197 protein-coding genes, 2 tRNA genes and 10 pseudogenes (2 of these 209 only partly in view) are annotated in these 228,291 nt (G+C 70.3%); 104 read left to right on the top strand and 105 right to left on the bottom strand.

All coding sequences use genetic code 11. The annotated features are described in order from the left end of the window. From ACGFSA_RS02110 to ACGFSA_RS02100, 3 genes are all read right to left on the bottom strand, one after another. Positions 1–2,334, bottom strand: the 5' portion of a protein-coding gene (locus ACGFSA_RS02110) for a sodium-translocating pyrophosphatase (protein ID WP_393298273.1). Its footprint begins 99 nt before the window's first position; only the first 2,334 of its 2,433 coding nucleotides appear in the window; its start codon is at positions 2,332–2,334; its stop codon lies off the left edge, out of view. A 287-nt stretch (positions 2,335–2,621) separates the two neighbouring features. Then, complete coding sequence (locus ACGFSA_RS02105) at positions 2,622–3,074, bottom strand: ATP-binding protein (protein WP_393298270.1); 453 nt, start codon at positions 3,072–3,074, stop codon at positions 2,622–2,624. A gap of 399 nt (positions 3,075–3,473) precedes the next feature. Beyond that, the gene (locus ACGFSA_RS02100; protein WP_003967428.1) at positions 3,474–3,827 is read right to left on the bottom strand and encodes an STAS domain-containing protein; all 354 of its coding nucleotides are present in this window, start codon (positions 3,825–3,827) and stop codon (positions 3,474–3,476) included. A gap of 78 nt (positions 3,828–3,905) precedes the next feature. Here ACGFSA_RS02100 and ACGFSA_RS02095 point away from each other — a divergent pair, with 78 nt between their 5' ends. Beyond that, the gene (locus ACGFSA_RS02095) at positions 3,906–6,431 is read left to right on the top strand and encodes a DEAD/DEAH box helicase (RefSeq protein WP_393298266.1); all 2,526 of its coding nucleotides are present in this window, start codon (positions 3,906–3,908) and stop codon (positions 6,429–6,431) included. On the opposite strand, the gene ACGFSA_RS02090 is transcribed toward ACGFSA_RS02095, so the two are convergent. From ACGFSA_RS02090 to ssd, 7 genes are all read right to left on the bottom strand, one after another. Continuing rightward, entirely contained in the window at positions 6,325–6,669 is a 345-nt protein-coding gene (locus ACGFSA_RS02090) for an Rv3654c family TadE-like protein (RefSeq protein WP_393298405.1), read from the bottom strand. The two genes, ACGFSA_RS02095 and ACGFSA_RS02090, sit on opposite strands and share 107 nt — an antisense overlap. Positions 6,670–6,833: 164 nt before the next feature. Beyond that, positions 6,834–7,163 carry a TadE family type IV pilus minor pilin gene (locus tag ACGFSA_RS02085; RefSeq protein ID WP_393298263.1) on the bottom strand — a complete coding sequence of 110 codons (330 nt, stop codon included), beginning with the start codon at positions 7,161–7,163 and terminating at the stop codon, positions 6,834–6,836. 58 nt (positions 7,164–7,221) lie between these two features. Beyond that, a complete protein-coding gene (locus ACGFSA_RS02080; protein WP_393298260.1) occupies positions 7,222–7,431 on the bottom strand; it encodes a DUF4244 domain-containing protein in 210 nt (69 codons plus the stop codon). A 56-nt stretch (positions 7,432–7,487) separates the two neighbouring features. Beyond that, complete coding sequence (locus ACGFSA_RS02075; RefSeq protein WP_393298257.1) at positions 7,488–8,291, bottom strand: type II secretion system F family protein; 804 nt, start codon at positions 8,289–8,291, stop codon at positions 7,488–7,490. Then, a complete protein-coding gene (locus tag ACGFSA_RS02070) occupies positions 8,288–9,169 on the bottom strand; it encodes a type II secretion system F family protein (protein ID WP_393298254.1) in 882 nt (293 codons plus the stop codon). Before ACGFSA_RS02070 ends, ACGFSA_RS02075 begins: the two co-directional genes overlap by 4 nt. Continuing rightward, a complete protein-coding gene (locus ACGFSA_RS02065; RefSeq protein ID WP_393298251.1) occupies positions 9,166–10,314 on the bottom strand; it encodes a TadA family conjugal transfer-associated ATPase in 1,149 nt (382 codons plus the stop codon). The genes ACGFSA_RS02070 and ACGFSA_RS02065 overlap by 4 nt, the downstream gene beginning before the upstream one ends. After that, entirely contained in the window at positions 10,311–11,438 is a 1,128-nt protein-coding gene (ssd, locus tag ACGFSA_RS02060; RefSeq protein WP_393298248.1) for a septum site-determining protein Ssd, read from the bottom strand. The genes ACGFSA_RS02065 and ssd overlap by 4 nt, the downstream gene beginning before the upstream one ends. A gap of 502 nt (positions 11,439–11,940) precedes the next feature. Here ssd and ACGFSA_RS02055 point away from each other — a divergent pair. Then, positions 11,941–12,780 carry an HAD-IB family hydrolase gene (locus ACGFSA_RS02055; protein WP_358857108.1) on the top strand — a complete coding sequence of 280 codons (840 nt, stop codon included), beginning with the start codon at positions 11,941–11,943 and terminating at the stop codon, positions 12,778–12,780. Between the two features lie 568 nt (positions 12,781–13,348). On the opposite strand, the gene ACGFSA_RS02050 is transcribed toward ACGFSA_RS02055, so the two are convergent. Further along, complete coding sequence (locus tag ACGFSA_RS02050; RefSeq protein WP_393298245.1) at positions 13,349–14,173, bottom strand: oxidoreductase; 825 nt, start codon at positions 14,171–14,173, stop codon at positions 13,349–13,351. Positions 14,174–14,275: 102 nt separating this feature from the next. Between ACGFSA_RS02050 and ACGFSA_RS02045 the strand changes: the two genes are divergently transcribed. Then, complete coding sequence (locus tag ACGFSA_RS02045; protein WP_393298242.1) at positions 14,276–15,271, top strand: ATP-binding protein; 996 nt, start codon at positions 14,276–14,278, stop codon at positions 15,269–15,271. A gap of 57 nt (positions 15,272–15,328) precedes the next feature. On the opposite strand, the pseudogene ACGFSA_RS02040 reads toward ACGFSA_RS02045, so the two are convergent. Then, positions 15,329–16,526 (bottom strand): annotated as a pseudogene (locus ACGFSA_RS02040) (hypothetical protein). A gap of 287 nt (positions 16,527–16,813) precedes the next feature. On the opposite strand from ACGFSA_RS02040, the gene ACGFSA_RS02035 reads away from it, so the two are divergent. The 6 genes from ACGFSA_RS02035 to ACGFSA_RS02010 all read left to right on the top strand — a co-directional run bounded on the left by ACGFSA_RS02035 (position 16,814) and on the right by ACGFSA_RS02010 (position 25,209). Next, positions 16,814–19,453: a bifunctional SulP family inorganic anion transporter/carbonic anhydrase gene (locus ACGFSA_RS02035; RefSeq protein WP_393298239.1), complete on the top strand. Its 2,640-nt coding sequence runs from the start codon at positions 16,814–16,816 to the stop codon at positions 19,451–19,453. Positions 19,454–19,618: 165 nt separating this feature from the next. Beyond that, positions 19,619–21,616, top strand: coding sequence for an acetate--CoA ligase (acs, locus tag ACGFSA_RS02030; protein WP_393298236.1), 1,998 nt, complete (start codon positions 19,619–19,621; stop codon positions 21,614–21,616). Positions 21,617–21,868: 252 nt separating this feature from the next. Further along, positions 21,869–23,275, top strand: a complete 1,407-nt coding sequence (gene nhaA, locus ACGFSA_RS02025) for a Na+/H+ antiporter NhaA (RefSeq protein WP_393298233.1) — start codon at positions 21,869–21,871, stop codon at positions 23,273–23,275. 47 nt (positions 23,276–23,322) lie between these two features. Next, positions 23,323–23,862, top strand: a complete 540-nt coding sequence (locus tag ACGFSA_RS02020) for a phage holin family protein (protein WP_393298230.1) — start codon at positions 23,323–23,325, stop codon at positions 23,860–23,862. Beyond that, positions 23,859–24,842: an alpha/beta fold hydrolase gene (locus tag ACGFSA_RS02015; protein ID WP_393298227.1), complete on the top strand. Its 984-nt coding sequence runs from the start codon at positions 23,859–23,861 to the stop codon at positions 24,840–24,842. Before ACGFSA_RS02020 ends, ACGFSA_RS02015 begins: the two co-directional genes overlap by 4 nt. A 163-nt stretch (positions 24,843–25,005) precedes the next feature. Next, positions 25,006–25,209, top strand: a complete 204-nt coding sequence (locus tag ACGFSA_RS02010) for a hypothetical protein (protein WP_393298224.1) — start codon at positions 25,006–25,008, stop codon at positions 25,207–25,209. Positions 25,210–25,264: 55 nt separating this feature from the next. Here the strand turns inward: ACGFSA_RS02010 and ACGFSA_RS02005 are convergent, their stop codons facing one another. From ACGFSA_RS02005 to nth, 3 genes are all read right to left on the bottom strand, one after another. Continuing rightward, positions 25,265–26,470: a MarP family serine protease gene (locus ACGFSA_RS02005; RefSeq protein ID WP_393298221.1), complete on the bottom strand. Its 1,206-nt coding sequence runs from the start codon at positions 26,468–26,470 to the stop codon at positions 25,265–25,267. An 88-nt stretch (positions 26,471–26,558) separates the two neighbouring features. Continuing rightward, positions 26,559–27,284: an NUDIX hydrolase gene (locus tag ACGFSA_RS02000; protein WP_393298218.1), complete on the bottom strand. Its 726-nt coding sequence runs from the start codon at positions 27,282–27,284 to the stop codon at positions 26,559–26,561. Positions 27,285–27,344: 60 nt separating this feature from the next. Beyond that, positions 27,345–28,133 carry an endonuclease III gene (gene nth, locus ACGFSA_RS01995; protein WP_393298402.1) on the bottom strand — a complete coding sequence of 263 codons (789 nt, stop codon included), beginning with the start codon at positions 28,131–28,133 and terminating at the stop codon, positions 27,345–27,347. A gap of 508 nt (positions 28,134–28,641) precedes the next feature. Between nth and ACGFSA_RS01990 the strand changes: the two genes are divergently transcribed. Further along, positions 28,642–29,316 carry a Crp/Fnr family transcriptional regulator gene (locus tag ACGFSA_RS01990; RefSeq protein ID WP_030925113.1) on the top strand — a complete coding sequence of 225 codons (675 nt, stop codon included), beginning with the start codon at positions 28,642–28,644 and terminating at the stop codon, positions 29,314–29,316. A 127-nt stretch (positions 29,317–29,443) separates the two neighbouring features. Here the strand turns inward: ACGFSA_RS01990 and ACGFSA_RS01985 are convergent, their stop codons facing one another. From ACGFSA_RS01985 to ACGFSA_RS01970, 4 genes are all read right to left on the bottom strand, one after another. Further along, positions 29,444–30,274 (bottom strand): MBL fold metallo-hydrolase, encoded by an 831-nt coding sequence (locus ACGFSA_RS01985; protein WP_366133474.1) that lies wholly within the window; start codon positions 30,272–30,274, stop codon positions 29,444–29,446. Beyond that, on the bottom strand, positions 30,271–31,185 hold the full coding sequence (locus ACGFSA_RS01980; protein ID WP_393298213.1) for an NUDIX hydrolase: 915 nt from the start codon (positions 31,183–31,185) through the stop codon (positions 30,271–30,273). The genes ACGFSA_RS01985 and ACGFSA_RS01980 overlap by 4 nt, the downstream gene beginning before the upstream one ends. 171 nt (positions 31,186–31,356) lie before the next feature. Then, complete coding sequence (locus tag ACGFSA_RS01975) at positions 31,357–31,827, bottom strand: RidA family protein (RefSeq protein ID WP_393298210.1); 471 nt, start codon at positions 31,825–31,827, stop codon at positions 31,357–31,359. Further along, complete coding sequence (locus ACGFSA_RS01970) at positions 31,827–31,985, bottom strand: DUF4177 domain-containing protein (protein ID WP_019992579.1); 159 nt, start codon at positions 31,983–31,985, stop codon at positions 31,827–31,829. The genes ACGFSA_RS01975 and ACGFSA_RS01970 overlap by 1 nt, the downstream gene beginning before the upstream one ends. A gap of 71 nt (positions 31,986–32,056) precedes the next feature. Here ACGFSA_RS01970 and ACGFSA_RS01965 point away from each other — a divergent pair, with 71 nt between their 5' ends. Both ACGFSA_RS01965 and ACGFSA_RS01960 read left to right on the top strand, forming a co-directional pair. Then, positions 32,057–33,043 carry an ArsA family ATPase gene (locus tag ACGFSA_RS01965; RefSeq protein WP_393298207.1) on the top strand — a complete coding sequence of 329 codons (987 nt, stop codon included), beginning with the start codon at positions 32,057–32,059 and terminating at the stop codon, positions 33,041–33,043. Next, a complete protein-coding gene (locus tag ACGFSA_RS01960; protein ID WP_393298204.1) occupies positions 33,040–34,410 on the top strand; it encodes an ArsA family ATPase in 1,371 nt (456 codons plus the stop codon). Before ACGFSA_RS01965 ends, ACGFSA_RS01960 begins: the two co-directional genes overlap by 4 nt. Before the next feature lie 33 nt (positions 34,411–34,443). Here ACGFSA_RS01960 and ACGFSA_RS01955 read toward each other — a convergent pair whose 3' ends face one another. After that, entirely contained in the window at positions 34,444–34,791 is a 348-nt protein-coding gene (locus tag ACGFSA_RS01955) for a WhiB family transcriptional regulator (protein ID WP_366133472.1), read from the bottom strand. A 407-nt stretch (positions 34,792–35,198) separates the two neighbouring features. On the opposite strand from ACGFSA_RS01955, the gene ACGFSA_RS01950 reads away from it, so the two are divergent. Continuing rightward, on the top strand, positions 35,199–37,436 hold the full coding sequence (locus ACGFSA_RS01950; RefSeq protein WP_393298201.1) for a transglycosylase domain-containing protein: 2,238 nt from the start codon (positions 35,199–35,201) through the stop codon (positions 37,434–37,436). Between the two features lie 82 nt (positions 37,437–37,518). Here ACGFSA_RS01950 and ACGFSA_RS01945 read toward each other — a convergent pair whose 3' ends face one another. Next, a complete protein-coding gene (locus ACGFSA_RS01945) occupies positions 37,519–37,983 on the bottom strand; it encodes a GatB/YqeY domain-containing protein (protein ID WP_358857089.1) in 465 nt (154 codons plus the stop codon). A 79-nt stretch (positions 37,984–38,062) separates the two neighbouring features. Here ACGFSA_RS01945 and ACGFSA_RS01940 point away from each other — a divergent pair, with 79 nt between their 5' ends. The 5 genes from ACGFSA_RS01940 (at position 38,063) to ACGFSA_RS01920 (ending at position 42,781) form a co-directional block, all read left to right on the top strand. Beyond that, complete coding sequence (locus ACGFSA_RS01940; RefSeq protein WP_393298198.1) at positions 38,063–39,001, top strand: metallophosphoesterase; 939 nt, start codon at positions 38,063–38,065, stop codon at positions 38,999–39,001. 97 nt (positions 39,002–39,098) lie between these two features. Then, positions 39,099–39,172 (top strand) — tRNA-Pro (locus ACGFSA_RS01935). A gap of 93 nt (positions 39,173–39,265) precedes the next feature. Further along, positions 39,266–39,610 carry an ArsR/SmtB family transcription factor gene (locus ACGFSA_RS01930; protein WP_393298399.1) on the top strand — a complete coding sequence of 115 codons (345 nt, stop codon included), beginning with the start codon at positions 39,266–39,268 and terminating at the stop codon, positions 39,608–39,610. 17 nt (positions 39,611–39,627) lie between these two features. Continuing rightward, positions 39,628–40,035, top strand: coding sequence for a phosphotyrosine protein phosphatase (locus tag ACGFSA_RS01925; protein ID WP_393298195.1), 408 nt, complete (start codon positions 39,628–39,630; stop codon positions 40,033–40,035). Between the two features lie 1,939 nt (positions 40,036–41,974). After that, the gene (locus tag ACGFSA_RS01920; protein ID WP_393298192.1) at positions 41,975–42,781 is read left to right on the top strand and encodes an SGNH/GDSL hydrolase family protein; all 807 of its coding nucleotides are present in this window, start codon (positions 41,975–41,977) and stop codon (positions 42,779–42,781) included. 89 nt (positions 42,782–42,870) lie between these two features. Here the strand turns inward: ACGFSA_RS01920 and ACGFSA_RS01915 are convergent, their stop codons facing one another. The 3 genes from ACGFSA_RS01915 to ACGFSA_RS01905 form a co-directional block, all read right to left on the bottom strand. Next, the gene (locus tag ACGFSA_RS01915; RefSeq protein ID WP_393298189.1) at positions 42,871–44,016 is read right to left on the bottom strand and encodes an MFS transporter; all 1,146 of its coding nucleotides are present in this window, start codon (positions 44,014–44,016) and stop codon (positions 42,871–42,873) included. 140 nt (positions 44,017–44,156) lie between these two features. After that, on the bottom strand, positions 44,157–44,540 hold the full coding sequence (locus tag ACGFSA_RS01910; protein WP_393298186.1) for a nuclear transport factor 2 family protein: 384 nt from the start codon (positions 44,538–44,540) through the stop codon (positions 44,157–44,159). Between the two features lie 40 nt (positions 44,541–44,580). Then, positions 44,581–45,417, bottom strand: coding sequence for a class I SAM-dependent methyltransferase (locus ACGFSA_RS01905; RefSeq protein ID WP_393298183.1), 837 nt, complete (start codon positions 45,415–45,417; stop codon positions 44,581–44,583). A gap of 70 nt (positions 45,418–45,487) precedes the next feature. Here ACGFSA_RS01905 and ACGFSA_RS01900 point away from each other — a divergent pair, with 70 nt between their 5' ends. Beyond that, complete coding sequence (locus tag ACGFSA_RS01900) at positions 45,488–47,356, top strand: S9 family peptidase (RefSeq protein WP_393298180.1); 1,869 nt, start codon at positions 45,488–45,490, stop codon at positions 47,354–47,356. 221 nt (positions 47,357–47,577) lie between these two features. Further along, the gene (locus tag ACGFSA_RS01895) at positions 47,578–48,387 is read left to right on the top strand and encodes an SURF1 family protein (protein ID WP_393298177.1); all 810 of its coding nucleotides are present in this window, start codon (positions 47,578–47,580) and stop codon (positions 48,385–48,387) included. A 77-nt stretch (positions 48,388–48,464) separates the two neighbouring features. Here ACGFSA_RS01895 and ACGFSA_RS01890 read toward each other — a convergent pair whose 3' ends face one another. The 7 genes from ACGFSA_RS01890 to ACGFSA_RS01860 form a co-directional block, all read right to left on the bottom strand. Next, positions 48,465–49,766, bottom strand: a complete 1,302-nt coding sequence (locus ACGFSA_RS01890; RefSeq protein WP_393298175.1) for a hypothetical protein — start codon at positions 49,764–49,766, stop codon at positions 48,465–48,467. Beyond that, entirely contained in the window at positions 49,763–50,338 is a 576-nt protein-coding gene (locus ACGFSA_RS01885) for a SigE family RNA polymerase sigma factor (RefSeq protein ID WP_393298172.1), read from the bottom strand. The genes ACGFSA_RS01890 and ACGFSA_RS01885 overlap by 4 nt, the downstream gene beginning before the upstream one ends. A gap of 358 nt (positions 50,339–50,696) precedes the next feature. Next, positions 50,697–51,761 carry an aspartate-semialdehyde dehydrogenase gene (locus tag ACGFSA_RS01880; protein ID WP_393298169.1) on the bottom strand — a complete coding sequence of 355 codons (1,065 nt, stop codon included), beginning with the start codon at positions 51,759–51,761 and terminating at the stop codon, positions 50,697–50,699. After that, positions 51,758–53,029, bottom strand: coding sequence for an aspartate kinase (locus ACGFSA_RS01875; RefSeq protein ID WP_345517394.1), 1,272 nt, complete (start codon positions 53,027–53,029; stop codon positions 51,758–51,760). Before ACGFSA_RS01875 ends, ACGFSA_RS01880 begins: the two co-directional genes overlap by 4 nt. 590 nt (positions 53,030–53,619) lie before the next feature. Further along, a complete protein-coding gene (locus ACGFSA_RS01870) occupies positions 53,620–54,279 on the bottom strand; it encodes a DUF5063 domain-containing protein (RefSeq protein ID WP_393298166.1) in 660 nt (219 codons plus the stop codon). A 134-nt stretch (positions 54,280–54,413) separates the two neighbouring features. Next, positions 54,414–55,013: a recombination mediator RecR gene (gene recR, locus ACGFSA_RS01865; protein ID WP_393298163.1), complete on the bottom strand. Its 600-nt coding sequence runs from the start codon at positions 55,011–55,013 to the stop codon at positions 54,414–54,416. Positions 55,014–55,095: 82 nt separating this feature from the next. Then, on the bottom strand, positions 55,096–55,431 hold the full coding sequence (locus tag ACGFSA_RS01860; protein WP_393298396.1) for a YbaB/EbfC family nucleoid-associated protein: 336 nt from the start codon (positions 55,429–55,431) through the stop codon (positions 55,096–55,098). A 374-nt stretch (positions 55,432–55,805) separates the two neighbouring features. Here ACGFSA_RS01860 and ACGFSA_RS01855 point away from each other — a divergent pair, with 374 nt between their 5' ends. Next, entirely contained in the window at positions 55,806–56,606 is an 801-nt protein-coding gene (locus ACGFSA_RS01855; RefSeq protein WP_393298393.1) for an SLATT domain-containing protein, read from the top strand. Between the two features lie 61 nt (positions 56,607–56,667). Here ACGFSA_RS01855 and ACGFSA_RS01850 read toward each other — a convergent pair whose 3' ends face one another. The 3 genes from ACGFSA_RS01850 to ACGFSA_RS01840 all read right to left on the bottom strand — a co-directional run bounded on the left by ACGFSA_RS01850 (position 56,668) and on the right by ACGFSA_RS01840 (position 59,850). After that, a complete protein-coding gene (locus ACGFSA_RS01850) occupies positions 56,668–57,318 on the bottom strand; it encodes a hypothetical protein (RefSeq protein WP_393298160.1) in 651 nt (216 codons plus the stop codon). A 124-nt stretch (positions 57,319–57,442) separates the two neighbouring features. Next, complete coding sequence (locus tag ACGFSA_RS01845) at positions 57,443–58,162, bottom strand: GntR family transcriptional regulator (protein ID WP_393298157.1); 720 nt, start codon at positions 58,160–58,162, stop codon at positions 57,443–57,445. 305 nt (positions 58,163–58,467) lie between these two features. Next, entirely contained in the window at positions 58,468–59,850 is a 1,383-nt protein-coding gene (locus ACGFSA_RS01840; protein ID WP_393298154.1) for an aspartate aminotransferase family protein, read from the bottom strand. Between the two features lie 99 nt (positions 59,851–59,949). On the opposite strand from ACGFSA_RS01840, the gene ACGFSA_RS01835 reads away from it, so the two are divergent. Continuing rightward, entirely contained in the window at positions 59,950–60,102 is a 153-nt protein-coding gene (locus ACGFSA_RS01835) for a hypothetical protein (RefSeq protein ID WP_393298152.1), read from the top strand. A gap of 157 nt (positions 60,103–60,259) precedes the next feature. Further along, positions 60,260–62,128: a serine/threonine-protein kinase gene (locus ACGFSA_RS01830; RefSeq protein WP_393298149.1), complete on the top strand. Its 1,869-nt coding sequence runs from the start codon at positions 60,260–60,262 to the stop codon at positions 62,126–62,128. A gap of 592 nt (positions 62,129–62,720) precedes the next feature. Here ACGFSA_RS01830 and ACGFSA_RS01825 read toward each other — a convergent pair. Beyond that, positions 62,721–64,184: a PucR family transcriptional regulator gene (locus ACGFSA_RS01825; RefSeq protein ID WP_393298390.1), complete on the bottom strand. Its 1,464-nt coding sequence runs from the start codon at positions 64,182–64,184 to the stop codon at positions 62,721–62,723. A 408-nt stretch (positions 64,185–64,592) separates the two neighbouring features. Between ACGFSA_RS01825 and dnaN the strand changes: the two genes are divergently transcribed. Beyond that, positions 64,593–65,711, top strand: a complete 1,119-nt coding sequence (dnaN, locus tag ACGFSA_RS01820; RefSeq protein WP_393298146.1) for a DNA polymerase III subunit beta — start codon at positions 64,593–64,595, stop codon at positions 65,709–65,711. A 183-nt stretch (positions 65,712–65,894) separates the two neighbouring features. Here dnaN and ACGFSA_RS01815 read toward each other — a convergent pair whose 3' ends face one another. After that, on the bottom strand, positions 65,895–67,178 hold the full coding sequence (locus ACGFSA_RS01815; RefSeq protein WP_366693814.1) for an adenylosuccinate synthase: 1,284 nt from the start codon (positions 67,176–67,178) through the stop codon (positions 65,895–65,897). 186 nt (positions 67,179–67,364) lie between these two features. Between ACGFSA_RS01815 and ACGFSA_RS01810 the strand changes: the two genes are divergently transcribed. Together ACGFSA_RS01810 and ACGFSA_RS01805 are read left to right on the top strand one after the other, a co-directional pair. Next, entirely contained in the window at positions 67,365–68,228 is an 864-nt protein-coding gene (locus tag ACGFSA_RS01810; RefSeq protein WP_393298143.1) for a diacylglycerol kinase, read from the top strand. A gap of 139 nt (positions 68,229–68,367) precedes the next feature. Next, the gene (locus ACGFSA_RS01805; RefSeq protein ID WP_393298140.1) at positions 68,368–68,640 is read left to right on the top strand and encodes a DUF1876 domain-containing protein; all 273 of its coding nucleotides are present in this window, start codon (positions 68,368–68,370) and stop codon (positions 68,638–68,640) included. Positions 68,641–68,901: 261 nt separating this feature from the next. On the opposite strand, the gene ACGFSA_RS01800 is transcribed toward ACGFSA_RS01805, so the two are convergent. Next, the gene (locus ACGFSA_RS01800) at positions 68,902–69,441 is read right to left on the bottom strand and encodes a GbsR/MarR family transcriptional regulator (RefSeq protein ID WP_393298137.1); all 540 of its coding nucleotides are present in this window, start codon (positions 69,439–69,441) and stop codon (positions 68,902–68,904) included. A 113-nt stretch (positions 69,442–69,554) separates the two neighbouring features. Here ACGFSA_RS01800 and ACGFSA_RS01795 point away from each other — a divergent pair, with 113 nt between their 5' ends. Next, the gene (locus tag ACGFSA_RS01795; RefSeq protein ID WP_393298134.1) at positions 69,555–70,469 is read left to right on the top strand and encodes an ATP-binding cassette domain-containing protein; all 915 of its coding nucleotides are present in this window, start codon (positions 69,555–69,557) and stop codon (positions 70,467–70,469) included. Further along, positions 70,466–72,088, top strand: coding sequence for an ABC transporter permease (locus ACGFSA_RS01790; RefSeq protein ID WP_393298131.1), 1,623 nt, complete (start codon positions 70,466–70,468; stop codon positions 72,086–72,088). Before ACGFSA_RS01795 ends, ACGFSA_RS01790 begins: the two co-directional genes overlap by 4 nt. A gap of 271 nt (positions 72,089–72,359) precedes the next feature. On the opposite strand, the gene ACGFSA_RS01785 is transcribed toward ACGFSA_RS01790, so the two are convergent. The 7 genes and pseudogenes from ACGFSA_RS01785 to ACGFSA_RS01755 all read right to left on the bottom strand — a co-directional run. Next, a complete protein-coding gene (locus tag ACGFSA_RS01785; protein WP_393298128.1) occupies positions 72,360–73,589 on the bottom strand; it encodes a cytochrome P450 in 1,230 nt (409 codons plus the stop codon). Positions 73,590–73,814: 225 nt separating this feature from the next. Further along, positions 73,815–74,477: a response regulator gene (locus ACGFSA_RS01780; RefSeq protein WP_393298125.1), complete on the bottom strand. Its 663-nt coding sequence runs from the start codon at positions 74,475–74,477 to the stop codon at positions 73,815–73,817. Continuing rightward, entirely contained in the window at positions 74,474–75,790 is a 1,317-nt protein-coding gene (locus ACGFSA_RS01775; RefSeq protein WP_393298123.1) for a sensor histidine kinase, read from the bottom strand. Before ACGFSA_RS01775 ends, ACGFSA_RS01780 begins: the two co-directional genes overlap by 4 nt. 144 nt (positions 75,791–75,934) lie before the next feature. Beyond that, positions 75,935–76,810: an alpha/beta hydrolase family protein gene (locus ACGFSA_RS01770; protein ID WP_393298121.1), complete on the bottom strand. Its 876-nt coding sequence runs from the start codon at positions 76,808–76,810 to the stop codon at positions 75,935–75,937. A gap of 109 nt (positions 76,811–76,919) precedes the next feature. Beyond that, positions 76,920–78,134: a kynureninase gene (gene kynU, locus ACGFSA_RS01765; protein ID WP_393298118.1), complete on the bottom strand. Its 1,215-nt coding sequence runs from the start codon at positions 78,132–78,134 to the stop codon at positions 76,920–76,922. After that, complete coding sequence (locus tag ACGFSA_RS01760; RefSeq protein ID WP_393298116.1) at positions 78,127–78,975, bottom strand: tryptophan 2,3-dioxygenase family protein; 849 nt, start codon at positions 78,973–78,975, stop codon at positions 78,127–78,129. The genes kynU and ACGFSA_RS01760 overlap by 8 nt, the downstream gene beginning before the upstream one ends. Positions 78,976–79,168: 193 nt before the next feature. After that, positions 79,169–79,270, bottom strand: a pseudogene (locus tag ACGFSA_RS01755) (DUF3151 family protein); the annotation flags it as partial. Between the two features lie 89 nt (positions 79,271–79,359). Between ACGFSA_RS01755 and ACGFSA_RS01750 the strand changes: the two are divergent. Further along, positions 79,360–79,770, top strand: a complete 411-nt coding sequence (locus tag ACGFSA_RS01750; protein WP_393298113.1) for a hypothetical protein — start codon at positions 79,360–79,362, stop codon at positions 79,768–79,770. 254 nt (positions 79,771–80,024) lie between these two features. On the opposite strand, the gene ACGFSA_RS01745 is transcribed toward ACGFSA_RS01750, so the two are convergent. Further along, positions 80,025–81,473 (bottom strand): recombinase family protein, encoded by a 1,449-nt coding sequence (locus ACGFSA_RS01745; protein ID WP_393298110.1) that lies wholly within the window; start codon positions 81,471–81,473, stop codon positions 80,025–80,027. A 123-nt stretch (positions 81,474–81,596) separates the two neighbouring features. Here ACGFSA_RS01745 and ACGFSA_RS01740 point away from each other — a divergent pair, with 123 nt between their 5' ends. Further along, on the top strand, positions 81,597–82,016 hold the full coding sequence (locus ACGFSA_RS01740; RefSeq protein ID WP_393298107.1) for a DUF3151 domain-containing protein: 420 nt from the start codon (positions 81,597–81,599) through the stop codon (positions 82,014–82,016). 83 nt (positions 82,017–82,099) lie between these two features. Here ACGFSA_RS01740 and ACGFSA_RS01735 read toward each other — a convergent pair. From ACGFSA_RS01735 to ACGFSA_RS01690, 10 genes and pseudogenes are all read right to left on the bottom strand, one after another. Further along, a pseudogene (locus ACGFSA_RS01735) lies at positions 82,100–82,272 on the bottom strand (DUF3151 family protein); the annotation flags it as partial. A 42-nt stretch (positions 82,273–82,314) separates the two neighbouring features. Next, the gene (locus tag ACGFSA_RS01730) at positions 82,315–83,832 is read right to left on the bottom strand and encodes an MFS transporter (protein ID WP_393298105.1); all 1,518 of its coding nucleotides are present in this window, start codon (positions 83,830–83,832) and stop codon (positions 82,315–82,317) included. An 87-nt stretch (positions 83,833–83,919) separates the two neighbouring features. Further along, a complete protein-coding gene (locus ACGFSA_RS01725) occupies positions 83,920–85,080 on the bottom strand; it encodes a MalY/PatB family protein (RefSeq protein ID WP_393298102.1) in 1,161 nt (386 codons plus the stop codon). A gap of 88 nt (positions 85,081–85,168) precedes the next feature. Further along, positions 85,169–86,200 (bottom strand): class II fructose-bisphosphate aldolase, encoded by a 1,032-nt coding sequence (gene fbaA, locus ACGFSA_RS01720; protein WP_037690726.1) that lies wholly within the window; start codon positions 86,198–86,200, stop codon positions 85,169–85,171. A gap of 213 nt (positions 86,201–86,413) precedes the next feature. After that, positions 86,414–86,953 carry an orotate phosphoribosyltransferase gene (pyrE, locus tag ACGFSA_RS01715; RefSeq protein ID WP_393298099.1) on the bottom strand — a complete coding sequence of 180 codons (540 nt, stop codon included), beginning with the start codon at positions 86,951–86,953 and terminating at the stop codon, positions 86,414–86,416. Positions 86,954–87,028: 75 nt separating this feature from the next. Continuing rightward, the gene (locus ACGFSA_RS01710) at positions 87,029–87,829 is read right to left on the bottom strand and encodes an aldose 1-epimerase (protein ID WP_393298096.1); all 801 of its coding nucleotides are present in this window, start codon (positions 87,827–87,829) and stop codon (positions 87,029–87,031) included. Positions 87,830–87,850: 21 nt separating this feature from the next. Next, the gene (locus ACGFSA_RS01705; protein WP_393298093.1) at positions 87,851–88,753 is read right to left on the bottom strand and encodes an SRPBCC domain-containing protein; all 903 of its coding nucleotides are present in this window, start codon (positions 88,751–88,753) and stop codon (positions 87,851–87,853) included. A 120-nt stretch (positions 88,754–88,873) separates the two neighbouring features. After that, positions 88,874–90,484 carry a polyamine aminopropyltransferase gene (locus ACGFSA_RS01700; RefSeq protein WP_393298090.1) on the bottom strand — a complete coding sequence of 537 codons (1,611 nt, stop codon included), beginning with the start codon at positions 90,482–90,484 and terminating at the stop codon, positions 88,874–88,876. A gap of 84 nt (positions 90,485–90,568) precedes the next feature. Beyond that, positions 90,569–91,090, bottom strand: a complete 522-nt coding sequence (locus ACGFSA_RS01695) for a DUF2617 family protein (RefSeq protein ID WP_393298087.1) — start codon at positions 91,088–91,090, stop codon at positions 90,569–90,571. A gap of 306 nt (positions 91,091–91,396) precedes the next feature. Next, on the bottom strand, positions 91,397–91,699 hold the full coding sequence (locus ACGFSA_RS01690; protein WP_393298084.1) for a hypothetical protein: 303 nt from the start codon (positions 91,697–91,699) through the stop codon (positions 91,397–91,399). Positions 91,700–91,837: 138 nt separating this feature from the next. Between ACGFSA_RS01690 and ACGFSA_RS01685 the strand changes: the two genes are divergently transcribed. Beyond that, positions 91,838–93,019 carry a pyridoxal phosphate-dependent aminotransferase gene (locus tag ACGFSA_RS01685; RefSeq protein WP_393298081.1) on the top strand — a complete coding sequence of 394 codons (1,182 nt, stop codon included), beginning with the start codon at positions 91,838–91,840 and terminating at the stop codon, positions 93,017–93,019. Between the two features lie 222 nt (positions 93,020–93,241). Here the strand turns inward: ACGFSA_RS01685 and ACGFSA_RS01680 are convergent, their stop codons facing one another. Further along, positions 93,242–93,889, bottom strand: a complete 648-nt coding sequence (locus ACGFSA_RS01680) for a UPF0158 family protein (RefSeq protein WP_393298077.1) — start codon at positions 93,887–93,889, stop codon at positions 93,242–93,244. 398 nt (positions 93,890–94,287) lie between these two features. Further along, positions 94,288–94,842: a Uma2 family endonuclease gene (locus ACGFSA_RS01675; protein ID WP_393298075.1), complete on the bottom strand. Its 555-nt coding sequence runs from the start codon at positions 94,840–94,842 to the stop codon at positions 94,288–94,290. A gap of 173 nt (positions 94,843–95,015) precedes the next feature. Here ACGFSA_RS01675 and ACGFSA_RS01670 point away from each other — a divergent pair. Next, positions 95,016–95,456, top strand: a pseudogene (locus ACGFSA_RS01670) (aminotransferase class I/II-fold pyridoxal phosphate-dependent enzyme); the annotation flags it as partial. 49 nt (positions 95,457–95,505) lie between these two features. On the opposite strand, the gene ACGFSA_RS01665 reads toward ACGFSA_RS01670, so the two are convergent. Further along, positions 95,506–97,662 (bottom strand): hypothetical protein, encoded by a 2,157-nt coding sequence (locus ACGFSA_RS01665; protein ID WP_393298072.1) that lies wholly within the window; start codon positions 97,660–97,662, stop codon positions 95,506–95,508. 238 nt (positions 97,663–97,900) lie between these two features. Here ACGFSA_RS01665 and ACGFSA_RS01660 point away from each other — a divergent pair, with 238 nt between their 5' ends. The 5 genes and pseudogenes from ACGFSA_RS01660 (at position 97,901) to ACGFSA_RS01640 (ending at position 103,280) form a co-directional block, all read left to right on the top strand. Next, on the top strand, positions 97,901–100,801 hold the full coding sequence (locus ACGFSA_RS01660) for a DEAD/DEAH box helicase (RefSeq protein ID WP_393298069.1): 2,901 nt from the start codon (positions 97,901–97,903) through the stop codon (positions 100,799–100,801). Next, entirely contained in the window at positions 100,798–102,111 is a 1,314-nt protein-coding gene (locus tag ACGFSA_RS01655) for an SWIM zinc finger family protein (protein ID WP_393298066.1), read from the top strand. Before ACGFSA_RS01660 ends, ACGFSA_RS01655 begins: the two co-directional genes overlap by 4 nt. A gap of 35 nt (positions 102,112–102,146) precedes the next feature. After that, positions 102,147–102,590: pseudogene (locus ACGFSA_RS01650) on the top strand (aminotransferase class I/II-fold pyridoxal phosphate-dependent enzyme); the annotation flags it as partial. A gap of 162 nt (positions 102,591–102,752) precedes the next feature. Beyond that, positions 102,753–103,010 carry a type II toxin-antitoxin system Phd/YefM family antitoxin gene (locus ACGFSA_RS01645; protein ID WP_393298063.1) on the top strand — a complete coding sequence of 86 codons (258 nt, stop codon included), beginning with the start codon at positions 102,753–102,755 and terminating at the stop codon, positions 103,008–103,010. A gap of 9 nt (positions 103,011–103,019) precedes the next feature. Next, positions 103,020–103,280 carry a Txe/YoeB family addiction module toxin gene (locus tag ACGFSA_RS01640; RefSeq protein WP_393298060.1) on the top strand — a complete coding sequence of 87 codons (261 nt, stop codon included), beginning with the start codon at positions 103,020–103,022 and terminating at the stop codon, positions 103,278–103,280. Between the two features lie 224 nt (positions 103,281–103,504). Here the strand turns inward: ACGFSA_RS01640 and ACGFSA_RS01635 are convergent, their stop codons facing one another. From ACGFSA_RS01635 to clpB, 3 genes are all read right to left on the bottom strand, one after another. Further along, positions 103,505–104,062, bottom strand: a complete 558-nt coding sequence (locus tag ACGFSA_RS01635) for a YbjN domain-containing protein (protein ID WP_366693963.1) — start codon at positions 104,060–104,062, stop codon at positions 103,505–103,507. A gap of 71 nt (positions 104,063–104,133) precedes the next feature. Beyond that, positions 104,134–105,399: an MFS transporter gene (locus ACGFSA_RS01630; protein ID WP_393298057.1), complete on the bottom strand. Its 1,266-nt coding sequence runs from the start codon at positions 105,397–105,399 to the stop codon at positions 104,134–104,136. 378 nt (positions 105,400–105,777) lie between these two features. Next, the gene (gene clpB / locus ACGFSA_RS01625; protein WP_393298054.1) at positions 105,778–108,378 is read right to left on the bottom strand and encodes an ATP-dependent chaperone ClpB; all 2,601 of its coding nucleotides are present in this window, start codon (positions 108,376–108,378) and stop codon (positions 105,778–105,780) included. A gap of 225 nt (positions 108,379–108,603) precedes the next feature. On the opposite strand from clpB, the gene ACGFSA_RS01620 reads away from it, so the two are divergent. Then, positions 108,604–109,026 carry a pyridoxamine 5'-phosphate oxidase family protein gene (locus ACGFSA_RS01620; RefSeq protein ID WP_393298051.1) on the top strand — a complete coding sequence of 141 codons (423 nt, stop codon included), beginning with the start codon at positions 108,604–108,606 and terminating at the stop codon, positions 109,024–109,026. A 118-nt stretch (positions 109,027–109,144) separates the two neighbouring features. Here ACGFSA_RS01620 and ACGFSA_RS01615 read toward each other — a convergent pair whose 3' ends face one another. Continuing rightward, entirely contained in the window at positions 109,145–109,465 is a 321-nt protein-coding gene (locus ACGFSA_RS01615; RefSeq protein WP_393298048.1) for a (2Fe-2S)-binding protein, read from the bottom strand. Next, a complete protein-coding gene (locus tag ACGFSA_RS01610) occupies positions 109,462–109,848 on the bottom strand; it encodes a hypothetical protein (protein WP_393298045.1) in 387 nt (128 codons plus the stop codon). The genes ACGFSA_RS01615 and ACGFSA_RS01610 overlap by 4 nt, the downstream gene beginning before the upstream one ends. Before the next feature lie 152 nt (positions 109,849–110,000). Here ACGFSA_RS01610 and ACGFSA_RS01605 point away from each other — a divergent pair, with 152 nt between their 5' ends. From ACGFSA_RS01605 to ACGFSA_RS01595, 3 genes and pseudogenes are all read left to right on the top strand, one after another. After that, complete coding sequence (locus tag ACGFSA_RS01605; protein ID WP_393298042.1) at positions 110,001–110,984, top strand: helix-turn-helix transcriptional regulator; 984 nt, start codon at positions 110,001–110,003, stop codon at positions 110,982–110,984. Between the two features lie 22 nt (positions 110,985–111,006). Continuing rightward, positions 111,007–111,108 (top strand): annotated as a pseudogene (locus ACGFSA_RS01600) (helix-turn-helix transcriptional regulator); the annotation flags it as partial. After that, a complete protein-coding gene (locus tag ACGFSA_RS01595) occupies positions 111,074–111,310 on the top strand; it encodes a hypothetical protein (RefSeq protein WP_393298039.1) in 237 nt (78 codons plus the stop codon). The pseudogene ACGFSA_RS01600 and the gene ACGFSA_RS01595, both read left to right, overlap by 35 nt. Before the next feature lie 83 nt (positions 111,311–111,393). On the opposite strand, the gene ACGFSA_RS01590 is transcribed toward ACGFSA_RS01595, so the two are convergent. The 4 genes from ACGFSA_RS01590 to dnaK all read right to left on the bottom strand — a co-directional run bounded on the left by ACGFSA_RS01590 (position 111,394) and on the right by dnaK (position 115,620). Beyond that, a complete protein-coding gene (locus ACGFSA_RS01590; protein WP_266984098.1) occupies positions 111,394–111,837 on the bottom strand; it encodes a heat shock protein transcriptional repressor HspR in 444 nt (147 codons plus the stop codon). 1 nt (position 111,838) lies between these two features. Further along, the gene (gene dnaJ / locus ACGFSA_RS01585; protein WP_393298036.1) at positions 111,839–113,026 is read right to left on the bottom strand and encodes a molecular chaperone DnaJ; all 1,188 of its coding nucleotides are present in this window, start codon (positions 113,024–113,026) and stop codon (positions 111,839–111,841) included. A gap of 93 nt (positions 113,027–113,119) precedes the next feature. Continuing rightward, positions 113,120–113,770 carry a nucleotide exchange factor GrpE gene (grpE, locus tag ACGFSA_RS01580; RefSeq protein ID WP_393298033.1) on the bottom strand — a complete coding sequence of 217 codons (651 nt, stop codon included), beginning with the start codon at positions 113,768–113,770 and terminating at the stop codon, positions 113,120–113,122. Then, positions 113,767–115,620, bottom strand: coding sequence for a molecular chaperone DnaK (gene dnaK / locus ACGFSA_RS01575; RefSeq protein WP_393298030.1), 1,854 nt, complete (start codon positions 115,618–115,620; stop codon positions 113,767–113,769). The genes grpE and dnaK overlap by 4 nt, the downstream gene beginning before the upstream one ends. A 320-nt stretch (positions 115,621–115,940) precedes the next feature. On the opposite strand from dnaK, the gene ACGFSA_RS01570 reads away from it, so the two are divergent. The 4 genes and pseudogenes from ACGFSA_RS01570 to ACGFSA_RS01555 form a co-directional block, all read left to right on the top strand. Then, positions 115,941–116,504, top strand: a complete 564-nt coding sequence (locus ACGFSA_RS01570; RefSeq protein WP_393298027.1) for a sugar transferase — start codon at positions 115,941–115,943, stop codon at positions 116,502–116,504. A gap of 82 nt (positions 116,505–116,586) precedes the next feature. Continuing rightward, positions 116,587–118,854 carry a (Fe-S)-binding protein gene (locus tag ACGFSA_RS01565; protein ID WP_393298024.1) on the top strand — a complete coding sequence of 756 codons (2,268 nt, stop codon included), beginning with the start codon at positions 116,587–116,589 and terminating at the stop codon, positions 118,852–118,854. A 242-nt stretch (positions 118,855–119,096) separates the two neighbouring features. Continuing rightward, positions 119,097–120,002: a YIP1 family protein gene (locus tag ACGFSA_RS01560; protein WP_393298021.1), complete on the top strand. Its 906-nt coding sequence runs from the start codon at positions 119,097–119,099 to the stop codon at positions 120,000–120,002. A gap of 524 nt (positions 120,003–120,526) precedes the next feature. Continuing rightward, positions 120,527–120,925, top strand: a pseudogene (locus ACGFSA_RS01555) (polyphosphate kinase 2 family protein); the annotation flags it as partial. A gap of 111 nt (positions 120,926–121,036) precedes the next feature. Here the strand turns inward: ACGFSA_RS01555 and ACGFSA_RS01550 are convergent. Beyond that, positions 121,037–121,546, bottom strand: coding sequence for a phosphoribosyltransferase (locus tag ACGFSA_RS01550; RefSeq protein ID WP_393298018.1), 510 nt, complete (start codon positions 121,544–121,546; stop codon positions 121,037–121,039). Positions 121,547–121,555: 9 nt separating this feature from the next. After that, entirely contained in the window at positions 121,556–122,131 is a 576-nt protein-coding gene (gene dcd, locus ACGFSA_RS01545; RefSeq protein ID WP_037695496.1) for a dCTP deaminase, read from the bottom strand. A gap of 493 nt (positions 122,132–122,624) precedes the next feature. Here dcd and ACGFSA_RS01540 point away from each other — a divergent pair. Then, positions 122,625–122,698, top strand: a tRNA-Gly gene (locus ACGFSA_RS01540). A gap of 151 nt (positions 122,699–122,849) precedes the next feature. On the opposite strand, the gene ACGFSA_RS01535 is transcribed toward ACGFSA_RS01540, so the two are convergent. Further along, entirely contained in the window at positions 122,850–123,038 is a 189-nt protein-coding gene (locus tag ACGFSA_RS01535; protein ID WP_393298387.1) for a DUF1932 domain-containing protein, read from the bottom strand. A 349-nt stretch (positions 123,039–123,387) separates the two neighbouring features. Between ACGFSA_RS01535 and ACGFSA_RS01530 the strand changes: the two genes are divergently transcribed. From ACGFSA_RS01530 to ACGFSA_RS01510, 5 genes are all read left to right on the top strand, one after another. Further along, positions 123,388–124,314, top strand: a complete 927-nt coding sequence (locus ACGFSA_RS01530) for a serine/threonine protein kinase (protein WP_393298015.1) — start codon at positions 123,388–123,390, stop codon at positions 124,312–124,314. Positions 124,315–124,318: 4 nt separating this feature from the next. Further along, positions 124,319–126,520 carry a PQQ-binding-like beta-propeller repeat protein gene (locus ACGFSA_RS01525; protein WP_393298012.1) on the top strand — a complete coding sequence of 734 codons (2,202 nt, stop codon included), beginning with the start codon at positions 124,319–124,321 and terminating at the stop codon, positions 126,518–126,520. 39 nt (positions 126,521–126,559) lie between these two features. Further along, the gene (locus tag ACGFSA_RS01520) at positions 126,560–128,644 is read left to right on the top strand and encodes a protein kinase (protein ID WP_393298009.1); all 2,085 of its coding nucleotides are present in this window, start codon (positions 126,560–126,562) and stop codon (positions 128,642–128,644) included. A 384-nt stretch (positions 128,645–129,028) separates the two neighbouring features. After that, complete coding sequence (locus tag ACGFSA_RS01515) at positions 129,029–129,277, top strand: hypothetical protein (protein WP_393298006.1); 249 nt, start codon at positions 129,029–129,031, stop codon at positions 129,275–129,277. Further along, positions 129,274–129,675, top strand: a complete 402-nt coding sequence (locus ACGFSA_RS01510) for a PIN domain-containing protein (RefSeq protein WP_393298003.1) — start codon at positions 129,274–129,276, stop codon at positions 129,673–129,675. Before ACGFSA_RS01515 ends, ACGFSA_RS01510 begins: the two co-directional genes overlap by 4 nt. A gap of 45 nt (positions 129,676–129,720) precedes the next feature. Here ACGFSA_RS01510 and ACGFSA_RS01505 read toward each other — a convergent pair whose 3' ends face one another. The 3 genes from ACGFSA_RS01505 to ACGFSA_RS01495 form a co-directional block, all read right to left on the bottom strand. Further along, positions 129,721–130,503: a polysaccharide deacetylase family protein gene (locus tag ACGFSA_RS01505; RefSeq protein ID WP_393298000.1), complete on the bottom strand. Its 783-nt coding sequence runs from the start codon at positions 130,501–130,503 to the stop codon at positions 129,721–129,723. A gap of 296 nt (positions 130,504–130,799) precedes the next feature. Next, positions 130,800–131,399 (bottom strand): hypothetical protein, encoded by a 600-nt coding sequence (locus ACGFSA_RS01500; protein WP_393297997.1) that lies wholly within the window; start codon positions 131,397–131,399, stop codon positions 130,800–130,802. 568 nt (positions 131,400–131,967) lie between these two features. Continuing rightward, positions 131,968–133,242, bottom strand: coding sequence for an LAETG motif-containing sortase-dependent surface protein (locus tag ACGFSA_RS01495; RefSeq protein WP_393297994.1), 1,275 nt, complete (start codon positions 133,240–133,242; stop codon positions 131,968–131,970). A gap of 278 nt (positions 133,243–133,520) precedes the next feature. Here ACGFSA_RS01495 and ACGFSA_RS01490 point away from each other — a divergent pair, with 278 nt between their 5' ends. Beyond that, positions 133,521–133,820 (top strand): FG-GAP repeat domain-containing protein, encoded by a 300-nt coding sequence (locus ACGFSA_RS01490; protein ID WP_393298384.1) that lies wholly within the window; start codon positions 133,521–133,523, stop codon positions 133,818–133,820. Positions 133,821–134,243: 423 nt separating this feature from the next. Here the strand turns inward: ACGFSA_RS01490 and ACGFSA_RS01485 are convergent, their stop codons facing one another. Then, entirely contained in the window at positions 134,244–134,888 is a 645-nt protein-coding gene (locus ACGFSA_RS01485; RefSeq protein ID WP_393297991.1) for a dihydrofolate reductase family protein, read from the bottom strand. 74 nt (positions 134,889–134,962) lie between these two features. On the opposite strand from ACGFSA_RS01485, the gene ACGFSA_RS01480 reads away from it, so the two are divergent. From ACGFSA_RS01480 to ACGFSA_RS01470, 3 genes are all read left to right on the top strand, one after another. After that, positions 134,963–135,484 (top strand): winged helix-turn-helix transcriptional regulator, encoded by a 522-nt coding sequence (locus tag ACGFSA_RS01480; RefSeq protein WP_393297988.1) that lies wholly within the window; start codon positions 134,963–134,965, stop codon positions 135,482–135,484. Between the two features lie 164 nt (positions 135,485–135,648). Then, entirely contained in the window at positions 135,649–135,945 is a 297-nt protein-coding gene (locus ACGFSA_RS01475) for a hypothetical protein (protein ID WP_327245552.1), read from the top strand. A 155-nt stretch (positions 135,946–136,100) separates the two neighbouring features. Then, a complete protein-coding gene (locus ACGFSA_RS01470) occupies positions 136,101–136,532 on the top strand; it encodes an SRPBCC family protein (RefSeq protein WP_393297984.1) in 432 nt (143 codons plus the stop codon). Between the two features lie 104 nt (positions 136,533–136,636). On the opposite strand, the gene ACGFSA_RS01465 is transcribed toward ACGFSA_RS01470, so the two are convergent. The 4 genes from ACGFSA_RS01465 to ACGFSA_RS01450 all read right to left on the bottom strand — a co-directional run bounded on the left by ACGFSA_RS01465 (position 136,637) and on the right by ACGFSA_RS01450 (position 139,124). Then, positions 136,637–137,362 (bottom strand): hypothetical protein, encoded by a 726-nt coding sequence (locus tag ACGFSA_RS01465; protein WP_393297981.1) that lies wholly within the window; start codon positions 137,360–137,362, stop codon positions 136,637–136,639. A 315-nt stretch (positions 137,363–137,677) separates the two neighbouring features. Next, positions 137,678–137,980: a sulfurtransferase TusA family protein gene (locus tag ACGFSA_RS01460; RefSeq protein WP_393297978.1), complete on the bottom strand. Its 303-nt coding sequence runs from the start codon at positions 137,978–137,980 to the stop codon at positions 137,678–137,680. Next, on the bottom strand, positions 137,977–138,642 hold the full coding sequence (locus ACGFSA_RS01455) for a class I SAM-dependent methyltransferase (RefSeq protein ID WP_393297975.1): 666 nt from the start codon (positions 138,640–138,642) through the stop codon (positions 137,977–137,979). Before ACGFSA_RS01455 ends, ACGFSA_RS01460 begins: the two co-directional genes overlap by 4 nt. Positions 138,643–138,797: 155 nt before the next feature. Then, positions 138,798–139,124, bottom strand: a complete 327-nt coding sequence (locus tag ACGFSA_RS01450; RefSeq protein ID WP_393297972.1) for a hypothetical protein — start codon at positions 139,122–139,124, stop codon at positions 138,798–138,800. 335 nt (positions 139,125–139,459) lie between these two features. Between ACGFSA_RS01450 and ACGFSA_RS01445 the strand changes: the two genes are divergently transcribed. Further along, entirely contained in the window at positions 139,460–140,050 is a 591-nt protein-coding gene (locus tag ACGFSA_RS01445; RefSeq protein ID WP_393297969.1) for a hypothetical protein, read from the top strand. 70 nt (positions 140,051–140,120) lie between these two features. After that, positions 140,121–144,725: a cation-translocating P-type ATPase gene (locus ACGFSA_RS01440; RefSeq protein ID WP_393297966.1), complete on the top strand. Its 4,605-nt coding sequence runs from the start codon at positions 140,121–140,123 to the stop codon at positions 144,723–144,725. A 215-nt stretch (positions 144,726–144,940) separates the two neighbouring features. Here ACGFSA_RS01440 and ACGFSA_RS01435 read toward each other — a convergent pair whose 3' ends face one another. Then, entirely contained in the window at positions 144,941–145,894 is a 954-nt protein-coding gene (locus ACGFSA_RS01435) for a helix-turn-helix transcriptional regulator (protein WP_393298381.1), read from the bottom strand. 162 nt (positions 145,895–146,056) lie between these two features. Between ACGFSA_RS01435 and ACGFSA_RS01430 the strand changes: the two genes are divergently transcribed. Both ACGFSA_RS01430 and ACGFSA_RS01425 read left to right on the top strand, forming a co-directional pair. Continuing rightward, positions 146,057–146,764: an NIPSNAP family protein gene (locus tag ACGFSA_RS01430; RefSeq protein ID WP_393297963.1), complete on the top strand. Its 708-nt coding sequence runs from the start codon at positions 146,057–146,059 to the stop codon at positions 146,762–146,764. Positions 146,765–146,917: 153 nt separating this feature from the next. Further along, the gene (locus tag ACGFSA_RS01425) at positions 146,918–147,316 is read left to right on the top strand and encodes a DUF4440 domain-containing protein (protein WP_393297960.1); all 399 of its coding nucleotides are present in this window, start codon (positions 146,918–146,920) and stop codon (positions 147,314–147,316) included. A 164-nt stretch (positions 147,317–147,480) separates the two neighbouring features. Here ACGFSA_RS01425 and ACGFSA_RS01420 read toward each other — a convergent pair whose 3' ends face one another. Then, the gene (locus ACGFSA_RS01420) at positions 147,481–149,046 is read right to left on the bottom strand and encodes a serine protease (RefSeq protein WP_393297957.1); all 1,566 of its coding nucleotides are present in this window, start codon (positions 149,044–149,046) and stop codon (positions 147,481–147,483) included. A gap of 143 nt (positions 149,047–149,189) precedes the next feature. On the opposite strand from ACGFSA_RS01420, the gene ACGFSA_RS01415 reads away from it, so the two are divergent. Next, a complete protein-coding gene (locus ACGFSA_RS01415) occupies positions 149,190–149,861 on the top strand; it encodes an RNA polymerase sigma factor (protein WP_393297954.1) in 672 nt (223 codons plus the stop codon). Beyond that, complete coding sequence (locus ACGFSA_RS01410; RefSeq protein ID WP_393297951.1) at positions 149,858–150,952, top strand: CU044_5270 family protein; 1,095 nt, start codon at positions 149,858–149,860, stop codon at positions 150,950–150,952. Before ACGFSA_RS01415 ends, ACGFSA_RS01410 begins: the two co-directional genes overlap by 4 nt. Positions 150,953–150,994: 42 nt before the next feature. On the opposite strand, the gene ACGFSA_RS01405 is transcribed toward ACGFSA_RS01410, so the two are convergent. Next, on the bottom strand, positions 150,995–151,735 hold the full coding sequence (locus ACGFSA_RS01405; protein ID WP_393297948.1) for a PP2C family protein-serine/threonine phosphatase: 741 nt from the start codon (positions 151,733–151,735) through the stop codon (positions 150,995–150,997). Between the two features lie 354 nt (positions 151,736–152,089). Here ACGFSA_RS01405 and ACGFSA_RS01400 point away from each other — a divergent pair, with 354 nt between their 5' ends. The 3 genes from ACGFSA_RS01400 to ACGFSA_RS01390 all read left to right on the top strand — a co-directional run bounded on the left by ACGFSA_RS01400 (position 152,090) and on the right by ACGFSA_RS01390 (position 155,682). Beyond that, positions 152,090–152,878 (top strand): DUF72 domain-containing protein, encoded by a 789-nt coding sequence (locus tag ACGFSA_RS01400; protein ID WP_393297945.1) that lies wholly within the window; start codon positions 152,090–152,092, stop codon positions 152,876–152,878. Positions 152,879–153,021: 143 nt separating this feature from the next. Beyond that, positions 153,022–154,290 (top strand): ATP-binding protein, encoded by a 1,269-nt coding sequence (locus ACGFSA_RS01395; RefSeq protein ID WP_393297942.1) that lies wholly within the window; start codon positions 153,022–153,024, stop codon positions 154,288–154,290. Between the two features lie 717 nt (positions 154,291–155,007). After that, on the top strand, positions 155,008–155,682 hold the full coding sequence (locus ACGFSA_RS01390) for a CAP domain-containing protein (protein WP_393297939.1): 675 nt from the start codon (positions 155,008–155,010) through the stop codon (positions 155,680–155,682). Between the two features lie 44 nt (positions 155,683–155,726). On the opposite strand, the gene ACGFSA_RS01385 is transcribed toward ACGFSA_RS01390, so the two are convergent. Next, entirely contained in the window at positions 155,727–156,512 is a 786-nt protein-coding gene (locus ACGFSA_RS01385) for an HAD-IIA family hydrolase (RefSeq protein WP_393297937.1), read from the bottom strand. A 99-nt stretch (positions 156,513–156,611) separates the two neighbouring features. Between ACGFSA_RS01385 and ACGFSA_RS01380 the strand changes: the two are divergent. The 4 genes and pseudogenes from ACGFSA_RS01380 to crcB form a co-directional block, all read left to right on the top strand. Next, positions 156,612–157,241: pseudogene (locus ACGFSA_RS01380) on the top strand (phosphoribosyltransferase); the annotation flags it as partial. 331 nt (positions 157,242–157,572) lie between these two features. Continuing rightward, positions 157,573–158,067, top strand: coding sequence for a fluoride efflux transporter FluC (locus ACGFSA_RS01375; RefSeq protein ID WP_393297934.1), 495 nt, complete (start codon positions 157,573–157,575; stop codon positions 158,065–158,067). After that, positions 158,064–158,429: a DUF190 domain-containing protein gene (locus ACGFSA_RS01370; protein WP_393297931.1), complete on the top strand. Its 366-nt coding sequence runs from the start codon at positions 158,064–158,066 to the stop codon at positions 158,427–158,429. Before ACGFSA_RS01375 ends, ACGFSA_RS01370 begins: the two co-directional genes overlap by 4 nt. After that, positions 158,426–158,800 (top strand): fluoride efflux transporter CrcB, encoded by a 375-nt coding sequence (gene crcB / locus ACGFSA_RS01365; protein WP_393297928.1) that lies wholly within the window; start codon positions 158,426–158,428, stop codon positions 158,798–158,800. The genes ACGFSA_RS01370 and crcB overlap by 4 nt, the downstream gene beginning before the upstream one ends. A gap of 229 nt (positions 158,801–159,029) precedes the next feature. On the opposite strand, the gene ACGFSA_RS01360 is transcribed toward crcB, so the two are convergent. From ACGFSA_RS01360 to ACGFSA_RS01350, 3 genes are all read right to left on the bottom strand, one after another. Then, positions 159,030–160,484, bottom strand: coding sequence for a DEAD/DEAH box helicase (locus ACGFSA_RS01360; protein WP_393297925.1), 1,455 nt, complete (start codon positions 160,482–160,484; stop codon positions 159,030–159,032). Between the two features lie 325 nt (positions 160,485–160,809). Continuing rightward, positions 160,810–161,013 carry a cold-shock protein gene (locus tag ACGFSA_RS01355; protein ID WP_393297922.1) on the bottom strand — a complete coding sequence of 68 codons (204 nt, stop codon included), beginning with the start codon at positions 161,011–161,013 and terminating at the stop codon, positions 160,810–160,812. A 321-nt stretch (positions 161,014–161,334) separates the two neighbouring features. Beyond that, positions 161,335–161,670 carry a MerR family transcriptional regulator gene (locus ACGFSA_RS01350; RefSeq protein WP_393297919.1) on the bottom strand — a complete coding sequence of 112 codons (336 nt, stop codon included), beginning with the start codon at positions 161,668–161,670 and terminating at the stop codon, positions 161,335–161,337. A 575-nt stretch (positions 161,671–162,245) separates the two neighbouring features. On the opposite strand from ACGFSA_RS01350, the gene ACGFSA_RS01345 reads away from it, so the two are divergent. From ACGFSA_RS01345 to ACGFSA_RS01310, 8 genes are all read left to right on the top strand, one after another. Beyond that, a complete protein-coding gene (locus ACGFSA_RS01345; RefSeq protein WP_393297915.1) occupies positions 162,246–162,722 on the top strand; it encodes a hypothetical protein in 477 nt (158 codons plus the stop codon). A 6-nt stretch (positions 162,723–162,728) separates the two neighbouring features. Then, entirely contained in the window at positions 162,729–163,301 is a 573-nt protein-coding gene (locus ACGFSA_RS01340) for a toxin (RefSeq protein ID WP_393297912.1), read from the top strand. 38 nt (positions 163,302–163,339) lie between these two features. Beyond that, positions 163,340–164,596 (top strand): MAB_1171c family putative transporter, encoded by a 1,257-nt coding sequence (locus ACGFSA_RS01335; RefSeq protein ID WP_393297909.1) that lies wholly within the window; start codon positions 163,340–163,342, stop codon positions 164,594–164,596. After that, entirely contained in the window at positions 164,593–165,198 is a 606-nt protein-coding gene (locus ACGFSA_RS01330; protein ID WP_393297906.1) for a hypothetical protein, read from the top strand. The genes ACGFSA_RS01335 and ACGFSA_RS01330 overlap by 4 nt, the downstream gene beginning before the upstream one ends. A gap of 200 nt (positions 165,199–165,398) precedes the next feature. Beyond that, positions 165,399–166,460, top strand: coding sequence for an NAD-dependent epimerase/dehydratase family protein (locus ACGFSA_RS01325; protein ID WP_393297903.1), 1,062 nt, complete (start codon positions 165,399–165,401; stop codon positions 166,458–166,460). 258 nt (positions 166,461–166,718) lie between these two features. Then, entirely contained in the window at positions 166,719–167,453 is a 735-nt protein-coding gene (locus ACGFSA_RS01320; RefSeq protein WP_393297900.1) for a glycosyltransferase family 2 protein, read from the top strand. Beyond that, positions 167,450–168,097 (top strand): DUF2064 domain-containing protein, encoded by a 648-nt coding sequence (locus ACGFSA_RS01315; RefSeq protein ID WP_366691494.1) that lies wholly within the window; start codon positions 167,450–167,452, stop codon positions 168,095–168,097. The genes ACGFSA_RS01320 and ACGFSA_RS01315 overlap by 4 nt, the downstream gene beginning before the upstream one ends. An 8-nt stretch (positions 168,098–168,105) precedes the next feature. Beyond that, entirely contained in the window at positions 168,106–168,933 is an 828-nt protein-coding gene (locus tag ACGFSA_RS01310; RefSeq protein WP_393298378.1) for a class I SAM-dependent methyltransferase, read from the top strand. A 337-nt stretch (positions 168,934–169,270) separates the two neighbouring features. Here ACGFSA_RS01310 and ACGFSA_RS01305 read toward each other — a convergent pair whose 3' ends face one another. Further along, on the bottom strand, positions 169,271–170,623 hold the full coding sequence (locus tag ACGFSA_RS01305; RefSeq protein WP_393297897.1) for a molybdopterin-dependent oxidoreductase: 1,353 nt from the start codon (positions 170,621–170,623) through the stop codon (positions 169,271–169,273). A gap of 163 nt (positions 170,624–170,786) precedes the next feature. Here ACGFSA_RS01305 and ACGFSA_RS01300 point away from each other — a divergent pair, with 163 nt between their 5' ends. Further along, on the top strand, positions 170,787–172,187 hold the full coding sequence (locus ACGFSA_RS01300; protein ID WP_393297894.1) for a hypothetical protein: 1,401 nt from the start codon (positions 170,787–170,789) through the stop codon (positions 172,185–172,187). A gap of 114 nt (positions 172,188–172,301) precedes the next feature. Next, a pseudogene (locus ACGFSA_RS01295) lies at positions 172,302–172,663 on the top strand (GNAT family N-acetyltransferase); the annotation flags it as partial. A 55-nt stretch (positions 172,664–172,718) separates the two neighbouring features. Here ACGFSA_RS01295 and ACGFSA_RS01290 read toward each other — a convergent pair. Beyond that, positions 172,719–174,161 carry a DHA2 family efflux MFS transporter permease subunit gene (locus tag ACGFSA_RS01290; RefSeq protein ID WP_393297891.1) on the bottom strand — a complete coding sequence of 481 codons (1,443 nt, stop codon included), beginning with the start codon at positions 174,159–174,161 and terminating at the stop codon, positions 172,719–172,721. Between the two features lie 69 nt (positions 174,162–174,230). Between ACGFSA_RS01290 and ACGFSA_RS01285 the strand changes: the two genes are divergently transcribed. The 6 genes from ACGFSA_RS01285 (at position 174,231) to ACGFSA_RS01260 (ending at position 179,626) form a co-directional block, all read left to right on the top strand. Beyond that, positions 174,231–174,899, top strand: a complete 669-nt coding sequence (locus ACGFSA_RS01285) for a TetR/AcrR family transcriptional regulator (protein ID WP_393297888.1) — start codon at positions 174,231–174,233, stop codon at positions 174,897–174,899. A gap of 181 nt (positions 174,900–175,080) precedes the next feature. Further along, on the top strand, positions 175,081–175,566 hold the full coding sequence (locus ACGFSA_RS01280) for a peroxiredoxin (RefSeq protein WP_393298375.1): 486 nt from the start codon (positions 175,081–175,083) through the stop codon (positions 175,564–175,566). A gap of 106 nt (positions 175,567–175,672) precedes the next feature. Further along, a complete protein-coding gene (locus tag ACGFSA_RS01275) occupies positions 175,673–176,182 on the top strand; it encodes a hypothetical protein (protein ID WP_393297885.1) in 510 nt (169 codons plus the stop codon). 53 nt (positions 176,183–176,235) lie between these two features. After that, on the top strand, positions 176,236–177,684 hold the full coding sequence (locus ACGFSA_RS01270; RefSeq protein ID WP_393297882.1) for a flotillin family protein: 1,449 nt from the start codon (positions 176,236–176,238) through the stop codon (positions 177,682–177,684). Between the two features lie 230 nt (positions 177,685–177,914). Beyond that, positions 177,915–178,385, top strand: a complete 471-nt coding sequence (locus ACGFSA_RS01265; protein WP_358856938.1) for a TrkA C-terminal domain-containing protein — start codon at positions 177,915–177,917, stop codon at positions 178,383–178,385. Between the two features lie 2 nt (positions 178,386–178,387). Then, a complete protein-coding gene (locus ACGFSA_RS01260) occupies positions 178,388–179,626 on the top strand; it encodes a cation:proton antiporter (RefSeq protein ID WP_393297879.1) in 1,239 nt (412 codons plus the stop codon). A 19-nt stretch (positions 179,627–179,645) separates the two neighbouring features. On the opposite strand, the gene ACGFSA_RS01255 is transcribed toward ACGFSA_RS01260, so the two are convergent. Both ACGFSA_RS01255 and ACGFSA_RS01250 read right to left on the bottom strand, forming a co-directional pair. Then, the gene (locus tag ACGFSA_RS01255) at positions 179,646–180,587 is read right to left on the bottom strand and encodes a M56 family metallopeptidase (RefSeq protein ID WP_393297876.1); all 942 of its coding nucleotides are present in this window, start codon (positions 180,585–180,587) and stop codon (positions 179,646–179,648) included. Positions 180,588–180,590: 3 nt separating this feature from the next. Next, positions 180,591–181,049: a BlaI/MecI/CopY family transcriptional regulator gene (locus ACGFSA_RS01250; RefSeq protein ID WP_393298372.1), complete on the bottom strand. Its 459-nt coding sequence runs from the start codon at positions 181,047–181,049 to the stop codon at positions 180,591–180,593. A 164-nt stretch (positions 181,050–181,213) separates the two neighbouring features. Here ACGFSA_RS01250 and ACGFSA_RS01245 point away from each other — a divergent pair, with 164 nt between their 5' ends. Next, positions 181,214–181,669 carry a TerB family tellurite resistance protein gene (locus ACGFSA_RS01245; RefSeq protein WP_327245505.1) on the top strand — a complete coding sequence of 152 codons (456 nt, stop codon included), beginning with the start codon at positions 181,214–181,216 and terminating at the stop codon, positions 181,667–181,669. A 454-nt stretch (positions 181,670–182,123) separates the two neighbouring features. Here the strand turns inward: ACGFSA_RS01245 and ACGFSA_RS01240 are convergent, their stop codons facing one another. Together ACGFSA_RS01240 and ACGFSA_RS01235 are read right to left on the bottom strand one after the other, a co-directional pair. Then, complete coding sequence (locus ACGFSA_RS01240; protein ID WP_393297873.1) at positions 182,124–183,680, bottom strand: MFS transporter; 1,557 nt, start codon at positions 183,678–183,680, stop codon at positions 182,124–182,126. A gap of 283 nt (positions 183,681–183,963) precedes the next feature. Continuing rightward, entirely contained in the window at positions 183,964–185,034 is a 1,071-nt protein-coding gene (locus tag ACGFSA_RS01235) for a PucR family transcriptional regulator (protein ID WP_393298369.1), read from the bottom strand. Between the two features lie 311 nt (positions 185,035–185,345). Here ACGFSA_RS01235 and ACGFSA_RS01230 point away from each other — a divergent pair, with 311 nt between their 5' ends. The 4 genes from ACGFSA_RS01230 to ACGFSA_RS01215 all read left to right on the top strand — a co-directional run bounded on the left by ACGFSA_RS01230 (position 185,346) and on the right by ACGFSA_RS01215 (position 195,473). After that, positions 185,346–186,005, top strand: a complete 660-nt coding sequence (locus tag ACGFSA_RS01230; RefSeq protein WP_393297870.1) for a hypothetical protein — start codon at positions 185,346–185,348, stop codon at positions 186,003–186,005. A 62-nt stretch (positions 186,006–186,067) separates the two neighbouring features. Then, positions 186,068–188,182: a flotillin family protein gene (locus tag ACGFSA_RS01225; RefSeq protein WP_393297867.1), complete on the top strand. Its 2,115-nt coding sequence runs from the start codon at positions 186,068–186,070 to the stop codon at positions 188,180–188,182. 241 nt (positions 188,183–188,423) lie between these two features. Further along, positions 188,424–193,430, top strand: coding sequence for a DNA repair ATPase (locus ACGFSA_RS01220; RefSeq protein WP_393297864.1), 5,007 nt, complete (start codon positions 188,424–188,426; stop codon positions 193,428–193,430). A gap of 39 nt (positions 193,431–193,469) precedes the next feature. Then, positions 193,470–195,473: an NAD-binding protein gene (locus ACGFSA_RS01215; protein ID WP_393297861.1), complete on the top strand. Its 2,004-nt coding sequence runs from the start codon at positions 193,470–193,472 to the stop codon at positions 195,471–195,473. A 10-nt stretch (positions 195,474–195,483) separates the two neighbouring features. Here ACGFSA_RS01215 and ACGFSA_RS01210 read toward each other — a convergent pair whose 3' ends face one another. Further along, entirely contained in the window at positions 195,484–196,311 is an 828-nt protein-coding gene (locus ACGFSA_RS01210; RefSeq protein ID WP_393297858.1) for a translation initiation factor IF-2, read from the bottom strand. Positions 196,312–196,475: 164 nt separating this feature from the next. Between ACGFSA_RS01210 and ACGFSA_RS01205 the strand changes: the two genes are divergently transcribed. Together ACGFSA_RS01205 and ACGFSA_RS01200 are read left to right on the top strand one after the other, a co-directional pair. Continuing rightward, positions 196,476–197,777, top strand: coding sequence for a sensor histidine kinase (locus ACGFSA_RS01205; protein WP_393297856.1), 1,302 nt, complete (start codon positions 196,476–196,478; stop codon positions 197,775–197,777). 11 nt (positions 197,778–197,788) lie between these two features. Further along, positions 197,789–198,445: a response regulator gene (locus ACGFSA_RS01200; RefSeq protein ID WP_393298366.1), complete on the top strand. Its 657-nt coding sequence runs from the start codon at positions 197,789–197,791 to the stop codon at positions 198,443–198,445. A 781-nt stretch (positions 198,446–199,226) separates the two neighbouring features. Here the strand turns inward: ACGFSA_RS01200 and ACGFSA_RS01195 are convergent. Continuing rightward, entirely contained in the window at positions 199,227–201,284 is a 2,058-nt protein-coding gene (locus ACGFSA_RS01195; protein ID WP_393297853.1) for a hypothetical protein, read from the bottom strand. Between the two features lie 243 nt (positions 201,285–201,527). Between ACGFSA_RS01195 and ACGFSA_RS01190 the strand changes: the two genes are divergently transcribed. After that, the gene (locus ACGFSA_RS01190; protein ID WP_393297850.1) at positions 201,528–202,157 is read left to right on the top strand and encodes a tetratricopeptide repeat protein; all 630 of its coding nucleotides are present in this window, start codon (positions 201,528–201,530) and stop codon (positions 202,155–202,157) included. After that, positions 202,154–203,428, top strand: coding sequence for a glycosyltransferase (locus ACGFSA_RS01185; RefSeq protein ID WP_393297847.1), 1,275 nt, complete (start codon positions 202,154–202,156; stop codon positions 203,426–203,428). The genes ACGFSA_RS01190 and ACGFSA_RS01185 overlap by 4 nt, the downstream gene beginning before the upstream one ends. Positions 203,429–203,769: 341 nt before the next feature. On the opposite strand, the gene trpS is transcribed toward ACGFSA_RS01185, so the two are convergent. Both trpS and ACGFSA_RS01175 read right to left on the bottom strand, forming a co-directional pair. Then, positions 203,770–204,840 (bottom strand): tryptophan--tRNA ligase, encoded by a 1,071-nt coding sequence (trpS, locus tag ACGFSA_RS01180; protein ID WP_393297844.1) that lies wholly within the window; start codon positions 204,838–204,840, stop codon positions 203,770–203,772. 546 nt (positions 204,841–205,386) lie between these two features. Continuing rightward, the gene (locus ACGFSA_RS01175) at positions 205,387–205,515 is read right to left on the bottom strand and encodes a DUF6126 family protein (RefSeq protein WP_234432866.1); all 129 of its coding nucleotides are present in this window, start codon (positions 205,513–205,515) and stop codon (positions 205,387–205,389) included. A gap of 168 nt (positions 205,516–205,683) precedes the next feature. On the opposite strand from ACGFSA_RS01175, the gene ACGFSA_RS01170 reads away from it, so the two are divergent. The 3 genes from ACGFSA_RS01170 to ACGFSA_RS01160 all read left to right on the top strand — a co-directional run bounded on the left by ACGFSA_RS01170 (position 205,684) and on the right by ACGFSA_RS01160 (position 207,973). Further along, the gene (locus ACGFSA_RS01170; RefSeq protein ID WP_393297841.1) at positions 205,684–206,766 is read left to right on the top strand and encodes an LLM class flavin-dependent oxidoreductase; all 1,083 of its coding nucleotides are present in this window, start codon (positions 205,684–205,686) and stop codon (positions 206,764–206,766) included. Between the two features lie 6 nt (positions 206,767–206,772). Continuing rightward, the gene (locus ACGFSA_RS01165; RefSeq protein ID WP_393297838.1) at positions 206,773–207,423 is read left to right on the top strand and encodes an FMN reductase; all 651 of its coding nucleotides are present in this window, start codon (positions 206,773–206,775) and stop codon (positions 207,421–207,423) included. 127 nt (positions 207,424–207,550) lie between these two features. After that, entirely contained in the window at positions 207,551–207,973 is a 423-nt protein-coding gene (locus tag ACGFSA_RS01160; RefSeq protein ID WP_327245493.1) for a universal stress protein, read from the top strand. A gap of 130 nt (positions 207,974–208,103) precedes the next feature. On the opposite strand, the gene ACGFSA_RS01155 is transcribed toward ACGFSA_RS01160, so the two are convergent. Further along, the gene (locus ACGFSA_RS01155) at positions 208,104–208,508 is read right to left on the bottom strand and encodes a hypothetical protein (protein WP_393297835.1); all 405 of its coding nucleotides are present in this window, start codon (positions 208,506–208,508) and stop codon (positions 208,104–208,106) included. 118 nt (positions 208,509–208,626) lie between these two features. On the opposite strand from ACGFSA_RS01155, the gene ACGFSA_RS01150 reads away from it, so the two are divergent. Then, positions 208,627–209,514, top strand: coding sequence for a hypothetical protein (locus tag ACGFSA_RS01150; RefSeq protein ID WP_393297832.1), 888 nt, complete (start codon positions 208,627–208,629; stop codon positions 209,512–209,514). A 129-nt stretch (positions 209,515–209,643) separates the two neighbouring features. Further along, positions 209,644–210,588 carry an NADP-dependent oxidoreductase gene (locus ACGFSA_RS01145; protein WP_393297830.1) on the top strand — a complete coding sequence of 315 codons (945 nt, stop codon included), beginning with the start codon at positions 209,644–209,646 and terminating at the stop codon, positions 210,586–210,588. Positions 210,589–210,729: 141 nt separating this feature from the next. On the opposite strand, the gene ACGFSA_RS01140 is transcribed toward ACGFSA_RS01145, so the two are convergent. Further along, the gene (locus tag ACGFSA_RS01140) at positions 210,730–211,140 is read right to left on the bottom strand and encodes an RNA-binding S4 domain-containing protein (protein ID WP_037701878.1); all 411 of its coding nucleotides are present in this window, start codon (positions 211,138–211,140) and stop codon (positions 210,730–210,732) included. Between the two features lie 250 nt (positions 211,141–211,390). Here ACGFSA_RS01140 and ACGFSA_RS01135 point away from each other — a divergent pair, with 250 nt between their 5' ends. Then, the gene (locus tag ACGFSA_RS01135; protein WP_393297826.1) at positions 211,391–212,872 is read left to right on the top strand and encodes an APC family permease; all 1,482 of its coding nucleotides are present in this window, start codon (positions 211,391–211,393) and stop codon (positions 212,870–212,872) included. A 50-nt stretch (positions 212,873–212,922) separates the two neighbouring features. Further along, positions 212,923–213,894 (top strand): hypothetical protein, encoded by a 972-nt coding sequence (locus ACGFSA_RS01130; protein WP_393297823.1) that lies wholly within the window; start codon positions 212,923–212,925, stop codon positions 213,892–213,894. 56 nt (positions 213,895–213,950) lie between these two features. Here the strand turns inward: ACGFSA_RS01130 and ACGFSA_RS01125 are convergent, their stop codons facing one another. Next, entirely contained in the window at positions 213,951–216,020 is a 2,070-nt protein-coding gene (locus tag ACGFSA_RS01125) for a PhoX family protein (RefSeq protein WP_393297820.1), read from the bottom strand. 398 nt (positions 216,021–216,418) lie between these two features. Here ACGFSA_RS01125 and ACGFSA_RS01120 point away from each other — a divergent pair, with 398 nt between their 5' ends. Then, entirely contained in the window at positions 216,419–218,113 is a 1,695-nt protein-coding gene (locus ACGFSA_RS01120) for a VWA domain-containing protein (RefSeq protein WP_393297817.1), read from the top strand. Here ACGFSA_RS01120 and ACGFSA_RS01115 read toward each other — a convergent pair. Then, complete coding sequence (locus ACGFSA_RS01115) at positions 218,044–219,270, bottom strand: sensor histidine kinase (protein WP_393297814.1); 1,227 nt, start codon at positions 219,268–219,270, stop codon at positions 218,044–218,046. The genes ACGFSA_RS01120 and ACGFSA_RS01115 overlap by 70 nt on opposite strands. Then, a complete protein-coding gene (locus ACGFSA_RS01110) occupies positions 219,267–219,920 on the bottom strand; it encodes a response regulator transcription factor (RefSeq protein ID WP_393298363.1) in 654 nt (217 codons plus the stop codon). Before ACGFSA_RS01110 ends, ACGFSA_RS01115 begins: the two co-directional genes overlap by 4 nt. A gap of 147 nt (positions 219,921–220,067) precedes the next feature. Between ACGFSA_RS01110 and metG the strand changes: the two genes are divergently transcribed. After that, positions 220,068–221,672: a methionine--tRNA ligase gene (metG, locus tag ACGFSA_RS01105; RefSeq protein WP_393297811.1), complete on the top strand. Its 1,605-nt coding sequence runs from the start codon at positions 220,068–220,070 to the stop codon at positions 221,670–221,672. A 109-nt stretch (positions 221,673–221,781) separates the two neighbouring features. Here the strand turns inward: metG and ACGFSA_RS01100 are convergent, their stop codons facing one another. Together ACGFSA_RS01100 and aspS are read right to left on the bottom strand one after the other, a co-directional pair. After that, positions 221,782–222,585: a L,D-transpeptidase family protein gene (locus ACGFSA_RS01100; RefSeq protein ID WP_393297808.1), complete on the bottom strand. Its 804-nt coding sequence runs from the start codon at positions 222,583–222,585 to the stop codon at positions 221,782–221,784. 412 nt (positions 222,586–222,997) lie between these two features. After that, positions 222,998–224,782, bottom strand: coding sequence for an aspartate--tRNA ligase (aspS, locus tag ACGFSA_RS01095; RefSeq protein WP_393297804.1), 1,785 nt, complete (start codon positions 224,780–224,782; stop codon positions 222,998–223,000). A 103-nt stretch (positions 224,783–224,885) separates the two neighbouring features. Between aspS and ACGFSA_RS01090 the strand changes: the two are divergent. Next, positions 224,886–225,216, top strand: a pseudogene (locus ACGFSA_RS01090) (hypothetical protein); the annotation flags it as partial. A gap of 92 nt (positions 225,217–225,308) precedes the next feature. On the opposite strand, the gene ACGFSA_RS01085 reads toward ACGFSA_RS01090, so the two are convergent. The 3 genes from ACGFSA_RS01085 to ACGFSA_RS01075 form a co-directional block, all read right to left on the bottom strand. Further along, positions 225,309–226,409: an AI-2E family transporter gene (locus ACGFSA_RS01085; protein WP_393297801.1), complete on the bottom strand. Its 1,101-nt coding sequence runs from the start codon at positions 226,407–226,409 to the stop codon at positions 225,309–225,311. An 86-nt stretch (positions 226,410–226,495) separates the two neighbouring features. Beyond that, positions 226,496–227,458: a pirin family protein gene (locus ACGFSA_RS01080; protein ID WP_393297798.1), complete on the bottom strand. Its 963-nt coding sequence runs from the start codon at positions 227,456–227,458 to the stop codon at positions 226,496–226,498. Positions 227,459–227,664: 206 nt separating this feature from the next. Next, on the bottom strand, positions 227,665–228,105 hold the full coding sequence (locus ACGFSA_RS01075; RefSeq protein ID WP_037701899.1) for an SseB family protein: 441 nt from the start codon (positions 228,103–228,105) through the stop codon (positions 227,665–227,667). Between the two features lie 172 nt (positions 228,106–228,277). On the opposite strand from ACGFSA_RS01075, the gene ACGFSA_RS01070 reads away from it, so the two are divergent. Continuing rightward, positions 228,278–228,291: the 5' end (the start) of an acyl-CoA dehydrogenase gene (locus tag ACGFSA_RS01070; protein WP_393297795.1), read on the top strand. It continues 1,813 nt past the right edge of the window; 14 of the gene's 1,827 nt are visible here — the first part of the coding sequence; the start codon lies at positions 228,278–228,280; its stop codon lies beyond the right edge, outside the window.

The raw sequence follows: 228,291 nt of genomic DNA, 5'->3' as shown, positions 1-228,291 counted from the left end.
ATAGACCGCACCGACGATGACGGCGAGGGCGATCACCGCCACCACCGCCCGCACGCCCGCGCTCGCGTCCGCCCCGTAACTGAACTTCACCACCGCCGGCGCGATGAGCAGCGCCACCAGGTTCATCACCTTGAGCAGCGGGTTGATCGCCGGTCCCGCCGTGTCCTTGAACGGATCGCCGACCGTGTCGCCGATCACGGTCGCGGCGTGGGCCTCGCTGCCCTTGCCGCCGTGATGACCGTCCTCGACGAGCTTCTTGGCGTTGTCCCACGCGCCTCCGGAGTTGGCGAGGAAGACCGCCATCAGCGTCCCGGTGCCGATCGCGCCCGCGAGGTACGAACCGAGCGCCCCGACACCGAGGGTGAAGCCCACCGCGATCGGCGCCAGCACCGCGAGCAGCCCGGGCGTGGCGAGCTCGCGCAGCGCGTCCTTGGTGCAGATGTCGACGACGCGCCCGTACTCCGGCTTCTCGGTGTAGTCCATGATCCCGGGGCGCTCGCGGAACTGCCGCCGCACCTCGTAGACCACGGCCCCGGCGGACCGGGACACCGCGTTGATGGCCAGGCCGGAGAAGAGGAAGACGACCGCGGCCCCGAGGACCAGTCCCACCAGGTTGTTGGGCTGCGAGATGTCGAGGCTGAGGGTCATTTCCCCGGCCTTTGCACCCACGTCGTCGACCGCCGTGGCGATCGCGTCGCGGTACGAGCCGAAGAGCGCCGACGCCGCCAGCACGGCGGTGGCGATGGCGATGCCCTTGGTGATGGCCTTGGTGGTGTTGCCGACGGCGTCCAGGTCGGTGAGGACCTGGGCACCGGCGCCCGTGACGTCGCCGGACATCTCGGCGATGCCCTGCGCGTTGTCGGAGACCGGTCCGAAGGTGTCCATGGCGACGATGACCCCGACGGTGGTGAGCAGCCCGGTTCCGGCGAGGGCCACCGCGAAGAGCGCCAGCATGATCGACGTACCGCCGAGCAGAAACGCCCCGTAGACGCCGAGGCCGATCAGCAGCGCGGTGTAGACGGCGGACTCCAGACCGATGGAGATCCCGGCGAGTACGACGGTGGCCGGGCCGGTCAGGGAGGACTTGCCGATGTCCTGGACGGGGCGCCGGCCGGTCTCGGTGAAGTAGCCGGTGAGCTGCTGGATCAGCGCGGCCAGCACGATGCCGATGGCGACGGCGACCAGGGCGAAGACCCGAGGGTCACCGCTGTGCGCGGTGATCGCGCTGTCGGTGACGCCGTCCAGGTCGGCGTACGAGGACGGGAGGTAGACGAAGACGGCCACCCCCACCAGGACGAGCGAGATCACCGCGGAGATGAAGAAGCCGCGGTTGATGGCGGTCATCCCACTGCGGTCGGCGCGCCGCGGGGCGACCGCGAAGATGCCGATCATCGCGGTGACCACGCCGATCGCCGGCACGATCAGAGGAAAGGCCAGTCCGGCGTCGCCGAAAGCGGCCTTGCCGAGGATGAGCGCGGCGACGAGCGTCACGGCGTACGACTCGAACAGGTCGGCCGCCATGCCGGCGCAGTCACCGACGTTGTCGCCGACGTTGTCGGCAATGGTGGCGGCGTTGCGCGGGTCGTCCTCCGGGATGCCCTGCTCGACCTTGCCCACGAGGTCGGCGCCCACATCGGCGGCCTTGGTGAAGATGCCGCCACCGACCCTCATGAACATGGCGATGAGCGCGGCACCGAGCCCGAAGCCCTCGAGCACCTTGGGCGCGTCGGCGGCATAGACGAGAACCACGCACGAGGCGCCGAGCAGCCCGAGCCCCACCGTGATCATGCCGACCACGCCGCCCGTGCGGAAAGCGATCTTCATCGCCCGGTGCGATACGTCGGTGAGATCCTTTTCCGGTTCGCCTTCCGCCGGAGTCGCCTCACGCGCGGCGGCGGCCACCCGCACATTGCTGCGGACGGCCAGACGCATGCCGATGTATCCGGTGGTCGCCGAGAAAAGCGCACCCACCAGGAAGAACAGCGACCGGCCGGCGCGCTGGGACCAGGTGTCGGCCGGAAGCAGCAGAAGCAGGAAGAAGACCACGACGGCAAAGACGCCGACAGTGCGCAGCTGCCGGGCCAGATAGGCGTTCGCGCCCTCCTGGACGGCTGCCGCAATCTCCTTCATGCGGTCGGTGCCCTCGCCGGCCGCCAGCACCTGACGGACCAGCAACCGAGCGACGATCAGTGCGGCGACGGCGACGATCGCGATGACGATCACGATGACGCGGTTGTCATCGGTGAGTACCGCGGCCGCGAGAGAGGTGGGTCGGTCGGAAAGTGCGGAAACTTCGGGCAGTTCTGCCAGTGGTGTGTTGATGAAGCCCGCCATACGTCCTCCTTGACGCTCAGCGCTCAAGACGTGGACGGATTGTAGGGAGCAGAACCTGATCAAAACAGTCCGCGGTAAATGTAAATCGACTTTACCCGCCGATCGATAAATGATCGCGCCCTCGGATTGATCCGAATGCAGTAATGGGGCAGAAGCATTGTCCGTAGATCACTGATCAAGCAGAAATGAAAAAAGGCCCTGCTCGGCAGGGCCCTGGAGAGTGGATCAGGAGTTACGGATCGGGGCGGCGCCGCGACGGGCCAGCCCGCTGTGACGCCTCCGGCGCCTCAGGGATGCGCGCTTGCGGGCGTCTTGGGCCAGCTCATGCGGATCACTTCGCCATCGGCTCCCGATCTGACTTCCACGTCGTCGACGAGGCCGCTGATGACCGCGAGACCCATCTCGTCCTCGCTGTCGACGTCGGTCTCGGTATCCGGTTGACCGGGCCCCTCTCCGGGCGCCTCGGCGGCTCCGGTCTCCCCACCGGGGCCAGGCACCTCGTCGCCGACCTCGACGGAGAAAGACTTCTCCTCCTCGGTCAGGACGACCTTGACCGGAGCGGTGATGCCGTGGTTACGGTGCAGCCCTACGGCGCGGCTGCAGGCCTCACCGACGGCGAGTCGGACCTCGTCGAGCACTGCCTCGTCGACCCCGGCGCGGCGCGCCACGGCGGCCGCCACGAGGCGGGCCGTCCTGACGTGTTCGGGCTGGGCGCTGAAGCGGAGTTCAACAGTGGCCATGCGATCCCCCTCAGACGTACGGGCGTGCATCTCAGGGGCCCGGGCGTACTGCCCGGCCCCCCGCTCTCTCTTCCTCCGGAAGCCGGCAGCGTCACCGGCCCCCGACAGCCGACGCGCCACCGTCGGCGGCCGACCCACCGATCTGCCGACGGGTATCCCGTCGGCGCCCGGAAGCCGTCCGTACCGATGGCCGGCAGCCCGCTGCCGGGCGTATCACAGCCGACGGCCCGGCCCGGCCGCCGGAATGCCGATGATCCGGCACCACGACTTCCACCGAACCGGCTGCCCGCCGAACGGGCCGCGGTCCGACCCGGCTGTGCACCGGACCGACCGGCTTCCGGACCAACCGGCTGGCTTCCGGACCGGCCTCCGGCTGGTCCGGAAGCAGGCGGTCAGCCGTCAGTCGGTGGCCGCGACAGCCTCGTCGACCGTGGTGTGGATCGGGAACACCTTGGTCAGACCAGTAATCCGGAAGATCTTGAGAATGCGCTCCTGGTTGCAGACCAGGCGCAGTGAGCCCTCATGGGCCCGGACACGCTTCAGGCCGCCCACGAGCACGCCGAGGCCGGTGGAGTCGAGGAAGTCGACACCTTCCATGTCGACAACCAGGTGGTAGCTGCCGTCATTCACCAACTCGACCAACTGCTCGCGCAGCTTGGGCGCGGTATACACATCAATCTCGCCACCGACCTCGACGACCGTACGGTCGCCACCAGGGCCGGACACATTGCGAGTCGACAAGGACAGGTCCACGGATCCTCCAGCACCTTGCTATCGAGCGGTCGCCCCTCGGTCTCCCCGACGGAGCCAGGGGACGGATCGCCAGCCGCCATGGCATTCAATCACTTACCAGCAGCCATGCACGACGCCTTGGGACCATTGTCCGTCACGGCGGTGACACACTCGGTACCGATGGCCAAGAATCACCGCCCCAGTCGACCACCCGAGAGCAGGGACTCCCGCCCCTCTCCCGCCATGGTCCTCGACCGGCTCGCCGCAGCGGCGGGCCGGTCCGCGCGCATCACTCATACGGAGCACTTGCCCCCGCGAACAGGTACCCATGCCATCTGGCCCGATCGCATCCGGCCGGAAGTGATCGCCGCTGTCCAGAAGGCCGGTATCGACCACCCGTGGGCACACCAGGCGGCCGCCGCGGAGCACGCCCTGGACGGCGAATCCGTCGTGATCGCCACCGGAACCGCCTCCGGCAAGTCGCTCGCTTATCTGACCCCGGTCCTCAGCGCCCTGCTCGACGGCTCGGAGGCCCCCGACGGCCGTGGCGCGACCGCCCTGTATCTGGCCCCCACCAAGGCGCTCGCCGCCGATCAGCGGCGTTCGGTCAAGGACCTCGCGGCCCCGCTCGGCAACGCGGTCAGGCCCGCCGTCTACGACGGCGACACCCCGGTCGAGGAACGCGAATGGGTGCGTCAGTACGCCAACTACGTCCTGACCAACCCCGACATGCTGCACCGCGGGATCCTCCCGTCCCATCCGCGCTGGTCCTCCTTCCTGCGCGCCCTGCGCTATGTCGTCATCGACGAGTGCCACACCTATCGCGGCGTCTTCGGCTCCCATGTCGCCCAGGTGGTGCGCCGGCTCCGCCGCCTGTGCGCCCGATACGGAGCCGATCCGGTCTTCCTGCTCGCCTCGGCGACCGCCGCGCAGCCCTCGGTCGCCGCGGGCCGCCTCACCGGCCTTCCGGTCACAGAGGTCGCCGACGACGCCTCGCCCCGCGGCGAGATGGTCTTCGCCCTGTGGGAGCCACCGCTGACCGAGCTGCACGGCGAGAAGGGCGCCCCCGTACGCCGTACGGCCACCGCCGAGACCGCCGACCTCCTCACCGACCTGACCGCCCAGGGCGTCCGCTCGGTCGCCTTCGTGCGCTCCCGGCGCGGCGCCGAGCTCATCTCCGTCATCGCCAAGGAACGCCTCGCCGAGGTGGACCGCTCGCTGCCCTCCCGGGTTGCCGCCTACCGCGGGGGCTACCTCCCCGAGGAACGCCGTGCCCTCGAGCGCGCCCTTCACTCCGGCCGGCTGCTCGGTCTGGCCGCCACCACCGCCCTCGAACTCGGTATCGATGTCTCGGGCCTGGATGCCGTCGTCATCGCCGGTTACCCCGGCACCAGAGCGTCGCTGTGGCAGCAGGCGGGCCGCGCCGGGCGCTCTGGCCAGGGCGCCCTGGCCATCCTGGTGGCCCGCGACGACCCGCTGGACACCTTCCTCGTCCACCACCCCGAGGCTCTTTTCCAGCAGCCCGTGGAGTCGACTGTTCTGGACCCGGACAACCCGTACGTCCTCGCCCCCCATCTGTGCGCGGCCGCCTCGGAGCTTCCGCTCACCGAGAGTGACCTGAAGCTGTTCGGGCCGGCCGTGGCCGAGCTGCTGCCGCAGCTGGAGGCCGCGAAGCTGCTGCGCAAGCGGGCGTCGGGCTGGCACTGGACCCGGCGCGAGCGGGCCGCCGATCTGACCGACATCCGTGGCGAGGGCGGCCGCCCGGTCCAGATCGTCGAGGAGGGCACCGGCCGGCTGCTGGGCACCGTTGACGAGTCGGCCGCGCACACCGCCGTCCACGAAGGGGCCGTCCATCTCCACCAGGGCCTCACCTATCTGGTCCGGAAACTGGATCTGGAGGACTCGGTGGCGCTGGTCGAGGAGGCCAGTCCGCCGTACTCGACGACCGCCCGCGACACCACCTCCATCACCGTCCTGGAGAGCGACACAGAGATCCCCTGGGGTGACGGAAGGCTCTGCTACGGCTCCGTGGAGGTCACCAACCAGGTCGTCTCCTTCCTGCGTCGCAAACTGATCACCGGCGAGGTCCTCGGCGAGACCAAGCTCGATCTGCCGCCCCGCACGCTGCGCACCCGCGCGGTGTGGTGGACGGTCACCCAGGACCAGCTGGACGCCGCCCGCATCAACCCGGAGATCCTCGGTGGCGCCCTGCATGCCGCCGAACACGCGTCGATCGGGATGCTGCCCCTCTTCGCCACCTGCGACCGCTGGGACATCGGCGGTGTCTCTGTCCCCCTCCATCCGGACACCCTGCTGCCGACGGTCTTCGTGTACGACGGTCATCCGGGCGGCGCCGGATTCGCCGAGCGGGCCTTCCACACCGCCCGCAGCTGGCTCACCGCCACCCGCCAGGCCATCGCGTCCTGCGAGTGCGAAGCGGGCTGCCCGTCGTGCATCCAGTCCCCCAAGTGCGGCAACGGAAACGACCCGCTGCACAAGCGGGGGGCCGTACGTCTCCTCACCGAACTTCTCCGCTCCGCCCCGGCGGACCTGGAGCAGGCGGGGGAGCTACCGAGCCCGGAATCGGACCGGGATCGCCCGTCGGAGGGCCTGCCCGGGACCTGACCTCGGGTGCGTACGGCCCGAACCGCACCCGGGCCGTCACATCGGCGATCTCCCCCTGCACGACGCACCGGACCACCGCCGCACCCTGCGCCTCGGCCACCTCCGCGGCCGCCCTGCACGCCGCCTCGGCCCCGCGTAGGGCCCGGTCGGCCGCTGCCAGGGCCGCCAGGTCCGCCGCCCCGCCGGCCCGGTGCCGAGCGACCACCACCTGGCCGAGCGCAAGCACGGCCGCGAACACCGCACACAGCGCTGCCGTGGTCACCGCCGCCCACACTGTCGCCACCCCCCGATCACGCCCTTCCCCACACCCGCGCGAACCCACCACCCGCAACGCCCGTCGAACCCGCCGCACCCACGGCACACGTCGCTTCTGTCGCAGGGACACCGCCCCGATCGCCCCCGTCACGGCTCCGCCCCCAGCGTGTCCTCGGCCATCGCCACCGCGTCCGCTCTCAGCGTCAGGGCCAGCGCACCCGGTCCGGGCGTCGGCGCAGCCACCCGTACCCGCCACAGCTCCCCGGCCCGTTCCACCTCCACACGCGCCCGGTCGGGTGCCACCGAACGGGTGACAGCCAGCACCTGCGCCTCGGGTTCGGACCGGGCCGCCGCCCTCGCGCCGGCCCTTGCCGCATCCACGCACCGGATCTGCGCGGCGGCGGCCATCAGCGCCCAGAGGAGCGCCAGAGCGAACAACACCAGCACCGGAATCACCATGGCCGCCTCCGCCGTCACCGCACCCCGGTCGTCTCCTCCCCCTTCGCGGTCCCCGCCTCCGCTCCCCGAACGCCTTTCAGACCTTGGCATCGAGAGCGTCCGTGAGAATCGACTGCAGTGCCGCCATGACCGGCGCACTCGTGACCACCTTGTAGAGCACCGCCGCCAGCGCACAGGCCGCGATCGTCCCCACCGCGTACTCGGACGTCGTCATCCCGCGGTCCGTCCGGACTCGGCGCGCCACACGCCGTGCCCAGCCCCTGATGCGCTTGATTTGCCATGCCATGTCAACCCCCAGAAGTGTTCTTTTGTGCAGATTCTTCGCTGATTCGATGCTTTTGTTCATCGGGCTTGCAGGAGCCCGTTCGCCAGGCCGATGACCACCGGCGCCACACCGACCGCCAGAAAGGCGGGCAGAAAGCAGAGCCCCACCGGAGCTGTGATCAGCACGCCGGCCCGCTGGGCGCGCGCCACGGCCTCGCTCGACCTTTCCGCCCGCATCGCCTCGGCCAGCCGGGCGACCGGTTCCGCCGCCGGAGCCCCGGTCGAACCCGCCCGGTCCAGACAGCGGGCGAGCGCGCCGGCGCCCGATATCTCGCCGAACCTCCCCCAGGACACGGCCGGTTCGCCGCCCAGCCGGATCTCCGCCGCTGTCCGTGCCAGCCGTTCGCCGACCGGACCGCCCAGCGACTCCCCGACCGCCTCGGCCGCTTCCCTCGGGCCGGCTCCGGCGGAGATGCACGCTGCCAGCAGGTCGGCCGCCAACGGGAGCCGGCGTTCGGTCTCCGCAGCTTCCGCAGCGGACGCTGCGGGTCTGCGCCGATGCCGCGTCCGCTGCCATCGCCACGTGCCGTACGCCGCCACCAGTCCGACCGCGCACCCCCACGAACCACCGACGAGGAACCAGCCCGTCACCACGGCGCCCAGCAGCACGGCCCAGTTCTTCAACCGGGCCCCGGACACCGACCGTTTGCGACGCCGCCTCCCGGAGTCGACCGCCAGCAGCACCGCGCCCCGGCGGCGCGCCACCCGATGCCGCCTCCGCCCGGCCAGGCAGACAGCCAGGTATCCGACCGCGCCCAGGGCGACCGCCATAGGAACCGGCCCGCGGACGATGTGCGCCACCACGCCGGCCCCTTCGCTCATGGCCGCTCCCCCGCCCGTACGATCCGGCCGGCCCAGCAGAGACCGGCCGTCTCCAGCAGCCCTCCCGCCACCAGGCAGACCAGCCCGGCCGGACTGTGCAGGAGCACCCCCAACGGGTCGGCCCCCAGCGCCGCCCCCAGTCCCAGACCGAGCACCGGCAGCAGCGCCAGCACGGCCACCGTCGACCAGGCCCCCGCCAGCTGTGCCCGCAACTCCTCCCGCCGACGCCGCTCGGCCCGCAATGCGCCCTCCAGGCGGTCCAGACCGGCTGCCAGCCCCGCCCCGCCGTCGACCGCCACCCGCCAGCAGGCCGCCACCCCGGCGAGCCCCTCCAGCCCTGGTTCGCGCGCCGCCCGCCCGAGGGCCCCCGGCACATCGCCGCCGAACCGCGCCGCGGCCGCCACCGCGGCCTCCGCCGCACCCATCGCCCCCGTGCCACGCACCGCCACCAGCAGTGCCTGCCCCGGCTCGTGCCCGGCCCGCAGCTCACCCACCACCGCACCGCACAGCGCCACCACGGCATCCGCTCTGCGCTCCCGCTCATGCCGTCCGGCCCGTTTACGAAGCCATCGCCGCACCAGTGGTACCGCCAGCGCCCCCGCGACCACCGGCAGCACGGACCCGCCCAGCACAGCGAGAAGCAACGCCACCGGAAGACACAGCCACTCCCGCCGCTCCCGGAACATCCCCGCGCACCACAGCCGGACCCGGTCCCGGCCGATCCGCGGCTCCGGCTCCGGCACCGAACCGACGAACAACACCCGCGCCCGCCGCGTTCCTTGGCCCCGCCCCACCACCAGCCAGGCCGCGGCCCCCGCGCACACGGCCGACGCATACGTCGCGTACTCCGGGACCCCCACCGCCGTGCCACCGGTCACAGCGCACCCCCGATCAGCGACCGCAGCCGCTCCCGGCCCCGCTCGTGGACAAAGCCGTCGGCGCCCCACCGCAGCGCCGGGACGGTCACCACCAGCCCGGCCGCATCCCGCTCCAGCACATGCACCTCGGCGATCCGGCGCACCCCGGTCCGGTCCCGTACGAGATGGACCACCACCGACAGCGCCGCCGCCAGCTGACTGTGCAGCGCCACCCGGTCAAGACCGGCTGCCGTCCCCAACGCCTCCAGCCGAGCCGGTACATGCGCGGCAGCGTTGGCGTGAACCGTCCCGCATCCACCCTCGTGGCCGGTGTTCAGCGCAGCAAGAAGTTCGGTGACCTCGGCGCCCCGCACCTCCCCGACCACCAGGCGGTCGGGCCGCATCCGAAGCGCCTGCCGCACCAGGTCCCGCAGAGTCACCCGTCCGGCACCCTCCTGGTTGGCAGGGCGTGACTCCAGCCGCACCACATGCGGATGGTCCGGCCGCAGCTCCGCCGAGTCCTCGGCGAGCACGATCCGCTCCTGCTCCCCGACAGCACCCAGCAAACTCGACAGCAGCGTGGTCTTCCCCGCCCCCGTCCCGCCACTGATCAGGTATGAGACCCGGGCCTCGACCAGCGCCCGCAGCACCCGGTCACCACCCGGCGGTACGGTGCCCGCCGCGACCAACTCCGCCAGCGAGAAGGCCCGGGGGCGCACCACCCGCAGCGATAGACAGGTGGAACCCACGGCCACCGGCGGCAGGACCGCATGCATCCGGGTCCCGTCCGGAAGCCGCGCGTCCACCCAGGGCCGGGCATCGTCCAGCCGCCGCCCTGCCACCGCCGCGAGCCGCTGTGCCAGCCTGCGCACCGCCGGAGCGTCGCGGAAGGTCACCCCGGTGAGTTCGAGCCCACTGCCCCGGTCCACCCACACCCGGTCCGGTGCGGAGACCAGCACATCCGTCACCGCCGGATCGGCGAGCAGCGGTTCCAGCACTCCCGTACCGACCAGTTCGCCGCGCAATTCCTCTGCCGCGCCGAGCACTTCGGCATCGCCGAGAAGCCTTCCCTGGGCGCGCAGCGCGGCCGCCACCCCGGCCGGGGTGGGTGCGGCGCCGCTCTGCGCAAGCCGCTGCCGCACGGCGTCGAGGAGCCCGTCGGTCATGACGCACCTTCCCCACCGGGGCCCGCGCCGGCTCCACCGGCAAGCGCCCGCTCCCAGAACGCCGTACAGAATCTGGCGAGCGGTCCGCGGGCACTGGAGCCGGGCGGCGCTCCGTCGTCCTGAGCCGCCAGCAAGCCTGATTCCAGCGGGAGTTCACCGGCGAGCGGCAAGTCGAGCGCCTGCGCCACCCAGCGCTCGTCCAGCCCCGCCGCGTAGGGGCCGCGCGCCACCACCCGCAGGTCACCCAGGACCATCCCGGCCGTTGACGCCACGCGTTTTGCCGCCGCGACCGCCCGCAGTTCACCGGGGACCACGAGCAGCCCGAGGTCCAGCTGCGCAAGCGCCTGCGCCACCGACTCGTCGACCCGGCGCGGCAGATCGACGACCACCACCCCGCCGAGCCTGCGGGCGGCCGCCAGCACCGCCTCCATGGCCTGCGGCGGGATGACCACCCAGTCGTCACGCCCCCAGCTGAGCACCCGCAGCCCGTGCAGTGCGGGCAGCGACTCCTCCAGGGCGCCACCGCCCACCCGCCCTTTGGAATGGGCGAAATCCGGCCACCTCATTCCCTCGGCCCGCTCGCCGCCGAGCAGCACATCGATGCCACCGCCCAGCGGATCGCCATCGATCAGCATCGTCCGCCGCCCGGCCCTGGCCGCGGTCACAGCGAGAGCACAAGCCAGCGTGGACGCGCCGGCGCCGCCCCGCCCGCCGATCACCCCGACGGTGAGAGCGGGCCGCCCCACCCCCTCTGCCGCATTGGCGATCTGATCAACGAGCCAGCTCTCCGCATCGGGCAGCCGCAGCACATATTCGGCCCCGATCTCGACGGCCTGCCGCCAGACATCCGGTGCGTCCTGGTCGTGCCCGACGAGCATCACGCCCTGCCTGCGCAGTGCTCCGCGGCACCGCGGAGCCGCGTCGTCGCCCACCAGGACCATCGGAGCCTGCTCCCAGCCGCCCCTGCCCTCGGGCAGCGTGTGGTGTACCTCGGGCTCCGCGCCGGCGGCCGCGCACAGTCGCAGCAGATCGTCGAGCAGTTCCACATCCTCGGTCACGATCAACGGTCCGCCCCGGCGTTCTCCGACGACCGGCAGACGATCCCGTGCGATGGATTCAGCCACGATCTCCGCCCCCTTCTCCCTGCACCTTCACCACGGTTTCGCAGCGATCTCGGAGCGTTCCGAGATCGGCGATATCCGGAACCCGCGGACTTCGCGGGTGGAATCACCGTGCAGCGCTTCGGAAAATCGTGTGGATCTTGCTCTAAAACTGTGGACAACTCCCCCGTTGTGAATATCTCGGTCACCCAAACCGACGACTTCCGGAGAGCAGCACTTCCGTTACACACTGTGACGACACGGAGTCGTGCGGGAGGCCCGAAAAGACAGGCCGTCGCAGCCGAGAAGGAGGCAGAATGCTTGATTCCGAGTGGCAGAAACGCGTCCGGACATGCGACGACCCCCGCCGGGGGGGAGAGCGGGGGTCGTCCCCACGGCCGACTCGGGGGGGGAGGAGTCGGACCGGGTTAGCACGGTCGCGAACGATCCGTGACTTCCATGGTGTACCCGAGAGCCTTCTCAGGCAAACCCGCGCACCAGAGTTTACGCCGAATGGTGTCCCCCTATGCTCTGCCTTGTGGAAAACCACTCCTTGCCGCGCACAGCAGCCTTCTTCGACCTGGACAAGACGGTCATTGCGAAGTCATCGACTCTGACCTTCAGCAAGTCCTTCTACCAAGGCGGACTGATCAACCGCCGTGCCGTACTGCGCACCGCGTACGCACAGTTCGTGTTCCTTGCCGGGGGCGCCGATCACGACCAGATGGAGCGGATGCGCGAATACCTCTCCGCGCTCTGCAAGGGCTGGAACGTCCAGCAGGTGAAGGAAATCGTCGCCGAGACCCTGCACGATCTGATCGACCCGATCATCTACGACGAGGCGGCGACCCTCATCGAGGAACATCACACCGCCGGACGCGACGTGGTCATCGTCTCCACCTCGGGCGCCGAGGTCGTCGAGCCGATCGGCGAGCTGCTGGGCGCCGACCGGGTCGTCGCCACCCGGATGGTCGTCGGAGACGACGGCTGCTTCACGGGCGAAGTGGAGTACTACGCGTACGGGCCGACGAAGGCCGAGGCGGTCAAGGCGCTCGCCGTGTCCGAGGGATACGACCTCTCGCGGTGCTACGCCTACAGCGATTCCGCGACCGATGTACCGATGCTGGAGTCCGTTGGCCACCCGCACGCGGTCAATCCGGACCGCGCGCTGCGGCGTGAGGCGACGCTCCGGGAATGGCCGATTCTCGTCTTCGACCGCCCGGTCCGGCTCAAGCAGCGGCTGCCCGCCTTCTCGATGCCGGCGCGCCCGGCACTCGTCGCCGCGGCGGCGGTAGGCGCGGCGGCCGTCACAGCGGGGCTGGTCTGGTACACCTCGCGTCGGCGCACAACCACGGCATCCGGCTGACCTCCCGCGTCCGGCCAGGACCGGCATCCGGCCCGGGACTCGCACCCGAACCCGAACCCGGCCCGCACCCCGAACACGCCCTCGGCCGCCGTTCCGGGACGTGGGCCGGGGCGCCACCCACTCGCATCCGGTGCCCTCCGCCGACGTCCGGATCCCACCCCCGACCGCCCGCCCGGCTCGTCCGTATTTGAACGTAAAAGTAAAGAAGTACGGCCAGCACTACCGCTCGCCCTGGCTCTGGAGTACAAAGGACTCAACGGCCCGCGAGACCAAGGACATCCGAAAGGATTAACCTGATAACGCAGAGAAGGCCCCACGGACCGAGCATGAATACCCAGCACCCACGCGACGTCGACCCGTCGATTACGGGCCAGCCGCACCAGGGAACGGGCTGAGTACCCGACCTGATGGGCAATTTTCGAGGACGCATGGTAACTGGGTGGACGTGCCAGCGGCGGTACCGCGGACGGTACCGCCGCAACCCTTTTATCGGGCAGTGAAACTGACGAAGCACAATAGGGTTGACGGACCCGCCAGTTGAAGAGCGTGCGAGCAGCCCCGTGGATCGTTACGCGGCTCCTCGCTGAAGCGCTTCGCAGACCGCCGTCGATTCCCTGACCCCCAGCTCCACCGCGCGCCCGCAGTGTGAGATCCAGGCGGACATCCCGTCCGGCGTTCCCGACCGATACCCCTCGAACGCTGCGACGTACGCTGCCCTGCCCTGCTCGGCGTAACCGACCTCGGCGGGGCAGATCGCTTTCGGGTCGAGCCCGCTCCCGATCAGGACGATCCGCTCGGCGGTCCGCGCGACAAGGCCGTTGTGCGAGCCGAAGGGACGCAGCGCCAGCAGTTCACCGTGCACGACCGCGGCCGTCACCAGCGCGGGCGCCGCGCTTCCCGAAAGGATCAAGCCGGAGAGCCCCTCCAGCCGGCCGGTGACCTCGTCGGCATCGGGCAGCGGCGCTTCGATGAGCGGCTCGTCGACCGGTTCACCAGCTAGCCGCGGGCGGCCGACCGCGTCGTCGGGCGCGGCCCCGCCTGCCGCCACGAGGTGCAGCCGGGCGAGAACCCGCAGCGGCGACTGCCGCCAGATGGAGAGCAGTTGGCCCGCCTCCGCGGTCAGCCGCAGGGCGGCGCCGATCACCTGCGACTCCTCGTCGCCGCTGAAGTCCGTGCGTCGGCGCACCTCCTCCAGGTTCCAGTCGGCACCGGAGAGCGCGGCGGAGCCGCGGGCCCCGCGGAGCGCCGCCTCAGCGGTGATCTCCTGACTGCGGCGCCGCATGACGCGGTGGCCGTAGACCCGGTCGACGGCCTTGCGTACGGAGTCCACCGCATCGGCGACACCCGGCAGGGCGCCCAGGGCGGCGAGCGGATCTGAGGCAGGTGTACTCATAAGTAGCGAGGCTACGCGCCCCCCACACCCTTACCACCCCGGAGTGGCCTTCTTCACGAAGTGTGACTGCGCACCGCAGTTGCACCGCTACCCTAGGTGAACATGAAGATCGCTTTCGTGGGGAAGGGCGGCAGCGGCAAGACCACGCTGTCCTCGCTCTTCGTCCGCCACCTTGCCGCCAATGAAGCCCATGTCGTCGCGGTGGACGCCGACATCAACCAGCACCTCGGGGCCGCACTCGGCCTCGACGAGGAGGAGGCTGCGGCGCTGCCCGCCATGGGTGCGCACCTGCCCCTGATCAAGGAGTACCTGCGGGGAAGCAACCCCCGCATCGCCTCGGTGGAGACAATGATCAAGACGACTCCGCCCGGCGAGGGCTCGCGGCTGCTGCGGGTCCGCGAGGACAACCCGGTCTACGACGCGTGCGCCCGCACGGTCGGGCTCGACGACGGGGAGATCCGGCTGATGGCCACCGGACCGTTCACCGAGTCGGATCTCGGGGTGGCGTGCTACCACTCCAAGGTCGGCGCGGTCGAGCTCTGCCTCAACCACCTTGTCGACGGCCCCGACGACTATGTGGTCGTCGACATGACGGCGGGTTCGGATTCGTTCGCGTCCGGCATGTTCACTCGCTTCGACATGACGTTCCTGGTCGCCGAGCCGACCCGTAAGGGCGTCTCGGTCTACCGCCAGTACAAGGAGTACGCACGGGACTTCGGGGTCGCCCTGAAGGTCGTGGGCAACAAGGTGCAGGGTCAGGACGACCTGGACTTCCTGCGGGCCGAAGTCGGCGACGACCTGCTGGTCACGGTCGGTCACTCCGACTGGGTCCGGGCGATGGAGAAGGGACGTCCGGCCCGCTTCGAGCTTCTGGAGGCGGACAACCGGATGGCCCTGCAGGCTCTGCAGAACGCCGCGGAGGACTCGTACGAGCAGCGCGACTGGGAGCGCTACACGCGGCAGATGGTGCACTTCCACTTGAAGAACGCGGAGAGCTGGGGCAACGAGAAGACGGGCGCCGACCTGGCCGCCCAGGTCGACCCCGCTTTCGTGCTCGACGAGCGGAGCGCACAGGCAGCCGCCGCACAGCCCGCGTGATCCGGTCGCCCGAAGCCCCGTCCACCGACGACCCGGCGGGCGGCGGATCGACCGGCGTCAGCGCTCCGCCGGCTTCGTGCCAAATTTACCGGGAGCCTTGACGGTTCCCGGAGTCCTGGCCGCTCCGGAGGCCTGGGCGGCGAGATGGGCCGCCCAGCCCTCCTTCGGCGCCTGGCCGACGTCGAGCGTACGGAGTTTCGCCAACGTCGCCGGGTCCTGGGCGTCCGGCCAGTCGGCGAGCTGCCTGAGGACACAGCGCACGCCCTTCCTGGTGCGGGCCGTCTCGATGGTCTCCTCGACGGCGCGCATGTACGTGCCACCGTTCCAGGACTCGAAGTGGTTGCCGATGATCAGCGGGGCCCGGTTTCCCTCGTACGCGCAGTTATCAACCCCCACCCCGGCACCGGCACCGGCACGAATTGCAGGGAGAGGTCCCAGACGCCGTCCTTCCTCTTCGGCCAGACCTGCCTGTCGGCGCCGCTGGAGTCGTAGCGGAAGCCCATCGACCGCGCTGCGGCCACCATGTTCTTCCGCCCCTCCAGGCAGAGGGTGCGGCCGCCGACCAGCTCCGTGTCGTAGTCGAAGGGCAGCGACTTCTCCTCCGCGAGGTCTGGGACGTTCGTCCTCCATTTCTGCACGAAGGCGCTGGCCTGGCTGATCTCGCGCTTCCACTCGGCGACCGACCAGGTGCCGACACCGCTGTCCGGGCCGCAGAAGTGGCCGTTGAAGTGGGTGCCGACCTCGTCGCCGTCCTGCCAGGCGCCCCGGATCTGGGTGATGGTGTCCCGGATCCCCTTGATGTCGTTGAAGCCGATGTCGGAGCTGCCCGCGTTGTGCTTGGGCGGGTCGTAGAGCTCACGCTTCTCCTCCGGCAGCATGTACACGCTGCTGAGGAAGTACGTCATGTTCGCGTGGTACTTCTTCCCGACCTCGCGAAAGTGGGAGAACAGCTCCTGGCTGTCTCCACCCACGCCGCCCCAGGAGAACACCACGAACTGCGGGGGCTGCTGACCGGGTGTCAGGCGCATCGGTGCGGGCTGCTTCGGCTGGCTTCCGGTGAAGGAGGTGGAGCCGTCGCCGATGAGCCGGAAGGCATTCTCGGGGGGCGTTCCCCTTGGGCCCGGCAGCCCCCTTCTCGGCGCCCGGCCCCGCAGCCCCGACAGCCGAACCCGAGGCCGAACCGGAACAGCCGGCGGCTCCCGCAACGAGCGCGACGGCCACGACCCAGGACGACCCTCTTCGTGGCGGCCATCATCCGCCCGCCCTCTTCCTTTTCGGGTAATTTGCGTGGAATGCGCCGACGCGACGCAGCCACGTTCGCACGCACCCTTGAGCAAATCGGCACGACAAGCCATATGAAAAGCTGCTTATTCACGTGAATGGGTGATTGGCCGGACTATTTGCCCTCAAGCATGGACACAGTTCTTTACTCTCCATTACGATCTATTTACTGAGAGTTGAGAAATCCCGCCGCTGCACGCCGTGACCCACGGCCGCGTCCCCCACGTTCCGCGACCGCGCTGCCCCGGAGGAGACGGGAACATGTCTGCCTGCGTCCCCACACGTCATGACCACACGTCCCGCAGTTGGCGCCAGTCCAACGGCCCGGGAATCAAGCGACCTCACAGCCCGCCACCGCCGCGCCGCGGCGGACGATTCCGTATCGCGGGCGCCGACCTGTCCGCATCGATCACTGTCTTTCTCATTGCCGTCCCCATGTCGCTCGGCCTCGCCGTGGCCATGGACGCCCCGCTGGAGGCCGGACTCGTCTCCGCGGCCGTCGGCGGCATCGTCGCCGGACTGCTTGGTGGCACCCCCCTTCAGGTCAGTGGTCCATCCGCCGGACTGACCGTGGTCACAGCCGAGTTGATCCAGATCTACGGCTGGCGCACCACCTGCGCGATCACCATCGGCGCCGGACTGCTGCAGATCCTGCTGGGCGCGGTGCGTGCGGCGCGCAGCGCTCTCGCTGTCAGTCCCGCCATCGTGCACGGCACCCTGGCCGGTATCGGCGTGGCCATCGCACTGGCCCAGCTGCAAGTCGTGCTCGGCGGCTCGCCCCAGAGCTCAGCCGTCGACAATGCCCTCGCACTGCCTGCCCAGTTGGACCGGCTCAGCCCGGCCGCCCCTCTCGTCGGCGGACTGACCATCGCCATCCTGATGGCCTGGCCAAGGCTCCCCGGGCGGATCGGGCGGGCGGTGCGGAGGATTCCGGCGGCCCTCGCCTCGGTGGCGATCGCAACAGCGGTGGCCGCGGTGGCGGCTCCCGGGATCGCCCGGGTGGATCTGCCCTCCTGGCGGTCGCACGCCCTGCCCGAACCGCCGCAGGGCCCCGTACTTGCCCTCGCCACCGCCGTGTTCGCCGTCACGCTGGTGGCCAGCCTCGAGTCACTGCTCGCGGCGGTCGCGGTGGACAAACTGGCCACCGACCGCGCCGGACGGCAGAGCGCCGAGCCTCCCGCCCCGGCAGCCCCGACCGCCCCACCGGTCAGGCGCTCCGACCTCGACCGCGAATTGCGCGGCCAGGGCATCTCCAATGTGCTGTCCGGCCTGCTGGGCGGGCTGCCGGTGTCAGGGGGTGCGGTGCGGAGTTCGGCGAATGTACGGGCCGGGGCCACCGGCCGCGCCTCCACCGTTCTGCACGGCGTCTGGGTCCTGCTCGCCGCCGGATTGCTGGTCACGGCGCTGGAGTGGATCCCGCTGGCCGCGCTCGCCGCGCTGGTGATGATGGTCGGCATCCAGATGGTGAGCTTCGCCCATATCCGCAATGTTCATAAGCATCGCGAATTCCCGGCCTACGGGGCGACGATCACCGGCGTGGTGCTCTTCGGTGTGCTGAAGGGCGTGGTGATCGGCATCGCGGTGGCCGTCGTCATCGCCCTGCACCGGCTGGCCCGCACACGGATCACGGTGACGGATCAGGGGGGACAGCATCTCGTGGTCGTGCGCGGGCAGTTGACGTTCCTCGCGGTACCACGGCTCAGCCGGACGCTCGGCCGGATTCCCCAAGGCGGTGATGCCGTCGTCGAGCTGGACGGCTTCTTCATGGACCATGCGGCATACGAGACGATCCAGGACTGGAGCAACGCTCAGACCGCCCAGGGCGGCCGGGTCGTCTTCACCGGCAGATGCGGGGGCCGGATCGCCGAGCCTGCCTCGGCGGCGCACTCCTGCTGCCGCCCCTGGACGCCGTGGCGCAATCACCACTGCCACGACCGGCCCGAGCCGGCAAGCGTCCACCACGACCGTGGCACGCGAGCCGACGACGGCGAACGTGAGCATCACGCCACCGCCACCACCGCCGGCCCCAGCCCCAGTCCAAGTCCCGGAACAACCGACACCACGGCGGCCGGCACCATGACCGACGTCACGAGCAACGCAACGCCCACCACAAGCGCCGCGGCCCCAGCCACCGAACCCATTCCCGGCACTCCGTCATCCCCCACACCCCCCGCCGCTCCCCGGCGGACCGGCGCGCACCGGCTGGTCAGTGGTCTGAGTTCGTTCCAGCGCAATACGGCTCCGCTGGTGCGCGAGGAGCTGGCCCGGCTGGCCCGGGAGGGGCAGCGCCCCTCTCAGCTCTTCATCACCTGCGCGGATTCCCGGCTGGTGACCAGCATGATCACGGCCAGCGGTCCGGGCGACCTGTTCACCGTGCGGAACGTCGGCAATCTGGTGCCCCCACCGGGCGCGGAAGCCGGCGACGACTCGGTGGGCGCCGCGATCGAGTACGCGGTGGAGGCGCTGCAGGTGGAGTCGATCACCGTCTGCGGCCACTCCGGCTGCGGCGCTATGCAGGCACTGCTGGGCGCCAAGCCGGACAACCCGCAGACGTCCCTGTGGCGGTGGCTGCGGCACGGTCTGCCGAGCCTGGAACGGATGACGTCCCGGCATCGCGCCTGGGCGCGGATCTCCGGCCGGCTGCCCGCCGACGCCGTGGAACAGCTCTGCCTCACCAACGTGGTCCAGCAGTTGGACCATCTGCGCGCGCACGAATCGGTGGCACGGCGACTCGCCGAGGGCACGCTGCAGCTCCACGGGATGTACTTCCATGTCGGTGAGGCGCAGGCATACCTCCTGACCGAGGACGCGAGTGCCGGTACATGCCTCGACGAGGTCTTCGACCACGTGGGCCCCGGCGATCCCTCCAGTTCCGGCGAGTGGGAACGTACAAGCGCCTGAACCGCACGCACCTCGGTTCCGTGAGACCTTGTGGTCCCGCTTCCGCATTGCACTGTGCGCACCGCATGGCAGGTGGGGGAGCGGGACCGTGCCCCATACACGAAAACACAGGTCTAAACCAATTCCTGGCAGACACTTGTCACCCGGCCCCTGGACTGATGAGCTATGCCCCGGGACACAACGGACACCCTGGGAATGGGAGATGTCGTGAGCAACGAAAGCCTGGCCAATCTGCTCAAGGAGGGGCGGCGGTTCGCACCGCCTGCCGATCTGGCCGCGAACGCCAACGTCACAGCGGGGGCGTACGAGCAGGCCGGGGCGGACCGGCTGGGCTTCTGGGCCGAGCAGGCCCGGCGCCTGACCTGGGCCACGGAGCCGACCGAGACGCTCGACTGGAGCAACCCGCCCTTCGCCAAGTGGTTCGCGGACGGCAAGCTGAACGTCGCGTACAACTGCGTGGACCGCCACGTCGAGGCGGGCAACGGCGACCGGGTCGCCATCCACTTCGAGGGCGAGCCCGGCGACAGCCGCGCGATCACCTACGCGGAACTGAAGGACGAGGTCTCCCGCGCCGCCAACGCCCTCACCGAGCTCGGTGTCGGCAAGGGCGACCGGGTCGCCGTCTACCTGCCGATGATCCCCGAGGCCGCCGTCGCGATGCTGGCCTGCGCCCGCATCGGTGCCACGCACTCGGTGGTCTTCGGCGGCTTCTCCGCCGACGCCATCGCCGCCCGCATCCAGGACGCGGACGCCAAGGTCGTCATCACCGCCGACGGCGGCTACCGCCGCGGCCAGCCGTCGGCGCTGAAGCCCGCGGTCGACGACGCCGTATCCCGTATCGACAGCGTCGAGCATGTCCTCGTGGTCCGGCGCACCGGCCAGGACACCGCGTGGACCGAGGGCCGCGACGTCTGGTGGCACGAGATCACCGGCCGCCAGTCCGCCGAGCACACCCCCGAGGCCTTCGAGGCGGAGCAGCCGCTCTTCATCCTCTACACCTCGGGTACGACGGGTAAGCCGAAGGGCATCCTGCACACCTCCGGCGGCTACCTCACGCAGGCCGCGTACACCCACAACGCGGTCTTCGACCTCAAGCCGGAGACCGATGTCTACTGGTGCACGGCCGACATCGGCTGGGTGACCGGGCACTCGTACATCGTGTACGGACCGTTGGCCAACGGCGCGACGCAGGTCATGTACGAGGGCACGCCCGACACCCCCCACCAGGGGCGTTTCTGGGAGATCGTGCAGAAGTACGGCGTCACGATCCTCTACACCGCGCCGACCGCGATCCGTACGTTCATGAAGTGGGGAGACGACATCCCCGCCAAGTTCGACCTGTCCTCGCTGCGGGTCCTCGGTTCGGTCGGTGAGCCGATCAACCCCGAGGCCTGGATGTGGTACCGCAAGCACATCGGCGCCGACAGGTGCCCGATCGTGGACACCTGGTGGCAGACCGAGACCGGCGCGATGATGATCTCGCCGCTTCCCGGTGTCACGGACACCAAGCCCGGTTCGGCGCAGCGCGCCCTGCCCGGCATCTGCGCCACCGTCGTCGACGACGAGGCCCACGAGGTGGAGAACGGCGGGGGCGGCTACCTCGTCCTCACCGAGCCGTGGCCGTCGATGCTCCGCACCATCTGGGGCGACGACCAGCGCTTCATCGACACGTACTGGTCGCGCTTCGAGGGCAAGTACTTCGCGGGCGACGGCGCCAAGAAGGACGAGGACGGCGACATCTGGCTGCTCGGCCGGGTCGACGACGTGATGCTCGTGTCCGGGCACAACATCTCGACGACCGAGGTCGAGTCGGCACTCGTGTCGCACCCGGCGGTCGCCGAGGCGGCTGTGGTCGGCGCGGCCGACGAGACGACCGGTCAGGCCATCGTCGCGTTCGTGATCCTGCGTGGTACGGCGTCCGCCTCCGACGAGCTCGTCGCGGACCTGCGCAACCACGTCGGTGCCACGCTCGGCCCGATCGCCAAGCCGAAGCGGATCCTGCCGGTGGCCGAGCTGCCGAAGACCCGCTCCGGCAAGATCATGCGGCGTCTGCTGCGTGACGTCGCCGAGAACCGCGAGCTGGGCGACGTCACCACGCTCACCGACTCCTCGGTGATGGACCTCATCCAGACGCAGCTGCCGACGTCGTCGTCCGAGGACTGACAGAGGCACAGGCAGAAGGCCGGAGCACCGGCCGACGTACGTGTACGAACCCGAGGGGCATCCGGCAACGCGCCGGGTGCCCCTCAGGCATTTAAGGTGAAGATCACTGGATACGCCCCCGCGCACCCCCGGGTACAGTGGCAGCAACGTCAACAACACATCAAGAAATCTCCACAGGGTGTGCCGGGAAGTCTGGTCGGCAAGTGCATCAGCCATGCCATCGCTGCCGTACCGACCCGGAGGTCTCCACTCGTGGCCGCGCCCACTCCCACAGCCCCGCCGTCCCGCCGGACCTTCCTCGGGCGCCTCTCCCTCCCTGAGCGGAACTACCTCGCGGACGCCCTGCGCACCGAGACCGTCGGCGGAGTCATCCTGCTGGCCGCCGCGATCGCGGCGCTGGTCTGGGCGAACACCTTCGGCTCCAGTTACCGGGCCCTCAGCGACTTCCACTTCGGTCCGGGTTCCCTGGGACTGAATCTCTCCGTGCAGCACTGGGCGGCCGACGGGCTGCTCGCGGTCTTCTTCTTCGTCGCGGGCGTCGAGCTCAAGCGCGAACTGGTCGCAGGTGAGCTGCGCGATCCCAAGGCGGCCGCGCTGCCGGTCATCGCCGCCGTGTGCGGAATGGCCGTGCCGGCCGTCGTCTACACGCTGGTGAACGTGATCGGCGGCGGTTCGACCGCCGGATGGGCCGTCCCCACGGCCACCGATATCGCCTTCGCACTCGCGGTGCTCGCGGTCATCGGCACCTCGCTGCCGTCCGCGCTCCGCGCCTTCCTGCTCACGCTCGCCGTCGTCGACGACCTCTTCGCGATCCTGATCATCGCGGTCTTCTTCACCGACGACATCAACCTCGCCGCGCTCGCCGGCGCCTTCGTCGGCCTCGCCGTCTTCTACCTCCTGCTGCGCAAGAACGTGCGCGGCTGGTACGTCTACATCCCGCTCGCCCTGGTCATCTGGGGACTGATGTACAACAGCGGCATCCACGCCACCATCGCCGGTGTCGCCATGGGGCTGATGCTGCGCTGCACCCGGCGCGAGGGCGAGGAGCACTCCCCCGGCGAGCACATCGAACATTTGATGCGCCCGCTGTCGGCCGGTCTCGCCGTGCCGCTGTTCGCACTGTTCTCGGCCGGCGTGTCGCTCTCCGGCGACGCGGTGGCGCATGTCTTCACGCGGCCCGAGACGCTCGGTGTCGTGCTGGGGCTCGTCGTCGGCAAGACGGTCGGCATCTTCGGCGGTACGTGGCTGACCGCCCGCTTCACCAAGGCGGAGCTGAACAAGGACCTGGCCTGGGCGGACGTCTTCGCGGTCGCCTCACTCGCCGGGATCGGCTTCACCGTCTCGCTGCTCATCGGCGAGCTGGCGTTCGGGGGCGACGCGTTCATCGAGAACGAGGTCAAGGCAGCCGTGCTGCTGGGGTCGGTGATAGCAGCCATGTTCTCCGGTGTGCTGCTCAAACTCCGGGTACGTACCTACCAGGCGCTGTACGAGGCGGAGGAGCGCGACGAGGACGAGGACGGGGTACCCGACATCTACGAACAGGACGATCCGGCGTACCACCTCCGGATGGCCGCGATCTACGAGAAGAAGGCCGCAGAGCACCGGCGCCTTGCCCAAGCGGCGGGGGTGGCGAGCAGCAAGCCGGACAGTCCGGCATGATCTGACACCAGATGTGTTGAGCAGGAGAGCAGAAGAGGGAGTCAGGGATGAGCGACCCCGGCAATTACGCGGGCAGCGCCGACCGCAGTCTCGGGCAGCTGGTCGCCTCGGCGACGGCCGAGGTGTCCGCGCTGGTGCACGACGAGATCGCCCTGGCCAAGGCCGAGGTGCGGCAGGACGTCAAGCGGGGCGTGACCGGCAGTGTGGCGTTCATCATCGCGGGAGTGCTGATTCTGTTCTCGATCCCCGTGCTGAGCTTCGGAGCCGCCTACTGGATCCACACCACGGGACTTGGCCTCGCCTGGTGCTTCGGGATCGTGGGTCTCGCCTTCATCGTGCTGGGGGTGCTGCTCGCGCTGTTCGCCGTCGCCAAGTTCAAGAAGGTCAAGCCGCCGGAGAGGTCGATCGCGTCGGCCAAGCAGACGGCGGCCGTGCTGCAGGGTGTCAAGCCGCACCCGCGTCCGGCGGTCACCGCGAGTGCCGGTCACCCGGCCGTCACAGCCTCGGGCAGCACGCGGACGGAGAAGGCCGGGGCGGAGTCCGCAGTCGAGGACGAGACGTCCGCTGTGGCACGCTCGTCCACATGACCGTCCCCGATTCCAGCGCATTCGACCCCACAGGCCCCGGTTTGGCAGGCCCCGGCTCCGGCTCCGGCAGTCCCGTACGGATCGACGGCCCCTGGATCCACCGGGATGTGGCGGCCAACGGGGCACGCTTCCACATCGCCGAGCTGGGCGACGGCCCCTTGGTACTGCTGCTGCACGGCTTCCCGCAGTTCTGGTGGACCTGGCGCCATCAGCTGACCGCGCTCGCCGACGCCGGGTTCCGTGCCGTCGCGATGGATCTGCGCGGGGTCGGCGGCAGCGACCGTACGCCGCGGGGGTACGACCCCGCCAACCTGGCCCTCGACGTCACCGGCGTGATCCGGTCGCTCGGTGAGCCGGACGCGGCGCTGGTCGGCCATGACATGGGCGGATACCTCGCCTGGACGGCCGCGGTGATGCGGCCCAAGCTGGTGCGTCGGCTGGTGGTCTCCTCGATGCCGCATCCGCGCCGCTGGCGGTCCTCGATGCTCTCCGACTTCGCGCAGTCCCGGGCGGGCTCGTACATCTGGGGCTTCCAGCGCCCCTGGGTGCCGGAGCGTCAGCTCGTCGCGGACGACGGGGCCTTGGTGGGCCGGCTGATCCGCGACTGGTCGGGGCCGCGGACGCCCGAGTTCCCCAACGACGCGACGGTGGACGTCTACCGGCGTGCGATGTGCATCCCGTCGACGGCTCACTGCTCGATCGAGCCGTACCGCTGGATGGTGCGCTCCATGGCACGCCCGGACGGCATCCAGTTCAATCGCCGGATGAAACGCCCGGTACGGGTGCCGACGCTGCATCTGCACGGTTCACTCGATCCGGTGGCCCGTACGCGGAGTGCGGCAGGGTCCGGCAAGTACGTCGAAGCGCCGTACCGTTGGCGACTTTTCGATGGTCTGGGGCACTTCCCGCACGAGGAGGATCCGGCCGGGTTCTCGACCGAACTCATCAACTGGCTCAAGGATCCCGAGCCCGACCGGTAGCCCTGGGACGGGCCCTGGGAGCGGCCGGACAGGTAACCCGTCGCGACCAACCGGTGGCCGGAAGTGCACAGTTGTCCGACGAACAGCCAATTGCCTGGCGCATAGGCCAATTGGCTGGCGCCCGCACGATTACCGACCATGAGGCACGGGCAGACGTCGGGGTATGGGCTGGACGCACGACTTCGGTGACACAGCACGCAATCGTCGCTCGACCGCTACGGCGGATCCGAGCATTCATGAGGGGGACGGCCTTCAGGGCCGGGTGCTCGGTGTGCATGACCTGCATGATCCCCAGCTGGGCATTCCGCACATTCTCCGCCGCCGGGCTCGCTGGGTCTCGGCGCGGCTGCGCCATCCCCGCGGATGACGCAGTCCTGACCTGATCACACGGACCGGACCCGGGCCGACCCCTGTCCGTTTCCCTACAGCGCGCACGCCTCGCTGTCGACCTGCTGGTTGGCGGTACGGCCGTCGGCGATGTCCTGGCGGATCTCGTCGGCGGTCAGGGCGTACCCCGTGTCGGGATCGTCCAGCGACTTGGCGAAGACGACCCCGTACACCTTGCCGTCGGGGGTCAGCAGCGGTCCGCCGGAGTTGCCCTGGCGGACTGTCGCGAAGAGCGAGTACACATCGCGGCGGACGGTGCCCCGGTGGTAGATGTCCGGGCCGTCGGCGTCGATGCGGCCGCGGACGCGCGCGGAGCGTACGTCGTACGAGCCGTTCTCCGGGAAGCCCGCGACGATGGCGTCGTGCCCCGTCGCGGCGTCGTGGTCCGTATCGGTGAACTTCAGCGGCTTCGCGTCGAGGTCCGGGACGTCGAGTACGGCGATGTCGCGCTGCCAGTCGTAGAGGACGACCTTCGCGTCGTACAGCCGCCCCTGGCCGCCGATCTGGACGGTCGGCTCGTCGACGCCGCCGACGACATGGGCGTTGGTCATCACCCGGCGGTCGGAGAAGACGAAGCCGGTGCCTTCGAGGACCTTGCCGCAGCCCGGGGCCGTACCGACGACCTTGACGATGGACTGCTTGGCGCGGGCCGCGACGGGGCTGTGGGCCAGGGCCGGATCCGGGGCCTTGACCTCAGTGATCGGCTCGTTGACGAACGGGCTGAAGACCTGCGGGAAGCCGTTCTGCGCGAGGACGGAGGAGAAGTCCGTGAACCAGTTGGAGGCCTGGGCGGGCATCACCCGGGAGATCCCGAGCAGCACCGAGGAGTTACGCACTTCCTTGCCCAGCGTCGGCAGCGACGTGCCCGCCAGTGCGGAACCGATCAGCCACGCCACCAGCAGCATCGCGACCACATTGACGAGTGCGCCGCCGGTGGCATCGAGGGCGCGGGCGGGCGACCACGTGATGTACCGCCGGAGTTTGCTGCCGAGGTGGGTGGTGAATGCCTGGCCGACGGAGGCGCACACGATCACGATGACGACCGCGACCACGGCGGCCGTGGAGGAGACCTCGGAGCCGTCCGTCAGCTGGTCCCACAGGACCGGCAGCAGATAGACGGCGACCAGGCCGCCGCCCAGGAAGCCGATGACCGACAGGATGCCGACGACGAAGCCCTGGCGGTAGCCGATCACTGCGAACCACACGGCGCCGGCCAGCAGCAGGATGTCCAGCACGTTCACCGTCTATTGCCTCGCAGATTCGTCACCGGACCCGTTCGTTCGGCTGGGACCGGGCAGACCCGAACGCCCCAGCACGGAAGTCAGCCTGTCATGCGCGCCAGTCGAGCGGCACCTGCCTGGTCCCGTCCCAGGGGCGCTCCCAGCCCGCGAAGTGCAGAATGCGGTCGATCACCCCGGCGGTGAAACCCCAGACCAGCGCCGATTCCACCAGGAATGCCGGGCCTCGGTGACCGCTGGGGTGCACCGTCGTCACCCGATTGGCCGGATCAGTGAGATCCGCCACGGGAACCGTGAAGACCCGGGCCGTCTCGGCCGGATCGACGACCCCGACCGGGCTCGGCGCCCGCCACCAGCCAAGTACGGGCGTGACGACGAAACTGCTCACCGGGATGTAGAGCCGGGGCAGCACAGCGAAGAGCTGGACGCCGCGCGGATCGAGTCCGGTCTCCTCCTCGGCCTCCCGCAGAGCCGCCCTGAGCGGCCCTGCGGTCGCCTGGTCGCCGTCCTCGGGGTCCAGGGCTCCCCCGGGGAAGGAGGGCTGCCCGGGGTGGGAACGCAGTGAGCCCGAGCGCTCCATCAGGAGCAGCTCGGGCCCGCGCTCGCCCTCACCGAACAGGACAAGGACGGCGGACTGGCGCCCGGCGCCGCTCTCGGGCGGCAGAAAGCGGCTGAGCTGCTGGGGCTCGATGGTCCGTGCGGCCCGGGCGACGGGCTCGAGCCACTCGGGCAGCCCGTCCGTCGAGACGGCGATCGCGTCGTCCCGGCCCACACCTGCGGAGCGATCCTCTACGTGGCTCTGTTCGTGCGTCTTCATAGGCACCCCTCGTCTCACAACGCCTGCGGTCGCGCATTTCGTTCCGGAAGGGCGCCCCCGTCACCCGGCTCCCAGCGCCGGCGCGGGCTTGCCCGGATAGTCGGGCGGCGGGCTCAGCCGCTGGCCGGGCTGTCCGCCCATCTCGTACTTCAGAAGCTTCCGGGCCTCCTCCGGATCCGTCTCGCCCTCGCCGTACGAGGGGCAGAGCGGGGCGATCGGGCAGGCACCGCAGGCGGGCCTGCGGGCGTGGCAGATGCGGCGGCCGTGGAAGACGACGCGGTGCGAGAGCATCGTCCACTCGCTCTTGGGGAAGATCGCGGCGATCTCCGCCTCGACCTTCTCCGGGTCCTCCTGCTCCGTCCACTTCCAGCGGCGGACCAGCCGGCCGAAGTGGGTGTCGACCGTGATGCCGGGGACGCCGAAGGCATTGCCGAGGACGACATTGGCGGTCTTGCGGCCGACGCCGGGCAACGTGACCAGGTCCGCGAGCCGCCCCGGGACCTCACCGCCGAAATTGTCCCTGAGGGACGCGGAGAGCCCTATCAGCGACCTGGCCTTGGCCCGGAAGAAGCCGGTCGGCCGGATGATTTCCTCCAGCTCCTCGGGGACGGCCGCCGCCATGTCCTCGGGGGTCGGGTAGGCGGCGAACAGCGCGGGGGTGGTCTGGTTGACTCTCAGATCGGTGGTCTGGGCGGAGAGGACCGTGGCGACCAGGAGCTCGAAGGGGTTCCGGAAGTCCAGCTCCGGGTGGGCGTACGGATAGACCTCGGCGAGCTCGCGGTTGATCCGGCGGGCGCGGCGGACCATCGCGAGGTGCGACTCCGGCTTCCCGGACTTTCCCGCTTTCACCGCTGCCCCGGCCGTCTTCCCGGACGCCCCGGACGTCTTCGCCGCTGCCCCGGCCGTCTTCCCGGACGCCCCGGACGTCTTCGCCGCTGCCCCGACCGTTTTCCCGGGCGCCCCGGACGTCTTCGCCGCTGCTCCGGCGTTCTTCGCGGACCCGTTGGACGCCTTCGCGGGCCCCCCGGACTTCACCGGCTCCACCAACTCCCCAGTCGGGCGTTTTGCGGCTTTTGTCGGTCGACTCGCAGCCTGTTCGCCCACAGCGGAATTACGGTCTTCCGACACCCCATCAGCCCCCTTGGCCTGCGCTCTCACCGGCTTGTTGGACACCCGGCCAGCCTAGAGCCAGGCACTGACATCCGCCCCGGTCACTGTGGATCCGCCCCCAATCGGCCCCCTGCCGCACGATGGGGCGCGCCCGTGCGTCAAACTGGTTTGTGATTGATCGCACTGTTTTACCGTCCGGCATGATGGGGACCACGGTTCCCTGAACAGGCCGACAAGGAGAGAACTCGTGGACGACGTTCTGCGGCGCGCCCCGCTTTTCGCGGCGCTCGATGATGAGCAGGCCGCGGAGCTCCGCGCCTCGATGAGTGAGGTGACCCTCGCACGCGGCGACGCTCTCTTCCACGAGGGCGACCAGGGTGACCGCCTGTACGTGGTCACCGAGGGCAAGGTGAAGCTCCACCGCACGTCCCCCGACGGACGCGAGAACATGCTGGCCGTCCTCGGCCCCGGCGAGCTGATCGGTGAGCTGTCGCTCTTCGACCCGGGCCCGCGCACCGCCACCGCCACCGCGCTGACCGAGGTCAAGCTCCTCGGCCTCGGCCACGGCGACCTCCAGCCCTGGCTGAACGCCCGCCCCGAGGTGGCCACGGCCCTGCTGCGTGCCGTCGCCCGCCGACTGCGCAAGACCAACGACCAGATGTCCGACCTGGTCTTCTCCGACGTACCGGGCCGTGTCGCCCGCGCCCTCCTCGACCTGTCGCGCCGGTTCGGCGTCCAGTCGGAGGAAGGCATCCACGTCGTCCACGACCTGACCCAGGAAGAGCTGGCCCAGCTGGTCGGCGCCTCCCGCGAGACGGTCAACAAGGCGCTTGCCGACTTCGCGGGCCGTGGCTGGCTCCGCCTGGAGGCGCGCGCCGTGATCCTGCTGGATGTGGAGCGCCTGGCGAAGCGTTCGCGCTAGCCGGACACCACCCCCTCACGACGCGAGAGGCCCCGCCGGACGGCGGGGCCTCTCGCGCGTCACGGCGCCTCGGCCACGCGTCGGCGCCTCGCAGCCCCGATATCAGCGCCACGGGCGTAACCGCGGCTCAGATCAGCCCGTGCTCGCCCAGGTACTCCAGCTGAGCCCGCACCGACAGCTCCGCCGCAGGCCACAGCGACCGGTCCACGTCCGCGTACACGTACGCCACCACCTCCGTGGCCGAGCGGTGCCCGGCCTCCACCGCCGTCTCCACCTGGGCGAGCCGGTGCGCGCGGTGGGCGAGATAGAACTCGACCGCGCCCTGTGCGTCGTCCAGGACCGGACCGTGCCCCGGCAGCACCGTGTGCACCCCGTCGTCGACCGCCAGCGAGCGCAGCCGCCGCAGCGAGTCGAGGTAGTCGCCGAGCCGCCCGTCCGGGTGCGCGACGAGCGTGGTGCCGCGCCCGAGGATCGTGTCGCCGGTCAGCACCGCCCGGTCGGCGGGCAGATGGAAGGAGAGCGAGTCGGAGGTGTGCCCCGGGGTCGGGACCACCCGCAGTTCGAGCCCTCCGGTGGTGATCACGTCGCCCGTCGTCAGCCCCTCCTCGCCGAGCCGCAGCGCCGGGTCCAGCGCCCGCACCGCCGTACGGGTGAGCTCGGCGAAGCGCGCCGCGCCCTCCGCGTGGTCGGGGTGACCGTGGGTGAGGAGCGTGAGGCCGATCCGTCGGCCGGCCCGCTCGGCGGTGTCGATGACGGCCTGCAGATGGCTGTCGTCCAGCGGGCCCGGGTCGATGACGACCGCGAGGTCGGAGTCGGGCTCGGCGACAATCCAGGTGTTGGTGCCATCGAGCGTCATCGCCGAGGCGTTGGGGGCGAGGACGTTGACCGTACGGGCGGTCGCTGGGCCGGAGAGGACCCCGCCGCGCGGCTGCCCGGGCAGCGCTGCTGCGTCGCTCATGCGGAACCATCTCCGGCCGGGATGTGCTTGGTGAATTCGTCGTGCCCCGGCCAGCTCAGCACCAGTTCGCCGTCCTCCAGCCGGGCTTGTGCGAGTACAGGGGTGAGGTCCTGGGAGGACGCGGCCTTCAGCGCCTCGGCTGCGGTGCGGTACGGGCGCAGCTGACGCAGCGTCGACACGGTCGGCGGCATCATGAGCAGCTCGCCCCGGTCGTATCCGTCGGTGGCTTCCGCCGGGGAGATCCATAGCGCGAGGTCGGCCTCGGTGGAGGCGGAGGGGGCACCTCCCATGCCTTCAGGGCCATGGGAGAGGGTGCGCTGGCCCTCGGGGAGCGCGGCGACGAAGAACCAGGTGTCGTAGCGCCGGGGTTCGAACTCGGGCGTGATCCAGCGCGCCCACGCCCCGAGCAGATCGGAGCGGAGTACGAGCCCGCGCCGGTCCAGGAACTCGGCGAAGGACAGCTCGCGGGCGACGAGGGCCTCGCGGTCCGCCTCCCAGTCGGCGCCCGTGGTGTCGCTGACGACGGTGTCGGCCGTCGGCCCGGCGAGGAGGACACCCGACTCCTCGTACGTCTCACGGACCGCCGCACAGACGATGGCCTGCGCCTCGGCGACCGTACCGACGCCGAGCCGGTCGGCCCAGAGCTCCAGCGCGGGTCCGGCCCAGCCGACGAGGCGGTCGTCGTCGCGCGGGTCGACGCCGCCACCCGGATAGGCGTACGCACCTCCGGCAAATGCCATGGAGGTGCGGCGGCGCAGCATGTGGACGGTGGGCCCGCCCTCGGTGCCAGCGGGGTCCCGGAGCAGCATCACGGTGGCGGCGCGCCGGGGCGTCGCGGCCGTGAGCTCGCCTGCGGCGAGTGCCCGGATCCGGTCGGGCCATTCCGGTGGGTACCACTGACCATTGGACATGGCCGGAGGCTATCCGGAACCGCGACGATGTTCGAGAGGCAGCAAGGGGCGCACGGGACGCGATACGCGTCACGCAGGGACCCGGGGGTGTGAAACGCGTGATCCCGCCCGGTCGCACGGACCGGGCGGGATCACGGATCATGGAGGTACCCGCCTCACTGCGGCAGCGGCTCAGGCCCCGTCCAGCTCGACCTGCACCTCGACCTCGACCGGCGCGTCCAACGGCAGCACCGCGACGCCCACGGCGCTGCGCGCGTGCACGCCCTTGTCGCCGAGCACCGCGCCGAGCAGCTCGCTCGCACCGTTGATCACGGCGGGCTGCCCGGTGAAGTCGGAGGCCGAGGCGACGAAGCCCACGACCTTGACGACCCGCTTGATCCGGTCCAGGTCGCCCGCGACCGACTTCACGGCGGCCAGCGCGTTGAGCGCGCAGGTCCTGGCCAGCTCCTTGGCCTCGTCCGGCGTGACCTCCGCACCGACCTTGCCGGTGACCGTGAGCTTGCCCTCCACCATGGGCAGCTGGCCCGACGTGTACACGTACACACCGGACTGGACGGCCGGCTGATACGAGGCGAGCGGCGGTACGACGTCCGGCAGCGTCAGCCCGAGTTCGGCGAGCTTCGCCTCGACGGCGCCCGCCATTACGGCTTCTCCCGCTTCAGGTAGGCCACGAGCTGCTCGGGGTTGTTCGGGCCGGGAACGACCTGGACCAGCTCCCAGCCGTCCTCGCCCCAGGTGTCCAGAATCTGCTTCGTCGCGTGCACGAGAAGCGGCACGGTCGCGTATTCCCACTTGGTCATAGGCCGACTGTAATGCCTGGCACGTACGGGCTCGTGCGTAGCCCGGGGCCGTACTGGTTAGGCTCGAATACGTGAGCAGGTTCCAGGTCGTCAGCGGCAAGGGCGGTACCGGTAAGACCACGGTCGCCGCCGCCCTCGCGCTCGCCCTCGCGACCGAGGGCAAGCGCACCCTTCTCGTCGAGGTCGAGGGCAGGCAGGGCATCGCCCAGCTCTTCGAGGCGGATTCCCTTCCGTACGAGGAGCGCAAGATCGCCGTCGCGCCGGGCGGCGGCGAGGTGTACGCCCTCGCGATCGACGCGGAGCGCGCACTCCTCGATTACCTCCAGATGTTCTACAAGCTCGGCAGCGCGGGCCGGGCGCTCAAGAAGCTCGGCGCGATCGACTTCGCCACGACGATCGCACCCGGGGTACGGGACGTGCTGCTGACGGGCAAGGCCTGCGAAGCCGTACGCCGCAAGGACAAGCAGGGCCGGTACAGCTACGACTACGTGATCATGGATGCGCCGCCCACCGGCCGCATCACGCGCTTCCTCAATGTGAACGACGAGGTGGCGGGGCTGGCCCGGATCGGCCCGATACACAGTCAGGCGCAGGCCGTGATGCGGGTGCTGAAGTCCCCGGAGACGGCGGTCCACCTGGTGACGCTGCTGGAGGAGATGCCGGTCCAGGAGACCGCGGACGGCGTCGCGGAGCTGCGGGCGGCCGAACTGCCGGTGGGCAGGGTCATCGTGAACATGGTGCGGCCGCATCTGCTGGACGAGGACGCGCTGCGTACCGCCTCCGGGGGCCGCCGCAAGGAGATCGCCAAGGCGCTCACCCGGGCGGGCGTGACCGGGTCCGCGGCGCTGGTACGTCCGCTGATCGAGCAGGCCTCCGAGCATGCCCAGCGGGTCGAGCTGGAGCGCGAGCAGCGCGCGGCCCTCGCGGATCTGGAGCTGCCGACCAACGAACTTCCGCTGATCGGCGAAGGCGTGGACCTGCCCGGTCTGTACGACCTGGCAGTCGAACTCCGCAAGCAGGGTGTGGGCGAAGAGGCGGGCCAAGGGGTGGGTGCATGAGAGCGGGTACGGAACCGGGCACCGATGCGCGTACGGGCGCCGGTACAGGCACAGCCACGGCCACCGCGCCCGCGCTGGACACCGACGCGCTGCTCGACGATCCGGACATCCGGATCATCGTGTGCTGCGGCTCGGGCGGCGTCGGCAAGACCACGACCGCGGCGGCGCTGGGTGTACGGGCCGCCGAGCGCGGCCGGAAGGTCGTCGTCCTCACCATCGACCCGGCCCGCAGGCTCGCCCAGTCCATGGGCATTCTCTCGCTGGACAACGTCCCGCGCCGGGTGCCGGGCATCGAGTGCTCCGTTGAGGGCGGCGGTGAACTGCACGCCATGATGCTCGACATGAAGCGGACCTTCGACGAGATCGTCGAGGCGCACGCGGAGGGCGACCGGGCGCGCGCGATCCTGGAGAACCCCTTCTACCAGTCCCTGTCGGCCGGTTTCGCGGGCACGCAGGAGTACATGGCGATGGAGAAGCTGGGGCAGCTGCGGGCGCGTAACGAGTGGGACCTGATCGTTGTCGACACCCCGCCGTCCCGTTCCGCGCTGGACTTCCTGGACGCTCCCAAGCGGCTCGGCTCGTTCCTGGATGGGACGTTCATCAAGCTGCTGATGGCTCCGGCGAAGATGGGCGGCCGGGCCGGGATGAAGTTCCTCAACGTCGGCATGTCGATGATGACCGGGACGCTCGGCAAGCTGCTGGGTGGCCAGTTCCTGCGCGACGTACAGACGTTCGTCGCGGCGATGGACACCATGTTCGGTGGTTTCCGGACCCGGGCGGATGCCACGTACAGACTGTTGCAGGCGCCCGGCACGGCGTTCCTCGTCGTCGCGACACCGGAGCGGGACGCACTGCGCGAAGCCGCCTACTTCGTGGAACGGCTGGCCGCGGAGGACATGCCCCTGGCCGGTCTGGTCCTCAACCGGGTTCACGGCAGTGACGCCGCCCGGCTCTCCGCCGAGCGCGCCCTGGCAGCCGCAGAAAATCTTGACGACATCGGCATTGTGGATCAGACCACCGGGAAGGCTGGACTTCGTGACCCGGCCGACTCGGCAGTCACCTCTCCCGAAGACCCCGAGTCGCCGCCCTCCCCCGCCCGTTCCGAGCACACCCAGGATGTTGACACCGAACCAGAGGCTGATGCCGTCTCCGTCGAGCAGTTGGCCGCAGGCCTGCTGCGGCTGCACGCTGAACGCATGCAGGTGGTCGCGCGCGAACAGCGCACCCGCGACCGCTTCATCGCACTGCACCCCGCGGTCGCCGTGACCGAAGTCGCGGCGCTGCCCGGAGATGTGCACGACCTCGCAGGACTGCGGGCCGTCGGGGACCGGCTCGCGACCGATTCCACTCCGGCCGGAGCTGCGTAAACCACCTGGATGGCCGGGTGGGCGCCCGGCGGTCTACCCCACGGCGGCGTACCTCTCGTGCAGTTCGTCGTCCAGACCGATGGCCACCGGCAGGATGCCCGTGGATCGCTCGTACTCACTGCGAGCGGTCTCCAGCAGCCGGCGCCAGGACGTGACGGTGGGTCGTCTGCGCAGCAGCGCGCGACGCTCCCGTTCCGTCATTCCGCCCCACACGCCGAATTCGACGCGATTGTCCAGCGCATCGGCCAAGCACTCGGTCCGCACCGGGCAACCGGTGCACACCGCCTTGGCCCTGTTCTGCGCTGCCCCTTGTACGAACAGTTCATCCGGATCGGTAGTGCGGCAGGCTGCCTGCGCACTCCAGTCGGTTACCCAGCCCATCCCGGCGCCGTCCTCTCCCGAATCGAGGCTCCCCCACGGCGGTAGCGGCATATTCACCGCTGCCAGTTGAGGACGTTACGGAAGGTGGCGACAGCACAACACCCCCTTCGGGCCCAATCTTGAATGGCCCGAACGGACTATGCGTACGCGGCAGATCACCCAGGGGAGTGAGGCAAGGACATACAAGAATATCCCCGCAAAATAGGGACAATTCATCAGAGTCACAACGGACGTTCAATGACGCATGGGGCGAATTCGGGGCGCCCGAGGTGCTGGCCGAACCGTGGTCGGGTCACGGCCGAATGCTGCATGGGGGTTGATACGGAACCGGACGGCTGTGACAGTTGGGAGCAGCTTAGGCCAACGCATGTACGCGTGTCCGGCGAATGAGAACGTAGGCTGCCCCCATGCCAAAGAACCGCTCGGGCGGGGGTCTCACCGCGACCCAGCAGGCCGCCAAGTTCCTCGGTGTCGCCGCACTCTCCGGAGTCGTGCTCGCAGGCATCGCGCTGCCGGCCGCCGGAGCCCTGGGGCTCGCCGCGAAGGGAACGGTCGAGGGATTCGACGAGATCCCGGCCAACCTCAAGACTCCGCCGCTGAGCCAGCGCACCAAGATCCTGGACAGCAAGGGCGACATGCTTGCGACGGTCTACTCGCGGGACCGCACCGTCGTTCCGCTGAAGGACATCTCCCCGTATATGCAGAAGGCGATCGTCGCGATCGAGGATGCCCGCTTCTACCAGCACGGGGCGATCGACCTCAAGGGCATCCTGCGCGCGATGAACCGCAACGTGCAGGCGGGCGGGACCGCGCAGGGCGCGTCGACCCTCACCCAGCAGTACGTGAAGAACGTCTTCGTCGAGGAGGCGGGCGACGACCCGGACAAGGTCGCGCAGGCCACCCAGCAGACGATGGGCCGCAAGGTCCAGGAGCTGAAGTACGCGATCCAGGTCGAGGAAGAGCTCGGCAAGAACAAGATCCTGGAGAACTACCTCAACATCACTTTCTTCGGGCAGCAGGCGTACGGCGTCGAGGCGGCCTCCCAGCGCTACTTCTCCAAGCCGGCGAAGGACCTGAAGCTGGAGGAGGCCGCCCTGCTGGCCGGCATCGTCCAGTCGCCGAGCCGCTACGACCCGGTCAACGACGCGGAGGAGGCGACCAAGCGTCGCAACACCGTGCTCCAGCGGATGGCGGATGTCGGGGGCATCACTCGCACGGCGGCGGAGAAGGCGCAGGCGACGCCGATCAAGCTGAGGGTCAGCAAGCCGAAGAACGGCTGCATCACGGCCGTCAGCGGGGCCTCCTTCTTCTGTGACTACGTCCGCAAGGTCTTCCTCACCGACCCGGTCTTCGGCAAGACGAAGGAGGAGCGGGCCAAGGTCTGGAACCAGGGCGGACTCACGGTCCGCACGACGCTCGACCCGCAGGCGCAGGCGGGCGTGCAGGACTCGATCAGGAGTCACGTCTACAAGACGGACAAGGTCGCCACCGCCGTGACGCTGGTCCAGCCCGGCACCGGCAAGATCATGGGCATGGGCCAGTCCAAGCCGTACGGTTTCGGGCCGAACGAGACCCAGTACAACTACTCGGTCAACAAGGACATGGGCGGCTCGAACTTCGGCTTCCCGACCGGGTCGACGTTCAAGCCGTTCCTCGCCGCGGCGGCCATAGAGGGTGGCAAGCCTGCGACGCAGATGTACTCGTCGCCTTACGAGATGGACTACCCGGACACGGTTCAGACCTGCGGAAAGCCGTGGGTCAACGACAGTGTGCCGAAGTACCACACGAAGAACGAGAGCGAGTCCGAGGAAGGGCCGTACGCCCTGAAGGAAGCGATGGCGAAGTCGGTCAACACCTACTTCATCCAGATGCTCCAGGACATCGGCATGTGCCCGGTCTCCCAGATGACCGACAAGCTCGGCGTGGTGCAGGGCGACGGCACCAAGCTGCCGCAGAACCCCTCCACGCTGACCCTCGGCTCCAACGGCCTCTCGCCGCTCACGATGGCCAGCGCGTACGCCGCCTTCGCCAACCGGGGCACGTACTGCACACCGATCGCCATCGAGGCGGTCACGACGGCGAACGGCAAGTCGCTCCCGGTACCGAAGACCACCTGCTCGCAGGCGATGTCGCAGACGACGGCCGACACCGTCAACACCCTGCTGCGCGGTGTGATCGACTCCGGTACCGGTCAGCAGGCCGGCCTGCAGAGCCGCGACAACGCGGGCAAGACGGGTACGACCGATGAACGCAGGAACGCCTGGTTCGTCGGCTACACGCCGAACATGTCCGGTGCCGTCTGGGTCGGCAGCCCGACCCAGAAGGTCAAGATGGTGGGAATCAACATCGGTGGCGTGTACCAGGACAAGGTGTACGGCGGCCAGGTCCCCGGACCGATCTGGCGCGACGCCATGACGAACGCCCTCAACGGACTGCCCGCCCCGTCGTTCAACACCGTCAACATCCCGGACCCGCCGGACAACACGGACGAGGGCCGGGGCCGGGGCCGGGGACGGGGACGGGACAAGGGACGGGGCAGGGGCGACGGCAACGCCCCGTTCCCCGGCACCGACATCCCGCCGGACAACACCGGCGGGAACTACGGACCCCAGCGCCCGGGCCAAGACGGCACGAAGGGTCCCTGACCAGCCGCTCGGCCCATGAACGAGGAGGTGGGGTGACCCGGAACATTCCGGGTCACCCCACCTCCTCGTATGTACGGTCCGCTCAGCCCGCGAGGAGCTTCTTCACCGCGGCGGCCACCCGGCCGCCGTCCGCGCGCCCCGCGACCTTCGGGTTCACGATCTTCATGACGGCACCCATCGCCCGCGGCCCCTCGGCGCCGGCGGCCTTCGCCTCGTCGACCGCCGACGCGACGATCGCACCCAGCTCGTCATCACTGAGCTGCTTCGGCAGGTACGCGTCGAGCAGCTCGCCCTCCGCCTTCTCGCGCTCGGCCTGCTCCGTCCGGCCGCCCTGGGCGAAGGCCTCGGCCGCCTCGCGGCGCTTCTTCGCCTCCTTGGCGATGACCTTCTGCACCTCGTCGTCGGAGAGCTCACGCGACGTCTTGCCGCTGACCTCCTCCTTGGTGATCGCGGTGAGGGTCAGCCGGAGCGTCGACGAGGTCAGCTCGTCGCGCGCCTTCATGGCCGCGGTGAGGTCTTCCTTGAGCTTGGACTTGAGCGTGGTCATGTGCTGATTGTGGCAGGTTCGGGGTGGCCACCGCCCGCCGGTTTTCCTCTCGCCGCGTCGTGTCTGCGACGATGGGCACATGCGCGCACGCTACGGAGTACCCCTGAAAGTCACGGCAGTCGGCGCAGCGGTCGGCGCCGCCGGGCTCGTTTACGCGGCAGGTTTCGAAGCCCGCTCGTTCCGGCTCCGACGGGTCACCGTCCCCGTACTCCCGCACGGGGCACGCCCGTTGCGCGTGCTGCAGGTCTCCGACATCCACATGGTGAGCGGCCAGCGCAAGAAGCGCGGCTGGCTGCAGTCGCTGGCCGGCCTGCGCCCGGACTTTGTCGTCAACACCGGCGACAATCTCTCCGACCCGGAGGCCGTACCGGAGCTGCTGGACGCGCTCGGTCCGCTGATGGAGATCCCGGGTGTGTACGTCTTCGGCTCCAACGACTACTACGGCCCCAAGCTCCGTAACCCGGCCCGCTACCTCTTCGAGAAGGCCCAGGGCAAGCACGGCCTCAACGGCAACGCCCCCGCGGTCGGCGTCGTCCACAACCCGTGGGAGCCGATGCGCGATGCGTTCGACGAGGCGGGCTGGCTGGACCTGAGCAACACCCGGGGCCGTCTCAAGCTCGACGGCCTGGAGCTCGCCTTCACCGGCCTCGACGACCCGCACATCAAGCGCGACCGGTACGCGGAGGTCTCGGGCGGCCCCGAGACGGGCGCCGACCTGTCCATCGGCGTGGTCCACGCCCCGTACCTGCGCACCCTCGACGCCTTCACCGCGGACGGCTACCCGCTGATCCTGGCGGGTCACACCCATGGCGGCCAGCTCTGCATCCCCTTCTACGGGGCCCTGGTCACCAACTGCGACCTGGACACGGACCGGGTCAAGGGGCTCTCCAGCCACACGGTCGGCGACCGGCGCGCCTACCTCCACGTCTCCGCAGGCTGCGGTACCAACCGCTACACCCCGGTCCGCTTCGCCTGCCCGCCCGAGGCGACGCTGCTGACGCTGACGCCCCGCGACTGAAACCCGGGGCGCCTCGCCCACCGGGGCAGAAACCGGATTTCGTCTCCGGGCGCCGGTGGGCTAAAGTAATCGATGTCGCCGGGAGACCGGCGGCGATCGGGGTGTAGCGCAGCTTGGCAGCGCGCTTCGTTCGGGACGAAGAGGTCGTGGGTTCAAATCCCGCCACCCCGACAGTTGAAATACCAGGTCAGGGGCCTGATCCGCGAGAGCGGGTCGGGCCCCTGAGTGGTTTCCGGGGTCCTCTGGGAGCCGTCCGGAAGAAATCTGGGAGAAGGTCTTGGCCGCGAGTCGGTGGCGCCGTGCTGCCCGCCGCTCAACGAGCGCCCCTTGAGTACCGAGGAGGCCGAGCGCACGGCGAAGATGTTCAAGGCGCTCGGCGATCCGGTTCGGCTGCGGCTGTTCTCGCTGGTCGCCTCCCATGAGGGCGGCGAGGCATGCGTGTGCGACATCTCCGACGTCGGCGTCTCCCAGCCGACCGTCTCCCACCATCTGAAGAAACTCAAGGACGCGGGCCTGCTGACCTCGGAACGCCGCGGCACCTGGGTCTACTACCGGGTCGAGCCGAGCGTGGTGGCCGGCATGGGGCAGATGCTGAAGACATTCGCCTGAGCGGATCACTCGCCGGATTGCCGCTGGAGTGCCAGTGGACCTCTACGTCACGAACGGCCTCCTCGGGCCACAGCGACAGCAGTGAACCGGCGCCGCCAGGCAAGCGATACGTACACCAGCGTCACAAGGACCGGCACCTCGATGAGAGGGCCGAGGTCGGCATCGACATCTCCGCCGAGATCCCCAAGGTCCTCACCGTCGACGCGGTCAAGGAATCGGACGTCTGCATCACCATGGGCTGTGGCGACACTTGCCCGGTCTTCCCCGGCAAGCGGTACCTCGACTGGAAGCTGGAGGACCCGGCCGGCCGGGGCGTGGAAGCCGTCCGCCCCATCCGCGACGAGATCAGGGCGCTGGTGGAGGGCCTGATCGCCGAAATCGCCCCACGGGACCGGGCCCCCCTGAGCAGCGACGCACCGCGCTAGTCGGACTCGCACGGTCGGACCGTCCGTGCAGGCGGCAATCCGGCATCTCGCGACGGGCCGCGCCCCCGACCCTCAACCCGGCCGCCCGGAATGCGCGCTTCGTACTCACATGCGAATCTGAAAGTGGCCCCTCGCCCGAGATCGGCTACAGGAGGCGTAATCGTGAGCAAGAAGCAGAGCCGACAGAATCGCGGCGCCCGCACAGGTGGTCACGAACGCAGCGCGTCCGCGGAGACGAAGGAGCAGAGGCAGGCACCACATCTTCCGGATGCGCCTGGGCCGGTGCGCGCGATATCGGAGCAGGTCTCCCACCGGAAGCAGCGCAGGTTCGGGCACAACTGATCTTCGGCGGCCGACCGCGACCGAAGCGCTCTGGTGGCACCCCTCGTGGGGGCCACCACAGAGTGTGCCTGTGTGTCGGCCTGAATCCGCGCAGCCCCGGGCGCCATCTGTGGCGGTACCCCGCGGGTGTGCCGCTGATACCGCGGCGGGCTCGCGGAGCCGCGTGGTGTCGCGTGAGCAGTCACCCGCCCCGTTCCATGATCCACCCGACGACGAGGACCGTCCCCTGTGCCCGGGGGCACGGTCAGTGCGACCGCTCCGCAGCCGTCGGCATAGGCGCCGGGTTCAGGTCGCCGGGCGTGAGCGGGACCGGATCCGCCGCTCTGCCCGGCCACTGGGCCCGAAGTCGCGCGCCCCTTCGATGATTTCGTAGCACCTCCCGCGCCGAGTGCGGACTCCTCGTCCGGCACGTTCGCGCGGTCGGTTGCGACCGTGAAGCGCATCGCGGTGAACAGACCGCCCGCTGCGGCACGTTTCGATGTCGATACCGGCGCCGGTGGTGATCCCGGCCGTCAGGATCCGTCGCGCAGCCGCCTGCGCACCGAATACCGGCATCGCGATCCCGGTCGCCGAGCAGGCCGCAACGGTGCGCGCTGTCGATACCGGGGCGCCGGGGCCCGTCTTGGCCACGGCCAGGGTGACCCGCCAGTCGTCCGACGGGAGCAGTTTCTTGCGCACGCGGCGCAGCTCCTGGGGGCGGAGCGCCGAAGTCCAGCTTGCCGCCGCTCGGCCGGCCATGTCCGAACACCGCTCGCAGTTCGGCGTCGGTGAGCGCCTGACGAGCCGACGCCAGCGTGGGCGTGTTCATGACGTGCGTCAGCGTCGAGCGGGCGTGATGATGCCCGCGTCAGGAGGCGTGGCGATGCCCGCGTCCAGCAGCGTGCTGATATCCGCATCCCGCGCCGACACGGCGCCCAGCAGTGTCGCGGCACCGACACCCTCCGGGCCCACCCCGCCGTCGGCTCTCCGCAGGATCTCCGGGATGCCCGTCGAGTGACTGCTCGGAGTGGGACTGCCGGACTGCCACCGGCCGGGTGTGCCGCGCCTTGCGGCCTGTCAGTCCAGGGCGAACAGCCCATCCGCATCGATCACTTCGGCGCCCTCGGAGTCGGACCCGGGCATGTCCCCGTTCCCTTGGGCGACTTGGCCGGAGCGGCGCCCTCCAGCCGATGTCGCATCGTAGCCCTGGGCCGACCGGACTCCTGGTCGCGCCGCACGAGGAAGGCGAGTTGAGCCATGCCGGACGGACGGGACGGGGCCGTTCCGGTGTGTCGAGGCGCAGCGTCCGGCACACGGATTCCAGGGCCTCGGGGGACACCTTGATGTCGCGACCCCGGCTTCAGAGAGGCGCGTCGACTACGCAGAAAGTTCCGTGACTCCTCGCGCCGCATGCGCGACGAAGCCCTCCCGGTCAACGCCTTCCTTCTCCCGGCGACCCGCGGTGGACGGGCGGATCAGCATGCCCGAACGAACGATCATTCGGGCATTTCAGACGAGTTCTGGCGCAGCTATTACCGGCGGGTATCACCAGCTGCTAGAAACATCCTCGCTCACTCAACCCCCCACCCACCCCCCACACTTCGGAGGACCGACAGGCATGTCAGTACGGAGATTTCGGGCGTCCGCAGCCACTCTGGTCCTCGCCGTCGTGGCCGCGCTGGGCATGGCCCAGCCGGCCTCGGCAACCTCCTCGGCCGCCGCCGTCCGGTATGTCGCCCTCGGCGACTCCTACTCGGCCGGCGTCGGTTCGGGAAGCTATCTCTCCGACTCCGGCGACTGTCACCGGAGCACCAAGGCCTACCCCTACCTGTGGGCGGCGGCGAATTCGCCGTCCTCGTTCGCCTTCGTCGCATGCTCGGGTGCCACGACCAGCTCCGTCGCCGGCAGCCAGCTGGGTGTGCTGAGTTCGTCGACGACCCTGGTGAGCGTCACCGCGGGCGGCAACGACGTCGGTTTCGCCGATGTCATGCAGGACTGCGTCCTGTACAGCGAGTCCACCTGTGTGAGCAGCGTGAACGCGGCTGTGTCGCAGATGCGGAACTCGCTTCCGTCCGGCCTTGGTTCGCTGTACAGCGCCATCCGTTCCCGTGCCCCGCAGGCCCATGTGGTGGTGCTGGGATATCCGCGGTTCTACCAGCTGAAGGGGGCCTGCATCGCCGGGCTCACCGAGACCGAGCGCTCGGCCATCAACAACGCGTCCGACGTGCTGAACGGTGTCATCGCCAAGCAGGCGGCCAATGCCGGATTCACGTTCTCCGGCGTGGCCGACGAGTTCACCGGGCATGAGCTGTGCTCCGGTGACGCCTGGCTCAACAGTGTGACGCTGCCGGTCTACAACTCGTACCACCCCAAGGCCGCGGGACAGTCGGGCGGCTATCTGCCCGCCTTCCGCTCGGTCGCGTGACACGCAACGGGTAACGCGTTCGTACGGTACGGAAAGGTGGCGGTCCGCCGGGAGGTCTCCGGTGGGCCGCCACGCGTCTGCCGTCCCGCTCAGGCGCGGCCCGCAGCGCCCGGCCGGGGCAGGGCGAGGGCCGTCGCTGCGGCGAGTACGGCGGTGGCGGCGGCCGCCCACCAGCCGTGCCGGAACGCGTCGAGTGCCGCGGCCGGGGTCTCCGGGGTGGCGAGCAAAGTGACCATCAGGGCGACGCCGATGACCGAACCGGTCTGGCGCGCCATCGTGGTGACAGCCGATCCGGTCGCGAACCGGGTCGGCGCCAGGGCCGCCGCAGCCGCACCGACGAGAGTGGGCAGGGCGAAACCGACGCCGATGCCAGTGATCAGCATGCCGGGCACGAACGCCGTCGCGTAGTGCGGAGCCGTATCGAGCACGATCGCCCACCAGCCGAGGCCGACCGCGAACAGCAGGCAGCCGAGCGCCGCCGTGCGGCCCGTGCCGAGGCGGCGGACCACTGGGCCGGAAATGACGGCGAGCACCGGGACGACCAACGGGCCGGGCGCGATGGCCAGTCCGGTACGGATCGCCGAGTACCCCCACACCTGCTGGCACCAGAGCACCGAGGTCAGCAGCATCGCCGCGAACGCGACGGTGAAGAGGAGCGCGGCAAGGGTGGCGGCCGCGAAGACCGGGGTGCGCAGCATCGGCAGTTCGACGATCGGCGCGCTGTGCCGGGCCGAGCGCAGCCAGAACGCCCCGCCGAGCACCATCGCGGCGACGAGCGAGCCGATCACCTCCGGCGAACCCCAGCCCCATGCATCGGCCTTGACCAGTCCGAGCGCGAGCACACCGATGGCGAGCGTGAGCACGGCGGCGCCGACCAGGTCCGGGAAGCGGCCGTCGCGGTCCGGGCGGGCGTCGGGCAGCAGCCTGGCCCCCGCCACCAGTCCGACCGCACCGACCGGCACGTTGACGAGGAACACCCAGCGCCAGTCGGCCTCCACCAGCAGTCCGCCGATGACGGGACCGAGACCGGCGGCGATGCCCCCGATCGCCGCCCAGCTGCGGATGGCCTGCGGTCGGCGCTCCGCCGGGGTGTTGACGAGCAGGAGCGCCAGCGAGGTCGGCATCAGCGCGGCGGCTCCAGCGGCCTGCAGGGCGCGGGCGGCGACCAGCCAGCCGACCCCCGGGGCGACGACGCAAAGTGCGGAGGCGACGGTGAAGACCGTCAGCCCGGGCACGGGCACGACCTCGACGCCGCGTGGGTCTGCCGCACCTGCGGCGAGGAGGTCGTGATGAACACCCTCACCGTGGACGTCCGCGCCCCCGGCTGGGACCGGGCCGGCCCCACCCCCGTGGAGGCCGCCCCCGAAGCCGCGCCTCAGTAACGCTCGGCGAGGTGCTCCCACCCTGCCGGGGGCTCGTACGGCTCCGGCCAGAAGTCCGTGATCTCCACGATCCGGCCCTGGTCGTCCCCCGTGAAGAAGTGGATGGCGTGCATCTCTTCCAGGCCTACGGTGAACAGCGTCCGTACGGCCACCTGTTCGCCTGCCCGGTCGGCCACGATCCGTTCAACACGGATATGCCAGTCCCCCGGATACTCGCGGTTGAACCGGAGATACCGCTCCTTGCCGCGGATGCGCTCGCGGGTCTGCGGCAGGTCGTAGAGCACCTCATCGGCGAGCGTCGTCGCGAAGGTGTCCCAGTCACGTGTCTCGGCCGCGGTCCAGTACGTCTCCACCGTGGCGCGCAGATCGGCAGTCATGGTTCGAGTCTGAACGCCACCACTGACAACCGGCCTTCGCTCAACCCGCAGCCGGCTTCGACGCCTTGATCGAGTACATCAGTGGAATGCGGGGCCGGTCGGGCGGGAAGCGGTGGAACCCGTCGGCGTGCCGCTCCAGTGCCGCGAACCGCTGGAAGAGCGAGGCGTCGTGCTCGTGCAGGAACTCGATCCGCAGTCCGGCGGCGGCCAGCGCCGACACCACGTCACCGACGGGGTGCTGCCACTCGACGCTCCGGTTGTGGACGGTCGGTGCGTCGAGGTCCGCGTACGTACCCGGCGTCTCGTCGACCCATGCGTCGCGGCTGAAGTAGTCGTACGTGATCGTCGAGCCGGTCGCGTCGTCGAGGCAGTCGGTCAGCGGATGGAACTCCGCGAGATAGAGGAATCCGCCGGGCGCGACGAGCGCGGCGGCGATCTCGGCCCAGCGGTGGGTGTCCGGCAGCCAGTTCAGCGCACCGACGCCGGTGTAGACGATGTCGTACGAGGAGTCGGGGACTGCCTCCGCCGCGTCATGCACATCGGCGGCGACGAACGCCGCCCGGTCCGGGGTGAACCCGAGCTCGCGGGCCAGACCACGGGCGGCCTCGACGGCCGGCTCGGAGAAGTCGAGCCCGACGACGTGCGCGGCGCCGTGCCGGGCCCAGGAGAGAGTGTCGAGCCCGATGTGGCACTGCAGATGCAGCAGCGACTTCCCCGTGACGTCCCCGACCTCCGCGAGCTCGAACGCACGCAACGCGTCCTTGCCCGCCCGGAAGGCGTCGAGGTCGTAGTAGTCGCTCGCCGTATGGATCGCCACGCGCTCGTCCCAGCGCGCGCGGTTGGCCTCGCGCCAGTCGTCCGGAGTCGGGGAGTACATGCCAGGGAGGTTATCCACAGGCTGAGGGCGATGGATACGGAATTTCCGGGCCCGACGCAGAATGGGAGGCATGACTGAGATCACTGGCTCGACGACCGACTCCGCTCCGGCGCGGGCGAACGGCTCCGTTACGGCACCGACGACCGATTCCGTTCCGGTATGGGAGCAGCGCTTCCGGGCGCCCCGGGTGTCGTTGCCCGACTGGGCGGAGGACGCTCCGGACCGTGCGCTGTTCGTCTCCAACGCGACGGGGACGTACGAGCTGTACGCATGGGACCGGGCGAGCGGGGAGCAGCGGCAGGTCACCGACCGGCCGAACGGGACGACGGACGGGGTGCTGACCCCGGACGGCGAGGCGGTCTGGTGGTTCAACGACACCGACGGGGACGAGTTCGGGGTGTGGATGCGCCAGCCGTTCCACGACGGTGGCGGTGAAGGGACGGCGGACGTGCCCGCGGCTCCCGGGCTCGCCCCCTCCTACCCGGCGGGGCTCGCGATCGGGCGGGACGGGACGGCGGTGATCGGCCGCTCCACCGACGAGGACGGAACGACGGTCCATGTCGTACGGCCGGGGTCCGCGCCCGTCGAGATCTACCGGCACCGCGAGTCGGCGGGCGTCGGGGACCTGTCGCACGACGGGACGCTGATCGCCCTGGAGCACACCGAGCACGGCGACGCGATGCACTCGGCGCTCCGCGTGGTGCGGCCGGACGGAACGATGGTCGCCGAGCTCGACGACACCAAGGGGGGTACGGAGGAGCTGGGGCTGACCGTGCTGGGCTTCGCGCCGGTGGCCGGAGACACCCGGTTGCTGATCGGGCATCAGCGGCGGGGACGCTGGGAGCCGATGATCTGGGACCCGGTGGCGGGGACGGAAACGGACCTCGCGATCGATCTGCCCGGCGATGTGGGCGCCGAGTGGTATCCGGACGGCTCCGCGCTGCTGATCGTGCACGGCTTCGAGGCCCGCAGCGACCTGTGGCGGTTCGAGCCGGGCACCGATACCGCTCCGGTACGGGTGGAGACGCCGGCCGGATCGGTGTCGGGTGCCACGGCCCGGCCGGACGGCACGGTGGAGTATCTGTGGTCGTCGGCCGCGCAGCCGCCCGTCGTGCGGTCCACGACGGGTGCGGTGGTGCTCGATCCGCCGGGCGCGAAGGCTCCGGGGTCGGTTCCGGTGGAGGACGTGTGGGTGGACGGTCCGGGCGGCCGGATCCACGCGCTCGTGCAGCGGCCCGCCACCCCGGTGGAGGGGCCGCTCCCGACCGTCTTCGAGATCCACGGCGGCCCCACCTGGCACGACAGTGACGAGTTCGCGTCCGGGCCCGCCGCCTGGGTGGACCACGGCTACGCGGTGGTCCGGGTCAACTACCGCGGCTCCACGGGCTACGGGCGGGCGTGGACGGACGCGCTCAAGCACCGGGTCGGCCTGATCGAACTGGAGGACATCGCGGCGGTACGGCAGTGGGCGGTGAAGTCCGGGCTCGCCGACCCGGAGAAGCTGGTGCTGGCCGGGGGCTCGTGGGGCGGCTATCTGACCCTGCTCGGCCTGGGTACGCAGCCGGACGACTGGGCGCTGGGCCTGGCGGCGGTCCCGGTCGGCGACTACGTCACGGCGTACCACGACGAGATGGAGGCCCTGAAGGCGATGGACCGCACGCTGTTGGGCGGCACGCCGGAGGAGGTGCCCGAGCGGTTCGAGGCCTCGTCCCCGCTGACGTACGTCGACGCCGTGAAGGTACCGGTCTACATCTCGGCGGGAGTCAACGACCCACGCTGCCCGATCCGCCAGGTCGAGAACTATGTGGACCGCCTGAAGGACCGGGGCGCCCCGCACGAGGTGTACCGGTACGACGCGGGGCACGGCTCGCTCGTCGTCGAGGAGCGGATCAAGCAGGTGCGGCTGGAACTCGACTTCGCCCGACGGCACCTCGGGTAGTCGGCGTCCGGGCCCGCGCCGTGGCCGTCGACGGCGCAGGCCCGCGCCAGACCCTGGTGGCGCCCGGGCCACGCGGGGGCGCCACGCTCCGGCGCGGCGTCCCGCGCCGGCCTCCGCCCCGCCCGGCGGCGTCCCGGGTGACCGGCGTCCTGGGCCGGGCGGGTGGCGGTGCTGCGGCACCCCGGTCCGGGAGGCCGGAGCGGGGACCGTACCGTGGAGGGGTGTACCGGTTCCTGCTGACCCCGCGATGGTGGGGGATCAACCTCTTCGCCGTCCTGACCATCCCGTTCTGCGTCTTCATGGGCACCTGGCAGCTCGGGCGCTTCGAGGACCGCGTGCAGACACACGAACAGGCCCAGGAGCAGCCCGCCCCGGGCAGCAGGGCCGCCGAACCGCTCGACGATCTCCTGCCGGTCGACAAGGTGACGTCCGGGCGTCCCGCCACCGCGACGGGCCGGTACGCCGACCAGTTCCTGGTGCCCGGCCGGGAACTCGACGACAAGAGCGGCTTCTACGTCCTGAACCTGCTGCGCACCGACGGCGGCAAGGCGCTTCCGGTGGTGCGCGGCTGGCTGCCCGGCAAGGCCGGGCAGACCGCGGTTCCCGCCGCTCCGACGGGTGAGGTCACCGTGACCGGCGACCTCCAGGCGTCCGAGAACGCCGGGACTCCGGGCGTCGACACGGCGGGCGGACTCCCGGACGGCCAGCTCGGCATGATCAGCGCCGCGTCGCTGGTCAACCTCGTCCCGTACGACGTGTACGACGCATGGGTGACGCTCCAGGACACCAACAGCAAGAGCACCGACGCCAAGAACAGCGGGGCCACTGCTCTGCGCCCCGTACCCGCCGTCGCACCGCAGGGCAGTGGGCTCGATCTGAAGGCGTTCCAGAACCTCGGCTACACCGGCGAGTGGTTCGTCTTCGCCGCCTTCGTGCTCTTCATGTGGTTCCGGCTGGTCCGGCGTGAGGCGGAGGCCGCGCGGGACGTGCGGCTCGGCCTCACGGACGACGCGAACACGGACAGCGCCTGAGAGCCGTGCTGACGCGCATACGTGAGGGGGCCCGCCGGTTTTCACCGGCGGGCCCCCTCACGTATGCGCCGTCGTCGCTACGCCGACCGGGCGATGACGCCCGTCCGGTAGATCGTGCCCGCGCAGGCGTTGGGGATCCTCGCCGCCGCGACCGGCGAACCGGGCTCCGGAGTGTGCGTCACGGCGACGCTTCCCTCCAGCGTTCCGCCACCGCCCTCGCCACCGAGCTGCGGCTCCGTCGGCGACGGCCCTTCACTGGTGCCGCCGCTGGTACCCACGGCGCCGTCGGTCGGCGTCGGGGTCGGCGAGCTGTCGGCGGTCGGGCAGGTGTCCTTCGGTACCCAGGCGAACTGGACCTCGTACGTCATGGACGGCTTCAGCAGCACCGCGCCCGCCTCCTGCGACGGGTCGGGCAGTCCGGCCGCCGGGTCACCCGCGGTGTGCTGGACGACATCGATCCTGGCCGGGTCGGCCGCGCCAGTCGTCTCGAAGCCCACGGTGCCGCTGCTGGTCACGGTGCAGTCCGTGCCGGAGATGTTGGAGATACGGAACGTGCCGTACACCGTGCCGTCGGCACCGGCCGCGCCCGCCTGGGCGGAGGCGACCCCGAGCTGCCCCGGGTCGCAGACCGGCGTCGAAACCGCCGCGGTGTCGGCGGGGTCGACGCCTCCGCCTGACGCGCTGCCGTCGGTGCCCGTGCCGCCGCTGCCCGAGGGGCTGCTGGTGCTGTCGGGGTGGCCGTTGGAGCCGTTGTTGTGTCCGCCGGTGCTGCCGCTGTGGCCCTTCTCGTCGGCAGCCGAACTGGAATCGGCGCCGTTGCCGCCCTGGGCCTGCTCGCCGTGTCCGATGATGGCCGGGTTGGCGGTGTCCGAGCCGGTGGAGTCGGCGACATGGACGAACGCGGGGACCGCGGTGCCGATGAGCAGCGCCGCCGCCGCCATGCCGACGACGGCCTGCCGCCGCCGGGCGCGCCGGGCGGGAACGGCACGCCGCAGATGGTCGAGTGCGCCGTCGGTGGGTGCCAGGTCCTGGACGGCGCCGTGGAACATGCGGCGCAGTGCGAGCTCGTCCAGGTCGGGGCCGGAGCCGCCGGCTGCGCCGGAACCGTCGTCGGAGTCCGTGCCGAAGAGCTCCGACAGACCTCCGAACCGGGCCGTTTCGGCGGGATCGTCGCCCCCGCCCTGCGCCTCCTGCGCGCCTGCCGCACCCGTCACTGACGCGGCGGCCTCCGTGGCGGCGTCCGCATCCGACTGCGGATCCCGATCCCCGTTCGGCTGCGCGTTCGAGGCGTTCTCCGGCCCGTAGTTCACAATTCCGTTTCCAGTCCGGTCAATCCCACGCTCATGCGTGCGTCCCTGCCTGCGCTCGCGCCAGTTCATGCCTGGGCCTCCATCACGACGCGAAGCGCCGCGATGCCGCGCGAGCCGTACGCCTTGACCGAACCCAGCGATATGCCCAGCGTCTCGGCCACCTGAGCCTCGGTCATGTCCGCGAAGTAACGCAGCACCAGTACCTCTCGCTGGCGCCGCTGCAGCCCCCGCATCGCTTTGATCAGCGCGTCCCGCTCCAGCTGGTCGTACGCGCCCTCCTCGGCGCTCGCCATGTCGGGCATCGGCTTGGAGAGCAGCTTCAGCCCGAGGATGCGGCGGCGCAGTGCGGAGCGCGACAGGTTGACGACCGTCTGGCGCAGGTACGCGAGTGTCTTCTCGGGCTCACGTACCCGGTTGCGCGCCGAGTGCACGCGGATGAACGCCTCCTGCACCACGTCCTCACATGACGCGGTGTCGTCCAGCAGCAGGGCCGCGAGGCCGAGCAGCGAACGGTAGTGGGCGCGGTAGGTCTCGGTGAGGTGGTCAACGGTGGTTCCGGCTGCCCCGCTGCGCTCAGCGCCCTCGCGCTGCGACGGGAGCCGGGCGGGGCGCGCAGCTGGCATGGGCGCAATCACCGGCATACCGCCGGGTGCGCGGGGCCTCCGGAGCGGACGCACTGAAGCGCCCCGCAACGGGCCCACCACTGTGATGTCGAGAACCTCTGCCACGCCTGTTGGACACGTTTCCCCCCGTCAGGGTTGTACGCGTACGGCACCATGTTTGGCGCTGTGCGACATGCCCTCATACGTACCAACTCTTCCCCGAATGCCACGATTTAGCGCCCCGCCGCGCAAGAAGTGACCGCATAGACGCGCGTTCCCCGGACGCCGGTTCCAGCACGCCGAAGGTCATCGTCGGGCACCGCAAGGTCCCAGCTCAAGAGGCTCTGACCGGCAACTTGCTCACAGGTGGTCCACAGAGCGTACAGAAATGATCGGATCAGGTCCGGGGAAATTCTGCGGCCACCGCTTCGGCGATCTGCGCCACGTTCAGCGCCGCTCCCTTGCGGAGGTTGTCGCCGCAGACGAACATCTCCAGGGCGCGCGGATCGTCCAGCGACCGCCGCACCCGCCCCACCCAGGCAGGGTCGGTGCCCACGACGTCGGACGGCGTCGGGAAGTCGCCGGATGCCGGGCTGTCGAAGAGGACGACGCCCGGCGCGGTCGCCAGGATCTCGTGCGCCCGGTCGACCGCGACCTCGTTCTCGAAGCGGGCGTGCACGGACATGGAGTGTGTCGCGATGACGGGTACGTACACACAGGTCGCCGCGACCCGCAGACTCGGCAGGTCCAGGATCTTGCGGCATTCGTCGCGGATCGCCAGCTCCTCGGACGACCAGCCGTCCCCGGCGTCGGTCCCGGCCCACGGCACGACGTTGAGCGCCACCGGCGCGGCGAACGGCGAGTCCTCGGCGTCCCCGAGGGCGCGGCGTACGTCCCCGGGCTTGGTGCCCAGTTCCGTGCCCGCGACCATCGACAGCTGTTCGCGCAGCGCCACGACGCCGTCGCGGCCCGCGCCGCTCACTGCCTGGTACGAGGAGACGACGAGCTCCCGCAGCCCGAATTCGGCATGCAGCGCACCGACGGCGACGATCAGCGACAACGTGGTGCAGTTGGGGCTCGCGATGATGCCACGCGGCCTGATCCGTGCGGCATGGGGGTTGATCTCGGGCACGACCAGCGGCACGTCCGTGTCCAGCCGGTACGCCGCCGAGTCGTCGATGACGACGACACCCTTGGACGCGGCGATCGGTGCCCAGCGTGCTGACACGTCGTCGGGCACCAGGAAGAGGGCCACGTCCACGTCGTCGAACACGTCCTCGGTGAGTTCGAGGACTTCGGTCTCCTCGCCGCGTACGACCAGCTTGCGGCCGGCCGAGCGCGGCGAGGCGATCAGCGTCACATCGCCCCAGACGTCCGCGTGCTGCGAAAGGATCTGGAGCATGACGCCGCCGATCGCCCCGGTCGCTCCGACGACCGCGAGCGAAGGGCGGCGAGGTGTCATCGGCCGGTGCCCCCGTAGACGACGGCCTCGTCGGAGTCGCTGTCGAGGCCAAAGGCGGTGTGCACGGCGCGCACGGCCTCGATGACGTCGTCGGCGCGGGTGACCACCGAGATGCGGATCTCGGACGTCGAGATCAGCTCGATGTTCACGCCGGCGTCGGACAGCGCCTCGAAGAAGGCCGCGGTGACCCCGGGGTTCGTCTTCATACCCGCGCCGACCAGGGAGATCTTCGCGATCTGGTCGTCGTAGCGCAGCGACTCGAAGCCGATCGTGCCACGGTTGCGCTCCAGTGCGTCGATGGCCTTGCGGCCCTCGGCCTTCGGCAGCGTGAACGAGATGTCGGTCAGACCGGTCGACGCGGCGGAGACGTTCTGCACCACCATGTCGATGTTGATTTCCGCGTTCGCGATGGTGCGGAAGATCGCTGCGGCCTCGCCCGGCTTGTCGGGCACGCCGACGACCGTGATCTTGGCCTCGGAGACGTCATGGGCGACTCCGGAGATGATCGCGTGCTCCACCTTCTGGTCCCCTTGCGGCTCGTTGCTGACCCAGGTGCCGCGCAGTCCGGAGAAGGACGAGCGGACGTGGATCGGGATGTTGTAGCGGCGTGCGTACTCCACGCACCGGTGCAGCAGCACCTTGGAGCCGGACGCGGCCAGCTCCAGCATGTCCTCGAAGGAGATCCAGTCGATCTTCCGGGCCTTCTTCACGACCCGCGGGTCGGCGGTGAAGACACCGTCCACATCGGTGTAGATCTCACAGACCTCGGCGTCCAGCGCGGCCGCGAGTGCGACGGCGGTGGTGTCGGACCCGCCGCGGCCGAGGGTGGTGATGTTCTTGCCCTCCTGGCTCACCCCCTGGAACCCGGCGACGATGGCGATGTTGCCCTCGTCGATCGAGGTCCGGATACGGCCCGGCGTGACATCGATGATGCGCGCTTTGTTGTGGACCGAGTCGGTGATGACGCCGGCCTGGCTGCCCGTGAACGACTGGGCCTCGTGGCCCAGGTTTTTGATCGCCATCGCCAGCAGGGCCATGGAGATCCGCTCTCCGGCGGTCAGCAGCATGTCGAACTCACGCCCGGCAGGCATCGGTGACACCTGCTCGGCGAGATCGATCAACTCGTCCGTCGTGTCGCCCATCGCTGACACCACGACAACCACCTGGTTGCCGTTCCTCTTGGCATCGACGACTCGCTTGGCGACACGCTTGATGCCTTCGGCATCGGCTACGGAGGAGCCTCCGTACTTCTGCACGACAAGGCCCACGTGCGCTCCTCGCTCAATCCATTACTGCGGTCGACTCAGTTTAACGAGCAGTCCGGAATCGCCCCGCTGATATCGCATCGTGAGATGTCCCGCCCACCACGTGATCATCGGCGTGTCACCCGGACTGCTCGTACGGATCTGCTGCCCAGTGACCCCGGCGCCACGCCCGCATGTGGCTCAGACCACACCGAGCAGGGTCCACGATCTCCGGGCCCGTCCCCTCCAGAGTGAACCGGAACCCCACGGACCGCCCCCGGAAACTCCCCCCGACGCACAAGCCGCTCCGCACCCTCCCGCTGCGTCTCGCCCTCGCCTCCGTGCCCCTGGCCGCCGCCCCGGCCCATCCGGACGGCACCTGCTCCGCTCCCCGCACGGACGCACCGATCCACGCGGGCGCCAACCCGTGGACGGAGATCGTCGGCTCCTTGGCCCGGGGCATCCCGGTGAGCGGGACCCGCCGGGGCGCGGACGAGCCGTGGCGGGTGTCCCGCACAAACACGGCGCACAGCCGGGCTCCATGCGGGCGGCCGATCCGCGCTGCGACGGAGGGTGAGGGGCCGGGCCCGACAGGGTCGCTCCCGGTCGGACGGCTACTTCACCGGGCGCAGTCCGAGCGGTCCCGCGATCTCCTCGGCCATGACCCGGCCCGCCTCCTCGGCCAGGTCGTCGTCAACGGTCTCCGAGTCCGTGTCCAGCCCGTCCAGTTCCTGGAGGGGCTGGTTCAGGCGGATGTGGGCGACCAGGGACTGGAGGGCACGCAGGGTGGCGGAGGCGGTGGAGCCCCAGTTGGAGAAGTAGGAGAACTGCCACCACCACAGCGCCTCGGTGGCGCGGTCCTCTTCGTAGTGGGCCAGGCCGTGACGCAGGTCCGTGACCAGGTCGGCCAGGTCGTCGGAGATCCGGGCCGGGACCGGGGCCTTGCGGGGCTCGTAGGGGTCGAAGACCTCGGAGTAGACGTCGATCGGTTCGAGGAGGGCCGCGAACCGCTCGCGCAGGCCGTCGGCGTCCGGTTCGGCACCCAGGTCCGGCTCGTAGCGCTCGTCCGGGAGGACGTCCTCGTACGCGCCGAGCCGGCCGCCCGCGAGGAGCAACTGGGAGACCTGGAGGAGCAGGGTCGGGACGGCCTGCTCCGGCTCGTCGACCTTGGAAACCTCGGTGACCGCGACGATGAACGTCTTGATCTGGTCCGCGATCTGGACGGCGAAGTCGTCCGGGTTCTGCGTGACGGAATTCAGCGTGGCGTCAGACATCGAGGGGACCTCCCGTGGGCACGGTCGCGAACGGTGAGTAGAACATAGCGCCGCTGAACGTAAAGCCGCCGTGAGACGTCAAGGTTTCGTCCGCGAGGATCCCGGCCGTGGTGCAGGTGTCGTACGGGGCGGGGTCAGACATCCAGCAAGCGCCTCCCCTCGAAGGCGCGGCCCAGGGTGACCTCGTCCGCGTACTCCAGGTCGCCGCCCACCGGCAGCCCGCTGGCCAACCGCGTCACCCGCAGCCCCATCGGCTTGATCATCCGCGCCAGGTAGGTCGCGGTGGCCTCGCCCTCCAGGTTGGGGTCGGTGGCCAGGATCAGCTCCGTGATCGAGCCGTCGGCGAGCCTCGCCAGCAGCTCGCGGATACGCAGATCGTCCGGGCCGACGCCCTCGATCGGGCTGATCGCCCCGCCGAGCACGTGGTAGCGGCCCCGGAACTCACGGGTCCGCTCGATCGCCACGACGTCCTTCGGCTCCTCGACCACACAGATCACCGTCTGGTCGCGGCGTGCGTCGCGGCAGATCCCGCACTGCTCCTCCTGCGCGACATTGCCGCACACCGAGCAGAACCGGACCTTGTCCTTGACCTCCAGGAGGGCCTGGGCGAGACGGCGCACGTCGGTGGGCTCGGCCTGCAGGATGTGGAAAGCGATCCGCTGCGCGCTCTTGGGACCGACGCCGGGCAGCCTGCCCAGTTCGTCGATGAGGTCCTGAACCACGCCTTCGTACAACGGAACGCCTTCCTGAGCTGAGTGCCTCGACCGCTACTGCTGTTGTTGTCGTGGTACGTACGGTAGTTGCTGTGCAGGCGGATCAGAAGGGAAGACCGGGCATGCCGCCCAGCCCTTGGGCCAGCGGGCCCAGCTTCTGCTGCTGAAGCGCCTGCGCGTTCTCGTTCGCCGCCTGGACTGCGGCGACGACGAGGTCCGCGAGCGTCTCGGTGTCCTCGGGGTCGACCGCCCTGGGGTCGATCACGAGGCCGCGGAGCTCGCCGGAGCCGGTGACGGTCGCCTTCACCAGACCGCCACCCGCCTGACCGTCGACCTCGGTCCTGGCCAGCTCCTCCTGGGCCTGGGCGAGGTCCTGCTGCATCTTCTGGGCCTGCTGAAGCAGCTGCTGCATATTGGGCTGGCCACCACCGGGAATCACGGTCACTCCTGGCATTTCGACGACAAATGTTTCGGTAAGCCGAGCCTACGTGGTCACCGGGAACCGCGCCCCACCCACTGCCGAGCAACCCTTTCGGGTGAAATCCGATCAACTACGGCAAGACTCCTATACCTGATCACAGGGCATGCACACCCGGGAATACCGCGATTTCGGCCCCACGGCCCACCATTCGGCGGTAGGAAGGGCATGCATATCAATACGCACACGTGCGTCGCCCGTCACGCAGGGTTACGCAAGCGGGACAGGCGGCCACGTCGAAGGTCCGCCCGTCGTCGCATGCACGTGTCCCATACGCGCGTCCGAAACGTCGAAAACGCAGAGTGCAGAGGAGTGCCCCGGTGAGTCAGCCGGAGATGCAGCCCGAGAGGGCGCCCCGCAACGAGTCCGGCGCGCCCGGTTCGGCCGTTCCGCCGGGCTCGGACCCGGGCTCCGGGCCGGGCTCGGAGCCGCGCGCCGGCTTCCGTGCGCGGGGCCGGGATCTGACCGGACAGCCGTTCCCGCTCGGCGACTGGGGTGAACCCGCGGAACGCCTCGACGAGCTGTACCGGTGGGTCGAGGCCGAGGCGCTGCGCACCGCCGGCTGGTATCTGAACGACCGGGTGTGGAAGCGGCGCGGCGCCAGGGCGCTGCGGATCGGCACGGCGGCCGGGGCGGTCGCGGGCGCGGCGCTGCCGCTGCTCGATCTGACGGGCGCGCTGCACGGGGCGGCCGGCTGGGGCTATCTCTCACTGCTGCTGGGTGCCGCCTGCATGGCCTGCGACCGGTACTTCGGCCTGACCTCCGGCTGGATAAGGAACCTCGCCACGGCGCAGGCCGTGCAGCGACGCCTCCAGGTGCTGCAGTTCGACTGGGCGTCGGAGTGCGTACGGGAGGTGCTCGGACCGACCGAGGGGACGGCGAGCGAGGCGGCCGAGCGGTGCCTGATGGTACTGCGGCGGTTCTCGGAGGACATCACGGATCTCGTACGGTCCGAGACCGCGGACTGGATGGTGGAATTCCGGGCCGGGCCTGCGCCGATGGGGATGCAGGCACTGGTCTCGGGGAGCGGGATCGGCGGGCGCACGGAGCCGGGGGCGGCGCAGGGGCGGTTCCCGATGCAGTCGGTGACCCGGCCGAACATGCCGCGGCAGCGCCCACCGGAGTCACCCCGGTGACGGTGGTCCCGGTGGGCGGTGACTCCGGTGGGCGGTGAACTCGGCGGTCCGGGCCGCCGCGTCAACTGAAGATGATCATGGAGCCTTGGGCGAGGCTGCGGGTCGCCGCCGCGTGCAGGCCCAGCCAGACGTGCCGCTCTCGGGCGAACGGGCTGTCGTCGTACGGAATCGGGCTCGCCGGCTCCTCCAGCGAAGTCGGCGCGATGGGCGGCAGCGGGGCGGCCGGCGGGTTCGCCGGGTCGATGCCGATGGACGGAGCGACGTACTCCAGCTCCCGCAGCAGCCCGTGCGCCGAGCCGAGCGGGCCGCCGCCCTCCAGCAGCTGGTCGTTGGAGAGCGGGGAGGGGAAGTCCACGGGGACGTACGCCCCCGCATGGTCGTAGTGCCAGACCAGGTGGGATTGCCGCGCCGTCGACTCGAACATTTCCAGCAGCTGCTCGTAGTCGCCGCCCAGTTCGTCGACCGGTGTGACGGCGAGACCGCTCAGCTGCAGCAGATAGGCGCGGCGCAGGAAGTGCAGTGCGTCGTAGTCGAAGCCCCCGACCGGGGCCACATCGCCGGTCAGACCCGGCATGTAGGCGTAGACGGGTACGGCCGGGAGTCCGGCCTCGCCCAGCGCGTTGTCGTAGACGGCTATCTCTTCGGCGAACGGGTTGTCGGGGCTGTGGCACAGCACATCGACGAGGGGGACCAGCCACAGGTCACAGGCCACGAAGTCTCGCTCTCCCACGGGATCTCGCGCGGTTAGCGCGATGGTCGGGACAGCGTAATGCGAGGGGGCCGCCGCGCACAGTGGTCCTTCATGTCCGGCAGCGGAACACCGTGCCGCCGGACCGTCAGCCGCCGCGCCCCGGATGCGGCGGGTCGCCGGCCGCGAGCCGCTCCGCCCAGCTCAGCGAGTGGGCGTTGTGGCCGTCGATCACCGCACGCACCGCGTCGCGGTCCCCGAGCGTGATCGCCGCGACCAGGTCCGGGTGGCCGCTCCAGAGCCAGTCGCGCACATCCACGTCGCTGCGGAGGTACGGCACGGCGAACACCCAGGTCTGGATGCGCAGCCGGTGCAGGAAGTCGGTGATGTACGTGTTGCCGACGAACGCGCCCAGCTCACGCCAGAAGCGCAGGTCGTACCCGATGAGGATGTCGAGGTCACCGCCCCGCGCCGCCCGTGCGGCCTCCTCGGCGCGACGGCGCACGGAGACCAGCGCGTCGCGGCACTTCGCCGACTGCGCACCCTTCGGGCGGACCGGCCCGTCGAAGATGCTGCGAATGACTCCGTTGACGACCAGGGCGCGGGCCTCGATGATCGCCCGGTAGTCATCCACCGTGAACTCGTGCACCCGGAACCCGCGGTGCTGGTCGGATTCGAGCAGGCCCTGCGCGGAGAGATCGAAGAGCGCCTCGCGGACGGGCGTCGCGGAGACCCCGTACTGCTCGGCGATCTGCTTGACGGTGAACTCCCGTCCCTGATGCAAACGCCCGGCAAGCACCTCGTCACGCAGCGCGTCCGTGATCTGCTGCCGCAGCGTACTGCGGGTCACAGTTCCACTCGCGCGCATGGCGACCCTCCCTTTTCGGCTTCGGGCCACCTTAGACCGACCGGCACATGGGAGGCGGCGTCGCGGGGCTGGGCACGCACATCTGCGGCGTTGTCGTCAGTCGGCAATTCCCCCATAGCCCTGAGGGCATGGGGGACCCCCTTCGCGTTGCCTCCCTCCTCCGCCGTGCAGCTGCACGCACCCAGCCCCGCTCCTCCTCCCACCCCCCATGTGCCGGTCGGTCTTAAGCCAGGGCCGGTGTGCCCGGATCCGGGCACGGGGGAGGGACGCCATGCGGACGGCCCGCGAAATGCGGGCGGAGCGCGTCAGACGGTGTGCTCGTCCGCGACGGACAGGGCCACGTCCAGAGCCGCCAGACCCTCCTTGGCCTCGGCCTCCGTGACGTTGCAGGCCGGAACGGCGTGGGTGCGGTTCATGTTGATGAAGGGCCACAGGCCGTTCTTCTTGCAGGCCGCGCCGAACGCCGCCATCGGCGCATTGGCCTCGCCGGCGGCGTTGTACGGGACCAGCGGCTCCCGGGTCTCCTTGTTGCGGACCAGGTCCAGCGCCCAGAACGCGCCGAGGCCGCGCACCTCGCCGACCGACGGGTGGCGCTCGGCGAGCTCACGCAGGCCGGGGCCGAGGACGGTCTCGCCGATGCGGGCGGCGTTCTCGACGACCTTCTCGTCCTCCATGACGCCGATGGTGGCGACGGCCGCGGCGCAGGCCAGCGGGTGACCGGAGTACGTGAGTCCGCCCGGGTAGGGGCGGGTCTCGAAAGTGGCGGCGATCTCCGCGGAGATGGCGACACCGCCGAGCGGTACGTAACCGGAGTTGACGCCCTTGGCGAAGGTCATCAGGTCGGGTGTGACGTCGAAGTGCTCCGCGGCGAACCACGTGCCGGTACGCCCGAAGCCGGCCATCACCTCGTCGAGGATGAAGACGATGCCGTACCGGTCACAGATCTCGCGGACGCCCGCGAGGTAGCCGGGCGGAGGCGTCATGATGCCCGCCGTGCCGGGGATCGTCTCCAGGATGATCGCGGCGATGGTCGCGGGCCCCTCGAAGGCGAGGGTGTCCTCCAGGTGCTGGAGGGCGCGGGCGCACTCCTCGGCCTCGGTCTCGGCGTAGAACGGCGAGCGGTAGAGGAACGGCGCCCAGAACCGTACGACACCTGCGGAGCCGTTGTCGGACGGCCAGCGGCGCGGGTCCCCCGTCAGGTTGATCGCGGTGGAGGTGGCGCCGTGGTACGAGCGGTAGGCGGAGAGCACCTTCGTACGGCCGGTGTGCAGCCGGGCCATCCGGACGGCGTTCTCGACGGCCTCGGCGCCGCCGTTGGTGAAGAAGATCTTGTCCAGGTCGCCGGGGGTCCGCTCGGCGATGAGGCGTGCGGCCTCGGAGCGGGCCTCGATCGCGAACGCGGGAGCGAAGGTGGCGAGCTTGCCCGCCTGCTCCTGGATCGCGGCGACGACGGTGGGGTGCTGGTAGCCGATGTTGGTGTAGACGAGGCCGCTGGTGAAGTCCAGGTAGCGGTTGCCGTCGTAGTCCCAGAAATACGCCCCCTCGGCGCCGGCGACGGCGAGCGGGTCGATCAGGCCCTGGGCGGACCAGGAGTGGAACACGTGCGCACGGTCGGCGGCCTTCACGGCCGCACCGGCCGCGGAGTCGACCTGCGGAGCGTGGGAGGCATGGGAGGCATGAGGGGTCATGCGGTGAGCGTAGGTCGTGCGGTGAGCGGCTCGACATGGCCAACCTGTATGGCGTGGGGCGGTTTGGTGGGCAGGGTGTCGGGTCGGCGTGGCGGGCGCTTGATTGACAGCCCCCTGCACGCGGAGTTCGCCGCCCGACTGGCGCAGGAGCTGGGCGCGGAGGACTTCACGGAGACGGTGCGGGTGCTGGAGCGGCTGTCGGTCGCAGTCGACGCGGTGACCGACGCACAGCCCACCCCGCCCAGCGCGTGAACCCCGTCCTGTCCAGCGGATGAACCCGGCCCGTCCGGCGCTCGAGGACGGAACCGGCAGCGGACGAAACCGGCGCCCGGCCGGACTGCTGGGGCGTGAAGTGCGCCGCTATTCTCGACCCGTCCGGCGTGTCGCCGTACGGGGGAGGTCGCACACCATGGAAAAGCTCGGGTCCGCCGACCCGCAACGCATCGGCGCGTACCGCCTGCTGGGGCGGCTCGGCGCGGGCGGCATGGGGCAGGTCTATCTGGCCCGGTCCGATCGGGGCCGTACCGTCGCGATCAAGCTGGTACGCCGGGAGCTCGCCGAGCAGCAGGAGTTCCGCGACCGGTTCCGCCAGGAGGTGCAGGCCGCACGCCAGGTCGGCTCGGTGTGGACGGCCCCCGTACTGGACGCCGACACCGAGGCCGCCGTGCCGTGGGTCGCGACCGGGTACGTCGCCGGGCCGTCTCTCCAGGTCACCGTGTCCGGGCGCGCGGGCGCACCGGTGGGACCGTCCTCGGGGGCCTTCGGTCCGCTGCCCGAGCGCTCGGTCCACATCCTGGGTGCGGGGCTGACCCGCGCGCTCCAGGCCATCCACTCCGCCGGGCTGATCCACCGCGACCTCAAGCCGTCCAACATTCTGCTGACGATCGACGGTCCGCGGGTCATCGACTTCGGCATAGCCCGGGCACTGGACACCACCACCGACGGGGGTCTCACCCGCACCGGGGCGCTGGTCGGTTCGCCCGGTTTCATGGCGCCGGAGCAGGTGCGGGGCGAGCGGGTGACCACGGCGTGCGATGTGTTCTGCCTCGGCTCGGTGCTGGCGTACGCGGCGACGGGCAGGCTTCCGTTCGGCGGGGCGGACAACGAGGTCCATGCGCTGATGTTCCGGATCGCGCAGGAGGACCCGGACCTGACCGGCGTCCCGGTGGATCTGGTCGACCTCGTCCGGGACTGCCTCCTCAAGGACCCGGCCGCCAGGCCGACGGCGGACGCGATCCTGGAACGGCTGGCGGAGGACGAGCCCGCCGAACCGTGGCTGCCGGGCGCGCTCCTCGCCCAGCTGGGCCGTCACGCGGTGGAGTTGCTGGACTCGGAGGACCCGGAGGAGCCGGAACAGCCGGAACAGCCTGCGGAACCGGCTGACCCGCCCGGTCCGCAGGACGCGGTGCCCTCAGCGACGGAACCGCCCGCGCCGCAGCCTCCCGCCCCGCAGGCACCCGCCCCGCAGCCTCCGGCCCCACAAGCGCCCGGCGGGGTCCATGCGATACCCACGGCGATCGGCACCTCAACCCCCATACCGGGCCCTGCCCCCGCGTACGGCTACCCGCAGTTGCCCGCCCAGCCGCACCCCGGTCAGGGACAGCCGTACGGCTACGGATATCCGCAGCACCAGCACCCGCAGCACCCCGGCTTCGGCTCCACACCTCCGTACGGCCCCCTCTACCCCGCCCCCGCCCCACAGCCCGAACCCGCACGCCGCACGGCGGGTTCGACCGTCGCTCTCATCGTGGTCGCCGTGCTCGTCGCGATCGGTGCGGGCGGTTCGGTGTACGCGCTCATGAGCGACGACGGCACGAAGTCCAGCGCGTCCCCGAGCAGTTCGCCCAGCCCATCCGCGTCCGACGACCCGTCCGAGGAGCCGTCGGACTCCCCCTCCGACGAGGAGAAGAACGGCGACGGCTCCATCCCCGAGGGCTACCTCGGTACCTGGTCCGGCAGCATCGACAACCCCGCCGGTCACTCCACCCGCGAACTCGTCATCCGTCAGGGCAAGCTCGGCCAGACCGTCCTCACCCTCACCGCGGAGGGTCCGATCGACACCGGCGGCACCTACCGCTGCGTCTTCCAGGCGGACCTGACCGACGAGCCGTCCCCCGACGGACCGGTCCACATCGGACCCTCCACGATCACGCTCGGCGAACCCATGTCGTCCTGCACCCCCGGCAAGGCCACCACGCTGACCCTGTTGCCGAACGGCACTCTGCGCCGCGAGAACCTGGACACCGGCGAGAAGATCACGTACTCGAAGACCGGCTGACAGGTTCAGCCGAGCAGCGCTCCGGCCGCGTCGAGCAGCAGCGTACGGACGAACCGGCCGCCCGCCATTCCTCCACCCGGGGCGCCAACCGCACGGCCTCTGCGGTGCCGAGCGTGAGCCGGGAGTCACGGCGGCCGAGCGAGAGCAGCAGTTCCGTGGCGGACCTGAGCTGTTCGGGCACGGAGAGGCGAGGCAGCCGCCGGACACGCACCGGGGAGGGAGGTTCTTGTCACCAGTACGCCTGCGGCGCACCACGAAATGGAACGGTCACGCAGAAGCGCGTTGCCGAAAGTGGAGAACGAACGCGTCGGCGCTGTACGGTAAATGCGCATCCGGACCGGTACTCCTGGTGTCGAGCCCCCGGGTGTTGCTGCACCGCGGGGGCATTCTCATGTGAAGTCTGCTGCGAATGTAATGCCACACACCGTCACCGGAGCAAATGCCAAAAGCATTGGCCAGAACTGCAGTTGGGGACAGCGGAGCGTCCTCTCCACACCGCCCCCGACCTGCTGCTTTCCACTTCTGGTGCACCGCTTTTCAACGCCAGGAATTTTCTTCGATGACCGGATGAGTTCACCCCCGGGAGTGAAACTCACGCTGGGCCGGTGACACCCGCAACGTCCAGCGCCCGGAAAGCCAGCCACAACTCATACCGCGCACTGGGCGTTTGGAGCAGTGAGCGTTGAAGTGCCGCTTCGAGCCGGGTGAGACGCTTGCGGGCGCCCGGTACGGAGATTCCCAACGACGCGGCGGTCGGCGTTAGTTGGGCCTCGCACTGCAGCCAGGACCGGACCGTCGCCTCGGCCGCCCCGCCGTTCCGGCGGAGCGGTTGCAGTTGCTGGGCCGCCCACTCCCGGACGTCGGGGCGGCGCAGGATCTCGTCCAGGGAGCGGGCCCCCTTCGCGGACTCGGCAGGACGGGGTGTGCGGGCGGGTGTGGCGCGGATCCGCAGCGCCAGGTCGAGTGCGGCCTGGTCGGCGAGCCGGTTGAGGTCGCGTCCGAGCAGCTCGCCGATCAACCGCAGCCGTGCGGACAGGGTGTTGCGGTGGATCTTCAGATGCTTGGTCGCATGGGACGAGAACGCGAGCCAGGAACCCAGCGTCGCCGCCAGTTCCTGGCTGCCGGGGTCCTGGCTGCGCCGGGGCAGGTAGGTGAGGAGCGGCGCCAGCAGGGCGTCGGCCCACTGTGCGCCCTCGGCGCCGACGAGCAGCGCCGGTTCCGGTGCCGAGCCGAACCGGGCGTGGCGGACCGGCAGTCCGCGGGCGACCGCCAGGGCATGGAACGCCTGCCGGTATCCGGTCGCCGTGTCGCTGAGCGGAACCTCCTCGCTCACGCCGACCACGCAGTTGTCCACCATAGCGGCGACTTCGCGGCCGAGTCGCGGCTCGGTCCCGCCCGGACCGGCGGGCACGACGAGGATCAAGTGGCGTGCGTACACCGGACACCGCACGATCCAGGACCGTCCGCCGGAGAGATCCGTGCAGACCTTCGCCACCTCGTCCCGCCGCCCGCCCGGGCACTCCACCACGCACACCTGGACGGGGTCCGGCAGCCTGGGCTTCAGGGCGCCCGCGACCTGGTGGGCGATGGAGAGCTGGCCGGTCATCAGCAGGTGCAGCACCGCTTCCCGGCCGCGGGACTCCGCGAGGTCGACGCGGCGGCGTTTGCGTTCGACCGATTCGGCGGCCCAGCACATGGCCACGGGCGTCGCCGCGTCGGCGAGGAGCGTGGCCAGCCCGTCCGGCAGCGGGCGGCGCGTGACGACGGCGAGGACCGGGGCGCGGACGTCACGGGCATCGGGCGGGCCGTCGAGAGGGAGCAGCAGAGCGGTGTCCGGGCCACGGTCGAGGGTGAAGGAGCGTGCGCCGCGGGCCGTCATTTCCCTTGCGCCGTCGGAGGCGAGCGTGACGGCCGCGGCGCTCGTACGGTCCGGGGTCCGCGCCACGGCGTGCAGGACGGTTCCGTCGTCGTGGAGCAGTCCGGCCCAGCCGTCGGCGCGTCCCGACAGCCAGCGCAGCAGTTCCTGCACGCCACCGACGCGGGCCAGGCGGTGCATCCGCAGTACGTCGTCGGCCCGTTCCCGCGCTCGCACAGGCTCTCCGCTCCGTACTCGTACCCGTCTGTCCCCGCTTCTTTCCCCAGCCGTGGAGAAAACCGGAGTGCGGGGAACCGGTCTGACTGTGCGGACTGTTACCCCCGCGATGCCCACACCATGCGAATTGAATCTTACTGTCGGGTACTCGCCGACCTACAGTCCGAACGTGTTCCGCGGACGACATGGATGTCGGGGGATGTCGGGTGCCGTCCGTGGGCACAGGAGCGTCGGGGGACGGCGGGGTGAACGACGGCAGCGGTCCACGGGGGTGGTCGCTGGCGTCGGCCGCGCGTCGCCGGGCCTCGGTCGATTGTCAGTGGCGCCCTCTAGCGTCGGACCCCGTCCGGTCCGACGGAGAGAGGCCCCGCCATGGAGTTCCGTATTGCTCGCAGCGCACTGACCGATGCCGTGGCCTGGGCGGCCCGGGTGCTTCCCACCCGGTCGCCCGTACCCGTGCTCGGCGGGCTGCTGCTGGAGGCCGACGGCGAGGTGTTGCGGATCTCCGGCCTGGATTACGAGGCGTCCGCCTGCATCGAGGTGGAGGCGGAGACCGTACGGGCCGGGAAGGTCCTGGTCATGGGGCGACGGCTGCTCGATGTGTGCCGGGTGCTGCCCGAGAGTCCGGTGGTGTGCGCGGTGGAGGGTTCACGGTTCTCGGTGACCGGCGGCGGCGCCCGGTTCGGGCTGTCCGTGCTGCCGCTCGACGACTATCCGGCGTTGCCGCCGCTGCCCGAGGTGCTGGGAGCGGTGGACTCCGAGAAGTTCGCCGCGGCCGTCGCCCATGTGACCGTGGCCGCGGGCCGGGACGATACGCTGCCGACCCTCACCGGAATCCGGCTGGGGCTCGACGGCGACACGATGACGCTGGCCGCCACGGACCGGTACCGCTTCGCGGTGCGCACGCTCGGATGGAAACCGGAGACGCGGGACGTCACGGCCGATGTGGTGGTGTCGGCCCGGCGGCTGACCGAGGTCGCCCGCTCCTTCGGCCGCTCCGGCATGGTCCGCGTCGCACTGGACGCCGGATCGGCCGGCTTCGAACTCGCCGGGATGCGGACCACGGTCCGCCTCCTGGACGGCCGGCTCCCCCGCCACGACAAGCTGTTCACGATGGCGGACCCGGCGACCGCGGTCACGGACCGGGCGCCCCTGGTCGAGGCCGTCAAGCGCGTCGCGGTGGTCGCGGACGGTGACAGCCCGCTCCATCTGGCCTTCGCCGACGGCTCGGTGCTGCTCCAGGCGGGGTACGAGGACGATGTCGCTTCCCAGCGACTGCCCGCAGCCCTGGAGGGCGCCGACGAGCTGACGGTCGCCTTCAATCCCTCGTACCTCATGGACGCCCTGACCTCGTTCGACGCGCCGGTCGTCCGGTTCCGCATGATGGGTCCCGGCCAGCGCGCCATGATCACCGGCGGGACGGCCGAGGACGAAACCGAGGGCGGCCCCACGCACCGGCATCTTCTGATGTCCGTGAAGCCGCTGATCTGACGGCCTGGCAGATCCGCCGTGCGGCCCACCGCGGCAAGCAGCCCGATCGCCGAGGACGATGCCGCGGCCCCGGTCATCTGCCGTGCGCGACGCCGAAGGGGCCGCGGATCCGCGGGGAGGAGTGAACGCGCGGAGGGGGCCGGGGCGCAACAGCCGCCCCGGCCCCCTCCGCGTTGTCCCGTCCTACAGGAAGGAGTTGATCTCGATGGTCTCGGTCCGGCCGGGGCCGACACCGATCGCGGAGATCGGGGCGCCGGACATGTCCTCCAGCGCCTTCACGTACGCCTGCGCGTTCTTCGGCAGATCACCGAAGGTCTTGGCCTTCGTGATGTCCTCGGACCAGCCCGGCAGCATCTCGTAGACCGGCTTCGCGTGGTGGAAGTCGGTCTGGCTGTACGGGAGCTCCTCGACGCGCTTGCCGTCGATCTCGTACGCGACACACACCGGGATCTGCTCCCAGCCGGTCAGCACGTCCAGCTTCGTGAGGAAGAAGTCGGTGAGACCGTTGACCCGGGTCGCGTACCGCGCGATCACCGCGTCGAACCAGCCGCAGCGGCGGTCGCGGCCGGTGGTGACACCGCGCTCGCCACCGATCCGGCGCAGCGCCTCGCCGTCCTCGTCGAGCAGCTCCGTCGGGAACGGACCGGCGCCGACGCGCGTGGTGTACGCCTTGAGGATGCCGATGACCCGGCTGATCTTCGTCGGGCCCACACCGGAACCGGTGCAGGCGCCGCCCGAGGTCGGGTTCGACGAGGTGACGAAGGGGTACGTGCCGTGGTCGACGTCGAGCAGCGTGCCCTGACCGCCCTCGAAGAGGACGACCTTGCCCGCGTCGATGGCGTCGTTGAGGATCAGCGTCGTGTCCGCGACGTACGGCTTGATCTGCTCCGCGTACTGGAGCATCTCCTCGACGATCTTGCCGGACTCGATGGCACGGCGGTTGAAGACCTTGGCGAGGAGCTGGTTCTTCTGCTCCAGGGCCGCCTCGACCTTCTGCTCCAGGATCGACTCGTCGTACAGGTCCTGGACGCGGATGCCCACACGGTTGATCTTGTCGGCGTACGTCGGGCCGATACCGCGGCCGGTCGTGCCGATCTTCCGCTTCCCGAGGAACCGTTCCGTCACCTTGTCGACGGTGACGTTGTACGGAGTGATCAAATGAGCGTTGCCGCTGATCAGCAGCTTGGACGTGTCCACGCCGCGCTCGTTGAGCCCACTCAGCTCGGAGAGCAGGACCGCCGGGTCGACGACGACACCGTTACCGATGACCGGGGTACACCCCGGCGAAAGGATTCCGGAGGGGAGGAGATGAAGTGCGTACTTCTGGTCGCCGACGACCACCGTGTGGCCGGCATTGTTGCCGCCTTGGTAACGCACCACATAGTCCACGGATCCACCGAGGAGGTCGGTGGCCTTTCCCTTGCCCTCGTCACCCCACTGAGCACCGAGCAGCACAAGTGCGGGCACAGGCGTACACCCCTTCCGGGCGGGGCATGTCCAAGGTCAGGGGGCGTACGTCAACGCCGTACATGCCGTACGACGATGTACGACGAAGCCTGAACCGTCGAACCGGGTGCCCCGGAATAGACGAAGCCCCTGGCGCAATAGCGCAAGGGGCTCTTGCACCAAGATGCTACCCGAGGAAGGACCGAGGTGTCGGCTGCCCAGCCCCCCGGCAACGGTACGCACCAACTGCTGGTGGTCATCGACCCGGTCGCCCGCCGGACCGACGGCGAGTCCGTCCGGATCGCGAAGGACGTGCTGAGCGCCGGTTCGCACGCCAAGATCTGCCTCCCGGACAGTCCGGAGGAGTTCGCGCGGGCCTTGTCCCGCCGGGGCACCAGGCGGCCGGTGGTCGTCGGCGACGACCGGTCGCTGCTGCGCGCCGTGACCCTCCTGCACCGGGAGCGGGAGCTGGCCGGGGCAGCGCTCTCGCTGGTCCCGGTGGGTGCCGCGGCCGCGCTGGAACTCGCGCATTCGCTCGGCGTGCCCCAGGGCGCGGTGGCCGCGGCGCGCGCGGCACTGGACGGGGTGGTGCGCCGGCTCGACCTGCTGGTCGACGACAGCGACGGTGTCGTCCTGGGCGCCCTGCGCATCCCCGCCCTGCCCGCGGCACCGGGGACGTCGGCGGCGCACACGGGTGTCACGGCGGTCTGGGACACCTGCCGCTCCCTCGTACGGACCCTGGTCCGCCCCGCCCCGTCGCCCGCCACGCCCGTCCCGCCCCGCACCCATCGGCTGCGGGTCGAGGTGGACGGGGTGCTGCTGAACGATCTGGACCGGCCGGTCGAATCGGTCACGGTGAGCGCGCAGGGCGGTGACGGGGGTCTGGCGGACGTGGTGGTCCGGACGACGACCGGCGAACCGGTGACCGCGGAGGCGAAGGCGGTCACGGTCTCCGGCGCGGACTTCCGCTACCGGGCGGACATACAGGTCGGCGGCCCGGTCCGGACGAGGACGTGGACGGTGCGGGCGGGTGCGTGGGGGCTGATGCTGCCGGTGGCGGAGAGCGGATGATCCCCGCGCCGGGGCGCGCACGTGAGGGTTCAGGGGACGTGTCGCACCTGCCGCGACCTGCACGCGACCGGCCCCTGGCACACCGAGCGCGGGCGCGGAAAGAGGCGCACCCTGGTAGCAGGTCCTGGAGGTGTTCGCCATGATGAAAACCGCTGTCGGATGGCACATTGATCTGGAATTCGAGGAAGACAACCACCGCACCCGAGCCGCCGCCCTCGTACGGCTTCCCGACGGGAACGAGGTACGTGCGCACGGATACGCCAGCCGCCACCCCTCCGACACCCAGCAGCCGAGGGTCGGCGAGGAGATCGCGGGCGCCAGAGCACTGAACGAACTCGCCATGAACCTGCTGACCAAGGCGCACGACGAGATCGACCAGGCGTCCGGCCGGACGTCGCACCCGCTGACCTGAGCCGTTCCGAGCCGAGGCCCAGGACCCAGCGTCCTGGGCCTCTTGTCCGCGGGCTGTCCAGTAACGGCCTCCCCCACGACAGGGCGTGGGCTCCCGACCGCGGGGGAGGCCGTCATCCCCGGCGGGCGCACGGCGACAGCTGCGGCACCTCGCCGCGTTGCCGGAACCCCCGAACACGCCCGGCACGATGCCGCTCCTCCGCCTTGCGATGCACCGCATCCGACGCCGGGCGCCGATCCACCGGGGGCTGCGCGACAGCCCTCAGCTCTTCCGTTCCGGGAGGTCGAACTTCTTGCGGTGGTCGCGCCAGCGGTCCATCAGGCCGACCAGTTCCGTCTGCAGGAACTCGAAGAACTCCGCGGTCTCCGCGAGCCGCGCACCGGCGGGCGTGTCCGGGCCGAGGGTCTGCGCGCCCTCCTTGAGGGTGCGCTCCCAGCGGGTCAGGACCCGGTCGCGGCTGGCGAAGGTGGCGTACCAGATCTCGTTGTGCAGGCGGTACCGGTCTCTGCGCGAGCCCGGGTCGCGTTCGCGGCCGACCATGCTGACCTGCGTGAGGTAGTTGATCGCCCCGGAGACCGCGGCCGGGCTGATCCGAAGCTGCTCGCTGAGCTCCGCCGAGGTCATGGAGCCGTCGTCGTCCGCGAGCAGCGCCGCGAAGACGCGGGACGCCATCCGCTGCATGCCCGCCTCGGTCATGTCGGCCGCGAAGCGCTCCACGAACCGCGACACAGCCTCCTCGTCGCGCGCGTGCTCGGGCTCCGGCTCGCGCTCACGCCCGTCCGCGCCGGTTTCGCTGCTCATCGCCCCATCGTCTCCCCTGAATGTCCTGCGGGTTCCCCGGCCCCGGGCCACACCCCGACTTTATACGCTTCCTTAACTTCACAAGTTTGTGAACATAGCGTATGTTCAGAAACATGACGAAGGCAATCACCGTGGCCGGACTGCACAAGTCGTTCGGGCGGACACACGCGCTGGACGGCCTCGGCCTCGCGGTCGAGACCGGCGAGGTGCACGGCTTCCTCGGGCCCAACGGTTCCGGGAAGTCCACCACCATCCGGGTCCTGCTGGGCCTGCTGCGGGCCGACTCCGGCGCTGTCCAGCTGCTCGGCCGGGACCCCTGGAACGACGCGGTCGAGCTGCACCGGCGGGTGGCATACGTCCCCGGTGACGTCACCCTGTGGCGCAACCTCTCCGGCGGCGAGGTGATCGACCTGTACGGCCGGCTGCGCGGAGGCCTCGACCCGGCCCGCCGGGCCGACCTCATCGAGCGGTACGAACTCGACCCCACCAAGAAGGGGCGTACGTACTCCAAGGGCAACCGGCAGAAGGTCGCCCTCGTCGCCGCGTTCGCCTCCGACGTGGATCTGCTGATCCTCGACGAGCCGACCAGCGGGCTCGACCCGCTCATGGAGGAGGTCTTCCAGAGCTGCGTCGCCGAGGAGCGCGAGCGCGGACGGACGATCCTGCTCTCCAGCCACATCCTCAGCGAGGTCGAGGCGCTCTGCGACCGGGTGAGCATCATCCGGCAGGGACGCACGGTGGAGACCGGTTCCCTCGCGGACATGCGGCACCTGACCCGTACGAGCATCACCGCCGAACTGGCCGGCGCGCCCAACGGGCTCGCACACCTGCCCGGCGTGCACGACATCGACATCCAGGGCATGCGGGTCACGCTCCAGGTCGACACGGACAAGCTCGACGCCGTCCTCAGGTCGCTCACCGCGTCCGGCGTACGGTCCCTGACCAGCACCCCGCCCACGCTGGAGGAACTCTTCCTGCGGCACTACGCCGCGGACACCGACGAACGCGAGGGGGTGACGGCGCGATGACTGCCGTGACCGTGCCCGCGACCCGTGCCGGACGCCCCGCCCGGGGCGGGCAGCTCAGCGGCACCGGAACCCTGCTCAGGCTCGCGCTGCGGCGCGACCGGATCATGATGCCGATCTGGGTGATCGTGCTCGGCGGGTCGTTCTCCTCCGTCGGGAAGTCCTTCTCCTCGCTGTACGACACCGCGGCCCAGCGCGCCGAACTCGCCGCCTCGATGAACGCCAACAGTTCGCTGCGCGCGGTGTACGGACCCGTCTTCGACGACTCCGTCGGCGGGCTCGTCACCTGGCGCATGGCCGGCTTCGGCGCCGCGATGGCCGCCGTGATGAGCCTGATCATCGTCATCCGGCACACCCGCGAGGAGGAGGAGACCGGCCGCCAGGAAATGCTCTCCTCCGCCATGGTGGGGCGCCGCGCCCCACTCACCTCCGCCCTCCTCGCCGCACTGATCGCCAACGCCGCGCTCGCCCTGATGATCGTCGCCGGGATGGCCGGGTCCGGATCGGGCGGCGCCGGGGCGGTGGCGCTCGCGCTGACGGTCGCCGGCATCGGGGCGCTGTTCGCCTGCACCGCGGCGATCGCCGCCCAGCTCACGGAGAGCGCACGGCTCGCGAAGGGGCTGACGGCGGCGGTGATCGGCGCCGCGTTCGTCCTGAAGGCGGCGGGCGACTCGTCGGCGGACGACGCCTCGTCCGTACTGAACTGGCTCTCGCCGATCGGCTGGGCGGAGAACGTCCGGGCCTACGCCGACGAACGGTGGTGGGTGCTGCTGGTGATCGGCGCGGCGGTGCTGATCCAGGGCGGGATCGCGTACACCCTGGCCGGGCGGCGCGATGTCGGCATGAGTTTCCTGCCGACCCGTCGCGGACCCGCGACAGGGCGGATCTCCACCGCGTTCGGGCTGGCACTGCGGCTGCAGCGCGGTGCTCTGATCGGGTGGACACTGTCGTTCGCCGCGGTCGGCGCCGTCTTCGGCGGGCTCACCGGCGGGGCCGCGGACCTCGTCGGCAACAACGAGAAGACGAAGGAAATCTTCGAACGGATGGGCGGGCAGGCCGGTCTGACCGACGCGTTCCTCGCCGCGATGGTCGGGATGCTGGGGATGGTGGCCGCGCTGTACATCGTCGCGTCGGTGCTGCGGCTGCACGGCGAGGAAACCGCGGGGCGCGCCGAACCCCTGCTGGCGGGCGGGGTGAGCCGGATCGGCTGGGCGGCCGGACACCTGGTCATCGCCTTCGGCGGCGCGGCACTGATCATGGCGGTCGGCGGCCTCGGCCTGGCCGCCGGCTACGGCCACGAACTCCCGGCCGTACTGGGCGCGTCGCTGGCGCAGCTACCCGCCGTCTGGCTGCTCGGAGGACTCGCCGTCCTGCTGTACGGCGCGCTCCCGAAGGCAGCGGTGGCCTCGTGGGGAGTCGTCGGGATCTGCCTGACACTGGGGTGGATCGGGCCGGCGGTGAACATGCCGCAGCCGGTGATGAACCTGTCACCGTTCAGCCACCTGCCGAAGCTGCCGGGCACGGAGATGCAGTGGCCGCCGGCGCTGTGGCTCACGGCGGGCGCGGTGGCCCTGGTGGCGGCGGGTCTGGGAGCGCTCCGGAGGCGGGACGTGCAGGGGTGACCGGGTGACCGTTCCTGCCCTCGATCGCCGGGCGGGCTTGGTGTCCAAGCCCGTCCGGCGGTCCCCCATGGCCCTGAGAGCCTGTCGGGTGACCTCTGATCGGGCGGCCACGCCCTGGCACGCACGCTTCCCGCGTTGCCAAAATGCCCTAGTAGCTCCGCTACAAGGCCATCCCAGCGCCTTGGAATCGCACGCACCAGACCGCGTCCGCTTTCCGATCGAAGGTCACCCGACAGGCTCTGAGCCACGGGGGAGGCCGTAAGGCTTCCGGTCACAGCTCCACGCGCAGCTCCTTCAGGCCCCTGATCACGTAGCCCGGGTTCCACTCCGGCTCGGCCGCCAGCCGCATCCGGGGCGCCCTGCGCAGCAACTCACCGAAGGACGCAGCGAGTTCGACGCGGGCGAGTGGCGCGCCCAGACAGAAGTGGATGCCCGCACCGAAGGTGATGTGCGGGTTCTCCTGCCGGGACAGGTCCAGCGTGTCCGGGTCCGCGAAGCGCGCCGGGTCGCGGTTGGCGGAGCCGAAGAGCAGGGCCACCTCGGAGCCGCGCGGAATGACCGTGCCGTCGATCTCGATGTCGTCGAGGACCCAGCGCTCGAACATCTGCAACGGAGTGTCGTACCGCATCAACTCCTCCACGGCCGTGGGCAGCAGCCCGTGGTCGGCGCGGAGAGCTGCCAGCTGCTCGGGGTGACGCAGCAGCGTCCACCAGCCGTTCACGGTGGTGTTGACCGTCGCCTCGTGGCCCGCGTTCAGCAGCAGCACACACGTGGAGATCATCTCCTGCTCGCTGAGCCGCTCCCCTTCGTCGTGCGCGGCGATGAGCGCCGAGATCAGATCCGTGCCGGGGTTCTTGCGGCGCTCCGCGATCAGCTCCCGCAGGTACGCGGAGAAGTCCACCGAGGCGCGAACGGCAGCGCTCGCGGTCTCCTCGGACGGGTTCAGTTCGAACATTCCGCAGATCGCCGCCGACCAGGGCCGCAACGGCCCGCGGTCGGACTCGGGGATGCCGAGCATCTCGGCGATGACGGCGACCGGCAGCGGTTCGGCGACCGCGGCGAGCAGGTCGCCGCCTCCCGCCTCCACAAAGCTGTCGACCAGCTCGGCGGCGAGCCGCCGCACCGTCGGGACGAGCTGCTCGACCGTGCGCGGGGTGAACGCCTTCGAGACCAGGCGCCGGATCCGGGTGTGGTCGGGGGCCTCCAGGTCGAGGATCCCCTGCCCGTTGAGGGTGGTGAAGGGCTCGTGCGCGGCGGGCGGCGGCGTACGGCCGAACTCCTCGTGCGTGAAGCGGTGCAGATACGTCCGGCCCAGGCGCCGGTCCCGCAGCAGCGCGGACACATCGGCGTAGTGCGGAACGAGCCACTGGTTCGTGGGCTCGAACCGGTGCACCCGGCCGCCGGCCCGCAGCGCGGCGTACGCGGGATACGGGTCGGCGACGAACGCCGGTGACCAGGGGTCGAACGAAGCGGTGGCGGCGGGCTGCGGAGACTGGTGCATGAACCGACGCTAACCCGACCGGTCGGTTTACGGCCTCCCCCACGACAGGGAGTGGATCAGCGAGCGGCGTCGTGCGGCTTCGATGGCAAGGCGGAGGAGGGAGTCGACGCGGAGCGTCGGTGACCGACGACAACGCCGCAAGAGGGGTCGCAGGGCGTCGGGAGCCCACTCCCTGTCGTGGGGGAGGCCGACAGTCACGGGCGGCCCTCAAGGGGAGCAGGAAGGTCAGGAGGGGGTGACCAGGCGGGCCTCGTACGCGAACACCGCGGCCTGCGTGCGGTCCCGCAGCCCGAGCTTCACCAGGATCCGGCTCACATGCGTCTTGATGGTGGACTCGGCGACCACCAGATGCGAGGCGATCTCCGCGTTCGACAGCCCCTGCGCGATGAGGACGAGCACCTCCGTCTCGCGCTCCGTCAGATCGCCGACCTGAGCCAGCGCGGGTGGCCGCGGGGCTCCGGCGAGCCGCGAGAACTCGGTGATCAGCCGCTTGGTGACGGTCGGCGCCAGAAGCGCTTCCCCGGCCGCCACCACCCGTACACCATCGGCGAGTTGGCGCGCGGAGGCGTCCTTCAGCAGGAAGCCGGACGCCCCGGCACGCAGCGCCTGGTACACGTACTCGTCGAGGTCGAACGTGGTCAGCACCAGCACCTTGGCGGCCGCGTCGTTGGCGACGATCTCGCGGGTCGCCTCGATGCCGTTGAGCTCCGGCATCCGGATGTCCATCAGGACCACGTCGGGCCGGAGCGCTGCGGCCTGGGCGATGGCCTGCCGGCCGTCGACCGCCTCGCCGACGACCTCGATGCCCGGCATCGCGCCCAGGAGCACCGAGAAACCCTCGCGGACCATCATCTGGTCGTCGACGATCAGGACACGTATGTCGTTCATGCGGTCTCGCTCCGAGTCGGTTCCTGGGCCAGGGGTACGGGGATGAACGCGGTGATCTCGTAACCACCGTCCGCGGCCGGCTCGGCGGTCATCTCGCCGTTCAGCATCGCGACCCGTTCCCGCATCCCCGTGATCCCGTGCCCGGCACCCTGCGACGGTTTCACCGGACCGGTCGGCGGACCGTTGACGACCCGCAGCCCGAGCCCGCCCAGAACATAGCCGATCTCGACCTTGGCCGTGGCGCCCGGAGCGTGCCGCAGCGTGTTGCTGAGGGCTTCCTGGATGATCCGGTACGCCGACAGCTCGACGCCCTGCGGCAGTGCACGTACCGCGCCGGTGATCGTCTTCTCGGCCACCAGGCCGGCGTCGGCCACGTTGGCCAGCAGTCCGTCGAGTTCGGCGAGGGTGGGCTGGGGTGCGTCCGGTGCCTGGTAGTCCTCGGCCCGTACGACACCGAGGACCCGGCGCAGTTCGGTGAGGGCGGCGACAGCGTTCTCCCGGATGGTGACGAAGGCCTGCTCCAGCTCGGGGGGCGGGTTCTCCACCCGGTACGGGGCCGCCTCGGCCTGGATCGCGACGACCGACATGTGGTGGGCGACCACGTCGTGCAGCTCACGGGCGATGGTGGTGCGCTCCTCCAGCAGCGTGCGCCGGTCGCGTTCCACGGCGGTGACGGTGCGCTGCACGGTCACCTCGCGCTCCGCTTCCCGGCGGGTCTGCACGACGGTCACCACGAGCAGCGCGAACGCGGAGGTCACGGCCATGGGGGCGGTGGTCGGGAAGGGGTGCCCGCCGATGTTCGCCATGACGATGCCGAGCAACACGGTCAGGACCCACATCCAGGCCGCGGTACGGGGCCGGGTCCGGGCGGCGACCACGACGAGCACCACCAGATGGGCGAGGAACATGCTCGGCACCCACGGCCAGCCCTCGTCGCCGAAGATGGCTGACAGCGGAGTGAGCGCCATCGACATCCAGAACGCGCCGACCGGCCTGACCAGGGTCATCACGACGGCTACCGCCGGAAGCAGCCCGGTCGTGATGATCTCGATGGGGGACCAGGCCCCGTCACCGTCCGCCCTGCCGAGGCCGATGAGGACCGTGATCAGCGCGGCCAGCCCGACCAGCGCGTGCGGCGTCCACCTGGCCCGCGCGCGCATCCCCTCGGACAGCAGCCGGGTCGCCCGGCCGGTCCGCATCGGCGGCAGCGAGCGGTAGGCGAACGCGTCATGGAAGAGGTCCTGCCGCAGGCCGCCTATCGCCCCTGCGGCCAGCCGGAACTCGGGACTTCTGTTCTTGGTGGTCTCGGTCACGCCCTCACGGTAGGCGGCCCGGCGCGCGACGTCGTCAGCAGTGATACGGATCCTGCGGCATCCGTCGCAAGGACTACTCGGGCCCACCGGGGCGGGCCGGTCACGGCCGGGACCGCCACCACCGGACGGCCCTGGGACCGTCTGTCACCACGCCAGCTGCGCGATCTCCTCCGCCACCACCGCACACGCGTCCGCCGCCGGATCGATCAACGGAAAGTGCCCGACCTCCTCCAGCAGCGTCAGCCCCACCGTCTCGCCGGCCTTCGCCGCCGCATCGACGAACGCCTCCGCGACCGCCTGCGGCACCGTGAGGTCGGTGCGTCCCTGCACCAGCGCCGTGGCGATTCCCGTCGGCAGCAGCAGGGCCGGGTCGGCGTACGGGCTCCTGGCCGCGAAGTCCTCTTCCGTTCCGAGCAGTTGAACCACCGCGCCGGAGCAGACATCCAGCTCCACCGCCGTGGTGAAGTCGGCGATCGGCGCCAGGGCGACAACGCCGCGCAGCGGCGGCGCCGCGGGCAGCCGCCACGGCGACCCCTCCGGGAGTACGTGCCGGGCCGCTGCCCACAACGCCAGGTGACCGCCCGCGGAGTGACCGGTGACGACGATCCGCCGCGCATCGGCCTCCGGCAGTTCACGGGCCAGCAGTGCGGGCAGCGCGTCCATCGCCGCGGCGACGTCGTCGAACGTCTCGGGCCAGCGGCCCGCGACCGGACCGGAACCGCGCTGCTGCGGGATCTCGCTGCCGCACCGGTACTCGACATTGGCGACGGCGAACCCGCGCCGGGCCAGGAAGTCCGCGAGCGGCGACACATGCTGCCGGTCGTACGGCGCCCGCCACGCACCGCCGTGCAGAAGGACCACGACGGGCGCCCCGGCCCGCCCGTCCCGCGGGGCGTAGAAGTCGATCACCTGGTCGGGGTGGTCGCCGTAGGCGGCGGTGGCGTCGGGGGCGACAGCCGGATGCGAGAACGCCGACTCGGTCTCGACTGCGTCCCGATCACGCGCGGCGGAATCCGACATGCTGCTCCAACCATCCGACAGAGGTGCCCAACTGGCCTGACCAGCGGGGACGGTATCAGCACGGGACACCGCGTCCCCACGGGGATTGCCCGTGGGGACGCGGCAGGCGTCACACCCCGCCGAGCGGCCCGCTCACCACCTCACCCAGCACTCGCGCAGCCCGCTCCACATCCGCGAACCCCACGTACAACGGCGTGAACCCGAACCGCAGCACATCCGGCCGCCGCAGATCCCCGACCACGCCCCGGGCGATGAGCGCACGCATCGCCGGCTCGGCGACCGCCGCGTCCACACACCGCAACGACACCTGGCTGCCGCGCTCCCCGTGCGCCGCCGGGGTGACCGGGACGACCACGCCCTCCGGCACATACGCCCCGACGCACTCCAGGAAGAAGTCCGTCAGCGCCAGCGACTTGGCCCGTACCGCCTCGACCGGCACCCCGTCCCACACGTCCAGCGCCGCTTCGAGCGCCAGCATGGACAGGATGTCGGGGGTTCCGACCCGGCCGCGCACGGAACCGTCCGCCGGAGCGTAGCCCGGCGCCATCGCGAACGGGTCGGTGTGCGAGGTCCACCCCGGCAGCGGCGAGTCGAAGGCCGCCTGGTGCCGCTCGGCGACGTACAGATAGGCGGGCGAACCGGGCCCGCCGTTGAGGTACTTGTACGTGCAGCCGACCGCCAGGTCCACCCCGTGCTCGTCGAGCCCGACCGGCAGCGCGCCCGCGCTGTGGCACAGGTCCCAGACCGCGAGCCCGCCCGCCGCGTGCACGGCGGCGGTGAGACCGGGCAGGTCGTGCAGCCGGCCGGTGCGGAAGTCGACGTGGTTGAGCAGGACGACCGCGGTACGGGGACCGACCGCACCCGGCACGTCCGCCGGGGCGACGGGGACGAGCCGGTGCCCGGTCATCCGGGCGGCGGACTCGGCGATGTAGCCGTCCGTGGGAAACGTCGTCGCGTCGACCAGGATCTCGTCGCGTCCCCCGGGCGCCAGCCTGCTCGCGGCGACGACGGCCTTGAAGACGTTCACGCTCGTCGAATCGCCCACCACGATCTGTCCGGCGGCGGCCCCGACGAGTGGGGCGATCCGGTCGCCGATCCGCTCGGGCGCGGTCCACCAGCCGCTCTCGTCCCAGGACCGGATGCGCAGCTCACCCCACTCGCGGGTGAGGACCTCCTGCATCCGAGCGGGTACGTGCCGGGGCAACGCCCCCAGCGAGTTGCCGTCGAGATAGACGGTGTCGTCGAGGGTGAACAGCTTCCGAAGATCGGCGAGTTCGTCGGCGGCGTCGAGTGCCGCGGCCCGCGCGGCGAAAGTCTCAGACATGGCTGCGCGCCGTCCACAGCTCCGGGAACACGTTCTTCGTGGCGCGTTTCTCCAGCCACGCGACCCCGGCGGAGCCGCCGGTGCCGGTCTTCGAGCCCATCGCACGCCGGGTGGCGACGAGGTGGTCGTTGCGCCAGCGCCACACCAGTTCACCGACGTCGGTGAGCGCCTCGCCGAGCCGGACGAGCTCGTCGTGCCGCTCGGGATCGGCGTAAATCTCCGCCCAGACGGCCTCGACCTCGGGGGACGGCTCGTACTTCTGCGTCAGGTCCCGGCCGAGCACGGCCTGCGGTACGGCGTGCCCGCGCCGAGCGAGCAGGGCGAGCACCTCGTCGTACAGACCCGGTTCGGCGAGCGCCTTCTCCAGTTCGGCGTGGACGCGGGGTGCACCCCGGTGCGGTACGAGCATGGACGCCGACTTGTCGCCGAGCAGGAACTCCATCCGCCGGTACATCGCCGACTGGAAGCCGGAGCCCTCGCCGAGTGCGCCACGGTAGGAGTTGAACTGGGCGGGGGTGAGCTGGGCGAGCGGCGTCCAGGACGCGTTGAGCGCCTCGAGTTCCCGTACCGACCGCTTCAGCGCATCGCGTGCGACCGACAGCCGGTCCTCGCGCAGGGCGTGCACCGCGGTCTCCCACTCATGGACGATGACCGTGAACCACAGCTCCATGACCTGGGTGGTGACCAGGAAGACCATCTCGCCCGGGTCGTCGGAGCGGAGCTGCTGAAGGTGGGTCAGGACATCCGCCTGGACATAGTCCTCGTACGGAGTCGTTCCCGCGAAGTCCAGGTGCGGGGTGTCCGCACCGGTGGCTTCGGGGTCGGGGTGGATCGTCGACATTGCTGTCTCCTCGACACGAGCTTCCGGGTAGCGGTCCGCCCCTTCCGTGAGGTGATGGAGCTCCGGTCCCCTGTCCGCATCCTAACGGCCTCCCCCACGACAGGGAGTGGGCCGTAAACGGAGCCCCGCGAAAGGCGCAGGCCCCGCAGACGGCGATACGTCTGCGGGGCCGTGAACAGGGCGTACGCGCCCGCTATCCCAGGATCTCGGCGGCGGTCGGCGACGAATCGCGGAGGAACGCCGAGCAGCGCTCGTACTCCTCCTGCTCACCGATCGACTGCGCGGCGCGCGCCAGGGGGAAGATCTGTGGTTCGGCTCGTGCTCGCAGGAGAAAGGTGGACGATGTAACTTGCTGGCGTAGAGCCGGAGGGGATGGGGGACACCGTGGACTCGACGCTTATCGCCTTGGCCAGCGCTGGCGGTACAGCCGTGGTATCGGCCATGGCAACGGACGGCTGGAACACGCTTCGATCAGGTGTAGTCACTCTGTGGCGGCAGTTTCGCCCCGACTCCGCTGCTGAGCTGGAACGGGACCTCGATACGACCCGTTCGACTCTTCTCGCAACCCCGGCCAGCGAAGTCGAACAGGTCCGTCAGGCCCTCCAGTCCGCCTGGCAAGGGCGGATGTTGACTCTCTTCCTGGAAGATCCGGCGGCCTCAGCGGAGTTCGAAGCCCTACTGTCGCGGCTCGGGGAAGCCAGCCCACCCCGGACAAACACCAGCTTCCACGCCGAGGTTCGTGATCACGGTCGCGTGTACCAAGCAGGCAGGAACCAGTTCATCAGCGAGCGATGAGCGCAGGGCACTGGGGCGACGAAGACGACGCCTCTTGGCATATGCGCGCCAGCGCCGAGGATGAGGGGCGCGTCTACCAAGCTGGCCGCGACCAGCACATCACGGAGTATCACTTTCACGGCTCGGCGTCCGACATAGACGACGAGGATGGAGACGACGACTGGGACCACTACGAGACGGGAGGCAGTTCCTGGGGCGGGTTCTGGGAGACACTGCTCAGGGGCCCCTGTCCCTACGGGTCCGGCTTTCGTCTCTCATCTGAGCACCGGCTCGATGTCTGCCGGGTCAAAGATCGGCCCGTTCGAAGCGGGCTTGATGATGATCGCGCGGAAGACCTTGAGAACTGCGGCACGCTGCTGCTCGATCGTCAGCTTCTCCCACCGCTCTCGTATGTCGATGGGGCCGGCCACGTAGGTCGCGGCCTCGGCACGGTACAGGGCACGCTCCCGGTGCAGCTCTGCGATCTGCTTCTCCAGGTCCTCGGTGAGCGCGATGTAGCGCGCGGCTGACATGCGCTTCTCCTGCCATGCCCGCTTGAACTCAGCCATATCCCCTTCCAGGGATGCCAGTTGTTCCTCCTTGGTCCACTCCGGCGCACGCGCCTGCACGTTCGCCAGTGCCTTGTCCGAGCTGAGGAACACGGCGTTTCTGATGAGGCGGTCGACCGGTTCGCCCGCCCTGGCCACTCCCCCGCATCCGCCGTCGTTCTTGCCGGGGCACGCGTACCTGAACTGTGAGGACGTCTTCGACTTCCGGTACGACGGGAAGGCCCGCATCTTGGTGCCGCATCTTCCGCACCGGGCGATGCCGGAGAGCAGGTACTTGGTGGCGTAGTCCCGCACTGTCCGCCCCTCCGACTCCCGCCGGATCTTCTCCATGAGCAGGTACCACTCGTCCGGGCTGATGATCGGCTCCCAGTCACCGGCCACGGGCTCGCCATGCTCGTCCAGGAACAACTCCCCCTGGTGCATGCGGTATCCGCAGATCCGCGGATTCATCAGCATCCGCTTGATCTTGGAGTCGTCGAAGAAGCCCCCGCTGTGCGACCTGACTCCCTGGTCTCGCCACTCCCGCGCGATCGTCGCCCAGCGGACCCCGTCGAGGAAGTCCTTGACGGCCTTGCGAAGGTTCTCCGCCTCCTCCGGAACCAGCGTCCTGCGGTCCTCGCGGTTCCAGCCGTACGGCGCCCGGCCACCGGGCAGCTTCCCCTGGGCGGCCAGCTCCAGGTGCTTGCGCTTCGTACGCCGTGAGGTGTCCGCCGAGGACTTGTTGGCGATGGTGACCTTGATCCGGGCGACGAACCGCCCGTTCTCCGTGGAGAGGTCGATGTCCGACGCCGATACGGAGTCGAAGACAAGGCGCCGTTTGCGGCGCTCGCCCTCCTCGTACTCGTCGATCCATGCTTCGAGTTCACGCGGCTGCCGCGTGAAGCGGTCGATGTCCCAGACGACGACTCCGTCGATCCGCCCGGCCTTGAGGTCCTCCAGCATCTGCCGGAACTCCGGGCGCACGGTCTTGCGCTTGTACGCGGACAGGTCGTTGTCCTCGTAGACCTTGGCGACCGCCCAGCCTCTGGCGGCGCAGTGCAGCCGACAGTCCTGCTCCTGCCGAGCGACACCGAGCCCCTCGGCCTCGTCGTCCTTGCTGATCCGGGTGTAGATGCCTACTTGTACGGCCCCAGGAGCCCCCCGACGTGCTGCCATGCGCCGGATCGTCGCACATCGGCATTGGATACATCAACCGCTGTTCTCATCCGACCACACGCCGCATCCGTTTTTTCCTCGTCGGCCTCCCGAACGCCTGGCCGTAAGTGGCAGACTGCATTCATGACGACTCACAAGAACCTGCTCGGCGGCCCGGAGCCGACCTACCTGCCGGAGAACGAAGAGGCGTACCGCCTGCTGAGCGAGGACTCTCCGACGCCGGCCGAGGTCGCGGCGAAGCACCCCACGTTCTCGCTGGCCTGGGCCATGCTCGCCGATGACGCCTTCGAAGCGGGGCGAGTGGTCGAGTCGTACGCGTACGCACGCTCCGGCTACCACCGCGGACTCGACCAGCTCCGCCGGGCTGGCTGGAAGGGGTACGGCCCCATCCCCTGGAGCCACCGCGCCAATCGCGGTTTCCTGCGCTGCCTCGCCGCCCTCGCCCGTGCAGCCGGCGAGATCAACGAGAAGGACGAGTCGGAGCGGTGCTGGCAGTTCCTTCAGGACAGCAGCACCGAGGCGTACTCCGAGCTGAAGCGGTAACAGCCACAGCAGTTCACGAGAATGTGCCGCCGCTCTTCAAGAAGCGGCGGCACTGAGTGCACGATCACATGTAGCACCCTTCTCCAACGGTACGGGCCCGGAGCTTTCCCGGCCCTGCGGAGTGCGTCGAGGCCGCGGTGGTAGCCGGTGCGGGCATAGGCGTACGACTCGATGACGCGGCCGCCTCGAACGCCTCGTCGGCTTGCGCCCAGGCCAGCGAGGAGGTCGGGGACTTCGCGGCGACGTCAGCGGCTGCCTGGCACATGCGCGTCGGGGGTAGCCGGGCGCCGCCGAGCGGTCAGGCCCGGCCCGGGTCCCCGTTCTCGTCCCGCGAGGGCTCCAGGGGAGGTGCCGCGACACCGCAGTTCACGGTGCATTCGGGACGCGCCTTGCTCTTCCGGGCCGCGGGCGGTGTCCGTACGGTCGCCCAGGCGATCACCGAGCCCAGCACCATCAGCCCGGCACACATCGGCATGGCCCGCCGGAAGGCCGCGGCGAACTCAGCGGCGTCGCGGTACGCCTCCGGCCCCATCCCGGCGAGCAGCGGCAGCGCGGCCACGGCGATCAGGCCGGCGGCGCGGGCGGCGGCGTTGTTGATCCCGCTGGCCAGCCCGGCGCGCGCGGTGTCGACGGAGGCGAGGACGGTCGCGGTGAGCGGCGCCACCAGGGTGACCAGGCCGAGGCCGAGCACGGCGACGGCAGGCAGCACATGCTGTACGTACGCGGAGACGGAGGCGTCACCGGGCCCCACCCGCAGCATGAGCAGCATCCCGGCGGCGGCCAGCAGCGGCCCGACGGTGAGCGGGATACGGGGGCCGATGCGCTGCGCCAGCTCGCCCGACGAAGCGGAGAAGAGCAGCATCAGCACCGTGGTCGGAAGAAGGGCGGTCCCGGCGCCGAGGGGGGAGTACCCGGCCACGACCTGGAGCTGAATGGCGGAGAGGAAGAAATAGCCGCCGAGCGCCGCGTACACGCAGAGCGTGACGATATTGACGGCGGTGAACTGGCGGGACTCGAACACCGACGGCGGCAGCATGGGGTTCGCCCGCCGCCGCTCCACCTGCACGAACGCCACTGCGAGCAGCACTCCGCCCACGGCCGCCCCGATCACCGCAGCGGACGCCCCCTGCCTGGGAGCCTCGATCAACGCGTACGTCACCAGGGCCAGAGCCAGCGCGCCGAGCACGGCCCCCAGAACATCGAAGCGCCCGTGCGCGTGCGGGTCCCGCGACTCCGGTACGTGCCGCAGCGCGACCGGCACACAGATCGCGGCGACCGGCGCATTGATCAGAAACACCCACCGCCACCCCGGCCCGTCGACGAGCCACCCCCCGACGAACGGCCCGATCGCGGCCCCCACCCCGCCGAAGCCGGACCACAGCCCGACCGCGCGCGCCCGGTCGTCCGGGTGAAAACTGGCCTGGATCAACGCCAGTGACCCGGGCGTGAGGAGCGCCCCGCCCACCCCCTGAAGGGCTCGGGCCGCAATCAGCACGACAGCATTCGGCGCGACGCCGCACAGCAGCGAGGCGGTGGCGAACCACACCACTCCTACGACGAACACCCGCCGCCGCCCGTACCGGTCCCCGAGCGCCCCACCGAGCAGGATCAGCCCGGCAAGGGTCAGCAGGTAGGCGTTGACGGTCCACTGGAGAGCGGCGAGATCGGTGCCGAGGTCCTTGCCGATACGGGGCAGGGCGACGTTGACGACGGTGGAGTCGACCATGGCCATGGCGGACCCGAGGACGGTGGTCAGAACGACCCAGCGCCCGGGTGCGGAGGCGGCACGGATCTGACCGGCAGGTGTCTCGCCCATGCGAGCAGCATCCCCGGTCCGGGGGGAGGTGGCCAGTCCGGGGCGGGCACCTGCCGGACAGAGCGCCCTGCGCCCGCACCGCCGGGATCAGCGCACCGCCCCCAGCGCCCTGATCAGCGCCTCGACACCCGCCTCCACCTTGCTGCGCGGGCACCCCACGTTCAGACGCAGGAAGCCCTCCGCGCCATACACCGCCCCCGGCATGATCGCGACCTTCTCGCGTTCGATCAGCGCCCGCTGCAGCGCCTCGTCGTCCACACCCAGCGGGCGCAGGTCGATCCACGCCAGGTAGCCGGCCTGCGGCGGTTCCCAGGACAGTTCGGGAAAGGCCGTGTTCAGACGTTCCGCGACCAGTGCCAGGTTGTCGCGGACGTACGCCCGGACCGCGTCCAGCCACTCCCCGCCTTCCCGGTACGCGGCTATGTGCGCGGTCAGTGACAGGACCGCCGGGGAGGCGAGCCCCTCTGCCGTCTCCATGCGCCGCAGGAACTCCGCCCGGTCCGCCGGGTCGCCGATGATGCCGTACGAGCCGGTCAGCGCCGGGAAGTTGAAGGCCTTCGAAGCGGACGAGATCACCGCCCAGCGGCCCTCGCCCGCCACGCGCGCCCACGGCACATGCCGATGGCCCTCGTGCACGAAGTCCGCGTGGATCTCGTCGCTGATCACCGCGACCCCGTGGCGCGCCGCCAGCGCCGCCGTCTCGACGAGCTCCGGCTCCGTCCACACCCGGCCGGTCGGGTTGTGCGGCGAGCACAGCACCAGCACCTTCGCGTCGGGGCGCGCCAGTTCCCGCTCCAGCGCCTCCGTGTCGCCCACCGGCACGCCTCGCAGCTCCCGGCCGAGACCGGTGATCGCCTTGCGGAAGCCGTCGTACGTGGGGGTGTGGACGACGACGCCGTCGCCCTCGGCCGTCCACATCTGGAGAAGCTGCGAGAGCTGGCTGAGCACCGACGGGGCGTAGACCAGCCGGCTGGTGTCCAGCTCGGTGCCGTACCGGGTCCCGTACCAGTGCGCTATCGCCGCCCGGAAGTCGTCCTGCTGCCAGCTGGTGTAGCCGAGGACGCCGTGGTCGAGGCGGGTCCGCAGCGCGGACAGCACCTCCGGGGCGGTCTCGAAGTCCATGTCGGAGATGGTGAACGGGAGGAGCCCGTCGACCCCGAACCGGTCCGCGACTCCGTCCCACTGGACACACCAGGTGCCCCTGCGGTCGACGACGGTGTCGAAGTCATAGCGTGCGCTCGCCTGCACCCGTGCTCCTTCTGCTCGTTCGCGGACGTGCCATGGGCCCGGCACCCCCAAGGAGTACCGGGCCCACGGCGCCTGTTCGTGCCTACTGCTACTTCAGCTTCGTGCCGGTGGACCGCAGGTTTGCGCAGGCCTCCGTGACGCGCTTGGCCATGCCCGCCTCGGCGGACTTGCCCCAGCTGCGCGGGTCGTAGACCTTCTTGTTGCCGACCTCGCCGTCGACCTTCAGCACACCGTCGTAGTTGCGGAACACGTGGTCCACGATCGGGCGGGTGAAGGCGTACTGGGTGTCGGTGTCGAGGTTCATCTTCACGACGCCGTTCTCCAGCGCGGTGGCGATCTCCTGCTCGGTGGAGCCGGAGCCGCCGTGGAAGACAAAATCGAAGGGCTGGCTACCGGCTGTCTTGCCGTACTTGGCGCCGACGCCCTCCTGGAGGTCCTTCAGCAGCTCGGGACGGAGCACGACGTTGCCCGGCTTGTAGACGCCGTGCACGTTGCCGAAGGACGCGGCCAGCAGGTAGCGGCCCTTCTCGCCCAGACCGAGCGCCTCGGCGGTACGCAGCGCGTCGTCGACGGTGGTGTACAGCTCGTCGTTGATCTCGTGCGTGACGCCGTCCTCCTCGCCACCGGTCGGGGTGATCTCGACCTCAAGAATGATCTTGGCGGCGGCGGCCTTGGCCAGCAGCTCCTGGCCGATGGCGAGGTTGTCGGCGAGAGTCTCGGCCGAACCGTCCCACATGTGGGACTGGAACAGCGGGTTCAGGCCCTTGGCGACGCGCTCGGCAGAGATGTCGAGCAGCGGACGTACGTAGCCGTCCAGCTTGTCCTTGGGGCAGTGGTCGGTGTGCAGCGCGACCGTGATGTCGTACTTGGCGGCGACGATGTGCGCGAACTCGGCGAGGGCAACGGCGCCCGTGACCATGTCCTTGTTGTACTGGCCGCCCAGGAACTCCGCCCCACCGGTGGAGATCTGGACGATGCCGTCGCTCTCCGCCTCCGCGAAGCCGCGCAGTGCAGCGTGCAGGGTCTGGGTCGACGTCACATTGATGGCCGGGTAGGCGAACTTTCCAGCCTTCGCCCGGTCGAGCATCTCGGCGTAGACCTCGGGGGTTGCGATGGGCATCTGTCCGCTCCTTGGGATGTGCGGGTGTGCGTTGCTGGTTCCCTGACCTGGGGGCGACGTCATCGTCGCCCCCATCTTCCCAGACTCTCGCTCCGGCTCCACCCGGCGGACTCCCTGGGCGTTGGGGCCGGGCCGCTGGAGGCATACGACGAGGGTGGACGGTTTCACGTGAAACCGTCCACCCTCGAAGAACAACGCAGGTCAGGCCGGTGATCAGGCCAGGTCGAGGTCCGACACCGTGTAGGCGTGGACGTACGGGAGACCTGCCTCGGCAATGGCCGGAGCCGCACCCCGCTCCACGATCGTGGCGACGGCGACGACCTCGCCACCGGCCTCACGTACCGCCTCCACAGCCGTCAGCGGCGAACCGCCGGTCGTCGAGGTGTCCTCGACGACCAGGCAGCGGCGGCCCTTCACGTCCGTGCCCTCGATCCGGCGCTGCATCCCGTGCGCCTTCTGCGCCTTGCGGACGACGAACGCGTCCATCCGCTCCCCGCGCGCGGCGGCAGCGTGCAGCATCGACGTGGCGACCGGGTCGGCGCCCAGGGTCAGCCCGCCCACGCAGTCGTAGTCGAGCTCGGCGGTCGCGTCCAGCATGACCTGACCGACCATCGGAGCAGCCTCGCCGTCCAGCGTGATGCGGCGCAGGTCGATGTACCAGTCGGCTTCGAGACCCGAGGAAAGGATCACCTTGCCGTGCACCACGGCCTTGTCCTTGATCTGCTGGAGCAGGTCAGCGTGTACGTCAGTCATGGCTACGAGCTTAACGGCCTCCCCACGACAGGGAGTGGGCTCCCGACCGTGGGGGAGTCCGTAGGGCCGCCCGCCTCAGAGCCTGCGCCAGCTCCAGGTCGTCACGATCTCCAGCGGGTCGATCGGGGTGACATAGCGCGGCGCGGTGTTCAGTCCGTTCGGCGGACCCGACTGCGGTTCCACGCAGACCGCCTCGTCCTGCTCGTCGTAGACGACGACCCACTCGGACCGGCTCTTCACCCTCAGTTCCAGTTGCTGCGGCCAGGTGAGCGTCACGTCGACCCCGTCGGGCATCCCGAAGCAGTCGTCCCACGGGCCGGGCAGCGGCGGGATCCGGCGGCCGGTCGGCAGATGGTTCTCGCCCCGCTCCTCCTGCCAGGCGGCGTCGAAGCCGATCTGCACGTCGTCACCGCCGGTTCCGAGGTTGCGCAGGAACCAGGGGTGCCAGCCGGCCTGTGCGGGGAACGAGTCCCCGTACGTCTCGATGCCGAACGCGAGCGTGAGCGAGTCCTCGGCCAGGTCGAAGGTCTGGGTGACCCGGCCCGGATACGGCCACGGCTCGGCCAGGTCGTAGTAGAACGCGGCCTCGGTCCCGCCCTCCTTCGCCGTGAGCCACGCGGTGTCACGGCCGGTGCCGTGGATGGCGTGCGGCGGGGAGTTCAGCGGCAGCTGGTGAGCCACATCGCCGTTGTGGAACCGGCCGTTCTCCGTCCGCCCGCACCACGGCACCATGGGGAAACAGCCGTACCGCTCCCCCTGCCGCAGCAGTTCGGTGCCCCCGATCCGGAGGCTGCTGATGCGGCAGCCGCTGGCGGGGTCCACGATCAACTCGGCGTCGCCGACGGACAGCCGGACGTTCTTCTCGCTACTGCTCACACGACGACACTACTGGCGCCGCTACCTCCGACGCCGCAGCGCCCGGCCGACGACGACCGCGGAGGCGAGCGCGAGGGCGGCCGCCGGGACCACCCATCGCAGGGTGGCGCCCGCGGTGGTCGACTCGGGCGACGGCATGGGGGCGTACCGGCCGCGCGGCGGCGCGTGGTCGACCTCCTCGGCGCTGCGCCCGATCATGGTCCGGCGCGCGTGCGCGGCCTCGGCGGGCGGGCCCTCCGGGACGGGGAACCCCATGTCCGCGGAGGCGTCGAGCGAGGGCGGCGGCACCGGCGCCTCGAAGACCGAGCCGGTGCCGGGGGGTGTCCGGTCGGAGGGTGCCTCGGCAGCGGGCGTGCCGTCGGACGGCGCCTCGGCGGAGGGTGCCTCCTCGGACGGCGATTCGCCGGACGGTCCCTCGTCGGACGGCGCGGAGGCGGCGGGCACTCCGTCGGACGCCGCCCCCTCGGGCTTGTCGCCCGCGCCGTGCGTCGCCAGTGTCTCGGTCACCAGCTGCTGCGTGAAACGGTCCAGCAGCCGGTACGCCGCGGCCAGCGCCGCGTCCGGTTCCAGCTCCACGATGCGGCCCTCGCCGCCCGCCGTGCCCGTGAACCCGATCGTCGTGCCACCGTCCGTCTCCGTCAGGCGGATCGTCAGGCCGAGCTTCACCGAGCCGGTGCCCCGCGCCTCCACGCCCTCACCGGTGACGGACACCCCTGCCCCGTCCGGCAGTGCGGTCGGTGTCAGCGTGCCGCGGTACGTGATCGTGTGGCCGCCGATCCGGACCTTGAGCCGGCCGGCCAGGGGGCCCGCGGACACGTCGGCATCCTGCTGGAGGCCCGGCACGCAGCGCGCGACACGGGCCGAGTCGCCCAGCGTCCGCAGCAGGGACGGGACCGGAACCGGAACGAACACCTCATGCTCCATGGAAACCGAGCCTACTCAGGCACGGCCGCCCCGTCAGCGCTTCCGCACCCGGAAGAGCGGGGTTCTCCCCCGGAGCGGCACACCTCCGATCCCCCGGACCGGACGTGGCCGCGCGCGCCCTCACGGCTCCTCCCAGTACCGCGGATGCACGAGCGTCGACGGCTCCTGACCCCGCAGCCGTCGGCCCTCCGCATACCGGGCCGCCCGCGCCAGCTCCCCCTCTGTGAGGAACCGGAGTTCCGGCGGGCGTGGAGGCAGGTGAAGGGCCGGAGGTCTCACGCCCGGTCGGGCGAGGACGAAGCCCCAGTCGGGGCGGCCCTGCGCAGCGTCCGTCGTGCGGTCCGGGCCCGCCGCGAAGCCGGAGAGACGCCCGCTGACGCGGTACGGGCGCGTCCGCAGGCCAGCCGCTCTCATGGACGCCTCGACCGTCCAGAACGTCCGGGGCCGGACGACGGGCGGGCCCGCGTGCACCACCAGCCGTCCGCCCGCCGCGAGGGCTTCGGTGACCAGGCCGTAGAACTCCGCCGAGTACAGCTTCGTGCTCGCCGTGATCCCGGGGTCCGGCAGGTCGGAGATCACCACGTCGTAGCCGCCGTGCGACGCCTCCCGCAGCCAGGTGAACGCGTCCGCGGTGACGGCGGTCAGCCGCGGATCGCGGTACGCGTGCGCGTTCAGCGCGGAGAGTGCGGGGTCGGTACGGGCCAGTCGGGTGACGCCGCGGTCGAGCTCGACGACCGTGACGCTCCGTACGTCCGGGTAGCGCAGCACCTCGCGGGCGGCCAGGCCGTCGCCGCCGCCCAGGATCAGCACCCGGGCATGGCGCCCGTTCATCGCCGGATGGACCAGCGCCTCGTGGTACCGGTACTCGTCACGGGCGCTGACCCGCAGCCGCCCGTCCAGGAAAAGATCCAGGGAGCTGCGACCGGCCCCGGTGAGGACGACCTCCTGCACGTCGGTCTGCACGGCGACCCGCACCCGGTCCCCGTACACCGCACGCCGGGCCACCCGCTCGAAGTCGTCGACGAGCACCGTGGCGGCGGCCAGCAGGGCGATCACCGTCACGTTGGCGACGATCAGCAGCCACCGGGACCGCCGGGTCAGGTCCAGCCGGAACACCCACAGCACCAGCGCCCCGCCCGCCGCCGCGTTGACCGTGCCGGTGACCAGCGCCCCGGTGAGCTGGCCGAGGTCCGGCAGCAGGAGGAAGGGGAACGCCAGTCCGCCGACCAGCGCACCCACGTAGTCGGCGGCGAACAGATCCGCGACCGCCCCGCCCGCGTCCTGCCGGTCGACGCGCTGGATCAGCGTCATCAGCAGCGGGATCTCCGCGCCGATCAGGATGCCTATGGCGAGCGAGAACCCGACCAGTGCGAAACGTGACTCCCCCATCCACGCGAACGACGCGTAGAGCACGAGCGCCGAGCAGCCGCCGATCAGTGCGAGACCCGCCTCGATCAGCCCGAAACCCACGGCGGCATGGCTGCGTAAACGTTTCGCGAGCAGCGAGCCGACCCCCATCGCGAAGACCATCACGGAGAGTACGACGGAAGTCTGGGTGACGGAATCGCCGGTCAAGTAGGAGGCGAGAGCGACCAGTTCGAGTTCGTAGACCAGCCCGCAGGCGGCGCAGACGAAAACTGTGGCCAGCACGAGGAACCGACCGGTCCGCGGTCGTACGGGAAGACGCGGCGCACCCCCTCGCAACGACACCTGCACCTGCTGGTCGATCATGATGCGAACGCTACGTCACGATGACGTCGCCGCTTGTCACCCACAAGGGTGCAAGTGCCGTGCACGCAACCGAGTTGAGGCGATTCAGGGCGCCACCACCGGCATCCGCACTCCCACTCGGGTGCGGGTCACCACCAACTGCCCCTCCTGCGGGTACGCGTGCCAGGTGCGCCACCGGACCTGGCCCTCCGACCGCTGCGCGAGCATGGCGGTGAAGGCGTGCGGGCTGCCGGGGAACGTACCTGCGAGGCCGTGCGGATGGTCGGTCACCAGCGCGAGGATCTCCTGCGCACGCCCGGCGAAGGAGCCCGCGGAGAGCGTCTCGACGCGCGCCGCGAATTCGTACTCCCAGTCACCGAGTCGTTCGGCGACGCCGAGCGGCAGCGGCGGGGAGCTGCCGGGGATACAGGCGACCGTTTCGGAACAGGTACCGCCGTCCTCTTCGAGAAGCACCTGGTGGGAGGCGCCGAGCAGACGCAGCTGCAATCGGGCCCCGTCGAGCTCGAGGTCGAGCACGGCCAGGGCTGGGAGCGGTTCACGCCCCAGCGCCCAGGCCAGGTCGGCGGCACGGGTGTCGGAATAGGCCGTCTGGAGGGTCGTGAGCATGGGTCGGCTCCGCAAAACACGCATGGATACATGGACAGGGGACGCCCCCCGTAACGACGCACGTGGGGGTGGGGAGCGCCCGATCAGGTCCAACTGGGGTCCGAGGGCTGAATGTTCTCTCCAACGAGGGAATCATGAAGTACGCCGCGTCCACAGCGTTTTTGCCCAACTTGACGCGGTTTCCATCCCCTCGGGGGCCCGACGGTTCAACTGTTCACCGCAAACGCGCTGCGCGGCCCAACAAAAAGGTGCCCGGCGGGAGTTCACCCGCCGGGCACCTTCACCACGCGGACCAGCTGCCCCGTGTCAGCTGCCTCCGCCGCATCCGCCCCCGCCGCCGCACGAAGAGCCGCCGCCGCACGAGGAGCCCCCGCCGCACGAGTGGCCGCCGGAGTGGCCGCCGCTTCCGCAGGACGAGCCACCGCCAGCGCCGTCGCCGGCCGCCCACCAGCCGCCACCGGCGGCCGCGCCACTGCCCGCGTCACTGCCCGCGCGGCGCCGCCCGCTGCGCACCCGGCCCGACCTCCGGTTGGCCGCCACCGCCAGCAGCAACACCACGACGAACCCGACGACCACGACCCCGATCAGCACATCAGGAGAAATCCTCATCGACCTCACGCCCCTTCCGTCCCCCGAAGCGAGGTCCCCCGCTTCACACCGCCTCTCGCGTGAGTGGAGGATGCCCTCGGCCCCGCGGAGCCAAAGCGGACTTGAGCAACTCCAGAGCTTCGGCCCAGGATGGCGGGCATGACACAGGGACGACCGCTGCTCAACCGCCGCCTCGCCGAGTTCGGCACGACGATCTTCGCGGAGATGTCGGCGCTGGCCGTACGGACCGGCTCCATCAACCTCGGCCAGGGCTTCCCCGACACCGACGGCCCCGAAGTGATCCGGGAGGCCGCGGTCCGCGCGCTGCGCGCCGGGCACGGCAACCAGTACCCGCCGGGCCCCGGCGTCCCGGAACTGCGCACCGCGATCGCCGACCACCAGCAGCGGAGGTACGGACTCGCGTACGACCCCGACTCCGAGGTCCTCGTCACGGCGGGCGCCACCGAGGCCATCGCCGCCGCCCTGCTCGCCCTGGTGGAAGCCGGCGACGAGGTCATCGCCCTGGAGCCGTACTACGACTCCTATGCCGCCTGCATCGCCATGGCCGGCGGCACCCGCGTCCCGGTCACCCTGCACCCGGACGCGGACAACGGTACGTACCGGCTCGACCTCGACGAGCTGCGCGCCGCCGTCACCTCCCGCACCCGGCTGATCCTCCTCAACACCCCGCACAATCCGACCGGCACCGTCCTGACCCGCGAGGAGCTGGCGGCGATCGCCGCACTCGCCTGCGAGCGGGACCTCCTCGTCGTCACCGACGAGGTGTACGAGCATCTGGTCTTCGAGGGCACCCACCTGCCGATCGCGGGCTTCCCGGGCATGCGCGAGCGGACCGTGACCATCGGCTCCGCGGGCAAGACCTTCTCCTTCACCGGGTGGAAGGTCGGCTGGGTTACCGGCGCCCCCGATCTCGTCGCCGCAGTCCGCTCGGCCAAACAGTTCCTGACGTATGTCGCCTCCGGGCCCTTCCAATACGCCGTGGCCGAGGCCCTGCGCCTGCCCGACTCGTACTTCGTGGACTTCCGCGCGGACATGCTGGCCAAACGGGACCTGCTCGCGGGCGGCCTGGAGCGGGCGGGCTTCAAGGTCTTCCGCCCGGCCGGCACGTACTTCATCACCACCGACATCCGGCCCCTTGGTGAGAGCGACGGTTTCACCTTCTGCCGTGCGCTGCCGGAGCGCTGCGGGGTGGTCGCGATCCCCAACGCGGTCTTCTACGACCACCGTCAGCAGGGCGCACCCTTTGTCCGCTTCGCGTTCTGCAAGCGGACAGGCGTGCTGGAGGAGGCGGCCTCCCGACTCAAGGCGCTGGCCGCCTAACAGCCACAGCCGTACCAGCAAATGTACCGGCCACACGGCCTGGTTGCTCCGAGCCGCCGCGAACCCGCACTCGACTGCCGCCTGGTCGACCGGGACACCGGTGATCGGCAGTCATATCACGCAGCCCGCCTGTCGGCGGACACGCTTCCATCAGCGATCAACCGGCGCCGCTAGGCCCGGTGACAGCGCCCCCGGATCATGCAGGACAGGGGCAGCAAAGAGTCATACCGGCCCCGAAGGACACGAACCCGAGCTGGACTCTACGAAGAAGGTGATGTGCGGGCAGTAGCCCTCCTCGGCCAGCCAGACGCGGGCCCGGCCGCGCTGTCGCTCATCGCGGAACCGGTGGTACCGGCTCCAGGAGCGCTCGTCACCAGCGAGGACGTCCTTGAAGCGCCGGAAGGCGCCCCGCCCACCGATGGCGATCCGCAGCCTGTCGGCAAGGGCGGCGTCCTCGACCTCTTCGATGAACAGCTCCATGTCCCGGTAACCGGCCCGGGACCCCAGAGCCGGAACGTACAGCCATCGCTCGGGATCGTCGTCCTCCTCGGCCTCGGGCCCAGGCCCCAGCTCATCGGTGAACGCAGGCCGGCACTCCCCGGTGGACAGATCGATCCGGCCACCGGACTCGGCCGGGTCGCCCTCCAGCAGCATGGCGAGCATCTCCAGATCGACCGCGAGCGGGCGCAGGAGGGGGATCGCCACGTCTCCCGTGGCCGCGCGCAACCGGTCCGCCAGCTCCTCATCGCCCCGGAAGCCGCGCTCCTGGAGCGCGCCGAGAAACAAGGCCGCCATCTCCGCAGCCCCCGGCAGGCCCTGCGCCGCGGCCCCGGCCACACCATCGCCGGCCAGCTGCAGCACCTCACGCACGGGTCCACGACGCAACGCAGCCCACACGCCGCCTCGAACTCCTCCTCGGCCTCAGGTTCGAACAGCATCCGCATGAAATCTCGTCCACCTGTCTGCAGCAGTCGTTGCCGTGCCACGCTATCGCCGAACCGGGGCCGGCAACTCGGCCGAGGACGAGCGGGCCCGCTACCTCAGGGCAGTACGTGGTGGTTGTCGCCCGCAGCAAACGCGGCTTCGAACCTCCTTGCGGCGAACCGGACTTCGTCGCACGGACTCACTGCACAGAACGGCACGCCCCTCCTGGCCGGTCCCGATCGACGAAAGGCCAGGCCATCCCGGCCGGCTGCCCCGACCAGGAACGACCACGTCCGGCGACGGCGGTGCCGACGGCACGGGCCTGGCCAGCGGGGAGTCCCTCGTCAGCGGGCGTCCGCCTCGGGATCCGGGCGCGGGAGTTCGTCGAGGTCGAGGGAGAAGGTGCGGCCGTCGGCCAGGGGGATGGGGAGCTTGCCCGTGCCGTACTTGTGGGTGTGTGCGGCGATGTAACCGGTGGCGGTCGGCTGGGTGTGAAGGACGACTTCCTGGGCGTAGGGGTCCACGACCAGGTAGATCGGGATTCCGTAGCGGCCGTACTTCGCGGTGCAGTCGTCGTAGTCCTTGCGTGCGGAAGAGGTCGAGACGACCTCGGAGATCAGCAGGACGTCCTCGAAGCTGTAGCGCTTGCCTTCCTTGCGTGCGTCCTCGCGCAGGATCGCGAGGTCGGGGGCGGAGTTCTCGTCGGCGGGGAAGTCGATGTAGACGTCGGAGGTGACCTTCGCGTGACGGCCGAGGGCAAGAGCGGAGTCGATCTGCATCGACCTGATGGTGCTGGAGTGCTCTTCGCTCTGCGGGGTCATGATCACCTTTCCGTCGGCCCCGAACAGGACCGTGTACCCCTTGGGGAACTCGGTGTGCACGATCGCGTCGACGCTCATGGACGGCTCCTTCCCGTGTGTGGTCAGGATACGACGGACAGTGCCGCGTCACCGAGCCCGTCGGTACGGCCGGCAGACCGGTCCGGACAGGCTGGGCGGCCCGCTCACCGCCGGTGCCGGAGATCCGCAGCGGGGCCTGTCGCACGACATAGGAACAGGTAGGCCAACGAGGTGTCGGCTGGGTTACCGACGCCCCCGAGCTCATTGCCGCCGTCCGCTCGGCGAAGCAGTTCCTGACCTATGTCGCCTCCGGCCCCTTCCAATACGCCGTCGCTGAGGCCCTGCGGCTGCCCGACGCGTACTTCACCGCCTTCCGCAAGGACCTGCGGGCCAAGCGGGACCTCTTGAGCGCGGCACTCGCCGACGCCGGCTTCCGGGTCTTCCGGCCGGCCGGGACGTACTTCATCACGACCGACATCCGCCCGCTCGGCGAGAGCGACGGCGCCGCCTTCTGCCGCTCCCTCCCGCAGCGCGCAGGCGTGGTCGCGATCCCCAACGCGGTCTTCTACGACCACACGGAGGCGGGTGCCCCCTATGTTCGGTTCGCATTCTGCAAACGCACCGAGGTGCTGGTGGACGCGGCGGAACGGCTCCGCACGGCATTCGCGCACTGACCGCCGTCCTACGGGGCCGGTCGTTGCATTCCTCCGCGCGGGTTCGACTTCATCGTCGGCGCTGAGCTCCGACCTTGGTCGCGGACCTGCGCAGCCGCTTGGCCAGCACCTTGTCCCGGGCCCTCAGCTGTTGCCCTGCCGCTTCCAGGACGGCCCCGGTGGCGGGGTGGTCGCAGCGCCACAGATCGTCGGCGGCCTGCTCCAGGAGGGGCAGCACCAAGTCCTCCTCCTGGTCCAGAAACACGGCAAGCGCCTCGTCCGCTACGCCCAGCGGGCCCCACAGGTGGTCCACGAGCCCCCATAGCTGGAGTTCCCGACCGTGACCCTCAGGGATCTCACCGCGGCCGACCAGCGCGATCGCCGCGGTCTCGGCGCAGCCAGGGACCTGGGAGGCCGCGGCTTTGCGCAGGACGGCGAGCGCTCTGGGCTCATCGAGTTCTGCGAGCACCGGCGCGGCGGCCAGGCGGCGGAGGGCCGCATCGGCTTCCAACCCGGCGCAGGCGTCGATGAGCTGGACAGCGGACGGGCCCTGGCCCCGATGGCTGATCCATCCGGTGATCTCGGAGTGGGCGGCGTCCTGGTCATAGTCGAGCAGGGCGTCCAGCAGCGTCGGGGCGTCGACATCGGCCAGTTCGCCGATCAGTGGAGCGTGGAATCCCTCGGCGAGCAGGTACTCGCGCAGTCCGTGGCGTCCCAGTGGCGTGAGCCTGAGCCGCGCCCCGGCCGGCGGAGTGCCGTCGCTGTCCTCGGTGCTCGCCTCGTCGCCGAGACTGTCGAGAAGAAGAAGAATGTGATCGCGCTGCCGGCTCGTCTCCGGGCCGGTCTCGACCTCCGCTGCCCGGTACTCGGCGAGGACAGGGGCCGCCTGGTCGAGGATCTGCAGGAGGAGCAGCTCGATCAGTCGCGCCTCCTGCTTCGGGAGGCCCTCGCGGAGTGCGCCGACGAGCAGCACCGTGTCCAGCCATTCGCCGTCGGGAACCTCGTACAGTGCCCGCAGGACCACCGCTGCCAAGCCGTCGCCGTCCTCGGCCTGCATGCCCAGCGCGGCCAGCAGCATCGGAGGCAGACCGAGATTCCCGAGATCGTTCAGGGCGTCGAGTTCGTCCTCGAGTGCCTGGCACCAGATCTTCAACACTCCCTCGTCTCCCGCGGTGGCAGGCAGGCCAGCACCGGGACGGGCGGTGCCTGCGCTGATCTTCACCAGGTCCGTGTACAGAGCGAGCTGCCAGGGGCCGTCCAGGCACGGCAGGTCGCCGGAGCTGCGCAGGCGGGCCAGCCGCTTGTCGCGCTCTGCGGGCCGGAGTGCGCTCAGTTCGTCGTCCTGGGCCCACAGCTCGAGTTCTTCGACAGCCAGGCGGCCCAGTGCGGGCTTGAGCATGCCCCTGGACGTGACGGCTCGTCCGCCCTGACACCAGTGGGCCAGGCGGAGCGCGGAGGCGATCAGCGTCACCTGCCGGGCGGCGGCGGCGAGCTCCGCGCGCGGTGCCAGGGAGACGGGTCGCACCGGGACGAACTCCATGTCCAGGTTCTCGTCGTCGTGGACCTCACCGCAGGAGCAGTGCCGCCCGCTGGAGGCGGCTTCAGCCGGCCCTGGTGCCGGGGTGGCCGTGGGCGACCGCGGGTCCAGTCCGGCCAGTTCCTGGTCCAGGGCGTCGCGGTCGAAGCGGACGGGGTCGAACCCCTCCTCGCGCAAGGTTTCGACCAGGTCGGTCCACGGTTCGGGGGCCGGTGCACCACGGTCCGCGACGGCGTCGAGTACGGTTTGCAGCCCCCAGGCGCCGCCGATGTCCTCGGCGTAGGGCATGGCGCGGCGCCCACCGGTGCAGCGGACGCGTCGGTGAGGGGTGGACGCGGGGAGGGTCTTCTCCAGGGTGATCTGGTGCCGCCAGTCGTCGCCGAAGTCGTAGGTGTACTCCAGCCGACCGCTTTCGTAGGGCAGTACCTCAGCCACGGTCACGGACTCCTCGTCGGCGTCGCGGAAAGGATCGCGGTCCAACGGTCCGTCGAAGTCGACGAATTGGCGGCCGGAGGCAGGTTCGGTGAAGAAATGCAGGTGCGAGTCGTCCCAGCCGAAGCACGTCTGGATGATGTCGTGCAGGCAGCCGAGCGAGGTGTCGGCGGGCAGGGTAACCCGGCGCCAGATCGGCGGGCTGGTGTCTCGCAGGGCGATCTTCAACTGGTAGGTCGGCACGGGCTCGGTGGTCACGGCGAAGGTTTCCTTCAAGGCGGAGACGGATTCCGGCACCGGTAAGGGGCTGCGACCGCAAAGGTGTCGCAGCCGTCCCTGGTGGGTGCCGGTGACATCTTTCCGCACTGCGCCGAGTGGGCGAAGCACTTCTGGCACGCGCTGTCCGTCTGCGCGGATAGCCTTGGCCCATCGAGGGCTCGCGGACTACCCGCGCCCTCCCGAACAGTTGCAGGAGCCTGTGCCAGGAGTGGGCGTGATGGCGAAGGTATACCCGTCGGCAGAACCCGAGTCGGCGGCTCCAGACCGGGAACGGATGTTCGCTTGGTTGCCGAAGCTCGCCCTGGGCGAGGCGGTGTTCCTTCCCGCGGACCCGCCCCGGATGGGACGGATGGCGTTCTGGACACCCGGGAGTGAGCCGCCGGACCTCGGGGTGGAACCCGAGGAACTCACCGTGGTTCGCCCGCACGGTTCGTCCGTGCGCCGGGCGCGGGTGGTCGCCGTGCTGCTGCCGGTTGAGCAGGCACTGCCGCTGCTGACCCGCTGCCGGGTACTCGGTGCGGACGGCAGCGGGCGGGCGTCGGCCGGTACCGCGTTCTGGGGCACAGCGGCCCTGCTGGGATTGCGTCTGCTCGCCCGGGGCCGGATGCTGCCCGGGGTGTCGCCAGAAGGATTTGACGCGTGGCGGGTCGGCCCGCTGGACACCGAGGACCACGAGCGACTGGCTTCCCTGGCCGCCGCCATGCCTCCCTGGGCCCGCGCGGTCGCGGTCCCCGGAGTCTCCCCCCTTGCGCTTCCGGCGGCCGAGCCGCTGCTGCGGGCCTTCCTGGACGCCGTGGCCGATTCCCTCGCCCGCCCTCCCACCGCCCGCCAGGTGACCGGCGGACCGGCGTTCGCGGTCCGGGCTCCGCAGTCCGTGCCCGAGCAGCGAGGCTGGGCGGCAGAAGTCGCCGCCGGTCGCGACGCAGGCCTGGCGGTGTCGCTGCGGCTGGAACTGGGCCGCGCGGACTCCTTCCGGGCCGTGGTCCAATTGCGCAGCCTGGCCGATCCCACGGTGCTCGCCGACGCCGCGGACCTGTGGTCCGGCAGGGCCACCACTCCCGAGCTGTTCGGCCCACGGGCCAAGGTGGACACACTGCTGACGCTGCGCCGGGCCGCCCGCGCCTGGCCTCCGGCCGGACGGATGCTGGACTCCGCCGCCCCGGCCGGTCTGGAGCTGTCCGACGAGGAGGCCCAGTCTCTGCTGGGCGACGCGGCCGAAAGCCTTGCCACCGCCGGCGTCGCCGTGCACTGGCCCAAGGAGCTGGTACGCGAGCTGACCGCCTCCGGCGTCCTGGAACCCGTACGTCGCCAGGGGACGCAGTCCTCGGCCGAGTCCTTCCTGTCCTCCGGCGGCTTGCTGGACTTCCGCTGGCGGGTCGCCCTCGGGGACCGGGAACTCACCGAGGAGGAGCTGGAACGGCTGGTCCAGGCGCACCGGCCGATCGTGCGGCTGCGCGACCAGTGGGTGGTCGTGGACCCGGAGCTGGTCCGCCGACTGCGACGGGCCGCGCAGTCCAGGACGACCTCGCTCACCGCGATCGACGCCCTGGGTGCCGCGCTGACCGGCAGCGTCGAGGTGGACGGCGAACAGGTGGCGGTCACTGCGAGCGGCGTACTGGAGGAGCTGCGCTCCCGGATCGCCGACCCCGAGGCCCGCGCCGCGCGCGAGCCTCAGGGGCCGCCGAAAGCCCTGGCCGCGACCCTGCGTGACTACCAGCTGCGCGGCCTGAACTGGCTGCACCGGATGACCTCGCTCGGCCTGGGCGGCTGCCTCGCCGACGACATGGGCCTGGGCAAGACCGTCACTCTGATCGCTCTCCACCTGCGTCGCCAGGAACAGAAAGCCACCGCCGGCCCCACCCTGGTGGTCTGCCCCGCCTCGCTGCTCGGCAACTGGGAGCGCGAGATTCAGCGCTTCGCACCGGCGACCCCGGTGCGCCGCTTCCACGGCCCCGGCCGCGACCTGGCCGGCCTCGACGGCGGTGCGGACGGCGGCTTCGTCCTGACCACGTACGGGACCATGCGCCGCGACGCCGAACGCCTCACCGGGCAGCCCTGGGGACTGCTCGTCGCCGACGAGGCCCAGCACGTCAAGAACCCGCACGCGCTCACCGCCCAGGCCCTGCGCCAGATCCCCTCGCGGGGGCGGGTCGCGCTGACCGGCACCCCGGTCGAGAACAACCTGTCCGAACTGTGGTCACTGCTCGACTGGACCACCCCCGGCCTGCTCGGCACGCTCACCTCCTTCCGTGACCGCTACGCCACGGCCGTCGAGGGCGACCGCGACGAACAGGCCGCCCGGCGGCTCGCCGCGCTGGTCCGCCCTTTCCTGCTGCGCCGACGCAAGTCCGACCCCGGCATCGCGCCCGAACTGCCACCCAAGACCGAGACCGACCAGCCGGTGTCCCTGACGAAGGAACAGGTCTCGCTGTACGAGGCGCTGGTACGCGAACTCATGGCCGAGATCGGGGAAAGGCAGGGCATCGCCCGGCGCGGCCTGGTGATGAAGCTCCTCACCGGCCTGAAACAGGTCTGCAACCATCCCGCGCAGTTCCTGAAGGAACCCGCGGGCGCCAAGCTTCCGGGCCGCTCGGGGAAACTGGAACTCCTGGACGAACTCCTGGACACCGTCCTGGCCGAGGACGGGTCGGCCCTGGTCTTCACCCAGTACGTGGCCATGGGCGCGCTGATCGAGCGCCACCTGGCCGACCGCGGCGTGGACACCCTGTTCCTGCACGGAGGCACCACGGTCAAACGCCGCGAGGAGATGGTCGACGCCTTCCAGACCGGCGAGAAGAAGGTGTTCCTGCTGTCCCTCAAAGCCGCCGGGACGGGTCTGAACCTGACCCGGGCCGGACACGTCATCCACTACGACCGCTGGTGGAACCCGGCCGTGGAGGACCAGGCCACCGACCGTGCCTACCGGATCGGACAGACCCAGCCGGTCCAGGTACACAAGCTGATCGCCGAGGGCACCGTGGAGGACCGGGTCGCCGAAATGCTCCGCCAGAAGCGGGAACTGGCCGACTCGGTGCTCGGCTCGGGCGAGGCGGCCTTCAGCGAACTGAGCGACAGCGAACTGGCCGAACTGGTCACACTGCGAAGGACGGGACGATGACCAGGCGTAACAGGCCGGGCAAGTCGGCCGCCCGTACCTTCGAGGCACTCCCGCCCGCCAAGGGCAGCCGCGCGCCCTTCGCCGAGTCCTGGTGGGGCCGCGAATGGCTGCGCTCCCTGGAGGAGTCCTCCCTGGACTCCGGCCGCCTTTCGCGCGGCCGGACCTACGCGCGCGGCGGCGCGGTCGGACCGGTCACCGTCGCCCCCGGCTCAGCCGCCGCCCCGGTACAGGGCAGCCGCCGCACCCCGTACCGCTCCACGGTCCAGGTCGAGCAGCTGACGGACCGGCAGTGGGACCAGCTGCTCGACATGATCGCCGAGCGGGCCGCCAACATCGCCGCACTGCTGGACGGCGAGATGCCCGCCGAGCTCGCCGACGACGCCGCAGCCGCCGGCGTCCCGCTGCTGCCCGGCCCCCGGGACCTCGACCCCGAGTGCAGCTGCCCCGACTGGGGCTACCCCTGCAAACACGCCGCCGCCCTCTGCTACCAGGTCGCCCGACTCCTGGACCGCGACCCCTTCGTGCTGCTGCTCCTGCGGGGTCGCAGCGAGCGGGAGCTGATGGACGAGCTCGGCCGCCGCAACACCGCCCGCGCCTCCGCCGAAGCCGCCGCGTCCGCAGCGACCGCAGGCGCAAGCCCGGCCGCGCTCCCGGCCCGGCCCGGTGATCCAGCCGGGCCCGCCTTCGCCTCCCGTACCGCGCTACCGCCCCTGCCCGGCCCCCCGCCGCTCCCCGATCGGCCCGGCCACGGCCCGGCACTGGTGGATTCCGCCGTCCCGGAGCCCGGTCTGGACCCGGCCGCTCTGGAACTGCTCGCCGCCGACACCGCGACGCGTGCCTACCACCTCCTCGCCGGAGCTCTCGGCGCGCGGCACGCCGACACCGCCCCACCCGCCCCGCTCACCGAATGGCAGGACGCCGTCCGCCTCGCCGCCACTCACCCCACCACGGACGTCTTCGCCAGGCTCGCCTCGAACTGCGGCCGCACCCCCGGCGAGCTCGCAGCCGCCACCCGTGCGTGGCGGCACGGCGGCGCGGCAGCCCTGGACGTACTGGAAAGCCCCTGGGACCCGCCCGCCTCGCGCCTGGAGCGTGCCCGCGAGGCGCTGCGCGCGGACTGGGCCGACGGCCGACCACCCCGGCTCCGCTCCTGGCGCAACCGCTGGACCGTCGAGGGCCACGCTGCCCAGCTGCGCCTGGGATGCGATGGACTGTGGTACCCGTACACCAAGGACCAAGGCACTTGGTGGCCGGCCGGACCACCCGACGCCGACCCCGCCGTCGTCCTGACCGCCCTCCTCGCAACCTGACCCGCACCGGATGCACATAGGTGTACGAATAAGGAGTGGGCTGGGTGACCGCGGCCCCGGAGCTGGTGGCGGCGGTCCGCTCGGCGAAGCAGTTCCTGACCTACGTCTCCGCGGGTCCGTTCCAGTACGCGGTCGCCGAGGCGCTGCGCCTGCCCGACAGCTACTTCGACGAGCTGCGCGCGGATCTGCGGGCCAAGCGGGACCTGCTGAGCGCCGGGCTGGCCGAGGCCGGATTCGAGGTCTACCGGCCCGCCGGGACGTACTTCGTCACCACCGACATCCGTCCGCTCGGCGGCGAGACCGACGGATTCGCCTTCTGCCGCGCGCTGCCCGAGCGGTGCGGGGTCGTCGCCATCCCCAACGCGGTGTTCTACGACCACCAGGAGGCGGGCCGCAGCAAGGTCCGGTTCGCCTTCTGCAAACGCCCCGAGGTACTGGTGGACGCTGCGGAACGGCTCCGCAAGGCATTCGCGCACTGACCGCCGTCTTTTCGGGCCGGTTGTCGCACTTCTCGCTGCCTGCCGTACCTCACTCGCCCGGAACTTCGCGCCGGAGGCAGCCTGGTCGCGGCCGTCATTCCGGTGGTTGCCGCACCACAAGGAGCGACGTACAATTTCTTGTACGTCAAAGGAGGGCCGATCGTGAAGACCATGTCGTATTCCGAGTCGCGCGCGCGGTACGCCGAGGTACTCAACTCCGTCACCGACGACCGCGAAGAGGTCGTCATCACCCGGGCCGGACACGACCCGGTCGTCATCGTCTCCCTTGAGGACTACGAGTCCCTGAAGGAGACGGCGTACCTGCTGCGAAGCCCGGCGAACGCCCGGCGCCTGCTCGCATCCATCGACGAGCTGGAGAACGGCGGCGGCACCGTACGCGAGCTGGCGGCCGACGAATAAGGGACGCGGATGAAGATCACCTTCTCCTCCCGCGCCTGGGAGGACTACCTGTGGTGGCAGCTTCAGGACCGGAAGATCGTGAAGCGCATCAATACGCTCATCGCGGACATTGCCCGGAAAGGCAACGAGGGGATCGGCAAACCGGAACCGCTCAAGCACGGATTCCAGGGCTACTGGTCGCGCCGCATCAACGACGAGCACCGACTGATCTACAAGGCCACCGAGGACAGCGTCCTGATCGCGCAGTGCCGCTACCACTATGAGAGCTGACAGGACTCGAACGGATCGAGCACAGCCCCTGCCGTCCGGCGCCGCCCGTCCGGCTCCAGCCTCTTCGGGTCCGAGCCGCGCTTCCCGCTGCCGCCGGCGCACGCCCTGACAAAAACCCGGCCGAGGACGGCGGTCGTGGTGACCGTCGCCCCGGCCGGGCTGTCGTTCGCCTACGGGACGTATCTGCTGACGCCGCCCCGTCGGCGCTGTGAACGGCTGTGCGCTCAGGCGCTCGGCGCGTCCGAGCCGTCGCCCGACTCCTTGTCGGCCGGCTCCAGACCCAGACGCTCCCGCAGCCACTTGTCGAACTCGATCGAGGCCCGCACCCAGCTGACCGTCGACGAGACGAAGTGCTCCAGGCTGACGCCCGTACCGATGAGCATCTGCGCCTCACCGATCAGACGGACCGAGGTCTCGGTGTCCTCGGCGCCCTCCTCGGCCTCGTGGGTGTGGGTGTAGACCTTGGGCCACAGGGTGCGGCGGTTCCAGTCGTCGATCGCGTCGAGGAGGACCGGGCGCTGGTCGGCGGGGTGCGGGCGGTCGTAGAACGTACGCACCGAGAAGACCTGCTGCTCGTCCTCGCCACGGAACATGAAGTACGTGCGGAAGTCCTCCCACGGCGCCGCGAGGTCACCCTCGTCGTCGACGACGTACTTCAGCTCCATCTGGTCGAGAAGCTGCTTGACGAGGTCCTGGTCAGGGACGACGGGGCCCTCCGGTCCTGCCGCCTGCGGTTCGGGCTGGCCCCCGAAATTCGGAATCGAGGACGGATCGATAGACATCGCTGGGTACTCCTGTGGATCGCACGTGGTTTCCTTCCGTCGACCCTAGCGGCGTTTGACGGCCAGTAGTTCTACGCCCTCCGGGGAATCGTCCCCGCATCGGCTTCCCGCGCCCGCGACCAGGCAACGGCGACAGGGATCGCACACAACACTCCGAGGAGTCCGGACGCACCGATGGTGCCCGCCGACGACCCGGACAGCTCCGCTGCCAGACCACCCGTGGCGACACCGATCCCCTGCATGGCGATCAGCCCCGACCTGGCGAGCCCCAGCGCCTGGCCACGCTGGTCGGCCGGGGTCAGGAGTACGAAGGTGGCTCCGGCGGTTATCTGATAGGCGGAGCACACCCCCGACGCCATCAACACGAGCACGGCCACACCTATGCCGGGACCGAGCCAGTAGATGATGAGCGGCAGATTCGCACCGACCGCCAACGGCCCGAGCAGACGGCGCCGCCACTCGTCCCCGACCTGAGCCCGCCCCAGAAGAGATGCACCCAGCACCATTCCCGCCGGATGCGCGGCGAGCAGGAGTCCCACCGAGGAGGCGCCGCCGCCGGCCTCGTCCGCGAAGGGGGCGGCCAGCCCTTCCGGCAGGACGATGAACCCCGCGAGCCACCCCAGCGCGAGCAGCGACCGCAGCCTGCGATCCGACCAGATCAGTGCGGCCGCACTCCCGACCTGAGCGCCGAGCCGCGTCTTGCGCGCGTCGGCACCCGCCGCGGGACGGGCCTTTACGCCGAACCTGACCAGGGTCGCCGAGAGAAGGAAGGTCACCGCGTTCGCACCCAGGGAGACGTGACTGCCCAGCCAGGCGACCAGCACACCCCCACCGGCGAAACCGACCAGCTGTCCGGCCTGGTGAGTGATCAGCATGACTCGCTGGCCCCGCTCGTATCTCTGCTCGCCGAGCACGGTCGGCAGCAGTGCGCCCTGCGCAGCGCCGAAGGGTGCCTCGGCCAGCTGCGCCAGCACCAGCAGCCCGGCCAGCAGCGGCAACGGCGTCCCGGGCAGGGCCATCAGCCCGACCAGCACCGTCCGCACCAGGTCGCATCCGATCATGACCGTACGCCGGGGGAAACGGTCCGCCAGGCCGGACAGGAGCACCCCGGACAGCAGAGCGGGCAAGGTGGTCAGCGCATACGTCGCCGCGGTCCATCCGGGCGAGTCGGTGCGTTCGAACACCAGCAACGACAGGGCCACGCGTGCCAACTGGTCGCCCAGGATCGACTGAGCATAAGCAGCCCAAAGGGTACGGAATTCGCCAAGGTGAAAGAGATTGTCAGATCGGGGCTCTTCAGTCCCCGGATTTATCTCATCGCCTATCCGCTCGTTCATGCGGGCACGCTACCGGCTGCCGAATTCCGCCTCTAATCCTCCTTGTGAGCAGGTCATGATGGGCGACCCGAGGTGTCCTGATTGTTCGCGTGCCCCCGGGCGGGCGTCGCGGGTGCCCGAGCAGGTATCCCTTGTCAGGGGCGGGCGTTGCAGCCCCGGGCGGAGCAGGGTAACGCGATCCCAGCCTGGCCACGGAGCGAAACGTTTGGCTCAATATCGATGTCGAACAACGGATCACCGATGACGGCGACCGATTCTCCGCTATCCCGAAATCACCGCATTTCTTTGTCAATTGCACTGCGGCGCAGACGACGAGTCCCCAGCCGGGACGCGCGGTCTTCCGGCTGGGGACACGACTTCGAACAGGCCGTGCGCCGTCTACAAGGTCTTCCCCGAGGTCGCGGACCCGACGAGCAGGCCGTCTTCGACCCGGTCCACCCGGACGGTGTCCCCGTCCTTGACCTCGCCCGCGAGGATCTCCTTCGCGAGCCGGTCGCCGATCGCCGTCTGGATGAGGCGGCGCAGCGGCCGTGCTCCATAGGCCGGGTCGTTGCCCTCCTCGGCCAGCCAGGCCAGGGCCTCGGGCGTGACGTCCAGGGTGAGCCTGCGCTCGGCCAGACGCCCCGCGAGCCGGTCGATCTGAAGCTTCGCGATGTGCGAGAGCTCGTCGCCGGACAGGGCGGAGAAGACCACCAGGTCGTCGAGCCGGTTGAGGAACTCCGGCTTGAACGAGGCCCGTACGACCTCCAGGACCTGTTCCTTCTTCGCCTCGGGCTTGGTCAGCGGGTCCATCAGGAACTGGCTGCCGAGGTTGGAGGTCAGGATCAGGATGGTGTTGCGGAAGTCCACCGTCCGGCCCTGTCCGTCGGTGAGCCGGCCGTCGTCGAGGACCTGGAGCAGGATGTCGAAGACCTCGGGGTGGGCCTTCTCGACCTCGTCCAGCAGGACGACGCTGTACGGGCGGCGGCGGACCGCCTCCGTGAGCTGGCCGCCCTCCTCGTAACCGACGTAGCCGGGCGGGGCGCCGACGAGACGCGCCACGCTGTGCTTCTCGCTGTACTCGCTCATGTCGATGCGGACCATGGCCCGCTCGTCGTCGAACAGGAAGTCGGCGAGCGCCTTCGCGAGCTCCGTCTTGCCGACACCGGTCGGGCCGAGGAAGAGGAACGAGCCGGTGGGCCGGTCGGGGTCGGCGATTCCGGCGCGGGTACGGCGTACCGCGTCCGACACCGCCCGTACGGCCTCGGTCTGGCCGATCAGCCGCCGGCCCAGCTCCTCCTCCATGCGCAGGAGCTTCTGGGTCTCGCCCTCCAGCAGGCGTCCGGCCGGGATGCCGGTCCAGGCGCCGACGACATCGGCGATGTCGTCCGGACCGACCTCGTCCTTGACCATGGTGTCCCTGGCGGCCTCCTGCTCGGCCTCGTCGGCCTCGGCGAGTTCCCGCTCAAGGCTCGGAATCTCCCCGTACAGCAGCTTGGATGCGGTGTCGAAGTCGCCGTCGCGCTGGGCGCGCTCGGCCTGTCCGCGCAGATCGTCGAGGCGCTCCTTCAGCTCACCGACGCGGTTGAGGCTCTGCTTCTCCTTCTCCCAGCGGGCGGTGAGACCGCGCAGCTCCTCCTCCTTGTCGGCGAGGTCGCGGCGGAGCTTCTCCAGGCGCTGGACGGAAGCGGCGTCGGTCTCGTTCTTCAGCGCCAGCTCCTCCATCCGGAGGCGGTCGACGGCGCGCTGCAGCTCGTCGATCTCGACGGGCGAGGAGTCGATCTCCATGCGCAGCCGGGACGCCGCCTCGTCGACCAGGTCGATCGCCTTGTCAGGGAGGAAGCGGGAGGTGATGTAACGGTCGGACAGGGTCGCGGCGGCGACCAGCGCGGAGTCCGCGATCTGCACCTTGTGGTGCGCCTCGTAACGGCCCTTGAGGCCGCGGAGGATCGCGATGGTGTCCTCCACGGACGGCTCGGCGACCAGGACCTGCTGGAAGCGGCGCTCCAGGGCGGGGTCCTTCTCGATCCGCTCGCGGTACTCGTCGAGCGTCGTCGCACCCACCATCCGCAGCTCGCCGCGGGCCAGCATCGGCTTGAGCATGTTGCCCGCGTCCATGGCGGAGTCCCCGCCGGCGCCCGCGCCCACGACGGTGTGGAGCTCGTCGATGAACGTGATGATCTGGCCGTCGCTCTCCTTGATCTCGGAGAGGACGGTCTTCAGGCGCTCCTCGAACTCGCCACGGTACTTGGCGCCCGCGACCATGGCTCCCAGGTCCAGCGAGACGAGCCGCTTGTTCCGCAGGCTCTCCGGCACATCGCCCTTGACGATGCGCTGGGCGAGCCCCTCGACGACGGCGGTCTTGCCGACGCCGGGCTCGCCGATGAGCACGGGGTTGTTCTTCGTACGCCGCGACAGGACCTGCACGACGCGCCGGATCTCCTGGTCACGCCCGATGACCGGGTCGAGCTTGCCCTCGCGCGCGGCGGCCGTGAAGTCGGTGCCGAACTTCTCCAGGGCCTTGTACTGGCCCTCCGGGTCGGGTGTGGTCACCCGGCGCCCTCCCCTGCTCTTCTCGAATGCGTCCAGCAGCTTCTTCGCGCCGGCGCCCTGCCCGGTGAGGATCTCACCGGCGCGGCCGCCCTCGGCCGCGATGCCGATCATCAGATGCTCGGTGGAGAGGTAGTCGTCGCCGAGCTCCTTCGCGCGCTGCGCGGCGTCGGAGATGACGGCGAGCAGCTCACGGTTGGGCTGCGGCGGGGCGACGGTCGACCCGGTGACGCTGGGCAGCGACGCGAGCAGCCGCTCGGTCTCGCTGCGCACGGCGGCCTGGTCGGCCTCGACGGCGGCCAGCAGGTCGATGATGTTCTCGTTGTCCTCGCCCTGGAGCAGGGCGAGCAGCAGATGCCCAGGGGTCAGATCGGGGTGTCCGTCCTTCACGGCCCTGCTGGTGGCCGCATTGATGGCGTCCCGGCTCCTGTTGGTCAGCTCGGCGTCCACGTGCGCTCTCTCCTCCTTGCGGTGACTGGCCTGTCATAACTATGACCAGATCAACGTCCACAAAGTTGAGTCTATTCCACTCAAGGTGCGATCGGTCCCCCGCCACACGGCTCACGCCCGGAACCCGGAGCGGAACAGGACTCCCGACCGAGTGAACCGGCCGGACCGCTCCTCCGCCACCGCGCCGCATCGGGGCACGAGCCCGCGGATGCCTACCCTTTCCCCATGGCCGTAGACGTACGCAACCCCAGCCCCGAGTACCTCGCCTTCTGGCGCGAGTACCACGTGTGCACGCTGACCACCCACCGCCCCGACGGCAGCCCGCATGTGGTGCCGGTCGGCGTGACGTACGACCCCGAGGCCGGACTCGCCCGCGTCATCACCAACAAGAGCAGCAGAAAGGTCGCCAACGTCCTGGCCGCCGGTCCGGACGGGGCACGGGTGGCGGTCTGCCAGGTGGACCGGGGGCGCTGGGCGACGCTGGAGGGCCGCGCGACGGTCCGTACGGAGCAGGACGTGGTCGACGACGCGGTACTCCGCTACGCGGAACGCTACGGGCGCACGCCGGCACCCAACCCGGACCGGGTCGTCATCGAGATCACCCTCGAACGGGCGCTGGGCCGGGGCGCACCGGTCCGCACGGCCTGAGCCCCGGGAGTTCCCCGCCGTCCGCCCCCGGACAGCACAGCGGCGCCATCGTGTTCAGGTCACGATGGCGCCGCTGTGTGGGGGAGTGTCCGAGCGACATGGAACGACGGGGGATCGCTCAGGCACTGCGGGGGGTGGCGGAGATGGTTTCTGGTTCGATCAGCTGGTGGTCACGCCGATCAAGATTGACGAAGATCATTCCGTACCGGATCGCACACCGGACGGGCTGCGGCGCCCCACGGGGACGACGGAGACACCGGTAGGCGCGGACCTCGTCGTCGTCCTCGAGGACGACGACGACAGGCTCTCCGAGCAGGGTGACCATCAACGAATCGCCATGGCGGGGGAGTGCCGTGAGCAGATCGATGAAGTGCCACCCTGAGCGATAGGCCGAGGCCATCTCCCGCCGGAAGACCCGGTCGTCCGGCGGGATGCTCATGCGCCTGCGGTCGTCGGCGTGGACCAGGCGATGTCACCCGGTGTGGACCAGGCGATGTCGCCCGGCGTGGACCAGGCGATGTCGCCCGGCGCGGAGACCGGCGTGGACCAGGCAATGTCACCCGGCGCGGACCAGGCAATGTCACCCGGCGCGGACCAGGCAATGTCACCCGGCGCCGAGACCGGCGTGGACCAGGCAATGTCACCCGGCGCGGACCAGGCGATGTCACCCGGCGCGGACCAGGCGATGTCACCCGGCGCGGGCGCCGCCTCAACGCTCCACGCAATGTCGCCCGGCGCGGATGCCGCCTCGGCGTTCCAGGCAATGTCGCCGGCGCCCACCACTCCAAGGCCCAAAGCCGCGACGAAAGAGGCGGCAAGCACCGAGTGAAGCGTTCGCTTATACATAGTCAGCTTCGTCCTCACTTGTGGATTCTTCTCCCCCGCACCTAAGACGATGTCTTACCTGGGCACGCGAACACCACTGAGTCGATGCATCATGTTCCTGCATGTTCAGGAACCTGGGGGGTGGAGATATGGCCACAAGAGATATAAAACAGGCGCATCCTCACGGGATCACCGAACTGTGCGACGCCGGGAGACGCCTCTACGCCAGCGCACTGCGCTCCGGGCGCATCGCCCGCGCCGAAGTGGACCCCGCACCTTGCCTGATGGACTTCGCTCTCCTGCACCCGGACCCCGACGACTCCGACTGGCTCCGTCCGGTTCCGCCGTCCGCCGCTCTGGCGCAGCGTCTGCACCCCATAGAACGCGAGATCCAGGACCGTCGACGGCGCTCCGTCCAACTGACCGAATCCTTCGAACCCTTCATGGACATCAGCGCCCAGGACCCGCCGACCACCCACGCCATCACCGTGCTGGAGGGGGTCAACCGGATCAATGCGGCGCTCGATCTTGCCACTGCGGAGTGCCGCAGCGAAGTCCTCACCGTCCAGCCCGGTGGCGGGCGGAGCGAGGACCGCCTCAGCGAGGCCCTGGAACGAGGCCTTTCGGTGGTGGACCGCGGTGTCAGTATCCGTACCCTCTACCAGCACACCGCCCGGCACAGCCCTGGAACTCTTGCCTACGCGGAGCGTCTGGCCGAGGGCAAGGTCGAGATCCGTACCCTGGAAGAACTCATAGAGCGCCTGATCGTCTTCGACCGGACGGTCGCCTTCATACCGGCTCAGGACGACCGCCAAGTCGCCCTGGAACTGCGCCACCCCGGGCTGGTCGAGTATCTGGTGAAGGTCTTCGAGCAGCTGTGGAGCCGCGCGGAACCGCTCCTCGAAGAGATCAGGTACGAACCGACCCCCAAGGGCATCAGCGGCGTACAGCGCTCCATCGCCCAACTCCTCGTCGAAGGAAACGTCGACGACTCCATCGCCCGCCGACTCGGCATGAACGTACGCACCTGCCGTGCGCACATCGCCAAACTGAACACCGCACTCGGCAGCGGCAGTCGAGCCCAACTCGGATATCTCATAGCGCAGTCAGGAATTCTGGACCAGGACCAGTGACCACGGCGCGTTCCATCCCTACGACGTGGTGGCCCGGAAGCTGGGCATCAGCGTCCGGACCTGCCGGGCCCACATTTCCAAGCTGATGCATGCCCTCGGCGCCTCCAGCGGTAGACGTCGAGGCCGTCGGCCACCACGTCTACCGCTGGAACCCCGGCACCCAGCAGTACGAGAAGCTCACGACGGACCCCGTCACGACGACCTCGTACGAGGACACCACAGCCGCCACCGGCACCACCCACTACTACTGGGTGACCTCGGTTCACACGGACGGCAGCGAGTCCGCTCCGGGAGCCGCCTGGGCGATCCTGCCGCCCGTCAGCTGACCTCGGCGCACGTACATGCGTGAAGGGGCCGGGAGGTTCACACCTCCCGGCCCCTTCGTACGCGCTTCGTACGTGCTACGGCGTCAGCCGTCGCGCTTCGGCCGCCACACCACCAGCGCGCTCGCCTGCTGCACATCCGTGTACGGCACCAGATCACGCCGGTACGACGCGCGCACCTGCGCCTCGCGCTGCTGCATCGCCGCCGCAGCGCCGTCCACCGCCGCGGAGAGTTCGGCGACGCGCTGCTGGAGCGCGGCCACCTGGTTCTCCAGTTCGATGATGCGCTTGATGCCCGCCAGGTTGATGCCCTCGTCCTGCGACAGTTGCTGCACCGTGCGCAGCAACTCGATGTCGCGGGCCGAGTAGCGTCGGCCGCGGCCGGCCGTGCGGTCGGGGGAGACCAGGCCGAGGCGGTCGTACTGGCGCAGTGTCTGCGGATGCAGGCCCGAGAGCTGGGCCGCGATCGAGATCACGTACACCGGTGAGTCATCGGTCAGTTCGTACGGATTACGTCGTCGGCCGTCCACCTCAAGCTCCCTTCGCCGCCTGGAACAGCTCCGCCCGCGGGTCCTCCCCCGCGGTCGCCTTCCGGTAGGCCTCCAGCGCGTCCTGGGCGTCGGAGGTGAGGCCCGTGGGGACCGCAACCTCGACGGTGACCAGGAGGTCGCCCCGGGTGCCGTCCTTGCGTACGGCGCCCTTGCCGCGGGCGCGCATCGTACGCCCGTTGGGGGTGCCGGCCGGAAGTTTCAGGGTGACGGGTGGTCCGCCGAGCGTCGGGACCTTCACCTCGCCGCCGAGCGCCGCCTCGGCGAAGGTGACGGGCACGGTGACCGTGAGGTTGTCGCCCTTGCGGCCGAAGACCGGGTGGGCGTCGACATGGACGACGACGTACAGGTCGCCGGCCGGTCCGCCGCGCTCGCCCGGTGCCCCCTTGCCGCGCAGCCGGATCCGCTGGCTGTCGGAGACGCCCGCCGGGATCCTGACCTGCATGGTGCGCGACGAACGCGCCCGCCCGCTGCCCTTGCAGACATCGCACGGGTCCTGGGCGATGAGGCCCCGGCCCTTGCAGTCCACACAGGGATCGGTGAGCGAGAATCCGCCGCCGCTGCCGCGCGACACCTGTCCGGTGCCGACACAGGTCGGGCAGACCCTCGGGGTGCCGTTCTTGTCGCCGGTGCCCGAACACGCCTTGCAGGGCGCCTGGCTGGACATCCGCAGCGGGACCGTGGCCCCGTCGACCGCCTCGGTGAAGCTGAGCGTCACCTCGGACTCGATGTCCTGCCCGCGGCGCGGCTGCACGCGTGTCCCCGTACCGCCGCCCCGGTTGAACAGCCCGCCGAAGACATCGCCCAGACCGCCGCCGCCGCCGAATCCGCCGGGGCCGCCGGGACCTCCGCCCTGCGTGCCTCCGAAGAGGTCGCCCAGGTCGAAGTTGAAGTTGCCTCCCGCACCGCCGGGACCGGCCCGGAAGCCGCCGTTGCCGAAGAGGGCGCGTGCCTCGTCGTACTCCTTGCGCTTCTTGGCGTCGCCGAGGATGTCATTGGCCTCGGAGATCTCCTTGAAGCGCTCCTCCGCCTTGTTGTCGCCCTTGTTCGCGTCCGGGTGGAACTCGCGGGCGAGCTTCCGGTACGACTTCTTGATCTCGGCTTCGGTGGCGTCCTTGGGGACGCCGAGGACCTTGTAGTAGTCCTTCTCGACGAAGTCCTTCGTGCTCATCGACGTCCCTCCTTCCGGACGATCGGCCGGGCGACCGGCCCGTGGGCCGGTCGCCGTGCCGGGCGGTGAGCCCCGCGGTGGTCGGACGAAATGTCAGACCTCCTCGGTGCCACCGCTCTCCTCGTCGTCTGTCTTCTCTTCCTTTGCCGCCGCGGGGCTCGCGCCCGGCTGCGGCTCGGCCACCGCCACCCGCGCGGGGCGGATGGTGCGCTCGCCGATGCGATACCCCGGCTGCAGGATCGCCACGCAGGTCGTCTCGGTGACGTCCGGCGCGTACGAGTGCATCAGGGCTTCGTGGATCGTCGGGTCGAAGGGCTCGCCCTCCTTGCCGAACTGCTGCAGGCCCAGCTTGGCGACGACCGTCTCCAGCGATTCGGCCACCGACTTGAACCCGCCCACGAGCTCGCCGTGTTCCCTGGCGCGGCCGACGTCGTCGAGCACGGGCAGGAGCTCGCTCAGGAGACCCGCAACAGCGATCTCCTTGACCGTGACCCGGTCCCGCTCCACGCGGCGGCGGTAGTTCTGGTACTCGGCCTGGAGCCGCTGGAGGTCGCCGGTGCGCTCGGTGAGCGCACTGCGTGCCTGGTCCAGCTGTGCCGTCAGACCGGCGGTCTGGTTCACGTCCCCGGCCGGGGCCGCCCCCTCCTCCGCGGAAGGGGAGGCAGTCTTCGGGTCGGCGTCGTCAGAGGTGGCGCCGGAGGGAACGTCGGGCTTCTCCTCGAAGCCCGGAGTCTCCTCGGTCACGCCGCACCGCCCTTGGCGTCCTTCTCGTCGTCCACGATCTCGGCGTCGACGACGTCGTCATCGGCCCTGGCCTGCTCGGCGCCCGGCTGGCCGTCGGCCTGCGGGCCGCCCTCGGCCTGCGCGTTGGCGTACATCGCCTGGCCCAGCTTCTGGGAGACGGCCGCGACCTTCTCGGTGGCGGTACGGATCTCGGCGGTGTCCTCGCCCTTGAGCTTCTCCTTCAGCTCGGTGAGCGCGGTCTCCACCTCCGTCTTCACGTCGCCGGGAACCTTGTCCTCGTTGTCCTTGAGGAACTTCTCCGTCTGGTAGACGAGCTGCTCGCCCTGGTTGCGGGACTCGGCGGCCTCGCGGCGGCGGTGGTCCTCCTCCGCGTACTGCTCGGCCTCCTCACGCATCCGGTTGACCTCGTCCTTCGGCAGCGAGGAGCCGCCGGTGACGGTCATCTTCTGCTCCTTGCCGGTGCCGAGGTCCTTGGCCGCGACGTGCATGATGCCGTTGGCGTCGATGTCGAACGCGACCTCGATCTGCGGGACACCACGCGGGGCCGGCGGCAGACCGGTCAGCTCGAACATGCCGAGCTTCTTGTTGTACGCCGCGATCTCGCGCTCGCCCTGGTAGACCTGGATCTGGACGGACGGCTGGTTGTCCTCGGCCGTCGTGAAGATCTCGGACCGCTTGGTCGGGATCGTCGTGTTGCGCTCGATGAGCTTCGTCATGATGCCGCCCTTGGTCTCGATACCGAGAGACAGCGGGGTGACATCGAGCAGCAGGACGTCCTTGACCTCGCCCTTGAGGACACCGGCCTGGAGCGAGGCGCCGATGGCGACGACCTCGTCCGGGTTCACGCCCTTGTTGGCCTCCTGGCCACCGGTGAGCTCCTTGACGAGCTCGGCGACGGCCGGCATACGGGTCGAGCCACCGACGAGAACGACGTGGTCGATCTCGGAGAGCTGGATGCCCGCGTCCTTGATGACGTTGTGGAACGGGGTCTTGCAGCGCTCCAGGAGGTCCGCGGTGAGCTGCTGGAACTGGGCGCGCGTGAGCTTCTCGTCCAGGTGCAGCGGGCCCTCGGCGGACGCCGTGATGTACGGCAGGTTGATCGTGGTCTCCGTCGAGGAGGACAGCTCGATCTTCGCCTTCTCCGCGGCTTCGCGGAGACGCTGGAGAGCCATCTTGTCCTTGGACAGGTCCACACCGTGACCGTTGGCGAACTGCTTCACCAGGTAGTCGACGACGCGCTGGTCCCAGTCGTCACCACCGAGGTGGTTGTCACCGTTGGTGGCCTTCACCTCGACGACGCCGTCACCGATCTCCAGGAGGGACACGTCGAAGGTGCCGCCACCGAGGTCGAAGACGAGGATCGTCTGGTCGTCCTTGTCGAGCCCGTACGCCAGCGCGGCGGCGGTCGGCTCGTTGACGATACGCAGGACGTTCAGGCCCGCGATCTCGCCGGCCTCCTTCGTCGCCTGACGCTCGGAGTCGTTGAAGTACGCCGGAACGGTGATCACCGCGTCGGTGACCTTCTCGCCCAGGTACGCCTCGGCGTCGCGCTTCAGCTTCTGCAGGATGAAGGCGCTCATCTGCTGCGGGTTGAAGCTCTTGCCGTCGAGGTCGATCTTCCAGTCGGTGCCCATGTGGCGCTTGACCGACCGGATGGTCCTGTCGACGTTGGTCACCGCCTGGCGCTTGGCGACCTCGCCCACCAGGACCTCGCCGTTCTTCGCGAAGGCGACGACGGACGGCGTGGTCCTGGCGCCTTCGGCGTTGGTGATGACGGTGGGCTCGCCGCCTTCGAGAACGCTGACGACGGAGTTAGTCGTGCCCAGGTCGATGCCGACCGCACGTGCCATTTCAATTCCTCCAACTGACTACTTGAGTGGATCTGGCTCAAGGATGCACGACAGGCGCCCCGGAGTCAACAGAGCTGAGTCGGGTCGACTCAACTATCGTGCATGTATCCCGCGCCACCTGCACGCCATCGGACGACACCGGCCCGCCCGGCGGGCCGCATACCCGGTCCATCATCGTCACGTGGGATCGTTCTGTCACAAAATGACGAGAGCCGCACAAACCAGGCACTCGATCCGTCCGAGCCAGGCAGGTGTGAACGATGCGGATGCACATGCGGTTGCGGATGCGGACACACGCGTGGCCCGGACCGAGGTCGCACATGACAGCCAAGCGCGCACTGGATCTCACCCTCGGCTCGGCCCTGCTGGCCCTGACCGCTCCCCTGCTCGCCGCCGCAGCCCTCACCCTCGCCGTACAGCGGCCCCCCGGCTGCGTACTGACCCGCTCCACCCGGATCGGACTGGCCGGCCACCCCTTCGCGCTGCGCTCCCTGGGCACCCGCCGACTGCGCCTGGACGTGCTGTCCCGGCTGCCCCACGTCGTACGGGGAGATCTCTCGCTCGTCGGACCGGAACCACTCACCCCCGACCACGAGCGGGCGGGCACCCCGAACCAGGCCGGTGCGCGACACTGGCGGCAGGAACTGAGACCCGGCCTCACCGGCCTGGCCCAGGTCCGCTCCCGCTCCGGAATGCCATGGGACGAACCCGCCCTGCTCGACCAGCACTACGCCGAGCACCACTGGCTGGGACTCGACCTGGCCATCCTCGCGGAAGCCGCATACGCCCCACTCCGCGCCACCCTCCGCGGGCTCACCCACCGCGGGAAGGCGCACCTGAGCGACACAGATCACCGGCTGCGCGGCTACAGCGCGGCGGAATAAGTGGATAGTGTCAGCACAGACTGATTAAGTTACTGCTTAGTACGTGCTGGATCCCACCCTCGCAGGCCCGAGGAGCCCCCAAATGCAACTCGCCGCGATCATCGTGTCGCTGGTGCTGACTGTGGTCGGCGTTGCGCTCATCGCCCGAGCCGTCGCGCAGATCTACCGGTTCGTCAAGCTCGGACAGCCGGTCCCGGCAGGCAGCCGCACCGACAACCCGAAGCAGCGCACGATCACCCTGGTCAAGGAGTTCCTCGGCCATACCCGGATGAACCGGTGGGGGATCGTCGGCTTCGCCCACTGGTTCGTCGCCATCGGCTTCCTGACGCTGCCGCCGACGCTGCTCCAGGCGTACGGACAGCTCTTCAAGGCCGACTGGGTGCTGCCGGTCATCGGCAACTGGCTGCCGTTCGAGATGTACACCGAGTTCATCGGTCTGATGACGACGGTCGGCATCCTCGTGCTGATCGCCATCCGGCTGCTGAACCTGCCCTCCCGGGCCGGCCGCAAGTCCCGGTTCGCGGGCTCCAAGGCCTGGCAGGCGTACTTCGTCGAGTACGTCATCCTCGTCATCGGCCTGGCGATCCTGACCCTGCGCGGTCTTGAGGGCGCGATCCACCACGTCGAGGGCTACGACGCCGCGTACTTCGTCTCGTACCCCCTGGTCCTCGCCTTCAAGGGACTCGGCCTCGGGACCCTCCAGAACCTCATCTACCTCACCGCGATGATCAAGATCGGCGTCTCGCTGATCTGGATGATCACGGTCTCGCTCAACACCAACATGGGTGTCGCCTGGCACCGCTTCCTCGCCTTCCCCAACATCTGGTTCAAGCGGAACGCGGACGGCGACGTCGCGCTCGGCGCGCTGCAGCCGATGACGAGCGGCGGCAAGGAGATCGACTTCGAGGACCCGGGCGAGGACGACGTCTTCGGTGTCTCCCAGGTCGAGCAGTTCTCCTGGAAGGGCATCCTCGACTTCTCCACGTGCACCGAGTGCGGTCGCTGCCAGTCGCAGTGCCCCGCCTGGAACACGGGCAAGCCGCTCTCCCCGAAGCTCCTGATCATGTCGCTGCGCGACCACGCGCATGCCAAGGCCCCGTACCTGCTCGCCGGTGGCGGCAAGGACATGGAGGGCAACGAGAAGGCGACCGAGGAGCAGTTGAAGGACGTACCGGCGGCCGCTCTCGCGGAGGCCGAGCGCCCGCTGATCGGCACCGTCGAGGAGAACGGCGTCATCGACCCAGACGTGCTCTGGTCCTGCACCACCTGCGGTGCGTGCGTGGAACAGTGCCCGGTCGACATCGAGCACATCGACCACATCGTCGACATGCGCCGCTACCAGGTGATGATCGAGTCCGCGTTCCCGTCCGAGGCGGGCACGATGCTCAAGAACCTGGAGAAGAAGGGCAACCCCTGGGGGCTGGCCAAGAAGCAGCGCGTCGAGTGGACGAAGGAAGTCGACTTCGAGGTCCCGATCGTCGGCAAGGACGTCGAGGACCTGTCGGAGATCGACTACCTCTACTGGGTCGGCTGCGCGGGCGCTCTCGAGGACCGTGCCAAGAAGACCACCAAGGCCTTCGCGGAGCTGCTCCACATCGCGGGCGTGAAGTTCGCGATCATGGGCGGCGACGAGAAGTGCACGGGTGACTCGGCCCGCCGCCTGGGCAACGAGCCGCTGTTCCAGCAGCTCGGCCAGGAGAACGTCGCGATGCTGAACATGGCGTTCGGCGAGGACGACGACGAGCCGGAGACGAAGAAGCCGAAGTCGTCGAAGAAGATCGTCGCGACCTGCCCGCACTGCTTCAACACCATCGCGAACGAGTACCCGCAGCTCGGCGGCGAGTACGAGGTCATCCACCACACGCAGCTGCTCCAGCACCTCATCGACGAGGGCAGGCTGATCCCGGTGACGCCGGTCGAGGGTCTGATCACGTACCACGACCCCTGCTACCTGGGCCGTCACAACAAGATCTACACGCCCCCGCGCGAGATCATCGCGAAGGTGCCGGGTCTGCGGAACGAGGAGATGCACCGACACAAGGAGCGCGGCTTCTGCTGCGGCGCCGGTGGTGCCCGGATGTGGATGGAGGAGCGGATCGGCAAGCGCATCAACAACGAGCGTGTCGAGGAAGCCCTCTCCCTCAACCCGGACATCGTCTCCACCGCCTGCCCGTTCTGCCTCGTCATGCTGACCGACTCGGTCAACGGCAAGAAGAACGACGGCCAGGCCAAGGAGTCGATCCAGGTGGTCGACGTCTCGCAGCTGCTGCTGGACTCGGTGAAGACCCCGTCGGACCCGGCCGGCGAGCCGGAGACGGCGGACGCTCCGGAGCCCGAGCCGGTGAAGTAGCCGGTCTCAGCGGTACAGAAGCGGTCGGACCTGCCTCGGGGGCAGGACCGGCCGCTTCCGCTGTTGGGCGGGCTGACGCCTGCCACCGAACCGGTCCTGTTCCCGTACAGCAGGCCCGGGTTTCGCGCCCACCGGCCGGCCCCCCAGGGTCCCCCTAGGGGATGTCACAGCTCGGCCGCAAAGGGGCCCGGGTTCCCCCGGCTCTCCCACCGCACACACGCGGACCAGGTACGTTCGATTACGTGGCTGGATTCAGGATCGGACGCGGCCGGGACAACCGCACCCCTCAACAAGGGCAACAACAACCGCAGCAGCAGCCGTACGGCACGCAGGCACCACCGCCGCCGTACGGACAGCAGCCATGGCCCCCGGCGGGAGGCAACGGCGCCCCGTACGGAGCCCGGCACCCCGGCGGACACCAGGGCTACAGCGGCGCACACGGCGAACCCGAATACTTCGGCGATCCGTACCACCAGCCGCACCAGCCCCATCAGGGCGACCCGTACGCCAACAACCCGGGTCACACTCAGGCGTTCAGCATCAACGAGGACCCGTACGGCGACGGCAACACCTACCGCGCCGGCCAGGCACCCGCCCAGCCCGCAGGCCCCCGCCTGCGCTGGAAGGAGCTGCTGAGCGGCATCGTGCTGCGCCCCGGACCGACGTTCTGGCAGATGCGCGACTACCCCGTCTGGGGCCCGGCGCTCATAGTCACGTTCCTCTACGGCCTGCTGGCGCTCTTCGGCTTCGACCAGGCCCGCGACGACGCCATCCACGCAACGATCTCCACCGCCGTCCCGTACGTCCTGCTCACGGGCCTCGGCTTCGTCATCGGCGGTCTGGTCCTCGGCGCGGTCACCCACACCCTCGCCCGCCAGCTCGGCGGCGACGGCGCCTGGCAGCCGACCGTGGGCCTCTCCATGCTGATCATGTCGATCACGGACGCCCCACGGCTGATCTTCGCGCTCTTCCTCGGCGGCGAGAACTCCCTGGTCCAGATCCTCGGCTGGATGACCTGGCTGGCGTCGGCCGCACTGTTCACGTCCATGGTGAGCAAGTCGCACGACCTGCCGTGGCCGAAGGCGCTGGGTGCGTCCGCGATCCAGCTCATCGCACTGCTGTCGATCATCAAGCTGGGCACGATCTGACGACAGCGTCCCACGACCACGGAGAAACCCCCGGCACAAGGCACCGGGGGTTTTGCTGTCACGGACCGGACCTGACGGGACTCAGGCGCCGAGAACCTGCCCGCTGCGCCGCACGACAGGCTTGTCCACGCTCCATTACACGGTGCGACCGGAAGTCGACGCCCACACGGCGACGCAGGCTCCGACCCTTCATCCAGCACCGCGAGCGGCCCCACCTCGGCTGAAGCAGGCCTCCGGAGACGACGACCGACCGGCGGGGGGACGCAGATGCGAGCCCATCGCCCTCGTACCTTTCCGGGTTCTTCGTAGCACGCTGCCGGCCTGATGCCACCTGAGCCGCCGGCCCCGGAGCCATCGGGTGAGCGTATGCATGCCGACCGACCAGGCGCCTGAGTCACCGCGGCACAGCCCTGACGAAGGAGTGCTTGTGAACGGCTACCCGCCCCTCGCCGAGCACGGCACGACGGTGGCGAGGGCCGGGACGCGCGGCGCTCACCGTGTCCGGAGAGAAGGGCTGATCGGTGATGGCGGACGAGAGAGCCGAACGCATCGCGGAGTTCAACGGGCCGCTGCGGGTGAAACCGGGCTCGAAGGTGAACCTGGGCCGGGACTTCGATCCTCGCTACAAGGCCGGCCTGAGGAAACGCGACGGGGTCGAGCTGCTGCGGACCGGGGTGTCCCTGCTGGCGGAGTACCAGGAACGGCTGGCCGCCCAGGACACGTACGGCGTACTGCTCTGTCTCCAGGCGCTCGACGCCGGGGGCAAGGACGGGACGATCCGCCACGTCATGAGCGGCGTCAACCCCCAGGGCGTGCGGGTCAGCAGCTTCAAGGTGCCCTCCACCGAGGAACTCGACCACGACTACCTGTGGCGTTACGCCCGTCGGCTGCCCGCGCGCGGAGAGATAGCCATCTTCAACCGGCTGCGAACGCTCCGGACGATCAGGCATCCGGCGCGTAACGGGCACGTGGAGGGTTCACCGGGTTACACCCTGTGCCCGGCGCTCAAGAGGAGCCGACCGCCGCTGCGGCGGTTACAGCGCCTCCGTGGAAGGCGTGATGGGCTCGCCCGGCTTACGTACCGGAGGCAAGACGCTCCACGGAAAATTGATCCAGCGATCGGTCTTCTTCCACACGTACTCACACTTCACGAGCGAGTGCGGCTTCTCGTAGATGACCGCGCTGCGCACCTCGGCGACGTGCTCGATACAGAAATCGCGCACCAGCTTCAGCGTCTTCCCGGTGTCCGCCACGTCATCGGCGATCAGGACCTTCTTGTCCGAGAAATCGATGGCGTTGGGAACGGGCGCCAGCATCACCGGCATGTCCAAAGTGGTGCCCACGCCGGTATAGAACTCGACATTCACCAGATGAATGTTCTTGCAGTCCAGCGCGTACGCCAGCCCGCCGGCGACAAAGACCCCGCCCCGCGCGATGCTCAGCACCACATCCGGCTCGTAGCCGTCGTCGGCCACGGCCTGCGCCAGCTCACGCACGGCATGACCGAACCCGTCGTACGTCAGATTCTCTCGTGCGTCAGTCATGGTCCGGCATCACACCTGGGTCCGGTGGAAATTCATGAACGAACGCGAAGCCGTCGGCCCGCGCTGCCCCTGGTAGCGCGAACCGTACCGCTCGGAGCCGTACGGGAACTCCGACGGCGAACTCAGCCGGAACATGCACAGCTGGCCGATCTTCATGCCCGGCCACAGCTTGATCGGCAGCGTCGCAAGATTCGACAGCTCCAGCGTCACATGCCCGGAGAACCCGGGGTCGATGAACCCGGCCGTCGAATGCGTCACGAGCCCGAGCCGCCCGAGCGAACTCTTGCCCTCCAGCCGCGACGCAAGATCGTCGGGCAGCGAAATGACCTCGTACGTCGAGGCAAGCACGAACTCGCCGGGGTGGAGGATGAACGCCTCATCCCCGTCCGGCTCGACCGTGCGCGTCAGGTCCGCCTGCTCGACGGCCGGGTCGATATGCGGATAACGGTGGTTCTCGAACACCCGGAAGTAGCGGTCGAGCCGCACGTCGATGCTCGATGGCTGCACCATCGACGGGTCGTACGGATCAATGCGGACCCGCCCGGCGTCGATCTCGGCCCGGATGTCCTTGTCTGAGAGAAGCACGCCCCCGAGGATACGCAGAACGCGCGAGACCGCCCCAACCGGACTGTCCCGCGCGCTCCGCCACGACGGTCTGCCGCCGCTCCTGCCGCCTGCTTCTACCGCCGCACGAAATCCACCGGAACTGCCTGCCGCAACCGGGCACATCGCGGACAACGGATAAGCCGCCCGGGACCGATCCGACCGGCCCCGAGCTGCTGCATCGGGAACGAAGCGGTAGCGAAAATGTGCCCTTCGGCACAGCGGACGACGGTGCGCTCCATGGAGTCCATCAAGTCCCTTCCCCAACAACCCTCGGACGAGAAAGCCACATTAGGGGATGAACGGGACGCCACTCCAGGCGGCACTCCGACTGCGTACGCTACGCCCCCAACTCCCGCACACAGCAACCGCATCCGCCCCTGGCGCATGACACGCAGGCCCCCGGTTCGTAAACCGGGGGCCTGCGATGGGGTAGAGTGTGGGACGATGCATCGCTGATCATTCAGTGCGCTTCGCGGGTGTAGTTTAATGGTAGAACATGAGCTTCCCAAGCTCAGAGCGCGAGTTCGATTCTCGTCACCCGCTCCATGATGAAGGCCCTGGTCGGAGACCAGGGCCTAGTTTCTTGTCTAGTCCACTTCATGGCTCGTGTCATTTGCTTGATCACGCGCACCTGCCCCTCCCCGCTTCGTTCATCGGGCCACTTTCGTAGTGCTGTGGGTGCCTCATGGAGCAGCGATCAAGTAGTCCGATTCCGGAGCTGGGAGAGCGCCTCTGCAACGGGCAAGTCGTACTGGCCCTTGTCCTGAACCCAACAGGAAAATACCTGGGCTGTGGCCTCGGCCAGGTCCGTGGGCAGGTCGGCCGCGCGGAGAGTGTCGACGACCTCGTGCATCTCGGGCGCCCAGCGCCAGGCTCGGGCGGCCACACCTTGCTCAGCTGCGACATCCGCGACGCCGGGGAGAGCGCCTTCCCAGATCTGACTCACGACACGGCAGCCGTTACGTGAGCCTCACAGACCTGCACCGGCGGCTCCTCGCGGACCGGGCGGACCGGGCTGGAAGAACGTGTTGGCGCGTACGGCCGTTGGAGACCGTTCCACTGCCCCGGGCAGTTAACAGGTACCACGGGTACTCCGGGCCGATAGGCATGCCCCTTCTTCGTCCCGGGCCGGCAAGCCGGTCCTGAGGCCCGCCGCCCCGCCCCTCCCCTCCCGTCGGCCCGCGCCGTCACACCGATAGTCTCATCTGGCCGTTGTCGTGGCTGGGGGGTCGCAGATGGAACGAACACGTACGGAACGCTCACGCCCGGACGGGTCGCGACGGATCGGCCCGTACCACCTCATCACCCGTCTCGACCCGAGCGGCCCCGGCCAACTGCCGGTCCCCGTACGCCGGTTCATCGGGCGCAGCGCGGACGGCGACCGTACGGCACTCATCAGCGCGCCACTCGACGGCGCCGATCCGGGGCGCTTCCTTGTCGAGGCCGACGCGGGCTGCCGGCTCCTCGGCCCGTGGGTACTGCCCGTCGCCGAGCTTGCCGCCCCGTCCGAGACCCCCTGGTACGCCGCTCCGTACCTTCCCGTGCTCCCGCTCCCGGTGGCGCTCGCCGTACACGGCGGCCCCCTGCCCGAGCGCACAGTCCGCGCCCTGGGCGCGGCCCTGGCTGAAACCCTTACGGGCGCGCACGCCATCGGCATCACGCACGCCGGCCTGTCCCCCGCCTCCGTACTCCTCGCCTGGGACGGACCGCGCCTGACCTGCTTCGGCGCGGTCCGCGCGGCGGCCCCGGACGGCGAGCAGCGTACCGGCCTGCCCGGGCTCGAGCCCGGCAGCCTGGCCCCCGAGCAGGCAGCGGGCGGGCGGCCCCGGCCGCCCGGCGACATCTACGGACTGGGTGCGGTTCTGGCATACGCGGCGACCGGCCACTCGGTCCCCGACTCCGCGGAACTACCTGAGTCGCTGCAGTCGTTGGTCGCGCGCTGCCTGACGCGCGACGCCGCCGCCCGCCCGACCGCGCCCGAGATACTGCGCGCGCTGCCCGGAGCGTCGTCCACCCCCATGGCGACGGTCCTGGACTCGGCCAGTGCGCTACTGGGGCCGGGCTGGCTGCCGAGCCGGGTGGTCGCGGCCATGGCGCGCCAGTCCGCGGAGGTCCTCGCCGCGGAAGTCCGTACTCCGATCACTCGGACGGCCAGGATCTGACGCGATGCTTTCCCCTCTGACCCATGACGATCCGGCCGGGCTGGCGGGCTTTCGGCTGCTCGCGCGGCTGGGCCACGGCGGCATGGGAACCGTCTACCTGGCTCGTTCGGCGGGCGGCCGCACCGTCGCTCTGAAGACCATGCACCCGTCCATCGCAACCGACCCGGCGTCGCGCACCCGCTTCCGCCTGGAGACGGACGCGGCCCGCATCATCGGCGGCCACCACGGCGCCGTCGTCGTCGACGCCGACCCCCTGGCGCCCACCCCGTGGCTCGCCACCGAATACGTCCTCGGCCCGCCCCTCGACGACGCCATCGACCTCTGCGGCCCCCTGCCGGAGGGGTCCGTACGCGCCCTGGGCGCCGCACTCGCCGGAGCCCTCGCCCAACTCCACACCTCCGACGTCGTCCACCGCGACCTGAAGCCCTCGAACGTGATGATCACCGCCTACGGCCCGAAGATCATCGACTTCGGCATCGCCCGCGCCTCCGGCGACGATCACCTCACCCGCACCGGAGCGGCCGCCGGAACGCCTGCTTTCATGTCCCCCGAGCAGGCCATCGGCCAGGAACACACCCCCGCGGGCGACGTGTTCGCCCTCGCCGGAGTCCTTCTTTATGCCGCCACCGGCCACGGTCCCTTCGGCACCGGACAGCCTGCGGACCTCCTCTACCGCGTCCGCTACGCCGACCCGGACCTCACCGGCCTCCCCCAGACCGTGGTCCCGATCCTCGGCCCCTGCCTGGCCAAAGACCCGGCCCGGCGGCCCACCACCCACGACCTCGCCATCCAACTTCACAGCGGTCAGGGCCACTTCGCCGACCATCTGCCCGATGCACTACTGGCAGACATAGCCCGGCGCGCTTCGGAGGTCTGGCAGCACCAGCCGGAGCGGCTTCCCGCCCCCTCCGATCACGCAACAGCCGAGACCGTCCCGGTCACCGCCGCGCCCGGCATGAGCCGCCGCAAGCTCCTCACCATCAGCGGCAGTTCACTGCTGGCCACGACAGGGATCGGCGCGGGTGTGTGGGCATCGACGAGAGAGCGGGACTCGGACACGCCGGAGTCCACGGGCTCGGGCAACGCTCCTGCGGCTCTGTGGCGGAGAAGCATCGCAACGGCGTCACCCGCTGAGCTGGGGCGTCCGCTGGTGGTCGGCGACAAGTTGATCGTGACCACCGGGGCCGGAGTGAGCGCCATCGACGCGTCGAGCGGGCGGAGTCTCTGGTCCGGCAACCCGGTGCTGAGTTCCTGGGACGTGGCCACGGACGGAGCGAAGCTCTTCGCGGTGGACTACTCCCTGTCCCCGAGAGAAGGACTGCGTATCGCGCAGATCGACCTCGACGACGGAGCGCTGATGGATCCGGCCGTCAGCGAGAAGGCATACAACGGGAAGCTGGTGGGAAATCAGCTTCTCTGCGTCGGCGGTGACGTCGCTTGGCTGCTCACGGCGCGGGTGCGGAAGGAAGACACCGACGAGTCGAGCGGCGTCGGTCCCGAACGAGGCTGGCTCATCGCCTCCTTCTCGCTCTCGACGGGCAGGAGACGCACCGAGCTGATCCTGGACGAGCCTGTGCCCGAGGAGTACCCCTGGGTGACCGGCGTGCGCGCGATCGGCTCGAGCCTGGTCCTCTTCTTCCGTACGAAATCCGGCGGGGTCGACGTACTCGTCTGCGACACGCGCACAGGAACCGGCGTCTGGCGGGCGCCCCTCGACCTCAACGCCGACGATGCCGCCCGCAGTCCCATCGCCGTGGACGGCAAGCACCTCTACACCGCGTCGGACGCGGTGCGGGCACGGCGCATGACCGACGGCAAGGAAGCCTGGAGGTACCAGGGAACGAACGTGACCGGGTACGGACCTCCCACGGTGAAGGACGGAGTCGTCTACGCGGTGGAAGCGGCGGGAGCACGGGGTCTCGTGGCCATCAGCGCAGACACCGGCGCACTCCTGTGGCGGGAGAAGAATCCCGTGTCGTCCGGGCACGAGCTGAAGGTGGCACCCACTGTCGGCGACAAGTACATCTACAAGCACTGTGCGGCGGGGCTGCGCGCTATCGATCTCCGGACCCACCAAACCGCCTGGCTCCACCCGGAGAGTCTCGACAGGTTCTCCGCCCTGATCACGGCGGGACTGCTCATCGGCGTCGGCGAAGGACCCATGGTCGCTCTTCCGCTGGAGCCCTCGGACCATGCCTCCTCCTAGGCTCCCCGCCTCATCACCACGAAGGGCTCGGCTCACACCATGCAACCTCTGAGTTTCGGCGACCCGATCCGGCTGGGGCCGTACCGCATCGCCGGAGTGCTCGGCGAGGGCGGCATGGGCAAGGTGTACGTAGGTCACGACAGTTCCGGCCGCCTGGCGGCCGTCAAGGTGCTGCGTCCTGAACTCGCGCACAACCGCAACCTCGCCCAGCGCTTCCTGCGCGAGGCCCAGACCGCGCAAGCCGTGACCAGCACCGGCGTGGCACGCGTCGTCGGCTCGCAGACCGAGGGCGGGCGCCCCTGGATCGCCACCGAGTACCTGTCGGGGCCGACACTGAAGCAGGCGATCACGGACCACGGGCCGCTGGACGACGCCGGCGTACGCGCGCTGGCCGGCGCCCTGGCAACGACGCTGCAGGAGATTCACGCAGCGGGGCTGATCCACCGCGACCTCAAGCCGGCCAATATCGTGCTCACTTCCTCGGGCCCCCGCATCATCGACTTCGGCATCGCACGCCCCGAGCACGGCCTCACCCTCACCACCACAGGCCAGGCACCGGCCACCCCCGGATACGGGGCACCTGAGCAGATTCTGGGTCAGCGCGTCGGCCCGTCGGCCGACGTGTTCTCCCTCGGCGCGGTACTGGTGTACGCGGCAAGCGGCAGGCAAGCGTACGAAGGTGCGCATGTCGCGGCGGTGCAGTACGAAGTGGTGCACGGAAGCCCCGCCCTCGACGCGGTGCCGCAAGCGCTCCGCCCCCTCATCGCCCCCTGCCTGGCCAAAGAGCCCGCACACCGTCCCCACCCCTCGTCGGTCATCCAGACATTCGCACCCCCACGCGGCGCACACCGGTTGTGGAGACAGGGCATTCTCGGCAAGCAGATCAAGGAGTACGAGACCCGGACACAGCAGCTCGCCACCCTGGCCGCCACCACTGTTCCGGAGGCGAAGCCGTCTCGGCGGCGCTTCCTCACCTCGCTCGCCGCCGGCGGAACGGTGCTGGCACTGGGAGGAGGCGCAACGGCCTGGTGGCTGACCAGAGGGCCCGATCTGCCCGACGCTGCGAACGCCGAACCGGCAAAGCTGCTGACTTCCGGCGAGTACGAGCCGGGCACGCCGCCGGAACCCCTGTGGGGGCCGCTGAAGGCAGCCGCTTCGAGCGCGTCCATGCTGTTGCCGGTGCGGGATGTCGTCATGTTCGCCGGCCCGTCGGGAGGACTTACGGCGCACAGGGTGACCGATGGCCGGCAGAAGTGGTCGCTTCCGAAGGTGTCGCCGTCCGCGGGCTTCCTGCGGCTGACGGCCGAGCAGTTCGTCGCGGCCGATGCCGACGGCAACGTCCTCGCCTTCGACGCGTCCACCAGTGAGCTGCAGTGGAGCGCCCCGGCGAAGGCGGAGAAACTGCTGGCCACCGCACCCGACGCGGCACTCGTGTACGTGCTGACGAAGGACGACGAGGTGGCCGCGGTCGACACGGAAGCCCGCAAGGTCCGCTGGACCGCGGAGGCCCCCGCGGGCGCCGTCATCGACCCGGCGGCCGTGGCCGGTGCGGGATCCGGCCGACTGGTCGTCTGTACAGCGGACGGGAACTACTTCGCTCTCGACTCGACCGACGGCAGCAACGCCTGGCAGTTGGACGGCCATGCCGGGACGGCGCTGACCCCCGCCATCGAGGAACGATTCGTCTACGTCGGCGGGAAGTCGCTCTTGGCACTCGACCTGCAGAGCGGCGACGAGGTCTGGTCCGCGGCTTCGCAGTCGCTGAACCCCGATCAGGACGGGTGGGGCTCTCCCGCGATAACCGACGACTACATCGCCGCCATCGACGACGGCCGTCTCTACCGGGTCGACAAGGCTTCCGGCACCGAGGGCCAGGTCTCATGGCCGGACGGCACCCTCCCGTCCCGCACTCCACCGGTCGTCCAGGGCAACACCCTTTGGATCGTCGAGGGGGGCACCTCGTCAGGCGTATCGGCCTTCGGGAACATCCCGAGCGACGAATCGGACGGCCTGCTCATGTGGACCTACGAACCCGAGTCGGAAGGTCCCTGGCACATGGCCGCCGCGGGCAACCGGGTGTTCCTGCTGAACAAGGGCTCGGTCGTCGCCCTGCCGGTGTTCTGAACGTACGTTCATTGCCCGGACCGCCGCTGCCGCCGTACGGCGGATGCTGGTGTGGCGGGCCGGTCCTGAGGCGGGTACGGACTGGGCGGCCTGGAACGTATGCGGCCTTCACGCTGGACGCGCGGACCGTCGTCATGGTCCTCGCCATACTCCGCGGTCCACCGATCCGACAACGCGCGCGATGCCAGCCGCCACCAACGTTCCGACGGCGCTGGGGGCGACCTCGCGGTGACCTCACGGGATGTCGTGCATCCAGCGAGGCAAACGGCCCTTGACGCGCGATTACGAGGGCTGACCGGCTTGACTCGGCGCCGCACGCCCTTGGTCAGCACCCAGGGGCAACAATCGCGACCACCCTCGCGCATACTCCAGTATGCTTGTTGCATGTCCTCAACGACTCGTATCACCGTCACCCTGCCCAGCGACCAGGTGGCGGAGATCCGCAAGCTCACGGACAACGTTTCCGGCTACGTGGCAGAAGCGGTGGCCCGCCAGATCCGGCACCAGTTGCTGGGCGACGACCTCCGGCACCATGAAGAGGAGCACGGAAGTTTCAGCGACGAGGAACTGGCGGAGGCCCGGTCGAAGATCTTCAGCGCCGCCGGCACCTCCAAGGACGCGGACGCCGCATGAGTGAGCGCATCGAGAGCGTTGTCCTCGACTCGGAAGGGCTTTCGGCCTGGATCGCGCAGGACCGCAAATTCCTCGCGATGCTACAGGTGTTCCACGAGATGGGTGCCGACCTTGTCATCGGGGCGAACACCATCGTGGAGGTCAGCCACTCTCGCACCAACATTCCGCGCCTCAACTGGATGCTGTCGCGGATCAAGGTGGAACCGGTCACAGAGCAGGCGGCAAAGGCCGCTGCAGAGCTTCTCAAGGGAGCCGGACTACGCGGCCACAAGTACGCCATCGACGCCACCGTGGCCGAAGTGGCACTTCGCCAGCCAAGGCCGGTCGCGCTGCTGACGTCCGACAGCGACGACATGACAAAGCTCTGCGGTCATCACGTCCGGATCATCTCCCTCTGACTCCTCGGCGTCCTTCGCGAAGGTGCGCCTCGGCGCCCCCCTCACTCACCGCACGGGGAAACCGAAGGAGTACCCCTGCTGCTTCAGCCAGGGCAGGATCTCGCGCAGAGCGGCCAAGGTCTGAGAGCGATCCCCTCCCGCGTCGTGGAAGAGGACGGTCGGCCCGTTGGAGATCTCGCTCTTGACGGTGGCGACCATGGCGTCCACACCGGGACGCTCGAAGTCTTTGGTGTCGACGTTCCAGCCCAACGGTCGCATCCCCCGGGACGCGGCGAGCTGTCGGCTGTAAGGGGTGAAAGCACCGCCCGGGGCCCGGTAATACTGCGGCCGGACGCCCCCGGACGCCTTGGTGATCATGCGTTCGGCATCCAGGATCTGCTGGGACTGGTATGCCTCGGACCGGGTGTCCATGGTGGTGTCGTGCGAGACAGTGTGGTCGCACAGTCGGTGTCCGTCTGCCACGACCGCCTTGACCAGGTCAGGGTGCGCCTGGGCCTGCGTGCCCACCATGCAGAACGTAGCCTTCACACCGCTGTCCTTCAGCAGTTGCAACACCTGCGGCGTCCAGACCGGGTCCGGTCCGTCGTCGATGGTGATGTTGACGCCCCGGGCGCCGCGATCCGAGGCGTGCGCGATGTCCGCCGCCACCTTGGCCACGGTCCGGCCCTGGGGCCGGGCGTCCGGCGCTGAGACACGCGCTTGCGGCTGCCGCCCTCCGGCGGTGTCGGCCTGCGCGGTCCACACCGAGGCGGCAGCGGCCACCACTGTCACCCCGAGCGCCGCCGCGAGAAGCCGGCCGTTCCATCCCCTTCCCTTATGCCTTGCCATGTCCGCCCGCCCCTTTGCTGTCTCCGCCGATGCCGTGCACCCATGAAGACGTACAAACGCCCCTGCAAGATCCCTCGGTTACCGATCGCGGACAAATCCGCAGGGGGCCAGCGACAAACGCAGGAGTTCCGCGACAGGTACGGGGGCGCAACGGCCTCGACAAGGTACCGGCGAGGGCGGCGGACGCGGGTCCGCGCGGATTCCGGCGGCCTGCCCACACGCCCCAGCACACGAAGAAGAGCCCGCCAGCAAGCTGACGGGCTCCCGCGAAAGATCGAGGCTAACCTGCCATCAGGTCAGATCGTCGGTGTGTCATCGACGATCTCCTTGTGCGGTTCGACAATGAACCTCCAGCCATCGCTGGGCTCCAGGAACCGCACTCGGGTCGGGTAGATGTCCAGGGCGCGGCGGTCGCGGTTTTGGCCGTTCGTGTTCTTCCGCCCCCGGGCCGGCTCCTCGTACAGGTCGACCTTGACGTCCGGCACCGCGACGGTTTCCTCGCTCCAGCGCTGAACGATCCCCGCGCCAAACGCGTCCCGTGCGGCGGAGTAGAGCGACTCCAGGGATTCCTTGTTCCCGTCGGGCACGAAGAGGGCGAGGTTCAGGAGGACGCCGGCACTCTGGAGAACCTCGATTTCTTCCCCTGCCTCGTCAGCAATCCAGATCCCGCGCTCTTCGACATTGTCCGGGAGAACATGAATTTCCTCACCGAAGATCGTCCTCGCGGTGAAGGACCCTCCCTCGAAATTCTTACCCGGCTTCGCAAGGAAAGCCGGGGCGTAGCAGTCGAGAGGAAGGCCATCCATCTCCGCCGAGACGAAGATGTCGTCCTGGAGGCCCAATTCCGAAACCTCTCCGGCCGTAAGACGTCGAGCCGTAACCTTCTCGGTATTCACGCCATTCCCCTTTTTTCGCGGCGTCCTGTAAATCCATGAGGACTATATCATGAAAGCGAACAGTCAGTCCCTTTACGCAAACCTTCGCGCTCACGATAGTACAGTCAACCCTCCAAGTAATTTCTTCCGACAGAACAGCAGACAAATCCTCTCGAATCACCAGACGAAATGCGGCCCCGGTAGAGAAATACGGTGAGGCCAAAGAGGTGACTCACTGCTTCGGCGGGGTTTTCGGAACCAAGTCAGCCGCCAAGTGAAATGCGAACGGCCTTGGTCGAATGGAAAATCGGCGACCCAATCGAGCGAACCACGGCGGTCGCCTCTCCGATCGGGCGCTTCACGCCTCGCCCCTACAGCCGCCTTCGCGGGGCCGCCGAGCACGAGTTCGATTCTCGTCACCCGCTCCATGAAAAAGCCCCAGGCCGGCGGCCGGGGCTTTCTTGTCGTCCAGACCTCTCAGGGCCGGGGCGGCCATGTCACCGCAGCGGGCCCGACACCGCTCGGTGTCGGGCCCGCTGGGCGGTCAGCGCGTGGGCCGGGGTGCCTGGTCGGCACCCCGCCTCATGCGTCAGGCATGGGAGCCGGCCTTGCGACGGCGTACGACGAACACCGCGCCCGCGCCGATCGCCAGGGCCGCACCGCTCGCGAGGGCCAGCTGCGACGTCGCGGAGGACGAGCCCGTGGCGGCGAGGCTGCCGCTCACGGGACTGGCCGACGCGCCGCTCTGCGGCTTGACGTCCGAGGTGTTCGGCTTGGTCGTGCTGGGCTTGGCGTCGTCGACCTTGCCGGGCTTGCTTCCCGCGGCGGCGATCAGGAACTCGTAGCCCTCGAGGTCCGGGTTCCCACCGCAGGTGCCGTTGTCGTTGAAGTAGTCACCGGCGACGAAGGTGACGCCGTTGCCCGCGGGGGCCGAGGCGTCGATCGTGAGGCGCATCTTGAAGTCGGCGTGGGCGCCCGCCTTCAGCGGGCTGATGGCGTCCATGTAGTGCTCGTTGTCGACGGTCTTCCACGTCGAGGACGAGGCGGACGACCACTGCAGGTGCACCAGGTCGTCGATGTCGTTGAGCCCGCTCTTGTCGGTCGCGTGGACGTAGGCGAACGGAAGTACCTCGTCCATCGTCTTGTCGGTGCCGTTGGTCACCCGGAGATTGAAGTTGACCTTCGTACCGGCGACGACTGTGGACGGCAGACCCGTGACGACCGTGGTGAGCTTGGCCTCGGGGACGCAGTCCTCGCCCTCCTCACCCTCCTCCTCCTTCGCCTTGGCCAGCGCCTTGTCGGCGGCGGTCTTGTCAGCGAGCGCCGCCTTGGTGGCCTTCTGCGCCTGGTCCAGCGTCCGGGCTGCGGCGACCTGCTCGTCGTCACGCGCGTCCAGGGCTTCCACGACCTTGGCATCGGCGGCGGCCTTGGCCGCACCGGCGGCTGCGGCGGCGGCTTCTGCCTCGGTGAGAGTCGTCGCCGCGGCGGTCTTCTCCTCCTCGGTGGCCGTCTCCGGGAGGGCGTCGACCGCCGCCTTGGCGTCGACGACCGCCTGGTCGGCGTCGGTCTTCGCGGTGGCGGCGTCGGCCGCCGCGGCCTCGGCTGCCTTGGCGGCCACGGCCAGGGGAGCGGTGTCGGACAGGAGCGCTTCCAGGGCCGCGTGGGCGGCGCTCTCGGCCGCTACGGCGTCGTCGTACACCGCCTTCGCTGCGGCGGCGGCCTTTTCCAGCTCCGCGATGGACGGCTTCCCCTGCGTCTGCGCTGCCGGCTTGTCGTCGGCGAACGCAGGAGTAACCGACAGCAGGAGGGCAGGCGTGGTCACTGCGGCGGCAACAGCTGTGGCAAGAATCCGGCGAATCTTCACAAGAGCCCTTCGGGGTCCGGAAAGAGAAGAAGGGGTCGCGGCGGAATGGGACACGCAGATGCGACTTGAGGTGATCGTATGGCCGGGGCAACGGTCGACCGTCACAAGTTTTTCACTTGTTCCGGCCAACACCACAACACCGGGACAGACAGAAAAGGCGAAAGGGTGCAGTTGCTTTCACCGCCTGCGCTTTCGCTGTGAGGAATGTCACATGACCCTGGACGCGTCGTTCTACGCCTCTCCGGCGCCGCCCCACCCGGCGAGCCGCCGTCGGGAACATCGCCGGTACGGCCGCGGGAGACCTGGTCGCCCGCGACAAAGACGGTGTCCTCTGGCTGTACCAGGGCAACGGCCGCGGCAACTTCTCCGCCCGCGTGCGGATCGGCGGCGGCTGGGGCGTCTTCAGCCACCTCGTCGGCGCCGGTGACGTCGACAGCGACGGGCGCCCGGACCTGATCGCGTACGGGGCGGGCGGCACGTACGTCTACCGCTCGACGGGCTCCACCACCGCTCCCTTCAGCCGTCAGTCGACGTCGCTGTACGCGGGCGAGGGCTCCAAGTTCAACCACATCGCATGAGAAGCAGCACCACCATGCACCGCACCATCCGGCGCCACCACCGGCTCGCCACCGCCGTCGCGGTCACCCTCGCGGTGACCGCGACGGCGGGGCGGACGCCCCGGCCATGATCTCCGCCTCGTCAGCGGCGGAGGAGCCGGGCCCCACCGTCGTCAGTCCCGTCTCCCTGCTGCTGAGAGGTGTGTCAATTCAGCGGCTGATCCTGGTTGTTGAGGTGTCAGTGGTTGGCGGGGTCCAGGCGGCCTTTCTTGTTGTCCGGACCGGTTCAGGCGTCCCGCACCAGATCCGCACCAGAGGCTTCTGTTCGGCCTCTTCGCGGGAGGGACGTTCAGGTGAGTCGACCGCGGATTCGCCAGAAGGACAGGACTGCCGGCGCCGCGGTCAGGACGGCGAAGATGTGCGTGCGATCGTGCGGGTCAGCGGTCATCGTCTCCAGAACAGGAGGTGAGTGATTCCGCTGGGGCTCGGCACCGACTCGAGGTGGAAGCGGTCGAGCAGGTCGGTGTGGCTCTCCCACAGCCGTTCGCCTCGACCGATGTCGACGGGCGCGACGGCGATGTGCATCGTGTCGACCAGATCGGCCTCGAGGAACTCGCGGATGGTGGTGGTGCCACCACCGAGGCGCACGTCCCGGCCGGCGGCGGCCTGCTTCGCGCGTGCCAGCGCCTCGGCCGGTGTCGCATCGAGGAAATGGAAGGTGGTGTCAGCCAGGGTGAAGGACGGGCGTTCGTGATGGGTGAGCACGAAGACCGGCACATGGAACGGCGGGTTGTCTCCCCACCATCCCTGCCACTCATGGTTCTCCCAGGGGCCACGCTGGGGGCCGAACTTGTTACGCCCCATGATCTCCGCTCCCATGCCGCGGGCGTGGTCGCGGGTCAGGTAGTCGTCCAGGCCGCGAGTGCCACCGGGGTCGGTGCGGTTCACCCAGCTGGCGGTAGCGCCCGCCCAGGAGAAAAGGGGGGCGGGGTCCGCGTGGCCGAAGGGCCGGTCCAGGCTCTGCCCCTCACCGGTACCGAACCCGTCCCGCGACACGGTGAAGCACTGCACCCTCAACAGCTGCGACATGCATCCTCCTTCAGGAGCCGACAGCAACTTCTGATTGCAAACTGCAACCGGTGGCACTGTACTACCCTATGGACATGCCGCAACCAGTACGGACTGATCGCCTGCCCGTGCCGGAGGGGAAGTCCGGCTGCCCGATCAACCTGACCATCGAGCTGCTGGGCGACCGATGGAGTCTGGTCGTGGTGCGGGACGTCATGTTTGGCGGCCACAGGCACTTCCGCGAGCTCCTCACGAATTCGATCGAGGGCATAGCGTCGAACATCCTTGCCGCCCGCCTGTCGAAGCTCGTGGACGCCGGCCTGCTCACTCGGCACGATGACCCGAGTCACCGACAGAAGATCGAATACCGGCTCACCGAGGCAGCGATCGAACTCGTTCCACTCCTGACGCAACTGGGTGCCTGGGGCTCCCGATGGCTCCCGACATCGCCCGAGCTGTCGATCCGTGCCCAACTTCTCGCTCGCGGCGGCCCCGAGATGGGGGAGAGATTCATGGACGAGCTCCGCGCCATGCACCTCGAAGGCCGTCCGCAACGTGCCGACGGCGTCCTCGCCGAACTCACCCTGGCCTACGAACGCGCCGCTTCCACAAGCTGAACGTCGCGATCGCGGATCGGCCGGCCCGGCCCTGCTCCGTCGGGCCCGCTCAGCGACCCGGGGCGACCGCGCTCCCCCGCAGCAGAGGCGGAAGCGGTGCCAGAAACCTACGATGGATCAAGAAGGCGCCATCAAGTCGAACCGGCGTTCCAGAGGAGGCCGCGATGGTGGAGCACTTTGTCTGGGTGACGACACGCCGCATCAAGCCGGGCGCGCTGGAGGAGTTCGAGAGGGCCTGGCGCCCGGACCAGTACCCACAGGCGCTGCGCCGCGCCTACGCGTACTGGTCCGAGGACGGGCAGGAGATCACCGGGGTGTCGTTCTGGGACACCAAGGAAGCGTGCGACTCCTGGCGGGCCTCCGCGGCGGAGACGCAGCGGCGTGAGGCCATGGCCCCTTACATCGTCGAGGAGCGGGAAGGCTTCTACCGCGGCCGCGAACTCGGAGTCGGGCACGCCTGAAACCCCGCCGTCCTTGTGCCCGTGCCCCGGAGCGCCGAGGACGGACAGCACCGGCCCGCCGGACGACGGACACCGACGCCGGCCTCCATCGGCCCTTTGGAGGCGACAATGGAGATATGGCCCCGTAAACCGTGAACCGACCTGCGAGGTGGCCGATGAGCACTCTCGAAGAACAGATCGACGTTGATGTTCCGATCGCACTGGCCTGGGAACGCCTCCATCAGGTGGAGACCTATCCGCGATTCGTCGAAGGAGTACGCGAGGCTCGTTTGGAGGACGGGCACCGGGCACACCTGGACGTCGACGCGGGCGGCCGAGCTCAGGAGTTCGAAGCCGAGATCACCGACCGCGGCAAGGAACACAGGATGGAGTGGCAGACCACGAGCGGTCCCGAACTGACGGGAACCTTCTCACTGCTGCCCCTCGACCAGGAGCACACCCGGGTCCAGGCCCGGATCGAGTACGACCCGGGCACCGTCAAGGAGGCGTTCGGCGGGCCGAAGGGATTCGCCCAGGCGACCGCGATCGAACGGCGTGTACGGGACGACCTCGAGCATTTCAAGGAGTTGGTGGAACAGAAACGGTGAGGTGCCCCCACCTGCGGCTGCCGGCCGACGCGGGCAGGGCGAAGGCCTGAGCGAGCAGTGGCTGGAACAGCTGCGCGCAGCGCAGCCAGAGGAGTGGGACGTCCTTACGCGATGTCCCTGCGGGTCGCCGCGAGGTAGCCGACGAGGGCGAGGATCGCGATCGTCCAGTAAAGGGTGACCGGCCCGAGCCCCAGCGCCAGTCCGCCCCGCGCGGAGGGCACCGCCATCCAGTCGGCGAAGGAGGCGCCCAGCGGCCGGGTCACGATGTAGGCGGACCAGAAGGCCGCGATCGCGCTCAGGCCGAGCCGCCAGTGGGCGAGCGCGGGCACGGCGATGACCACGGCGAACATCACGCCCGAGCCCAGGTAGCCCAGCCCCAGGGGGATGGCGGTCAGATCACCGGCAGCGGTGCCCAGCGCGAAGGTGGCCAGCACCGTGGCCCAGTAGAACGCCTCGCGGCGGCGCGTGTGGATGCTGTGGATGGACAGCGTCCGCTCGCTCGCGTACCAGAGGGCGAAGACCACGCCCAGGGCCAGCAGGAAGAACGGGGCGGACACCAGGTACGGCACGCCGAGGCCGACATGCAGGACGTCGGCGGCCATCGTGCCGAAGACGCTGACCATGACGACGGCGGTCCAGTAGATCCACGCCACGTACCGACGCACGGACATCTGGAGGACCAGGGCTGCCACCAGACCGATCCCGCCGAGTCCGACGGCCGGGACGGGGCCGAGCAGATGGGCCAGGAAGTCCGACGCGGTCTCGCCCATACCGGTGGTGAGCACCTTGATGATCCAGAACCAGATGGTCACCTCCGGTACCTTGCTCATCGCGCGCCGGACCGTGGGCACAGCGTGGGAGGGGTCGCGGCCGTTCAGGTGTTGATCTGTCGCCATGTGCGGCAACCCTGGCAGGGGATCCCGCGTGCGTCCCATGCTGCTTTGCCCCATATTGACCTCTCCCACCACAGCTTTGCCCTCGCTTTGACGTTCTGCACGATCGGGCCGCGCACCGAGGCAGCAGTGTCCCCGCCCGAACCTGTACACAGCCTGAACAGGCGGCCCGGCGACCGGGCCGCCGCCACGTGCGTTCCGGCCGCTGCGCGCGCCGGACGATACGAAGGGGCGTGGCGCTCGCGGCGCCGGTCAGCGGACCGGCTCGGCCGGGTGCCAAGGGGCGCCGGGCCGGGTGGGGCGCGCGTCCACGGCGAGCCTGAGCGCGTACGTCGCCCGGTCTGCGACGGGCACGGGGCCGAGGTAGTCATGCCCGACCATGTGGCACCAGGCCGGCAGGTCGAGCGGTGCGGCCGGGTCGGTGGCGATGACGTACACGATCGTGCCCGGCTCGGCGCCGGCGATGCGGGACCGCAGGCGAAGCAGGAGGGTCACGCACAGCAGACCGGTGCCGTCGACGGTGATGTCGGCGGCCGGTAGCGGGGAGGCGCTCATCGGGGCAGGGTCTGGGTGACGCGCCACAGCCGGCGGGGCAGGCCGCCCTCCTCGAAGGGGTGGACCTCCTGCGACTGCCAGCCGTCGGCGAGGGCATCGACCAGATCGCGGCGGAAGAAGTGCACCGCGAAGCCGCCGTGCTCCCAGATGTCATCGCCGCGCCCGGTACCGGCCCCGTAGTGGGCATCCCCGGTATGGCGGACGGTGTAGACGAAGACGCCGCCCGGCCGCAGCACTCGACGCACCTCGCCGACCAGGGTGTGGATCTCCTTCGTGGACAGGGCCATGCACAGCAGCATGTGCGCGAACACCGCGTCCACCGAGTCCTCCGCCAGCGGCAGCGGCTCGCGTACGTCGTGCACCGCGGTGGCGACCCGCTCGGCCACGCCCTGGGCACCGGCCGCCTCGCGCAACTGCTCCAGACCGACCGCGCTGAAGTCGGTCGCCTGGACGGTGAAGCCCTCACGGGCGAAGTACAGGGCGTCGCGGCCGTGCCCGGCCCCCAGCTCCAGCACCTGGCGTGCCCCGGCCGCCCGGAACACGCTGGCGGCGTGGACGGCCGGCTCGGACGGCTCCTCGCCGTACATGCCGGGGTGCTCGCCGTATGTCTGCTGCCAATGCTCCCGCTGAGCCCCGGCGAGCTCCCGCTCGTGCTCCGACATGCTGACGCCCTTCTCCACCGCCCGGTCCCGTGCGGGCCAGCCTAGCTCTACGCCGCGCCGCCGCAGCGAGCGGTCGTCGGGGTGCAGGTGAGGCCCTCGCTCCGGGGAGCTCGACCTGGCCCCCATGGCCGCTTCCCCGTACGTCGGTACGTCGCTCAGGGCGCAGGCGGTCGAGGAGTCGGCGAGGACGACCCATGGGGCAGGGCCCGCGCTGACTGGCTCGCGATGGCGGCGGGTGCGCCGATGTCGAGCGCCTGCCGGGCGAACCTGAGGGCGTACGGCAGTGCGGCCCGGGTGAGCGGGCCGGCGCCGGCGGCGATGGCTGTGGCTGCGAGCACGGGCTCTGCGCATGCGACGGCGCGCAGGAGGACGGCAGGAGTCCACAGCCGGCTCGCGTGCCGTAGGGCGGGCAGGTCGGGGAGCGCGAGGGTCAGGGTCCGGTCGTCGGCGTCGGGGCGCGGCCAGGTGAGTTCGATGCGCATGAAGCGGGCTCCACGGGAGGTTGGGCCTGATGACTGCGGCGGGCGTTCGGGATGACGGCTCGGGACCGAGCCGGGCACTCATGCCGTCACCTCCTCACGGCCCGGGACACGCGCGGGGTGTCGGTCAGCGATCCGCAGCGGCCTCTGCCGGGACCGGGACGCCGATCCTCGCGGACTCGGCGCAGCGGTCCTCACCGCCGACTACTCATACGGCGGCATGTTGATATGCCCAGGCTTGCCGATGTCGCCCGATATGGTCAAGGTTGTCGGAAAGGTGAGAAGCGTCACGACCTCGGTTTCGTGTGCCTCACCTTCGCTACGGAGGGAGAGCGACCATGACTGACAGTTCCCATGCGCTTGGCTCAGGGGACACGAAGGTGCAGCATCCCGTCCAGGAGGCGCTGACGCACCCCATGCAGACAGTGACGACGGCAATGGAGAAGGTCCCTGGCGCCGAGAGGGTCAAGGGGATCGTCGACGGCGTTCTGGACTCCGTCGGGATCGTCTCGCCCCAGGCCCGGCGTGTCGCGGCGTACACCGGTGCCGGGCTGCTCGGCGTGGCCGGTGTGGTCGAGTGGCCAGTGGCCGCGGCGGGCGCCGCCGTGGTGTGGCTCACGCAGCCGCGTCCCAAGGATGTCGCGGCGGCCCAGACAGCCGGCGAGGCCCGCGCCGAAGCATTGCAGGCGAAGCACGCCGCCGGGTCGGCCAAGGCGTCGACGGCCACCGGGAAGGCGAAGACCCGTCCGGGCAAGGCCACGTCAGGGACGGCGAAGACCCGCGCGCCGAAGAAGACGAGCACTTCGGGGACGGCGAAGACCCGCGCGCCCAAGAAGACGAGCGCCTCGGGCACGGCGAAGGCCCGCTCGTCCAAGCGCGCCGCCACAAACACCTCGCACGCCAAGGCAGGTGAGCGGAAGAAGCCCTGACCCCGGCCTTCCACCCGCTCTCATGACCGTTCCGCCGCCGACCCGTGCGGCAAGCCCGCGAAGGTGAGACATGCTGCTCCGCTTCCTGACCGGGCTGCCCGCCGTGGTCCTCCAGAACGCCTTGGCCGCCCCCGTCGAGGCCACCCGCCGGATCGCCCCGCCGGCCACCGACACGGCGCGGACGGTCACCGAGCTGGTGAGCGCCGGCGCGCGTGGCGCTGTGAGCGGCGCGGCAGCGGTGGCGACGACCGCACTGCGGGTCGGCAGGGTCGCTCGCAACGCCGTGACCCCTCAAGTCGGTTACTGGCGCTCCGGCTCCCGCATGCATCTCGCACTGCGGCAACATCCGGACTCGCGGGAACCCACCGAGGAGCGGCTCGAGGCCGCCGCCGAGAAAGTGGCCGTCGAGCTGGCCGAGCACCCTGACGTGCTGATCGCCTACTGGGACGGCGGCCTGGGGCGGCTGATCGTGCAGACCACCGAGGGTGCGATCAGCGAGCAACTGGTGGACTGGGCGTCCGAACTTGCCGCCGAACACGGGCTGGTGCACGTCGGTGAACAGACGCTGGAACACGCGCACCCGGGTGCGGCCGGGGGCGTGCGCGCCAATGCTGTCGCCGTGGCATGCGACGCGGCGGGCATCGCCACCTCCCTCACGGCACGGACACTCTTTCTGAAGCCCGTGCCGGAGGTCTTCGTGGCCGCGGTCGTCGTGATGCGAGAGGACTCCCGGGTACGGACGGTGCTGAGCCGCGCGCTGGGCCCGGACGTGGCCGATCTGGTGCTCGCCGCGGCGCATGCGGCTGTCTGTGGGATCGGGCAGTCGCCGAGTCCGCTGCTGCTCGACGCGGCATTGCGGATTGCCCAGTTGGTGGAGTCCGTCGCCCAGCTCACGACATTCGACGCCCTGCACGACACGCTGTGCGCTCCGGACAGGCTGACCGTGGCCGGAGACGACGTCGCACGTCCGCCGCTTCGGCCGTGCCCTGGCGACAAGTATGCCGACGCCGCGATCAACGGGATGCTGGGCGGCGCCCTCACCACGCTCCTGTTCACCCGCAACCTCGATGGGGCGGCCGAGACCGTACTGGCCGGTTCGCCCAAGGCTGCGCGCTACGGCCCGGCAGCCTTCACCGCGGCGCTCGGCAGTGCCCTGGCGCGCGAGGACGTGCTGGTCCGCAGCCCGGAGCGGCTGCGCCGACTGGAGCTTGTGGACACCGTGGTCCTGCATCCCGAAGCGCTGCGCGGCACTCGGCGCACCGTGCTCGAGGTCCATCCCAGCATGACCGGCTGGGATCACCGTCGGCTGTGGCAGGAGTCCACCGCGGCCCTGAGTGCGCGCGGGGACGGGGCAGTGCCGTCCGGGGAGCCGGGACTCGGCCTGCGACTGGTGCCCAACGGGTTGACGTCGAACGCGGGGCGGTCGGACACGGGACTGATGATCGCGTCGGTGCGCGGCGAAGATGTCGGTACCGTCCTGGTCGGCTCGGAGGTCGACCCGATGGCCGAGGCCGCGTTGGACGCGGCGCGCCGGGCCGGCCTGCACGTTGTGGTGCTGGACGACCACTCGCTCGGCGAGTTCGGGACGCTTGCCGACCAACTCGCCCCTGCCGAGATCCCCCTGGCCGAGGTGGTGGCCGGCCTGCAGAGCGGCGGGCGGACGGTCCTCACGGTGGCGCGCGTGCCGGACAACCGGGCTGCGGAGGAGCGGGCGTTGACTGCGGCCGCCCGCGACGTACTCGACGGGCTGCTCCGCAGTGACATCGCCGTCGCCGTCGCCGACGAGCGCAGCGCTGTCGTCTGGGGCGCGGACGTTCTGCCGCTGCGCGGGCTGGAGGGCACGTGGCGGTTGCTGTCCGCCGTCCCCGCTGCACAGGCGGCCGGCCGGCGGGCCAAGTTTCTCGCCGAGGCGGGCGCCACGCTCTCCGAGCTCCTGGTACTCACCCGCGGGGCCCGGACGCAACGGGTCCCCTTCCCCCTCGAAGTGCGGATCAGCCCTGTCAACATCGCCACCGCCGCGGCTCTGGTGTCGGGCTGGTTCACCGCGCTGGGTGTCGCCGCCCGTACGACCCCGCACCCCAGGCCACGGGTGCCTTGGCACGCTCTGCATCCGGAGGAGGTCATGGCCCGGCTGGCGAGGGCACCGCGGGCCGCGCCCACCGCATGGGCGGTGGTGCGGGGCCGGGCCGGGCACGTCATGGGCGCCGCAGCCACTCACCCGGCCTTGGCGCCGGCGCGGGTCGGCGCACGCCTGGCAGCCGCCGTGTGGGCCGAACTCGACGACCCGTTCACCCCCATCCTGCTGGTCGGTGCCACCGCGTCGGCACTGCTGGGATCCCCAGTGGACGCATTCCTCGTCATCGGCGCCGTCGCGGGGAACGCCTTGGTCGGCGGAGTACAGCGACTGCGCGCGGAGCAGGCGCTGTCCGAGCTCGTCACCGGGCAACGGCGCACAGCCCGGCGCCTCCCCGACGTGTCAGCAGATGAGCCGTCCCTCGTCGAGGCCGAACGACTGGCGCCCGGTGAGGTGATCGAGCTGCGCACCAACGACGTCGTGCCGGCCGACGTGCGCCTGCTGGAGGTCAGCGGCTTCGAGGTCGACGAGTCCTCGTTGACCGGCGAGTCACTGCCCACCCGCAAACAGGTGGCCGCCGTACCACAGGCGCCCGTCGCCGACCGCAGTTGCATGGCGTTCGAGGGCACCACGGTGGTGGCCGGCCACGCCCGCGCCGTCGTGGTGGGCACCGGCGACCAGACCGAAGCCGGCCGCGCGACGTCCCTTGCCGCCCGGGTCCCCACCTCGGCAGGGGTCCAGGCACGACTGCACCGGCTGACCCGCCGGGTCCTGCCCCTCACCCTCGCCGGCGGCGCCGCGGTGGCCGGTCTGTCCCTGCTGCGCGGCCGCCCGGTGCGCACCGCGCTCCAGGGCGGGCTGGCAGTCGCGGTGGCCGCCGTCCCCGAAGGCATGCCCTTGGTGGCGACGGTGGCGCAGATGGCCGCGGCGCGGCGGCTCAGCAGGCTGGGTGTCCTGGTCCGCACGCCGCGCAGTTTGGAGGCCCTGGGACGCGTGGACACCATGTGCTTCGACAAGACCGGGACCCTCACCGAGAACCGGTTGCGGGTCGTCCGTCTGGTCACTGCCGCCGGCGCCGAGCACCCGGCGTTCGGCCCCGAAGCGGAACCGATCCTTCGCATCGCCGCCCGGGCCTGCCCGCGCGTCGCCGAGCAGCCGGGTGTCCACGCCCACGCCACCGACGAGGCCGTCCTGGCAGCCGCCCCGCGCGAGACCGGGTGGGCCACCGTGCGGGCCCAGCCCTTCGAGGCGAGCCGGGGCTACGCGGCCGCCGTCGGAAGGGACGACGACGGCGAGGACATGCTGGTCGTCAAGGGGGCGCCCGAAGTCATGCTGCCCTGCTGCCCCGACGCGGATCCGACAGCCGTCGACACGGCACATGCCCTTGCCGCCCAGGGCCTGCGGCTGCTGGCCGTCGCCCGGCGTCGGCTCGCGGCGGAAGAGGCGGCGGAGGCCCTGGACAAGCCCCTCGAACTGCTGGAACTCATCGGGTTCGTGGCACTGGCCGACACCCCTCGCACCAGTTCGGCTCCGCTTGTGGCCGGTCTCGGCGAGGTCGGCGTACGACCCGTCATGCTCACCGGTGACCACCCTCAGACCGCCCGTTCCGTGGCGATCGCTCTGGGCTGGCCATCGGATGTCACGGTCGTCACCGGTGATGAGCTGGCCGCACTCGACCGGGCGGGGCGGGCGCGCCTGCTCCGGGACTGCGGCGTCGTGGCTCGCGTCGCACCCGAGCAGAAGCTGCAGGTGGTCGAGGCGCTCCGGGAGGCGGGACGCGTCGTGGGCATGGTCGGGGACGGCGCCAACGACGCCGCCGCCATCCGCGCCGCCGATGTCGGGATCGGCATCGCGGCGCGCGGATCGGCCGCCGCGCGCAACGCCGCGGACCTCGTGATCACCAACGACGAACTGTCGGTTCTCATCGACGCCATCGGCGAGGGCCGTGCCCTGTGGCGAAGCGTGGCCGACGCGATCAGCATTTTGCTCGGAGGGAACGCCGGCGAGGTCGGCTTCTCCGTACTGGGCACCTTGCTGTCCGGCACTTCACCACTGACGACGCGTCAGCTGCTGCTGGTCAACCTGCTCACCGACATGTTCCCGGCGATGGCGGTCGCGGTCACCCCTCACGATCCGGAACCCGCCGGTGGGCCCACCGCAGCCGACGACGCACCCGTAGGCCTCGCCGTCCTCGGCGGGCCACTGACCCGTCGGATCCGCCATCGTGGCCTGATCACCGGAATCGGCGCGACCATCGCATGGCTGATCGGCAGCCTCACCCCGGGCTCGGCGCGGCGCACCAGCACGATGGCCCTGTGCGGTGTGGTCGGCGCCCAGCTCACCCAGACCGTCGCCGGACGCCGCCACAGCCCACTGGTCCTGGCGACCGTCCTCGGCACCGCTGCCGTGCTCGTCGCCCTCGTCCAGACGCCCGTCGTCAGCTACTTCTTCGGGTGCACGCCGCTGGGCCCACTGGCGTGGGCCGGCGTGGCCGTAGCCGTCGGCGCCGCCGCCCTCGGCCCCCGCGTACTGCCGCAGGCCGACCGGCTGCTGGCCGGCCTCACCTCGCGCGTGCGTCCCGTGGTGCGGCTCGCCCACTGACGACCTGAAGGTGATTCAGAGGAGCTCACAAAATGGGCGCCCGGCGCGCGGCGCCGGAAGTCAGCAGTGGCAGATCAGTGACGTCGGGGGCAGGTGACCACGGCGACCGACTGCGGGGGTGCTCGGCTCCACTCCCACCCCGGTCCTACGCACAGCGCCCCTGGGCGTCGCGCACCGGGCCCGCACCACGGTGCGGAATGTCCTGTCCCGTCGGCTCACCCGCGCCCATAGGTCCGGGCGAGTACGCACACGGCGTCTGCCATGGCCCGGCGCAGTTCCTCCGGCGCGACGACCTCCACATCGATGCCGAGCCGCAGCAGCTCACCACGGGCATGCTCGGTGCTCTCGGTCGGGATGACCGCCTCAATCCAGCCGTCGTCGCCAACCGCCTTTGCCGTGGCGTCGAATGCCCGGACCACCTCGGGGGGAACGTTGGCCGGCAGCCGCTCGCGCCCCTTCGGGGACAAGCGGATGGTCGCAGTGCCCGTATAGCGGCGCGCCTGGAAGTCATCCAGGTAGGACGACCAGTACTCACCCAGGACGAAGCCCTCCGGCCGTTCGAAACGCTCGTCGCTCAACACCGCGTCGAGGACCTGGGTGATCCGGTACGTGGCGATCCGGCCCTTGGCTGCGGCCACGAGGTACCAGGTGCCGGACTTGAGCACCAGGCCGTAGGGGTGCAGCCGGCGGTTCACCTCCTGCGGCTCGCGCCAGCGGCGGTAGCGCACATCCACCGTGTGCCGGCTGAACACCGCCTCGACGAGCAGGGGCAGATACGGAGTCGCCTCGGCTTCCCGGTACCAGCCCGGAGCATCCAGGTGGAACATCGCGTCGGCCCGCGTCGCCTCTTCGCGCAGCCCCGCCGGCAGCGCGGCCAGCAACTTCAGCCGTGCTGCCGCTACTTCCGCCGCGAACCCCAGGTCGGCAGCGGGCGTGGGCAGTCCGGCGAGGAACAACGCTCTGGCCTCGCGCTCGCTCAACCCGGTGAGGCGGGTGCGGTAGCCGTCGAGCAGCTGATAGCCGCCGGCGCGGCCCTGCTCGGCACGGACCGGGATCCCGGCGGCCTGCAGGCGATCAAGGTCACGGTAGGCGGTACGTACGGAGACGCTCAGCTCGTCGGCCAGCCGTCGCGCCGACATACGGCCACGGGTCTGGAGCAAGAGCAGCATCGAAAGCAACCGGTCGGCAGACACAGGAGGATTCTGCTCCGAAACACTGACAGCTTCTGGCACACACGGGCCCTACCGTCGGCCCAGGTCGATCCACCCGGCCCGAACAACGCGAAAGAGGATTCGTCTGTGCCCAGAACCGGCCCTGCCGACCACCCTGCTGTGATCGAGCTTCGCCAGTACACCCTGCGCCCCGGCCGCCGGGACGAGCTCATCGATCTGTTCGACCGGGAGTTCGTCGAAACCCAGGAAGAGACCGGGATGATCGTCCTCGGCCAGTTCCGGGACCTCGACGATCCGGACCGTTTCGTCTGGCTGCGCGGCTTCACGGACATGGAGGTCCGGCGGAAGGCCCTGTCCGCCTTCTACGGCGGGCCGGTCTGGGCCGCGCACGGCCCCCAGGCCAACGCCACCATGGTCGATTCCGACAATGTCCTGCTCCTGCGGCCCCTGCCGGCCGGGGGCGGCTTCGCGGTGACCCCGTCCGACCGGCCGCAGGAAACTGCCGCGGCACCGGATCGGTTCGTGGCCTGCGCACTGTGGCACTTCCCTCCGGGCAGCCACAACGGCACCGAACTGATCCGGGACGGTCTCGTCCCTGTGCTGCGAGAGACAGGGCCCGCACCACTCGCCGTACTCACCACGGAGCCGGCGGCCAACACATTCCCCAGGCTCCCGGTCCGCACCGGGGAGAACATCGTCGCGGTCTTCACCTCGTACCCGGACGAGAGCGCGCACCGCCACCACCTCGCCCGCGCCATGGCTCATCCCCTCGTACGGGAGGAGCTTCTTCCGGACATCGAGCGGGCGCAGATCGCGGCCCCCGAACTCCTGAGGCTGGCACCCACAGCCCGCTCACTCATCCGCTGAGGCGCGGGGCGCCCTGTCGCGCCCCCGCGGCACACCACCCCCCAGCCTCCTGAACGGGCCGTGCCAGTACGTTCCGGTCCGGGTGGCGAACGCCCCCGGTCGGCTGGATTTCTCGGCAACTGAGCCTCGCTCCCCGGTGTTAGCGTCGTGTCCATGTCTAAAACCGAGATCGACGCAGTGACCGCCGAGTTCTTCGGCGCCTTCGACAATCGGGGCGGCAAGGCTGCCGACGTGGCCCGGATCCGGCGGCTGGTTCTTCCAGGCGGCGTGATCGCCACCACCGCCCCGGAGCTCACGGTCTACACCGTGGACGAGTTCATCGAGCCTCGCCGGCGGCTGCTGTCCGACGGTCGACTGGTCGAGTTCTCCGAGTGGGAGACCTCCGAGCGGACCGAGGTCGCGGGCGATATCGCGTCGCGGATCAGCGAATACCGCAAGTCCGGGGTCCTGGACGGTGAGCTGTTCGAGGGCGTCGGGACCAAGACCTTCCAGTTCGTCCGTACCTCGGACGGCTGGCGGATCACGGCATTCGCCTGGCACGACCGGCCCTGATCCGTCGGGCACCCCGTCGGGGCGGGATGGCCGGCAGAGAGACAGAGTTCCCCCTCGCCCACGGTGCCGAAAGCTGAAGGGCGCACGCCGCGTTCACCTGTCCGGATTACGGCCTCCCCCGCGTCGGGAGCCAACTCCCGGTCGCGGGGGAGGCCGTTACGGGGTCATCGGGTCCGGTAGGCGTCGATGATGGTTTGGGTGAGGGTGTTCCCGTCGGTGTCGGTCAGCTCCGCGCGCAAGGAGACGCCGGTGTCCGCGTGCGGGTTGTGGATCGTGACGGCGCCGTCCTCGACCGGAACCCGGGTCCACGAGGCGCCGTTGTCCACGGACACCGAGACTGCCAGCGAGCGCACACGTCCGTCCGCGGCGGCGCCCAGCACCGTGACGGGGACACGGAGTGCCGTGTTCGCCGGCGCGGTGCCGGTCGGGCTGAGCGCGGGCGAGAACCGCACGGCGCTCACCGGGACCGGGGTCGGGCCGGTCGTGGTGAGCGAGGTGAAGGTCCACGAAGCGGTCACACGCGTGGCGGTGCCGGGCGCGCCCTTGCGATTCACCGTGCTGGTGAGCCGGTATGCCGCGCGCCCCGGCGACACGGTGAACTCGGCTCGTACGGGGGCGCCTGCCTTGGTCCCGACGCGCGCGCCGTTGCGGTGAAGAGTGGTCGAGGCCGTGCTGTACGGCGGTGACGACGGCACATGGCCATCGCCGTCCGCGAGCAGCGGGACATCGACGGTGACGCGGTCGCCGTCGCGAACGACGCCGGGGCGGCCGGTGAGGTCGGGGCCGAAGACGGCGTTGTCGAAGGTGTGCGTGGTCGTGCCCCCGGCTCGCACGGCGATGCCATTGGCGCTGTAGCGGTTCGATGCCGTGCCGGACGTACCGGGGGCGAAGTAGGTGATGTCCCAGGTGCCGCGTTCAGGTGTCACGAGGTAGGTGGAGGTGCCGGGGGTCGCCAGCTTCTGGGAGACGCCGACGGTCGGTCCGGCACTCGGTTGCAGGTCGACGGACGCGGTCCCTGCGGTGCCCGGCCGGGCCGCGCCGCGGATCTGCACGGTGGCCAGGTCCTTCGGGGAGGGGTGCCGGGTGAGCCCTGTCAGGGCGCGGGGGCCGGTGAAGGTATAGCCGAGCGCATAGCCCACGGTCTCGGTCGTCCAGTACCCGTCGAACCACTGCTTCACCGATCCGGGTTCACTGTCGGGACCCAGGTGCGCGACGCGCAGGTTCGAGGTGGAGCTGATCAGGTTGGCGTCCCGGGTGGCGCCGTCGTGCGTGACCTGGACGAACATCGCGCTGTGCAGGAAGCCCGCGGAGCCGTCGGGCGGCCGTACGTCGACGGGGACGGTGGTCCGCGCGTCGACGGTGATGGTGGTGTCGCGGTCGAGGTCGAGGCGCGGTTGGACGATCCAGTCCGTCCCGTCCGCTTCGTTGCCTGTGGTCAGGGAACTGTCCAGGAGGTACCGGCCCCGGGGCAGGCGCACGGTGGTCGTACCGGAAGCGTCGTACGGATGGGCGGCCTCGTCGGCACCCGGGCCGGAGATTCCGGTGACGTTGGTGGCGTAGTCCCCCGTCCTGTGGCCGGTGCGGTCGAGGTGAGTGATCGTGAGGGCGTACGTCGCCGGCTCCGCGGCGAGGGCGGTGGTGTCCCATGCGGGCGTCGCGCTCCCGACCAGGGCGACGGCGAGAGCCAGAGCACGGAGGGCACTCCGGCGGGGTAGGGAAGAACTGTTCATGACCTGCACTGTGCTTCCGGGCGCCGGCGTTCCCGTGAGCTGCGTCACGCCGGGTGCGAGGGCGCGGCCCCGGGGCGGCACGTGTGGCGCACGTCACCGGAACCGGCGCAACGGACGTGGCAGAGCAGAGTGTGGAATCACTCATGAGGAATCGCTTCCGCCGCGGAGACCGCGACGCCTTGGGAGAGCTGTACGACGAGCACGCCCAGGTGCTGTACCGCTATGCCCTGCGGGTGACGGGCGACTGGGCGGAGGCCGAAGACGTCGTCTCGGCGACCTTCCTGGAAGCATGGCGCAGCCGGGAGAAGCTGCGCCCCGACGGGGACAGTCTGCGCCCGTGGCTGCTGGGAATCGCCACCAACATCATGCGCCGCAACGCACGCGCACGCCGACGCCGCGAGATCGCGCTCGCCCGCGTCCCGGAACGCGGTTCGATTCCGGACTTCGTCGACGATCTCGTCACGCACCTCGCGGATGCCGAGCAACTGCGCGCCGCGCACACCGCACTCGCCCGCCTGCGGCGGCGCGACCGGGAGGTCTTCACCCTCGTGGTGTGGGCCGGTCTGGACTACGCGGCCGCGGCCGACGCACTCGGCGTGCCGGTCGGCACCATCCGGTCACGCCTGTCCCGCGCCCGTACCCGACTGCGCGAGCTCGTCGGCGCCGAAGCCCGCGCCGCACGTTCGCGGACCACGCGGGCCGGAGCCGAACAGCCGACCGCGGCGGAAAGCAGGGAACGCTCCGCCAGCCCCGCCAAGCCAGTACCGGGCCGCATCCCCGTGGCCCGGCCGTTGACCCAGGAGAACCACGGATGAACATCTCCCCGCGGCGCCGTACGCATCACCGGTCCGAGGAGGCCGAACGCCTCGGCCTCACCGGCCTGCTGCCCCCGCCACCGGTCCCCGGCCTGGGTCCCGACCGTGAACTGCTGCTGAAGGAAGCACTGCTGCGCAAGGCTGCCCCCGCCGAACCGGCCGGCGTCCTCACCACCCGGGCCCCGCGCCCGCGCCGACGCCTTATCCGGGTCCTGGCGCCGGCTGTCGCCTGCACCCTGGCGGTCTGCGGCGTCGTGGCCGTGAACCTCGCGGACACGCCCGGGCGCGACAGCACCGCGGTCACACGTGGTGGCGCCCCCCGCGCACCCGAAGTGACACAGCTCCTCGACCGCATCGCGCTCGCCGCCGCCGGAAGGAAGCAACCGACGGTCCGTGCCGACCAGTTCGTGTACATCGAGAGCAAGGTGGCCTACGCCGCGCAGAGCGCCGGAGGAGGCCCCGTGACCATGGCCCCCGTGCGCACGCGGCAGGTGTGGTTGTCCGCCGACGGCAGCCACCCCGGCCTGCTGCGCGAGGGGGGCGGGCCCGACACCTCGCTCGGCACCGACGCACCGGTCCACACCCTCGACGGCCCAGGAGCGACACCCCGGCCGAGCACCGCGCACAAGACGGCCCCGTCGATCACCAACCCGACCCATCAGTACGTCGCGTCGCTGCCCACCGACCCCGACGCCCTGCTGAAACTGATCCGGGACGAGACCCGCGGACAGGGCCAGGACCCGGACCAGCGAGCATTCACCGCGATCGGCGAACTGCTGGCCGAGACCTGGGCACCACCGCAGGTCAGCGCCGCGCTCTACAAGGCCGCCGCGAAGATCCCCGGGGTCACGGTGATCCATGCGGCCGCCGACGCCACGGGACGCAAGGGCGTTGCCGTCGCCCGAACGGCGCACGGGCAGCAGACGCAGTGGGTCTTCGACCGGACCACGTACGCGTTCCTCGGTGAACGCACGGTCCTCACCGAAGCCGGTGACGCCGGCCCGGCCGGGACCGTTGTCGGCACCTCCGCGGTCCTCACCAAGGCCGCAGTCGACCGCGCCGGCGAGACTCCCGCGCCGATGACCACGTAGAGGGGCCAACGGCCCGCGGCTGTTGCGGCGGCCCACTCGCCCCTACTCGCCGATGCGTACCATCGCGAGCGTGATGTTGTCGGGGCCTCCCGCCTCGATAGCGGCCTTCCACAGCTCGAAAGCGACCCTGCCGTCGTTGTGCACGCGCAGCAGGCTGTCGAGTGCGTCCTCCGTCACCGGGTCGGTCAGCCCGTCGGTGCAGACCAGGTAGCGATCACCTGCGGACAGCGGCGCCGTCGTCACGTGGGGCGTGATGGCGCTGAACCGGCGGGCACCGCCGAGCGCCTGTGTGACAAGTGACGTGGTGCGCCGGCCCGGTGCCAACGGCGGGCTGTCGTCCACGCTCACCTGGCGGAGTCCGTCCCGAGTCGCGTCGAGCACCCTGCTGTCGCCGACGTTGAAGGCAAGCAGCGACTCCGCCAGCACGACGGCGCCCGCGACCGTGGTCCCCATGGTGACCAGTTCCGGATTGCCGTCGGCGGCTGCGTACACCGCGTCGTTGCAGACGTTCAGAGCGTCACGAACGGCTTCCTCGCTGTCCAATGAAGGACCGAACGACGCGAGTTGGCGGACAACCAGCGCACTGGCCACTTCGCCGGCGGGCTGTCCGCCGATCCCGTCGGCGACCGCGACGACGAGCGGAGTGCCGAGAGGGAACAGCAGCGTCTGCGGATTCTCGGTCACGGTGCCGCACAGCGTCCACGGTCCGACAACGAGGCTGTCCTCGTTGTGATCGCGAATGAGCCCGGTGTGGCTCAACGCGGTGACGGCTATGTACGGCATCGAAGGGCCCCGCTCTCCGCAACGGCAGGCGCGTCCCGTATCTCCATTGTGGCGCCGTGGGCGCGCGTCGGCTGTTCGGGGCTGCGGGCCGTCTACGGCCCCGACGATCTGCTCGCCGCGTGGCGCCCGCACCGATGAGCGACGGCGTGCCACACGCGCCCGTGCCCGTATGTGCCGCTCAGGACGGTGGACAGCTGTCACCAGGAGCGTCCTCGGACCGTCCGGAGCAGTGCGCGACGAGATCGCTCCGCAGCATCAAAGGCGCGCTGCCGGATACGCCGCGCCGCTGACGCCGACTCTGCCCGTCCGGACCTGGGTGTTACGGCCTTCGGCCTCAGGGGCAGGGATCGGACCATGCCCATGCTCGTCGGAACCTCAGGGTGGCAGTACAAGGACTGGCGCGGCGTTCTCTATCCCCCCGGGCACCCGCAGCGGCTGTGGCTGGAGGAGTACGCCCGGCACTTCGCCACCGTGGAGAACAACAACGCCTTCTACCGGCTCCCCACGGCGGAGATCTTCGCCTCCTGGCGGGAGCGGACGCCGGAGGGGTTCGTCATGGCGGTCAAGGCCAGCCGCTACTTGACCCATCTGAAGCGGCTGCGCGATCCCCAGGAGCCGGTGCTCCGGCTGATGGATCACGCCGAGGGTCTCGGCGACCGCCTGGGACCCGTGCTGCTCCAATTGCCTTCGAACTTCCGTGCGGACATCGGGGCTCTGGACGCCTGCCTGAGCTGCTTTCCCGACGGGGTTCGGGTGGCCGTCGAACTCCGGCACACCTCGTGGTGGGAGGCGGAGCGGGAGCTCAGGGCGGTGCTGGAACGGCATGGCAGCGCGCTGTGCTGGGCAGATCGCTGGTCCCGCCCGGTGACGCCGCTGTGGCGTACCGCGTCATGGGGGTACGTACGGTTTCACGGCGGCATCGCGGAGCCGCCGCCGCGCTACGGCCGCCAGGCGTTGACGTCCTGGGCCCGTCGCATCGTCGACGCCTGGCCCGATGAGGACGATGTGTATGTGTACTTCAACAACGACCTGGGTGGTGCGGCCGTCGTGGACGCCGTGAAATTCGCCCGCGCGGCGGCCGCGTTGGGCCGGACGGTGAGCCGTACGCCGCCCGGAGCCCTGCCGGGGCAGTCCACGTCCTGACGGCCTCGCCCGTCACGATGAGGCGGGCCGCACCGGTGGGCGCTTCGCCCGGCGCCCCGGTGCGACCGTATGCCGGTGATTGGCGACCCTGCCGGACCCGGCTGATGATGGAAGTTCAAGGAGCGACGTCCAAGGGCTGGGCCATGGCTGTGTGGCATGTGCGGGACTTCACGCCGGACGATCTCGAATCGGTGGTGCGGCTCGACGCAGAGAGCACCACGACCGGCCAGCCCGGTGTTTTCCGCCTGTCCGAGGTCGTCGCCGCGGTGCAGGCGCAGAATCCCGGTGTCGTCGCGGTGGCCGACGGGCATCTCGTGGGCGCGGCGGTGGGGCGGGTGGACGGCGACCGGGCGTGGGTGCTGCGTGTCACCCTGCATCCGGCCTGGCGGAACCTGGGGCTGGGCACCGCGCTGCTCTCCGCCCTGGAGCGCCGCCTGCAGAGTGCCGGAGCCAAGATCGTCGCCGCGGTTCTGTCCGAGGAGGAGACGGGCGCCGCCGCGCTCGGCCATTCCGGGTTCCGGCAGCATCGGGGGCTGACGTACTTCGAGAAGGTGCAGTCGGTGACCGCCCAGGACTCCGCGATCCTGTCCTCGCTCGGGGCGACGGTGCCCGCGGCCGGGCTCTGGGAGAAGCTCTCGGGTATGGCGGACGAGAAGCGGCTCGTCGAGCGTCGACTGGTGCTTCCCCTGGCCAACCCCGAGCTTGCTGACGCGCACGGCGTCGAACCACCCCAGGCCGTCGTACTGTTCGGTCCCCCGGGTACGGGCAAGAGCACCTTCGCCAAGGCTGTGGCAAGTCGGCTCGGCTGGCCGTTCGTCGAGCTCTTCCCCTCCCGGCTCGCGCTGGAGGACGGGCTCGCGCACGGACTCAGCCGCCGCTTCGAGGAGATCGCACAACTCGACCACGCGCTGGTCTTCATCGACGAGGTGGAGGAAGTCGCCGGCACCCGCAACCTCGCCGACCCCATGTCTGTCGGCGTGGTCAATGAGCTCCTCAAATCGATCGTGCGGTTCCGCGACCGCGACGGCAGACTGCTCATCTGCGCCACCAATACGGTCGCCGCCCTGGATCCGGCCTTCCTGCGCCATGGCCGATTCGATTACGTCCTGCCCGTCGGGCCGCCCGACCACGAGGCCCGTAAGGCCCTGTGGACCAGCTATATCGCCAAGACCGGGGCCGAAGCCGACACGGCCGTGCTGGCCGAGGCCAGCGAGGGATTCACCCCAGCCGACATCAAGCAGGCCGCCCGTACGGTCGCCCAGTCCGCTTTCGAACGCACCCTCGACACCGGAGAGAGGGCCCAGCCGACCACCGAGGACTTTCTCCACACGATCAGGCACACCCGTCCCACCGTCACCACCGACATGGCCCTGGAGTTCGCCGACCACACCATCCGCTACGGCCGCACCTGAAGGCCCGCGGCGGCATTGATCCGTTCCGGTGGGCCCATACCCGCGCGGGGGCTCCGGCAGGTGTTTCCGGATGATCGCGGGAGGCGTCCGAAACCGGGCGCCGCGGGAGAACACACCGAGCTCGGTGAGCTCGGCCGCGGGACGGGTGCGCCCCGGGCGTCCGCGGATACGATGCCCCATCACAGCCAGGGTGATCCTTTTGCCCGCCCGACCCAGGTGATCTTCTTTATCGCCTTTCGGGCGCCATTCCCTGCCTTGCGCACTCATGAACCGCACATTGCGCAGCATGAAATACAAAGAGACGGCGCATTCATTCGCCGGTGACATCTCCCACATCGATGTTCGGCAATGCGGTCATCGAATAGTAGATATCACGACGGCGACTTGATGAGATTTGTCCGACTTGACGTCACATGCCCCGCACGGGGTGGGCCGGAAGCCGAACGGGCGGGTGGTCGCGCCCGTTCCTTCGGCGCGCAGGGAACCCTGACGACGCAACAGGACTTCTCGCGGCTCCAGGAGCCGGACAAGCACGGCCGGGCGACTGTGGCAAGGACCGGCCGTCACTACGACGCTCGATAGTAATGGGGCGTGTTGCCTCGCCTCGCGGCAGTTCCAAGAATGACGGCCGCACAGCATCTCCACAGCTCAAGCCCAGGAACTGCGCTGAGCCCTGCCCTACCGGGGGCGCTCCGCGATTACCGAGCGAGGTCACGCATGAGGAAGCACCGCAGGAAGACGTCCTACCGGCCGATAGCCATCGCTGTCGTCGCAGCGGGAGCCGTGGGTATCCCCTCTGCGGCCATGGCCTGTCTGGGTTCTCCGGAGGACGCGGGCAGCCGGCCCTCCACCCACTGGGAGACCGTGAGCTCCGCGCACCACTGGAAGACCCCGAGCTCCGCGCACCACTGGACGGCTGGTCCCCGGGGGCAGAAGCCGACTGCGAGTGCGCCCACGAGCCCTGCGGCGTCTGCGAGCGCATCGGCAGCACCTGCCCCGACCACCACCCCCGCGTCCGCGGACACGACCCGCGTGCTGGCGCTCGTCAACAGCGAGCGCGGCAAGGTCGGATGCTCGCCGCTCGCCGTCAATGCCAAGCTGGCCAAGGCCGCGCAGGACCACAGCAAGGACATGGCCGACCACCGGAACATGTCCCACACGGGCTCCGACGGATCGTCGCCCGGCGACCGGATCACGCGAGCCGGTTACACCTGGAGTGCCTACGGCGAGAACGTCGCCTACGGCTACTCCACACCCGAGTCGGTGATGGAGGCCTGGATGACCAGCCCGGGCCACAAGCGCAACATCCTCGACTGCACGTACAAGGAAATCGGCATCGGACTCGCACAGCCCGGCCACTACTGGACGCAGGATTTCGGAACGGCCCGATAGCCGACGCCGCATCGCCTGCGCGACAGCGACTGAGGCCACGGGGGTCATCGGTCCAGGAGGGCCGGGAGGTCGGCGAAGGAGTCGAGGACGTGGTGCGGGGTGCCGGTGGCGGAGCGGTGTGTCTCGGGCAGGTACTTGCCCGTTCTGACAAGGACGCCCGTGATGCCGCACCGCTGGGCCGCGAGTACGTCGGTCTCGATGTCGTCGCCCACCATCAGCGTGGCGGACGCGGTGGCGCCGAGGTGGGCCAGGGCGGTGGCGTAGAACGCCTCGGCGGGTTTGCCGGTGATTTCCGCCTCGGTCCGGGCGGCCCGTTCCAGCCCCGGGAGGAAGGCCCCGGTGTCGAGGGCGAGACCTTCCGCCGTACGCCAGTACAGGTTGCGGTGCATGGCGATCAGCCGGGCGCCGTGCTGGAGGTGGCGGAACGCGGCGTTGAGCGACGCGTAGTCGAATGCGTCGCCCGCGCCTCCCAGGACGACCACGTCCGCGGGGGCGCTCTCCCCCACGTCGACGAACGTCACGCCCGTCAGGTCCTCGCTGACGTCGCCGCTGTTGAGCAGCGCGCACCGGGCACCCGGGAAGTGGACGCGCAGGTACGCGGCGGTGACGGCGGGCGCGGTGAGGATGTCGTCCTCGCCGACGGGGAAGCCCGCCGCGGCCAGCTTCCCGGCGATCCGCGCACGGGTGCGTGAGGTGGTGTTGGTGACCAGGGCAAACGGGAGTCCGGCGGCACGCAGCCGCTCCAGGGCGGCCACCGCGCCGGGCAGCGGTTCCCAGTCGACGGTGAGCACGCCGTCGATGTCGATCAGTACCGCTCCGATCCGTTCCATGGATCGACCGTCGCCGACTTGCGCAGGCGCCGCAAATGGGGTTGCTTCGAAGTAGGTGCGTACGTGCCTCTGTCACCCCTGGGTCGGAGGTGAACCACCGTGTTGTTCACCGATCGCACGGATGCGGGCAAGCAGCTCGCCGAAGCGCTCCGGCATCTGCAGGGGGAAAAAGAGGGGGAGGGGCCCGTCGTTCTGGGGCTGCCCCGTGGCGGGGTCCCGGTCGCCGCGGCGGTGGCGACCGCGCTCGGCGCACCTCTCGATGTGATCGTGGTCCGCAAGCTCGGTGTTCCGTACCACCGTGAACTGGCATTCGGTGCCATCGGGGAGGGCGGGGTGCGGGTGATCAATGAAGACGTCGTACGGCGCGGAGGGATCAGCCGCGGGGACATCGCGTCCGTGGAGCGCGCCGAGAAGGCGGAACTCACCCGGCAGGCACGGCAGTTCCGGGGCGACCGGCCGCGGTTGGAGCTGGCCGGCCGTACCGCGATCGTGATCGACGACGGGGTGGCGACCGGCGCCACGGCCTCGGCCGCCTGCGAGGTCGTACGGGCGCAGGGCGCGGCCCGGGTGGTGCTGGCGGTTCCGGTGGCGCCCGCGGACACGATCGCCTGGCTTCGTACGCAGGTGGACGAGGTGGTCTGTCTCTCCACGCCGGCCCTCTTCTCGGCCGTCGGCGAGTGGTACCGGGACTTCTCCCAGACGCCCGACGAGGAAGTTCTCGCTCTGCTGAAGACTTAGAGCCTGTCGGGCGACCTCTGATCGGGCGGGGCAGCCGGAGGAGGCGGTCGAGCGGGACGTGCCGCGGACGGACTTCGTCGTATGCCGCCGAGCGCAGGACGGGGGCCCGGTCACGCTGTATGCGCGGCCCGGCAGCTGCTGACCTGCGCCGGGCGGAGCGTTCGGCCGGGCGATAGTCTGGTGCGAGCAGGGACTGGTGACGGTTGCTGCGCGGCGGTGGGGCCCGCCGTACCCGAACCGCGGCAGCAGTGCCGCCAACGGTCCCTACTTGCGGTGGAACGTGCTCGTGTCCGGGCACCCAGCAGGTAGGAGACATGCGCCCATGGGAGCCCAGCAGCCCCGAGCGACACCCGTGACGGATGGTCCCGACGGCACCCGGCGTGTCGCGCCCGTACCCGGGCAGCGCAGCCGGCAGCCGGGCGGGCAGTGGCCGGTCCTCGGCGTCATCGCCCTCGGCGGCGCCGCCGGAGCGACCGCCCGTTACGGGGCGTCGCTGATCTGGGGCACCCCGCCGGGCGGCTTCCCCTGGACGACACTGGTCGTGAATGTTCTCGGGTGCGCGGTGATCGGCGTGTTCATGGTCCTGATCAGCGACGTATGGGCGGCGCACCGGCTGGTGCGCCCGTTCTTCGGCACGGGGGTGCTGGGCGGGTTCACCACGTTCTCCACGTACGCCGCGGACATCGAACGGCTGGTGGACGGCGGCCGGGCCCGTACCGGCATCGCGTATCTCGGGCTGACGCTGCTGGCGGCGCTCGCCGCGGTGTGGAGTGCGGTGTGGGTGACCCGCCGCGTGCTGGCGTGGAGGCAGCCATGACGAGGGAGACGGAGCCTGCCGGGGCGGCCGAGCGGGGGCTGCGCCTGACGGTCCTGGTCGGGGAGTCCGACGTCTGGCACCACCGCCCCGTCTATGCGGAGATCGTGCACCGGGCGCACCGTGCCGGGCTGGCGGGTGCGAGTGCGTTCCGTGGCATCGAGGGGTTCGGCGCCTCGTCGCGGATCCACACCCAGCGACTGCTGTCGCTGAGCGAGGACCTGCCGGTGGCGGTCGTGATCGTGGACGCCGAGGACCGGATCCGCGCGTTCCTGCCGCTCATCGACGAACTGACCGGGGACGGCGTCGTCGTCCTCGACGCGTGCGAGATCGTCCGCCGCCGCGACCGGGAGGAGGGCCGGTGACCTGGCTGCTGGTGATCGTCGGCGCCGCGATCGGCGCCCCGCTCCGCTATCTGACCGACCGTGCGGTCCAGGTCCGGCACGACACGGTCTTCCCGTGGGGGACGTTCGCGGTGAACGTGGCGGGATCCCTGCTGCTGGGGCTGCTGACCGGCGCGGTGGCGGCCGGTGCCGCCTCGTCGCAGGTCCAGCTGTTCGTCGGTACGGGGCTGTGCGGGGCGCTGACGACGTATTCGACGTTCGGTTACGAGACGCTGCGGCTGGCCGAGGACGGCGCGAAGTTCTACGCGGCGGCCAATGTCGTGGCGAGCGTGGTGGCGGCGCTGGGCGCGGTGTTCGCCGGGGTCGCGGTCGCCGAGGCGCTCTGGCAGTGACACACCATCACTCCTCCCGTGTACGCCAACGGGTGTGCCGTCGCCCGCAATCCCGCCACCCGCACCGCCGAGCAGCCACGGCAGGGCTGCCGTGACTGCTGGGCGGATACGCGTACGGACGGTCGGCGCGATCCGCCGATGCACGACGGGTCCGGCGACACGCGGTCGCCGAACGCGCGTTGCGGGTAAGGAACTTCATGATTCCTTCGACCCGGCCCGTCGGCTCCGGTCAGGCGGTGCGGCGCGCCGGTGCCGGGCGGCGGTTGCGGCGGCCGCGGGACGACGGGCCGCCGCTCCTGGGACGCTCCGTCGCCGACGCCGTGATGGTGACGGGTACACCCGAGGGCGCCTGCGCGCCGGTGATCCGGCTCAGCTCGGCCTCGCCGGAGCGGACCTGGGCGATCTTCGGGATGATGCCGGCGTCGGCCATCAGACGCGTCATCTCGCGGCGCTGGTTGGGCAGCACCAGCGTGACGACGGAGCCGGACTCACCGGCCCGGGCGGTGCGGCCGCCGCGGTGCAGGTAGTCCTTGTGGTCGCTCGGCGGGTCGACGTTCACGACGAGGTCGAGGTTGTCGACGTGGATGCCGCGCGCCGCCACGTTCGTGGCGACCAGCACCGTGACATGTCCGGTCTTGAACCGGCTGAGGGTGCGGGTGCGCTGCGGCTGCGACTTGCCGCCGTGCAGGGCGGCGGCCCGTACGCCGCTGTTCAGGAGGTGATCGGTGAGCTTGTCCACAGCGTGCTTGGTGTCCAGGAACATGATCACCCGGCCGTCGCGGGCCGCGATCTCCGTCGTGGTGGCGTACTTGTCCGCGCCGTGGACGTACAGCACATGGTGTTCCATCGTCGTCACCGCACCGGCCGCCGGGTCGACGGAGTGGACCACCGGGTCGTGCAGATAGCGGCGGACCAGCAGGTCGACGTTGCGGTCCAGAGTGGCCGAGAACAGCATCCGCTGCCCCTCCGGCTGCACCTGGTCGAGCAGCTCGGTGACCTGCGGCATGAACCCCATGTCGGCCATCTGGTCGGCCTCGTCGAGGACGGTGACGGAGACCTGGTCCAGCCGGCAGTCGCCGCGCTCGATGAGGTCCTTGAGCCGGCCCGGCGTGGCGACGACGACTTCGGCGCCGCCACGCAGTGCGCCGGCCTGCCGGCCGATCGACATGCCACCGACGACGGTCGCGAGGCGCAGCCTCAGCGACTTGGCGTACGGGGTGAGCGCGTCGGTGACCTGCTGGGCCAGCTCCCGGGTCGGGACGAGGACCAGGGCAAGCGGGTGCCGGGCCTCGGCGCGCCGTCCTGCGGTACGGGCCAGCAGGGCGAGGCCGAAGGCGAGCGTCTTGCCGGAGCCGGTGCGGCCGCGGCCGAGCACGTCGCGCCCGGCGAGCGAGTTCGGCAGGGTGGCGGCCTGGATCGGGAACGGCTCGGTCACGCCCTCGGCGGCGAGCGCCGCCAGCAGGGGCGCGGGCAGGTCCAGGTCGGCGAAGGCCTCGACGGCGGGCAGCGCCGGAGTAATGGTCTTCGGCAGGGCGAACTCGCCCTGTTTGGCGGCGGGCCGGCGGCCGTAGCCACCGGAACCGGAGCGATATCCGGAACCGGAACGGTAGCCGGAACCGGAACGGCTCGGGGCTCCGCCGCGGTTGCCGGAGTGGCGGTCGTTCGTGCGCGTTGAGCGGTTCAAGGAGAACCCTTCCTCGATATGGCGCGTATCGAGGAATTCCGCGCGGCAGTGGAGCGGCGGAGGAATCGCAAGAACGGGCCGATGAAATGCGTGGACGAAGCCCGGCTGCGAAAGGTGAGCCGTGTCCGACACGGTGGATGGTGAACCGTGTCCGTCACAGGGACGGGGCCGGCACACGGGTGCGGGCCCGGACAAGCAACGAGCTGGGGGCCCGCGCAGGGGTGCGGGCCCGGAAAAAGCAACGAGCTGGGGCCCGCACCCGAAGGTGCGGGCCCCAGCTGCGCAAGTGCGTCTCAGCGCGTCAGGCGCCGGAGCATCTGCAGGATCACGCGGGGGTGATGTTCTCCGCCTGCGGGCCCTTCTGGCCCTGCGTGATGTCGAAGTTCACCTTCTGGCCCTCCTGCAGCTCACGGAAGCCACTCGCGGCGATGTTCGAGTAGTGGGCGAAGACGTCAGCGCCGCCACCGTCCTGCTCGATGAAGCCGAAGCCCTTTTCCGCGTTGAACCACTTGACGGTGCCAGTAGCCATGTTTTATCTCCTTCTGGGGCAGTGCCCGGGGACCCGCACTGTGCCGGTCCCGCGTCGCCGCAATGATTACCCCGTCCGGAATGATGATGCCGGAAATACAAAAGCGCGCCCATCAGCCAATTGTGGAGACAAGAGCACTTGGAGTTTTGGGAACCACAACTGCAACTGGATCCACCGTAGCACGATGCAAGCGACCGCGCGCGGCGTGTAATTACACTCCGCCCGGCATGCCATAAACCCTCATCGCGCATTGCATAAAATTCTGTGCTAGCGACAACAGATATGTGCCCCGGCGCCGAGCCGCAGCGTCGGAACCCGGCCTCAGGACCCCGAACCCGCCACCGGCCGGCGCAGCTCCGCGTTGAGGCGCAGGGCCTCTTCGAGCTGGTCCTCCAGGATGACGATGCGGCAGGCGGCCTCGATCGGCGTGCCGCCGTCGACGAGTTCGCGCGCACGGGCGGCAACGCGCAACTGATAGCGGGAGTAGCGGCGGTGGCCGCCCTCGGACCGCAGGGGCGTGATCAGGCGCGCTTCGCCGATCGCCCGGAGGAAGCCGGGCGTGGCACCGATCATCTCCGCAGCTCGGCCCATGGTGTAGGCGGGGTAGTCGTCGTCATCGAGCCGGTCGGTGGCATGCGGAGGGGTTCCTGGGGGCACTTGCACCTCTTCCGGGCCCGCGGCGAGAAGCGACTGGAGGTTTCCCTGACGTCGTTGACCGAAAAAGAAACTCTCATGGTGCGAGCCATCATCTCTATGGTAGCCGCGACAGATTTCCCGGACCGGACAGGGGAGATCACCCACCACACTCGAACGTGAGTGCTACTCGGATGCATGGTCGGCGCACTGATCAGCCGGTCAGTTGATGGCGGAGTGAGCAATGGTCATAATGTGCGAGTAGCCCTTCACGCATCCCCCGTCGTGAAGGGCTACGACTCGTTCCGGGCCCGACCGTGTGGCCGGGCCCGTGGACGCGCGGGCGTACGACGACTTCACGGGCAAGGGACTCCCCTCGTGGCCCCTTGCCCACGTTTTTTCGAGTTAACAGTGACGTAGAGTGTTTACGCAAGCCCACTCCTGACAGCGGAGCAGGTTGTTCCGCTATGTCTCGCCCGCCTCCCCACGCTGCGGGCCCCTCATCCCGGTTGGTTACAGTACGAGCCCGTCGACCGGATCCAGGCAGGCGCAGCATCCCAGGGGCGCGCGTGCCGGCGGACGTGAACGTGGGGGCCCCGATGGACAACGGCGAAGAGCGCGCGCCGGAGCTGCGGACGCTGCAGCAGAAGGTCGAATACATGGTGCAGGAGACCTTCCCCGGCCAGAAGATCTCGGGGCGGGTCTTCGCGGACCTGGTGAGGGAACGCGGCGGCTCGCTGTCGCACAGCTACTTTTCCAACATCCTCGCCGGGAAGGTCACCCAGCCGTCCGAGGACATCCTCAAGGCCCTCGGACTGGGCTTCGGCGTCGACTGGCGCTTCTTCAAGGAGGAGTCCGAGGTCGTCGATGACGTCGTCGCCGGGCTGCGGTTCCTCGCGAAGCGGCGTACCGGGGAGATCAGCGGGCTCGCCGGACGCGGCCTGGCCGACGACGGTCTGCCGCCGGAACTCCTGCAGTTCGCGCTCTCGCTCCTGGAGGACGCGAAAAACCGGCCCGGTACCCCCGCCGACGGCGAAGGCACCGGTTCCGCCACCGACGGCCCATCGGCGCAGTAGGCCGCCATGTCCCTGCGCGAGCTGCGGAAGGAGTGCGAGGCCGGACTGGCCGACCTCCCCATCCCCGCACCGTTCTCGATCGCCGGCCTGGTGGCCAACATCGAGGCGGCCCGCGGCCGCACCATCGTGCTGCACGAAATGCCCGACCGGCTGGCGCGCGTCAATGCCGCCTGCGGTCTGCGGCTCGCCTCCGGCTCGACCAGCTTCGTGCTCTACCGGCGGCGCCCGACCGCGTACCAGACCCAGCACGTCATCCTGCACGAGCTGTGCCACGAGTGGTTCGACCACGGCACCTCGCTCGACGCGGACCAGCTCCAGCGGCTGCTGCCCGTCTTCGACACGTCCCTGATCTCCCGGGTCGTGGACTCCGGCGTCGCCGACGCGCTGCGCGCGGGCGACTCCACCGTCCAGGCCCGTGCCCAGTACGACACGCACGACGAGCGGATCGCCGAGTTCGGCGCCTCGCTCATCCCCCGGATGGCCAGGGACGTGACCAGCGACGACATGGTGGGACGCCTCGCCAATTCGCTGTCACGCCCGGTCGCGCACCGCCGCCGCGGGCTGTTCCGCCGTACGTGACCCCGTCCCCTTCCCCCCCCACCCGGAGGAATCCCGCCGTGACCCCGCTCGACCTCGCCGGCTATCTCATAGCCGTCCTGATGACGGCTGTCGCCGTGTGGCGCATGCCGGCCGCCCTGTGGGGCGACGAGGAGGACAAGCGTCGCCGCGCCCTGTGGGGCTGCTACGCCGGATTCGCCGCCGCCCTGTGGACCAAGACCCGGGTGGTGCGGATCGGGCTCAACGACAGCCCGGTCACCGACCTCTCGGTTCTGATCAAGCACTACACCGCGACGATCGCGATCCTGGCGATCCTCAGCTACATCGTCGCCATCTACGGCCAGTACCCCGACGCCGGTGACGTCCCGCGGCACGTCCGGTTCGCCCGAGCGGTCCAGCAGGTGGCTGCCAAGGCGTCCGTCGCCACGCTGATCCTGCTGACGGTGCTCTTCTTCACCGTCGTCGACCGTTCCGTGCCGTCGGACCGCTTCGTCGCCGACCATGCGGGCCAGTGGGGCGCCACGCTGTACATGAGCGTGTTCTACCTCTACCTCGGCGCCGCGTCCGCGGTCTGCGCCTACCAGTGGGCGCTGGCCACCTCCGGTGCCGGGCTGCGCCATCTGCGGGTGGGGCTCGCGATGATGACGTTCGCGATGTTCATCGGGGTCGCCTACACGGTGAGCCGCACCCTGTTCCTGTGGGTCAGCGTCGTCGACCAGCCGAGTGCCGCCTTCGCACTGGAGTTCGACGAGGTCACCGAGGCCGCGCAGGTCGTGCTGTTCGCGTTCTTCGCGGTCGGCGCTTCCGTCCCCGCCCTCAGCAAGGGGCAGCGCCGGGCGAAGCTGTGGCGGGCCCAGACCCGACTGCACGCGCTCTGGTACGCGTTGATGACGGCGTTCCCCGACCAGCCGTTCGAGCCCCCGGCCTCGCTCCGCCGCGAACTGACCCGGTTCGACACCCCCGCGGATCTCCGGATCGACCGGTGGGCCGCCGATATCGCGGACGCGGTCGAGAAGCTGCGCCACTACGTACCGGACAGCCTGCTCCCGGCCACCGCGGCAGCTGCCGCGGCCGACGCCCCTTCCCCCGCGAAGGCCGGTCCGCTCGCCGACGCGTACTGGATCAAGGCCGCCCTCACCGCGATGAACACCGGTGCTCCCGCCGGGAGCGCCGCGGCGGTCGGCACCCAGCACGCCACCGACCAGGACAGTGAGGTGGCATGGCTGGTGCAGGTGGCGACGGCCTACCGGACCGTCACCGAGGACCGGGCCCGGGACGTACTGGCGGCTTCGGCGGCCATGGAGAGGACGGCATGACGACCACCGATCCGGCCACCGGCTCCGACCCGACGACGGCCTCGACCGCCCGCGCGGTCACGGACGTGCTGCAGCCCCGCAACCTTCTGCTGGCCGGCATGCTCGCCATCGGGACGGCCGCCGCCGGCCACTGGACCGGTCTGCTGTGGGGCCTGCTCGGCGCCCTGTGCGCGGGGATCGTCCCAGCCGGATACATCGAGTGGGAGCGGGGGCGCGGCACCTGGGGCGACCGGCATGTGGTCGACCGTACGAAGCGCGCACCGATCTTCCTCGTCATCCTCGGCTCGATCGGCGCGGGCTCGGTCGTCATGGTCCTCGGCCACGCGCCCACCGGGATCCTGGTGGCGATGCTGGCGCTGTGGGCGATGACGGTCGTGCTGCTGACCGTCAACACCGTCTGGAAGATCTCGGTGGACGCGTCGGTCGCCTCGGCGGTCGTCGCGCTGCTGGCCGCGGTCCACTCGCCGTGGTGGCTGCTCGCGTATGCGATGACGGTCGCCGTGTGCTGGTCACGGGTGGCGCTCGGGTACCACAGCGTCGCCCAGACGGTGGCGGGCTCGGCGCTGGGTGCGGGGACGGCGGCCGCGTTCCTGCTCGTCTGACGGCCACTCGGTTCCGCCGCCGCGTACTCCGGCCGCACAACGCTGCCCCGCGTTCCGGAGCCAGGTGCCGGTCCCGGACGCCGAGGACCCGGGCTTCGCCACCGCGATGTCCTGGCCCGCCACCCGTTCGGTCCGACGATTCCGTGACGTGCCCGCACGGTGCGGGGCCTGAGCCGGTGCCGGGCTCTAGTTTGACGGACATGCGCGTACTGCTCACCGGCGGAGCCGGTTTCATCGGGGGACACATCGCCGGGGCGCTGGCGGCGCGGAGGCACGAGGTGGTGGTGTTCGACGCGCTGCTGGAGTCGGCGCACGGCATGGGCGCCGGAGGCGGCCGGGACGGGCTGATCGTTGCCGATGTCCGGGACCGGGCGGCGGTGGCCGACGCGCTGCGGGGCGTCGACGCGGTCTGCCATCAGGCCGCGATGGTCGGTCTGGGCAAGGACTTCGCGGACGCCCCGGAGTACGTCGGCTGCAACGACCTCGGGACCGCCGTCCTGCTGGCGGAGATGGCCGCGGCCGGGGTGCGGAATCTGGTGCTCGCCGGTTCGATGGTCGTCTACGGCGAGGGTCGGTACGACTGCCCCCGGCACGGGCGGGTCCGGCCCGGGCCGCGGGCCGTGGACGATCTGGCGGCGGGCCGGTTCGAGCCGCGCTGCCCGGACTGCGGGGCGGAGCTGACGCCGGGGCTGGTGGGCGAGGACGCGCCCACCGACCCGCGCAATGTGTACGCGGCGACGAAGCTCGCCCAGGAACATCTGGCCGCCGCGTGGGCGCGCGCGACGGGCGGCCGGGCGGTGGCTCTGCGCTACCACAACGTGTACGGGCCGGGGATGCCGCGCGACACCCCGTACGCGGGGGTCGCCTCCTTCTTCCGCTCCTCGCTGGAGCGGGGCGAGGCGCCGCAGGTCTTCGAGGACGGCGGTCAGCGGCGGGACTTCGTCCATGTACGCGATGTGGCGGCCGCGAACGCGGTGGCACTGGAGGCCGTGGGGAGCCGCGGGGCGGGAAGTTTCGCCGCGTACAACACGGGGAGCGGGGATCCGCACACGATCGGCGAGATGGCGACGGCGCTGGCGTCCGCGCACGGCGGCCCGGCGCCGGAGATCACCGGCGGGTACCGGCTCGGAGACGTACGCCATGTGACGGCGGACTCGCGGCGGCTGAGGGAGGAACTGGGCTGGCGCCCGGAGGTGGGTTTCGCGGAGGGCATGGAGGAGTTCGCCGGGGCGGCGTTGAGGGGGGCGGTCACCACCGGTTGACCGACGGCCGCTCCGGCTCCGGCTGTCCCGCCCGGTCGGGACAGCCGGCGACCACCTCGGCAACCGTCGGACCGTCGACGAGAACACGGCCGCGCAGTCCGTCGGGGCGGGTCCGGGACCTGGGGTGTCCGGGATGTTCTTCATACGGTCCCCTTGGCATCCCGGCCCCCGGGTCGGGCAGTCGGCGGTCCGCCGAAGGGTCGATGTCCGTCTTCCGTAAGAACCTGAAGCCCGAAATGCCGGTTTTCGCTCCGTAGTGTGAGCGAGGTGACCGACTCCTACCCCGCCCGCTCCCCCCACGCCGACGTGATCCTCCCCTGTCTGGACGAGGCCGCCGCGCTGCCCCAGGTGTTGGGCCGTATCCCGGACGGCTGGCGCGCCGTCGTCGTCGACAACGGCTCCACCGACGGATCCGCGGAGCTCGCCCGCTCGCTCGGGGCGACCGTCGTACATGAGCCGCGACGCGGCTTCGGCGCCGCGTGCCAAGCCGGACTGCTCGCCGCCGAAGCGGAGTTCGTCTGCTTCTGCGACTGCGACGGTTCCCTCGACCCGGGTCTGCTGCCCGGCTTCGTACGCCGGATCGCCGACGGCGAGACCGATCTGCTGCTGGGGCGCCGCCGCCCCGAGGGACGTGGCGCGTGGCCGCTGCACGCCCGCGCCGGGAATCTGGCGCTGGCCCGGATGGTGCGCCGCCGGACGGGACTGCGCCTGCACGACCTCGGCCCGATGCGGGCGGCGCGCCGGGCCGACCTGCTGGCACTGGAGCTCACCGACCGGCGCAGCGGCTACCCGCTGGAGATGGTGGTGCGTGCGTCGGACGCCGGGCTGCGGGTCGCCGAGACCGATGTCCCATACCTGCCGCGTACGGGCAGGTCCAAGGTGACCGGCACCTGGCGGGGGACCTGGCATGCGGTACGGGACATGCGCGCGGTCCTGCACAGGCCGCCGGAACGGACGAGCGCGCAGACGGCCCGTCAGGAGGCGCCCCGATGAGCGTGCCCGGCCCGACCGCCCTCCTCGTCATCGCCAAGGAACCGCTGCCGGGACTGGTCAAAACCCGGCTCACGCCGCCTTTCACGCCCGCCGAGGCCGCACAGCTCGCCGAGGCGGCGCTCCGGGACACGCTGCGCACGATGCTCTCGCTGCCCGCCCGGCGGCGCGTACTCGTGCTGGACGGGCGGCCGGGGCCCTGGCTGCCGGCGGGCGTCGAGGTGGTGGCGCAGAGCTCCGGCGGACTCGACGAGCGGCTCGCGGCGGCGTTCGCCGGCTGTACCGGTCCGGCCCTGCTCATCGGCATGGACACCCCGCAGATCTCCGCCGCCCAGCTGGCGCCCGCGCTCTCCCCGGACGCCTGGGACGACTGCGACGCCTGGTTCGGCCCCGCCGACGACGGCGGCTTCTGGGCACTCGGCCTGGCTGCCCCCGACCCGGACCTGGTGCGCGGCGTGCCCATGTCCGTCCCGCAGACCGGTGCCGTCCAGCGGCGGCGTCTCGTCGATGCCGGACTGACCGTGCGCGATCTGCCGCGGCTGCGGGACGTGGACACGGCGGCGGACGCCGCGCACGTCGCCGCCGCCGCACCGCACGGGGAGTTCGCCGCGGCGCTGGCCCGGCTGACTGCGGCGGCGGCCCGGTGAGCGGTACGGTGCCGGACCGCGGCGCCACGAGCACGGCAGGTTCCGAAAAAGAGGACCTCGCCCCGTGGTCCACCGATCCCTACGCCGACGCGCTGCGCAACGGCCACGGTCCGCTCTTCCTGCGCCGTACGGACGGCTGGCTGCTGCCCCTGGACGTCGAGCGCTGGTGTGCGCAGGCCGACGCCGCCGACCTGTCGGCGCTGCGCCGCTGCGAAGGGCCGGTCCTCGACATCGGGTGCGGTCCCGGCCGCCTCGTCGCGGAACTGGCCTCCCGCGGCCACCGCGCACTCGGCATCGACGTCAGCGCCGCCGCTGTCGCCCGCACGCTCCGGATCGGCGGCTCGGCGCTGCACCGTTCCGTCTTCGACCCGCTTCCCGGTGAGGGCCGTTGGGGCACCGTGCTGCTGATCGACGGCAACATCGGCATCGGCGGCGATCCGCACGGTCTCCTGCTGCGCACCGCGGACCTCCTCGCCTCCGGCGGGCTCCTCATCGCGGAGACGTCGCCGCTGGACATCGACGAACGGGTCCAGGTCCGGTTGTACGACGGTCGCCTCGCGCCGGAAGGGACCGATGAGGAGGACCGGGCCGCCACCGGGGGCGCGCTGTTCCCCTGGGCCCGGCTCGGCACCCCGGCCCTGCTCCGGTACGCGCAGCCGAACGCCTGGCGGGCCGTCGATCAGTGGGTGTCGGACGGCCGCCCCTTCATCGCCCTGCGCCGCACCCGGAGGGTCCGGACGCCCAGCCAGAACGCCGACACCGCGAACAACGCGGCCGTGATCAGCAGCCAGTTCCCGAGGAACACATCGGGGGAGAGCCCGCTCGCCGGCTTGTAATGGGTCGCCTTCCTGCTGATCAGCGGGAACCACATCAGCAGGAGCAGCCCGGAGAGAAAGGCGGGCACGCGGACGAAGTTGACCAGCCCGGAGCGTGGTCCCAGCACCGCGCGTACGCCCCGGTCCGCCGTCGCGTACACCGGCAGCAGCACGAGATCGTGCACCACCGCGGCGCCGACGAACCACACCGCGACACCGGACGTGTCCCCCTCCAGCAGCCGCACACCCGCGTAGCCCGCGAGGGCGAAGGTGGCGGCCAGGAGCAGGAGATGCAGCGGCGCTTCCCCGTACCAGCGCCTGAAGACCGCCGCGGACCGCGGGCCGTTCGTCCTCCGCATCACAGCTCTCCGAACGTCAGCCGGGTCACCCATTTGGTGTTGAGCACGCCGGGCGCGGCCGGGACGATGATCCGCGCCGGGTACCCGTGGTCCAGCGACAGCGTCTCGCCGTTGACCTCCAGCGCCAGCAGCGAGCGCGGGTCGCGCACCTGGTTGTCGCGGAGCGCGGCCTTCCGGAACGGCCCGCTGTGCTGCACGGACTCCACGAACACCCACGGCGGCCGGTCCGGATACCCCGCGAGCGCCGCCAGATCCCGCAGCCGCACCCCACGCCACCACTGATCCGCGGTCGACCAGCCCTCCACGCACGCGATCGGCAACGCGGCGCTGTACTGGTCCATGGCCAGGAGCTGTTCCCGGGTGAACACGAGTTCCCCGGCGGGTCCACTGACGGTCAGCCGCCACCGTTCACCCGTGTCCGCCGGGGTGATCCGGACGGCCGCGGCCGTCTTGTTGATCTGGAAGCCGTTGGGCCCCGTCCCGGGGTCGGCGACCCCGCGCGGGGTGAGGAGCGCGGTGCCGCGCAGCACGTCGAAGCTCCGGCCCACCGAGGTGACCAGCAGGAGGAGCGACCCGGCGCCCACCATGGCGAAGGTGCCACGCCGGGAGATGGTCGGCGTATCGGGGGCCGGGGACGCCAGCTCATCGGTCCCACCCCGCAGTTCACCGCTGCGCAGCACCCGTACGGCCCGCGGGAGCTTCAGCCCGACGTGGGCGACGAACCCGGCGAAGAACACCCACGCCCCGTAGAAGTGGAGCGTGTAGAACGACCCCGGGAACACGTAGAACACCTGGATGTTGAGCAGCCCGGTGATGAACTCGAACAGCGCCCCGCCGACGAGCAGCAGCAACGACACCCGTTCCAGGGCGTGCCCCACCGACCGGACCGGCGGCAGCGCGAAAAACTTCGGGATCACCGACCACAGCTTCGCCAGCAGTACCGGTACGAGCACGATGCCGCCCGTGACGTGCAGCCCCTGTGTCAGCCGGTACAGCCAGTGCGGTGCGGTCGGCCAGGCGAACAGGTAGAACCCCAGCGGTCCCTTGCCCGGCGTCTTGTCGTTGACCGGCGCAAGATCCGGGTTGTACGCGGCGTACGACAGCAGCCCCGTCACGAACACCAGCGTCAGCCCGACGAGGAGGACGAGCCCAAGCACCGCGGTGAACCGGACGCCGCGCACGGGGCTGCGCCAGAACCCGGGGGAGGAGGGCAGCCGATCCGTGGTCCGGAGCCGTTCGAGAACGGCCGGGACCCGCCTCGCGGACGGTCCGCCGTCCGATGGCCCAGCACGGCCCGTCCCACCGAAGCGGAACGGGAACCGGAACGCTCTGCTGTGACGACTGTTACCCATGTCCCGACGCTAAGCCCGAGGTCTCGGGCCGCAGCGCGTACGACTCCTGACGAAACCCCGACGTCACTCCCGAAGTCCGCCAACCGGGCCAAGATCTGACAGTTCGATGACGCGCCCCCGGTGGCACCACCCGTCATCGCCCCGCCCTGCATAGCGTGCCTGTGTGAAGACCGAGGAGCACGTGAAACGCGAGCAGCGCGCCGCCGGCCGGCGCGCCACCGGCCGACGCCGCGACCTGATCGCCGCCGCCGCCGGTGTCCTGCTGGTCACGGCCGCCGTGCTGGTCGGCCGGGCGATCCAGGACGCCGACGGCAGCCTCTACGTCAACTGGCCGCCCCTGCTGGCGTCCTGGTACCCGCACACCGGCCCCGGCACCCCGGCCGCCGTGGTCGTCGCCGCGGCCGTCGTCGCGTACGGGCCGGTCCTCGCCGGCCGGCTGCCCTGGCGGGGTCTGCTCGCGACCGCGTGGGCGGCCTCCCTCGGCTGGATCTTCTCCCTGGCGATGATCGACGGCTGGGGGCGAGGCATCGCCGAACGGCTCACCACGAAGCATGAATACCTGCGGGTCATCAGCCGTTTCGACGATATCGGCGCAGCGTTGCGCGGATTCAACACGCACATCCTGGTCGGCCCCCCGGGCAACTGGCCCGCCCATGTCGCCGGTCATCCGCCGGGCGCCACGCTCACCTTCGTACTGCTGGACCGGATCGGGCTGGGCGGCGGGGGCTGGGCCGGTGTCTGGTGCATCGTGCTCGGCGGCTCCGCCGTCGTCGCCGCCCTGATCACGGTGCGCGCCCTCGCCGACGAGCGCCTCGCCCGCCGCGCCGCCCCGTTCCTCGTCCTCGCGCCGATGGCGGTCTGGACCGGCGCCTCGGCGGACGCCTGGTTCGCCGCGGTCGCCGCGTGGTCGGTCGCCCTCCTCGCCCTGGCCGCAACCCGTCGGACCCGGCCGGGCCGCGCCGCCGCGGCCGCCCTCGCCTCCGGCCTCCTCTACGGCCTGACCTGCTATCTCTCGTACGGCCTGACGCTCATCGCGCTCCTGCTCCTCGCCGTCCTGCTCCTCGCCCGCACCGCGCGCCCCCTTCCGCCTCTCCTGCTCGGGGCGCTCGTCGTGCCGGTCGCGTTCACCCTGGCGGGCTTCAACTGGTGGGAGGGATACCGGCTGTTGGTCGAGCGCTACTACCAGGGGGCCGGCGGGATCCGTCCGTACGCCTACTGGGTCTGGGCGAACCTCGCGGCCACCACGATCGCCGCCGGTCTCGCCACCGTCGCCGGTCTCCGCCGGGCCGCGGCCGGCGCCCCGTCCGCCGTCCGCGCCGTCCGCACCGGCGCCACCTCCGCACCGCAGCGGCTGAGCCTCCTCGCCCTGGCCGCGCTCCTCGCCCTCCTCGTCGCGGATCTGTCCGGGATGAGCAAGGCCGAGACGGAACGCATCTGGCAGCCGTTCGTCCTCTGGCTGCTGCCCGCCACCGCACTGCTCCCTCCGTCCGCCCGTCGCGGCTGGCTGACGGCGCAGGCGGCCGTCGCCCTCCTCGTCAACCACCTGCTCTGGACCGGGTGGTGAGTTCGGGAAACACGTTGAACCGATCACGCACGGGGTACGGGTTGCCCCGTGCCGACATTCGAGATCACCACCGCAAGCGCCGCCGACATCGACATGCTGGGCGAGTGGGCCCACGCCGAACGCGACGGTTTTCTCGCCCCGTAGGTCGCCGCCCCCTGCGCACCGCTCTCGCCGCCGTGGCCCACGGGGAGGTGCAGGGCTTCGCCGTGCTGCGCCCGTGCCGTACGTCGTCACGCATCGGCCCGCTGCACGCCACGTCGCCCGACGTGGCCGCCGCCCTGGTGAGCGCCCTCTCGGCCACTGCACCGGAGACGGAGATCGCCGTCGACGTACCCGACATCAATCCGGCGGCGGTCCGACTCGCCGAACAGCTGGGTCTCACCCCGTCGTTCGAGACAGCCCGCATGTACACGGGTCCGACGCCGGACGTCGACCACACCGGACTGTTCGACATCACCAGCCTGGAACTCGGCTGACCGGCGGATGCCCCGACCGCCGCCCCCGGTCCGCCCCGCATCCGCGCAGCACGCTTCAGTGCACGTGCGGCCCGCCCGTCGTCTCCGGCTTCCCCTGCGGCACCAGTCCGAACGCGACGACCGCACCGGCCCCGGCCGCCGCCGCGCAGACCGTGAACGCGTCGGCGAACCCGCCCACCGCACCGCCCTCGATCCCGGCTGCCGCGACCGTGGAGACGACCGCCACTCCGATCGCGCCGCCCACCTCGTGGAACGTGTTGACCACCCCGGACGCGAGCCCCGCCTCGTGGTGCCCGACCATCCCCAGCGCCGTCGTGGTCGCGGTGACGAAGACCGCGCCGAGCCCGAGCGCGGCGACGGAGAGGCCGGGCAGCAGCGCCCCGTACACGCTGCTGTCCGCTCCCAGCCGGGTCAGCGGTACGGAACCGGCGGCGGCGGTCACCATCCCGGCGACCGCTGTCCCGCGGCTGCCGGCCGTCCCGACCAGCCGCGACCCCAGATGCGCGCCGAGCCCGACCGCGACGGCCACCGGCAGGAACACCAGCCCGGTCCGCATCGGGGTGAACCCTCGCGCATGCTGCAGATAGACCGACCCGAGGAAGAAAAAGGCGATCAGCAGCGCCGTCGCGACCAGCATCAGGAACGCGCCCGCGAGCACCGGCCGCCGGGTGAACATCCGCAGATCCATCAGCGGCCGCTCGGCCGCCCGTTCGACGCCCGCGAACGCCCCGTACAGGAGCACGGCCCCCGCGACCGGCACGAGGACGGCGGCCGACCCCCACCCGGCGTCCCCCGCCTCGACCAGTCCGTAGATGAGGGCCCCGGTCCCGGCCGTGACCAGCAGCGCGCCGGGCAGATCGAGCCGGGCGGAGGGCTGGGGGGCGCGCGCCGGGACGAGGGCGGGTACGGCGGCGAGCAGGGCGATCCCGACGGGCACATTGATGTAGAAGACCCACTGCCACCCGGGGCCGCCGGTCAACGCACCGCCGAGCAGCACTCCGATCGCCGACCCGGTCCCGCCGATCGCCGCCCACACCCCGAGCGCCTTGTTGCGCTCCGCGCCGTGGAACGAGGTGGTGACGAGGGACAGGGCGGCGGGTGACAGCAGCGCCGCCCCCACCCCTTGGGCGATCCGGCCCCCGATCAGCACGGGGGCGCCGTCGGCGAGCCCGGCGCCCAGCGAGGCGACGGTGAAGAGGGCCAGCCCCGCAAGGAGGGTGCGGCGCGCGCCGAGGGCGTCGGCGAGCCGGCCGCCGAGCAGCATCAGCCCGCCGAAGCAGAGGGTGTACGCGGTGACGACCCAGGTCAGGGTGGTACGGCCGAGGTGCAGGTCGGCGGCCATGTCGGGCAGTGCGACGTTCACGACGGTGACGTCGAGGACGAGCATGAACTGCGCGACGCAGACGAGGGCGAGCGTCGCCCAGCGACGCGGTTGGGCGGGCGGATGCCCGGCCTGATGTTCGGCCGGATGCTGTACGTGCGTCTCATGCGGACTCATGAACTGAACTGTACGGGCCAGTTCATGTGAACTCAACTGTTCAGTTCAGCTGGCTGTTAGCCTTGCCCCATGACCATGCAGAGCAGCCGCCGGGGGAACGCCAAGCAGCCACCCGGCGGACCGCGCGCCGAGGCCAAGCGGCGGGCCATCGTCAAGGCCGCCCGTGAGGCGTTCCTGCGGGAGGGGTTCGGCGTCGGGATGGACGCCATCGCCGCCGAGGCGGGCGTGTCGAAGGTGACCGTCTACAACCACTTCGGCAGCAAGGAAGCGCTGTTCACGGCTGTCATCGCCGGCGCACTGGACGAGCCCCTGGGCGGCCCTTCGGCCGCCGCACTGGCCGGACTCGCCGACGCCGAAGACCTGCGCACCGCCTTCGTCGAGGCGGCCCGCACGTGGGTGGCCGCCGTCCGCGACAACGCCGACGTCATCGCCCTGCGCAACCTCGTCGCCGCCGAACTGCACCGCTTCCCGGAGTTGGCGAACGCCTGGCAGGGCCACGGCCCCGAGGGCCACCACCCCGCCGTCGCCGACGCCCTGCGCACCCTCGCCGACCGGGGCCGCCTGACCATCCCGGACCTGGAGACGGCGATCATCCAGCTGTACGCGCTGCTGGTCTTCCCGCACCTGGTCTTCAGCTCGTACGGCACGGCCATCGGCGACCCGGTCACGGACCGCCTGATCACCAGCGGCGTCGACATGTTCCTGGGCCACTACGCCGCGGCGGGGCCCACCGGCTGAACGCCCCCGGCGTCCCGGTTCAGCGCGTCGATGAGCGCGTACGACAGATGGTCCGCTCCGTGCGAGGGGGGCGCCGATCCGCCGGACGTACCTCCTGGCCGCGGAAGCCATCACCGTACCGAGCATGCTGTACCGGAACATCGCCGAACACCGCGCATCCGTCGCACACAAGGGACCCGCCATGGGATCGTCACCACAAGTCGGCCAGCCCGTCCAGGACTTCACACTGCCGGGCGGAACGCTCGCCGGAGGCACGTTCGAACGCCGCGACTACACGCTCTCGGACGCCCGCGGCCGTACCGTCGTCCTCGCCTTCTACCCGGGCGACAACACGGCCGTCTGCACCAAGCAGCTCTGCTCGTACTCCTCCGGCCTGGAGACCTTCACCGGTCTCGACGCGGAAGTCTGGGGAATCAGTCCACAGGGTGTGGACAGTCACGAGTCGTTCGCCCGCACGTACGGTCTGCGGATGCCGCTGCTCGCGGACACCGGACGGGAGGTCGCCCGGGCGTACGGGATCACGGCGCCCGGGATCGGGGTGCGCCGCGCCGTGTTCCTGATCGGGCCGGACGGCGTGCTGCGGTGGAAGCATGTCGCGGTCCTCGGGGCCACCTTCCAGTCGCTGGACACGCTCGCCGACCACATCTCCGGCACCAAGAACGAGTAAAAGATTGCCGGACCCCGGCAATGTCACGACCCGAGTGTGTATGGCATCATCCAGCCAGCTCGACGGAAACATTCGGGGGATTTCGCAGATCGGGAAAGGTGATCACATGACCTTGTTTCTCGGTCTGGGCGTTGCGGGGGTCGTGCTCCTCGCCCTCTCCCTGATCTTCGACGGAATCCTCGAAGGGCTCTTCGGGGGCGTACTCGACGGGCTCTTCGACGGCCTCCTGTCCCTCCCCGTCATTGCCGGATTTCTCTCGATGCTCGGCTTCGGCGGCGCGATCGTGCTCGGCGCCACCGGTGCCGGTACGGTCGCCGCGACCGCGGCCGGACTGGTCGCCGGACTGGTCGCGGCCTGGCTGACCTGGAAGTTCAGCCGTGCCCTGATGCGCGATCAGACCGCCGCCACACCGCGGGGCGCCGATCTCGTCGGCACGTCCGGGTCCGTCGTCACGGCCATCCCGGCCGACGGCTACGGCGAGGTCCTGCTGCGGCTCGCGGGCCAGCCCGTGAAACTCGCGGCGAAGAGCCCGGTGCCGGTCGAGCGCGGCACCGAGATCTGGGTGGAGGCCGCACTCTCGACCACCTCGGTCGCGGTCCGCCCCGTCGAGCGCTGACCACCCACTGAACCGAGCTGCCGTTCCCGATCGGGAGGCAGGGGGGACCCCTTATGAGCCCAGTTGTGACCGCCGTCGTCGGAGTCGTCGTACTTCTCGTACTCCTCGGCCTCGTGGTGATCACCCGCTACAAGGTCGCCGGGCCGAGCGAGGCCTTCATCATCACCGGCCGGCGCGGCAAGAAATCGACCGACCCGGTGACCGGACGCACCAGCATCGACAACAGCGGGCAGAAGGTCGTCGTCGGCGGCGGCGTCTTCGTCGTCCCGTTCGTGCAGCAGAAGTTCACCCTGGACCTCTCCAGCCGGCACATCCCGGTCGCCGTGCGCGGAGCCGTCACCCTGCGCGGTGTGAAGTCCCACCTCGAAGGCGTCGCGATCGTCAAGGTCGGGGGCAACGAGGACGCGATCCGGGCCGCCGCCCAGCGGTTCCTGCAGCAGCAGGACGGCATCGTCGGCTTCACCCAGGAGGTTCTCTCCGGCGCGCTGCGCGCCATCGTCGGCCGGATGTCGGTCGAGGACATCATCCGCGACCGCGCCGCGTTCGCCGGCCAGGTCGCCGAGGAGGCCGAGGCCAGCCTCTCCGGCCAGGGCCTGATCCTGGACGCCTTCCAGATCCAGGACATCACCACCGAGGGCTCCTACCTCGAAGACCTCGGCCGCCCCGAGGCCGCCCGCGCCAAGCAGGAGGCGGACATCGCCGAGGCGATCGCCAAGCGCGCGTCCGAGCAGGCCCGCCTCAAGGCCGCCGAGGAAATCGCCGTCGCCGAGCGGACGTTCTACCTCAAGCAGGCCGAGATCAAGGCCGAGACGGAAGCGGCGGCGGCCAAGGCCAACGCCGCGGGGCCGCTCGCCGAGGCCGCCCGCCAGCAGGAAGTCCTGGAGGAGCAGGAGAAGGTCGCCCAGCGCCAGGCGGCCCTGACCGACCGCGAGCTCGACACCAAGGTCCGCAAGCCCGCCGACGCCGCCCGTTACCAGGCCGAGCAGGAGGCCGAGGCCCGCCGCATCGCCCAGGTCAAGGAGGCCGAGGCGGACGCGGAGCGCTCCCGCCTCACCGGTCAGGGCGAGAAGCTCCACCGCTCGGCGCTCGCCGACGCCGTCCGCATCGAAGGCGAGGCGGAAGCCGCCGCCATCGCCGCGAAGGGCGCGGCCGAGGCCGAGGCCATGCGGAAGAAGGCGGACGCGTTCGCCCAGTACGGCGACGCGGCGGTGCTCCAGATGCTGGTCGAGGTACTCCCGCACGTCGTCGCCAAGGCGGCCGAACCGCTCAGCGCGATCGACAAGATGACGGTCATCTCGACGGACGGCGCGAGCCAGCTGTCGCGCACGGTCGCGGACAACGTCGCGCAGGGCATGGAACTGCTCAACGCCACGACGGGCGTCGACCTGGCGGCACTGCTGAAGAACCTGAAGGGCGGGTCGGCTTCGGACACCGCGACGGAGATCCCGGCGCAGGCCCCGGCCACGGCATCGGCCAACGGCAAGATCGAGATCACCGACTGACGCCGTTCCCGATCCCCACGTGCCCGGCGGTGAGCAGCAAACCGCCGGGCACGGCTGCGTCCGGACTCGGCCGCCTCCCAGGGCCGCGCGCCGATCACGCCGTCTCCGCGGGTGAGCAGGATCTCCGTGCGCACGGGCACCAGGCGGCGGAACCCTCCGGTTAAGGTAATGGAAGGTTAAAGAGATCACCAAGTGCGTCGCCCTGGCGCCGCGCGCCTCGGGAGGAAGCCATGGGAACCCACCGGACCACGCTGCCCGGAGTCGGTGTGCAGTACGACTACATCACCGAGTCGGGACAGCACATCTCCGTCGTCGTCCACCACGACGGGCGCCGGTTCATCGGGTTCTACGAGCGCGACGATCCCGATTCGTGTCAGCTCTCCGTGGCCCTGACTCCACGGGAGGCGACCGGACTCGCCCACCTCATCGACGCCGCGCCCATCGACGCCGTACGGACCGAGGGCATCGATCTCGTCACCGAGCACATACCGCTCGGGTCGCGCTCCCCGTACGGGGGCCGGCTGCTCGGGGACACCCGGGCCCGGACCCGGACCGGGGCGTCGATCGTGGCCGTGCTGCGGACGCACAGTGCGCATCCGTCGCCCGGGCCGGACTTCCGGCTGGCCATCGGGGACACGCTGGTCGTCGTCGGAACGCGTGAGGGCGTCGACGCGCTCTCCGAGATCATTGCGGAGGGCTGACCGTGCACGACACGACCGCACTGCTGGTGGAGCTCGGCTCCGTCATATTGGGGCTCGGGATCATCGGACGGTTCGCCGGGCGGATAGGGCTTTCGCCGATCCCGCTCTACCTGCTGGCCGGGCTGGCGTTCGGGGACGGGGGGCTGCTGCCCCTCGGGGCCAGTGAGGAGTTCACCGCCGTCGGCGCCGAGATCGGCGTCATTCTGCTGCTGCTCCTGCTGGGGCTGGAGTACAGCGCGTCCGAGCTGGTGACCAGCCTGAAGACGCAGTACCCGTCCGGGGCCGTCGACTTCGTACTCAATGCGACGCCCGGCGCGGTGGCTGCGCTGCTGCTCGGGTGGGGGCCCGTGGGGGCCGTCGCACTGGCGGGGGTCACCTGGATCTCGTCGTCCGGCGTCATCGCGAAGGTACTCACCGACCTGGGGCGGCTGGGGAACCGGGAGACGCCCGTCATTCTCGGGGTTCTCGTCATCGAGGACCTGTCGATGGCCGTCTATCTGCCGCTGCTCACCGCGATGGTCGCCGGTGCCGGTCTGGCCGGGGGCAGTATCGCCCTGCTGATCGCCCTCGGTACCGTCGGTCTGGTTCTCTACGTGGCGCTGCGGCACGGCCGGCTCATCAGCCGGGCCGTGTCCTCCGACAATCCGGAGATGCTGCTGCTCGTCGTGCTCGGGCTGACCGTCCTGGTGGCCGGTGTGGCACAGCAGTTGCAGGTGTCCGCGGCGGTGGGGGCGTTTCTCGTCGGGATCGCGCTCTCGGGAGAGGTCGCGGAAGGGGCCCGCAAGCTGCTGACGCCGTTGCGCGATCTGTTCGCCGCCGTCTTCTTCGTGTTCTTCGGTCTCTCCACCGACCCGTCCGACATTCCGCCCGTGCTGCTGCCCGCGCTGCTGCTGGCCCTCGTCACCGTCTTCACCAAGATCGGCACCGGGTGGTACGCCGCCCGGCGCGCCGGGATCGGGTCGCGCGGGCGGTGGCGGGCCGGCGGGACGCTGGTCGCGCGCGGTGAGTTCTCCATCGTCATCGCCGGTCTGGCCGTGGCGACCGAGCCCCGTATCGGGCCGATCGCCACCGCGTACGTCCTGATTCTCGTCATCATCGGTCCGCTCACCGCCCGTTGGACCCAGCCCGTCGTGGCCAGGATCCGGACGTGGCGGGACGGCGGGGGTGGCGCGTCCGGGGGCAGTGTGCCTGTCGCCCGCACGGAGATGCCTGTCGTCGAGCACGCCTCGGCCGCCGACTGAGAGCTCCTCTGAACCGCTCTCAGAGCGGGGTCGCCTCGTGCAGGATCCGCACCAGCGTCACTGTCGCGTTCAGCGACGACAGCGCCGACACCGTGGTTCCGACGGTGGCCACCAGTCCCGCCCAGGCGACATGCGCGGACGACGGGGGCCACAGCCGGGTCGGCGGGACCGGCTCCAGGAGCGCTGCGACCCGGCGCGGGATCGGGCCCACCGCCGCGAACGCGGCGAACGCGGGCCGGGCGGTCGGCGAACGGTGCGCGAAGAGCGCCGCCTTGCCGACCGCGACCGCCACCGCCCGCCGGTCACCGATCGTCTGCGCCGCCTCCTCGTCCGCCCACCGCTCCGTGCTGTACGCCACCGCCGTACGCAGCGGCAGCAGGAACGGGTTGGCGCGCGCGGCAAGTTGGGCGGCCAGGAGGTAGCGGTGGTGACGGGCGGCCAGATGGGCCTGCTCGTGGGCGACGAGCGCCCGGCGTTCGCGGGCGGTCAGGCACTCCATCATCGCCGTCGACACGACCACCCGGCCGGGGGTGCCGGGAAGTGCGTACGCGTACGGCTCCGGGTCCGGCAGCACGGCGACCGCGGACGGCTGCTCCGGGAGGGACTGCAGGGCCCGTGTGGCGCGGATGCGTTGGCGTACGTGGCGATGGACCGCCGACCCGCAGGCCACGACCACCGCCGCCAGCACCCCGATCGCGACGATGCCCGCCTTCTCCTCGTACGGCACCGCCGCACGCACCTCGAGGTCCGACCAGCCGTCCGGCAGCGGGTTGCCGGGGAGCTGGGCCGTGCCCACCACCATCAGCAACGCCAGGCACACCGTGCTGCACAGGGCGAGCGTCGTGCCGACGGCCGCCAGCAGGCGGGTGGCGCTGCGCGGGTGCAGATGCTGTTCGGCGAGGCGCGCGATCGGCAGCGCGGTCAACGGCAGCACGAGGGGCAGGTAGACGAAGACGCCCATGGGTCAGCCCTCGTCCTTCTCCATCGTCTGCGCCAGCAGCGCGCGCAGGCGTTCCTCGTCGCCCGGGGACAGCGCCGAGACGAACCGGGCGAGTACGGCCTCGCGGTCCCGTTCGCCGTCCAGGACCCGACGCATCCGCAGCGCGGCGAGACCGGCCTCGTCGGAGGCGGACGTCCAGGTGTAGGAGCGGCCCTGGCGGGCACGGGTCACGCACTTCTTCTCGTACAGACGGGACAGGATCGTGATGACGGTGGTGTACGCGAGGTCGCCGTCGAGGTGTTCCTGCACCCAGCCCGCCGTCGCGGAGCCGTTCGCCGAGCGCAGAACGGCGAGGACCTGGGCCTCCAGCTCACCCTGTCCGCGCTTGCGGGGGCGCCGGCCGTCGGAGGCGGGACCCGCCGGGGGCACGTTGTCGTCGGACAGTTCGTTGTGCGGGTGGTGGCTGGCCCCGGCCGTGTCCATCGTGGTGACTGCCCTTCGTGCGATGCCGCGTCGGCCACGGCGTCGCAGCATCGTACTGAAGGCCGGTTCCCGGACGTAGTGGGCGACCATCCTGCTCACTTCTACACGTCTGTAGAGTTGGATCTCGTTCCGGCAACGCAACGCAAGCAACGTATGGAGACGTCATGGCACTGTGGGATCGGATCAAGGAATCCGCGACGACGATGCAGTCACAGCTCGAGGCGAAGAAGAACGACCTGAAGAGCGGTGCGTTCCGCGACGCGAGCATGGCCATGTGCGCCCTGGTCGCCGCTGCCGACGGTTCCATCGACCCGTCCGAGCGCCAGCGCGTCGCCTCGCTCATCGCCACCAACGAGGTGCTCCAGAACTTCCCCGCGGACGACCTGCAGCGGCGTTTCAACGAGTACGTGAACAAGCTCACCGCCGACTTCGCCTTCGGCAAGGTCAGCGTGCTCCAGGAGATCGGCAAGGCGAAGAAGAAGCCGGCCGAGGCGCGTGCCGTCATCCAGATCGGCATCGTCATCGGCGGCGCCGACGGCGACTTCGACAAGTCGGAGCAGGCCGTCGTCCGGGAGGCGTGCTTCGCGCTCGACCTTCCGCCGCACGAGTTCGACCTCTAGTGCCTCGACGGCCCCACTGACCGCCGGGAGCATCCCGCGGTCCGACTGACCATCGGACCGCACCCGGCCAGGCCGGGGACTCGCGACTCCCCCCGAACGAATCCCCGGCCGCCCATCCCCAGGACTCCGCCTCCGTGCCGCGTACGCATCGCGTCACGGAGGCGGGGTCCTGCGTCAAGCCGGCGCCGGACGGGACCGCACGGATCCTCGTACGGCGTGAGAGCCTGTCGGGTGACCTTCGATCGAAAAGCGGACGCGGTCTGGTGCGTGCGATTCCAAGGCGCTGGGATGGCCTTGTAGCGGAGCTACTAGGGCATTTTGGCAACGCGGGAAGCGTGCGTGCCAGGGCGTGGCCGCCCGATCAGAGGTCACCCGACAGGCTCTGAGTCGCTGGACGACATGCGGCGGCGGGACGCCGGCGTGCAGGGCGGGTCCGGGGCAGCCGGCCCGGTCGTCAGGCGCGGACCGGGGCCGACTCCTCCACCACCTGGGTCCGGGGTGCGCCCCTGGGGTACAGGACCGCCGTCACCACCAGCCCGATGAGGAAGAAACCCGCCGACCACCAGTACGCGGTGGAGTAGCTCTGCAGCTGGGCCCGGGCGACATTGGCAGGCGTCACCGGGCGGTCGGACAGGTAGTCCATGGCGGCACTGGTGGCGAGGGTGTTCAGCAGCGCCATGCCGATCGAACCGCCCACCTGCTGGCTGGTACTGACCATCGCCGAGGCCACACCCGCGTCGCGAGTGGCCACCCCGTACGTGGCCAGGTTCATCACCGTGGCGAAGATCGCGCCGAGGCCCAGGCCGAGGACGAGCAGGGCGGGCAGCACATAGGTGGGGTAGCTGCTCGTCAGGTCCAAACCGGTCATCCACACCATGGCGGCCGCGGCGATGCCCATGCCGAGCGGCACGATCGGTTTCGCGCCGAAGCGCGGCACCAGCACATTGGTCGTCGTCATCGACGTCGCGATCATCAAGCAGACCATCGGGATGAAGGCGAGACCGGTCGTCACCGGCGAGTAGTACAGGGTCCTCTGCAGGTAGTACGTGAGGAACAGGAAGACGCCGAACATGCCGCCGCCGGCGATGAACATCGCCAGGTACGACGCCCCGCGGTTCCTGTCCAGCACCACCCGCGGCGGCAGCAGCGGATGCGCGGCCCGGGTCAGCCACCAGACGAACGCCGCCAGGAGCACACCGCCCGCCAGCAGGAAGCCCCAGGTGTCCGGTGCGCCCCAGGGGTGCGACTCGGCGTTGGAGAATCCGTACACGATGCAGAAGAGCCCCGCCGAGACCAGGACGGTGCCCGGGACGTCGAGCTTGGGGCGGTCTGCGGGGGCACCGGCGGTGAGCAGCCGGATGCCGCCGAGGAAGGCGACCAGGGCGAACAGCAGATTCACGTACAGGCACCAGCGCCAGTTCAGGTACTGGGTGAGGACCCCGCCGAGCAGCAGTCCCACCGCGCCGCCCGTCCCCGCGATCGCGCCGTAGATCCCGAACGCCTTGGCGCGCTCCTTCGGGACGGTGAACGTCGTGGTGAGGAGGGAGAGCGCGGCCGGGGCGAGGAGCGCGCCGAACATGCCCTGGAGTGCGCGGGCGAAGACCAGGACCTCGAAGCTCGGGGCGGCGCCGCCGATCGCCGACGCGACCGCGAAGCCGACCAGACCGGTCAGGAAGGCGATCCTGCGGCCCACCAGGTCGGCCATCCGGCCGCCGAGCAGCAGCAGCGAGCCGAAGGCCAGGGCATACGCGGTCACGATCCACTGGCGGTTGCCGTCGGAGAATCCGAGGTCCTGCTGGGCGGAGGGCAGGGCGATGTTCACGATGGTGGCGTCCAGCACCACCATCAGCTGGGCCAGACCGATCACCGCCAGCACCCACCACCGACGCGACGGGCCGCGCTCACGGTCGGATGCGGGGCGGGACGGCGGGGAGGTGGCGGTCGCTCTCGCGCCGCTCGCGGAGGGCTCACCCTCGACAGGCTCCCGCGCATGACGTGAGTGACGAGCCATGGTCCGGGTCTCCCTCGGTGCGCACCCCCCGAAATCCCCCGGACCCACGCTAAAGGCAGGTCCGTATCCCCGCATGCGGGGATGCGCGCCGGGGCCAGGGGCTGCCCCGTCGCCCCCGGTGGTGGATCGGCCCGCGGCGTCGGATGCGGTGCGTCGCACGGCGCAGGGGCGTCCTCGTACGGGGCGTGTCCGGGCGCTCCGACAACGCGGCGAGGTGCCGCAGCTGTTGTCGTGCGCCCACCAGGGATGGCAGCTGAGGAGCCGCCCGGTCCGGGCTGGGCCGTCAGAGTTCCTTGGCGGGCCAGTCCAGCAGCCGGGCGCCGATCACCGCGGTCTGCAGCGTGTAGCGGTGCATCGGGTCGGACGGGTCGGAGCCGGTCAGCTGATGGATGCGCTCCAGCCGGTAGGTGAGCGCCCGCACGCTGAGCGCCAGCCTGCGGGCCGTCTCGGCGGCGACACAGCCCGCGTCGAAGTAAGCGGCGAGCGTCTTCAGCAAGGGCTCCGCGCCTCCTCGCGCCTTCTGGAGCGGGCCGAGCTCACTGCGCACCAGATCGGTCATCGCCTGCCGGTCCCGGGTCAGCACCGGATAGACCAGCAGGTCGGCGGCGTACAGCACCGGATCCTCCAGGTCCATCCGGTCCGCCAGATCGAGCGCGTCGAGCGCCTCGTCGTACGACTGGACGACGCCGCCCGGGCCCCGGTGCGGGCGGCCGACCGCGACCAGGCCGCCATCCGTCGCCGCATGCGCCTGCTTGGCGAAATAGCGCAGGACGTCCGGCTGGGCGGCCGGGGCGATGCAGACCAGGCGCCCGTCCTTGGTCGTGAGGAGGATCTTCCGGCCGTCGAAGCGGGCGAGCAGCGCCGCCTCCACCATGCGGGGCACCGCATCCGTCTCGGTGTACGCCTCCGGGCCCGTCGCCACCGCGACCGCGTGGGCACGCGACAGCCGCAGCCCGAAGCGGGTGGCCCGCTCGGCGAGCCGGCCCAGGTCGCTGCGCCCGTACAGCAGGTCGTCGATGAACTCACGGCGCGCCGCCTCCTCCCGCCGCACGGTGAGCCGCTGGGCGCGCTCGAACCCCTCGGCGAACGCGTCGACGGCCTGCTCGACCGCGGCCAGCACGCAGTCGGTGGACGTGGGGTGCGCGGCTGTGGCGCGCGGCCAGGCGGTTCGGGTCGCCGCCAGATGCAGACCGACCAGGGCGCGCAGCTGGAATCCCGCCTCGGCCGCCTCCCGGCCCAGGGTGCGGCGGGCGTCCAACTCGTCGCGGGTCAGTCGGCGGCCGGTCGCCGCGACCTCCTCCAGGATGGAGGCGTACTCCCCCAGATACTCGTCGGGAATCTCCGGCTCCGCCACGCCCATGCCTCCAGTTTTGATGCGTCACTGACACCCACTCAACACATATGAGCAGGTGTCGGTGCCCGGCATCAAAGACGTACAAAGATTGCCGGATTCCGGCAGTGCGATACGACGACGTCGGCTGTCATGATCAGGCCCATCACCAACCGGGGGAACACGGGGGAACTCGGGGGAATACGGGGGATACGGGGACGGGGGGGGATGACCCGGTAGCCGCGGCGCCGCATGCAGGCGGCGCCGCGGCACCGGAGTCACCGCCGGACGTCCCCTCCACCGCACCCCCACCGACAGGCAGGGGGAGTGGACCGATGCAGGAATTCCTGAGAGCCGCATCCTCCTTCCCCGCCGTCCTCTTCGGCGCCGCTCTGATCGTCGTCATCTGCTTCTGGCTGCTGGTCCTGGCGGGCGCGGCCGACCATCACTCCTTCGACGCCGACCTCGACACCGACCTGGCCGGGATCGGCGGTGTGCCGGTCGCCGTCTCGGTGTCCGTGATGGTCGTCGTCGCCTGGTTCACCAGCCTGACCAGTTCCGTCCTGCTGCTCCGCAGCGCGGTCACCGGCACTGCCCGGGCCGCGCTCGCCTGTGCCGTGCTCGCCGGGGCGCTGCTGATCTCCTGGGCTGTGGTCCGGGTCCTCGTCCACCGCTACCGGCGCCACTTCCCGGCCGAACTCCCGCCGTCCCGGCAGGACTTCCTCGGCCGGGTCTGCACCGTCCGTACCGGCTCCGTCAGCTCCGACTTCGGCCAGGCCGAAGTCGCGGCGGCCGACGGTTCGACCGCGATGGTGCAGGTAAGGCTGTTACGGCAGACCGATGAGGCGGCGTTCACGGCGGGCAGCGCGGGACTCCTGTACGCGTACGACGACGAGGGTGAGTTCTTCTGGGTCTCGCCGTACGACGTGACGCTCGACCCGGGACCGCCGAAGCCCCCACGGCCGCTGCCGCGCACCCGACGCCGTACCCGCTGAGCCGCCCGCACCGCCGGGCACCCCGCACTTCTCACCTTCCTCACCAGCCGCCAAGGACTGTCATGTATGCCATCTCCCTGGGCTTCGGCGTGCTCGTCGCCGTGGTCCTGCTCATCGCGATCGCCCTGCTCCTCGTCATCAGCCGGCTCTTCCGCAAGGTCGAACAGGGCAAGGCCCTGATCATCTCCAAGACCAAGAAGGTCGACGTGACCTTCACCGGAGCCGTCGTCCTGCCGGTGCTGCACAAGGCCGAGTACATGGACATCTCGGTGAAGACGATCGAGCTGCGCCGCACCGGGCGCGAGGGCCTGATCTGCCAGGACAACATCCGCGCCGACATCCACATCAACTTCTTCGTACGGGTGAACAAGACCGTCGAGGACGTCATCAAGGTCGCCCAGTCCATCGGCACCGAGCGGGCCAGCGACAAGGCCGCCATCCAGGAGTTCTTCGCCGCGAAGTTCGCCGAGGCGCTCAAGACGGTCGGCAAGCAGCTGGACTTCGTCGATCTCTACACCAAGCGCGAGGAGTTCCGGGACCGCATCATCCGGGTCATCGGCACCGACCTGAACGGCTACCACCTCGACGACGCGGCGATCGACCACCTGGAGCAGACGCCGATGGCGCAGCTCGACGGCGCCAACATCCTCGACGCGCAAGGCATTCGTAAGATCACCGAGCTGACGGCGATCGAGCACGTGCGCACCAACGAGTACCAGCGCACCGAGCAGAAGGAGATCACCCGGCAGAACGTCGACGCCCGCGAGACCATCCTGGAGCTGGAGCGCCGGCAGGCCGAGGCCGAGATCAAGCAGCGGCGCGAGGTCGAGACGCTGCGGGCCCGCGAGGAGGCGGCCACCGCCCGGGTCCAGGAGGAGGAACGGCTGGGCGCGCAGACCGCGTTCATCCGTACCGAGGAGCAGCTCGGCATCCAGCGCGAGAACCAGGCGCGGGAGATCGCCGTCGCGCAGAAGAACCGTGAGCGGGTCATCGCGGTGGAGAACGAGCGCATCGAGAAGGACCGGCTGATCGAGGTCATCGGACGCGAACGGCAGACCGAGCTGAACCGGATCGCCGCGACGAAGGAGGTCGAGGCCGAGCGCCGCGAGGTCGCCGATGTGATCCGGGAGCGGATCGCGGTGGACCGTACGGTCGCCGAGCAGGAGGAGTCCATCAGGACGCTGCGGGCGGTCGAGGAGTCCGAGCGCACCCGCAAGTCGGTGATCATCGCAGCCGAGGCGGAGGCCCAGGAGAAGCTGGTCAAGGACATCAAGGCGGCGGAGGCGGCCGAGGTGGCGGCCACGCACCGGGCGGCGGAACAGTTGACCCTCGCCGAGGCCCGGCTGAAGAGCGCGGACCTCGACGCCCGGGCCAAGCTGCGGCTCGCCGAAGGCGTCCAGGCGGAGTCCGCGGCGCCCGGACTTGCCGAGGTGCAGGTACGGGAGGCGGCGGCCGATGTCATCGAGAAGACCGGTCTCGCCGAGGCCGGGGCCACGTCCGCCCGGCTCAAGGCCGAGGCCGAGGGTGCGCGGCTGAAGGCTCTCGCCACAGCCGAGGGCACGCAGGCGCAGGCCACGGCGGACGCGGCGATGATCGGCGAGAAGCTGAAGGCGGAGGCGGCCGGGCTCACGGAGAAGGCGGCCGCGATGGCGGCGCTGGACGACGCGTCGCGCGGGCACGAGGAGTACCGGCTGCGGCTCGCCGCCGAGAAGGAGATCCGGCTGGCCGGACTCGATGTGCAGCGGCAGGTCGCCGAGGCGCAGGCGACGGTCCTGGCCACCGGTCTGGAGAACGCGGACATCGACATCGTCGGCGGGGATTCGGTCTTCTTCGACCGGCTCGTCTCGTCCATCTCGCTCGGCAAGAGCGTGGACGGGTTCGTGGAGAACTCGGACACCGCGAAGGCACTCGCAGGCCCGTGGCTGAACGGGTCGTCATCGTTCACGGACGACCTGACGCGTGTGCTCGGGTCGGTCTCGACGGGCGATGTGCAGAACCTGACGGTGTCGGCGCTGCTGATGCGGATGCTGGCGGCGCCGGGAGTGGGTGCGGATGCCGGACCGGTCCGCCAGCTCCTGGACTCGGCGCGGAAGCTCGGTCTGGCGGACCTGCCGGTCGGGGCACTGGCGGATGCCCCTGACGTACCCGCGTCGCGCAATGGGACGCCGGTGGCGTAGGGGCGTCAGGTCGAGCCCCGGCGCCGGGGTGGCCGCTCTGTCCTCGGAGGCCGGACGGGCTCGACGGGACGGCCGCCCCCTGACCGCCCATCAGTGCATCGGGCCCGACCGGCCACGGCTTTGTCCTCGATCGCCGGGACGGGCTCGAGTGGACTGCCATGTCAAGCCCGTCCGGAGTTCGAGGACGCAGCGCGGCCGGCGGCCGCGCCACCCGACACACATCTCGCAGGGAGCCGTACGCATGGACACCGACCCCACCTCCACCGTGGACGCCGGCACCTACGACGTACTGCGGCGCCGCCTCACCGCGCAGGCCACCGAGCTCACCCACCGCGCCGAAGCACTCGACACCCGCCGCACCGAGGAGTTCGGTTCGACGCGGCTCCGTCTCCTGGCCACCGAGCAGGTCCGTACGGAGCGCCCTTCCGTGCCCCGCGATCTCGTCGCCGTGGGCGGGCAGTTGCTGTTCGGGTTCGAGCGAGGACCGGGCGCACGCGGCGACGCCGAGGTCGCGGACGTACTCACTCTCTACGGACCCGATCTGTCACCGGGCCGGGACGCTCTCCTCGCCGACGAGGCCTTCGTACGCGAGTTCACCACCCTGCACCGCTACTACCGCGACGCCCGCCTGCTCCGTCTCCGCCGCGTCGACGGGCGGCTCCTCGCCGTGTTCCGTACCGGTGAGACCGCCGACGACATCCGCGTACTGCGCTGGGCGCTCACCCCGGACGGTTCCCCCGGCGCGTTCCTCGACGCGCGCGGCGACCGCGACCACGTCTTCCCGCCGTCGCACGACTTCACCTGGACCGCGGCGGGCCGCGAGTCGCACATCCCCGGCCGCCATCCGCACATCGCGATCGGCGGCAGCGGCGCGCTCTTCGTCGACACGCTCGGCGGCACCCTGACCGTCAAGACCGCCGACGACACCGACACACCGCACGGGATCTACGAGGAGCCGGTCGCCGAGCCCCTCCAGTCCCTCGCCGACGCCGACGTCGAGTACGCCGAGGTCGGGCCCCTGGTCCTGCTGCGGATCCGCCCGTACAACGAGGACGCCTGGCGCCACCTGGTCTTCAACACGCTGCTCTCCACCGTGCAGCGCCTCGACGCCATCGGGCCCGCCTGCCACCGGCTGCCGGAGGACCAGGGGATCATCTTCCCCGGCGGCACGTACCTCACCACCGGCGCCGTCAAGACCTTCGACCTCGCCGAGCCGCTCGCCGACCCGGTCTTCGAGGGGGCCGTCCGCTCCCCCAACGGCGAGGACGTCCTCTACCTCTTCCGCTCCCGGGACGGCGGCCGCGGCCTGCTCCTCCCCTACAACCTGATCCGCCAGGAGGTCGCCACCCCGCTGCTCTGCGGCGGCCACGCGCTGCTCGACGACGGCACCCTCGTCCTCCTCAAGGACACCGCGTCGGCCGAGCCGGCCCGTGTGCACGCGGTGCAGCGCTGGCAGACCCCGTACGTCTCCGACACCCATGCCGCCTCCCGCCCGGCCGGGACGGGTCCGCTCGCCCGGGTCGGCAACGCCGATCTGGTACGCGGCATCTCCGACTGTCTCGCGCTGGCGAACAGCGCGACGCGGACCACACCGACCACGGCCGTGTACGCCCGGCTGGTCGCCGACTGCACCCGCACCACCGACCGCTACCACTGGCTCACCGACCCCGACCTCGGCTCACTCAGTGGCCCGTTGACCGCCCTCCACGACACCGCGCAGCAGGTTCTCGCGGAGTTCGAGACGGTGCAGGAGCTGACCCGGCAGGCCGCCGAGGCACTCACCGGCGCGGCGGACCACCTCACCGCGCTCGTCCGCCGCATCCGCGGCGAAGCCCCGCGCTCGGCCGCCGCCTGGGTCTCCCAGCTCACCGAACTGCGCCGCGCACACGGCCACTTGGCGACGCTCGGCGAGATGCGGTACGCGGACACCGACCGGATCGCCGAGCTGACGGCGGCCACCGCCGCCGATCTCACCTCCGCCGCCCAGCGCGCAGTCGCGTTCTTGAGCCGGGCCGACGCGTTCACGGGCTACCACCACGACATCGAGCAGCTCACCGCCGACGCGTCCGCGCTCGCCACCGTCGCCGACGCGACCGCGCTCGGCGACCGGCTGACCGGGATGACGGACGGGCTCGCGACGGTCACCGACGTCGTCGCCGGGCTCGACATCGGGGACGCGACCGTCCGCACATCGATCCTGGAACGGATCGCCGAGGTCCTCGGCGGTGTGAACCGGGCCCGGGCCACGCTCGACGCGCGCCGTCGCGAGCTCCTCGATCACGAGGGGCGGGCGGAGTTCGCCGCCGAGTTCGCCCTGCTCGGGCAGGCGGTCACGGGTGCGCTGGCCGCCGCGGACTCCCCCGACGCGTGCGACGAACAACTGGCCCGGCTCCTGCTTCAGCTGGAGAACCTGGAGTCCCGGTTCGCCGAGTACGACGACTTCCTCGCCGAGCTGGCCGAGCGGCGGACCGAGGTGTACGAGGCGTTCTCGGCCCGCAAGCAGACGCTGCAGGACGACCGCGCTCGCCGCGCCGAACGGCTGGCGGACTCGGCGGCCCGGGTCCTGGAGACCGTCTCCCGGCGCCTGTCCGCCCTCCCGGACCTGGACGCCGTCCACACGTACTTCGCCTCCGACCCGATGGTCGCCAAGGTCCGGCGCACGGCGGACGAACTGCGCGGGCTCGGCGACCCGGTGCGGGCCGAGGAGCTCGACGGACGGCTGAAGGCGGCCCGCCAGGAGGCGGGGCGGGCCCTGCGCGACCGCAGCGAGCTGTACGCGGACGGCGGGGCGACGATCCGGCTCGGCCGGCACCGGTTCGCCGTGAACACCCAGCCGTTCGACCTGACGCTCGTGCCCTCCGGGGACCGGCTCGCGTTCGCCGTCACCGGAACCGACTACCGGGCTCCGGTCACCGACCCCGCGTTCGAGGCGACCCGCCCGTACTGGGACCAGCTGCTGCCCTCGGAGTCCCCGTCCGTCTACCGCGCCGAACACCTCGCAGCCCGCCTCCTGGACGAGCACGGCGCGGATGCTCTGGCCGCCCGCGAACCGGCCGAACTCACCCTGCTCGTACGGGAGTCGGCTGCCGCCGCGTACGACGAGGGATATCAGCGCGGCGTCCACGACGAGGACGCCGCCGCCATCCTGACCACGCTGCTGCGACTGCAGGCCGGTGCCGGCCTGCTGTGTGTCCCGCCCTCCGTCCGGGCGGCGGCGCAGCTCTTCTGGACGTACGACGCGGACGACGCCCTCCGCGCCTCCTGGGCGCGCCGGGCCGCCTCCCTGGCCCGGGCCCGCGAGACGTTCGGCCTGGCGCCCGCGATCAACGCGCTCCAGGAGGAATGGGCAACCCGGATCGGGGCCGATGACGCGCACGCCGCCGCCGCGTACCTCTTCGAGGAGCTGACCTCGGGCCCCGCCGGGTTCGTCACGAGCACGACCGCCCGCACCTTTCTGGACAAGTTCCGCCGCACGACCGGCACTTCGGCGTACGACGAGGATCTGGAGGCCCTCCGCGACGACCTCCCCGCGCGCCGCCAGCTCATCGAGGGCTGGCTGACCTCGTACGCCTCCGCGAGCGGAACGGACCTCCCGAGCGGTGATCTCGCCGAGGCGGTCGCCGTCGAACTCTGCCCGGAGCCGGAGCTCACCCGCTACGACTGCGAGGCACCGCTCTCGGCGACCGTGGACGGCCTGCTGGGCACCCATCCGCGCGTCGACCGTGGCCGCCTGACGGTCCGCCTCGATGAACTCCTCGCCCGCACGCAGAAGTTCCGTGCGAGCACCGTCCCCGGCTTCCGCGCCTACCAGCGAGCCCGCACCGCCCTCGTCACCGCCGAACGCGCCCGGCTGCGGCTCGACGACCACCGGCCGCGCGTGATGTCCGCGTTCGTCCGCAATCAACTTCTCGACGAGGTGTACCTGCCGCTGATCGGCGACAGCCTCGCCAAGCAGCTCGGCACGGCCGACGCCGACCGGCGCACCGACTCACAGGGTCTCCTGCTGCTCGTCTCGCCGCCCGGCTACGGCAAGACGACACTCATGGAGTACGTCGCCGACCGGCTCGGCCTGGTCCTCGTCAAGATCAGCGGCCCGTCGCTCGGCCGCGACGTGACCTCCCTCGACCCCGCGCAGGCGCACAGCGCGACCGCCCGCCGGGAGATCGAAAAGATCAACTTCGCACTGGAGGCGGGCAACAACACACTCCTCTACCTGGACGACATCCAGCACACGTCACCCGAACTGCTCCAGAAGTTCATCCCCCTCTGTGACGCCACCCGCCGTATCGAGGGCGTCCGGGACGGCGAGCCACGCAGCTACGACCTGCGGGGCAAGCGGTTCGCGGTGTGCATGGCGGGCAACCCGTACACCGAGTCCGGCGAACAGTTCCGGATCCCGGACATGCTCGCGAACCGGGCCGACGTGTGGAACCTGGGCGAGGTGCTGAGCGGCCGCGACGACGTCTTCGCGCTGAGCTTCATCGAGAACGCGCTGACCGCCAACCCGGTGCTGGCCCCCCTCGCCGGCCGCTCCCGCGAGGACCTCGCGCTGCTCGTCCGCCTGGCCTCCGGCACGGCCCCTTCCCCAAGCTCTCAACTCCGTTCGAGCAAGGGAGACCCCATCGCGCGCGCGGACCGCCTCGACCACCCGTACACCCCCGCCGAGCTGGACCGGATCACCGCGGTCCTGCGCCACCTCGTGACCGCCCGCGACACCGTTCTCGCCGTGAACGCCGCGTACATCGCCTCGGCCGCGCAGACCGACGTGACGCGCACCGAGCCGCCCTTCCGGCTGCAGGGCTCGTACCGCAACATGAACAAGATCGCCGAGCGGATCGTGCCCGTGATGAACGACGCCGAACTGGTCGCCGTCATCGACGACCACTACGCGGGCGAGGCCCAGACCCTCACCACGGGCGCCGAGTCCAACCTGCTCAAACTGGCGGCTCTGCGCGGCACCCTCACCGCCGAACAGGCGGACCGATGGGCGGCGATCACCGCCTCGTACGTACGTACCCAGGCACTCGACGGCCCGGACGGCACCCCGTCCCCGAACTCTCGGCCCCGTCCGAGCAGCGCAGACACCGTCTCGCGGGCGGTCGCGGCACTGGACCTGCTCTCCGACCGGATCGCGGCGGTCGAGGCGGCGATCGTCCGGGCAACGGACCCACGTCATCTGCTCGCAGGCCCGGAGCAGTCCCCCCGGCACGCGGCTCCACGCACCCCGACGACACACGAAGACCACTGATCGGCCGGAACGATTCGAACACCCGGAGGTGCGCAAGGCATGCTGGGATTCGTGTCCACACTTCCCCAGCAGCCCCAACACGCCCCCTTCAGCGGCCACATGGTCATCTGCGGCGACGACGCGCTCGCCCGGCGGCTCGCGGTGGAGCTGCGGTACGTCTACGGGGAGCGGGTCACACTGCTTCTCCCGCCGGGGCGCGATCCGCGCCGGCCCGAGCTGCCGCTGACCCAGCGCGGCCGGGCGGCGACGCTGTTCGGCCGGATGTCGGCGGCGATGAACCGCAACCTGGGCAACAGCGGCAACGGGACGACCGGCAGCTCCGGAAGCTCCGACAACGACACGAACGCCGGCGTCGAGGCGGTCCGCATCCTGGAGGCCGCGGAGCCGTCCGACGAGGCCTTCGAGGAAGCGGGCGTGGACACCGCCGCCGCACTCGCACTCGTCTACGACGACGACGAGCGCAACATCCGCGCCGCGCTGACCGCCCGTCGCCTCAACCCCCGCGTCCGGCTGGTCATCCGGCTCTACAACCGCAAGCTCGGGCAGTACCTGGAGACCCTGCTCGACCAGGCCGCCGCGGTCGCCGTCCCCGGACTCGACCCGACGGCGCTGGACGCGTCCACCACCGTCCTCTCCGACGCCGACACCGCCGCCCCGGCACTCGCCGCGACCGCGCTCACCGGTTCCAGCAAGGTCGTCCAGGCGGAGGGCCTGCTCCTGCGAGCCGTCGAACGCACCCCGCCCCGGCAGGGCGAGGTCGCCGACCCCGGACTCTGCACGCTCGCCCTGCTCTCCTCCACCACCCACGACCCGGCGGGCGCAGAAGGATCCGACAGCAGCGGCGCCGAAGGACCCCAACTCCTGCCCGATCATGAGCAGGTGGCCGCGGCGACCGGGCGCGGCACGGTGGTCCTGGAAGCCATCCGCGAGGCCGCACCGGACGGTCCGAGGCTGCGCATGGGGGGCCGCAGCGCCCCGCTGAGCCAGATCTTCTCGCGCCGTCTGCGCTGGTCGGCGCTGGGGGTAGGCTCGGCGGTCCTGGCCCTCGCCGTCGCCTCCACCCTCACCACGGGCGACCACCCCCTGCACGCCGCGTACCTGACCCTCCTCGACCTCTTCGCCATGGGTGACCCGGCGATCGGCGACCGCACCGCGCGGCAGATCATCCAACTGCTCTCCGGAATCGCCGGCCTGCTGCTGCTGCCGCTGCTGGTGGCGGGCGTCCTCGAAGCGTTCGGCTCCCTGCGTACGGCGTCGTCCCTGCGCCGCCCGCCGCGCGGACTCTCCGGCCATGTGGTGCTGCTGGGGCTCGGCAAGATCGGTACAAGGGTGCTGGTCCGGCTCCGCGAGCTCGACATCCCCGTGGTGTGCGTGGAGAACGACCCGGACGCGCGCGGTATCCCGGTGGCCCGGCGGCTGCACGTACCCGTCGTCCTCGGGGATGTCACCCAGGAGGGTGTCCTGGAAGCCGCGAAGATCCAGCGGTCCCGCGCCCTTCTCGCCCTGACCAGCATCGACACCACCAACCTGGAGGCGGCGCTCTACGCCCGCTCGGTCAAGCCCGATCTGCGGGTGGCACTGCGCCTCTTCGACGACGAGTTCGCCACCGCCGTCTACCGCACCCTGCGCACCGCCCACCCGCAGGCCCTGACCCGCTCCCGGTCCGTCTCCCATCTGGCCGCCCCGTCCTTCGCCGTCGCGATGATGGGACGGCAGATCCTGGGCGCGATCCCGGTCGAGCGGAAGGTGATGCTGTTCGCCGCGATCGAGGTGGCGGGCCACCCGCAACTGGAGGGCCGGACGGTCGAGCAGGCGTTCCGGGCAGGGGCATGGAGGGTGCTGGCCCTGGACGCGACCCCGCGTGAGGACCGCCACCCCGGCCCGCCGACCGTCGCACCCGCCTCCCCGGACCGCCCGTCGGGCCTGATCTGGAACCTGCACCCGGGGTACGTGCTGCGCGCCGAGGACCGCGTGGTGATCGCGGCCACCCGGCGCGGACTTGCGGAACTGCTCCGCAGACGACGGGCTGTGACACCGCGCTAGCGCCGCGGTGTCACGAGGTGCGTTGCCCGAGGCGTGGCTGAAGGAGAGAGGAGTGCGCCCGACCTGCTTCGCCACCGACACCAGGAGTGGACGTCGGGCGAACGTGCCAGACGCGGGCCGGGGGGACGTTGGCCCAGACGATGCGTCCTGACGCCCTGCCGCGCTGCCGGTACCCGGCGAGCACGGTCTCGACGGCTCGGTGACGGGCCGCTTCGCCCGCAGAGGCGACGAGTCTGCGTGCCGGCGCGGTACCCACGTAGGCGAAGTACGTCAACGCCCCGCCAGGGCGCAGCAGTTCGATGTATCTGTCCATCAGTGAAGCCACCGTGTCCGGGACGAAATTGGTGAAGGGCAGGCCGGAGACGATGACGTCGTAGGACTGCCGTGTGTTCAGGTGCTCGATCCGCGTTTCGTGGATCCTGACCCGGACACCGTCCTCGCTCCGCACCGGCACGAACGCCTCGCCGGGGTTATCGTCCCGCACCTTCGTATGCGTCGTGTGGCAGTCCCGCGTCTGCGCGGACGCCGCGTGTTCGTCCCGGCCCGGTCGGTATTCACGGACGACGTTCCGCAGGACGGCGGCGAAGCGCGGGTTCGCCTCGACGACGTCCAGAGTGCTTCCCGGGGCGAGCAGCGGCAGCAGACAGCGGGTGACGGGGCCGGTTCCCGCGCCCACTTCCAGTACATTCAGGGGTTGTCCGGCCCGCTCGGTGACCGGTGCGGCGAGGGCGGCGGCGAGTCGGCGGCTGCTGGGTGCGACCGCGCCGGTGATGCGGAAGCCTCGCGCGGCCTCGGTGACGAAGAGCCGGGTGTCGGCGAAACGGGGCCATGAAGTCATACCAGTGACGCTAGGTAGCGGGCGCTCTTCGGGAATCGGCCGTTGTGTTCGGGTGAACCGGTACGGACGTCATCGCCGAGGCGCACGCGACCCCGACGAAAGTAGGGGGTGGCAGCGACTCAAGACCAGGTGCCCCGGCCCCCGCGATTGCCTACGATCGGTCGGTGGAACACAAATACCCCCACCGGGGTCCCGTGTGGACGGAGTGGGTGCTGGCCGGCGGGGTGCTGCTACTCGTCGCGCAGGGGCTGGCCAAAGCCCGCTTCGAGATGCAACTGCTTTCCGTAGGACCGATGGTGGCTGTCGCCGCCGCGCTGGTGCTGCCGCTTCGCTGGCGCAGTCCGCTCGCTGTGGTCCTTCTCGCCGGGGCGGCACTGGGTACGCAGGGCGCCTACGAACCCATGACCGTGATGGTTTTCCACCTGACCGCACAGGGCCGGGTGCGGGTGGCGGTGGCGGCAGGCGTGATCGCCGGTGCGCTGCCCTGGGTGTGTGCGCCGCCGCTCAGCGGAGGCGTGACGCCGAATTACGGCGCCGCGCTGCTGTTCGCGCTGGCGCTGACGGCCGGGTTGTGGTGGCACAGCCGTCGGCGGCTGATCGATTCGCTGAGCGAACAGGTCGAACTCCGTGCCGAGCAGGCCAGGTCGGCGGAGCGGGCCCGGATCGCGGCCGAGATGCACGATGTGCTGGCCCATCGGCTGAGCCTGTTGGCGCTGCACACCGGGGTACTCGCACTGCGTGCGGAGTCGCTGCCGCCGCAGATCGGCGAGCGGATCGCACTGCTGCGCGCGACCTCTGCCCAGGCGCTGGCCGATCTGCGGGACGTGCTGGGCACCTTGCGTGCGGAGGACGATGCGGTGGGGGAGGACGGCAGGGATCCCATGCAGAGCAAGGTGCCGGCTCCTGCGTTACGGAACCTGTCCGAACTGCTCGACGAGGTAAGGACCATCGGTCAGGATGTCGCCGCCGAACTGACGGGGGAACCCGGTGCCGCACCCGCGACTCACCTCCTCGCGGTGCACCGGCTCGTCCAGGAAGGTCTCACCAACGCCCGTAAACACGCACCGGGCACGTCGGTGCGACTGCGGGTGCACTACGGCGCACCGGCCACGGAGGTGGAGTTGGTCAACTCGCCGCCCGCAGTGACCGCTTCACGGGCCGATGGAGGCGTCGGCCGGGGCTTCGGACTGATCGGGCTCGCCGAACGAGTGGCCGGGCTGCACGGCTCTCTCGCCCACGGTCCTGAGCCGGATGGGGGATGGCGGCTCGCGGCCCGTCTGCCCATGAGTGCTCCGGACGGTGAGCCGAACCGAAGAGCCTTCGAGGAGAACGGCGCGACGCGCACGGCCGGACCGGACGGCGGGCGAGCGGGCAGAACCGTTGGCAAAGGCGTCGCCAAGGCCATGTGCGAGGGTGTGATGAAGAGGATCGGGAAGCGGTCCGTGAATCGGAACGGGCAGACATGAGCGGGGCTCGGATCATCAGCACGATGGTGGTGGACGACGACGCGTTGGTCCGATTGGCCCTGACCGACCTACTGGCGACCGACGCCGGCATCGAGGTCGTCGCCCAGGCGTCGGACGGTCTCCAGGCCGTGGAGGAGGCTGCCGCCCATCGGGTGGACGTCGTCCTGATGGATGTGCGGATGCCGAGGCTGGACGGCATCGCGGCCATCGCGCGACTGCGGGCACTGCCGCATGCCCCTCGCGTCATCACTCTGACCACCTTCGACCTGGACGAGTACGTGTACGAGGCATTGGCAGCGGGCGCCGACGGGTTTCTGCTCAAGGACTCGGACCCTGCGGAGATCCTGCGGGCCGTACATGTCGTGGCCGCCGGTTCGGCGATGCTGCATCCGTCCGCCGCGCGTCGGCTGATCGACCGCTACCATCGCGGCGCCCGGCCGGGGACCTCGGCTGTGCGCAGACGGGTGGGCCGGCTGACACCGCGCGAGCGCGACGTCCTGGCCTTGCTCGCGGAGGGGGCAACCAACTCGGAGATCGCCGGGGGGCTGCGGATGAGCGAGAGCACGGTGAAAGCCCATGTCAGTCGCATCCTGACGACACTGGAAGTCGGAAATCGCGTCCAGGCCGCACTGGCTGCCCGGGACGCCGGTCTGATGCCTGACGCGTGAATCGTGAGGCTCGCCGCATTGCGTGGCGAGGCGAACCGGGTGACGCAACGAAAGCGCGGCCGACCGGGGCCCGGCATCAGATCCCGTCCCCCCGGCCCGAGACGGGTTTGCCGCCCCGCTCACGTCGGAGGCCGGCTTTCTGGGGCTGAGCCAGGGCCTCGCCCACGAACTCGGGCCGCGCGGAATATGCGTCAACACAGTGCCGCCCGGAACAATCCTCGTAGACATGTCGCCGCGGAAAAGGCGCGCCCGGATGCCGAACCACCGGTACGAGGTTTTCCTCGACATTCGAATAAATAATGTTGTCAAACTATGATTCTCCATCCGCTTTCCCGTCCGCGACAGTCAGGGTTCGGCGGAATTTCGATCGCCTCTACATCCGATAACAAGTTCCGGCCCCAAAGCCTTTCGACAATGACGGTCGGCGGACCTCCGACCGAACGGCCCAGCCGCGCCTCCTATCCCCGTCGACAGTTGGATTTTCTGGGCATTCCTGACGAGGTCAATTCATCCGACCGTCAGAACATCCCATCCGGATAGCCCATCAACCTTCGCCCTCCACACGCGAGTTCGCCCTCCAATCGAAGAGGCGCAGCAAATTCGCTCTTGCCCCCGACCAGGGCCCACACTTCCGAATTCCTGGCGATACAGCGAAAGTGGATCACTGCACGGCGAGTTGGCATGGCACACAACGCGGTGGGTGCATACTCAAACCATCCAACAAGCCAACGCGACATACCGGTGCGCGTTCACGAATGTGCGCATGCCTGCGTATTCGCTTTCAGCTCTGCAGGAAGGTTCCGGTGTGAAACGTCAGTCGCTTCGCAGATCTTGGGTCCAAACCGTCACAATGCTTTCCGCGGCGGGGACACTTGGCCTGATCGTCAACGTAGCTTCGTCGACGGCGGCCATGGCCGACGTGATCGAGAAGCCCGCAGTCGATTACGCACTTGGGGTGCCAGGCCCGAATGGCGCCGTGAGTGCCGATCCGGGTTCCCGTACCTTGCCGACGGCCCATCGCGACGATGACGACGATTGGGATTGGTGGGACCGAGGCCCGCAGGGACGCCCGGGCGACACCGGCGCACGGGGCCCGCAGGGACGCCCGGGCAACACGGGCGCACGGGGTCCGCAAGGACGCCCGGGCGACTCGCACCACGGACACCCGGGCAAACGAGGCCCCCAGGGCGCCACCGGAGCCACAGGGCCCCAGGGCAACACCGGAGCCGCAGGACCCCAAGGCCTCCAGGGAATCCAGGGCAACCAAGGCGACACCGGAGCCACAGGACCCCAAGGCAACCAAGGCGACCAGGGCGACCAGGGCATCCCCGGCAACCAAGGCAACCAAGGCGACACCGGAGCCACAGGACCCCAAGGCAACCAAGGCGACCAGGGCGACCAGGGCGACCAGGGCATCCAAGGCAACCAGGGCGACCAGGGCGACCAGGGCATCCCCGGCAACCAAGGCAACCAAGGCGACACCGGAGCCACAGGACCCCAGGGCAACCAAGGCGACCAGGGCCTCCAGGGCCTCCAGGGCAACCAGGGCAACCAGGGCGACCAGGGCGACCAGGGCATCCCCGGCAACCAAGGCAACCAAGGCAACCAAGGCAACCAAGGCGACACCGGAGCCACAGGACCCCAGGGCAACCAGGGCGACCAGGGCCTCCAGGGCCTCCAGGGCCTCCAGGGCATCCCCGGCAACCAAGGCAACCAAGGCAACCAAGGCGACACCGGAACCACAGGACCCCAGGGCGACCAGGGCCTCCAGGGCCTCCAAGGCAACCAGGGCGACCAGGGCCTCCAGGGCCTCCAGGGCCTCCAGGGCCTCCAAGGCAACCAAGGCAACCAAGGCGACACCGGAACCACAGGACCCCAAGGCAACCAAGGCGACCAGGGAATCCAGGGCCTCCAAGGCAACCAGGGCGACCAAGGCCTCCAAGGCCTCCCCGGCAACCAAGGCAACCAAGGCGACACCGGAGCCACAGGACCCCAAGGCAACCAAGGCAACCAGGGCGACCAGGGCCTCCAGGGCATCCCCGGCAACCAAGGCAACCAAGGCGACACCGGAACCACAGGACCCCAGGGCAACCAAGGCAACCAGGGCGACCAGGGCCTCCAGGGCAACCCAGGCGACACCGGCGCCACAGGACCCCAAGGCAACCAAGGCGACCAGGGCCTCCAGGGCCTCCAGGGCCTCCAAGGCAACCAGGGCGACCAGGGCATCCCCGGCAACCAAGGCAACCAAGGCAACCAAGGCAACACCGGAACCACAGGACCCCAAGGCAACCAAGGCGACCAGGGCCTCCAAGGCATCCCCGGCAACCAAGGCAACCAAGGCGACACCGGAACCACAGGACCCCAAGGCAACCAAGGCGACCAGGGAATCCAGGGCCTCCAAGGCAACCAGGGCGACCAAGGCCTCCAAGGCCTCCCCGGCAACCAAGGCAACCAAGGCGACACCGGAGCCACAGGACCCCAAGGCAACCAAGGCGACCAGGGCCTCCAGGGCCTCCAGGGCCTCCAGGGCGACCAGGGCAACCAAGGAATCCAGGGCAACCAAGGCGACCCAGGCGAAACCGGAGCCGCAGGGCCCCAGGGCTTCCAAGGCACCACCGGATCCCAGGGCATCCAGGGCAACCAGGGCGACCAAGGCCTCCAAGGTGCCGCCGGCCCGCAGGGGAACCAGGGCGCCCAGGGTGGGAGCTCCGGGGCGCAGAGCCAGGTCGTCACGGGTAATTCCGCGACAGGCGACGTCGTCGTCTCGTGCCCCGCCGGCAAATTCGCCGTGGCCGGCGGCTACCAGAGCGCGGCGGGTGGCACCCACAAGGTCATCCACAACGGTCCTGTCGGCGGCTCTCCGGCCACTGGCTGGCAGGTCAGCGAGGACAGCGCGACACCTGTCACCGGATACGTGGTCTGCGCGCCATGAACCCCCGGGCCGTGAGCCCCCAGCTCGGTCGGCTGGGGCTCGCGGCCCACTGAGCGACGAAGCCCCCATGGGCAACGTCCGCACAGATACCTCGTACGTGGCCCCGTCGGCCGACTCAGCCGCGTTACCGAACCGATGAGGGAAAGCCCCGTGAAAAAGCGGATGGGACTGTGGACCGGACTCGCAGCAACGGTCGTCGCCGCCAACGTGGCGGCCGGTTGGGTTCACCTGCCCACAGGGGTCTCCAGGACCACACCCAGGGCTGGATCGGGGCCCGCGGCCGAACTCGCCCCCAAGGTGGGGGGACTGCTCCAAGCAGGCATCAAGCAGGGCGGGAACAAGGATTTCTCTGGAGCGACAAGGAGCTTCAGACAGGTCCTGGACCTGGATCCCGCCAACAAGCTCGCCTGGTACAACCTCGGCGTCGTCGCCCAGCACGACAACAGGACGGCCGACGCCCGCGCGGCTTACGACAAGGCGCTCAAGATCGATCCGGATTTCGAATCGGCGCTCTACAACAAGGCGATCCTCATCGGGACGAGCGACACCGATCAGGCGATCGAGATCCTGCAGCACATCGTGCGCGCCAACCCGAAGGCCGCCACGGCCTATCTGCACCTTGGACAGGCTCTGACCAAGAAGGGCCGTGACGGCGAGGCCGAGGACGCCTTCGGCCTCGCCGTCCGCGCCGACCCTTCCCTCCGACAGCTCGTCCCGGAACAGTTCCGGAATCCCACGGGCCCAGCACCGAAAGCCACTCAGGCAGGTACCAAAAGATGACTTCTCTCCCGACCCCGAAGTTCTCTGTCTTCACCCCCAGCCATCGACCGCGTTTCCTGGACGAATGCCTTGCGACCCTGCAGGCGCAGACCCGCTCCGACTGGGAGTGGATCGTGCTCCTCAACAACGGCGCGCGGTGGCGGCCCGAACAGCCCGATGACCGTGTCCGGGTAGAGATCTCGGACGACATCGCGGGCGTCGGAGCGGCCAAGCGCCGCGCCTGCGAACTGGCACGCGCCGAGATCCTCGTCGAACTCGACCACGACGACCTGTTGGCGAAGGACTGCCTGGCGGAACTGTCGAAGGCTTTCGACGAGCATCCCGACGTCGTCTTCGCCTACAGCCATACCGCTCAGATCACCGAGGACGGAGGCCGGGACGACTCGCGGTTCAACGAGGCGCACGGCTGGCAGTACGAGGAGGTGGATGTCGACGGTCGTCAGCTCCTGCAGGCCGTCTCCATGGCACCGACGCCGCACAACGTCTCGTACATCTGGTACGCCCCCAACCATGTACGGGCGTTCCGTAAGAGCGCGTACGAGCAAGTCGGTGGGTACGATGCCACGCGCACGGTGCTGGACGACCAGGACTTGATGTGCCGTCTCTTTCAGCTGGGGGACTTCCACTTGATCCCCCGCTGCCTGTATCTGCAGCGGCAGCACCCTCACAACACCCAGCGCGATACCGAAATCAACGCTCACATCCAGCGCGAGACGGTCGCCCTGTACGACAAATACGTGGAGGTCAACGCGCTCGCCTGGACCAAGCGGCGCGGACTCCTCGCGCTGGACCTCGGCGCCGCGCACCGCAAGCCGCCCGGCTACCTGGGAGTGGACCAGTACCCGAGGGACGGCGTCGACATCGTCGCGACGCTGCCCGGGCCGCTGGACCTCCCTGACGACTCGGTCGGCCTGCTCCGGGCGGTGGACTTCCTGGAGCACGTGCCTGCGAAGATTCCGCTGATCAACGAGCTGTACCGGCTGCTGGCACCGGGCGGCATGCTTCTTACCCAAACTCCCAGCTCCGACGGCCGGGGCGCCTACCAGGACCCGACGCATGTCGCCTATTACAACGAGAACTCGTTCTGGTACTACACCGACGACCAGTACCGCGCCTTCGTACCGGAAATCCAGGCCCGGTTCCAGCGTTCACGGTTGGTCACCTACTTCCCTACTGACTGGCACTCCAGGAACAACATCTCTTACGTGCAGGCCAATCTGATCGCGATGAAGGACGGCGCCGAGCGGTGCGGCGGTCTCCTGCTGGTGTGATGCCTTCCACCGGGAGCGTGGACGGCCTGTCATGCGGCGGAGGTCGGCGCAGCCGGCCTCCGCTCGTGGGTGACGGGAGTAACGCGCGGCCGTCGGACGGCAAGAGCTAGTGCCCCTCCCGGCAAGCTTTGCCCCGTCGCGCCGCCCAGCACGCCCGCTCGCCGCGTTGTCGGAACGTCTGAATACATCCAGCATGCGGACGCCCCTCTGCCTGAGCGCCCCGCCGGGCGCTCAGGCGGAGCGCCCGGCGGATGCGGGACGTGTCGGCACGGAACGCCCGGCCCGAAGCCGACCCGGTCCGACCCGGTCCGGCCTGGCTGCCCTGACCCGGCCGGAATCCGCTACAGCACGCCCCCCATCACGCCCCGCACCTCCGCCAGCGTGGCCTCGGCGACGGCATTGGCTCGCTCGTTGCCGGTCCGCAGGACCGACCGTACGTACGCCATGTCCTGCGCGCACTCCGCCCGCCGCGCACGCACCGGCGCCAGCCGCTCGTTGACGGCGTCCGTCACGGTCCGCTTGAGCACGGCGCCACCGCCGTCTCCGATCTCCTCGGCGACCTCGTACGGGTCGCGGTCGAGGCAGAGTGCGGCGAGGAGTACGAGCCCCGACACTTCGGGCCGGGTCTCCGGTTCGTACGTGATGTGCCGGTCGGTGTCCGTCTTCGCCCCGCGGATCAGCCGGGCGGTCTCGTCGGCGGTGGCGCCGAGCGCGATCGAGTTGCCCCGGCTCTTGCTCATCTTGCCGCCGTCGGTGCCGAGCAGGAGGGGCGCGGCGGAGAGCAGGGCGTCCGGCTCCGGGAAGACCGTCCCGTACCGCTCGTTGAAGCGGCGGGCGACGCTCCGGGTCACTTCGAGGTGTGGCAACTGGTCCTGGCCGACGGGGACGAGGTTGCCCTTGCAGAACAGGATGTCGGCGGCCTGATGCACGGGATACGTGAACATCAGCCCGCTGACGGCGGACTGCCGGGAGTGCGCGATCTCGTCCTTGACCGTGGGATTACGGTTCAGCTCGGCAACGGAGACGAGGCTGAGGAACGGCAGCATCAGCTGGTTCAGCGCGGGCACGGCGCTGTGGTTGAAGATCGTGGTGCGGGCCGGGTCGATACCGATGGCCAGGTAGTCCAGCAGCATCCCCTCCATGTGCTCGGTGAGCCGGTCGGCGACGTCCCGGTCGGTGAGCACCTGGTAGTCGGCGATGATCACGAAGACGTCCACGCCGAGGTCCTGGAGCCGGACACGGTTGTGGAGGGTCCCGAAGTAGTGCCCGAGGTGCAGCGCCCCGGTGGGCCGGTCCCCGGTCATCACCCGGAACCGACCGGGATCCTGCTGGATCTGCTGCTCCAGCTCGGCACTGCGGCGCTGGGCGGGGGTGGTGACGGGTGCGGTGACGGGTGTGGCGGCGGTGGTCATGGTCTCTCCTCGCGGGTGCTGGTTGCGTGGAGGACGGCCCGCCGGGAGCGGCATCCGTACCCGTGCGAGGGCAGAGAAGAGGGCCGTCCATATCGAACGGCCCTGGTTCCGTGCAGATGAGGCGGCCGCTCCTAAGTGGAGCGCCACCAGTTTCGGCACGGTACGGAGGTCATGGGCCGAGTGTAACGCGGTCAGGCTCCCCCCACCCGGTCTTGGCGGGGCCCGTACCGCTTCCCGTACGGGACAGCCTCGACCCGGACGCGGTGCGGCAGTCGCAGCGCGGCCCCGTCCCCGTGTGCACAGGTCAATACACCCGGGCGGCATACGGGTTGGTGATCGTGCGGTGCCGCCGGGCGGTGGCCAGTACCCGCTCCGGGAACCGGGGCCCCGCCGGGTATGCCGGGCAACACGGCTGTCTCTCCCCGGGCTCACCGCCCCGCGTGCCGCGAGGGGAACCGTCACATCCCGAGCCCACGGCGCTGGGGGTTCCTGCCGCAATCACGGCGAGGAGCCTCGCGGCCGTCGGCGTTCCGCCCGGCAGGCGGCTCACTTGTGGGCGTGCTCGCCCACGTAGAACAGCAGGTAGACGAAGCCCGCGAAGAGATGCGTGGCGAAGACGTAGACGAAGACGCGCAGCGCGACGCCGCGCTCCTTCCAGCTCTCGCTCTCGCTCACGGGCCCTGCCTCCTTCGTACCGGCGCGTTCCCGGGCTGTCTCGCCGTCCAGAGTACGCACCGCCGGGATCCCCGTTCCGGCGACGGAATAGGCAGAAGAGGTGCCCCGTTGTAGGGTGTGACCAAGTAGTTCAAGGTTCAACCATCACCCTTCACGGAGGCGGGCGCCATGGAGTTCGGGATCTTCACCGTCGGAGACGTCACCACCGACCCCACCACCGGCAGGACGCCGACCGAGCACGAACGGATCAAGGCGACCCTCGCGATCGCCCTGAAGGCCGAGGAAGTGGGCCTGGACGTCTTCGCGACCGGCGAGCACCACAACCCGCCGTTCGTCCCGTCCTCGCCGACGACCACGCTCGGCTACATCGCCGCCCGCACCGAGAACCTGATCCTGTCGACGTCCACGACGCTGATCACCACCAATGACCCGGTGAAGATCGCCGAGGACTACGCGACGCTGCAGCACCTCGCGGACGGCCGGGTCGACCTGATGATGGGGCGCGGCAACACCGGGCCGGTCTACCCGTGGTTCGGCAAGGACATCCGCCAGGGCATCCCGCTCGCCATCGAGAACTACGCCCTGCTGCACAAGCTGTGGCGGGAGGACGTCGTCGACTGGGAGGGCAGGTTCCGTACACCCCTGCAGTCCTTCACCGCGACCCCGCGCCCGCTGGACGGCGTCCCGCCGTTCGTCTGGCACGGTTCCATCCGCTCCCCGGAGATCGCGGAGCAGGCCGCGTACTACGGCGACGGGTTCTTCCACAACAACATCTTCTGGCCCATCGAGCACACCAAGAAGATGGTGGACCTCTATCGGCAGCGGTACGCGCACCACGGGCACGGTACGGCCGAGCAGGCCATCGTCGGCCTCGGCGGCCAGGTGTTCATGCGGAAGAACTCGCAGGACGCGGTACGGGAGTTCCGCCCGTACTTCGACAACGCGCCGGTCTACGGGCACGGGCCCTCCCTGGAGGACTTCTCGCGGCAGACGCCGCTGACCGTCGGCTCCCCGCAGGAGGTCATCGAACGGACCCTGTCGTTCCGTGACGCCGTCGGCGACTACCAGCGCCAGCTGTTCCTGATGGACCACGCGGGACTCCCGCTGAAGACGGTCCTGGAGCAGCTCGACATTCTCGGCGAGGAGGTCGTCCCGGTGCTGCGCAAGGAGTTCGCCAACATGCGGCCGGCCGGAGTGCCGGAATCCGCCCCCGTCCACCCGGCTGTCGCCGCCCGCACGAAGGAGATCTGACCCACCATGCAGCACGAGGCTCTGAAGATCGTCGCGGTGTCCGCAGGGCTGAGCCAGCCGTCGTCGACCCGGCTGCTGGCCGACCGGCTGGCGGCCGCCGCCCGGGAGCGGCTGGCCGACGAGCAGGACCGGCCGGTGGAGGTCCGGGTGATCGAGCTGCGCGATCTGGCCGTCGACATCGCGAACCACCTGGTGACGGGGTTCCCGCCGCGGGCGCTGAGCGAGGCGATCGGCGCGGTGACGGCGGCGGACGGCCTGATAGCCGTGTCGCCGGTCTTCACCGCCTCGTACAGCGGACTGTTCAAGTCGTTCTTCGACCTGATCGACAACACGGCGCTGACCGGCAAGCCCGTCCTCATCGCGGCGACCGGCGGCACCGGTCGGCACTCGCTCGTCCTGGAGCACGCGATGCGGCCCCTCTTCGCCTACCTGCGAGCCACCGTCGTACCGACGTCCGTGTACGCCGCGTCGGAGGACTGGGGCTCGTCCGGTGACGAGTACACCGAGGGGCTGCCGTCCCGGATCCGGCGCGCGGGCGGCGAACTCGCGGGGATGATCGCGGGCGGCCGGGCGGTCTCGGGGGCGTCCAGGGCGCGGGGGCTCGACGACGAGGTGGTGCCGTTCGAGCAGCAACTCGCCGACCTGCGGCTGGACTGAACTGCCGCTGCCCGAGCGGGGTGGACCCACCCGGGGGGACTTCTGTCCGGTTTGATTACAGTGACCCGTAAAGATGCACCGTGAGGTGTATCACGCAGATATGAGCTGAACCGAGCTGGAGGCAGAGATGGGCAGGATCGTGGTGGGCGTGGACGGCTCCGAGTCGTCGATCAAGGCGCTGCACTGGGCCGTACGCCAGGCCGAGCTGACCGGTGACTCGGTGGAGGCCGTCAACAGCTGGGAGTACCCCGCGACCAGCTGGGCGTCCATGATGCCGGGTATGCCGGAGGACTTCGATCCGCAGGCCCTGGCGATCGTCTCGCTCACCGAGGCGCTGGAGGAGGCCCTCGGCGCCGAGGGCGCGGCCGCGGTCAGCAAGATCGTGGTGATCGGCAACCCGGCACAGGCCCTGCTGGACCGTGCGAAGGGCGCGAACCTGCTGGTCGTCGGTGCACGCGGATACAGCGGCTTCAAGGCGACCCTGCTCGGCTCGGTCAGCCTCCACGTCACCCAGCACGCGCCGTGCCCGGTGACGGTCGTCCGCGACTGACCGAGTGAACTCGACGAACCAAAAGAAGGGGCGGTCCCGTTCGGGGCCGCCCCTCCGTGAATCCGCGACGGCATTCGCGCGCGCCTCGCAGGTCAAGGATGAAAGAGGAAGGAGGAGACGGGGTGCGGCGTCAGTCCTCCGTCATGTGGAACACGTAGAAGGCGCACACCCACATGCCGAATCCGGTCGCCAGGGCCAGGACGGCGCACGCAAGCACGCTCTTGTCGGACAGGCTGTACAGGAAGCCGACCGCACCGCCGAACAGCACGCCGTACGCGGTGGCCTTGGTTCCCGTCGGCAGTCGCTTCTGTACCCGGCCGAGGCCGTAGCAGAGCGCCGCCAGCACGGCGCCGGTGATCAGACCGAGCGCGAGCTGCGTGCCGGTGAGCACACCGCCGCCACGCACGATGGACGTCGCCCACCAGCCCCCGATCACGCCCAGGGCGACTGGCATGGCCCAGCTGAGTGTGCTGGGGCGGTGGGTGCGCGCCCGCGCGCGGCGGTGGCGCGTCGGCATCGAAGCGTGTGTCGTCATGGCCGAAGGCTCCTTCCGTCACCCCGTCCCCTCCAGAGCACACCCGGCCGTGGGGCCCGGCAACTCGAATGGGGTACCGCCCGGAGCACACCGCTGCCGTCCGGGATTCCCTTGAGGGATGCGGACCTCTCTCTCGGTGGCGTTGTCGACGGTACTGGTCGTGCTGCTCGCCGTCCTCGTCCCGCTGAGTGCGCTGGCCGCCTGGGTCGATCTGGAGATCGACAACACGGACCGGTACGTCGCCTCGGTGGAGCCGCTCGCCTCCGACCCCGATGTGCAGGCCATCGTGGCCGGTCTGATCACCGACGAAGCGATGAAGAAGATCGACGCCGGGCCGCTCCAGGACACCGTGCGGGGCTTCCTGTACGAGGCGGTGCAGTCGTTCACCACCACCGATGCCTTCCGTACCGCTTGGGACGCCGCCAACCGCACCGCCCACAAGGCGGTCACCGCCGCGCTGAACGGGGAGACCGGCGAGGCAGTGACCATCGATCTGGCGGCGGTGTCGGAGCAGGTCAAACGGAATCTGCTGGACAACGGGGTACCCCTCGCCGACCGGATCCCGGTCCAGCACACCGAGATCACGCTGATCTCCGCCGACCGCGCCGACCAGCTGCGCCACACCTTCCGCCTGCTCCGGACCGGCAGCATCTGGCCCGCCGTCGGGACCGTGCTGTTCGCTCTCGCGGCCGTGGCCGTCGCGGCGGTGCGCGGGCGGCCGGGACGCCGGGGCGCCGCCCTCGCCGCACTGACGGCCACGGCGCTCGTCGGGCTCGGATTCGCCCTCGGTGCGCTGGTGCTGCGCGCACTGATCGCGATTGCCCGGAACCGGGTGCTGGCCGGGGCGCCGGGCAGCGACCACGACGCGGCGGCAGCGGTGTACGACGCGCTGACGGCTTCGCTCCGTACGACGGTGTGGATCGTCCTCGGTACGGGGCTGGCGGTGGCGCTGTGTGCGGTGGCCGCGCGGGTGTGGGTGGGGCGGGGATCCACCGTACGGGTGTGATCCGGCCCGCCCCGCACGCCGGCTGAGCGCCGGGCGCCGCACCCGGTTCGGCGTGCGGCGGCGCGCGGGCCGGGCAAGAGTGGAGTGCAGGACTGCGTGACCGTCGGGGTCGACTGAGAGGTCTTCCGTATGCGAGCCATAGCCGTCAGCGCGTTCCGGGCCGATCCTTCACTGATCGAGCTTCCCAAGCCGGATCCCCGGGCCGGCGAGGTGCGGGTGAAGATCGTGTACGCCGCGCTCAACCCGTGCGACTGGCAGATCGTGGACAACGCCCCGGAAGGAGCTGCGGAGCCGGTGTTCCCGCTGGTCGTCGGCGTGGACTACGCGGGCCGGGTGGACATGATCGGCAGCGGCGAGAACCACTTCCGGGTGGGCGACGAGGTCTTCGGCCGGGTGAGCGGATCGCCGGCCGGCCCGGGCACGTACTGCGACTACGTGTCCGTACCGCAGGACTCCGCGATCACCCTGGTCCCGAACGGTCTCCCGCTCCGGACCGCTGCGGCGCTGCCGTCCGCCGGGATGACAGCGGCGCAACTCCTGGAGACCGCGGTGCTCCGCGGCCACGAGAGTCTGCTCGTCATCGGGGCGGCGGGCGGCGTCGGCAGCTATCTGACTCAGCTCGCGTCCGCCCGGGACCTGCGCGTCATCGCCGCCGTGCGCGGCGACGAGCGCAGGCGGATGAGGGCGCTCGGCGCCACGGTCACGATCAACACGACGGCCCGTCCGCTCGAAACGGCGGTACGGGAGGCGTGCCCGGAAGGCATCGACGCGCTCGTCGACCTGGTGTCCACCACCCCGGACGGCTTCGTGGCGCATGCGGCGCTGGTACGGGCCGGGGGTGTGGCCGTCTCCACGCGGGGCGTCGCCGGACGGGCCGCCCTTCCCACCGGTGTCAGCGGTATCGACTTCCGCCTGGAGCCGACACCCGTGCTGCTCGACGTCCTGGCGACGGGGGCCCTGGAGGGCGTGCTCAAGGTGCCCGTCGACATCGAACTCCCGCTGGAGAAGGCCCCGCAGGCGCTCGACCGGAACCGCACGGGCGGCGCCCGCGGCAAGACCCTGTTCGTGCTCTGATCCGCAGCGTACGGACCGAACTGCCGGGCGACGAGAAAGGGGTACCGGCGCCGCTGCGCCAGGAGGTCGCGGCGGCGCGGGCGATCGCCTCACCGCAGCCGTGGGGCGTCGGGAGCCCACTCCCTGCCGTGAGGGAGGCCGTCAGGCCGGCCGGTCCCCGTGGCCGCGGCTCTGCAGGCGTTCCATCTCGCGGCGGTCCCGCTTGGTCGGGCGGCCCGTGCCGCGGTCGCGGACCGGCACCTGGATGACCGCTTCGCGCGGCGGCGGAGGCGGGCTGTTGTCGACGAAACACTCCGCCGCCACCGGCGGGCCGACCCGTTTCTTCACGATCCTGGACACGACGACGATCCGGTCGCGGCCGGCGTGCCGGAGCCGCACCTCGTCCCCCACGTGCAGGGTCTGCGCCGGCTTGGCACGGTCCCCGTTGACCTTGACGTGCCCCGCGCGGCAGGCGGCAGCGGCCTGCGAGCGGGTCTTGGTCAGCCGTACCGACCAGATCCAGCTGTCGACGCGGACGCTTCCCTCCGCCTGCGGTGCCTCACCCGAAACCATGTCTCCGACTCTAGGCCTTCCGCCCGAGCCGTGAACCTCGTACAGGACTCACGTAACACTCGTACCGCCCAAGCCGACACAGCTGTAACCACGGGACTACGATGCGGACGATCTTCCCGAACGGACTGACCGCATCCGTTCGGAGTTTCGAAGATCTGTTTCTGACATGCCGCCACATGTCGTGCCTCTGAAGGATGTACGGGGACTCCGCCGTGGCACGCCGTACTTCCGGAAGCAGTTGAGAACAGCGATGCGCAACACGCCCGCCCGGCCCGGCCGTGGGCTCCAGCCCAATGCCCTCGGTATGTTCAACACGATCGTGATGGCGGTCGCGGGCAGCGCCCCCGCCTATTCACTGGCCGCCACCAGTGCCGTGCTGGTCGGTACGGTCGGCCTCGGCGGGCCCGCCGCCCTGCTGTACTGCGCGATACCGATGCTGGGCATCGCCCTCGCCTACCGGCAGCTCGGCCGGATCGACGTCAACGCGGGCGCCGGCTACTCCTGGGTCGGCAGGACCCTGCACCCCTTCCTCGGTTTCCTCAGCGGCTGGGCGCTGGTCGTCGCGGCGACCCTGTTCATGGTCGCCGGATCGCTGCCCGCAGGGACGATGACGCTGACCGTCATCGACTCGCGCTCCGCCGACAACACGGCACTCGCCACCCTCATCGGGGCGGGCTGGTTCCTGCTGATGCTGCTCGTCGTGCTCGGCGGGGCCCGGCTCAGTGCCCGAACCCAGCTGCTCATCTCCGGGGTCGAGCTGGTGATCCTGCTGCTCTTCGCGGTCGTCGCGCTGGTCCGCGGCTCCACGGGCACCGGGGCCGGCGCCGCACACGCCTTCGAATGGTCCTGGCTCGGCTTCGGGCACTTCGACGGGGTCTCCGACTTCGCCTCCGGTGCGCTGATCGCCGCGTTCTACTACTGGGGCTGGGACGTCACCGGCAACCTCAGCGAGGAGACCCGCGACAGCCGCCGCACCGCGGGGCTGGCCGGGATCGTCGGCGTGCTCACCGTCTTCGCGCTCGTCGAGGTGTTCGCGATCGCGGTGAACGTGATCCTCTCCGCCGACGACATCCAGCAGCACAGCGCCAACGTCCTGACCGTGCTCGGGGAGAAAGTGTGGCCCGGCGTCGGCGGAAAACTTCTGGTGGTGGCGGTGATGCTGTCCACCGTCGCGACCCTGCAGACCACGCTCGTCCAGGTCACGCGCTCCTTGTTCGCGATGGGCCGCGACCGCACGATGCCTGCCGCGTTCGGCCGGGTGCACCGCAGCTGGAACACGCCGTGGGTGGCTGTCGCGGCCGTGGGCGGGGTCGCCCTCGTCCTGATCCTCGCCTCGCTCGCCCTCGGCCCCGTGCAACGGATCCTGGGTGTGGCCGTGCAGGCCATCGGGCTGCAGATCGCCGTGTACTACGGGCTCGCGGGACTGGCCGCCGTCGTCGCGTACCGCAAACTGCTCCTCCGCTCGGTCCCGGACTTCGTCCTCAGCGGGCTCTGGCCGCTGGCCGGCTCGCTCTTCATGTTCTGGATCTTCTTCGAGGCGCTCGGCAACTTCAGCAGAACAGCGCTCGCGCTCGGCCTCGGCGGTCTTGCCGTGGGTGTCGTCCCGATGTTCTGGTACCGACGGCGCGGCAGCTCGTACTACCGTCCGGCGAAGCTCGATGCTTCGCGGACCGTGCAGGCCGAGGATTCGTCCGGTTGCGCCGATTCCGCCACGATCGTCACCGACTTCTGATCCCCAGCCCCTCCGTCCCCACCAGCCCCGAGAGGAGACGACCCTCGAGCATGGCTGTACGCCGACGCCGCACCCTCCCGCCCGTGCGCTTCGACCCGGATTTCGGCGACCGGTCGCTCACCGCGGCCCGCCAGGACATCGTCATCGGCCGCTGGCAGGGCGTACGCGATCTGCTGCACGCCACCGGCAACGCGTGGGCGCTCCGCACCCACCGGACCCGGCTGCTCGCCCACGCCGCCGCGGGCAGCTCCACCGTGGAGACCTGGCTCGCCGCCGAACCGAAGAACGCCGACGCGCACGTACTGAAGGCGGCGACCGACGTCGTACGGCTCTTCGGGCGGGCCGTCATGGCGGGCCGCGGCATCGCCGTCGACCAGGACCGGGTGGACCGGGTCGTCCACTGCTGCCTGCGGGCCGCCGAGGCCTGCCCGTCCGACCCGATGCCGTGGGCGTCGCTGCTGACCGTGGCGCGGCTGTACCAGGACGGGACCCGGTGCCGCGTCACGAAGTGGTGGGACGAACTGCTGCGCCGCGACCCCCACCACATGGAGGGGCACACGCAGCTCCTGCGCTACTACTCGGCGCGCTGGCACGGCACCCACGGCACCATGTACGACTTCGCGCGCGACGCGGCGGGCGCGGCGCCGCCCGGTTCGTCGCTTCCGGTGCTGGTACAGATCGCCAGGGTCGAGGAGTACCGGTACGTCTCCGATGCCACGCACGGGCGGCCCGTCGTGGCGCCGCGCACCGGGCAGCAGCACTGGGACCACGAGCTGGCGGTGACCGAGGTGTGCCGCACCTGGGAGCGGTGGCTCGGGATGCGCGCGCCGGGGCCGGTGCCCCCGGAGGAGGTCGGCGAGCTGAACTACCTCGCGCACGCGTCCTGTTACGCGGGGCGTCCCGTGGAGGCCGCGGACGCGTTCCGGCTGCTGGACGGGCGGGCGGTGCTGGTGCCGTGGTCCTACACCGGGGACGCGGAGGCGCAGTTCACGCGGTGGCGCCGCCAGGTCACCACCGCGTGAGCCCTTACGGCCTCCCCCACGACAGGGAGTGGGGGAGGCCGTAACGCGGGCGGGGATCAGACGCCGATGTCGCGGCCGTCCTTGCGCCAGACGGCGACGACCGACGGACGCACGATCCAGCCCGGACCGTCCGGCCAGCTGCTCGCCGGCTTCTCGACGGACGCGCCGTCGATCTCGCCCGGGTGCTGCACCGCGACGAGCACCCGGCGGTCCTGGACCAGCGGACCGCAGGTCTCGGCGCCGCTCGGCACGGTCAGGAACTGCTTGAGCTCACCGCGCCGCTCGCCCTGGGTGGCGACCCCGAACAGGCCGTCGTGCGAGCCGAGCTGGTTGCCGTCCGTGGCGATCCACAGGTTGCCGTGCGGGTCGAACGCCACGTTGTCCGGGCAGGAGATGGGGCTGACCTTCTCCTTGGGGAAGCCGGAGAAGTACGTCGCCGGGTCGTTCGGGTCGCCGGCGACGAGGAACAGCCGCCAGGCGAATCCGTCGCCCGCCGGGTCGTCCCCGTACTCGGCGAGCTCCAGGATCTGGCCGTGCTTGTTGTTGTTGCGCGGGTTCGCCTCGTCGGCCGGGGCGCTGCCGGCGGTGCCGCGCTTGGTGTTGTTGGTCAGCGCGACATAGACCCGGCCGGTGCGCGGCGACGGCTCGACGTCCTCGGGGCGGTCCATCTTCGTGGCGCCGACCTTGTCACCGGCCAGTCGCGTGAAGATGTACACCTCCTCGGCGGTCATCCCGGGCACGTGGGAGGTGTTGCCCGTCGCCAGCGGGATCCAGACGCCACTGCCGTCGAACTCACCGTCGGAGGGAAGCTTCCCGGTGCCGTCGAACTCGGCGGCCGGGGAGTCGCCGGTCAGCCTGGCGACGTACAACGTCCCCTCGTCCAGAAGAGTGAGGTTGTGCTCGTGGGCCGCCCGCGAGTTCCCCTTCTTCATCTTCTTCGACGATACGAATTTGTAGAAGTAGTCGAAGCGTTCGTCGTCGCCCATGTAGACGACCGGCCGGCCGTCGGCGGTCAGGCGGGGCTGCGCGGCCTCGTGCTTGAAGCGGCCGAGCGCGGTGCGCTTGCGCGGCGTCGCGTCCGGGTCGAACGGGTCGAGCTCGACGACCCAGCCGAAGCGGTGCGCCTCGTTCGGCTCCTGCGCCAGGTCGAACCGCTTGTCGAAACGCTCCCACTTGCGCTCGGTGGCGCCGGATGCGATGCCGTACCGCTTGTCGGTGGCGCTGGAGCCGTTGGCGAAGTACTGGTTGAAGTTCTCCTCGCCGTGCAGCGTGGTGCCCCACGGGGTCGTGCCGCCCGCGCAGTTGTTGAGCGTGCCGAGCACCTTGCGGCCGGTGCGGTCGGCGGAAGTGCGGAGCAGGGGGCTGCCCGCGGCCGGGCCGGTGACCTCGAACTCGCTGGTCGCGGTGAGGCGGCGGTTCAGCGGGTGGCGGCTGACCGCCGACAGCTTGCCGGTGCGGCTCTCGTCCTGGACGACGACTACGGACAGTCCGTGCGCGGCCCAGGCGATCTCGACCTGCTCGCGGGTCGGGTTGGCCGGATCGTAGCCACGGAACATGAGGTTCTCGTCCGTGTACTCATGGTTGGCGACCAGAGCCTGGCGGCCGTGCTCACCGCGGAGCGGGAGCAGGGAGAGGAAGTCGTTGTTGTAACCGAACTGGCCCGCCTGCGCCTTCGCGGACTGCTTGTCCGGGTCGAAGTCGGGCGCACCGCGCAGAATCGGCTCACCCCAGCGGATCACGACGTTCTGGCCGTAGCCGTCCGGGACGGTGACCTTGTCGTCCTTGTTCGGCGCGACGGGCTCGAAGCGCAGACCACGGGCGCCGGAGGCGGCGGGAGTCGTCGGCCCGTCCGGCGCGTGCCCGGGGCCCGCGAGCGCGGCGGCCTCGGCCTGCGGCGCGGCCGGGCCGGCCAGGACGGTCGTCCCGGCAGCAGCCGCGACGGTCACCACGGCTGCGGCACGCATCATCGAACGGCGCGAAAGGGCACCGGCGATGACATCGCCGACGTATTCGTTGTCGCTGGTGTTCGGAATCTCCTGGAAGCAGGCGTCGCCACAGCGGTAGCGGCAGGTCAGCGCAGAGCGCCCGCCCGGGTGCGAGCTGATGAGCGGCAGCAGGTTGCGCACGTGATTTCCCTCCATATGAGACCGACCGGCAAATGGGGGGTGGGAGAAGGAGCGGGGCTGGGTGCGTGCAGCTGCAAGGCGGAGGATTGAGACATGGCGGAGCCATGGTGATTGACGACAACGCGGCAGATGTGCGTGCCCAGCCCCGCGACGCCGCCCCCCATTTGCCGGTCGGTCTGAGTGTCTCGCGTGACGGTAGGTGCGCAGTCACGCGGTACGAGGGACGCCGCATGAACGGGGAGTGAAGTCAGGGCCACCGCTGCCCGTTTGACACGGGCGCGGGCCGCACCAACGAACGGCCGGATCCGGCCGCTAACCTTACGTATCCGCCCTGGCCAGGGATAAATTCCCGCAGTACGGACATTCATCGCACCCAACTCATGCGAAAGGCCTCGCCCATGGGCATTCGGAGCTTGCTGCGCAAGGTGTTCGGCCGCGACCGCGCGGAGCAGGACGAGCCGACGACGGCCACGGTCCCGCCCCAGACGGAGCGCACCGGGCCGACGGAGTCGGAGCCCGTCGCGGTGACGGTACCGGCGGACGAGACGGTGGCGGCATCCACCCCGCCCGCCAAGGCCTCGGTGCCCGCTCCCGCCTCGCGCCGGTCCGCCTCGCCCGAGAGCGGACTGGCGGCGGACCTGGTGGCGGAGGCCTTCGACAGGCCATCGGCCCCCACCCCGAAGTCCACCCCCACAGTCCCGGCCCAGGGCTCGGCCCCGGAGCCGGCCGCGATCGCTGCGGAGCCGGTCGCGGAGGCGGTCGCTGCGGAGCCCGAAGCGGAGGTTGAGGCGGAGCCGGTCGCCACCGAGGCCGAGGTCGAAGCCGAGCCTGCCGCCACCGAGGTTGAGCCCGAGGCCCAGCCGGTCGCCGCCGAGGTTGAGCCCGAGGCCCAGCCGGTCGCCGCCGAGACTGAGCCTGTCGCCGTCGAGGCCGAGCCGGTCGCCGCCGAGGCCCAGGCCGAAGCCAAGCCTGCCGCCACCGACGTCGAGGTCAAGGTCGAGGTCGAGGTCGAGGTCGAAGCCGAGCCTGCCGCCACCGACGTCGAGGTCAAGGTCGAGGTCGAAGCCGAGCCTGCCGCCACCGACGTCGAGGTCAAGGTCGAGGTCGAAGCCAAGCCTGCCGCCGCCGACGTCGAGGTCGAAGCCGAGCCGATCGCTGTGGCCGCCGTACCGGAGACCCCGGCCGAACCGGAGACGGTCGTCGTCGTGGCCGAACCCGAGCCGGAGGCGCCGGTCGAGAGCGAGCCGACCGCTCCGGCCTCCGCACCCGAGCCCGCACCGGTCGCCGCTGCGGTCGACCCCGCTCCCGCACCGGTCGCCGAGCCCGCACCGGAACCCGCCGCAGAGGCGCCCGTCACCGACGTACCCTCCGAGGCGCACGCACCGGCCGCCGCCGAGCCCGCCCCCGCTCTCCCCCTCGCCCGGGTCACGTCCAGTGCACCTGCGCTCGCCGAGCCGTACAAGGCTGCCCGGGCCGCACTGGAGGGGCACGGGCTGACCGGGCTCCGCGCCACCGTCTACCTGGTGCTCGACCGTTCCGGCTCCATGCGGCCGTTCTACAAGGACGGCAGCGCCCAGCACCTGGGCGACCGCACGCTCGCCCTCGCCGCGCACCTGGACGAGAACGCGACCGTGCCCGTCGTCTTCTTCTCGACCGACATCGACGGCACCGGCACGGTCGACCTCACCGCTCACGAGGGCCGGATCGACGAACTGCACGCGGGGCTCGGCCGTCTGGGCCGTACGAGCTACCACCGTGCCGTCGAGGAGGTCGTCGCGCACTACGAGAAGTCGGAGGCCACCGGTCCCGCCCTGGTGATCTTCCAGACGGACGGCCCGCCGGACACCAAGCAGCCCGCCAAGCAGGCGCTCGTCGAGGCAGCGCGGCTGCCGCTGTTCTTCCAGTTCGTCGCGTTCGGCGAGGAGGACGCGAAGGGCTTCGAGTTCCTGCGGAAGCTGGACGCCCCGAACGCCGCGTTCTTCCACGCGGGCCCCGCCCCGCGCGAGGTGCCGGACGCCACGCTCTACCAGGAGCTGATCGCCGCGCTTCCCGCCTGGCTCGCCACCCGCGAGACCGCCGCCGACAAGGGCTGACCAGGCAGGTCGACCGGCAGACGTACGGTCACGGCGAGCCCGCCCCCGGGGCGCGGCACCGCCGTGACCGTACCGCCGTGCGCCACTGCTATGGAACGCACGATCGAAAGACCGAGTCCGGAGCCCGGGCCCATCCGGTCCCGGCCCTCGCCCCGCCGGAACGGCTCGAAGAGCCCCGGGATGTCCGCCTCCGCCACCACCGGCCCGGTGTTGCGCACCTCCAGGACCGGCTCATCGGCCCCGCCCCGTGCGACGGACACCTCCACCGTCCCGTCGGGCACGTTGTACGTCACCGCGTTGGCCAGCAGGTTCGCCACCAGCTGGGCCAGCAGCAGCCGGTTCCCCCGTATCCCGCACGGCTGCGCCGAGACCCGCACACCCGGATACCGGGCCGCCTCCTCCGCCACCACCTGTGCGAGATCGACCGCGCCCCGCTCGCCCGCCGCGAGCCCCCGCTCGCTGCGCGCCAGCACCAGCAGCCCCTCGATGAGCCGCTCGCTGCGCCGGTTGTTGTCGAGGAGCGTCTCCCTGATCCGTACGAGATCCTCAGGGGTCGGGTCGTCCAGTCCGATCTGGATCGCGGCCCGCTGGGTGGCCAGCGGTGTCCGCAGCTCGTGCGAGGCGTTGGCGATGAACCGCCGCTGGCTGTCGAACGCCTTCTGCAGCCGGGCCAGCAGCGCGTCCAGCGTGTCACCGAGCTCCTTCAGCTCGTCGTGGGGTCCGTTCGAAGCGATCCGTTCGTGCAGCGTGTGCTCGGAGAGGCGGCGCGCCTTCGCGGTCATCGCGTGGACGGGCCGCAGTACCCGCCCCGCGGTCCACCAGCCCACCCCTACGGCGCACGCTGTCATCACGAGCAGCGCGGCCGCGGACCAGATCAGCAGCTGGTGGCCGGCCGCGTCGCTGACATGGTCGGTGAGGTCGTAGACGGTGGGCGGGCCGAGGCTCCGCCGGGTGATGAGCGGACCGTTCACCGCGTAGCCCGGCTGGATGACGGCGGCGGTGGCGGCGATCGCGCGGGCCTGCGAGTCCGTACCGGCGCGCGAGGCAAGGTTGACGGTGGTGAGCAGGGCGGTCCCGAGGACCAGGAACACCCCGCCGTACACGAGCGCGATCCGCGTCCGGATCGTGGCGTGCCGGACGGCCGACGGGCGCTTCACAGGGCGTACCCCACACCCTGCACCGTACGGATCAGGGCGGGCTCCCCGAGCTTCCCGCGCAGCTTGCTCATGCAGACGCGGACGGCGCCGGTGAACGGGTCGGCGTTGGCGTCCCAGGCGCGCTCCAGCAGCTCCTCCGCGCTGACCGTCCCGCCGTCCGCTTCCAGCAGCAGCTGCAACACGCTGAACTCCTTCGGCGAGAGGTCCAGCTCCCGGCCGTCGCGGGACGCGGTGCGCCGTACGGAGTCGAGCCGGACGCCGTGCCGCTGCAGCTGCGGCGGTACGGGCCGGGCGCTGCGCCGCCGCAGCGCCCGTACCCGCGACACCAGCTCCGGGAATTCGAACGGCTTGCCCAGATAGTCGTCGGCGCCGAGGTCGAGACCCGAGACGCGCTCCTCCATGGAACCGGCAGCGGTGAGCATCAGGATCCGGGTGCGCGAGCCGGAGGCGACAAGTCCGCGCGCCACGTCGTCGCCGTGCACCCGCGGCAGATCGCGGTCGAGGACGACAACGTCGTAGTCGTGGAGCCCCAGGTAGGCGACGGCCGCGTCGCCGCTGTAGACCGTGTCGACGGCGAACCCCGCCCGCCGCAGACCGGTGGCGACGAGCTCCGCCAGGATCTCCTCGTCCTCGGCGACCAGTACCCGCATCGTGATGTCCCCTGCCTCGTGCATGCCTGTCCGCTCCCTCCCAGGATGGGTCATTGCTACCGGAAGGCATGTTTCGCAAAGGTCTCCATGGCCGGGCGACGTTTATCGGTGTGAGTGGATCACCCACGGGCCGTTAGGATTTCGACCATGGCGGCCACTGGATCCGAGAAGCAGGGGGCGACGGCGTACTACGTCTCGACCCCCATTTACTACGTCAACGACGCTCCTCACCTGGGCCACGCCTACACGACCGTCGCAGGCGACGTGCTCTCCCGCTGGCACCGCCAGCGCGGCGAGAAGGTGTGGTACCTCACCGGCACGGACGAGCACGGTCAGAAGATCATGCGCACTGCCGAGGCGAACAACGTCACCCCGCAGGAGTGGTGCGACAAGCTCGTCGAGGAGGCCTGGAAGCCCCTCTGGGAGCACCTGAACATCGCGAACGACGACTTCATCCGTACGACGGAGAAGCGGCACACCGACCGGGTGCAGGAGTTCGTGCAGGACCTGTACGACAAGGGCGAGATCTACAAGGGCGGGTACGAAGGCCCGTACTGCGTGGGCTGCGAGGAGTACAAGCTCCCCGGCGACCTCATCGAGGCGGAGGACGGCACGAAGCTGTGCGCCGTCCACAAGAAGCCGGTGGAGATCCTCAAGGAGGAGAACTATTTCTTCAAGCTGAGCGAGTACGGCCCGAAGCTGCTGGAGTTCTACGCGAACAACCCCGGCTTCATCCAGCCCGAGTCGGCCCGCAACGAGGTCGTGAACTTCGTCCGGCAGGGCCTGCAGGATCTGTCGATCTCGCGCTCCACGTTCGACTGGGGTGTCCCGGTGCCGTGGGACGAGAAGCACGTCATCTACGTGTGGGTCGACGCGCTGCTCAACTACGCGACGGCGGTCGGCTACGGCGCCAACCAGGAGAAGTTCGACGGGACGTTCCCGGCCAATGTGCACCTGATCGGCAAGGACATCCTCCGCTTCCACTCGGTCATCTGGCCCGCGATGCTGATGGCGCAGGGTCTGCCGCTGCCCGGCAGGGTCGTGGCCAACGGCTGGCTGATGGTCGGCGGCGAGAAGATGTCGAAGTCGAACCTGACCGGCATCAAGCCGCAGGACCTGACCTCGCACTTCGGTGTGGACGCGTACCGCTGGTACTTCCTGCGGGCGATCGCGTACGGCAGCGACGGCTCGTTCTCCTGGGAGGACTTCACCGCCCGCTACACCTCCGAGCTCGCCAACGACTACGGCAACCTCGCCTCGCGCGTCGCCGCCATGGTCGGCAAGTACTTCGGCGGGGCGCTCCCGGAGGCCACGGCCGCCGGTGAGGCCGAGAAGGCCGTCCAGGAGGGGTTGGCGAAGGCTGTCTCGACGGCCGACCGGAAGATCGGCGAGGAGCTGGACTTCCAGGCCGGCATCCTGGCGATCTTCGACTTCGTGAAGCAGGTCAACGGCTACATCACGGAGCAGGAGCCCTGGAAGGTCGCCAAGGACGAGTCCCCCGAGGGCCGGGCCCGCCTCGCGACGATCCTCTACACGGCCGCCGAGGCACTGCGCGGTGTCGCGGTCCTGCTGAACGCGGTGATGCCGGAGACCTCGCAGAAGCTGTGGGAGTCCCTCGGCGCCGAGGCGTCCCTGGGCGCTCTGCCCGACCAGCTCGTGCAGGACGCGGGCAACTGGGGTCAGCTGCCGACCGGCGCGACGGTGACGAAGGGTGCGGTGCTGTTCCCGCGCCTGGAGGAGAAGCCCGCGTAGTTCTCGCGACGCAGAAGAGGGGCCCGGACCGGTGACGGACGCTGTTGGTCAGCGTCCGGTGGCGGTGCGGGCCCCTCGCGTATGCGGGCTCCTCGGGTGCCTGAGGTCATCAGCGGGCCAGGGCCGCAGCGTCACCCATGACGACCACCGGCACCTTTGCCGGGTCGAGGGCGCGCAGCAGTTCCCTCATCCGGTCCTTGGGGAGCGAGATGCAGCCCTGGGTCGGTCCGCCGTGGTCGACATGGAGCCAGATGCCGCCACCCCGCTCCTCGCCGAGCGGACGGGTCGGGTCCAGCGGGGAGGCGCCGGGGATGCGGTTGTAGTCGATGGCGATGACGTAGTCGAAGGACCCCTCCAGGGAGTCCCCGCGGAACCCTTCGCCGCTGATGTTGAAGAGCGGGTTCTGCTCGTACGGGAACGCGGTGCCCGGGGCGGCGCGCCGACCGCCTGCGGCCGTCAGCCCGTAGACCCCGATGGGGGTCCGGAGGTCACCCGCCCGGTGCTCGTCGGTCCAGCCCTTCAGGGCGTTGTGGGCGGGCCACGGGCCCAGGGCCGGCTGCCAGCCCGCCATGGCGTCCTCACGTGTGTAGAGGACGGCGGTGGCCAGACTGGAGTCGGGTGAGTCCCCGGTGACGACCAGCGCCTGCAGGGAATCGGCCGGGATCGCCGCCCTGATCCCCGCGCCCAGCGACCGGATCCCGCGAGGACGCGTGGGGGCGGCCGGTCCACGGGCGGCGGCGGCCGGGCCCGCCGCACCGGAGGTACCGGCGGGCCCGGGGGCGTGGGAGCCTCCGCTGGGGACAGCGGAGGGTGCGGTGCCTGAGGCACCGCACCCGGTCAGCACGAGGAACAGTGCGGCGCAGACGGCGTACGGCGGACGTCTGGACCTGCGACGTGACACGCGTTCGGGCACGAGGGCTCTCCTAGGAGTCGGTGTCGAAGGCGGCGGAGGCGAGTCCCCGCGCCAAGTCCCCGAGCCAGTCTTTGCCGACTCCACTCCCGACTAATCAGACAAAGCGGCCATCCGGTCGCATCCGATCAGGTTCTCTCTGTCGCTGCGGGCGTGTCCCGCTGTTCAGCTGCCGACGCGCAGGCACGGAAAGGCCCGGGACCGTGCCCTGTCGAGCCGGTTCCGGGTCCTTCCACTCCGCGGAGGACCGGAGGGTCGAAGGTCCGTGCCGTCGTGCGTCTCGTCCGGGTCCACGGCGAGCTGTGCGTTGCTGCGCAGGACGGTCGACCAGGGGCAGAGCGTGAAACAGCCCCGGCCGGCGGCCGGGGGCTGTTTCACGTGGAACGGAAGCGGACCTCGCTGGTCCGGGACCGGTCTACTTCTCGGTCTTGTCCTTCGCCGCCGCGACCGGCTTGCGCAGCTGGATGTTCAGCTCACGCAGACGGCCCTCGTCGAGCTGGGTGGGCGCGCCCATCATCAGGTCCTGCGCGTTGCCGTTGAGCGGGAAGGCGATCGTCTCGCGGATGTTCGGCTCGTCGGCCAGCAGCATCACGATGCGGTCGACGCCGGGGGCGATGCCACCGTGCGGCGGGGCGCCGAGACGGAACGCGCGGAGCATGCCCGCGAACTCCTGCTCGACGGTCTCGCGGTCGTAACCGGCGATCTCGAACGCCTTGAGCATCAGCTCGGGCTCGTGGTTACGGATGGCGCCGGAGGACAGCTCGATGCCGTTGCAGACGATGTCGTACTGCCAGGCGAGGATGGACAGCGGGTCCTTCGTCTCCAGGTCCTCCAGGCCGCCCTGGGGCATCGAGAAGGGGTTGTGCGAGAAGTCGATCCTGCCGGTCTCCTCGTCCTTCTCGTACATCGGGAAGTCGACGATCCAGCAGAACCGGAAGACGCCCTCCTCGAAATGGCCGGCGCGCTTGGCGGCCTCGACCCGGACGGCCGACATGATCTTGGAGACCTCGTCGAACTCACCGGCGCCGAAGAAGACGGCGTGGCCCGGGACGAGCGACAGACGCTCGGTGAGCGTCTTGATGTCCGCCTCGGTGAGGAACTTGGCGATCGGACCGGCGAGGGTGCCGTCCTCGCCGACGCGGACCCAGGCGAGACCCTTGGCGCCGTGCTCGACGGCGTACTCACCCAGACCGTCGAAGAACTTACGGGACTGGCCCGCGGTGTCCGGCACCGGAAGGGCGCGGACGTGCTTGCCGGCGAACGCCTTGAACTCCGAGTCCGCGAAGACATCGGAGATGTCGACGAGCTCCAGCTTGGCGCGCAGGTCCGGCTTGTCGTTGCCGTACTTCAGCATCGACTCGCGGAACGGGATCCGCGGGAACGGCGACGTGACGTGGCGGCCGTTGCCGAACTCCTCGAAGAGCTCGGTCATCAGCTTCTCGATCGGCCGGAAGACGTCCTCCTGCTCGACGAACGACATCTCGACGTCGAGCTGGTAGAACTCGCCGGGGGAGCGGTCGGCGCGGGCGTCCTCGTCGCGGAAGCACGGCGCGATCTGGAAGTAGCGGTCGAAGCCGGAGATCATCAGCAGCTGCTTGAACTGCTGCGGAGCCTGCGGCAGCGCGTAGAACTTGCCGGGGTTCAGCCGGGACGGGACGACGAAGTCACGGGCGCCCTCGGGGGAGGTCGCGGTGAGGATCGGGGTCGCCATCTCGTTGAAACCGAGGGTCACCATCTTCGAGCGGATCGAGGCGATGACGGCGGAGCGCAGCATGATGTTGCGGTGCATGCGCTCGCGGCGCAGGTCGAGGAAGCGGTACTCCAGGCGCCGCTCCTCGTTGACCCCGTCCTCGGTGTTGATCGTGAAGGGCAGCGGGGCGGCCTCGCCGAGCACCTCGACCTCGGCGACCTCGATCTCGATCTCGCCGGTCGGGAGCTCCGCGTTGACGTTGTCGGCGCCGCGCGCGGAGACCTTGCCGTCGATCCGGACGACGGTCTCCTTGGTGAGCTTCGACAGGGCTTCGTTGCCGGGCGTGCCGGGGCGGGCGACGAGCTGCACCAGACCGTAGTGGTCGCGCAGATCGATGAAGAGGATGCCGCCCAGGTCTCGACGATTGTGCAGCCAGCCGCTCAGCCGGACGTCGGTGCCGACGTCAGAGGCGCGGAGCTCGCCGCAGGTGTGGGACCTGTACCGATGCATCGTCGTTCATCCAGTCTTCGCAGTTTGGTGGATTCAGCCTCCCCAGGCTACCGCCCACGACCGCACCACTTCATTGCCATAACTCCAGGCAAGATCATCCGGCGTGGCCGGGGCGCTCCGCGGTAGCCCGCCGGCGGCCGTCCTGGCCGCGACGGCGACCGGCCTGTGGCGCCGGGGCAACGGAGCCGGGACCGTCACGCTCGATGCGGAGGCGGCCCGGCTGCTGGAGCTGCCCGCCGAAGCCGGTGAATTCCGGGAGGCCGCGGTGCGCGCGTTTCCATCCGGTCGACTGGAACGAGATCTACGGGGTGGTGAACCTCGCGGTCGTCGAGGGCACCCTGGCCGAGCCACGGCTGCGGATCGTGGACGACCGCGGGCGGGTGCTCCGTACCGTACGCACCCGTTCCGAACCACTGCCGACGAGCGGCGAGGACTACGTGAGGAGTCGCAGGGCGTCAGGAGCCCACTCCCTATCGCGGGGGAGGCCGAAAGGGGTTCCGGGTGCGGCCGGGTGCCGTTCCCGTCCTCAGCCGCCGGAGGGGTCCGGCGGGGCGGACGGGCTCGGTGGGGTGGATGGCGGTTCGTCCCGGGCGTGGCGCGTGCGGAGTTCGCCGAGGACGCCGAACGCCGCCGCGCACGCCGGTACCGCCAGCAGCATGCCCAGCACGCCCGCCACACTCGCGCCCGCAGTCAGCGCGATCATGATCAAGGCCGGGTGCATCTGGACCGTACGGCTCTGGATCACCGGCTGCAGCACGTGCCCCTCCAGCACCTGGACCGCGAGCACCACCCCGAGCGCCCAGAGCGCGATCACGACCCCCCGGTCGACGAGCGCCACCAGAACGGCGACGGCACCCGAGATGAACGCCCCGAGATACGGGATGTACGCGCCGGCGAAGACCAGCGCCCCCAGCCCCACCGCCCCGGGCACCCGCAGGATCAGCAGACCCACGGTGATGCAGGTGGCATCGATCAGCGCGATGAGCGTCGTGCCGCGCATGAAGCCCTCGACCGCTTCGAACGCCCGCCGTCCCATCGCCTCGACCAGGTCACCGGTGCCGCGCGGGGCGACGGAGTGCGCGAGTTTCACGGCCCGGTCGGAGTCGCGCAGGAAGAAGAAGGTGAGCAGCAGGGCGAGAACGCCGGTCGCGATCAGCGAGCCGACCAGGCTGATCCCGGTGAGCAGTCCGCCCGCGGCGCTCGCGCCGAACTTCTCGACGAGCTTCCGCGCGTTGGCGACGAGGTTGTTCACATTGGTGTTCCGAGCAACGCCGAAATGGTCGATGACCCACTGCCCGGCGTCCTTCAGCGACCGGACGATCTGGTCGCCGGTGTCGATGAATGCGGTGACGACGATGTACCCGGCGCCGCCGGCGAACACGACGAGCAGCGCGCAGGTGAGCCCGGCGGCCACCGACCGGTTCACCCCTCGGACGGCCAGCCATCGGTAAACCGGGCCGAGCAGCGCCGTACCGAGCAGCGCGAGCAGCACCGGGGTGACGGCCGTCTTGAGGGTGACGCACAGCCAGATGGCGACCGCGGCAACACCGGTGACCAGCAGAAGTACGGCGCACCAGGCAGCTGTTCGCCGCGCGATGTCGGGCAGGAGGGGTTTCCGGGTATCCACCCTCCCACCCGATCACGGTGCGGGAGCCATGTCCCGCTTGTACGACCGAACGGGTGACGGGCCGTCAGACCGACCCGTCACGCGGGTCACTCACCCATGCCGTGGACTGCGGGCACGGTGCCGAGGCGGCCGGCCTGGAAGTCCTCGAAGGCCTGCTTCAGTTCGGCCTGGCTGTTCATGACGAACGGCCCGTAGTGCGCCATCGGCTCCCGGATGGGGCGGCCGCCGAGCAGGACGACCTCCAGGTCCGGGGTGTGGCCGTCCTGCTTCTCGTCCGCGCGGACGGTCAGCGAGGAGCCGGTGCCGAAGACGGCGGTCTGCCCCATGTGGACGGGACGGCGCTCCTGGCCGACCGTGCCGCGACCGGCCAGCACGTACGCGAGTCCGTTGAAGTCCTCGCGCCACGGCAGGGTCACGTCGGCGCCGGGGCGCACGGTGGCGTGGATCATCGTGATCGGGGTGTGGGTGACCCCCGGACCCTCGTGCCCGTCGAGCTCACCGGCGATGACGCGGAGCAGCGCGCCGCCGTCCGGGGAGGCGAGGAGCTGGACCTGGCCGCCGCGGATGTCCTGGTAGCGGGGGGCCATCATCTTGTCGGCCTTGGGCAGGTTCACCCAGAGCTGCAGCCCGTGGAAGAGGCCGCCCGACATGACGAGGGACTCCGGCGGCGCCTCGATGTGGAGGAGGCCGGAACCGGCCGTCATCCACTGGGTGTCGCCGTTCTGGATGGTGCCGCCGCCACCGTTGCTGTCCTGGTGGACGAAGGTTCCGTCGATCAGGTACGTCACGGTCTCGAAGCCGCGGTGCGGGTGCCACGGGGTGCCCTTCGGCTCTCCGGGCTGGTACTCCACCTCACCCATCTGATCCATCATGATGAACGGGTCGAGGTACTTGTAGTTGATCCCGGCGAACGCGCGGCGAACCGGGAAGCCTTCGCCCTCGAATCCGCTCGGCGCCGTCGTGACGGCGAGCACGGGACGGGCCGTGGCGTCGCCCGAGGCGGCGACCTTGGGCAGGGTCAGCGGGTTTTCGACGGTCACTGCGGGCATGGGAGCCACCTCCGGGATTGTCCTGAGTTCAATTTAGTTGAACAGTGAACATCCTGCAAGGGCCGCGGCATTCCCGCACCGCCGCAGCCCCTCCCCGGACAACGAGAAGGGGCCCGCACCCGACAGGTACGGACCCCTTCTCGGAGGTCAGGAATCAGACGTCTGCGAAGCAGTGGCACCTGGCGACGTCTGCGAAGCAGTGGCGCCTAGCCGTACATGCGACGCATCGCGAAGTCGACCATCTGCTCCACGGCCTTGGCGTCGAAGACCATGCGGTGCTCGCCCTCCATGTCGAGGACGAAGCCGTAGCCGGTCGGCAGCAGATCGATCACCTCGGCGCCGGTGATCACGAAGTACTTGGACTCCTTCCCCGCGTACAGCCGCAGCTCCTTGAGCGTGGTGAACATGGGGATCACCGGCTGCTGGGTGTTGTGCAGGGCGAGGAAGCCGGGATTGTCGCCGCGCGGGCAGTAGACCTTCGACGACGCGAAGATCTGCTGGAAGTCCTCGGCGGACAGAGAACCCGTGGTGAAGGCCCGTACCGCATCACCGAGGGAGGGAGGCGAGGGCTCGGGATACAGCGGCTGCTCGCCATAGCCGCCACCCATCTGCTGCTGTGCGCCCTGGTTCTGGTCGTAGCCGTACATGCCGCAAAGAGTAATCGGACACATCAGGCCCTTGAGGGGTTGCGTCTTATTACTGGCGGGTAGCATCATCGGTGAGGTCAGCTGATATACGCACCGCCAGCTCGTCGCCCGCCCGGCCCTCACCCCTCCCCGGGGCGCTGTGCGCCACTGCTATTGATTACGGAGCCTTCCCATGGGGCACTACAA

This window comes from Streptomyces sp. NPDC048496 (assembly GCF_043200055.1).
Lineage (GTDB): Bacteria > Actinomycetota > Actinomycetes > Streptomycetales > Streptomycetaceae > Streptomyces.
Note: the sequence above shows the minus strand (reverse complement) of the source record. Positions and strands in the feature narration are given on the sequence as shown.

What these genes read in the sequence shown, in the direction of transcription:
- ACGFSA_RS01805 (WP_393298140.1), top strand. Translation starts at nt 68,368, where the DNA reads ATGATGAAAACCGCTGTCGGATGGCACATTGATCTGGAATTCGAGGAA.
- ACGFSA_RS01245 (WP_327245505.1), top strand. Translation starts at nt 181,214, where the DNA reads ATGGCACTGTGGGATCGGATCAAGGAATCCGCGACGACGATGCAGTCA.
- ACGFSA_RS01145 (WP_393297830.1), top strand. Translation starts at nt 209,644, where the DNA reads ATGCGAGCCATAGCCGTCAGCGCGTTCCGGGCCGATCCTTCACTGATC.
- ACGFSA_RS01160 (WP_327245493.1), top strand. Translation starts at nt 207,551, where the DNA reads ATGGGCAGGATCGTGGTGGGCGTGGACGGCTCCGAGTCGTCGATCAAG.
- ACGFSA_RS01460 (WP_393297978.1), bottom strand. Translation starts at nt 137,980, where the DNA reads ATGAGCGCCTCCCCGCTACCGGCCGCCGACATCACCGTCGACGGCACC.
- ACGFSA_RS01425 (WP_393297960.1), top strand. Translation starts at nt 146,918, where the DNA reads ATGTCTAAAACCGAGATCGACGCAGTGACCGCCGAGTTCTTCGGCGCC.
- ACGFSA_RS01290 (WP_393297891.1), bottom strand. Translation starts at nt 174,161, where the DNA reads ATGAGTCCGCATGAGACGCACGTACAGCATCCGGCCGAACATCAGGCC.
- ACGFSA_RS01355 (WP_393297922.1), bottom strand. Translation starts at nt 161,013, where the DNA reads ATGGCTACTGGCACCGTCAAGTGGTTCAACGCGGAAAAGGGCTTCGGC.
- ACGFSA_RS01975 (WP_393298210.1), bottom strand. Translation starts at nt 31,827, where the DNA reads ATGGCGGGCGCCGTCGAGGCGAAGCTCGCCGAACTCGGGCTGACGCTG.
- ACGFSA_RS01605 (WP_393298042.1), top strand. Translation starts at nt 110,001, where the DNA reads ATGGCCACAAGAGATATAAAACAGGCGCATCCTCACGGGATCACCGAA.
- ACGFSA_RS01615 (WP_393298048.1), bottom strand. Translation starts at nt 109,465, where the DNA reads ATGAGCATCCCGCCGGACGACCGGGTCTTCCGGCGGGAGATGGCCTCG.
- ACGFSA_RS01170 (WP_393297841.1), top strand. Translation starts at nt 205,684, where the DNA reads ATGGAGTTCGGGATCTTCACCGTCGGAGACGTCACCACCGACCCCACC.
- ACGFSA_RS01470 (WP_393297984.1), top strand. Translation starts at nt 136,101, where the DNA reads ATGAGCACTCTCGAAGAACAGATCGACGTTGATGTTCCGATCGCACTG.
- ACGFSA_RS01395 (WP_393297942.1), top strand. Translation starts at nt 153,022, where the DNA reads ATGGCTGTGTGGCATGTGCGGGACTTCACGCCGGACGATCTCGAATCG.
- ACGFSA_RS01275 (WP_393297885.1), top strand. Translation starts at nt 175,673, where the DNA reads ATGACCTTGTTTCTCGGTCTGGGCGTTGCGGGGGTCGTGCTCCTCGCC.
- ACGFSA_RS01705 (WP_393298093.1), bottom strand. Translation starts at nt 88,753, where the DNA reads ATGGAGCATGAGGTGTTCGTTCCGGTTCCGGTCCCGTCCCTGCTGCGG.
- ACGFSA_RS01155 (WP_393297835.1), bottom strand. Translation starts at nt 208,508, where the DNA reads ATGACGACACACGCTTCGATGCCGACGCGCCACCGCCGCGCGCGGGCG.
- ACGFSA_RS01785 (WP_393298128.1), bottom strand. Translation starts at nt 73,589, where the DNA reads ATGCACCAGTCTCCGCAGCCCGCCGCCACCGCTTCGTTCGACCCCTGG.
- ACGFSA_RS01950 (WP_393298201.1), top strand. Translation starts at nt 35,199, where the DNA reads ATGCCAAAGAACCGCTCGGGCGGGGGTCTCACCGCGACCCAGCAGGCC.
- dnaJ (WP_393298036.1), bottom strand. Translation starts at nt 113,026, where the DNA reads ATGAGCACGAAGGACTTCGTCGAGAAGGACTACTACAAGGTCCTCGGC.
- ACGFSA_RS01920 (WP_393298192.1), top strand. Translation starts at nt 41,975, where the DNA reads ATGTCAGTACGGAGATTTCGGGCGTCCGCAGCCACTCTGGTCCTCGCC.
- ACGFSA_RS02045 (WP_393298242.1), top strand. Translation starts at nt 14,276, where the DNA reads ATGAAGATCGCTTTCGTGGGGAAGGGCGGCAGCGGCAAGACCACGCTG.
- ACGFSA_RS01525 (WP_393298012.1), top strand. Translation starts at nt 124,319, where the DNA reads ATGCTTTCCCCTCTGACCCATGACGATCCGGCCGGGCTGGCGGGCTTT.
- ACGFSA_RS01890 (WP_393298175.1), bottom strand. Translation starts at nt 49,766, where the DNA reads ATGAACTGGCGCGAGCGCAGGCAGGGACGCACGCATGAGCGTGGGATT.
- ACGFSA_RS01970 (WP_019992579.1), bottom strand. Translation starts at nt 31,985, where the DNA reads ATGACCAAGTGGGAATACGCGACCGTGCCGCTTCTCGTGCACGCGACG.
- ACGFSA_RS01520 (WP_393298009.1), top strand. Translation starts at nt 126,560, where the DNA reads ATGCAACCTCTGAGTTTCGGCGACCCGATCCGGCTGGGGCCGTACCGC.
- acs (WP_393298236.1), top strand. Translation starts at nt 19,619, where the DNA reads ATGCCCCGGGACACAACGGACACCCTGGGAATGGGAGATGTCGTGAGC.
- ACGFSA_RS01640 (WP_393298060.1), top strand. Translation starts at nt 103,020, where the DNA reads ATGAAGATCACCTTCTCCTCCCGCGCCTGGGAGGACTACCTGTGGTGG.
- ACGFSA_RS01375 (WP_393297934.1), top strand. Translation starts at nt 157,573, where the DNA reads ATGGGAGCCCAGCAGCCCCGAGCGACACCCGTGACGGATGGTCCCGAC.
- ACGFSA_RS01845 (WP_393298157.1), bottom strand. Translation starts at nt 58,162, where the DNA reads ATGCGCGCGAGTGGAACTGTGACCCGCAGTACGCTGCGGCAGCAGATC.
- ACGFSA_RS01980 (WP_393298213.1), bottom strand. Translation starts at nt 31,185, where the DNA reads ATGTCCAATGGTCAGTGGTACCCACCGGAATGGCCCGACCGGATCCGG.
- ACGFSA_RS01445 (WP_393297969.1), top strand. Translation starts at nt 139,460, where the DNA reads ATGACTGACAGTTCCCATGCGCTTGGCTCAGGGGACACGAAGGTGCAG.
- metG (WP_393297811.1), top strand. Translation starts at nt 220,068, where the DNA reads ATGGCGGCCACTGGATCCGAGAAGCAGGGGGCGACGGCGTACTACGTC.
- ACGFSA_RS01945 (WP_358857089.1), bottom strand. Translation starts at nt 37,983, where the DNA reads ATGACCACGCTCAAGTCCAAGCTCAAGGAAGACCTCACCGCGGCCATG.
- ACGFSA_RS01345 (WP_393297915.1), top strand. Translation starts at nt 162,246, where the DNA reads ATGGACAACGGCGAAGAGCGCGCGCCGGAGCTGCGGACGCTGCAGCAG.
- ACGFSA_RS01550 (WP_393298018.1), bottom strand. Translation starts at nt 121,546, where the DNA reads ATGACTGACGCACGAGAGAATCTGACGTACGACGGGTTCGGTCATGCC.
- ACGFSA_RS01480 (WP_393297988.1), top strand. Translation starts at nt 134,963, where the DNA reads ATGCCGCAACCAGTACGGACTGATCGCCTGCCCGTGCCGGAGGGGAAG.
- ACGFSA_RS01700 (WP_393298090.1), bottom strand. Translation starts at nt 90,484, where the DNA reads ATGATCGACCAGCAGGTGCAGGTGTCGTTGCGAGGGGGTGCGCCGCGT.
- dnaK (WP_393298030.1), bottom strand. Translation starts at nt 115,620, where the DNA reads ATGGCACGTGCGGTCGGCATCGACCTGGGCACGACTAACTCCGTCGTC.
- ACGFSA_RS01140 (WP_037701878.1), bottom strand. Translation starts at nt 211,140, where the DNA reads ATGGTTTCGGGTGAGGCACCGCAGGCGGAGGGAAGCGTCCGCGTCGAC.
- ACGFSA_RS02080 (WP_393298260.1), bottom strand. Translation starts at nt 7,431, where the DNA reads ATGGCATGGCAAATCAAGCGCATCAGGGGCTGGGCACGGCGTGTGGCG.
- ACGFSA_RS01450 (WP_393297972.1), bottom strand. Translation starts at nt 139,124, where the DNA reads ATGCGCATCGAACTCACCTGGCCGCGCCCCGACGCCGACGACCGGACC.
- ACGFSA_RS01485 (WP_393297991.1), bottom strand. Translation starts at nt 134,888, where the DNA reads ATGTCGCAGCTGTTGAGGGTGCAGTGCTTCACCGTGTCGCGGGACGGG.
- ACGFSA_RS01885 (WP_393298172.1), bottom strand. Translation starts at nt 50,338, where the DNA reads ATGCCGGTGATTGCGCCCATGCCAGCTGCGCGCCCCGCCCGGCTCCCG.
- ACGFSA_RS01240 (WP_393297873.1), bottom strand. Translation starts at nt 183,680, where the DNA reads ATGGCTCGTCACTCACGTCATGCGCGGGAGCCTGTCGAGGGTGAGCCC.
- ACGFSA_RS01440 (WP_393297966.1), top strand. Translation starts at nt 140,121, where the DNA reads ATGCTGCTCCGCTTCCTGACCGGGCTGCCCGCCGTGGTCCTCCAGAAC.
- ACGFSA_RS01330 (WP_393297906.1), top strand. Translation starts at nt 164,593, where the DNA reads ATGACGACCACCGATCCGGCCACCGGCTCCGACCCGACGACGGCCTCG.
- ACGFSA_RS01400 (WP_393297945.1), top strand. Translation starts at nt 152,090, where the DNA reads ATGCCCATGCTCGTCGGAACCTCAGGGTGGCAGTACAAGGACTGGCGC.
- ACGFSA_RS02015 (WP_393298227.1), top strand. Translation starts at nt 23,859, where the DNA reads ATGACCGTCCCCGATTCCAGCGCATTCGACCCCACAGGCCCCGGTTTG.
- ACGFSA_RS01780 (WP_393298125.1), bottom strand. Translation starts at nt 74,477, where the DNA reads ATGAACGACATACGTGTCCTGATCGTCGACGACCAGATGATGGTCCGC.
- ACGFSA_RS01940 (WP_393298198.1), top strand. Translation starts at nt 38,063, where the DNA reads ATGCGCGCACGCTACGGAGTACCCCTGAAAGTCACGGCAGTCGGCGCA.
- kynU (WP_393298118.1), bottom strand. Translation starts at nt 78,134, where the DNA reads ATGTCTGAGACTTTCGCCGCGCGGGCCGCGGCACTCGACGCCGCCGAC.
- ACGFSA_RS01385 (WP_393297937.1), bottom strand. Translation starts at nt 156,512, where the DNA reads ATGGAACGGATCGGAGCGGTACTGATCGACATCGACGGCGTGCTCACC.
- ACGFSA_RS01075 (WP_037701899.1), bottom strand. Translation starts at nt 228,105, where the DNA reads ATGTACGGCTACGACCAGAACCAGGGCGCACAGCAGCAGATGGGTGGC.
- ACGFSA_RS01285 (WP_393297888.1), top strand. Translation starts at nt 174,231, where the DNA reads ATGACCATGCAGAGCAGCCGCCGGGGGAACGCCAAGCAGCCACCCGGC.
- ACGFSA_RS01960 (WP_393298204.1), top strand. Translation starts at nt 33,040, where the DNA reads ATGAGAGCGGGTACGGAACCGGGCACCGATGCGCGTACGGGCGCCGGT.
- ACGFSA_RS01830 (WP_393298149.1), top strand. Translation starts at nt 60,260, where the DNA reads ATGGAAAAGCTCGGGTCCGCCGACCCGCAACGCATCGGCGCGTACCGC.
- ACGFSA_RS01390 (WP_393297939.1), top strand. Translation starts at nt 155,008, where the DNA reads ATGAGGAAGCACCGCAGGAAGACGTCCTACCGGCCGATAGCCATCGCT.
- ACGFSA_RS01825 (WP_393298390.1), bottom strand. Translation starts at nt 64,184, where the DNA reads ATGCACCGCCTGGCCCGCGTCGGTGGCGTGCAGGAACTGCTGCGCTGG.
- ACGFSA_RS01315 (WP_366691494.1), top strand. Translation starts at nt 167,450, where the DNA reads ATGAGCGTGCCCGGCCCGACCGCCCTCCTCGTCATCGCCAAGGAACCG.
- ACGFSA_RS01280 (WP_393298375.1), top strand. Translation starts at nt 175,081, where the DNA reads ATGGGATCGTCACCACAAGTCGGCCAGCCCGTCCAGGACTTCACACTG.
- ACGFSA_RS01620 (WP_393298051.1), top strand. Translation starts at nt 108,604, where the DNA reads ATGGCCGTAGACGTACGCAACCCCAGCCCCGAGTACCTCGCCTTCTGG.
- ACGFSA_RS01165 (WP_393297838.1), top strand. Translation starts at nt 206,773, where the DNA reads ATGCAGCACGAGGCTCTGAAGATCGTCGCGGTGTCCGCAGGGCTGAGC.
- ACGFSA_RS01730 (WP_393298105.1), bottom strand. Translation starts at nt 83,832, where the DNA reads ATGGGCGAGACACCTGCCGGTCAGATCCGTGCCGCCTCCGCACCCGGG.
- ACGFSA_RS01215 (WP_393297861.1), top strand. Translation starts at nt 193,470, where the DNA reads ATGCTGGGATTCGTGTCCACACTTCCCCAGCAGCCCCAACACGCCCCC.
- ACGFSA_RS01985 (WP_366133474.1), bottom strand. Translation starts at nt 30,274, where the DNA reads ATGAGCGACGCAGCAGCGCTGCCCGGGCAGCCGCGCGGCGGGGTCCTC.
- ACGFSA_RS01695 (WP_393298087.1), bottom strand. Translation starts at nt 91,090, where the DNA reads ATGCTCACGACCCTCCAGACGGCCTATTCCGACACCCGTGCCGCCGAC.
- trpS (WP_393297844.1), bottom strand. Translation starts at nt 204,840, where the DNA reads ATGACCACCGCCGCCACACCCGTCACCGCACCCGTCACCACCCCCGCC.
- ACGFSA_RS02065 (WP_393298251.1), bottom strand. Translation starts at nt 10,314, where the DNA reads ATGACCGACGGGCTCCTCGACGCCGTGCGGCAGCGGCTTGCGCAGAGC.
- ACGFSA_RS01435 (WP_393298381.1), bottom strand. Translation starts at nt 145,894, where the DNA reads ATGCTGCTCTTGCTCCAGACCCGTGGCCGTATGTCGGCGCGACGGCTG.
- ACGFSA_RS01565 (WP_393298024.1), top strand. Translation starts at nt 116,587, where the DNA reads ATGCAACTCGCCGCGATCATCGTGTCGCTGGTGCTGACTGTGGTCGGC.
- ACGFSA_RS01150 (WP_393297832.1), top strand. Translation starts at nt 208,627, where the DNA reads ATGCGGACCTCTCTCTCGGTGGCGTTGTCGACGGTACTGGTCGTGCTG.
- ACGFSA_RS01455 (WP_393297975.1), bottom strand. Translation starts at nt 138,642, where the DNA reads ATGTCGGAGCACGAGCGGGAGCTCGCCGGGGCTCAGCGGGAGCATTGG.
- ACGFSA_RS02095 (WP_393298266.1), top strand. Translation starts at nt 3,906, where the DNA reads ATGGCATTCAATCACTTACCAGCAGCCATGCACGACGCCTTGGGACCA.
- ACGFSA_RS01595 (WP_393298039.1), top strand. Translation starts at nt 111,074, where the DNA reads ATGCCCTCGGCGCCTCCAGCGGTAGACGTCGAGGCCGTCGGCCACCAC.
- ACGFSA_RS01510 (WP_393298003.1), top strand. Translation starts at nt 129,274, where the DNA reads ATGAGTGAGCGCATCGAGAGCGTTGTCCTCGACTCGGAAGGGCTTTCG.
- ACGFSA_RS01265 (WP_358856938.1), top strand. Translation starts at nt 177,915, where the DNA reads ATGGGAACCCACCGGACCACGCTGCCCGGAGTCGGTGTGCAGTACGAC.
- ACGFSA_RS01660 (WP_393298069.1), top strand. Translation starts at nt 97,901, where the DNA reads ATGGCGAAGGTATACCCGTCGGCAGAACCCGAGTCGGCGGCTCCAGAC.
- dnaN (WP_393298146.1), top strand. Translation starts at nt 64,593, where the DNA reads ATGGAGTTCCGTATTGCTCGCAGCGCACTGACCGATGCCGTGGCCTGG.
- ACGFSA_RS01110 (WP_393298363.1), bottom strand. Translation starts at nt 219,920, where the DNA reads ATGCGGGTACTGGTCGCCGAGGACGAGGAGATCCTGGCGGAGCTCGTC.
- ACGFSA_RS02000 (WP_393298218.1), bottom strand. Translation starts at nt 27,284, where the DNA reads ATGAAGACGCACGAACAGAGCCACGTAGAGGATCGCTCCGCAGGTGTG.
- ACGFSA_RS01135 (WP_393297826.1), top strand. Translation starts at nt 211,391, where the DNA reads ATGCGCAACACGCCCGCCCGGCCCGGCCGTGGGCTCCAGCCCAATGCC.
- ACGFSA_RS01220 (WP_393297864.1), top strand. Translation starts at nt 188,424, where the DNA reads ATGGACACCGACCCCACCTCCACCGTGGACGCCGGCACCTACGACGTA.
- ACGFSA_RS01325 (WP_393297903.1), top strand. Translation starts at nt 165,399, where the DNA reads ATGCGCGTACTGCTCACCGGCGGAGCCGGTTTCATCGGGGGACACATC.
- ACGFSA_RS01760 (WP_393298116.1), bottom strand. Translation starts at nt 78,975, where the DNA reads ATGTCGACGATCCACCCCGACCCCGAAGCCACCGGTGCGGACACCCCG.
- ACGFSA_RS01185 (WP_393297847.1), top strand. Translation starts at nt 202,154, where the DNA reads ATGACTTCTCTCCCGACCCCGAAGTTCTCTGTCTTCACCCCCAGCCAT.
- ACGFSA_RS02035 (WP_393298239.1), top strand. Translation starts at nt 16,814, where the DNA reads ATGTCTGCCTGCGTCCCCACACGTCATGACCACACGTCCCGCAGTTGG.
- ACGFSA_RS01225 (WP_393297867.1), top strand. Translation starts at nt 186,068, where the DNA reads ATGTATGCCATCTCCCTGGGCTTCGGCGTGCTCGTCGCCGTGGTCCTG.
- ACGFSA_RS01955 (WP_366133472.1), bottom strand. Translation starts at nt 34,791, where the DNA reads ATGGGCTGGGTAACCGACTGGAGTGCGCAGGCAGCCTGCCGCACTACC.
- ACGFSA_RS01415 (WP_393297954.1), top strand. Translation starts at nt 149,190, where the DNA reads ATGAGGAATCGCTTCCGCCGCGGAGACCGCGACGCCTTGGGAGAGCTG.
- ACGFSA_RS01230 (WP_393297870.1), top strand. Translation starts at nt 185,346, where the DNA reads ATGCAGGAATTCCTGAGAGCCGCATCCTCCTTCCCCGCCGTCCTCTTC.
- ACGFSA_RS01340 (WP_393297912.1), top strand. Translation starts at nt 162,729, where the DNA reads ATGTCCCTGCGCGAGCTGCGGAAGGAGTGCGAGGCCGGACTGGCCGAC.
- ACGFSA_RS01675 (WP_393298075.1), bottom strand. Translation starts at nt 94,842, where the DNA reads ATGAGCGTCGACGCGATCGTGCACACCGAGTTCCCCAAGGGGTACACG.
- ACGFSA_RS01910 (WP_393298186.1), bottom strand. Translation starts at nt 44,540, where the DNA reads ATGACTGCCGATCTGCGCGCCACGGTGGAGACGTACTGGACCGCGGCC.
- ACGFSA_RS01210 (WP_393297858.1), bottom strand. Translation starts at nt 196,311, where the DNA reads ATGACTTCATGGCCCCGTTTCGCCGACACCCGGCTCTTCGTCACCGAG.
- ACGFSA_RS01690 (WP_393298084.1), bottom strand. Translation starts at nt 91,699, where the DNA reads ATGAGGATTTCTCCTGATGTGCTGATCGGGGTCGTGGTCGTCGGGTTC.
- ACGFSA_RS01270 (WP_393297882.1), top strand. Translation starts at nt 176,236, where the DNA reads ATGAGCCCAGTTGTGACCGCCGTCGTCGGAGTCGTCGTACTTCTCGTA.
- ACGFSA_RS01855 (WP_393298393.1), top strand. Translation starts at nt 55,806, where the DNA reads ATGCAGCCCGAGAGGGCGCCCCGCAACGAGTCCGGCGCGCCCGGTTCG.
- ACGFSA_RS01255 (WP_393297876.1), bottom strand. Translation starts at nt 180,587, where the DNA reads ATGGGCGTCTTCGTCTACCTGCCCCTCGTGCTGCCGTTGACCGCGCTG.
- ACGFSA_RS01305 (WP_393297897.1), bottom strand. Translation starts at nt 170,623, where the DNA reads ATGGGTAACAGTCGTCACAGCAGAGCGTTCCGGTTCCCGTTCCGCTTC.
- ACGFSA_RS01840 (WP_393298154.1), bottom strand. Translation starts at nt 59,850, where the DNA reads ATGACCCCTCATGCCTCCCATGCCTCCCACGCTCCGCAGGTCGACTCC.
- ACGFSA_RS01370 (WP_393297931.1), top strand. Translation starts at nt 158,064, where the DNA reads ATGACGAGGGAGACGGAGCCTGCCGGGGCGGCCGAGCGGGGGCTGCGC.
- ACGFSA_RS01475 (WP_327245552.1), top strand. Translation starts at nt 135,649, where the DNA reads ATGGTGGAGCACTTTGTCTGGGTGACGACACGCCGCATCAAGCCGGGC.
- ACGFSA_RS01465 (WP_393297981.1), bottom strand. Translation starts at nt 137,362, where the DNA reads ATGAGCAAGGTACCGGAGGTGACCATCTGGTTCTGGATCATCAAGGTG.
- ACGFSA_RS01505 (WP_393298000.1), bottom strand. Translation starts at nt 130,503, where the DNA reads ATGGCAAGGCATAAGGGAAGGGGATGGAACGGCCGGCTTCTCGCGGCG.
- ACGFSA_RS01685 (WP_393298081.1), top strand. Translation starts at nt 91,838, where the DNA reads ATGACACAGGGACGACCGCTGCTCAACCGCCGCCTCGCCGAGTTCGGC.
- ACGFSA_RS01790 (WP_393298131.1), top strand. Translation starts at nt 70,466, where the DNA reads ATGACTGCCGTGACCGTGCCCGCGACCCGTGCCGGACGCCCCGCCCGG.
- ACGFSA_RS02105 (WP_393298270.1), bottom strand. Translation starts at nt 3,074, where the DNA reads ATGGCCACTGTTGAACTCCGCTTCAGCGCCCAGCCCGAACACGTCAGG.
- ACGFSA_RS01800 (WP_393298137.1), bottom strand. Translation starts at nt 69,441, where the DNA reads ATGAGCAGCGAAACCGGCGCGGACGGGCGTGAGCGCGAGCCGGAGCCC.
- ACGFSA_RS01740 (WP_393298107.1), top strand. Translation starts at nt 81,597, where the DNA reads ATGACGACTCACAAGAACCTGCTCGGCGGCCCGGAGCCGACCTACCTG.
- ACGFSA_RS01905 (WP_393298183.1), bottom strand. Translation starts at nt 45,417, where the DNA reads ATGTACTCCCCGACTCCGGACGACTGGCGCGAGGCCAACCGCGCGCGC.
- ACGFSA_RS01870 (WP_393298166.1), bottom strand. Translation starts at nt 54,279, where the DNA reads ATGTCTGACGCCACGCTGAATTCCGTCACGCAGAACCCGGACGACTTC.
- ACGFSA_RS02055 (WP_358857108.1), top strand. Translation starts at nt 11,941, where the DNA reads ATGCTCTGCCTTGTGGAAAACCACTCCTTGCCGCGCACAGCAGCCTTC.
- ACGFSA_RS01570 (WP_393298027.1), top strand. Translation starts at nt 115,941, where the DNA reads ATGACAGCCAAGCGCGCACTGGATCTCACCCTCGGCTCGGCCCTGCTG.
- ACGFSA_RS01770 (WP_393298121.1), bottom strand. Translation starts at nt 76,810, where the DNA reads ATGTCGGATTCCGCCGCGCGTGATCGGGACGCAGTCGAGACCGAGTCG.
- ACGFSA_RS02050 (WP_393298245.1), bottom strand. Translation starts at nt 14,173, where the DNA reads ATGAGTACACCTGCCTCAGATCCGCTCGCCGCCCTGGGCGCCCTGCCG.
- ACGFSA_RS02020 (WP_393298230.1), top strand. Translation starts at nt 23,323, where the DNA reads ATGAGCGACCCCGGCAATTACGCGGGCAGCGCCGACCGCAGTCTCGGG.
- ACGFSA_RS01530 (WP_393298015.1), top strand. Translation starts at nt 123,388, where the DNA reads ATGGAACGAACACGTACGGAACGCTCACGCCCGGACGGGTCGCGACGG.
- ACGFSA_RS01410 (WP_393297951.1), top strand. Translation starts at nt 149,858, where the DNA reads ATGAACATCTCCCCGCGGCGCCGTACGCATCACCGGTCCGAGGAGGCC.
- ACGFSA_RS01515 (WP_393298006.1), top strand. Translation starts at nt 129,029, where the DNA reads ATGTCCTCAACGACTCGTATCACCGTCACCCTGCCCAGCGACCAGGTG.
- pyrE (WP_393298099.1), bottom strand. Translation starts at nt 86,953, where the DNA reads ATGACTGACGTACACGCTGACCTGCTCCAGCAGATCAAGGACAAGGCC.
- ACGFSA_RS01900 (WP_393298180.1), top strand. Translation starts at nt 45,488, where the DNA reads ATGACTGAGATCACTGGCTCGACGACCGACTCCGCTCCGGCGCGGGCG.
- ACGFSA_RS01635 (WP_366693963.1), bottom strand. Translation starts at nt 104,062, where the DNA reads ATGTCTATCGATCCGTCCTCGATTCCGAATTTCGGGGGCCAGCCCGAA.
- ACGFSA_RS02010 (WP_393298224.1), top strand. Translation starts at nt 25,006, where the DNA reads ATGGGCTGGACGCACGACTTCGGTGACACAGCACGCAATCGTCGCTCG.
- ACGFSA_RS01080 (WP_393297798.1), bottom strand. Translation starts at nt 227,458, where the DNA reads ATGCCCGCAGTGACCGTCGAAAACCCGCTGACCCTGCCCAAGGTCGCC.
- ACGFSA_RS01745 (WP_393298110.1), bottom strand. Translation starts at nt 81,473, where the DNA reads ATGGCAGCACGTCGGGGGGCTCCTGGGGCCGTACAAGTAGGCATCTAC.
- ACGFSA_RS01655 (WP_393298066.1), top strand. Translation starts at nt 100,798, where the DNA reads ATGACCAGGCGTAACAGGCCGGGCAAGTCGGCCGCCCGTACCTTCGAG.
- ACGFSA_RS02075 (WP_393298257.1), bottom strand. Translation starts at nt 8,291, where the DNA reads ATGAGCGAAGGGGCCGGCGTGGTGGCGCACATCGTCCGCGGGCCGGTT.
- ACGFSA_RS01795 (WP_393298134.1), top strand. Translation starts at nt 69,555, where the DNA reads ATGACGAAGGCAATCACCGTGGCCGGACTGCACAAGTCGTTCGGGCGG.
- ACGFSA_RS01630 (WP_393298057.1), bottom strand. Translation starts at nt 105,399, where the DNA reads ATGAACGAGCGGATAGGCGATGAGATAAATCCGGGGACTGAAGAGCCC.
- ACGFSA_RS01880 (WP_393298169.1), bottom strand. Translation starts at nt 51,761, where the DNA reads ATGACACCTCGCCGCCCTTCGCTCGCGGTCGTCGGAGCGACCGGGGCG.
- ACGFSA_RS01130 (WP_393297823.1), top strand. Translation starts at nt 212,923, where the DNA reads ATGGCTGTACGCCGACGCCGCACCCTCCCGCCCGTGCGCTTCGACCCG.
- aspS (WP_393297804.1), bottom strand. Translation starts at nt 224,782, where the DNA reads ATGCATCGGTACAGGTCCCACACCTGCGGCGAGCTCCGCGCCTCTGAC.
- fbaA (WP_037690726.1), bottom strand. Translation starts at nt 86,200, where the DNA reads ATGCCCATCGCAACCCCCGAGGTCTACGCCGAGATGCTCGACCGGGCG.
- ACGFSA_RS01405 (WP_393297948.1), bottom strand. Translation starts at nt 151,735, where the DNA reads ATGCCGTACATAGCCGTCACCGCGTTGAGCCACACCGGGCTCATTCGC.
- ACGFSA_RS01420 (WP_393297957.1), bottom strand. Translation starts at nt 149,046, where the DNA reads ATGAACAGTTCTTCCCTACCCCGCCGGAGTGCCCTCCGTGCTCTGGCT.
- ACGFSA_RS01120 (WP_393297817.1), top strand. Translation starts at nt 216,419, where the DNA reads ATGGGCATTCGGAGCTTGCTGCGCAAGGTGTTCGGCCGCGACCGCGCG.
- ACGFSA_RS01250 (WP_393298372.1), bottom strand. Translation starts at nt 181,049, where the DNA reads ATGGACACGGCCGGGGCCAGCCACCACCCGCACAACGAACTGTCCGAC.